Raw genomic sequence first — 230,197 nt, 5'->3', positions numbered from 1 at the left:
AAGCGGCATGAGCGCGGGTCGGAGCGAACCTGTCGCTGTAGCCCTGTCGCGCGATGTTCCGTTCGGCACCTCGATTGGCGTGCGGGTGGAGGGCATCGAATATGTCGTCTGGCGCGATGAGAGTGGCAAAGCCCATATTTGGGAAGATCGCTGCCCCCATCGCGGCATGAAACTGTCGCTAGGCTTTGTGCGCGGCGACCGCATCGCTTGCCTCTATCACGGCTGGGAATATGGCACCGACGGTGTTTGCCAGAAGATCCCCGCCCATCCCGATCTTCCGGTCCCTGACAGCATCGCCGTGGGCACCTTTGGCGCGGTCGAAAGCGGCGGATTGATTTGGCTCGCCACCGAAGAACCAGCCGTCGAAGTCGAACCGCTGCACCCTGTGCGCAGCATGATGGTGGAGGCGGCTGTGACCGACGTGGAAGCGCCCGAAGGTACCCATGTTTTCCTCCAGCCCGTGAGCGCCAGTGAGACCATGCTGCACATCTGTGTGGAGGATCGCGCCGACGCGGAAACGGCCTATTTGTGGGCACTCGGTTTGCGAACCGGGCTTGAGGCGGAAAGCTAATGGGCACTCCGGTTCTGTATGATTTTGCCCTTGATGCACGCTGCTACGCGGTGCGGCTCGGTGCAAGCTTGATGCAGCGCGATATCACCATCCGCGATGTGGACGTGATGCCCGGCAACGAGCACCTCTCGCCCGACATGCTGGCGCTCAATCCCAAGGGCAACGTGCCTTTCCTGGTGGATGGCGAAGTTACGCTCACCGAACCGGCGGCGATCATGACCTATTTGGCCAAAGGAACGTCGTGGGAGCCGATATCGTTGAAGGGTATCGAGTGGCTCTTCTTTGCCAACGAATCGCTTTCCACTTTCAACACAGCGCGCCACGCCGCCCTCTTCAGCCAACCAGGCACCGCGGATTTTGACGGCATCGCGCATGGTACACGCCAGGCCAAAACAAAGCTGCGGCAAATGGAAGACCAATTGAGCCTTGGGGCGCTGCGCAGCGACACCTATCTCACGGGTCGTTTGCCGGGCATCGCCGACATGCTGGCGTTTCCGATCTTTGCCCAATCTCGCGACTTGCGCATTGAGCCCGAAGCCTATCCAGCCTTGCGCCTTTGGGCGCGCCGCGTGCGCAAGCTTCCCGGCTTTATCGGCATGCCTGGCGTGCCGGATTATCACTGATGCCGTTCATCGCCCCCACCCAGCTGAAGACATCCTACGACGTCATCATTGTTGGCGCTGGTTCCGGCGGCTGCGTGGTGGCACGGCGGCTGATCGATCAAACCAATGCGCGCGTGCTCTTGGTGGAGGCGGGCAGGGCGGACCACAACGCCGCGCTCTTGCTCGACCCGACGGCCTGGATACCGCTGGCGGGCGGCGACTATGATTGGGGGCTCTCTTACGCGCCCAATCCGCGGCTGAACAACCGCCGCATTCCTAGCCCGCGCGGCAAGGTCCTTGGCGGGTCCAGCGCCATCAACGCCATGATGTGGTATCGCGGCCACCCCGCGGATTACGATCGCTGGGATGTGCCCGGCTGGGCATGGGAGGATTGCCTGCCAGCCTTCAAGCGCTGCGAAACCTGGGAAGAGGGGCCAAGCGACCTGCGTGGTGGCGATGGACCACTGCGCATCAACCGATCCCCCGACCCACATCCCGTCGCGCTGGCGATGATCGAGGGCATGGCCGAGCTTGGCTATGCCAGGTTGGACGATCCCAACGGACATTCCAACGACGGCGTCGGGCTCGCCAATTACAACATCGATGCTGGCAAGCGCTGGTCGAGTGCGACTGGCTATCTGGAACCGGTGCTCGCCCATCCGAACCTCTCCATCGTGACGGAAACGCGCGCCAAGCGCATCATCATTGAGCACGACAAAGCGGTTGCGGCCGAGCTAATCATCGACGACCAGCCCTTTGTGGTTGAAGCGTCCTCGCAAATCGTGCTGGCCGCTGGCGCGTTTGAAACACCACGGCTGCTGACGCTTTCCGGTCTTGCCGATGAGAGCGCGCTGCGGCGCCTGGGGATCGACACACAGGTTCATCTGCCTGGCGTTGGTCAAAACCTGCAGGATCATCCGCTGCTGCGCGCTGTGAATTTTCGCGCCAAAATTCCCTCTGGCCCGACCCGCGACAATGGCGGAGGCGCCATCGCAAACGTGTGCTCGCACTCGGGTCGTACACAGCCCGATGTGCATATGCTGCCCATCCAACAAGCCTCTGGCGGACCGGACTTGCGCCAAGCCTATGACACCTCCGGCAATGTGTTTGCGCTTGCACCAGGCGTCATGGACACCAAAAGCGTTGGGTCGGTCACCGTGACGGGTGACAGCCCGGACGACCCGCTGATCATCGCCCCCAACTTCTTTGATCATAGCGATGATTGGCAGGCCATGCGTTTTGGCGTGCGGCTAGCGCGTGACGTGGCTAGGACCAAGGCATTTGAACACCTCTATGACGGGCTCGCCGCACCAGCATCGCTGGAGACCGACGAAGAGATCGACGACTTCATCCGCTTGGCCTGCGCGACGTTTTTCCATTGTTGCGGCACGGCGAAAATGGGGGCGGCCGGTGATCGGATGGCGGTCGTCGATGCGGGCCTAAATGTGCTTGGCGTCGACGGCTTGATGGTCGCCGATGCCTCCATCATCCCGATCATACCGACCTGCAATACACACGCGCCTGTCACGATGATCGGCGAACGGGCGGCCGATTTCCTCATCGATGATCTCGCCCGGCACGGCTTTTGCAGCGCTGTTGCAAACAGTCAGGCGGTCCCTGCATGAGCGGCACCCATATCCTCGCCAGTGATACAATCCTTACCATGGATGCCGAAACATCGGTCATCTTGGATGGGGCAATTGCCATTGCTGGGCAGACGATTGTCGCGATCGGTTCGCGTGAGACTGTGCTGCAAGCCTACCCAGGCGTGCCGATCAAAGAGATGGACAATGCCCTGCTCATGCCAGGTCTCATCAACGCCCATGCGCACTCGGGCATGTTGCGCGGCACGGCTGAGCACCTGCCGGTTTGGGAATGGCTGACGACCCACATCAACCCCATGCACAAGGTTCTGAACGCCGAGGAAGCGCGCGCGGCAAGCCGCCTCTGTTATGCCGAGAGCCTGCTGGGTGGCACGACCACCGTGGTTGATATGTGGCGCTTTATGGAGTGCAGTTGCAAGGTCGCCCGCGATATGGGCAACCGTTTGGTCGCCGTGCCTTATGTAGGCGCCCACCCGGACTATGACTATTTTGAAAGCCTCGACGACAATGAAGCGCTGCTCGACGCTTGGCAGGGCGGCGCGGATGGACGGGTGCGCGTCTGGGTTGGCTTGGAGCATCCCTTTTACACCAACGAGGCAGGCTGGAAGCGCGCCGTGGATATGGCGAACCGCTACAAGACAGGCATCAACACCCATTGCTCCGAAGCGCAGATCGAGGTGGCGGAGTTTCACAAGCGCTATGGCAAAGCACCGGTCCGGGCGTTGGCGGATTTTGGGTTTTTTGACACGCCGCTTGCGCTTCTCGCCCACGCCGTTTGGCTATCGGAAGACGAGATCGCATTCCTCGCCGACAAGCCTGCCAGCGTTTCGCACAATCCGATATCCAACATGAAACTCGCCAGCGGCATCGCCTCGGTCGAGGCTATGCGCGCTGCTGGCATTCCGGTTGGCCTGGGCACCGATGGCGAGAAAGAAAACAACAATTTCGACATGTTCGAGGAGCTGAAAGCAGCCTCGCTGATGGCCAAGCTGCGCGACCACGATGCTGCCGCGCTCGACAGTTGGCAGGTGTTGAAAATGGGCACCTGCGAGGGCGCACGCGCCATCGGCCTTGGTGATCAGATCGGCTCGTTGGAGGTCGGCAAGCAGGCCGACATCATCGCGGTCTCCACGGACACGCCGCGCATGACGCCGTTCTTTGCCGATGGGCCCTACTTCAACCTGCAGCACAATCTGGTGCACGCGGTGAAGGGATCGGACGTGCGCATGACCATGGTTGCCGGCCAGATCGTGGCTGAAGACGGCGCGCTCACACATGACGATATGACAGACATTCTGGCCGAGGTTCGCGCGCTTGCGCCAGGCTTGTTTGCCCGCCGCGCCGCCTTTCTCGAAGAGCACCGCATCGGCACCGTCCAATGGGTCGCGGGGTAGGGAGCCGATGGCCAAAACGAACGATCCTGTTGCGCTGAACCAATGGTACGCCGTGGCCTCGCGCGACGAGGTTACGAGCAAGCCCTATCGTACCCGTCTGCTTGGCCAGGACATTGTTCTGCGCGACACAGAGGAATGTGTCGAAGCGTTTGAGGTGCAGGCCGATGGGTATGGCACCAAGCTACCGGTACAGGAAAAATTCGGCTGTCTCTGGACCACGCTTGGACAGCCCAGCGCGCCGATCTTCGATATTGTCGAGAGCGAAGAGCCCAATCGCCGCTATGTCCCCTGCGGCTGGTTCAACCTGCGCGCATCCGGTTTGCGGATCGTGGAGAATTTCCTCGATATGGCGCATTTCCCGTTCGTGCATACCGACATTTTGGGGTCGGAACCGCACACCGACGTACCCAAATACGAGTTCGAAATCCGCCGCGATGTCGATGAGGTCTGGGCCACCAACTGCACTTTCTTTCAGCCTCAGGTGACCGCGGGAAGCGAGGGCGCATTTGCGCAACTGACCTATCGCGTGCCGACGCCGTTCACGGTTATGCTCTACCGCGTTAGCCCCTCGGACCCGTCGCGTTTGGACGCCATTGCCGCCTTCATACAGCCGATGGAAGAAGATTTTTGCCGGGCGATCCCGGTCATGTATCTCGTCGATCCCGATAGCAGCCACACCGCACTGTTGAAGTTCGAACAGGTGATCTTTGCGCAAGACAAGATCATCGTGGAGAACCAGCGCCCGATCCTTTTGCCACTGCATGCGCAGGATGAGATACCCACCCGCGCCGATGGGTCGTCCGTCGCATATCGTCGCTGGCTGAAGGAAAAGGGTCTGACCTACGGCACCACCAGCGAGCCGAAGGTAGCTGCTTGATGCAAATCGTTCGGCCCTTGTCCTTAAGCGATGCCGTCGAAGCTCTGGCCGAGCCCGGTGCCAGAGCCATCGCCGGCGGGACAGCGCTGCAACTGACCTGGGAAGCGGGGGCAAAGAAGCCGAAAACGCTGGTTGACGTATCTAGACTTTCCGAGCTGACCGGCGTGAGCGAACAAGCCGACGCGATCCACATCGGTGCGCTAACGCCCCTTGCAGCGCTGATACAGAACGCTCTCATCGCCGAGCATCTGCCGCTGCTGGCCCGCGCGACGCGTGATGTGGCCGGGGCATCAGTGCGCACCATGGGCACGCTTGGGGGACAGATCGGTTGGGGCGTCGGTTGCCTGTTGCCCGCTCTGCTGGCACTCGATGCGCAGGTGGTTCTGGTAGGCGAGGGGGGTGAACGTACCCAACCCTTGGCAGACTTTTTGGCCAATCGCGGCGATCCACTCATCGCGGCCGTACACGTTCCCAAGCAAACATCGCCGCATTGGCTGTGGCACAAGGCCGGGCTGCGTGCCGCCTTCACTCCGGGCGTTATCGCCGTTGCCGGTGTCTGGATGCAGCAGGATAGTGTTTTCGCCGATCTGCGCCTGGCCGCAGGATCCGGCACGACACCTCCCCAACAGCTAGTCGCCATCGAACAGCTGCTAACTGGCAGGACGAGTGCCGACGTCGATCCGTCCAAGATCGCGCAAGCTATCCAGGCACCTGATGATGCGCTGCGCACTGGTGCCTACCGCAAACGCGTTGGCGCAGCAGCCCTTGTTGCAGGGCTCCGTGGTCTGCCGATGCCGACCACACAAACAGTAGCTCGATTGCCGACACCAGTCTCGGCCCCGCAGGGCGAGCGTGTGCTTTCGCGTGAGGCTGCTAACGGCGATTGGCATATCCGCGCAGACTTGGATGATAAGCTCAACGGCGCGCCGGTCTTCCTCACCGACGCGCGCAGCACTGAGATGTTGGTTGGCGCGATCCTGCGCGCGCCACACCCACATGCCAAACTGATCTCCATCGACACAAGCAAGGCTGAGGCCCTGCCTGGCGTCCACGCCGTGGTGACCCACAAGGACATTCCGGGGTTGAATGCTTTTGGCATCGTCATTCAGGATCAGCCCGCGCTTTGCAGCGACGTGGTCCGCTATGAGGGCGATCCGATCGTCGCCGTCGCCGCGGATACAAAGGACATCGCCAAGACGGCACTTGATTTGATCGAGGTCGACTACGAGCCGCTGCCAATAGTCAGCGACCCGATCCTGGCTTTGACGCCGGATGCGCCGGTGCTGCATGAGGGCGGCAATCTCCGAAAGACCGTCGAACACAAGGTCGGCGATGTCGATGCGGCGTTCGCCAGCGCGACCCACATTGTTGAAGACCTCTACATCACGCCGCGGCAAATGCATGGCTTTATGGAAACCGAGGGCGGCGTTGTCGAGCCGACTGATGAGGGTGGGATCCTGGTGCGTGTGGGCGGCCAGCACGGTGGGCGCGATCGCACACAGCTATCGCGTATCCTGCACCTGCCTGAAGACAAGATCGAGGTTGTCACGTCCCCCATCGGCGGCGGATTCGGCGGAAAGGACGAGTTGACGGTCCAGCCTGCACTGGCGCTGCTCGCCATAAAGGCCAACCGCCCGGTGCGGCTGCAGCTCTCGCGCGCAGAGTCGGTGAAAGCTGGCACCAAGCGCAACGCCTTTCAGATACGTATGAAGACCGCCTGCGATGAAAGCGGCATACTCCTCGCTCAGCAGGTGGATGCCATCGCGGATGGCGGAGCCTATGCGAGCCTCAGCCTAGGCGTGATCGAAACCGCCATGGAGCACGCCTGCGGTCCCTACATCGTGCCCAACATCGACGCGCGCGGACGGCTGGTTGCGACCAACAATGGCACCTGCGGCGCGTTTCGTGGCTTCGGCTGTAATGAGATGACGTTTGCGGTGGAAAGCCAGATCGAGCGGCTGGCCCAGATGGTGGGCATCGACGCCGTGACCATGCGCCGGCGCAACATCCGCCAGCCGGGCATGCCTGGGTATTTGGGTCAAAAGGTAGCACCGACGGAGCGACTATCCGCCATGCTCGACAGCGCGTCGGCAAGCCCGCTTTGGACCCTGCCGCAGGGCCTGTCAGCGGATGGGCAACGCTGGGTCGGGACCGGCATGGCGCTTTGCTACCAGGGCAATGGGCTTGGCACGTTGCCCGAGGACGAGGGCGAGATCGAACTGGCGCTCGCTGCCGATGGTAAGATCGAGGCGCGCTACGGCCTGGATGAGATGGGCCAAGGCCTGGTTCCGGCAGTTGCCTCGGCGGTGTCCAACGTGCTTGGCGTGGCGCGCGACGATGTCCGGGTGGTCTATGGTGATACGCGCTCAACACCTGACAGTGGCTCCACCACCGCCTCGCGCGGCACGTACATCGTGTGGAAAGGCGCCCAACTGACGGCGCCTGGCTTCAGGCAAGCCTTGTTGCAAGGCGCTGCGGCAGATCTGCAACGCACGCCCGACCAGCTAATGCTGGTGCCTGGTGGCGTTGGCGAGACTGGCTCCAACTCTGGTGAGCCGCTGATTACCTTTGGCGAACTGGCAGACCAAATGACGCCCGACGAGAGGCCGGTTGAACGCCAGTTCTGCGCCTACCCCAAATCCGACTACGCCGAAGGCAATGCACGCTTTCTGTTCATCTCAGGCGTCACGTTGGCGCGCGTTGCGGTGGATCGCATCACCGGCATGGTGAGCGTGCTCGATATGGCCCAGCATTCGGCCTCCGGCCCCGTGCTCGACGTTGCGTCTTACCTTGGGCAGATGGAGGGCGCCGCTAGCCAGGGCATGGGCATGACACTGACCGAGCATGTTTTGATCGAGGGCGGCCGCGCCGTCACCGGTAACTTCGACACTTACATCATGCCTTCCATGGCGGACCGGCCGAAATGCATGCCAACCTACGCGCTGGATGAGTTGGACGAGAGCGATCCTTACGGCCCGCGCGGCGTCGGCGAGCTTGGCATAACAGGGTCCGCACCTGCCATCGGCAACGCAGTTGCCCGCGCGTTGAGCCTGCGGGCTGATGCCGTGTGGCCGAACCATCTGCCGCTGTCGCCCGAGACACTTCTTAACCTGATGGAGACGTGATGCTCGACCGACCGACCCTCGATACGCTCACACTGTCCTTCACGCTGAATGGCGCGACCGTCACAGAGAGCATGGGCGCCGAAATGCGCCTCGCCGATCTGCTGCGGGAAAAACTGTTTTTGACCGGCACCAAGATCGGCTGCTCCATCGGTCGATGCGGAGCCTGTAGCGTGCTCGTCGATGGCGTTGCGCAAAACGCCTGCCTGCTCTTCGCCTGGCAGGTGGACGGCAAAACCGTGACCACCATCGAAGGTATCGATCGTGTGACGGTGGCCGCCCATGTGAAAGCGGGCCTGCGCGAAGAGTCGGCGTTCCAGTGCGGTTACTGTGCGCCGGGGTTCGTGGTGGCGCTGGTGTCGTTCTTGTCGGTCAATCCTACTGCCGATGATGACGCCGTGATTGCGGCGCTTGAGGGAAACATCTGTCGCTGCACCGGCTACCATTCCATCGTGCGAGGCGCTCTGAATGCGACGGCGCGGGTACGTGCTGCTCACGGTGAGACTGGCCAAACCGCATGACCATACATTTCACCCGCACCACGGCCGATACCGAAGAGGCCAAGGCCTTTCTTGCAAAGGGTGCCAAGCAGTTGCTCATTGATGGCGCGTGGACCGATGCGACCGGTGGCGATACCTTTGCGACCTGCGATCCGGCGACACTAAACCCGCTGGCCAATCTCGCAAAAGCATCCGCCGTGGACGCCGACAAGGCGGTGGCAAGCGCCCGAAACGCTTTTGAAGATGGGCGCTGGCGGAGCCTAACGCCGTCGGCGCGTGGCAAGATGCTGTGGAAGATCGGCGAACTCATCGACCAGCATGCCGATGCCCTTGCAGAACTGGAGACCTTGGATCAGGGCAAGACTTGGGGCACGAGCCGGTTTGCCGAGATACCTGCGAGCGCTGAGCAGTTCCGATATTTCGCGGGGTTTGCCACGAAGATTTCCGGTCAGACAATCACACCATCGATCACCTATCAGCCACCGGGCAAGCAGGTGGTAGCGCACACGCTACGCGAACCTGTCGGTGTCGTGGCGGCCATAACGCCGTGGAACTCGCCTTTGTTGATGGCCGCCATGAAGCTTGCCCCTGCCTTGGCGGCGGGGTGTTCAGTGATCTTGAAACCGGCGGAGGATACCTCTCTGACCGCGCTTTACCTGGGCAACCTCTTGCTGGAAGCTGGCGTGCCACCTGGCGTCGTGAACATCGTGACCGGCTATGGCCATGAGGTCGGAGCGCGCCTGGCCAACCATCCTGATGTCGATAAACTCGCTTTCACCGGTTCAACCGCGACGGGCCGCAAATTGATCGAAGCAGCGGCGGGCAATTTGAAAAAACTGACGCTTGAGCTCGGCGGCAAGTCGCCCTTCATCGTTCTTGAGGATGCTGATCTGGACGCGGCGTTGGACGGCGCCATGCGCGGGGTTTTTGCCAATGGCGGGCAGGTCTGTGTTTCCGGATCGCGGATCTATGTCGCGCGTACGATCTTTGATCGGTTCGTCAACGGATTGGCGGAGAAGGCCACGAGCATGCAGCTAGGGCATGGGCTTGATCAGGGCACCCAAATGGGCCCGCTCATTCACCCCGCCCACGCCGCCAAGGTCGCGGATTATGTAAGCGGTGCCGCCAAGGACGGCGCAGCAATTGTCACTGGCGGTGAGCTGGATGGCCCGCACCACAGCTTTGTGCGCCCCGCCGTCATCGCCAATCCGAGAGCTGAGAGCGCCTTGATGCGCGAGGAAGTGTTCGGCCCCGTTGCGGCGGTGAGCGCTTTTGATGACCTCGATGACGTCGTGTGCCAAGCCAATGACACGCGCTACGGCTTGGCGGCCAGCGTCTGGACGCAGAACCTGTCTGACGCCCATCGACTGTCCGCTGCCATCAAGGCGGGAACGGTTTGGATCAACGGGCATTCCTACTTCTCGCCGGAGCTACCGAAAGGTGGCTGGAAAGAGTCCGGCTGGGGCGTTGAGAACAATGCCGAAGGCTTGGACAATTATCTGCAGACCAAGACGGTGTGCAGCATCGTATAACAACCTGGCTTACTTGCTCCCCACCCAGAAGCCTTCATGGACCACGGCGCTTTCCTCCGAAAGCAGCGGGCCGACCACATCGACCTTGCGCTGGCCAGAGTCGAGAACAGTCTTGCATGGCAGATCCATCGTCAGGTTTTCAGGATCGGGACCGATAAGGTCCTTCAGCGCGCGTTCGCTCATGCCGTGCACCACGCGGCCAACGCCTGCCCAATAGACCGAGCCCGCACACATCGCGCAGGGTTCAGCGCTCGTGTACATACTGCATGTGCGCAGGAAATCGGTATCATAGGTCATCGAGGCTTCGGTCATCAGATTGCGCTCGGCGTGACCGGTATCGTCGCCCTTGGTACCGCAGGTGTTCATCGCCTCCAGCAAGATCTTGCCATCAGCATCAGCCAGCAGTGCCGCAAACGGGTGGTCGCCGCGTGCGCGCGATTGCCTGGCTAGTTCGATAGTGTGCCGGATCAGTTCTTCATCGCGTTCAGGTGAAATTGGCATGGATTAACTCAGCTCATGGGTGTTGCAATCGCAATTGCTTAGCATGTGGGCATTCACGTAGCATGCCTATTTAGCAGGCAAAGTGTCTGCAAGTTCGACAGCTTTTGAATGCTATTGAGGCGCTCACGCGCCCGATACACCTGCGCGCGCGGCGGCGCCCGTGGTTTCATCATCATTGAGTAGAAGCGGTCAGGTGGATCAGCTCGCGGGCAAAAATGCGCCAGAGACGAGCTGTAAATCGGGACATTGCTCGGCCTTCCAACCCAACGCTTGGTCGCAGGCCAAGCGGCAATGGAGCCGAGTCCGCTTGCTGTTTCTTCTCTCCTCCCACCCGGCTAATCGATGCGCCTTTATCCGTGCGCATGCTGCGAAAAGCCCCGTCATCCGGTCGATCCGCCGGTGCCACACATTGCGTGGCGCCGGATCACACTGCGTGTGCGACTGGGAAAGGAAATGATATGAACCTTAAATCACTCTCCGCCGCGCTTTTGGGCGGCATGACCATATTGGCAACCGCGACATCAGCGCAGGCGTTGGATGCGGTGACATTCCAGTTGGATTGGCTGCCTGGCGGCGACAAATCTCCCATTTATGTCTGCATTGAACAGGGCTTCTGTGAGGAAGCCGGTATCGAAGTGACCATCGAAGGGGGGCGCGGTTCCTCCGAAGCTGTCACCAAATTGGCCACCGGCATTTCCGACATTGGCACGGCAGGCCTTGGCGCGCTGATGGCGGCGGCAGTGACTGAAGATGTGCCGGTGACGGCTGTCATGTCTTACTTCAATCAGGGCCCACACGCCTTCTACACGCTTGAAGGCAACGGGATTGAGACGGTTGAAGATGTGCGCGGCATGACCATCGCGACCTCGCCTTTCACCTCATCCAACGTTTATCTGCCACTCATCCTGGCCGACATGGGCATGACGGAAGAGGACATTGTTCTCAACAAGATGGACCCTGGTGCGCTTGGACCGACCCTTATGACCGGTCAGGCCGATGCAATCATCGCTTGGGTTGTTGATGTTACCCGCTACACCACCCAGGCAGAAGAGGCTGGCAAGGACATCGTGGTGATCCCTTGGTCGACCGCTGGCCTCGACCTCTACTCCGCCTCGGTGATGGCCAACGATACATTCTTGGCCGAACGCCCCGATGTCGCTCGCCGCTTCCTGGAAGCGTATCAGCGCTCGGTTGTCTTCGCCTCGGAAAACCCGGCTGAAGCGGCCGCAGCCGTTGTGTCTGTGGTCCCTGAGCTTGACCTCGCCTCCATCGAAGGCGGCGTCAATGATGCCATGTTGCTGGTCTTCAATGAGGTGACCGAAGCCGATGGACTGGGCGTCTTCGAGCCGGGTCGTCTCGCCTCCACCTGGGCACGTGTTGCCGCCGCGCAGGGTTTTGACCCTGAGGCGCTCGACCCGGAGACGATCGTCGACCGCTCGTTCATGCCCACCAACTGATAGTTGAACGAAGGCACGACCAGATGCCAAATACCGCCGCGATCGCGTTTGAAAATGTCGGCCAAGTGTTCGCCACGGACACCGGTCCACTTGAAGCGCTTCGCGGCGTTTCCACCAGCATCGCACGGCATGAATTTGTTGCGGTGCTTGGACCGTCGGGCTGCGGGAAATCCACGCTCCTGCGCCTGACGTCCGGCCTCCTGAAACCGACATCAGGCAGCGTGAAGGTCTTTGATCTAGCGGTCACTGATCCGCGCGATGATATCGGTATCGTGTTCCAAAAACCGACTTTGCTGCCCTGGGCGAACACCATCGACAATGTGCTCTTCCCGCTGAAACATCGCGGTGGGTTCGTCGCTAAGGCGGACCGCGAACGTGCCGTCGATCTTGTGAAGATGGTCGGGCTGGAAGGGTTTGAGAGCCGGCTGCCGAACGAACTGTCCGGTGGCATGCAGCAGCGCGTAGGCATCGCCCGTGCCTTGCTCATGGATCCCGATATTCTGCTGATGGATGAGCCGTTTTCCGCGCTTGATGCGCTGACCCGCGAAGACATGGGGTTTGAGCTTCTGCGTATCTGGCAGGAGCGACCGAAGACGGTGCTCTTCATCACGCACTCCATCGCCGAGGCAGTGTTGCTTGCCGACCGCGTGATCGTGATGACCGATCGCCCCGGCGCCATTCTTGAAGATTTGAAGGTGCCGCTCGATCGCCCCCGCACCATTGAAACCACCACATCAAAGGTGATGCATGAGTTTGCAGGATATCTCCGCAGCCTCCTCCTCAAGCGCGCCGCTTGAGGACTCCAAAGCGGCGGTCGCCCCTGCGGATACGCCCGCGGCTGCGACCGCTGTGAAGGTGCCGTTAATCCGCCAGATGATGGCGGTGCCCGGCCTATTGCCTGGCCTGACCATCATTGCGCTGCTGGTCATCTGGGAGTTGGCAACGCGCATCTTCCCGATCCCGAGTTTCATTCTCCCGGCGCCCACTCGCATCGGCGGAGCAATCGATGCCGTGCCTGCCGACCGTTGGTTCGATCACGTCTGGGCGACATTGAGGGTCGCCATGATCGGCTATGTGATTTCCATCTGCATCGCGCTGCCTGTAGCGATTGCGCTCACCCGGTCGAAAGTGGTGTCGGCGTGCCTTTATCCGCTACTCGTCGTCATCCAATCCACGCCTGTGGTGGCCGTCGCGCCCATCATCATCGTGATCCTTGGCTCGGGCGATGCACCGCGGGTGACCATTACGTTCCTCATCACGTTCTTCCCGCTGGTGGTTTCGATGACCACGGGCATGATGGCGACGCCGCGCGAGCTGATCGAACTTTCCCAGAGCCTCAAGGCGCCGGCCTGGCGCGAGTTCACACAGATCCGCATTCCCTACGCGATTCCCTACATCTTCTCGGGACTGAAGATCTCCATCACACTGGCTGTCATTGGCGCCGTGGTGGCGGAGTTTGTGGCGTCCTCGCAGGGGCTCGGATTTTTCATCCAGTTTTCAACGTCCAACTTCAAACTGCCCCAGGCCTGGCTAGGGCTTGGGTTTCTGGTGCTGATGTCGCTGACGCTCTTCAACCTGGTGGTGTTGGTTCAACGAATCTTCTTCCCCTGGTCGATCCCCAAGGATGAGCGGTGACCAACTTTCTCATCCAAGGCGCCGAAGGCATTCTCACCGGCCAGCTGGGCGAAGCGGCGAGGGCCAGCGGTTCCATCCGTGTGCACGACGGTAAGATCACCGCCATTGGCGATCTGGCGCCAGAGCCTGACGAGGAAATCGTCGATGCCTCAGGCTGCGTGGTGACGCCGGGCTTGGTGAACAGCCACCACCATCTTTTCCAAAGCGTTCTGAAAAGCGTGCCCGAAGGCATGAACGAACCGCTGACGCCTTGGCTGCGTCTGGTGCCCTATTCCTATTGGGATACGCTCGATGCCGATGTGATGCAGGCCGGTGTGACGCTCGGCATGGCTGAGCTTGCCTTGTCCGGCGCAACAACCATCGCCGACCATCACTATTTCTATTCAGACCGTTTCGATTTCGACCCATCGACGATCCTTTGCGAAACAGCGCAGCGCTTTGGCGTGCGGTTCATGCTGGGGCGAGGGGGCGCAACGAAAGCACGTGCGTTCGACTCCCCCGACATCGTGCCGCTCCCGACCGAAAGCTTCGATGCCATGCTTAAAGCGGTGGAAGCCGATGTGAGCCGTTGGCATGACGCGGCGCCGGACGCGATGATCAAAGTCGCCTTTGCGCCGACGACGCCGACCTATTCCCTGCTCGAAGGTGAGCTGAAGGAGATCGCCCAGGCCACCCGCGCTATGGGCGTGCGGCTCCATTCCCACCTGTCGGAAAACACCGGCTATGTGGATTACACGCTAGAACACTACGGCAAACGTCCGGTCCATTGGCTTGCCGAGCATGACTGGTTGGGGCCTGACGTGTGGTATGCCCATCTCGTCGATTGCGATGAGAGCGAAGTGCAACTGCTCGCCGAAACCGGAACGGGCATGGCGCATTGTGTGCAGGCCAATGCGCGCCTTGGATCTGGCGTTGCGCCGGCAGACCTGCTGCACAAGCTCGGCGGAACCGTCTCTTTGGGCGTGGATGGTGCGGCTGCCAATGAAGCCGCCGACATGATTTCCGCGCTCTACACCACGTTCTGCACCCACCGGATCACCAAAGGGGTTGAGGCCGTCAATGCGGAAACCTGCCTGCATTGGGCGACCGCGGGCGGTGCCAAGGTCCTGGGTTTTGAAAGCATCGAAACATTGGAGGTCGGCAAAGACGCCGACATCGCACTCTTTGATCTGTCGGCGCCACGGCACCTCGGCCAGCATGATCGGTTGATTGGCCCCATCGTCGCCGGTGGCCAAGTGCAGGTCCGGCATTCGTTCGTAAAGGGCAAACCGTTGGTCGTGGACGGCGTACTGCCCTTCCTCGATATGGACCAGCTTTCGCATGACTGTTTCAAAGCGGTCGAAACCATCAAAACGCGCCGTGCGCACAAACTGAAGGAGGCTTGCTGACCCGTTCACGATCAGGAGTAGAAGCAGGCAGCGCTGTGTTTTTGGAAGAGCGCAGGTCATTGCTCCGTTTGACGTTTTCCCGCCCGTGTGGCGGACAAATCATTCAACCCTGATGGAGACAAACATGGCCAATGCAGCCGATTACGCACTGAAAGAACTCAACAAAGAGACCACCATCGGTGGCGTGGGTCTTGAAGTGGAACGCTCTGTTCCGCGCATTGATCTGACCGATTTCGATGCTCGCAAAGCCGAGATCACCGAGCAATTGTGGGAAGCCGCGACCGACACGGGCTTCTTCCAATTGGTCAATCACGGCGTCCCGATCCACCTGATCGATGAAGTGTTTCTGATGTCAAAGGCCTTCTTTGACCTGCCGCAGGAGGTCAAGGCGCACTACCCCATGGCGCGCGGCACCAACTCCGGCTGGGAGTACAAAGCGCAGGTGCGGCCCTCAACCGGCACCGCTGACCAAAAGGAAAGCTATCAGGTCACCATTTCGCGCATGGATGAGCTTGGCCTCTGGCCAACCCCGGAAGAACTCGCGGGCTTTAAGGCTTCGATGCTCACATTCGAGCGCGCCAATTGGGGTGTTGCGATGAAGGTCCTGGGCTGCTTCGCCGACAAGCTTGGCATGTCGACGGACTTCTTCACCACAGCCCATGACCCGATGAAACCGACCTACCAGTCCACGGTGCGGCTCATTCATTATCTGGCGATGAAAGATGCCACGCAGGAGGATTACAAATACTGGCGCGCTGGCGCGCACAGCGACTACAACTGCTTGACGCTTCTCCACCAACGCACGGGGCAGGGCGGTCTACAAGTCGCACCGGGTAAGGATCAGGTGGACGGGCTGGCCTGGACGGAGGTTGAGCCGCTCGACGGCATCATCACCTGCAACATCGGCGACATGCTGATGCGCTGGTCGGATGATTTGCTGCAGTCGACATTGCACCGCGTGCGCATGCCCAAGCCCGGCGAATATGACGGCCCACGCTACTCCATTGCGTTCTTCGCGCAGGCTAACAAAGACGCCATGATCGTCGGCCCGCAGGAAAAGTATGAGCCGATGTCGGCCGGCGACTATATGCAAATGCGCCTGTCGGCGAACTTCGACAAGAAGTAACAAACAGTAACCCATGCCTTTGCTTGTCGGAGGCATGGGTCGAGACGATACCGGCGCTTGCTAGCTCATGGAACCTGCAAGCGCCGATCTGCCCCTGTTAGGCCGGTGGAAAAAGCGTCGCCGCATCGCCCTCTTGCCAGGCTGGATATCTGTCCATGATGGCCGCGAAGCGCGGGGAGGCCAAAAAGCGTTCCAGCCAGTTCGGAAGGTACGGCCAAGGCTGCGCGTCAAACCACTCTTTGTCGATGAACGCGAACTGCCGCACGAAGGGTAGAATGGCGTTGTCGGCAAGGCTCTTACGACCAAACATCCAATCATCAATCTGCGCGTTGAGGTCGGACAAGAACACCGAAGCCTTGTCGCGTTCCGCGTTAGGTTCGGTGCCTGGATAGCGTGTCTCGTATCTGGTGCGATCAAGTGTCCATTTGAATTGGGCACTCGAGCATTCAACCGGCTGAACAATGCCCGCAATCGACCTGCCGTTGATCTTTAGCCCGGTGGCCCCAACGTGCATGCGAGCAGTTGGAGTGCCAGTCGGTCATTTCCGTCAAATCACAAGAATCGATCATTGAAAGTTGGCTCGCCAGGCGCCTTTTCTCGTCTCAATTTGCATAAATGGTCGGACGGATTCGAAAGCACATGCAATCAGCAATAACCTGCCCTACCCGTGGCGTTATCGGGCGTTGAGGGGATTTGCGGGATTATGTGGGAATAGCTGGGATTTGGCGGGAATAAGCGGGGGGCTTCGACGCCGCGTGGGCGCGCTTGATGCATTGCTGCTTCGATTGCATCATGACCTACTTGTCTCATCTCAATCATGCGGCGATCGATTTGAGCATCAGCGCCTGCAAAGCGTGTTGATGTAATGATCAGCAGTTGATGTTCGGCGTGGACTAAGGTTGGGCATCAACAGGTGCCATCGTCTGCCTCGGTTTGATCAATCGCGACGCATTTGGATCAGTGTCGGCCTTCGCAAGCGAGCGATGGTGTGCAGATCAGCATATGATTGCAAGGCGATAGTCTTCGCCCTAATGGATTGCTACGCGGCAAAGAGGACAAGAGCGTATTGATTGCAACTACAGATCGAGAAAGGAGCCGCGGTCGAGGTGCTGTGGTAAAGAACCAGATTGTGAAGAGGCTATGGCGGATGCGGGGGTGAAGGCTTTATCGATCGCGGCATAGCCGCTGCGATGGTCGTGTCGATGAGAAATCCTTCAGCGGCAATCCGTGAAGCCATATTGACCACAAAGAGAGCTTTGCGTTGATGATGGGCGTTGCCACTCGCGTGTAGGCAGCGGCCACTTCAAAAAAGGATCTATACGCCCTATTCAGTTCATACTGATTGCCGCCAGCACGCAGGTTTAATCATCTGTCTCGGGGTCAGGTTGGCTTTGCGCGTTACCACGAAGGCGAACGCCAGGTGAGTGGATCGGGTCACCAATAAACTCGATGCCAGCGGCTTCGAGAGCTTCCCTCACCCGATCAAGCGTACCGCCACGTGAAGGTGGAATGCCGTCGCTGCTTTCTAGCCGTTGCACCGTCCTATGGGGCACATTCGCCATTTGGGCGAGCTCTTGGGCGGATATGCCTAGGAGCCCTCGCGCAGCACGGATTTGAACTGAACCAATCAAACAACCTTGCCTTATGTCGTATTTTACGCCACAAAGGGCTATGGCATTAGGCACTCAATCCAATGGATGCACAAGTATCTTGGACACCGTCTTCGCGAGGTGCATTGGCGCGTATTCAGATTTCACGCTGCGCGGCTATCGGTGCGACTTGGATACATTTTCTGCATGGTGCACTGAAAGAGGCTCGGAGGTCGTCCCGGCTTCTCCTGAAATTGTTGCGGCGTTCATTGACGAGCATATCGCGCGCTATTCCTACGCAACCATTCGGAGGCGGCTGTCTGCGATCAAGTTTCTGCATCGCATGTGCGATCTGCCGTCACCCATCGACACGTCAGTGGTGTATTTGTCTATCAGGCGCGCCGCACGAACAAAAGGCCGACGCCCGAAACAAGTGCTTGGTCTGACGGCAGACCTTTTGGCGTCGATCCTTGACGGTTGTCCTAAAACTCTTTCAGGGCTGCGCGACGCAGCTTTGATCAGCGTTGGCTACGACACGCTCTGCCGCAGTTCAGAGCTCAGTTGGATGAAAGTTGATCATATCGATCTGGCAAGCCAGACCGTGTATATCCCACGCTCCAAAAACGACCCTTTCGGCGATGGCCGACTGGCTCGTCTCACCTCCGAGACGGTAGAAAAGATCGATCGGTGGCTTCGGACATCGGGTATCGACGATGGCCCGCTGTTTCGAGGTCTGGTGGCCGGGAAACTTCGTCAGGGACATATGGAAACATCCTCCGTCAGGCGGCTAGTCAAAGCATCTGCGCGGCGGGCTGGCCTGGACCAGGACATAGTTGCTGGCTTGAGTGGCCACTCGATGCGTGTTGGCGCGGCGCAGGACCTGATGATATCAGGCTACGATACCGTCGCTATAATGACGGCCGGTGGTTGGAAGAATGTTGAGGTCGTTGCGCGGTACTGCGAGAAGGCGGCGCTCAAACGATGACCGCATGGTCGCAACCCAAAAATGAACAACGGGTTGCCATCCTCAAACTGCTTGCCTAATGCTGAAAGTAAAGGGTCCCTCGATTAACAAATGACCGATCGAGACTTTTCGAATTGGATTGGTGTCTGTTTTCTTGTGTTGATCAATGCCGCTTTCCTAACCCTTCTGGCGACACCGATAGCGACGGTTCTCTCTCGGAACTCAGCTTTCGTTCTCTTGGCGATTTCGACGCTATTGCTGGCAGCCAGCTATCTGGCACAGCCCGGCTCTGCTGGTTCAATGCGATTTCCTTCGTCGCACTGGCTGCAAAAATCGCTGAACCGACCGATCACCGTGGTCACGATCGCAAGCGTTATCTATGCGATGTCATCGCTTGTTTGGTCACCGCTTCCCGAGCGTGGATTGGGAGCGTTGGCTCAGACGACAGCCGCAACGCTGATGGTTGTCTTGGGGTGTTACATCGTTGCTCGACCAAATGTCGCGCCTGTTTGGCTCCCTCGCGCGCTCCTCTTGTCGCTGGCGATAGGTTTGGCCTTTGTTGTGTTTGAGTTGTCATTCGGTAGCCCCATCCGCGGGCTGCTGGGCGCCTCGACGGAGCCATATCGGTTAAACCGGGCAGCTCTATGCATGGCACTCTTTGTGCCACTGCTGTTTCTAAGGGCGACGGAACATCTTTTAGTTTCGTTGCGGATCGTGTTGATTGTCTGCATAGGCGGCGCTGTTTTGATTTCTCAATCGGAATCGGCCAAGCTAGCATTTTTGGTTGTCTTGCTGACCTACGCGTTCACTTTCTGGACCAGCTCGCGCATTGCCATTGTGCTTTTGGGTTCAACAATCATTGTCTTGCATGTTTTTGCTCCGCTTTTGGCCATTGCAATAAACATGGCTCTACCAAGAGAGATGGGCGAAACGCTTTCTCAAGGCCTCTTTGGTGATCCCTACTACTTTGTGCGAATCGAGATTTGGTGGGCGCACGTACAACAAATTCTGTCGGCGCCCATACTTGGCCATGGACTGCAAGCATCCCAGGCAGCACCGCAAATCTATGCTGGCTCAGATCCCGCGGTCATTCGAGGACTGTCCTATGGGCACCCGCATAGTCTTTCGATCCAAGTGTGGTATGAGCTAGGCTCGGTAGGAGTTTTGCTTTCATCGGCTTTAATCTGGTTTGTTATGCAAAAATTGGCAAGTTTGCGTCGCCACGATCAGAAAGTGGCAGTGGCCGTCATTGCGGGGGTTTGGAGCGTAGCTTATGTTGGTCATGGAGCGTGGCAGCATTGGTGGTGGGCGCTGGTGGGGACACTGACCGTTCTTTTCGTATCGTTGAAGCAACGTAATCCCTCAGACGGCAACACTTAATTCGCTCTTGCCGATCGTGTAATTTTTTCCATGGATTGAATGCGTTCTGAAATTACTGATTTCATTTAGCTAATTCAATTAAATTGAAAATATAGTAATTGGAACTTTAATAGACTTTCTATAATTTTTATTTTTAGCAATATAAAAGTATTTTGTCCGGAAATGAACCAGAAAAAAATAGATATTTCATTGATATTGCGTGGTGTAATGGCAAGTTATGTCGTATTTTGGCATACATTAGGTTATCAGGGCGATATTCCTGCTATTATTAATATTCCTGGTAGGGTGTCTGTTTGGTTTTTCTTTGGTATATCAGGTTATGTCATCTCTCATGGTTTTTTCCATGGCAAATATAGATTCAACTGGAGGGGTTTGCGTGAATATTTCTTCAGAAGGATATTGCGTATTTTTCCATTATTTTATCTTCTTTCTGCGTTATCAATATTCATTATTATATTTTTTAGTTTGGCCATGCCATTTAATTGGATCGATATTCCAGCCGAGTTTTTTGCGATACAATGGAGCCATTCCTACGCACTTAATGGTGTATTTTGGACCTTAGGAATAGAAATACAATATTACTTAGTGGCACCATTGATTTGCTTTATTATTTTTAAGTGTGGTCGATTCCATTTAATATTTTCTATAATTTTCCTCTCCCTTTTATGGTTCTGGCCGCACCTTGCAAATCAATGGTTTGGCGCTTCCTATGACAACAGGACAACTATTGGTTCGCTTCAGTTCTTCTTTGTCGGTTGCATAATGGCGATGCTTACAACGAATACAAGTTTTGTTGAAGTTATTTCTCATCGGTATATTTTGTTAATTCTGTCTATTTTCGGATTTTCAATTTTAGGCGCGACGGCATGGTTATACCAAAACGCGTTAGGCGATTTTTGGCGTTTAACTGGCGCTCTGATGACGTTGCTGAGTATCGCAAGCTTGCTTGCTGTGCATATTGGTGTTGAAAATCTTAATATCGCTCCAGGTTTTTTATCAAGAAGTCTTATGAGAATTGGAGTATTAGCCTATGGAATTTACGCGTGGCATGGTATTCTATTGAAATACTTCGCCATGTTTCAAGATGAATTCGTTTTGACCTATTTGGTTTCCTTGATCTTAGCTGCCGTGAGTTTTTTCTTGATCGAAAAGCCTGCTATTGCCTTTGGAAGACGGTCGAGAAATGCAGCCTCACACTAAAATTGTTATTACTGGGGCGTCTGGCTTTCTAGGGCAGATGGTTGTGCCTCGGGTCGTTGAACGCCGGTGTGATGTTTCGGTGGTTGGTCGGACACCGTCGCGCCTGCAACAGCTTTTTCCTGGGATCGAGGCGTTCGACTATACCGATCTTGCGGAGAAGGCACGTGGTGCTCACCTTTTAGTGCATTTGGCTGTGGAGAATAACGACACCGGACTGTCCGAAACCGAGATGCGCGCGGTCAATGTCGACCTTGCGCTGAATGTTGCACTGGCAGCCAAGACGGCTGGCGTGCCTTCTTTTCTGAACGTTTCAAGCGTGCAGGCGCTTGATGGCGCAAATCGACATCCTTATGCCGTTAACAAGCGCGAAGCGATCGAGCGCTTGGGAGAGTTGCAAGGGATTGAGATTGCGTCAGTCTTCCTCCCGCTTGTCTATGGAGAAAACTGGAGCGGATCGCTCGTATGGCTTAACCGATTTCCACGATGGCTCGCAGACCGCCTGTTTCAGCCTTTAGCCGCCATGAAGCCAACGGTTCACGTCGATCGTATCGTTGACTTAATCATCAGCCAGATACCACCTAAGGACGCAGGAGAGCTCATCCTCTCAGATAACCAGTCCGATAACCCTTTTTACACGGGTGCGAGGCGCCTTGCGGATCTGGCGTTCGCCTTGGTGGTGGTGCTTTTTTTCTGGTGGTTTCTTGCTCTGATATGGGCTTTGGTGCGTGTGTCCTCCGACGGTCCCGGCCTGTTCCCGCAGAAGCGCATCGGGCGTCAAGCCCGCTCTTTCATTTGCTACAAGTTCCGAACGATGGCTGTTGGCACCAAAGAGGCCGGGACGCATGAGATCAGCTCACTGTCAGTGACGCGTATCGGACACCTGCTGCGTAAGACCAAGCTCGACGAACTGCCGCAGGTGTGGAACATCTTACGCAACGAGATGAGCCTGATTGGACCACGCCCGTGTTTGCCTTCCCAAACAGAATTGATTGCTGAGCGGCAGAAGCGGGGCGTGCTTGACGTGAAGCCAGGCATAACGGGCCTGGCACAGATCAACGGGATCGATATGGTCGAGCCGCGGCGTTTGGCGATATGGGATGCCAAATACCTTGCGCTGCGCGGGCTTGTTCTTGATGCAAAAATCGCCATCGCCACGGCTTTGGGCAACGGACGCGGCGATAGGACGAGCTAGGAGAGTGCCGGGTTTGCCTAAACCAGGCAAAGCGAAACTTTTGAGCGTTTGCGATTGTGGTTGGCCTATCGAAAAACGACAGCACAGGGTGTTGATTACATCGGGCATTCAATCGCTTGTGCCCTGTTCGCCATCGCGCTAAGGCCCGTGCATCTTCAGCAAAGGACCTTTGATGTCATACAACAAGCAATTGACGCGACGGCGTGCCTTGAAAAAGAAACTCAAGGCGCGCGAGCAAGTTTACGGCGGCTGGGTTTCTTATGCTGATACAGCGATCACCGAAACCTTTGCCAAGGCCGGTTTCGATTTCATTGCCATCGATATGGAACACACGACCATTTCGCTGGAAGAGGCCAAGCGTATCATTACGTCGGCGCAAGCCGAAGGGGCTTGTTGTTTTCCGCGCCCTGTCAGCCACACAAACGAAGTCATCAAACCGCTGCTCGAAGCGGGAGCGGACGGGATGTTCATCCAGATGGTTGAAACGCCCGAGCAAGTCCGTGCACTGATTGATCACACTAAATTCCCGCCGGTCGGCAAGCGGTCGTACGGTGTGAATCGCGCTCATGGGTATGGTTTCGATTTTGACCGGTACATCAACGAGTGGAACGACAGTTCTTCGCTGATCTTGCAGATTGAGAGCATCACAGCCGTCGAGAATATCGATGCGCTTCTGGACTTCCCAGAGGTCGACGGCGTTATGGTCGGTCCCTATGACATTTCCGGAAGCCTCGGTGTGCCGGGGCAGACGAACCATCCCAAAGTGCGCGAGGCGGGTCGTACGATTATCGAGGCTGCGGCGCGGGTTGGTAAGAGCTGCTGCACACAAATCGCAGACGTGAGTCCGGAACGGGTCCGGGACGCGTTTGATCAAGGTTTCACTTTTGTGATCTTGGGGTCTGATCTCTTTGTTTTGTGGAAGTGGGCCGAAAACATGCGGGCTGTGATGGCTGAGGTGAAATCGTGAGTTATCTTGACCAGCTCTTCGGGCTCGATGGTCGGGTTGCGGCACTAACCGGTGCTGGTGGCCATCTCTGCGGCGAGATGTCTCGCGCGCTTGGCAAAGCCGGTTGTAAGGTCGCTGTTCTCGATGTGCGACCTGAGAAGGCTGAAGCTGTTGCTGAGCAGATCATCGAAACCGGCGGGACTGCGGTCGGGCTTGGGTGCGATGCCACGGAAAAGGGGGAACTTGAGCGTAGCCTTGCACAAATAGTGGAAGCCTTCGGCCCTGTTTCCATTGCCGTTAACGGAGCAGGGACGAACGCATCAACGCCCTATCTTGAGATAACGCTGGAAGATTGGAAGAATGTCTTCGATACGCAGATCAATTCCACCTTTCTTGGCTGCCAAGTTTTTGGCGCGCATATGTTGGAGAACGGTGGCGGGTCGATCGTCAATATCTCGTCCGCTTCGGCCGGCCCGCCTTTGTCCAAAGCCTTTGCCTATTCGGCCGCGAAGGCTGGCATCAAAAATCTGACGCAGAACCTGGGTCGTGAATGGGCGACGCAAGGTGTACGCGTCAACGCGATCCGACCAGGGTTTTTCCCAACGGACTGGAACCGCAAGAACTTTATCACGTCTGAGCGAGAAGCCGCCATTCTTGGGCATACCCCAATGGGCAGATATGGCGAGGTCGAGGAATTGGTCGGGGCCCTGATCTGGCTGGCGTCCGATGCTGCCAGTTTCGTCACCGGAGCGGAAATCGCGGTCGATGGCGGCTATTCGGCGATGACGATCTGAGGCCCTGTTTCAGGACGGGTGATCTCCAAAACACACGCAGCACAGCTTGACACGCATGCCTGACAGCCAAAACAGGCTCTCTGGCGCACTGGCAAAGGAAACAATCCATGAGCAAAACGGTCTGCATCACCGGAGGAAGTCGCGGTATCGGGCGCGATATTGCCATCGCCTTCGCCGATGCCGGCTATGCCGTCTTTGCCGGGGCTCGAGCCGAAAGCGGGATTGAGGGTGCCGGCCAGAACATCACATTCGTGCCGATGGATGTGAGCCGGGACAACGATCATGCACGTTTCATCAAGGTGGCAATGGAGGCCACAGGGCAGCTCGACTGCTACATCAACAATGCTGGTGTCTCGGCCTGGCGACCGATTGGCGAGATCGATGAGAACTTTCTGGAACACATGCTTTCGGTCAACTTGAAGGGCGCCTTTTGGGGCTGCAAGCACGCTTCAGCCACCTTGAACCCAACGGGCAGCATCATCAATATCTCGTCTCTGGCGGCCAAGCGCGGGACAGCGAACAACGCGGCCTACTGCGCGGCCAAGTTCGGCATGACAGGGTTGACTCAATCATTGGCCAAGGAACTGGGGCCGAGCGGCATTCGTGTGAATGCACTCTGTCCTGTTCTTGTGCGCACCCCTGGCCTGATGGAAGCGCTGGAAGCCGAAGGCTCGCCCGCCAAAGGAGACCCGGAGGCGTTTTTGAAAACTTTCAGCACCTCGCAAAGCGCGCTTGGTCGTCTGCCGACGGGCCGGGAAGTGGCCGCCATGGCGCTTTATCTGGCCTCTGATGCAGCCAGCGCCGTGACAGGTCAAAGCATCAATGTGGATTGCGGGGTTCTACCCCAGTGACCGTGCAAACCCCCATGATCGTCGGCGTTATCCCCGCCCATCTGGCTTCGCTGCGGTTTCCCCGAAAAATCCTGCACCCGTTTGCCGGACTGCCGATGATCGAGCATGTGCGCCGCCGTGCATTGATGGCCGACAGCCTGCATGGAGTTTACGTGGCCACGTGCGATGACGAGATTGCAGATGCCGTCGCCGACGGTGGCGGGCAGGTGGTCCGAACCGGCAATCACCACAAGAACGGCACATCCCGTGTTGCCGAGGCAATCGCCGAGATCGACGCCAGCCATATCCTGCTTCTACAGGGTGACGAGCCACTTTTGTTGCCCCGCCATGTGGAGGCCCTGGCAAAAGCGATGATCGCGAATCCGGATGCCGATGCCTGGAACGCGACCGGTGATATTCGAGAGGAAAGTGAACTCGACCGCCATTCTTTTGTAAAATGCGCCGTAGGTGCCCACGACCGGATCCTTTACTGCTTTCGCCGAAGCCCATCGGCCGCGCCTTTCGACGTGCAGGTCAGCTATATCCGGAAGATTCTGGGCCTTTTTGGCTTCAGCCGAGAGTCACTCCTGGCGATAGCCAACGCTCCCCCTACGGTCGTTGAGACGCACGAATTTATCGAGCAGATGCGCATCATTGAGACCGGCAGGCGGCTCATATCCGTACCGGTGGATATAGCGCTCCCATCGGTCAACGAGCCGCATGAGGCCAGGATCGTGGAAGAGGCAATCAAGGACAATGTCGAACAGCAGGCTTTGTTGAACAAGGTGCTGCAGGGATGACCCAGGAGGCCAAATGGTCCTCCTTAGCGCTCGGCGAGCTTGCAACAGCGTGCGATGCTCTTTTGCGCGAAGAGCCGATCGATGTGGGTCGCATGGCGATCCCGGCTCTCCATTTCAGATCGGCGCATCCCAACGCGCTTGCGGTTTACCAACCGTTGTTGGCGTCAGAACCCATCGTAACGCAATCCTTGCGCGAGCGCGTAGCCGGCTGGCGCGACCGTCTGAGCCGGGTCGGACTTCGAACAGAAGCAGATGATCACCCACGGCGCGCCGACATTCTGTTTGTGTCTCACTTGCTTTCCCCGCAGCAGGCCGCCCGTCCCGAGCACGATCTTTATTTCGGCGATCTGCCGCAGGTCATGGCGGCCAATGGCTATGCATGTGCCACCGCTCTGATCGACCATACCGACGGCTGCCATCGTCTGGCTGATTGGCAAACCTTGGCCGAAGCGCCGCGAGTCGTGCTCAGGCAGCGTCTTTCCAGGAATGAGGAAAGCGATATTGCAAGGCAATTGGAGCAAACAGCCAGTCGTCTTGAGAAAGGAACCAGCCATCGCCGTTTGCGCCGGTTGGCGTCGTGGCAAGCGCGCACGGGCGCGACACGTCATAGCGTGCGGATCGGCCGGCAGATCGGAGATCTGGTCGGCAGACTTCAACCGCGCGCGCTGGTTCTAACCTATGAAGGTCATGCTTGGGAGCGGCTGGCGATGCGCGCCGCGCGCAAGGCCGGCAATGGTTTGACCTGTTGCGCGGTGCACCATGCGGTGCTTGCGCCCATGCAGTATGCGATGCAACGCCGCTACGGTGCCGATTTTGATCCCGATCATATATTCACGGCAGGCCACATCGCCCATCGCTGGCTTCGAGGATGCGCAGACCTGTCCGACTTGCCGATCGACGTGCTGGGCAGTCCACGTGCGATAGCACGCCAAGACGGTGGTGCGAAGAGAGGGCAGGGCGCGACTTGTCTCTTCCTGCCTGAGGGGTTGCGCGGGGAAAGCCTGCGACTGACCCGTTCAGCACACATGCTTGCCGTGGCACGGCCCGATTTATCATGTGTCATCCGTCTTCATCCCTTGATGACCAGAGAGCGACTGGAGGCGATGGCGCCGGAACTTGCGCGCGCGCCGGACAATTTCCACTGGTCCCCTGTGGGCCGACCCCTGAACAAAGACACGGCATGTGCTCGCTGGGCCGTATACCGAGGCTCCAGCGCGATACTTGCCGCCATCGCCGACGGCGTTGAGCCGGTGTATCTAGGAGACGAGCCTGCCGAGCTCAGCATCGATCCGTTGCGAACTCGTTCAGGTTTCGGCCGAATAGCGCCCTCGGACCAAGACCTGACCACCATGTTGCATTCTGGCGCGTACAACAAGAGTGCACAGTTGGCCGGGCAGGAGTATGCAAGGCGATACTACACCCCGCTCGACCCGGACGTGCTGATTGGCAGTCTGGCATCGGCATTCTAATCACCAAACAGTCATCGACCGACATGCCGTTCCCAACGACCTCTTCACCTGACCCCTTGCCGTCACATAGTCCCGATTTCGCGGAGATAAAACTTCTGTGCTGCGACGTAGATGGTGTTTTGACTGATGGCGGGCTCTACTATGGACCTGACGGCCCGATGATGGCCCGCTTTCATGTCTTGGACGGTCAAGGATTGAAACGCGCACAGGCCGCCGGTCTGACAACGTGCTTCGTGACGATGTCGGACAATGAAATGATCCGCCGCAGGGCGAACGATCTGGGCATTGACCATTGCCTTATGGGCATCACGGACAAGGTCGCGGCGGTTTCGGAGCTTCTGACAGATCTCGACATCACATGGCCACAGGTCGCCCACATTGCCGATGATATCAACGATCTGGGCCTGCTGGAGCAAGTCGGTCTGGCTGTCGCCGTTCCCAACGCCGTACCCCAGGTCCTTAAGCAGTGCCGGTACGTGACAGGCCTTGCAGGCGGTTCGGGCGCCGTCCGTGAGCTTTGCGATGCGCTGGTCGCCTCCCGTTAAACAAACTGCGGCGGGCTTGCAGCCTTTAGCGCTTTGTCGTTTACGTGGGCGGACAAATCGAAGTCAGGAATCCATTGCATGCAAACCGATCGGCTGGGCTATGTGGTGCCGACCAAGGATCGGCCGGACGACTTGCGCAAGCTTCTCGACAGCTTGATGAAGCAGACCGTTCCGCCAGCCCAGATCATCATCGTCGACGGCGGCGATTCGCCCGTCGATGGGCTGGTCGAGAGCTTTTCCGAGCTGCCTGTCACCTATGTTCGGGAGCATCCGCCCTCGCTCGCCCGTCAGCGCAACGCGGGCATCGCCGCGCTAGATCCCGGCATCACAGTGGCCGGGTATCTAGATGACGATCTCGAACTCGCCGCTGACGGCACCGAGCGCATGTTGGCCTTTTGGTCGCGATCGGGCCCGGAGGTCGGGGGTGCTGCCTTTACCATCGTCAATCAGCCCGAGCGCGGGCGCATCACTAGGCTCGTGTCCGACTTCTTCATGCTAAACGGCACCTCGCAGGGCCGGGTGTTGTCATCGGGCTTTGCGACCTCGATCCTGCCCCGGGACGAAACGCTGCGCACCGACTGGCTTTATGGTGGCGCAACGCTCTGGCGGCGCGCTGTTTTCGAACACTACAGCTACGACGAATGGTACATCGGTCACGGTTATCTGGAGGATCTGGACTACAGTCATCGCGTCGCCCAGGACTATGAGCTTTATGTGGTCGCCGACGCGCGGTGCTGGCACTGGCCTCGCCCGATCGTCATGGAGAAAAATCAGGTTCTTGGTCGGCAGCAGATCCTCAACCGGATCTATTTTGTAAGGAAGCTGGGCGGCTTCAACTGCGTCGCTTTTGCGTGGGCCATGGTCGGTCAGAGTATCAAGAATGTGATGGAAACGGTTCTGACCGGATCTCCGGCAGGATGGTTGCGGTTTCGCGGAAATGTAGCGGGACTCTATGAATTCGCGACAAAAGGTGTTGCGCAGGTCGGCGGGGTTTGGAAATGACCGCGCAGCGCCTGAGCGGGGTCGGCGCGTGCTGATTGTGCATGCCACGAATGTTCATCAAGGCGGTGGCCGGAGTTTGTTGCTACCCTTGCTTGAGGCTCTTGAGCCGCCGGCGGCTGTCAGCGTGGATGAACGGCTCAAGCCCTTGCCGAAACTGTCCAACGGGATAGTCGTGCGCACATGCCCGCCCACTCTGATGGGGCGTCTGGCTGCCGAATGGAAGCTGCATAAAACAGCACGATCCGGCGATGTTATCTTGTGTTTCGGCAATTTGCCGCCTCTCTTTCCGACGCCCGCGCGGACGATTGTCTTTGTGCAAAACCGCTATTTGCTGGGAAGCGAGAGCCTGACGTTTCTGCCGTGGAAGGTGAGATTGCGGCTGTCTGTTGAGCGGCTCTGGCTGCGGCTTTGTCTGCGAGATGCCGAACTGGTTGTACAGACACCGACGATGGCGCGGGCTGTGGAAAAGGCAACCGGACGGTGTGCCGAAATTTGCGCCTTTGCCGCGCCGCTGACGTCTCGAGAGACAGTGCCGGATGATGCTTCAAGGCAGAAGATCGATTTTCTCTATGTTGCCTCCCCGGAGCCTCACAAAAATCATCGCAATTTACTCCTGGCCTGGAGCATGTTGGCCGCAGAAGGTGAGGCGCCTTCGCTGGGCCTTACGTTGCCCCCAGATGCGCCAGCTGAGTTGCGGCAACAGGTGGCAGTTCTGCAAGGGCAGGGTGCACGCATAGAAATCATTGAACCATGTGCACCCGCCGATATGAGCGCGCTATATGCACGTGCACATGCTTTGATTTATCCGTCCTTGTTTGAGTCTTTCGGATTGCCGCTGCTGGAGGCCAAGTCCTCAGAGCTGCCGATTGTTGCCGCTGAACGCGATTACGTTAGGGACGTCGTCGCGCCGCAGGAGGCGTTCGATCCATTGTCCCCGGTTTCGATTGCCCGAGCAGTGCGACGCTTCCAGGGACGAACGGAGCGGCCGCTCGATGTTACCGATCCGGCCGGTTTTCTGGCCCGCCTGCAGGTGAAAGTTTGACATGCGCGTCCTTGTGGTGAGCCAGTACTACTGGCCTGAAACCTTCATCATTACGGCAGAAATCGCCCGCCTGCGCCAAGAAGGAATTGAGGTAACGGTGCTAACCGGTAAACCGAATTACCCGAGTGGAAACGTGTTTCCGGGTTATCGCGCCTGGGGTATCCAGCACGAGAAGCACGAAGGCACCGAGATCGTGCGGCTGCCGATCTTTCCGCGCGGCCAGAATTCAGCCATTCGACTTATGCTCAACTATTTGTCCTTTGTATTGAGTGCCGCGTTTTTCGGGCCGTTTGTGCTGCGTGGGCGGTCATTTGAAACTGTATTCGTCTATGCTCTTTCACCGATATTGCAGGCGCTGCCAGCCATCCCAATCGCCAGGTGTAAGCGGGCAAGGCTCGTGTTGTGGGTTCAAGATCTCTGGCCTGAAAGCCTCTCCGCTACGGGCTTTGTAAAGAACCTCCACGTTCTGGCGGCCGTCAGACAGGTTGTGCGTTTTATCTACCGTCGCAGTGACCGAATTTTGGTCCAATCGCGCGCTTTCCGGGCGCCTGTTGCCGCCTTGACCGACGATCCTGGCAAGATCCACTATGTGCCCAATCCGGTCCCCGACTTGAGACCACCGCAGACGCCGTCGCCTGAAATCCGTGCTTTGGCCGATCAGATCGGTACCGGATTTTCCATTGTTTTTGCGGGCAACCTTGGTCGCGCACAGGCGCTCGATACCGTGATGGATGCCGCAGGCCGCCTGAGTGACTTGCCACAGGTGAAACTGTTCCTCATTGGCAGCGGCAGCATGGAACCTTGGCTGCACGATGAGGTTTCGCGTCGGGGGCTCAGCAACGTTGCGCTTCCTGGCCGCTTTCCATCCGACGCAATGCCCGTGCTCCTGCCCAAGGCAAGTGCCCTTCTCGTGTCTTTGCGGGCAGAGGAAATATTCGCCCACACCGTGCCGAGCAAACTGCAGACCTATTTCGCGATCGGAAGGCCGGTGATTGCGATGTTGGATGGTGAGGGTGCGGCCATTTTGACCGAGGCGGGTGCTGGTTTGACGTGCCCACCGGGAGACGCCGAGGCGTTGGCCTTGGCAATAAGGACGATGTATGAGACCAGCCAACAGGATCGCCAGGCTATGGGGGCTGCGGCGCGGACCTATTTCGAAGCCGAGTTCGCTCCTGACAAGATCACGGCTGCGTTGAAAAGGCATCTGATTGCGGCGCGCGACGATTGATACAGTCGTGCGGACCATGCTCGTAAGGAAAACTAGTGTTCACAGACAAGACATTGATGATCACCGGAGGAACCGGGTCCTTTGGCAACGCCGTGCTCAACCGTTTTCTGAACACCGATCTGAAAGAGATCCGTATTTTCAGCCGGGACGAGAAGAAGCAGGAGGACATGCGGATCGCCCTGAATGATCCCAAGCTGAAATTTTATATCGGAGACGTCCGAAACATCGACAGCGTGCGTGGCGCCATCCACGGCGTTGACTACGTTTTTCACGCTGCAGCGCTGAAGCAGGTCCCATCCTGCGAATTCTACCCTATGGAGGCTGTTCGCACGAACGTGCTCGGTGCCGAGAACGTCATGAATGCTGCGCTTGAGGCCGGTGTGAGCCGTGTTATCGTGCTCAGTACCGACAAGGCCGTTTACCCGGTCAACGCGATGGGCATGTCCAAAGCGATGATGGAAAAGCTCATGGTGGCCAAAGCCCGCGCACGCAGCCCAGGCGAAACGGTGTTCTGCGCCACCCGTTACGGCAATGTCATGGCATCTCGCGGCTCGGTCATCCCGCTCTTTGTCGATCAGCTCAAGGCCGGCAAGCCCTTGACGATCACGGACCCGAACATGACCCGTTTTTTGATGTCGCTCGAAGATTCCGTCGATCTGGTATTGCATGCGTTTCAGCACGGTGGGCAGGGCGACACATATGTGCAGAAAGCTCCCGCATCGACAGTCGGCGACCTGGCCGAAGCCGTGCGTTCGCTTTTCAACTCGACCGTTCCCATTCAGGTGATCGGAACGCGGCATGGCGAGAAGCTGTACGAATCCTTGCTGTCGCGCGAGGAAATGGCGCGGGCCGAGGACACCGGCCAATATTATCGGGTGCCTGCCGATGTTCGTGATTTGAACTACGCCAAATATTTCAGCGAGGGCGAGGTCAGCGTGTCGGGCCTGGAAGACTACACCTCCCACAACACCGAGCGATTGAATGTCGTGCAGGTCAAGGACCTGCTCATGACGCTCGATTTCATGCGGAATCAACTTCATGCTTAAGGTGATGACGGTTGTCGGCACACGCCCGGAGCTGATCAAGATGAGCCGGGTGATCGCGGAGATGGATCGTCACACCGACCACGTTCTGGTCCATACCGGTCAGAACTACGATTATGAACTCAATGAGGTTTTCTTCGAGGATCTGGGCATCCGCAGACCAGATCATTTCCTCAATGCGCGGGCCGAAACCACCATGCAGACGATCGGCCAAACCCTGATCGCGGCAGATCGCGTTTTTGAAATAGAAATGCCGGAGGCGCTTTTGCTCTACGGCGACACCAATTCCTGTTTGGCTGTCATTGCGGCCAAGCGTCGCAAGATTCCGGTGTTCCACATGGAAGCGGGCAACCGCTGCTTCGATCAGCGCGTGCCCGAGGAGCTCAACCGCAAGGTTGTCGATCACCTCAGCGATATCAACATGGTGCTGTCAGAACACGCGCGGCGCTATCTGATTTCCGAGGGCCTGCGTCCGGAGACGATCTTCAAGACCGGCTCGCACATGGGCGAAGTGCTGCAGCACGCTCAAGAGAAAATTGCCGCATCTGACGCGCTTTCCCGGCTCGGTCTGACCGAGGACGCATATTTTCTGGTGAGCGCCCATCGTGAGGAAAACGTCGACACGCCCAGCGTACTGCGTCAGCTGCTCGACAGTCTGAACGCCCTGGCCGAAACCTACGGCCTGCCGGTGATCGTTTCGACGCATCCGCGCACACGCAAACGGCTTGATGCGCTGGACGGACCGCCGCTTGATCCGCTGATCCGGTTTTTAAAACCCTTCGGGTTTGTCGACTACATACGGCTGCAGATGGACGCAGCCTGCGTATTATCAGACAGCGGCACCATCACCGAAGAAGCCGCGTTGTTGAATTTACCGGCGATCACCATCCGCACCGCGCATGAACGACCTGAAGGCATGGATACGGGCACTCTGATCATGAGCGGCCTGACCCGGCAAAGGGTGCTTGAAGCGGTCCAAATCGTACGCTCCCAGCACAACCGAAGCACGCGGCAGATTCCAGTGGTGCCGGACTATATATCCGCGGTCGATCCCAACCCAGTATCAAAGCAGGTGTTGCGCATCGTTCAAAGTTATACCGACTATGTGAACCGGACGGTTTGGCGGGAAGGTAGTTAGATCAAATGGTCGGCTGACTGCTCACTTGCGCGCATCATACGCTGGAACAATGGGTTGCTTTGCAGCAGATCGTCGGCGGTCCCTTGGCCGGAAATTCGACCGTTTTCCAACACGACAAGCTGATCGCAACTGCGCACGGTGCTCAATCTGTGCGCGACGATCAAAAGCGTTTTGCGCGAAGCCAGCGCCTTGATCGAAGCACTAACGGCGGCTTCTGTTTCGGAGTCCAGTGCTGATGTTGCCTCATCCATCACGAGGATACCGGGGTCGTGATATAGCGATCGCGCTATGCCGACACGCTGCCGCTGTCCTCCCGAAAGCGTCGCGCCCATGTCACCGAGCATCGTATCGAGCCCTTCAGGCAAGCTGTCGGCAAAACTGTCCAGTTGCGCCAGCTTCAGCGCGCGCCTTACCGCTTCCTCGTCAATGTCAGCTTCCGGCACACCGAAGGCAACGTTCTTTCGCAAGCTGTCGTCGATGAGATAGATGTGTTGCGGCACGAAACCAATGCGCTTGTGCCAGGCGCCAAGATCGTCAGCGATGGCCTGCCCATCGCATAGGACGGTCCCCTTGTCGGGCAGCAAAAGGCCAAGGATCACGTCGACCAGCGTGCTCTTGCCGCCGCCGGACGGCCCGACAATGCCAAGACTTCGCCCCCAGGGCACATGCAGCGACACGTTATCGAGCGCTGGGAGATCCAAGCGATAAGAGAATGAAACGTCGACCAGGGCAACGCCGTCTTGCGGCGCGTCGTGCGGTGCGGAAGGTGGGGGTGTGTTTGCAGACTCATGCATCAGATCATCATACACAATCCGCAGCGGCTCGGTTCCAATGCGCACCTGCTGCAAGGCCCCGAGCATCCGGTTTGTCGACGTCATGAGCCTGAGAGCGGCGACCCCGAACAGCGCCATCACAGGAACGAGCTCGTCGGCACTGCGTGTGGTAAGAGCCACGCCGACGCTGATGACCACCGCGATGATCAACACGCATTCCAGATAGAACCGCGGAACCTGCGTGTAAAAGGCACGCCGGGCCTGGGCGTGTGCATACAAATCGCGTGCTGCGCTCAAGTCGGCGATAAATTGGCCGTCGCGTTCCAAAACGCGAATTTCGCGGCCTGCGCCAATACCCTGCTTCAGATGGGTCAACAGGTTGAGGTTGGCGCGCTGGAAATCCGCCCCCAGCATGCCCAGTTTTCGTCTGACGGCGGCATAATACAAGGCTCCAGCGACCGTCAGCAGAGCAAAAGCGCTTAGCGCCACGCGGATGTCTACAGCGATCAGCATGGCCAGAATGGCAAGGATAAGGAAGCCTTCCACGATAAGTGTCATCATCGGGATGGTAAACGACAGAAAGGCGTGGCTGGTGGAAACCGACGCATTGCGGATCATCTGCGAGGAATTCCGCTGGCTGATGGCGCGCCACGGTCGACGAAGATAACTCTGGAAAAGTCGAACGCCGACATTGGCTTCGGCTTGCGACAGCATTTTGTATTGCCACCGCACCATCGCAGCGGAACCAACGTTCTTCAGAAGAAAGAGAAGAACGGCCGCCGTCCCAATGGAAAATGCGGGGTGAAGACCTTCAGGCACTGGGAGATCGGTGAGCCAATCGGGAATCCCAGCCGGACGCTCGCCGTCGGGAGAGATCAGGGCTATCATCAAAGGGAAAATCAGCGCGATACTCAGCGCATCGAGGAGCGACAGGACCGCAAAGCTGGCCAACAGCCAGGGGACCATACGGCGGGTGTGTTCGTCGAGAAGGGCAAAGGCGCAACGAATATCCTGGACCATGAGGCTTCCCATAATGACTGTTCGAAGCGATGTCACTGGAGAATATTATTGCCAGTATTGTTTTCTTTCCAATATTCTGTATCGACTTGTGTCGAAGTAATATCTGATCGACCCGGCGTTGATTCGCCTGACCTGCCCAGGGCGTATCATTACAAGCCCATTTTGGGTCCATCGAGGGATCTATAATTTTGCCATCGACTCTCAAAGTTTTGACCGATGATGTCGACTTTCCAAAGCAAACAGCAATATTTCTTCTAATGTATTGTCTTGTTTTTCTATCGTTCTTTTTTATTCTTGGAGAGTCGATCTTAATTAACGGTGCAAGCGTTGTGTATGTTGTTTCTCTTGCCGCCGTTTTGGGCGCTGCCCTTTGGTTTACAACACCTGAAATGGCGGCCCATGTGTTGGTCTTGTCCTGGTTTCAACTGATATTTTTCTTCCCTCGATTGTTTTTCTACCTTGCATTTCCTCCGGAGGGGATCGCATTCGTTCAGCTCGCACCACTAACTGCGAATGAAGTGCAAAACGGGCTGAACTTTTTGCTTTGGGGCACGGTCGCATTGATCTTTGGCTTCTGGGCGGGATCGCAGGTCTTGCGCGGCGGCCCGAACAAAGCCGCGGCAAACATTCCACGGTACATTTTGCCGCTTGGTCCAATCGTCATCTATTGGGTGCTTTCCCTGCTGGCCGCCTACTACGTGTTGGTCGTTCTAGGCGTGTCCATCTTTTCCACCCCCGACAAATGGGGCAGCCGCATGGGCTGGCTCATGCGTGTTTTCGATACCGACGTAGCGCTGCTGCTGCTGGTTGTTTGGGGCCTTCTGCAGCCTAGTCGCAGTCTCGCAATTCGCCTAACAGTCCTTGTCATAATTGTCGGCTGGCTGTTGATAACGATCGCGATGGGGGCAAGAGGAGGCCCCATGCGCATGCTCATCGTCTTGGGCTTGGTTACAATGGCGATTTCGGAAGTCCCGCGATTGAGCTGGCGAAGATTGTTGGCTGTGATTTCGGTGTTCATTGGTCTGGCTATTGTCGTGTTCCCGATTTCGACCGTGGTGAGAGCAACATTGGGGGGCGTGGAGAACGCAGCCAACCAGGTCATGAGTGACTGGACTCGAAACCATTTTCGTCCAGAAGTGGAAGCGACCGCGACAGAGCGCGCTTCGTCCCCGAGCATTCGATCCCAGCTATTCGACAACGAGTTCCTGGTTCAGGGGGCTCGAAGTCTGCTTCCGATAACTTCACGATTGGGGATCGTCGATTATCCGCTCATGATTGTTAATCGGCCTGGGGACTCCGACATCTTTGGGCACTATCTTTCAATCGAATACGCCCTGAAGAATTATGCAAACAACATGGTCCCCGGGGAGTTGTTTCCTGACTACGATGTGATGACGTCCAGGGTGTTCACCATGGCGTATCGCGGGGCGACAGAAACCCATATTCGCACCCATTTCTTGTCTGAACCTTGGACGGCTTGGGGGTATGCTTGGATCAAGGGCGGGTTTTGGGGAGGACTTGCGATCCTCTCCATTCTGGCATTTCTTTCTCAGGCGGGATATCGCCTGGCCACCAGAATCTCAGGCCCGACGCTAGCTCCCTATGTTGCCAGCTGTTGGTTGTTCACGGTCACGCTGAACGGTCCGTTGCAGCTCTTTGGCATCGATCATTGGTTGACCGTTGCGTCCCATTTCTTCATTGCGCTCGCGATGGCGGTTGGTCTTGCCGTCGCCACCAGCGCGGTCTTGTCCAAGGCTGGTGTGACGAACCGTTTCTGGGTGATTCGTGAAGCCGAGTCATGGCGATGACCGGGCCGCGACTTCGCCGGCCAACTCTTGCAGCATGTCGTCCCAACTGGGCGTGACGTAGCCGGTCTGAGCGCAAAAGCGGTCGCCGACCAGACTGCGATCGACCTTAAGGGAATCGTCGGGCCTGAATTTGGCATCTCGCTTCAAATGCGAGGCAAACAGGACAAGCAGGTCGTGTTTTGAAATTGGCTTCGAAGCCAGGTGGTAGAGGCCGTGCAGCTCCGGATGATCCAGCAAAAGCAGCGCGATCACGCGGCACAATTCAGCGGTCGAAACGCCCGAAAATATCGCTTTCCTGTATCCCGAAATCGTGCCGTCTTGACGCAGGAACCACTCGATCAAGCTGCGATTGCGCTTGAGTTCGAGCCCGATGATTGACGTCCTCAGCGTTAGGCAGTTTGGTCCTGTGACTTCTCCAAGATATTTCGTCCGGCCATAGATATCGGTCGCGTCAGCTGTGTCGGTCTCACGGTACCCGCCCTTTGTGCCATCGAAAATGCAATCCGTACTGATATGGATGAGGCGCGCGTTGATATCCCGACACAGCTGCGCTAGCCGATGCGGCAGAACTGAGTTGACTTCTAGGCTCTGCAGGATGTCATCTGACGCAAGGCGTTGTTTGACGATTCCGATTGCATTGATCACGGCATTGGGTTGGGTTTCAGCGACAATGCCCTCAAGCGTGTCCCGCTCACGTATATCGCATCCGAAAAACGTGCGATCCGGACTGAACAAATCGTATTTGGAGACACTGTCAGCCTGACCGCGCACCGTTGCCATAACATCAAACCGATCGGACAGTTTGCGTATGAGCTGATGCCCCAGCATGCCGTCGCCGCCCAAAATCAGAACACGGTGTTTCAAAGACGCTCTCTGCCCACGGAATCTGCTGCTTACTGCAGTACGCCCCAGTCGTCGGAGGTATCAATGACCAACTGGTGTCAGCGCCATTCTATGTGCCAACTGTCACAAGTCACAAGGCGGTCGATAACATAATTTGGAATGCGGAGTGTGGATCATCTACGCCGCGTTTTCGAGCAATCAAGAGGTGCAGAAATGCGCGGGCTGCTCGGCTCAATTCCGGATGATCTAACAACACCCATCGCCACGGTTCCCAGTCCATGAAGCTCACCAACTATCTTGACCCCCGACGATATTGGGTCGCCCTACGGCAGCAGATCGCACGGCTGCGCTACGACTTGCCGACCCACCAGGCCGAAGAAAAGGCAAAATTCTCGGCCCTTGGCTTTGACATCGATGCAGGGCGAGCCCAGCTGAACACCGCGCTCGCGGCGATCGAAAGCGAGCCGTATGACGATGTGACGGGAACAGATTCGGTACACTGGCTGTTGTTCGCTGCCCTCAGTCTGACGCCGCGCGGCCAAACCGTGCGCAACATTCTCGAGATTGGCACATTTCGTGGCAAGACCACGTTGTTGTTGAAGGCCCTGTTTCCAGCGGCCCAGATCGTCACCTGTGACCTACCGGACGACGATCCAATCCTGACCAGTTCCTACCGGCGCGATACAGCCGAAGCGCTGGCTGAATACAAGAGCGTGCGGGACCAGCGAGTCGGACGGCCAGGCATCACATTTGTTGAAGCCAACTCGTTCTTCCTGCCTGAAAAGACGACTGGCCCCTATGATCTGATTTGGATGGATGGTGGACACCTCTATCCCGAAGTTGCCTGGGATTTCTGTAACAGTTGGCACATGTGCCGCCCAGGTGGGATCATCATGTGCGATGACGTCATTCCAAACCCGCGTGGCGCGGTTTCCTATGCCGCCGATGAAAGCCACCGCGTCATCAGCTACGCAGCGTCCAGAACGGGCGTCGCTCCGCTCTACTTCCTGAAACGGCTGAATCCTCAATGGTCGGCAGACCCCGTGACGCGCAAGTTTGTCGCTTGGCTTGAAAAACCGACGGCCGGTACGGACCTCTAAAACTGCACGAAGCGATGATGAGTCGGACCGTCATAGGTCCGGATGAACGGCCAGCGGAAGGCATAGAATCTCTGATGCCAGGGGCACGGCTCATCGAGCAGGATGCGTGCGTCTCCCCAGGGGTAATGCTCAAAGGCAAGCACTTCGCCGCCGGGGAGAACTTTGCGCAGGCGGTTGCAATTGTAGTGGTGTGACTTGTTGCTACGCATGACGTCGAAATACTCCTCCACGACGTCCGGCGACATCTCCTGGAACGACGCAATGTTGACGAACAGTGGCACGGCTTCGGCTCGAAGCAGGTCTACGCGATGGGCCGCCAGCAAGATCACACGGACCTGAGGATCCGAACGGGCCTCCGCCAGGCCATTCTTGTCACGCACCACGGCAAAACTGCTGGCCGTCATACCGGGGAGCATCGCCAAAAGCATCAGATCGCTCATTAGGACATCGACGAGATTGATGCTTATCACTTTCGGTGCGGACGGGTCGCTTAGTGCTGCGGACACAAAATTTGCCTGCCCGTCTCCTATGATGCAGACACAGTCGGGCAGCGCACCGGTTGGCAAGAGGCGTTTCAACAGAGTCATCGTGAACACATGGCGTAAGACATCCATGTCCAGTGCCCTGTTCTGGGCGGTGCAGTACCGATCGGCGGCGTGATAAGGTCCTGATGAAAACACCGGGTTGGAAAGACCCACGAGATATCGCTGAAAGGCATCATGCACGGTCTGGCGAAGCCTTGACCGCTTGGCTGCGTTACCAAAACCTGAGATGCCGATGATTTCGGTTTCCGAGACTCGGCGATCCTGCGTGTATTTCTGCCAATGGGACGATTTGCGCGCGTCGCTGCCCGAAAGGTCGTCGCGCAGAACGCGCAGTATCTCGTTATAGTTGGAATCAAGCATCTTTGGCGTCGGACGAGTACTCAAGCGCCTTGAGCTGGCGTGGGGGCATGCCCGTGCAGATTGTGTTGGCCTCGATGTGCCCCGTGACGACGACGCCGGCACCTATCACAGCATTGTCCCCGATCTCACAGGGCCCGACGATGATGGCGCCTGACGCGATCCAAACGCCTTGACCGATCGTGATGTCGCGCCCTTCCTTAGGAACGGACGCATGGCGGGCTGCGCCTCGTTCGGCAATATCATGTTTGCCCGTCAGCAACATGACACCGTGGCCAAGAAAGCTGTTGTCGCCAATCGTCACATGTCCTGACCGAAGGTTGATGATCGCGTCGACAAGGTGGACGTTTTTGCCTTTGGAGAGCCGGGAGGCGTCACCCCAAATCAACGGTGCATGGGCCAGATGGACGCGCAGGCGAGGCGCCAGGCGACTGAACAAGGCGTCGACATAGTGGCTCGGTGACAGATAGCGCCAGTTGCTAAGGTTCATCGTTCCCGCTCGACCCAGAAAGACGTCAGCCTGTGGTCGGGGCGCAGGAAACCGAAGCGATCTGCAAGCAGGTCGCCGTGGTTCATCCTGAACCACCGGGCAGCCCAAAGCACCCGGAAGCTGCTGTTGAACAGCAAGAACGCATGGAGCAGATAGCTCTCGTTCCAAAACTGCGTGCCGCTCTGCGTCCAATCACCCCAATAATTCGTCGGAATCACGATATCGTGCCAATGGATCAGGCCACCCGGTTTCACGCGGGGCACGATCTCGAACATCTCGTGATTGACGTCGCTGCCCAGCTTGCTCACGTGACTGGAATCGATGAACACGACGTCCGCTCCGTCAAACACCGACAAAGGCACGTCCTGAACCTGCTCGGCGATGAGCTCATAGTCGGGCCAATCTGCCTCGCGAAGAAAACCCCGAGGATAGGGTTCAACACAAAGGAAGTGGCAGGGATGACCTTCGCTGCGGTTCGCAGCCAACGCTGCCATGGACACGAAGGTGCTGTGTCCGCCGCCGATCTCGACCATGCGCTGGGGTTTGCGATGACGCAGCAGCGCGTACAGCGCATAGGCATCCACAAGCGACAGGCCATCATTTGGATCGGGTGTGTACTCGTCGAGATAGAGAGGAAAGACCTCGTCCAGAACGGCCATCTGGCCGGCTTCGTTCATGTCGATGCCAACGAGCGAAAACGGGCGATCATAAATCCCGTCCGGCAAGTCCTTCACCGAGGGAATTGGCGAATAATAGTCGTTCGGCGTCACATGCAGATCCAGGCCACGCTCCAGCAAGGGGAACATGCGCCGGGCGACGCCACGGGTTAGGCGGGACAGAACGGACGACGACACTATGGCAAGCCCTTTTTTGGTGGCGCAGTGCCTTTGCAGGCAGGGGCTTCAGCAGGAATGCAGGACTTCAGATGGGATGTAGCGCTGCTGCTCTTTGGTCAGCTGCTGGTACGTCTGATCCGACAGAGCATAAAGGGCTGGGCGTTGCCGGAAAGCGATCGGCGGCAGGAAGGTTGCAAAACCGAGATCGCGATACCCTTCCTCAGGAATGCCTGCCTTATGCAAGCCGCGCGTATCCTCAAGTATGATGGTCCCGGCTGGAACCTCGCTTACAACTTCACGCTCTGATCCAGCGGGATAAAGCGCGCGAACCTCATCGTCCGTGAAGTAGCGTTCGCCGTCCAGCCTGCGGTCCTCGATCGATCCGGCAATGTAATGGTGCGGTCCTGTCTTGAGCGTACAGTCGTTCAGAAAAAAGAACGCCTTGAGCAGGTGTCTGGGGTGATTGCTGTCGCGATGCCAGGCATGATTCATCACCGTGAAGTCAGACGGAAAATTGCGGCGTATATAGGCTTCTTCCAGCCGTGGAATGAAGCCCATATAGCCTTCGATGACCGGCAGAATGGCCGGATAGAGCCACAGGCCGAACCAGTCGACGGTGTCAGGCAAAGGTGTCGTAAGTGTCGAGGGACGAAAATCCGCCACGGCTTGTCCGTAGCTGGTCACCTCCGAACGATCAAAGGTGAGCCCGCGCGCGGACAGGGTTTGCGGGGTTCCAAAGAAGTTGGACGCAATGAGGTCTGCATCACGCTCGGCGTCAATGCGGCTTTGCGCCAGTGTCGGCATTTCGAAATCGAGGTTCACTTCGAGCCGCTGGCGATAGTCGGCCTGCAGTTGCTCCAGCCGCTCGGTGCCAACAAGATGATCGAACGCGACATAGCCCTTCGTCCGCAAGTGAGAAATCTTCTCACTTGCCGCAGCGGCAGTCGTGCGCGCTGCGTCTGCGCTGCGTCCAATACGGCCCAGCCGTTCCAGGGTTTCGTTCAACATAGATATATCCTTCGATAGACGTCTCGACGTGTCAGAATTCAAGCGCGGCTTTCCGGCTGCCGCAGGGCGTTGACCAGCGGATGCAGATGGAGCAGGCCGATCAGATGACCCCTGCCGTCGACGACCGGCAGATCCCAGATACGAGAATGGCCCATCAGATCCAAGGCCTCATCGAGACTGGCATCGCCTTGCACCGTCGTCGGGTCGAGCTCCGCATGATCGATAACATCGTCGGCGAAGAAGGCGGAAAACGGGCGCTGAACGCTCAACAGATGCCGCCGGATATCGCCGTCGGTGAACACACCCTGCAAGACCCCGTTTTCGTCGACAATGCAGACGATACCGAGGCGCTTTGCCGTCATCTGTTCAAGCGCCGTCTTGAGCAGGTCTGTTGGAGCAAGGACCGGAAAATCATCCAATCCCAACGCCACATCGGACACCTTGGACGACTCAATGGGAGGGATGGACATTGTCGTCTCCAAACTCTTCAAGCATGGCCAGGCGCATTTCATGGACCCGTTTCGCCTGTGCGAGGACGGTTTCTAGGTATTGGATATCAAGCACTGTGTTCGGGTCCGACAAGGCGTTTGGTGGATCGTCATGGGTCTCCATGAACAGGGCCTGGACGCCGCAAGCCATCGCCGCTCGGACCAAAGCGGGAATGAATTCCCTTTGCCCGCCTGACACATTGCCCATCGATGTCGGCATCTGGATCGAGTGCGTCGCGTCAAAGCAAACTGGGCAGCCGGTCCTCGACATGATGGGAAAGCAGGTCATGTCGTTGACCAGCATATTGTAGCCCATGAATGTGCCTCGATCTGTGAGAACGACAGCCTGGCAGCCGAAGGAATCGAGCTTGCGCACCGAGTTCTTCATGTTCCACGGGGACATGAACTGCCCCTTCTTCAGATGAACGGGACGGCCGGTCTCGGCCGCCGCACGCAGGATCGATGTCTGACGGCAAAGATAGGCCGGCACCTGAACCATATCGCAGACTTTGCCGGTCGCTGCCGCCCAGGATGCATCTGAAAAATCCGAGACGACCGGAACGCCAAAGGTCTCGCGGACTTCGGCCAGGATTTTCAGACCCTCATCCAGGCCGACACCGTGGAAACTGTCCGTGGACGACCGGCAATCCTTGTCGTAGCAGGCCTTGAAGATCCACGGGATGTCCAGGCGGCGGCAAATCTCGCCAATAGCCTCAGCCATCTTCAGGGTGTGATCTCTGGTCTCAATCGCGCACGGGCCACCGATGTAGGCCAGCGGAAGCCCTTTACCGATTTGCACGCGTGCGACGTCACCATAACCAACGTCAACAATGCGATCTTGTGTCATATAGGTCCTTTGAATTGGCACCCGGATGGCGGGTGACCGAGTCAGGTTTGGAATGCCGCGCCAGCCTATGAAAGACAAAAGCGGCTACCGCAAGACCGGCTTGCGGGATGCGGCGCGTTATCGAGCGCCCTGAGCTCAATGCCCGTGCGCTCAGGGATGATCAAGGACGTCGTCAGATGACGGCCAACCTTTGCCTATGCCTGCGCGGCAGGCGATTGCCAACGGCAACGCCGAGGATTGTGCGCCTGAATTCCGCGCTTGGATTTGAGCCATTCCGCCGACGCGTGCGTGACCTCGGAGCCCGCACCCTGCCCTTGCCATTAACGAGCACCGATGTCGATGCCCAGCACAGTGCATCCATTTCAAAAAACGATCAGCCATGTCGCCAAACGCGAAACCACGCTTTCAGCGCCAGATTTCCGTTCCTACCCAAGGTGGGCCGAGCATGGAGCCGCTGTCACTATGCGAAGCGCCGTCTTGAAGGCACCCTCGGCAACGAAAACGCCAGATTGCGGGTGTTCGCCAGACGTCTTGGTCAATCGCAATCCAATCAACAATCTCAACCGCTTCTGTGGTGCGCCGAAAGCCAGTTTTCCAGGCCCTCCGTGCTCAGGATGATCTCGACTCCGTGCGCGCCGGCGTCATCATCCATCAGAGACCCTGTCGGATCAAAATAGCACGTTGGGATTCCCAAAGCCTTCGCGATCAAAGCTGTGGAGGTGTAGGGCGCGCTGACCACACAGCTACAGTTCGGGATGATGCGATGGGCGCTGATGTCTGACTTTATCAGATGTACCGATTTGTCGGCGCTGATCTCACGGTCAATATTGGATTTGTAGGCGGGGTGGACCGATTTTCCAATATCGCGTTTTGACTTGAACAACATAGGCACGCCAACGTTTTGGCATGCCTTTTGGATTTCTCCCAAAAATCGAATGGAAAATGCTGGTCGATAGAACTGATCCTCCAAACCCAATCCAGAAAAAATACTCGCGCGGACCGGCTGGATATCGAAAACCCCGATGATCGGCCGCGGCAATCTCGAGAGCGGCTCGTCTATGTCGGAAAAAGGAATCGGGCCGACAACTTTTATCGAGGGGTTTTTGGGCCCAATTCTCTCCAGAAACCTTTTTTGGTGGTCATCCCATACATAGTATTGTGGCCAGGTCATCATATGCCATCCTAGCGGAGGGACTGGATAGGACCCATTCCGTTTCTTGTATCCTTCCATGTTGGTTGAATAAAAGTACATGATGACATTGATGTTCCTGTAGTCACAATCGTAGGTCCACATTGGTCGATAACGCGTTCCCGAGTTGTGAAACCAGTACTCATCCGCAAGATTTTCGTCTTCCTGGAGCTGTGTTTGTTTGTACTTTGCCGCTTCGGCAAGCATGAGGGCATGCCACCAGCGTCCACGCATCATGTCCACAGCCGATCGTAGGCTCGCCATGGCTCCCCACATCAGAAACTGAACGTATTTCGCGACATTCCCGAGTGGCGAAAACAGCTGATAATCCGCCACGATTTGCGTATCGCCCAAGCTCGAAATGTGGTTCCGTCCCAGAGCATGGCTGACTGCCTGAGGTTTTTGACCACCGTCTATGCCGTCGGCGACCCAACTCACGATGTCGCACGTGGAACCTTCCGAATTGACCGTTTTGGGGAGATTCTGTTCGGTCAATCCGACAAGATGAATGTGCTTGCGTGGAATTGGCGCCCTCGCCTGGCTCCTTGGTAAGGACGCAACACACAGCGCCAAGATTTGCGCCACGCCTCGTGTCCAAGAGACCAGTATGAATCCTATCCACCGGATCCTGGATGGAAATTCTGCGACGGTCAGACCGTGCATCGCCAAAACGGATCGCCATTCCTTGGGAAGGCAATAGACGGTCCGACGACCGTTTGCTGCCAACGACGATACGATCTGCGCAAACAGCGGGTGCATCGCCAAACGACTGACGGCATATTGCCGAACGACGATTTCCCGGTCATGCCGAATAGCGCCAAAAATGTAGTCCGAAAGCGAGTCCTTCGGGATGGACAAATGTTGCTTTTGGATATCGACGCGGATTGAGCGTATGAACTCGGGATCTTGATTCGACTGCAGAACCCGATAGCCCCTCAATAGCCTTGTGACACGGCCGAATTGGGCCCGACGACGAAGCCTGTCGATGATCCTGCAGATGAAGGCCTTCATTGGGCGGCCTTGGTGGCAAACCGTGTTGTCAAACGAGCAAATCGTTTTGCTTCAGCAGTCGCACGCAACTCGTTGTCTTCGCCAGATCGACGCCGAAAATCCTCGACATTTCGAATATGCTGGTCTTTCCGTCTGCGTAGGCAACAACATCTGAGCAAAGCTTATAGATGCCCTCGAAGTAAGCCTCCTTCTTACCTATGGTCGATCTGAGACCACGACGCCCAAACTGCGGTTCGCCAATTGTCGTGGTCTTCGGATAAAGGCCCGCCTCAAAGGCTTCTATTATCTCTCGCATGACGTCGAACGCGCCTTGAAGTCCGCCGGGACTGATGAAATCGAGATCGTCCGCATCGGTATGGTATTCGGGAAACTCGCCAAACTTCGTGCGGCAAAAGCAGGCGACGGGAAGATCGACACCCGGCGCACAATACTGGCGCTCGTCACTCCCTCGATGCAAAAAACTATATTGCTTATGGCGTTCTCGGCTCCTCAGCGACGCAAACAGCGCTTGGTCGGCGAGGGTTTCGCCGCTGCGCGATGCAACCGAACTGTAGTCGCCGTCGTCGCCGACGCAGGACAGAACGAAGCCGGCGACCGTTGCGGCTTGCATATCCTCAAGCCGCAACGACAGATATGCCAACGCACCAATCGTCTCTGGCACCAAGACGAACCTGTAGGTGTAATGATGATCGCCGCCTAAGGATTTGATGTACTTGGCCAGGCCGATGGCAAGGGACGGGCCCGACAGTTCATTGTTCGCCATGGACGGGTGGCAGACATAGGAGGAGATGAGGATCTCCTGCTTGCTTCGCCCTTCGATGATCAGTTCGGCCATATCCAGTTGGCCGTCCACATGCTCTGAATCGATGTACAGATGATAACTGCCGCTGGGCAGGCTTTCATATTCCTTTCGGCTCAGACAGAAACCGGAGCGACGATCATAATAGCTGGTCACATAAGGGATGCGGTCGGGCTGGTCGTCTTGCACCCAGATGTAATCTGCAAGCTCTGCCTTCCCGACCGATTTATCGAGCGGAGCCGAGTAATTCAGCACATGCAGGTTCGTCTTCTTGAATTCCGCAAACCTCTGCCCGCTGTCATGCTCGATGAATGCGTCACGGACGATCCACTCCTGAGGAATCGCCCAATCGAAAACCTCCGTTCCTGTCGGAAGACTAAGTAGCGATAGCTCTGGAACAATTCCCTTGTAGTACTCAAGTGTCTGCCGCACGCCTTTCCCAGTTATTGACCGACAGATGGGGAAAAGATCCACGCACCATCGATAGATTTCGGTGCCTTCAATTGCGCTGACGGTTTTCGGGTCCTCGGCCATTTATTCTTCCCAGGGACGTATGGTCGGCTTGGTCGCAAGCCAGATGTAAGGGTCCCGGCGCATTGCCGATAGTGTGGTATCGATGAAGGTCTTAATTGGAACACTGGAGATCACACTACGACCGACGTTTTCCGATCTGATCGCATTTTTGATACCCGGTAGATCGGTGATCTTTTGATTGCCGTCACGCTTCATGTCCATTTTCCGATACCAAACGTGGAGAAAAAACTCTTTCTCTTTTCGCTCGCCTTCTAACAGGCACGCCACATTGAAGGCCTTGACATATCGATAGGGCACCCCGGCGATCAGTTCGCAATGATGCACCGCACTTATCGTCTTTCGCACAGGCTCTCCAATGGAGACATGCAGACAGTCGGCATCACGCAGCTGCGCCATTGGTGAGCCATGACCGAAGCAGTGCGGAAAGATTCCCTGTGGCACGAGTTCCTTCGCATCGGGCCCATGGACTGAAGTGGACAGAAATGGATGGAATTGACGCTCGTGCGGAATTGCCTTGCGCAAGGCTTCGCTCAGCGTGAACTTTGTAGGCGTCGAATAAGGGTCGAATTCCAGCCCAGAGCCGACAAGTTCAGTGGAGTGGGTTGGAAATGCAATATTGCCGTGCTCTCCGATCAACTCCAATAAAATCGATATGTGCGCGTCGATTGTGGCGGCCTTGTCAGCCGCACCATTGACGTGCAGCAGCCCGACCCGCCCCAGATTGCCAGTTACGTAGATTGTTCTGCCTTTTTGGACGCCACAATTAATGTAAGCCTGGCGCAAGTCTTTATAATCAAGTGAGATAGCTATGTGCTAATTCCCTCTTGCAGTTAAAGTGACCACAATAAATCACTATCGCAAATATATGATGGTTGATGCTTGGATCATTTCTGCAATGACTCCTTGCGTCGAAGGCTTGGTGTTGAACCGCATGAATGACGTTGTCAACTCGACCAACCAAGTTTATGCGATGGACATGACATTTTGTTAGGGCGAGGCGGTGGCCTTGATGAGCACGAAATTATCTGGGGTCGCTGCCAGTTTCAAGGGTGGGCGGCGCTATGTACACGCGACGGATCTCATTGTTTGGCTGGATGCCTTCGCCGCGGATCTCGGTGACGCTTCGGTTGTAAAGAAGGTTGAATTCCACCAACAGCTTTCGACAATCGGCAAGCTGGAGGTCGCGCAGCCCCTGTCGGCCGAGGAGAAAAAGGCGGCATCCGTAACAGGGATTTTGGCCAATCAATCCGGTATACGGCGGTTCGCAATTTTTCCCACCGACAATGTCATCGCAGACCATGATCGAGACTACGCGGAGGAAAAAGCCTGGGACAACTGCAAGATTGATCCGAAGGGCGAATGGATCAGCTTGCGCCCCGTCGATAGCCTCACGACGGCGGAGAATTTGTCGAGCGCGATGAAGCGGCTTTGCACGCAAGCCATGCCCGCCCGCAAAAGGTGGTGGTTTGTTCGCTTGGCGAAGGACGGTCCGCTGCCGTCCACAGCCGGCACTATCACCCTCAAAGACCCACGGATCACTGCTGGCCGTTTCGTCTCATCGAAGATACTGATCGACGATGAGGAAATTGGACGCATAGATTTCTTAGGACACGAGTAGTTGGATACGAACCCGATCTACATTTCCACGATCAGGTCGGTTGCGGGAAGCCGCCGCGTTGACAACGTTCAGCAATCCTCCCTGGCCGGGAAGGACGAATCCTTTGTCGAAAAGCGACTTGGTGCTTTCGAGCTCGCTGAGGCCACCATCGATGAAACAGCAACCGTTCTGGCCAAGAGCGCCGCGAGCAATGCCTTGTCTTCTGCGGATGTGACGCCTGAGCATGTCGGGTTGCTGATCTTCGTCACGCAGAACCCTGACTATGGCGGCATCCCGCACAATTCAGCGATCTTGCAGGCGGAATTGGGACTTCCCACAAGCGCGATGTGCTTTGATGTTGGTTTAGGGTGCTCGGGGTACATCTATGGTTTGAAGATCGCCGCGGCCATTATGGCGACCAGCGATATCGAAACCGCACTCATCGTTACATCCGATCAATACCGCAGCAGGCTGGACCACGAGGATTCGTCGACACGGTTGATCTTCGGTGATGGCGCTGCGGCGACGGTGGTGAGTAAAAAAACTGGCCCCCTGGCCCTGCGAGGCTATCGATTTGGGACGGATGGGAGCTCTTACGACGCCATCATAAAGACCAATGAAACGATCCACATGAACGGCCGCGGCGTTTTCAATTTTGCCCGTTCGGTGATGCCGAGCGAAATCCGCGCTTTCATGTCCGACAACAACCTTGGAGAAGACACAATCGACGCGCTTCTGCTCCACCAGGGTAGCAGGATTATCGTGGAGGAAATCGGAAAGAAATTGGCACTTCCGAATGCAACCGTTCCTGTTGAGTTGGAAGGGATTGGCAACGCGGTCTCCTCGTCGATACCGCTCCTGCTCGAAAAGCGACTGGCAGACCCCGCGATGAAAACGGCTATTCTTGCCGGCTTCGGTGTGGGTTTGTCGTGGGGAATAACCTGGGTTGAGAGGGTCAAATGATGCCGGATTCTGATCTGAAGAAAATCGTTGGATTGATTGAAAACGCTGTCGGCACGTCGCTGGGTGACGTTGAGCAAGCGACGGCCCTTGATCAGCTGCCGATGGATAGTCTTGATTTGTTCACTGTGATTGGTGAGCTGGAGGAAGCGACGAGCAGGAAAATGTCCGATGAGGACATGGAGGGCATCAAAACCCTTGGCGATATTAAGAAATTCTTCTTCGGTGATTGATATCCGACGCGACAGGATTATCGTGTAGTTTCTTCAGCCGCGTCTTGAATGCGGTGCACTTGGTGCCATCCCAGCTTCCGCCCACGACGCGGATTGCCGGTCAGTCGATTGGCGGACGTCGCATTGCGCCATGAACGGGCCGAATGCGCCTTTGATGTTCGAGCCTCACTGCCCTCAAGCCATGAGAATTGACATGCACTCCTCCATCGGCCCAATCGATCGCCTAGTCCTTCTCGGTGGCGGAGACCTTCTGGCCAGGCTCGTCTCATGGGCGCTGAGCGAGGGATTGCCGGTTGCCGTGGTCACCTCACCGCGCCATGCAGACGAAACGGTCGGTGGTGGCGACAAGAGCCTACGATCGTTCCTTGAAGACAACGGCGTCCGACACATCGTGGCCGACAGCATCAACGACCAAGGCGTCGCAGGGTTTTTGGGTGATGCAACGCAGGCGTTCTGTTTGTCGCTCGGCGCGGCCTGGATATTCAAGAAAGACACCATCCAGGACCTCTTCGACGATCAGCTTTTCAATCTACACGGCGCGAGACTGCCGCAGAATCGCGGCGCCGGCGGTTTCAGTTGGCAGATCATGATGGGATCGCGTTTCGGGTACTGCCTTCTTCACCTCGTCGATGGTGGCATCGATACGGGAAGCATTGTCCGTTTCGAGGAGTTCTTGTATCCGGCAGCCTGTCGTGTCCCAGCTGATTTTCAAGAGGAATACAATGCGAGGAACCATCAGTTCCTGACGAGATTCCTTTCAGAGATCCGTCGGGAAACTGTCGACTTAGATCGTCTATCGCAGCCGGAGTACCTTTCGACATACTGGCCGCGCCTCAACACGGAGATCAATGGCTGGATAGATTGGAGAGATACGCTCACGGATTTGGAACGTTTTGTATGCGCGTTCGATGATCCTTATGAGGGAGCAAAGACTTTTCTGGCGGACAAGCAGGTCTTCCTCAAGGGCGCCTTTCAAGATGGCGCCGAGGGCGGTTTTCACAGTTTCCAGAATGGAATGGTCTTTCGTGTCAATCCGAATTGGATCTGTGTTTGTGCCGGCGGTGGCACTCTGGTTGTGGAGAGGGTCGAGGACGCCGATGGAAACAGCATCCTGGATCGCATCAAACCCGGCGATCGCTTCCATACGCCGGTGGACAAGCTTGAGCAGCGCACAAGCCGCGCGGTCTTCACCCCACGCGGCCCCAAATAAAAGCCCCTTCAAGCCCTGTCGGATCGTTCGGATTGACCATTCCTTCCAGAAGACCGGTTAGCTGGTCACCCGACCAGATCCCAGCTCAACGGCGTCCCTTTTTTTGCATCACGCGTGATCGTCTTGCCCAGCATGTGATCGATCAGCTTCGGCGGCAGACCTGCGCCCGGCCGCACAACGCGAAGGTTTCGAGCATTGAATGTGTCGCCTGCGCGCATGTCTTGGGCGACATACAAAGACCGTCGGAATTGCATCGAATTACGCTCGGCTTCCGTCGGGCCATACCGAACCGAGCCAATGGCATGCCAGACGCGGCCTGTCTCCGTGACCAGAGCGGCCAGTTCATCGGGCTCAAGCGAGAAGGCGCTGTCGACCCCGCCGTCAGCGCGTGCAAGCGTGAAGTGCTTCTCGATCACCGTTGCTCCGAGCGCAACGGCGCCTACCGAGACACCGACGCCCATCGTGTGGTCGGACAGGCCGATCTGACAGCCAAATAGTTCACGCATATGCGGGATGGTCGCGATGTTGGTGTTGTCCGGCGTCGCTGGGTAGGTGCTCGTGCATTTCAACAGCACAAGGTCTTTGCATCCAGCCGTCCGAGCAGCAGTGACCGCTTCGTCCAACTCCGCCACGCTCGCCATACCAGTCGAGATGATCAGCGGCTTGCCGGTCGCTGCGGCCTTGCGGATCAGCGGCAGGTGCGTGTTCTCGAAGGATGCGATTTTGTAAGCTGGGACGTCCAGGGTTTCCAGGAAGTCCACGGCGGTCTCGTCAAATGGTGAACTGAAGCAGGCCATGCCATGCCCGCACGCCCGCTCCATGATCGGCGCATGCCAATCCCACGGCGTTGCAGCCTCAGAATAGAGGTCGTGCAAGTTGCGGTTCTTCCACAGGCTGTCGCCATCTTTGATGTCAAAGCTGCCGCCGCGCACATCGAGCGTGATCGAATCGGCGGTGTAGGTCTGCAGTTTCAGTGCATGCGCTCCAGCTTTCGCAGCAGCGTCGACCAAGGCAAAGGCGCGATCCAAGGATTGATTGTGATTGCCTGACATCTCCGCAATAACGAACGGAGCATGGTGCGGCCCGATTGCGTGCGAGCCTATCTTAAGACTAGTCATCATGTTGCTCATTGACCGGGCGACCGCTGTTTCTCGATTGCTGAGACATGCCAATCGGACGATCATCTTCCCTTATTTCGTCTACTGGGCGCACGTAATTCAAGAGCTGGCCGTCGAGTCCATCCTCCTTGAAACCGCACCGTTCAAACAGCCGGCGGCTAGCCGCATTTTCCCTGCGAACCCGAGCTCGAAAAGAGACGGCGGAAACCGGGCGATAGGCACGCATCGCGGCATTCAGCAAGGGTCGAGACATACCACGCCCGCGTATCTCCGGGGCAAGATTGATTGAAACCTCAGCCTCATTGCGCGTCTTAGCTTCATCGAACCGGACCGTGCCGATCGCGACCCCGTTCTGCTCTCCGATAAAGATCGCTCTTGTCGTAGCCGCAAGCGCTGCTTGGTACCAGGCCGCATGGTCCTGCCAAGCGACAGGACTGCCGGTGCCCGACATGGCAACGGTTGTTGGGTCGTTTCGCCACGCGAACAAACGCGCGCTGTCATCGGCACGGGCTGCCCGCACGATCATTGGCCGTCCTCGTTAAAAGGCAATCGAAACGTCGTTTGCACCACGGATGCGCCCACACTCGTCAGGACGTCGGCGAAATCGGTGTTGGATGGAGTGATATTCACAATGAAATGCTTGGACCGGACCGATGGGATCGGTGGCAAAGGTGGTATCGTTTCGACAACTCGAGACAGCAGGAACCGACAGAGGTCGGCATCGAATTTTTCCAGGTGCAGGCCAACGGCATTGTCTTTGCCCAGATAGAGCGAGCCAGCCCAGTTTTCGCCCGCACGAACGAGAAACCAGGCGCGATAAGGGTGCCCCCTAACGAACTGCTCATGCTCCTCGAACGTCGGCACGTGGTGAGAACTGATGCGGGCTTCTGAACTGCGAACCTGGAGGAGATCGTAGAGTATTCTGGTCGCTCCCGGCACATCTTCGACAAGGCCGAGTTGCCAACCGCGTTCGGGACCTGAAAGCGCAGACGCATAGTCTCGCATGTGGCTCGCCATCAATTCAGCCGCTTGAAGCCAGCGTGCGCAATCGGACCGTCAAGGAGGTCCATGACGTTCACCGCCCCATCTTCGCATTGTCTGATCAGGTCGAAGACTGGGCGGAGTTCGTCAAAATAGCCGTCAATCAGTTCCGGCGTATGGGCCAACGAGACGTAGATGGAGTTGCCGGCGAGATAGCCTTTCTTCAGCATCTCTTGTGTGATCAGCGTCTTGTAGGCCTGGGAATTTGCGCTTTTGATGGTGAATCCGCAAAGCGCTGGAAGCCCCCAATGGTCAAGCGACAAGCCAAGCTCCCCGGCGAGCGCAGTCCACCGTGCGCGAATGGCGTGACCGGTTTGGGTGATCGTGTCCCATGACCGTTCGCGTTCCATCACCTCCAATGTTTTCAGTGCTGCAGCAGGACCAATCCGCTCCGTCCAAAAGGTCGACGAGATGAAGGTGCCCTGCGCCGCCTCCATGACGGAGCGCGAACCGATGATTGCCGTGATCGCGTAGCCATTGCCCAACGTCTTGCCGAACACGGCCATGTCGGGTTCAACCCCATATTTCAGGTGCAATCCGCCAAGAGTCTCGCGGAACCCGCTGGTGCACTCATCGAAGATCAGGACGATCCCTTTGCGCGTCGCGGTGTCGCGCACATGTTCCAGAAAACCGGCGGCCGGCCCTTCATTGCGCGAGACTTCCATGAAGATGACGCCGACCTGCGGATCCGACACGGCGCGGTCGAACGCTTCCAAGTCGTTGTAGGCGAACGGGCGCACCGATCCGGTGAGCTCGCGCGGAACGCCGTTGGGCTCAAGACCTGGCAGAAGATGGCCGGCCAGTGTCTCACCCTGGGCGAGATTGGCGGCGAGATACCAATCGTGCCAGCCGTGGTAACCGCAGAACGCCACCTTGTCGCGTCCTGACGCGGCCCTTGCGATGCGAACGGCCACCGCGTTGGCCTCGCCTCCCGAGCGGCAGAACCGCGCCATGTCGGCAAACGCATGCATGTCGGTCAACCGCTCCGCGAGCCAGACTTCTTCAGGCGCGTTGAACGTCGAAAGATTGCCATTCTGCACGACCTTGGTCACGGCCGCGTCGACCTCAGGGTGCGAGTATCCCAGGGTGTTGGTGCCGACTCCCATGAGGAACATATCGGTGTAGGCGTTGCCGTCCAGGTCCCACACCCGGGTCCCCTGCGTCCGGCTGAAGTAAGTTGGCCAGTGTTCCGGCAGAAGCATCTCGGCACGCTTGGAAAGAAGCATGTTGCCGCCTGGAATGAGCTGCTTGGCGCGCCGCCAGAGGTCTTGTCCGCTGCTGCTCATGCGTTCTTCCCCCAGATATACATGGTCTGATAGCCGGCTTCGGTGAAGGACGCTGTCAAGGCGATCAAATCCGGATGTGCATCGAGAAACCTGACGATGTCCGATACCGGGATGCGCGGTGCCTGACCGGCAAACGCCTGATAGACGGCGCGGGCGAGGATGAGGTCTTCCGGGTTATCCACCGTCAGCCGCAAATCTTGCCGGACAAGCTCCGCAGGTGCGGTGTCGCGCAGAATATTGAAGGTGTCATGGTTCTCGCGCATGTAGAGCGTGCACAATTCCGACCGGTGCCGCTCCTCACCCTCACGATGGGAGCGGCGCAAGGCGTCCAGCGAGAGAAGCTCGAATCCGCAACCATCGACAATGTCGTCCAGAAACAAACCATCCGCGCCCGCGTCGACATATCGCGTCCAGGCCTCATCGACGGGTTCGAAAAAGGGAAAGGGACTTTCGCTTGTGGTGCGGAAGATGTCGGTCGCACCGGCGGCCTCCCCGCAGGCTATCAGGCGACCAAGAACATCGGTCTCGTCGCCTCGAATCCAGCGCAGACCGCGGGCCTCGGCAATCCGCTCATAGCCCGTATTCTCCGCACCCTCGGCAATGCCCAACACGACCTCGTCAATGCAGGCGATGCTATGCAGGCAGTCGATGATGTTGTCGAGAATGCAAACGCCGCGGTCCACATCCAGATTCTGTACGGGCTTGCCGTAAAGCCGGCTTCCCTGGTTGCGGCACGCCAAAGCTGCCACCAGTCTGCGCGCCATCGCCTAGCCCTCCAGATCGTTTGCGCGCAAGGGTGAGTTGGCGGCAACGTCACGCACCAATCGATGGCCGATGGACTGGTCCAGATCCGTGAGCGGATTGCCGATCGCCGCGCGCTTCAAGACCAGATCGGAGGCTTCAACAAGCTGGCCCGCCTGCAAGGCATGGGCACTGACCACATGGCGCCGGATCATTTTGCGGTAGCTCTTTTCAGCCTCAGACATGCCAAAGTCCGCGCTGTCGGCCGTGACACCCAAGGCTGAATCGACGCCGCGCAAGGTGGTCGCGAACTCGGCGAACTGGTCAGGGTTCAGCGCTGATTCAAAATCCTCCAACTCCATGTTCCGCCCTAGCGTCAGGTGCTTCTCGATGACCCGTGCGCCTTTGCCCAGCGCCGCGGCAGCCAGCGCCATGCGCAGGGCATTCTCGGGATCGGCATGATCGGCAAACCCGACCGTGACGTTCGATGCGTCTGCAAAGCGCTCGCACAAAACCCCTACCCGGTCGATCTGGTTGGTGTCCGTCGGTGTCGGATAGGCCTGAAAACCCAAAAGCACAACGACCTTCTTGTCGGCCAGAACGGCCAATGCGGTGTCGATTTCGTCCAGATGCGCTCCGCCGGCGCCCAGCATGACCTGCGGCACGGAACTGGCGGCAACATCGCGCAAAAGGCCGGGATTCGCGATATCGGTGCCGTGCAGCTTTACCGTCTCGACGCCGATCCGTGCAGCCAGGTCCAAGCTTCTGCGGCCGAAGATATCGACCTGCAGGGCAATGCCCTCGGCACGGCATTGGTCGGCCAGGCTTTGCCAGGTTTCATCGCTCATCTCGAGCCCGCGAAACAGATCGTAATACTGGTAGTCAGGCGTCGCCAGTTCATCGGCGAACACGAGCTGAAACTTGACAGCATCGGCTCCCGACTTGGCCGCTGCGCGGATCAAGAGCGCCGCCTGGGCGGGATTGCCCTCGAATCCTTGCGCCACTTCGGCAACGATCTGAAGTCCAGGCAGTAGGTTGTGCGTCATAAGCTGTTCCATCTAATCGGCGTGAGCAGGTCTGTGTCCTGTCCATGAAAAACCGGCCTTTGCAAATCCGTTCTCTGCGAGACCTCGTCCACGGCCTGGGCGATAGCCCGCAGTTGCGCTTCGGTGTCAACGCCAACGACGATGCGCTCGATCCCGGGAGCGGCCAAAACGCAAAAAGCGGCAGCCTGGAGCGGCGTCAGCCCATGCTTGGCCCGCCACTGATCCCACGCCCGCCACACCTGTGCCCACCGGTTGAATTTCGCCGGCCGGTCATTGGGCGCCATCAGTAGAAGGCCCTGTAGAAAGGCCGAACGGCTGTGGATCCGTATCTGGCGTTCGGTCAGGCGGGCGGTCCATCCGCTGTCTTCCAGCCGCGTGTCGAGCGCATTCACAGGCGCCTGAATCAGACCGACATGCAAGTCTTCAGGATAGTTCTCGAGCTCCGTCGGACTGTAGACCGAAATACCCATTGCGCCAATCGTATCGGCGGCCTGAAGATCTGCGAGCGCGCGTCCAAGAGCATCGCCCGTTGATCCGCGCGCGTCGGATGACCGATGAAAAAGAACGGCCTCCAACCGTTCGACGTTCAAGCGCCTCAAGCTGCCCACGACCAAACGCTCGACAAAACCCGCCGGATCGGCGTGTGCATTCTTGGCGACCGAACCCTCCAGCGGTGGAAGTTTTGTCACGACGCGAAAACCCGACACACCGATCTCACCTAGAACGCTCTCACTGGTGCCATAGGCGACCGCGGTGTCGAGCGTGTCGATCCTCAACGCCCGCGCACGACGAACGATGCGCTCGGCTTCGGCCATCGTGACCTGTCCTGCAGAATTGGCGACGCCATAATCGAGTCCAAACTGGACGGTGCCGAGCGCAAGCTTCAACCGACGATCTCTTGCAGAGCAGTGATCACGTCGCTTTGCTGGGCGTCCGTGAGGTCGAAAAAAAGCGGGATGCTCAGCGCATCCTGGTAGTACTTCCACGCGTGCCCGTAGGATTTAGGATCAAAACCGCGTTGGCGATAATAGGGGTGAGCTGGCACCGGAACATAGTGCACCTGTGATCCGATATCCCTGGACCTCAAAGCGCGCATCAGATCTCCACGGCTTATGCCGGCAGCGGCGTAATCGATCCGGACCACATAGATGTGCAGGCCGGAGCGTTCGCGCGCCATTGGCTGGGCCGGGCTCAGGTTGGTGAATGAGCTAAATGCCGCATCATACACCGCAGCAAGCTGCTGGCGCCGTGCCAGAAACCGATCCAGTTTCTTGAGCTGAGACAATGCCAAAGCACACTGAATATCGGTGATGCGGTAATGGTGGCCCAGTTCCTGCATTTCGTAATACCAGGGATTGAGCTTGCCGTTCTCAAAAGCCAAATCCGATCCGACCATACTGTCGTTGAGTTTGTTGATCCCGTGACTGCGGAGGCGCAACAGACGGCGATACAGGTTCTCGTCATTTGTCGTGATCATACCGCCTTCACCGGCAGCGATCGCTTTGACAGGATGAAAGGAGAAGGCTGTCATGTCGCCGTAGGTGCCTGAGCCGACGCGGCTACCATCGGAATAGCGCGCACCAAGGGCATGCGCCGCATCCTCGACCACCAGAGCACCGGCTTTACGCGCCAAGTGGCCAATGCGCTCCATATCGCACGGCAAACCGCCAAAATGCACGGGGGAGACGACGCCTACATCATCAGCTTCCGCCAAAACCGCCTCAAGGGCGTTGGGATCCATATTGACCGTCGACGGATCGATATCGCAGAAAGCGATTGTACCACCACAATACAGCGCAGCATTGGCGCTGGCGACAAACGTTATTGGAGATGTCACCAGCTTTCGGCCCGGTCTGATATCAGCAGACAGGGCTGCAAGGTGAAGCGCTGCCGTGCAACTGGAGACCGCGACCGCATAGCGCGAGCCGACATAGTCCGCCACCGCAGTCTCAAAGGCCTCAATCATGGGGCCTTGTGTTAGAAGCCCGGCTTTGAGGATCTCGGTAACCGCTACTATATCGTCCTCTTCCAGATGGTGGCGGCCATAAGGTATCATAGCGCTCGGATCTCCTCGATGGGCGGCTGCTCAGCCTCGGCCTTTAGTTGTTCTATCTGGTCGGTGAGAGTGCCCATGCCGTGGCCCAGAAGACGGCGCAAGCGTGCGTTTGACAAAGCCATGACAACAGGGCGGCGCACGAGGTTTTTCTGGGCGGACAGCCTGCTGGACTTTATCGACAGGTCTGAATAACCGAACTGCCGAGCGACAGCCTGTCCAAATGCAAGTTTGGTCAGAACATCGTCCCCGGTTGCGTGCACGATACCGCTTGCTTTCTTCTCCACGAGGCGCAATGCCGCCTTGATCAAGGGGGCTATCAGGACCGGCGTATAGTGTACATCGCCAAACAGCGGGATCGACTCGCCCGCTGCCAGACTTTTTAGGATCCAGTCGCTGAACGAAGGCCTATAGGACGGTCCCCAGCCGTAGAAATTCGTTCGAAGAACGAGGGCTTCCGGGCAGGCTTTCAGCACAAGTTCTTCCGCCGCCGCTTTTGTGCGGGCATAGACATTTATCGGTTCGACGGGGTCGGTTTCGCTGTAAAGCTCGGCGTCACCGGAAAATAAATGATCCGTCGAAATATGAATCAACCGAGCGCCGCGCCGCGCCGCCGCTTGCGCGACTTGTTCGGCCAAAAAGGTGTTCTCATACTTCGCCCGTTCTGGTTCAGCCTCACACGTCTCGACGCTGGTAAGCCCAGCCGTGTGAACCACAAGATCAGCATTGCTCGCGCGGAGGGCTTCATCGAAAGCTGCTGGATTCGCCAGATCAACCGGGCGCGCAGTGATGGCCGAGGGCACATGCACCCGTCGGTGGGTAGCGACTGTGACCTGCCACCTGGTTTTACAAGCCTGAGCCCAATGCAGGCCCAGAAGGCCCGTGCCGCCTGTAATGAAGATACCACTATCGGTTCGCATCGCTACTCTCTAAAGAACTCTATCGGCGGCGAAAAGTGCGGTTAGCGAGCAAATCGAGGACATAGGCATGCTGACCAACTACGCGTGAAATGCCCAGGCATGCAAGGTCGCAGTGCGGTACGCCTCAAGCTGCTTTGAGATGTTGCGCGAATCGTTGCCAATCATGGTTGGATGATGCAAAGGGGAAGCATCTTCATCAGAACCTGCCAGTTGCTGCCAACAGTGATCCAACGGCGCTGTTGTTCAAAGACTTAATCGTTGGTTTTGGCATATAGAGCCAGTCGTGACCGCTTAGCGATAAAATGTCTCTCTGAAAGAACATGACCTTGGTATCTGCCCAGCTTTTCCATGTTGTCGAGTCCCCATCATGATTTTCGACCCCAGCAAGCTTTCACGAGCAAAAAAATCGGCCCTTATTTTCGGCACTGATTTATTGCTGTTGCCCATCGCTTTCTGGGCCGCCTTTGGCTTCAGGCTCGGCATCTTTGATGCTGATGGCTGGTTGGGACTTTTCAATCCATTTGAACGCGTGGAAATTCTCGACAGCCTCTTCGTGCTGGGCGCGTGTGGGCTGCTTCTGTTCTTTTTTAAACTCCATCGCATCAAAATGCACGCCATCGATCTGGATGCGATATTTCGGATAGCTGGTTTCTCGCTCAGTATCATGCTGCTCGCATCGGTCGGCGCATTTTTCCTTCAAGCAGGTTTCCCGCGCTCGGTTCCGATTTATTTTGGTGCGATCTTTTTCATTTTGGCGATCATTACGCGCCTTATCGCGCTTCGCTTGCTGCAAGCCTTATCAGTCCTCGGAGAAAACCGTGTTCCAGTGGCGATCTACGGCGCGGGGTCCGCAGGCATTCAGTTGGCTGCATCGTTAAAACAGTCGCGTGAAGTCGTCCCTGTCATGTTTGTCGATGACAATCCAGCTTTGCACAATCTGATTGTTTCCGGCACGCGTGTGAAGCCGCCATCTGTGTTGGAAAAAGCGGCTCAAACGGGCCGGATCCGGCAGGTCTTGATCGCCATTCCATCCCTTTCGATCAGCCGCAAGGCTGAAATGATTGAAAGGCTCAAAGCCATCGGCTGCGATGTGAAGGTTGTTCCGTCATATGTTGACCTTGTGTCGGGAAAGAATACGGTCAGTGACCTGCGCACGGTGACAACCGACGAGCTCCTGGGACGCGACAGGGTCGACCTCAACACGCCCGAGATTACAGAAGCCTATACTGGTCGCTGCGTCATGGTCACTGGCGCAGGCGGTTCAATCGGCGCGGAACTTTGCCTGCAACTCTTGAACTGTCAGCCGTCAAAAATCGTTCTGTTCGAAAGAAGCGAGCCAGCTCTTTACGAGATTAACCGCCTGATCAAGCCGGGGTCTGGTGAACGGGGTGTAGCGGTCGAATCTTGCCTGGGCTCCATTACTGACCTAACAGCCATTCAGGCCGTTTTGAAGCAGCATAGCGTTGATGTCGTCTTGCACGCAGCCGCATACAAACACGTACCCATTATTGAGGAAAATGAGGTAGAAGGTGCCCGCAACAATGTCCTGGGAACCAAGATCGTCTGCGATGCCGCCGTTGCTGCCAACGTTGAACGGTTCATTCTCATTTCCACCGATAAAGCCGTTCGACCGACCAATATCATGGGCGCCACAAAGCGACTGGCGGAACTGGTCGTCAGCGACGCTCAAAGACGGTGTCAAACAACCCGGTTCTCAATGGTGCGATTTGGCAACGTGCTGGGGTCATCGGGCTCGGTGGTCCCTCTTTTCACCAAACAGATTGCGGACGGCGGGCCAGTAACCGTCACTCATCCGCAGGTCACTAGGTTCTTTATGACCATACCGGAAGCAGCGCGATTGGTCTTGCTGGCTGGAGCCTACGCCGAGGGAAACGACCTATTTGTGCTCGACATGGGAGAGCCCATCAAGATCATGGATCTTGCGCGTCGTATGATCGAGCTGTCCGGTCGAACGTTGCGTGATGCTGTGCATCCCGATGGCGACATCGAGATCGAATTGATCGGCATGCGGCCTGGCGAGAAGCTGTATGAAGAGTTGCTGATCGACAACAAAACCCTGATCAAGACCCCTCACGAAAAGATTTTACGAGCGCAGGAAAGCGGTCAACCTGAAAGTGAAACCAAATCGATGCTCGAACAGGTGAGCTTGGCTGTGGAGCGGCGAGACCGCGCATTGGTCCGGGCCGTAGCTAGGAACTACGTGACGGGGTTTCATAGCAATCAAACCGGCGAGCACACGCTGATCCAGTTTCCGGGGCAGAAGCAGCCAGCTTAGCCAGCGCCCGATAACGTCGATTCTCAGGGCACCTCACCCGGTTATGGTGTAGCTCCCTGCAAAACACCACGGTCCAAATTTGAAATGGATGCTTGCGCCTCGGCGTTTTTCCTCGCTTGCACCCGAGCTAATCGCCCAACACAATTACGGCCAATCCGGAGAACTTTATTCCACGCGTCTAAGGTATCCACGTGGGGCGACACTAATTTGCAATTTTGCGTCTATGTCGTGGTCGATTTCAAACAAGGATGTTTCATCCAGATAGGAATCAACCGCTGTCATGGGATTGTCCCCGACCTCCCAGGGTCTGTCTTTAAAGGGTTCTGAAGGGAGTTTTTCTACCACGGTGTCAAACACGACGCAGTAGCTTTGCGCACTTGTCATGGGGCCATACGCCCGTAGCTCTTGTAGCACATGATCATGCGTGTGATTGCTGTCCAGAAAGACCATCACGCGTTCCGCCCGCGCGGCACGCGTTGCCACTTTGTCGATGATGTCCGCAGCCACAGAGGACCCCTGAAGCATCTCGATCCGGCCAGACATCGGATGCTGCTCAATAGCTCTTCGATTGTGCGCACGGATGTCGATGTCCACGCCCAGAACCCGTCGCTTGGGATTCTTGGGATTCAAAACTTCGTTGTTCTCGATCGCATCGCAGTAATCCAACAGCGCCAGCATGGATGCCGAGAGGATCAATGAGCCTCCATGCGCAATTCCGGTCTCAATGATGAGATCAGGTTTCACACGCCAAATGAGTTCCTGAACCGCCACCATGTCTTGCGGGTATTGGATAATGGGGCGACCCATCCAAAAAAAGTTATAGGAATAGTGCGACGCGATTGACGCTTGCAAAAATCGGTCTCGTGCCGTGCAAAGTTGGTCATTGGTTTTGGCAGCCGCGAGCCTTTCCGCAACTTCTGCATTAAAATCGGACATATCAAAGGGCCTTGTACTGGAGGTGCTTTGGCGAACTTTGGCGTATCTCTTCCAGATAGTTGGGGTTCATGACCTGTACCACGCTGCCTTCAGACAGATCGGCCAAGCCCTCTTCTGGCGACATCACGCGCAATCCCGTTCCCGGAAGAAAATGCCCCTGCTTGGCGGGGTTGATGTCGATCACCCGACCGATCTTGCAACCGGCGCGTTCCATGAAAAGGCAAAAAATGACGCCTTTGGATGCCCCACCCCATACGGCAATTGGGGGAGACGAGGTTGCGGCCTTTGTGAGGCTGTCTACAAAATCTTCTGGAAAGTGCACTGCATCCAAGGGGACGTAGGTGGGTCGCCGAAGCGTTGAGAGATCACCAACAACTCTAAGATATTGGCCGCCAAATGTGCGGTCAGCATGAACGAGACGACCAAAAATGCGTTTGAAATCGTTCAAACGAAAGTAGTTGACATGCTCGTAGAACACGTCAAACCACGCACGGTTCTCCAATATCCAGTCCAGACAGGGGACCTCAATGTAAATCAGGCCCTCATTGCCGTTTGCCGCGGCGAGCTCAAAGAGAAAGCTCACAGGGTCCTCAACATGTTCCAGGACGTGGCGCAAAATGAGCCCGCGCCCTTTGATATTCAGATCGCTTGAGAAATAGACCTTTTGCACAAGTGGGCTGTCCCCTTCATAAGTCGGGTCAAAACCTTTTGCTTGCGCCCCACGGCCCCAGAGATAGTCTAAAAAAAGCCCTTTGCCGCAGCCAATTTCAATCAATCCATCGCGACCAATTTTTTCAAGGATCAAATCGGCGACGTCGCTCAGATGTTCAGCAAAACGCCGACTGTTTCCCTGTTCATTTTGGTAAGCAGCGTCATAGTCCATCAGCGAGGCGTCAAACGCCGCATTGCGCACCAATCCGGTGGCAAGGTCCTCGACAAGTCGCATCTGGCCTTTAGGACAATCGCGCCCAGCCTGGGCACTTTCATACATCCGGTTTTGAAAAATGGGCAGATCGCTCTGGCGGTAGAGTTCACGTGTGGTTTCGGTCATCTACGATCTTTTCGTCAGGAACATAGGGGACCCCAGTGATGACTGGTGGGTCGCCAATCCGGTCCGGTAGGGCACCGAAGCGAAGCAGGTCTTCTCGCCCCAAGGGTGCAGCGATGCTGCGCGCAAGGTCTGCCAAGCTTTGGTTCTGCCCGGAGCAGACGTTTACTGCGCCTTGGGTATCGTCCAAGCAGAGGTCCGCGATCAAACGGCCGGCTTTTTCCACATGCAAATAGTCGCGAACCTGTCGGCCACTGGACATTTTTGCCGGCTTGCCCGCTTCGAGTTGCGCTTTGATGTGGGCAACAAACCGGCGAGCGTCCTCGCCTTCACCATACAAGTAAAACAAACGTGCCCAGGCAAAGGATAAACCGGCCTGCTCAAACGCACGCGACAAAGCCAGATAAGCCGCAGCCTTTGCCGCGCCGTATGGCGTTGATGGTGCAAGCTTTGTTTCCGACGACAGCGGCATTTCCGCGGTCAGATCATACTCAAAACAGGTTCCCAGTCCGACAAACCGTGGAACGCCAGCCTCGAGCGCAGCTTGCCCTAATCGCACCGTACCCATGAGCGCCGCCAGGTTTTTTGGCGAGGTAACGTAGGTCCCATGCTCAACATACCAGGCAGCGTGAACAATGGCATCAACGCTGTCCATGGCACGGGCAAAAAAAGCAGGGGTTTCGGCAAACAGGTCCGCAGTCTGAACGCGCTCAACCGCTGCGGAAGGGAGCGGCTTTTCACCGCGCACGATTGCCCGGATATCAATGCCTCGGGCGATCATGGCATCAACAATGGAGCGCCCGACGAAACCCGTGGCTCCTGTAAGTAGCACTTTCATGCCGGCGTCACATGCAGTTCAGGCACCGCGGTCACAAAGCGCGTGCCCTTCGCGGATAGCTCGGCTAGCTGTTCTTGTATTTCAGATGAGATATTCCAGGGCAGAACAAGCACATAGTCTGGCGGATTCTGATGTAGCGCTGCTGGCGGATGGATCGGGATGTGACTGCCCGGCAAAAACATGCCTTGCTTGGCCTCGGCAGCATCGCAAACAAAGGGCAAAAGGTCCGGCTTAACGCCGGCAAAGTTCAAGATTGTATTGCCCTTAGCCGCCGCGCCGTAACCCGCCACGGTTGAACCTTGCTCTTGCGCTTCCAACAGGAACTGGAGCAGCCGGTTCTTGATGCCCTCGGCGCGCTTCTGGAAACCCTCGTAGAAGGAAGCCGTTTCCATGCCGCGCTTACGTTCCTCGTCCAGGATAGCCGTGACAGATGAACTGATCGGGTGGTTTGAGTCCTTCAGACATCCGTATATCCGCAGCGACCCTCCATGAGTAGGCAATTCCTCCGCATCAAACACGCGAAGACCGGCGCGCTCGAAAATCCGTTGTGTTGTTACCAGCGAAAGGTAAGAGAAATGTTCGTGATAGACCGTATCAAACTGGCCAAACTCAACCAGCTTCATTAGGTGCGGGAACTCAAGCGTGACCACTCCATCTGGCTTTAGTAGCAGTGCAAGACCCTCTGTGAAGTCGTTCACGTCTGGTACGTGCGCAAAGACATTGTTTCCGATAACCAGATCGGCGGCGCGATCGCTTTCAACAAGCTCACCTGCCAGCGCTGCTCCGAAAAAACGTCGTAGCGTTGGCACACCGCTTTCCTCTGCGGCATCGGCGGTGCTGTCAGTCGGCTCGATGCCAAGGCAGGGAATGCCATTTGCGGTGAAGTTTTTGAGGAGGTAGCCATCATTGGAGGCAACTTCGACAACGAAGCTTTCTTTTCCTAAGGCCAATCTCGACGACATCGCGTTGCAATATCCCTTCGCGTGGGCCAACCAACCTTTCGATGTGGACGAGAAATAGGCATAATCTGACGTGAACACCTCGTCCGCAGCCGTGTAATCCTCTGTTTGTACAAGCCAACACGTCTGGCAGACGTACAGCCGCAAGGGATACGTCGTTTCGGGCCGCGATAGTGCCTCCAACGGCAGGTATGCGTTGGACGGTGGCTGGTAGCCGAGGTCGAGGAAATCAAGCGAAAGCGGCGCGCCACAAAACCGGCAGCTCATTGGGATATGCCCTGAAAATCTCTCATGAGAGGCAACGCCTTATCGCGCGCAGATCGCTCCACAATGGGCATCGGCCAATCGATGCCTAGCATCGCATCAAGTGCGTTCACACCGCCCTCCGCCGCAGCGCTATGCGCGGAGCTGTGCAGGTAGAGCATCTCTACGTTATCCGTCAATGTCAGGAAGCCGTGAGCATATCCCTCCGGAATGATGAGCGCGTTGTGAGCATCGCCAGACAGTTCTGCGCCGAACCATGCGCCATAGGTAGTTGCTCCAAGCCGTAGATCGACGGCCACATCGAATACCTTTCCAGACAGGCAGGTCACGTATTTGCATTCTGCATGGGGCGGATATTGAAAATGCAGCCCACGCAAGGTGCCACGACTGAGTGTGCGCGTGCGGTTAATCTGCTCGACAGCGCGACCACCCCAGGCATCGATCTCATCGATGCAGAAAAGGCGCTCCAAAAACCCACGAGTATCACCAATTGGATTGCGCTTGAGGTGAACCACACCATCAAGGGGAGTTTGCTCGGCAGTGAAACGACTGCTCATGCCGCCTCATAGTCCGTAACTTGCGATAGCGTAACGTCCAGCATGTTTGACCCGGCTTTCCATGCAACGTGCCAGTCAAGCAAACGCGCCAATGCCGTATCTATCTGCCAACGAGGAGACCAGCCCAATCTTGCCCGCGCCTTGGTGCTATCAAGCGCCAGGCTTTGCGCCTCTTTAGGATGCGAATCTTCTGAAAGGGTCCACGACGCTTTGGGGAGCTTGTCACACAGTGTATCGGCGATTTGCCGGACCGTGATGATATCATGCGGACCTGGACCAAAATTCCAGGCTTCGGCGAAACATGAGCCTTTCTCCACCAATGCCTGGGCTAGCGTCATATACCCAGACAGCGGCTCAAGAACATGCTGCCATGGTCTGGTCGCTTCGGGATTTCGCACAACAAGCGGTTTCCCCTGGTCAGTTGCGCGCAGAAAATCGGGCAGGAGCCTGTCATCGGCATAATCGCCGCCGCCAATTACATTGCCAGCACGTGCCGTTGCCACGGCCACACCTGTATCGGCAAAGAAGGCATTGCGGTAGGATTCGGTAATGATTTCAGCGCACGCTTTACTGGCCGAATATGGGTCGTGACCGCCCAGAGCCTCATTCTCCCTGTACGGCCAAGCCCACTCTTGATTTTGGTAGCATTTGTCGGATGTCACGTTCACAAGCGCTCGAACGTCAGAGGTGGCGCGTATCGCTTCGAAAAGCGACACTAGGCCCATGACGTTGGTTGACATAGTTTCTGATGGATCGCGATAGGATGCGCGAACAAGGGGCTGCGCGGCGAGATGGAACACAATCTCCGGTTTCGCTTGCCGCAGGGCCATCGCCAGCGCTTGTCCGTCGCGGATATCCGCTAGGGTTTCGCCGGCCAACCGCAATGCCACATCAGATGTGGCGTACACTCCGCTTGCATGCTCAGGCGGCAAGGCATAGCCAAAGACGTCGGCGCCCATGTGCGCCAACCAGAGCGCAAGCCAGCCACCCTTGAAGCCTGTGTGACCTGTCAGAAATACTCTGCGGCCAAACCAAAATTCACTGCTCAATCCCAAACCTTCCAGGGTGCTTTGCCCGAGGCCCACAACTCTTCTAACGCAGTCCGTTCACGCAAGGTGTCCATTGGCTGCCAAAATCCCGAATGCGCGAAGGCCATGACATGCCCACCTTCCGCCAACTGCCTAAGGGGCTGGCCTTCCCAAGGTGTTGAGTCATCCTCAATGAATTCTATCACCCTAGGCGAGAGCACAAAGAAACCTCCGTTGATTAAGGCCCCATCTCCCCGTGGTTTTTCGACAAAACCTGACACTTGTCCTCGCGAGATGGCGAGTGCTCCGTAGCGCCCAGGCGGCTGGACAGCGCATACAGTCGCAAGCTTCCCATGAGATCGGTGGAACTCAATCTCCGCTGTAAGGTCAATGTCTGCTAGACCGTCACCGTATGTAAAACAGAAAGCCTCTTCGCCCAGCAAATACGGCGCAACCCGCTTCAGCCTTCCTCCAGTCATCGTCGCTTCGCCAGTGTCGACCAGGGTAACTCGCCACGGCTCAGCCTTTTGCTGATGAACCTCCATCTTGTTTTGCGCCATATCGATCGTGACGTCAGACATATGCAGAAAGTAATTGGCGAAATATTCCTTGATTACGTAGCCCTTATAGCCACAACACACGATAAAGTCGTTCATCCCGTGTGCTGAATAGCTCTTCATTATATGCCAGAGGATAGGTCGCCCGCCGATCTCTATCATAGGCTTGGGGCGCAGATGAGTTTCCTCCGAGATTCGGGTGCCTAAGCCACCCGCAAGGATAACAACTTTCATCTGGATCGACCTCGTGCTCAATTTGCAGTTGAACGGCGCGATTGCCATTCAGAGCCGGATGGGTTTCAGGCAATTGGTTTGGGTTGTATGCTTGACGCCGAGGAATGGCATGTCTCATCATCTCCAAGGCATGTCTACTCTGCCATAGGTTTACCCAACCGGTGCGCCAGGCAGCGGCCGATGCATCAACGGTTGTTTTTTGAGGATCTTTGCGCCGCTCCAAGTCTGGGACCGAGTCGGGGCGTGGGAGATACGGTAACCTTTACACACAATGCGGTAGTGGATTGCGCACCCCTTAACGCCCCCTAAGGCTCAGTTTGAGAAGATCTGAGCGCGAGTGAATGCGCTTGTCCAGCCATAGCGGCGCCAGCACCAGTGCCGTCCACCTCTCTATAGGTCCCAGATCGGCCTCTTCGATCTGCTGAAGCAAAACGCGCTGCGCCTTTTGCCTACGCCTGCGCATCGCGCTGGTAGGGTCAAGCGAGGGGCCGCGTGTAGCACCGATGCGTTGGGTAAACCTTGCCTGAGAATCCGCCCGCACGGACTGACTGAAGAGTACTGGAAGAAGGGTAAGATGATCCCAGCCCCACAGTTCTCCATAATCTGCGCCAACGCTGTCAAACGCATCTTTAAGCGTTTGGCGATGCCAGAGCCCATATATCCAACTTGCATGTGCTCTCATCATGAGGTCCTTGACCATGCCAAAACCTCGCCCGCCGCTCAATTTGCGGGGTGGGTGAGCTAGCCGGCGTCGAACGCTACCATCAGGCTTGACCCGCAGAGTTTCGACTTGCGCCACCGCTAGGCGGCAAGTGGGGTCTGTGAACTGCGCCTGCAATCGCTCGACATAATCTGCAGAGGATAGATCATCGTGGGCGCGCCACATGAAAAGTTCGTCCGAGGCTTGCCTGAGCAACCAGTCAAAGTTTGCAAAAGCATCACTGGTCTGAGCATGACGGTGATGCTCAAAATTGTCATAACGGCTAGCATAGTCTTGGCAGATATCAGACGTGCCGTCGGTTGACGCATTGTCGGAGATTATCACGCGGAATTCTGCCGCGCTCTGGCCCGCCAAGCATTCCAGGCATTCACCTATCAGTTGGACCCCATTGTACACCGGCACTCCAATTGTTGTTCGCAATTCTTAGTCCTTTTGGGCACACACTTTCGTCGTCGTTCAGCACGGTCAGATTGCAGCCGACGCAAAGCGTGGGGCTGGTTCTGATCGGTAACGAAAACGAGGTGTTAGGCGGGTTTCTAACAATCCGCGCTCGAGATGGCTGAGCATAACTCCGGCTGCCTTTCAATCATTTGGGGCGTTTGCAAGCTGCTTTCTGTCCCCTTGCGGTCATGATTTCCATTCTGGATATCGTTGTAAACCCAAGCGACATGAGTGGGCGTCCTTCGCCGATCTACTCCATAGCCACAATCGGCGGAAAGTAGGTCGCCTCATCCCCGTCCTTCCAGGTTGGGTACTTGTCCATGATGGCCGTGAAGCGTTGAGAATCCAAAAATCGTTCCAGCCAGGCCTGAAGATTTGGCCAGGGTTGGGCGTCAAACCAGTCTTTATCGATGAACGCAAATTGCCGCACAAACGGGAGAATGGCGTTGTCGGCTAAGCTCTCGCGACCAAACATCCAACTGTCGATCTGGGCATTGAGATCAGACAAAAAAACCGAGGCCTTGTCGCGTTCCGCATTAGGGTCGGTGCCTGGATAGCGGGTTTCATACTTGGTGCGATCAAGCGCTTGTTTGAACGGTCCGTCAGCCCGCTCGATCCAAGCGTGGCCCTCATCGGGCATGGCAAGCCAGCCGTCCGGATCGTTTTGCTTCAAAGCCCACAGCATCACGTCCAGGCTTTCATCGATCACCTCGGTCGGTGTGACGAGGCATGGCACCGTCGCGCTGGGTGACACATCCAAAAAGGCTTGCGGCTTGTCGCGCAGCACGACCTCGCGCAGTTCGACTTCAACACCTGAAACCAGCAAGGCAAGGCGCGCCCGCATGGCGTAGGGGCAGCGGCGAAAGGAGTAGAGGACAGGCGTCATGACGGCGTTGGTTTACACTGCAGCGACCGATCAAAGAAGAGCTGTCAACGCGAAACGCTCTAGCGCAGCAACCAAGAAGCGGTGTCTTCGTCCGTCACAAGATGTGTGGCATACCCGCCGTGCAGCGCAGCTTCGATAGCCTCGCGTTTGCTTTTGCCACAGGCGACTAACATACGCATGGCGATGGCGCGTAATTGGTCTAGCGACGCGCCGACCAGCCGACCTGTTAACGGGCCGTCCAGCCAGTTGCCATCCTTGTCGATGAAGTGCCCCCAGAACACGCCTTTGGCGCCCATTGCCACATAGGTGTCGAGCTCATCCTGCGTGGCCATGCCCGAGCCCACCAGGGTGAGCGGGTGGCTCAGACTACCAACCGAGAACAATGCTTTGGTGAGGTCTGCGAGCTCGTTCAACTGCCGGGCAATGATCGGTTCCTCGCGCAGTTGCGATGCCAGATCAACCGAAGACACAACCGCAGGCGCGTGCAGCGTGCGGCACGGCGCCAGTGTGCGCCGGGCAATCTCAATCGTGCAGGCTTCAGGCGCAAACAGCGCGTTGAAATCCATCGACCCGATCAGTTGGTAGCAAGTGAGACCCGGCACCGGCCCGTTGGGAAACGTGTTCGCCACATGCTGGATGGTCTCACCCCAAGCGATGCCAAGCTTGTCGCGCGGCTCCAGTAGATCACGCATGGCCGAGGCTGCCAGTTGCCCAACCCGTTCCAGCACACCTTCGTCGCGCTGCGGCTCCACATCATTATGCGCAATGTAGCAGTCTGTCAGGCCATACCGCTCTGTCAGTTTGCGCGAAAGCGGCGAGGCGGTGAAGCTTTCGCCGCGAATGCGGATATCGACAATGCCAAGGTCACGGGCGAGCCGCAGATAGTTCACGATGGTTGCACGCGACAGACCAATGCGCTGGGCGATCTCGCTCTGCGTCAGCCCTTCGCGGTAGTAGAGCATGGCCACATGGGCGAGCTGCGCCTCGGAGTGGCTGGCATCCTTGGCTGTCTTCCCGTCCGGCATTCAGACTCCTACCTCAAAGCGGCTTCGATGTTGCCGCCATCGACCGTTACCACATGGCCGGTGGTGCGTTCCATGTGCGCCAAGGCAGTGAAAGCATCGGCCACATGATGGGCCTCCACTTCGCGCTTCAACAGATTGCCAGCCATGTAAGAGGCTTCATCGGTGCCGCGCGCTTTGGCCCGCTCAGCGATGAAGTCATCCGTCAGAAGACCGGAGCGGATACGATCAGCGTTGACGCCATTGACCCGAATGCCCTGATCTCCAAGCTCCAGAGCAAGCTGCCGCATCAGGAAGAAGGTCGTTGCTTTGGGCATGCCGTAGGCGCCGAAATTCTTACCCGGATTCACCGCCTGTTTGGAGATGTTGAAGAGCATCTGCCCGCCACGTCCCTGACGCGCAAACAAAGCTGCTGCTTCCTTGGCAAAACGCTGATGGGAGAAGAAGTTAAGCTCAAAGGCCGCCCGCAACTGCTCATCGGTGAGATCAGCAAGCGCGCCGCTCAGCGCCGCGCCTGCATTGGACAACAAGATATCCAGCCCACCGAACCGCTGCGTCACCTGATCCATCGCCTGCTCGGCGGCATCAGGATCGGTCACATCTAGGGCCAGGCCATCATGGCTAGCGCCCAAGCTTTTCAACGCTGCGGCCAGCTGGTCCTTGTCGCGATCCACCAGAAAGACACTTGCGCCAAGGGCCGCAAACGCTTTGGCAATCGCGTGTCCAATGGCACCGCCTCCACCGGTGACCATCACCACACGGCTGGCAAAGGCGGCAGGCTTGCCCTTGCCGAGCTTGGCCTGCTCCAGTGACCAATACTCCATGTCGAAAAGATCGTTCTCTTGGATGGGTTTGAAGCCGCCAACATCCTCGCCAAAAGCACGAACCCGCAAATTCTGCTCACCAAGATCGGCAGCAATATGGGCCGCCTTGTCTGATGATCCGATGCCGATCAGCCCAAAGCCTTCTGCCCAAACCAAATTGGGGCTAGGGGAGAGCATCTTGCGGTCGTTTCCAACGCGCGCATTCTGCCGGGTGAAATAGGCCTCATACTCCGCTTTGAACGCATTGATCTTGGCCGTGATCGCCTCCTGTGAGGCAAGGTCATCCTTCGAAAGCACCAGCGGTTTGGCTTTGGTGCGGATTACATGGTCGGGAGAAGCAACGCCGCGTGTCGCCAAATCGGTGGCATCGTTACGCTCAAAGAACGTCATGACTTCCGATCCGTTGCGCAGCGCAAGGATCGGCATAGCGGCATCCGCATGGTCCGCGGCCAACGCACCGCGCAATCGTGCCAACCCGTCGGGAGCCTGGGCTGGCAAACGTACCTGAAGCGACGTTGCTTCCTGCATTTTCAGGAAATCAGCCACCTCATTGGTGTGCGAAACAATTAGATCGTAGCTGGATTTGGCATCTGGCCCGAACGCGAAATGGCCATGCTTCAACAGCAGCAAGCCCTCAACATCGGGGTTGGAATCGTAGACTTCCGCCGCCGCCTTGGCCAAAGCGAAACCGGGCATGATGTAAGGAACGATGCCCAGCCGGCCGCCGAATATCTGCCGCGCCACGTCTTCGGCGTTGGGCAAATTGGCCAGGACCAGAAACGGTGTGGCGTGGGTGTGATCGACAAAGGTGTGCGGCAGGAAGGCGTGCAGCAGCGTCTCAACGGACGGGTTCGGCGCGGTGGAATCAAGCAGGTTCTGCCGTTGGACATTGACCATCTCTTCGTCCGACAGAGCGTCAAGCGCGCGCAGCGCAAGCAGTGGGTCAAGACGAACCCCGGGCAGACCAGGCGCCTGGATGGTATCAAGATCCCAGCCTGAACCCTTCACATGCAGAACGCGCTGCGGCTCACCAAACAAATCAGGCCGCGTCACCTTCACAGACGTGTTGCCCCCGCCATGCATCACAAGGTCGGGGTTCTGGCCAATAATCTGGCTTGTGTAGACGCGATGGGCCAACACTTTATCGGCCTCGCTGGCATCGGGCCCAAGCGCATCCACCCACGCTTGCGCGTCTGCATCACTCCATCGATTGTCGATCATATCGGTTCGGCCGCCGCGCGTTCAGGAAACAGCGTGGCCAAGCCCTCTGGCGACGCCTCGCAAACGCCGCGCTCGGTGATGAGGCCGGTGACGAGACGAGCAGGGGTCACGTCAAAGGCTGAGTTGCCAAGCGGTGATCCATCAGGCGACACCTGCGCCTCGCCAATCAACCCATCTGCCAAAACGCCTTGAATGTGCGAAACTTCGCGGCCCGGGCGCTCTTCGATGGGAATTTCCTTCACCCCATCCTGCACCGTCCAATCGATGGTGGGTGAGGGCAGGGCCACATAAAACGGCACGCCATTGTCATGGGCGGCGAGCGCTTTGAGATAGGTGCCGATCTTGTTACAGACATCGCCGCGCGCCGTGGTGCGGTCGGTGCCGGTGATCACCATATCCACTTGCCCGTGCTGCATCAGATGGCCGCCTGCATTGTCGGTAATGTAGGCGTGGTTGATGCCGTGGCTGCCCACCTCCCAGGCGGTCAGCGCGCCTTGGTTGCGCGGGCGGGTTTCATCCACCCAAACATGGATCGGCAGGCCAGCATTGGCCGCGTGATACATCGGACTGGTGGCGGTGCCCCAGTCGACGGTCGCAAGCCAACCGGCATTGCAATGAGTCAGCAACCGCACCGGCTCGCCAGCGGGTTTCTTCGCCGCGATCTGTTTGATGATTTCTAGCCCGTGGACGCCGATCATCCGATTGATCTCAACATCCTCGTCAGCGATCTCGTGCGCTAGCCTCATCGCAGCGTCAGCCCGGTCGGCGGGCGCCAGCGGCTGCAAATATGTCCTACACCTGTCCAGCGCCCATTTCAGATTGATCGCGGTGGGGCGCGTGTCGTGGAGCACATCCCAGGCGCTGTTCAGCGCAGCGTCGGAGGGATCACGACGCATCTCTTCGGCCATGCCATAGGCCGCTGTCGCTCCGATCAGCGGGGCGCCGCGCACCCACATGTCGCGGATGGCTGTGGCAAAGCTTTCCAGGCTTTTCAGCGAGACGATCTTAAACGCATGCGGCAGCCAGCGCTGGTCGATGATGCGCACCTCATCGGTGTCCGCATCGTACCAGATGGAGCGGTAGTGCGTGCCATCGACTTTCATAGCAGGTCCTTTGCGTTCGTTTCCCGCGCCAACGCGATTAGCTCGTCAACGTTGGATGGGCGCTTGAGCAAGATGGCGCGACCAAGATCGAGGCTTCGCGCCTCCAGTTTGGCGCGCGCAGCGGTGTCCTCAATGGTCTCGAAATCAGCGTTGTGCGCCAGCGTTAGGATGCGCCGGTGCAGCTCCACGCCGCAAAAGCCCATCGCGTCGTTCCAGATGTGGTTGAGCAGCGCATCGCGCGCGCCGTCTGAAGACTGACCCTGATCTTCCAAAAGCGCCGGGGGATAGAGAATGCCCGTGCGTTCGTTGGCCCAGAGGTGAGCAAACTCGGCGTGGAAGGTTATGCTGGTCTCGCGCGTGACGTCGAGAAGCCAGTTCTGATAGCCGTCCAGCTCATCGGCAGAGCGATGGGCAGGCTGGCTGAAATAGGCCATCAGATAGTTCGCAATCAGCATCCCAAGGTCGAAACCAAGCGGGCCGTAAAACGCGAATTCGGGATCGATCACCTTCGTATCGGTGTCAGTGCACATCACCGAGCCGGTGTGCAGGTCGCCGTGCATCAGCGTTTCGCCGCCCGACGTGAACCGCATCAGCATGAACTGTGCGGCAGCCTTCAGCGCGGGATCGGCCCGTAGCTCATCGACGACCGGCTGAAGCTCAGGCGTGTGATGGTTGCGCTCAGCGTCATGGTAGCTGTCGGTGAACACCAACTGCTCGGTGATGTCACACAGCTCCACATTGCCAGTGAATAGAGCCGTATCAGCCTTCTTCTCGCCGGCGTTCATCGCAAGGTCAGAGCCGCGAAAGGCGGTGCGGGCGCAGAACAGCCCGAGCGCCTTGCCCAAACCATCGACACTTTCGCCCTTGATCAGCTTGCCACGCAAAATGATGTGCGGTGACAGATACTCCATCACGATCAGCGCTTGAGCTTCATCGAAATGGTAGATGTCGGGCACCATGCCAGGGTCACGTGCGGCTTGGCGTGTCAGAGCGTGAAATTCAAAGAAGGCGCGCTTCAATGGAAGCGGCCAGCTGTCGCCGACCAATCGCACATAGGGCAAGGCCTGCTTCACCACCACGCGGCCAGATGGCCCAGTGACGATGAACACCAGGTTCAAATTGCCATCGCCAACTTCTTCAACTGACCAACTGGCCGGATCGGCCCCAACGCGTGTTGAAAGGTCAGCTACGCCGACAAGCCGGCCAGGCAGCGTTTCAACGCTGAGCGCTTTATAGTCATGTGGAGTTTGAGTGGTCGCCACGGGTTCGTTCCTCCTATGCTGCACACCTCATTTGGTGGGTGCGCCTGCTCGAACCTTATTCATTAACCGCAAGTCTGGTCGTCCAATTCGCCATTTGTCAAGTGCTCTTGACTTTTGCCATTTGGGCGCTCACGATCATCCTCAGGGAGCAACCATGGACAAACCATGGGCGAACAACAAACGGGCCACCAGCCTATGCAACACGCCGCGTGCCGCGTCGTCGGAATCGAAAAAGCCTTTGGGCCAAACCGCGTTTTGCGGGGCATCGATCTTACGATCCCAGCCGGTCAGATCACCGTGCTGATGGGCGCGAACGGCGCTGGCAAATCCACATTGGTGAAAATTCTTTGCGGTGTGCATGCATGCGATGGCGGCAGCATCGAACTGTTTGGCGAATCGTTTTCCCCCGCATCCCCCAGCCAGGCGATTGAAGCTGGCGTGGTCACCGTCCACCAGTCCATCAATGATGGCGTAATCCCTGACCTTGACGTTGCTTCCAACCTGATGCTCGACCGCCTGAACGAGCCGGGTGCAGGTTTCTTCATCAACCAGGGCAAGCTGCGTAAGGATGCACGCAAAATTGCGTCGGCCATGGGCTTGGACATTGATGTGCGCACGCAGGTTTCTGATTTGGGTGTCGCCGAGCGCCAGCTGATTGCTATCGCCCGCGCCATGGCCAAGGATCCGAAAGTTCTCATCCTTGATGAGCCGACTTCATCGCTCTCGGCCACGGAAGCTGAGCGTCTCTTCAAGCTGCTCGATCACTTGCGTGAAACTGGCGTCGCGATCCTCTACATCTCGCACCGTATGTCGGACATTCGCCGCATCGCCGACCGCATCATTTCGATGCGCGATGGTCAGATTTCTGGCACGTTCGAAACCGAGCCGCTCGACTATGAAGGCGCTGTTACGGCCATGCTTGGCCATGCCATGACAGCAGTCGACATCAACGTCGCCACCGAAGGCGAGCCCGTGATCGAACTGGACGGCTTGAAGCTCTCTGAAGGCGGCGCACCGATCACTTTGACGATCCACCGCAACGAGGTGGTGGCGATCACCGGGCTGTTGGGCAGCGGCAAGACCAAGCTTGCCTCGATCCTGTTCGGCATGGAGAAGCCGCTCGCTGGCCAGATGCGTTTGGCCGGTAAGGCCTACACACCCGCCTCACCAGAAGCTGCCATCGCCGCTGGTGTGTTTATGTCGCCCAAAGACCGCGCGTCGAATGGCGTTATCCCAACCTTCGATATCACGCAAAATCTCACCTTGCCGTTCACCGCCCGCCATGCCCCTCTCTCCTTTTTGAGCAGGGCCAGCGAAAAGCGGACCACACAATCGATGATCGACCAGCTGGGCGTGGTCTGCCAATCACCCGCCGACGATATCGGCACGCTGTCGGGCGGCAACCAGCAAAAGGTGATGGTTGGCCGTTGGATGGCTGAAGCCAGTGAGCTTCTGGTGCTCGATGAGCCTTTCCAGGGCGTGGATATCCGCGCCCGCCGCGACATTGGCCGCTCCATCCGCGATACCGCCAGCGAGCGTGCGACCATCGTTTTTGCTGCCGAACTGGATGAGGCGCTCGAAATCGCTGACCGCATTCTTGTCCTTTACGAGCACAGCCTGGTGGGCGAGCACCGCAATGAGGATGTCGACTTGGGCGCTATGCTGGCGCAGGTGTCCGGTCAGGCAAACCAGTCTTCCAACATAGAAACACACGCTTCATGACAACCGACACGCAGACCTCCCAACCTGATACCGCAAAGCCTCTTCCCCCGAGTGTCGACCGGTCGCAGACGCTGGTGAACCTGGCCATCCGGTATGGTTTTTTGTGCCTGCTACTGGGTCTGATCGTCTTCTTCTCGCTCGCCACCAATGGTTTTGCGGGTCCGCGTTCTGCTGCCTTCATCTTCCAGTCCGTGGCGATCACGGGCATCTTGGCGCTTGGCGTTACCTGCACGCTGGTCGTGGGCGGCTTTGATCTTTCCATCGGGTCGGTTGCAACATCAGCGCTGATGCTCTCGGCCTACATGATGGTGGTGCTCGAACAGTCGGCGTTTGTGGCCGTGCTGGCCTGTCTGATGATGGGGGCCTTTGTTGGCCTCATCAACGGTCTGTTGATTGTGAAAATGCGCGTTCCAGACCTTTTGGCGACGCTTGGCATGATGTTCCTGCTAATCGGCTTACAGCGCATCCCGACCGAGGGGCGCTCCATTTCCACCGGCATGACCTTGCCGGGTGGCGACGTGGCTGAAGGCGTCTTTTCGCCCGCTTTCCTTTGGCTGGGCCGGCACCGGTTTGACTTCGTGCTGGAAGATTTGATCCCGGTACCGGTGATCGTATTTCTGATCGTCGGACTCCTGGTCTGGGTGTTTTTGGAACTTACCCGTCATGGCCGCCTGATGTACGCCATCGGCTCCAATGAGCGCGCCACCGCGCTCGCTGGCACCAATGTTAATCGCTACAAGATCACTGCTTACATGATCTCCGGCGTCATGGCCTCCATCGGAGGTATCTTGCTGGCCGCTCGTCTCGGGCGTGGCGACATCGCCTCTGGCAACAATCTGCTGCTCGACAGTGTGGCGGCCGCCTTGATCGGTTTTGCTGTGCTCGGCGCTGCCAAACCCAACGCCTTCGGCACGGCCATTGGTGCGCTGTTCGTCGGCGTTTTGTTGCAAGGCCTCACCATGATGAACGCGCCTTACTACACCCAGGATTTCGTCAAAGGCGGCGTCCTTGTCGTCGCGCTCATGTTCACCTTTGCCCTTTCCACGCGCAAGCGTGGCGGGGGGCATTAAGCGCCATCTGAAAAGTGGGAACCGGTTTTCGGAACAATGGCGCGTCAGACAAAGAAACAGAGCAAGCGCGCATGCGCGCTTGCTCGAACCGGGTCATACACCCGCAAAAAGACCGAACTTGAAAAGGGAGAAACTCCAATGATCGGCACAAAACGAACTTTCATGAAAATGGTGGCCGGCGCGCTTGTCGCCTCCACCGGCATGACCGGCGCTGCGCTCGCCCAGGACATGCCTGCCCCGTTTGACAATGCTGGCGACGTGCAAATCGCACTGGTGCGGTATCTCTCCACCGGTGATTTCTTCCAGGCCTATCTGGCAGGCGTTGAGGCCCAATCCGAAGCGCTCGGCGTCGATCTACGTGTCTTTGACAGCCGTCAGGATGCGGCGTTGCAGGCCGACATGGTCGACCAAGCCATCGCGCTTGGTGTGGACGGCATCATCATCCAGCATGGTTTGACAGAGTCGATGCGTGAGGCTGCCCAACGTGCCGTCGATGCAGGCATTCGTGTTGTCGCCTTCGATGTTAACGTGGAAAATGAATCCATCCCGCAGATCGAGCAGTCCGATTATCTGCTTGGCCGCATGGCGCTGGATCAGGCGATTGAAGACAATGGCACCGAGTGGACTGCAGGCTACGTCTACGTGCCCGGCATCGCGCCGCTCGATCGTCGTGATGTTGCTTGGCAGGAAGTGCGTGAGGAAAACCCAGGCATCAATGAGGTTGCCCGCTTCGGCACCTTGGACAATCCGATCGCCAACTCCAACGCCAACCAGGCGCGCTCGGTGCTGCAGGCCAACCCCAACATCAATGTGGTGTTTGCACCCTATGACGAGTTCGCCAAAGGCGTGGTGATTGCGGTGAACGAGGCTGGCATGTCCTCAGATGTTTCGATCTACTCTGCCGACGTTTCCACCGCCGATATCGCCGTCATGCGGGAACCTGGCAGCCCGTGGAAGGCAACCGTTGCCACCAACCCCGCTGTTGTTGGCGAAGTGTCGGTGCGCGCGCTGGCCATCATGCTGGCCGGTGGCGATCCGGGTGCTCAGGTGGTCGTCCCACCGACCCTCATCACCCAGGATTTCCTCAATGAGGCTGACATTTCCAACATGGCGGATCTCTCCTCGGCCATGCCGCAGTTCCAGCACGCTGATGTGGCGATGACCGACTGGATGCCGCTGCCGCCACGTTAAGGCTGACCAGCCAAAGCGATTGCATGGGGGCCAACTTGGCCCCCTTGTTATGTCAAAAGATGCCCCAAACGGCATTTTGACAATTGTCAGTTCATTTGACTTATGCAAATGTTGCTCAACGAGTTCCCTAAGGAAAGGTGACGATGGCCATGATCCGTCGGAACGCAAAAACCACCGAAGAGATTGCGCTTGGCATTCGCCGTCGCGTGTTCGAGCACGCGATGCGCAACAATGGTGGGTATCTGAGCCAAGCCTGCTCCGCCGCTGAGCAATTGTCGTGGCTCTACAATGAGCAGTTGGAGCTTGGTGCGCCAACGCTGCCAATGATCCCCAAACCCTTTGGCGGTGTGCCGTCGGCTGACAATCCCACCTATCACACCGGCGCTGGTTACAATGGCCCAGAGCGCAGCGATCTGGATCGGCTTTTCATCGCCCCTGCCCACTATGCGCTGGTCGCTTACGCCACCCTGATTGAGGTCGGCCGCATGGCGCCGGAAGGCCTTGAGATGTTCAACAAGGATGGATCCTCGGTTGAAATGATCGGCGCAGAACACTCGCCCGGCATGGAGGTGCACAATGGCACGCTGGGCATCGGTTTCTCTACCGCAGCGGGCCTTGCCTGGGCGCGCAAGCGCAAGAAAGAGACCGGCAAAACCTGGGTCTTTATGTCCGACGGTGAGGTGCAGGAAGGCCAGACCTGGGAGGCCATTCAATGCGCCGCCCATCATGGCATCGACAATCTCTACGCCATCATGGATGTGAATCGTCAACAGTGCGACGGCGCCATGAGTTCGGTGATGGAAGTCGGCGACATCAAAACCAAGATGGAAAATTTCGGCGCTGTCGTCGTCTCCATCGACGGTCACAAGCTCGATGAGATGCGCGATGCCGTGCAGGAAAAGCACAAAGGCAAGCCGCTGATCATCCTCGCCAACACCTCGCCGTTCCGTGGCATGCCAACGCTGCAACGCCGCTTTCCTCGCCTCCACTATGTGCGCTTCAAATCCGAAGAAGAGCGCGCGGAGATGAACCACGACATTGCCCGCGCCCTTGGCGTTGATCCTGTCGATTACCAGGGAGCGCACTGATATGCCGGAGATGGTCAGTCGCCCCTATGAGCGGGCCTTTGAAGCCTATGCGATGGCGCACCCCGAAGTGCTGTGCCTGTCCGCAGATCTCACCTCGTCGTGCGAGATTGATAAATTCCGCGACAAGCATCCCGATAAGTTTCTCTCGCTGGGTATGGCTGAGCAGAACATGCTCTCCTTTGCCGGTGGTTTGGGCATGGCTGGCTTCCGCCCGTTCCTGCACACGTTCGGCGTGTTCCTCTATCGCCGCCCCTATGATCAGTTGATGGCGTCTATCGCTTATCCACGCCGCAAGGTTCGCTTGATGGGTTTTCTGCCCGGCGTCACGACGCCTGGTGGCATGACCCACCAAGCGATTGAAGACATCTCGGTGATGCGTTCGATCCCCAACATGACGATTCTGGAAACCGGCGATGCCACCGAGGTGGAATCGATCTGCGAGGCTGCCGATAGCATTGACGGCCCGGTCTATTGTCGCGTGCTGCGTGGCTCCGTGCCGCGCCTGTTCGATACGCCGATTGAAGTCGGCAAGATGCGCGAGCTGGCGCTGGGGGACGATGTTCTGATCGTCACGTCAGGCATCAGCACCGAGGAAGCACTGCGTGCACGCGGTGCTTTGGAAGAAAAGGGCGTCTCGGTGCGCCATCTGCATCTGAACACAATCAAACCGTTCGATGCCAAAGCCATGTTGGACCATATTCAGTCGGTCAAAGGTGGTGTGGTCACACTGGAAAACCACGTGACCGAAGGTGGCATCGGGTCGCTGCTTGCCGAGATTATGGCCGACAATGGCGTTGGCAAACGCCTGGTGCGGCTGGGCCTGAAAGACACCTATGCCCATGGCGGTTCTCGCGGCTATCTGATGAAGTATTATGGCCTGGATGCCACCGCCTTGGTGGCCGGTGTGGAAGATCTTTTAGGCGCTGAGCTCGGCATCACCGAGGATGATCTGACCACCGCGCGTGTCGATGCTGTTCACTCCACCGTCAAAGCCGAAGGTCTCTAATGCCGGGCGTTCTTGAGGGCCGGTTCAAGGTCACCTATCGCGTCTTTGCCAGCAGCCAAGCGCAGGCAGAGAAACGTGCGGTTGGTATCGCTCTAGAGCAGACCGTCGAGATACCACGCGATGTGGTGCCTGCCGGGTTCGTCGAAGACACTGTTATGGGACAGGTGGAAACGGTCACGCCATCGGGCGAGGGCGCGTTTGACGCTATCATCAGCTATAGCCCGCAAAGCACCGGCACCGAGTTGCCGCAACTTCTCAACGTGGTCATGGGCAACACGTCGATCCAGACCGGTGTCAAAACCATCGGCGTTGATCTGGGTCCACTGGCGGACGCCCATCCGGGCGCACGCTTTGGCATTGCAGGCCTGCGCAAACTGGCTGGCGCGCCACGCGGCCCATTGCTTTCGCCGGTGTTGAAGCCGCAGGGCTCCAGCGCGCAAACGCTGGCCGACATCGCCTATCGTTGCGCCGTCGGTGGCGCACATCTGGTGAAAGAAGATCATGGCCTGACCGATCAGCCCTGCGCCCCGTTCCGCGAACGCGTGCAGCGCATCGGTGAGGCGGTTGCCAAAGCCAACCAGGAAACAGGACGCACCACACTCTACTTCGCAGGCCTGGCCGGGCACAGCGAAGATCTGATGGACAATGCGCGCTTCGCCAAAGACCATGGCGTGCATGGGCTGCTGATTATGCCGGGCCTGTTTGGGTTTGATCTGGTGCGCCGCATCGCCCGCGATGAAACGCTCGCCATGCCGGTGATGACCCACCCGAGTTTTCTTGGACCTTATGTTCTGTCCAAAGACACTGGCCTTACCCACGCGATGATGTTCGGCACGCTGCAACGCATCGCTGGGTCGGACATTTCGGTGTTTCCAAATGTTGGTGGGCGCTTTGGGTTTACCGCCGAGGAATGCCTCTCCATTGCCGATGCTTGCCGCGATGATAGCGCACCGGGCCCGGGGATCTTTCCATCACCCGGCGGAGGCATGAGTGTAGAGCGCGCCACTGACATGAATGACATGTATGGGGAAGACGCCGTGTTCCTGCTCGGCGGCAATCTGCTACGCTATGGTGACAACATTGGCGAAGGCCTAGCCGAACTACACCGTGCTATCGACAAGAGCCTCTAACCGGCGGCTTCCTCTGACGCTAAGAAGGATTGAGCCTCTTCAGGCGTGTTAAGGTTCAGGAATGGCGCGCCCGAGGGCCATGCGACCGGCCACGCGCCCACCGCCTCAGCCAAGCTGTGCAGTGATCCTGATGCATCTACGCCTTCACGCGCTTTGACCAGCTCGGACACATGCCAATGCGCGAAGGTTGGATGAATACGCTTGGCATCCGCAGCCATGGCGCTGCCGGGCATCTCTGTCAGCTTCTCGTAGAGATCGTTTGGACAATGCGGTGTGTCCACTGGCGCCGTGAGAAAAGCATCCGCCTCGGCGTGATGCTCCTGCATCCAGGCCAGCATCCCAAAAATGCCAGCCAACGGACCTTGAAAGTTTGGATCGTCAGCCACGGTGGCAAGGCCGGTACCATAATCGATAGGCCCGACCAAACAGACCCGATCGACTTGTGGCGCGAGCCGCGCAATAACGCGATCCACCAGCCGCTCACCGCCCAGATCAAGCAGAGCTTTGTCTTCGCCCATACGGCGGCTTTTCCCGCCGGTTAGGATGGCTGCAATACGCATGGCATTGGCATAACCGCTTTTGCCTGACGCGCGAAGTGCTATAGCAAACTCCCAGCCGCCAGAGCAGCAGATCGCCCCGTGACGCTCGATCAGATCAAGACCTTTCTCTTCATCGTGCGCTACGGATCGGTGCGCGCCGCTGCTCAGCAGTTGCACATCACCCAGCCAGCTTTGTCGGCCCGCCTAGCAGCGCTGGAAGAAAGCTTGGGCGCACCGCTGTTTGAGCGCCGCGCCAAGGGGCTGGTGCTGACCAAATCTGGAGCCGACTTTGCGCCCTACGCTCGGCAGATGATGGACCTTGTGGGCCGTGTGCGCGCCGAGATCACCCCGCGCGATAAACTCACCGGTCAGCTGCGTATCGGCGCGGCAGAAACCATCGCCCAGGCCTGGTTGCCCGCTTTGGTCTCAGCAGTGCAGGCGCGCTACGATGCGCTGACGATTGAGGTGTCGGTGGATATCTCCGTCAATCTGCGTGACCAACTGCTCGACCGCTCCATCGACCTTGCGCTGCTGATGGGGCCAATCTCGGAATACAGCATTGAAAATATCGAGCTGCCCTCGTTTGAGCTGGGGTGGTTTTCAGCACCCGATCTTTGCCGCGATGGCACGCCCGACCTCAGCACCGTGGCAGTCATCACCTATGCCCGCAACACGCGGCCTTATCGCGAAGTACATGCCGCCCTGGTGGATCGCTTTGGCCCGTCGGTGCGCTTGTTTCCCTCCAGTTCGTTGTCCGCCTGTTTTGAGATGGTGACCGCCGGGCTTGGTGTTGGGGTTCTGCCCATCCGTCTGGCCCAAGCGCGCATCGCCCGCGGTGATCTCCAGCCGTTTGATCCGGGCTGGTCGGTCAATCCGCTTCGCTTCACCGCCTCTTACCTTGCCGAACCGGTTGATCGCGTGGCGGCCCAGGCGGCTTTGATCGCGCGCGACGTCGCCTCTAAGTGATAATAATAATTTATCGATACCTACAAATAATCACGATTTGACGTTATCGCACCCAAGCGGACACTCTTCATGCACACGAAGAGGAAGCCCCTTTGCTGCAAGCGCCTACCCCATCATCAATCAGCCATGCCGCCTTGAAAGGTGAGCCGTTGCAGACGGTGCGTGAGGTGATCCGCCAAGGTGCCTACACGCGCCATACAGCGGGTTTGGGCGCTGGGCATTTGCAATGCAACTTGGTCATTTTACCCCAATCTGACGCCGAAGCTTTTGAAGGCTACTGCGCGGCCAACTCGCAGGCCTGCCCCTTGGTCGGCATGACCAAGCCTGGTGACCAGACGATCCCTTCGCTGGGTGCTGATATCGATCTACGCACCGATGTGCCGCTATACAATGTCTACCGCAACGGCGTGCTCGACGCGTCGGTTACGGACCTGAACACGCTCTGGCAAGATGACTGGGTGGCTTTCGCCATCGGCTGCTCTTTCACCTTTGAACGGGCTTTGATGGAAGCGGGTATCGCGATGCGTCATGTGGAGCAGGACCGCACTGTGCCGATGTTCATAACCAATCGCCAGACAGTGCCAAGCGGCGTGTTCCATGGCGCGATGGTCGCCTCTATGCGCCCGATCGCTGAGCCTGACGTGGACCGCGCCATAACCATTTCCGCGCGCTATCCCCTTGCCCATGGCGCGCCCATTCACATTGGCGATCCCAAAGAGCTTGGTATCGCCGACCTTAACCTCCCCAACTGGGGCGACCAGCTGGACGTTCTTCCGGAAGAGGTGCCCGTGTTTTGGGCCTGCGGGGTGACGCCGCAAGTTGCCATCACCAACGCCAAGCCCGCCATCTGCGTGACCCACGCGCCGGGCTCCATGCTGATCACCGATCTCGATGAGTTCCACGGTGCCATTGGTGGAACCTTCGATGGGGCCTGACACCGATCACAAAACTACAAAAAACAATGCAAACAGGAGAGACTTTCGATGAAACGCACTCTGATCCTCACCCTTTCCACCACGCTCGGCGCAACGCTATTGGCCGCCCCGGCAATCTCCGAAGAGTTGGCCGTTGTCGGCTCGTGGAGTGGACTGCCGCTTCACCGTCAGTTCGAAGCGCCGTTTTGGAACGACGTTTTGAGTGAAGTCAGCCAAGGCAGCCTGTCCTCCGCGCTCACCACCCATGACCAGATGGGTATCGGTGGCGGTGATGTGTTCCGCATGCTCGGGGATGGCGTCTTTGATGTTGGTATGACTGTGGCCGATTACGCCGTGTCCGATGCCCCGGAACTGGAAGGTCTGGATGTGCCTCTCATTGCTACCGATGCGGCCTCAGCCCGCACCATGGTGGATGCGGCTCGCCCAATGGTTGCTGACATTTACGCTGACACCTTCAACGCCCATGTGCTCGCCATCGCGCCTTACCCACCGCAGGTCGTGTTCTGCAACGCGGATGTTGCAAGCCTGGCCGATCTTGAAGGCAAGAAAATCCGCGCTTCTGGCCGCATGACCGCGCTTTTCCTGGAAGCGCTCGGCGCTGAAGGCATCACACTCGGCTTCGGCGAGGTGCCTGGCGCGCTGCAACGCGGCGTCGTCGATTGCGCGATCACGGGCGCAGGTTCGGGCTACAATGCTGGTTGGTGGGAAGTCTCCACCCACCTGTTGGCGATCCCCCTTGGCGGCTGGGATCCAGTGGTCACAGCCATCAACATGGACACGTGGAACGGCCTGTCCGCAGAGGATCAGGCAACGCTGGAATCCGCCATCAAAGAGCAGTTTGAAGATCCAGCCTGGGAGGTGGCCCAGGATGGTCTTGCCATGGACATTGCCTGCCTTACCGGCACATCGGAATGCACCCTTGGCGATGCCCGCGACTTGGCGCTGGTTGAGGCCAGCGAGGAAGATGTGGCCCGCGCCCGCGATATTCTGGTCACCGAGGTTCTTCCCGATTGGGCTGAACGTGCCGGCGATGATTGGGCACAACGCTGGAACGCCAGCGTTGGCGAAGCAACCGGTGTGTCCATTCCACTGAACTAGAGTTCCGACCCTAACCAACAAACAGCCCGGACCCAACCAATGACCGCTGAGTCCCCTCTCATGGATCACCTGATTGACCGGGCTGTTTTGAGCCTCCGCCACATCAACGATGTTTTCGCTCTTGCGGCGGGGCTCGCTCTTCTTTTGACCGCTGGGTACATTTTGGCCGATATCATCTTGCGCCGCTTCGACGCTTCGTTCGGCGGCACAGATGAAATCTCCGGCTATGTCATGGCTGGTGTCACCAGTTGGGCCATGGCCTACGCACTCACCAAGCTTGCTCATGTGCGTATCGACCTTGTGCGCGTGAAACTTCGCCCGCTCGGCCGCGCACTGATGGACTGCTTGGCGCTTTGGACGCTGGCAGCCACTGCGCTTTATGTCGCCTATCAGGGCTGGCCGGTGCTTGCCCGTTCTCTCCGCCTTGGCTCCACCGCCAACACACCACTGGAAACGCCGCTCTGGATTCCGCAGGCCATCTGGTGGTCCGGCTGGGCCTGGTTCGCTTTCTCGGCCTCTGTTCTGGCGCTCGCACTCCTGTGGAACACCGCACGTGGCAGGCTGAAGCAAGCTGAAGCCGCCGGTGGCGTGGGGGCAGAGCTATGATCGCCTACATCGCCTTTGGTTTGCTTGGCTTGCTGGCAGCGTCCATCCCCGTCGGCATTGTTTTGTTCGTGCTGGCGTTCGGCATTGATGCGTTCTTCAGCCCTTTCCCCCTCATGCGCGGCCTTGGCCAGGTCGTCTGGTCCTCGTCCAACAGTGCCACGCTGATCGCAATTCCCTTCTTTGTGCTGCTTGGCGAAATTCTGGTGCGCAGCGGAGTGGCCGAGCGCACCTACACCGCGCTTGATCGCTGGGTGTCGTGGCTACCTGGCGGCTTAATACACGCCAACATTGGCACCGCCACGCTGTTCTCCGCGACATCAGGGTCGTCTGTGGCGACAGCCGCAACCGTGGCCACCGTTGCCATGCCTCAGGCCGAACAACTCAATTACAATCCACGGCTCTTCTCTGGTGCCATCGCCGCCGGTGGCACGCTGGGCATCATGATCCCGCCCTCGATCAACCTCATCGTTTATGGGTTTTTGACCGAAAGCTCGATCCCGCAACTGTTTCTTGCAGGCTTAGTCCCTGGCCTTCTGCTGGCGCTGATGTTCATGGCGATCACCGCCATACTCTGCACCATCAAACCTTCACTGGGCGGACCATCGCGATCCTCCAGTTGGGGTGAACGCATGGCGGGCTTATCTGACCTGCTGCCGATCCTGTTCCTGTTTGGCGCGATTGTCGGGTCCATCTACACCGGTTGGGCAACGCCCACCGAAGCGGCTGCCATTGGCGTTGCCATCGCGCTGCTGATTGCCGCCGTCAACAAGGGCCTATCGGTGCGCATGCTGGTGGACAGTTTGCGCGGCGCAGTTCGCATCACCGCGATGATCATGCTGGTGGTGATCGGCGCCTATGTGTTGAATTTTGCGCTGTCATCGGCTGGGCTTGGGCGCGCCCTTCAGGACTTGATGACGGGTCTCGGTTTGACCCCATTGATGACCCTCTTCGTCATCATCCTCATGTACATCATTTTGGGGTTCTTCATCGAAACCCTGTCGCTGATGGTCGCCACCATTCCCATCATCGTGCCCATCGTGGTTGGGCTCGGATACGACAAAATCTGGTTCGGCATCTTGATGATCATCCTGGTAGAGATGGCGCTCATCACGCCACCAGTGGGGTTGAACCTCTTTGTTGTGCAAGGCGCGCGGCGCAGCGGCTCTTTTACCGATGTAATGATCGGCGCCATCCCCTATGCGCTGGTGATGCTGTTGATGGTGGGCTTGCTGATCCTGTTCCCGCAGATCGCCCTCTTCCTGCCCTCCGGACTCTAGGAAAACCCATGCCTCTGAATTTTTCAACCGACGCCGGCCCGCTCACGGTCGCGCCGACAGCCTTGGCAACGGCGGGTTTCACCGGAAGAGATGAGGCAGCAGTCCGCCACCATATTGATGAGCTTGCCGAACTGGGCGTTGCTCCTCCGTCTCAGGTGCCCTTGTTCTACCAGCTTTCACCAAGCCTGCTCTGCCAAACCGAAGAGGTGACGGTGATCGGCACAGAAAGCTCCGGTGAGGTGGAACCGTTCCTACTGCGTGCCGACGGAGAGCTTTGGCTGGGTCTTGGGTCCGACCACACCGACCGGGCATTTGAGACCACGTCGATTGCTCATTCCAAACAGCTATGCGGAAAGCCTGTGGCCAGCGCGCTATGGCGCTATGCAGATGTGAAAGACCGACTGGACACGCTGGAGCTTTCCTCCACAATTGAGGAGAACGGTCGGCAGGTAACCTATCAGGAGGGAACACTGGCTGGCATTCGCCCGCTGGAGGAACTGCTCGAACGCCATCCGCTCGGCGAGGGCGAGGCCATGCTGTGTGGCACGCTGGGTGCCATCGGCGGCGTGCGCCCTTCAGCCAAATTTTCAATGGAGCTTCGCGACCCGCAGGCCGGGCGCTCAATCAGTGCAGACTATGCGGTAAGCACACTGCCTGTTGTGGCGTGACGCCGGTTCCAAATCCGGCGCCACAAGTCTTGTCCGTCTAGACGGTGCCGCCCAGCGAGCCTTCCAGCGTCGCCAGTTCCTGGCCGCCCGCCATCAGGTCTTGCAGCTCTTCTGGCGTGATCTGACCGCGCTGTGCCGTGCCCAGCGTTTGGCCGCGATTGAGCACCGTGAACCGATCCCCCACCGCCATCGCGTGGCGCACATTGTGGGTGATGAACACCACGGCCACATCCTGCTTGCGCACCTTGTCGATAGTCGCCAGCACGTTGGAGGTTTGGCGCACACCAAGCGCGGAGGTTGGCTCATCGAGGATGAGCACTTTCGCCCCGAAATGCACCGCGCGCGAAATGGCCACCGTCTGGCGCTCGCCGCCCGACAATGTTCCAACCGCTTGATCAGGACCACGCAGATTGATGCCCATTTTGCGCATCTCTTCCATGGTGATTGCGTCGGCTTTTTCCCGGTCAAAGAAGTTGAAGCCGAGGATTTTCTTGACCGGCTCATTGCCCATGAAGAAATTGCGGCTGACCGACATTAGCGGGATCATGGCAAGGTGTTGGTGCACCGTTGCAATCCCCGCATCCATGGCGTCACGTGGATCGTCGAAGTGCATCGGTTTGCCTTCGAATTCGATCTCGCCTTTGGTCGGTTTATGCACGCCGGACATCGTTTTGATGAAGGTCGATTTGCCGGCGCCATTGTCGCCCAAGAGGCAGTGGCACTCGCCGGGATAGACATCCACCGAGACTCCGGCCAACGCGATCACCGAGCCGAAATGCTTCTCAATGTTCTTCATCTGAACGATGGGTGCATGGGTTGTACGGGTGTTCATATCAACGTTCTCCCGTGATCATGCGTCGGATGTAGGTGTTCAAAACCACCGCGCCGAGCAGAATGATGCCCAAGAAAACCCGGAACAGCGAGCTTTCAACCCCGGCAAAGAACAGCCCTTGCTGGACGACACCGAAAATGAGCGCGCCGAGCGCAGCGCCGATCACCGAGCCGTACCCGCCGGTGAGCAGTGCGCCGCCGATCACCACCGCAATGATGGCCTCGAACTCTTTGAGCAGACCGCGGTCCGCACCGGCTGAGCCGAATTCAAAGATCTGGCACATGGCAAAAACCGTGGCGCAGAAGGCAGTGAACATGAACATCAAAATTTTCACGCGATTGACCGGGACACCAGAATTGCGCGCCGATTCCGCATCGCCACCAGCGGCAAAAATCCAATTGCCGAAGCGTGTCTTTGTCAAAAGCACATGGCCGAAGATCACCAGGCCAATGGCCCAAACGACCAGCATCGGAATGCCGTCGACCACAGGCTGACCTTCGCGCGTGCCGCGTTCAAAGGTATCGATCAGCCCATTGTTGCCCATCCACACAAAGAACCACTCGCCAACTTTGCCGCCAAAAATGGGGGCCAGCCAATCGCCTTCTGCAGCCTCGCGGATCCCGCCAATGATGGTTTTGTTTTCCACCGTTTGCGGCAGGAAGATCGTGAAGCCGCGCAGAATGAACAAGAAGGCGAGCGTCACAATGAAGCTCGGCAAGCCGGTGCGAATGACGATGAAGCCGTTGAGCGCACCGATAGTTAGGCACATGGCAAATGTAATGAGGATCGCCGCCCACACGGGCCAGCCCATGGTGACCGAAAAGATCGCCGTCATCATGCCGGCAAAGCCGATCATCGAACCGACGGACAGATCGAATTCGCCAGCGATCATCAGAAGACAAGCGCCCACGGCGATGATCATGAACTGAGCCGAGACGACCGACCAGTTGATGACGCCCTGCGCGGCGAACATGCCGCTGTCAAAGGCGAACAGCAGAAAAAAGGTGAAGACGGCGATGGTGCCGACGATGCCGCCCAGTTCCGGACGGATCAGAGCCTGCCGAAAGCGGGATATCTCTTTGACGCGCTCGTCGCTGTCAGCGGGAGTGGTTGAAGCTGTCTCAGACATTGTGTGTGACCTGTCTGTCTTGGATGTCTCAAGGTCGGTCAGCAAGAAAGGGGACTGCCGCCCACGATGTACTGGCCATCAATGGCCCAGGAAGAAAAAAGGCGCCCCGCATTGGGGCGCCTTTTCCGGGAGGCCGCTTAGCGATATTCGCCAGCGAATTCTTCCACCAATTCAAGGCCATCGGCTGTCACAAAGCCTGGGCCGGAGTTGATGTTGTTGCCTGGCAGCACGCCGTAGCGATCATAGTTGGCCAGAACCACGACAGGCAGATAGGCCTGCAGGAAGGGTTGTTGATCGATGCCCCATTCGATGATCCCGTCTTTGATCGCCTGAACGATTTCATCGCCCAGATCGAACGTGCCGAAGTGGATGTCGCCAGCCATGCCATTTTCTTGCAGAGCCTGGATGGTTGGGTTGGCCGACACTGGGCCGAGGGTCAGAATGCCATCGGTTTCTGGGTTGGCGGAGAGATAGGCCAGAACCTTGTTCTTGATTTCAGCCGGATCGGTACCGGAATCCATCATGGAGTTGCCAAGATCAACGCCCAGGCCATCGGCATAACCACGGCAACGTTCACCGACGGTTGGCTGCTGGATCGCATGGTTGACACAGAGGAAGCTTGTCACGCCTTCGCCAGCAGCGCGCTGACCGGCGGCAAAACCTGCATCATACTCTGGCTGACCCACATACATCAGGGCGCCCACTTCGCGGGCCTGATCCGGCGTGCCGGTGTTCATGATGATGACGTTGATGCCTTGATCGACGGCGTCGGTAATCGGTCCACGCAGCACGTCATAATCTGCAAGCGTGGTGATGATGCCATTGGGACCCGAGGCAGCCGCCTGTTCAATGATGCGTGCCATGTCGGCGATATCGCCGGTTGGCGGATTGCGGTACTCGACTTCAACGCCCATCTGCTCGCCGGCAAGCGCGATGCCGTTTTTGATGGTGTTCCACCAGCTATCTGAATCAGGAGCGTGGCTGACAAGCACATAGCGTTCGCCCTCGGCGGACGCGGTGGTTGCGGTCATCATCGGCGCGGCGATGACGGCCGTTGCAATGGCGAGTTTCGCGAGAAGCGACTTCATGATTGTCCTCCCAGACAACTTTGGTTTTGGTTCCTTTGAGGGGGTTTGATCCCCTTCAGCGTGAAGCAAAGCACAGTGCAGCGCTATTTGCAACCGGTTGCAAAATTGAAGCTATAAAGCCATTCTTTCTGGTGGTAGTTCAATCCTTTGGGTCATGGGAGCTGGAAGGAACGCGCAAGGCAAAATACGGCCGGGCGCTCAATTGGTATGAATGTCACGCTTAAAGATGTTGCGCTGAAAGCCGGCGTATCGCGCTCTGCGGTCTCGCGCACCTTTACCGATGGCGCATCGGTCTCGGCAAAGATGCGCCAGAAGGTGGAGCGGGCGGCGCGCGAACTCGGCTATCACCCAAACGCCTTGGCCTCCAGCCTTACGACAGGTCGCACCAAACTGATCGGCCTGATCTCCAACAACTTCCACAACCCGATCTTTTTGGAGGTCTTCGATCTCTTCACCCGCGGTCTGCAGGATCGTGGCCTACGACCGTTGCTGGTCAATCTGACCGATGAAACCGAGCCTGAAAAATCGGTGCGCATGGTGCGTCAGTACTCCGTTGATGGCGTCATCGTGGCGTCCTCAACGCTTAGTCCGGATTTTGCGAACGCTTTCAAAAAGGCTGGCATTCCTGTGGTGCATTCCTTCGGACGACACACGACAAGCCCAAAAGTTCATGTGGTCGGCATCGACAATGTGGAATGCGGTCGCATGGCGGCGCGCGAGCTTCTTGCCTGCGGCTACACAGATGTGGGTTTTTTGGGTGGGCCAGAGTCAGCCACCTCGACTCAGGATCGCTACACCGGCTTCACGACCGAGCTTGCCAAGCATGCCGGCATCAAACTGCGCTATAGCTTTGCCAAGGCCTATTCCTTCGATGCCGGGCGTGACGAGATGGAGCGCCTTTTGAAAGGCGACAGCAAGGGTGCGATGGCGCAGGCCTACTTCTGCGGCGACGATGTGCTGACGATCGGTGCGCTATCAGCGCTTCAACATGCAGGCAAAAAAGTGCCCGAGGATATCGGCCTGATCGGTCTCAACGATATGGAAATGGCGCGATGGGAGAACATCGACCTCACCACCATCCATCAGCCGATTGCGCAGATCGTGTCCTCATCGATTGAGCTTGTAGTCTCCATGCTCGAAGAGCCCGACCGCTATCCTGAGGCACGGCTTTTCCCGTGCCGTGTGGTGCGAAGGGGGACTCTACCGAAGGTGTAAGCGGCAAAGATGTTGAGTCCTGGGTCGAGTTAGAGCACAGTGGCGACCGGCCTTGCTCGGGCCTCCGCCCTCCACCTGGGAAGCATTGTTCATGCGGAGCATTTTGTTTTGAACCTGTCTCGTTCGAGCGCTGGCATAAGGAGGGATTGCAGAAGCGGCTCGAAAGAGGAGGACGCCATGCAGCTATCTACTCCCATTTACATGCTGAAACGCAACGCCAAGCTCTTGGCAAGGCAGTCCGATATTGCCCTGCATCAGGCCTTGGATCGCATTGCCATTGACGAAGGGTTCCAGACTTGGAGCCACCTCTCATCATCGGCGTCTGGTCAAAGCCCTGTCGAAAAAATCGTGTCGCAACTCGATCCAGGCGACCTGGTGCTACTGGGTGCAAGGCCTGGCCACGGAAAAACACGTCTTGGACTTGAGCTGGCATCGAACGCCCATAAACTGGGTCGAAAAGGCTACTTCTTCACGCTCGATTATCATGAGCGCGATGTTGCGGACCAGCTTTCAGCGATCGGCACCAATCCCACGCCCGCAAACGCGTTGCCCACGGTTGATACCTCGGATGATGTGTCCGCAGAACACGTCATTGGTCGCCTGTCCTCCAACAAAGAGCCTGCACTGGCCGTTATTGACTACCTTCAACTGCTTGATCAGAAGCGCACCAACCCAAGCCTTGAAGATCAAATGATGATGCTCCAAAGCTATGCCGCTGCAGAAAAGGTCATCTGTGTTGTGATTTCTCAAATCGACCGTTCGTTCGATTTAGCAGGCAAAGCTATGCCGGAAACATCTGATATCCGGCTACCGAACCCGCTTGATCTTTCGGTCTTTGATAAGTTCTTTTTCCTGCACAACGGAAAAATCCAATTGGATCAGGCGGCGTAGGAGTCGCTACCGAAATATAGGCGGGCGGGCATCCACCCAGGCGCCGTTCTGCTTGGCCGACTCCACACTGGCGTAGACCGCCGCCATGGAGCGCAAACCGTCCTCAGCTTTCGGGAAATGGTTGGCCACTGGATCAAGGGCTTCACCCGATTTCTGGGCCTGAATGGCTGCTGCCAGATCAACATAAATGTTGGCCACGGCCAGTGGGAAACCTTCAGGGTGGGCAATGGGCACACGGGATAGGCGCGCGGCCATATCGGAAATGCCCGCTTCGCCTTTCTCGATGATCTCGGTGCGGCCACCCAGCGGGCTCCAATAAACCTGGTTCGGCTGCTCCGAAGCCCAGCGTAAACCGCCTTTTTCACCAAAGATCTGAATATCGAGGCCATGCTGGCGACCCAGCGCAATCGTGGATGTCCACAACCGCCCGACCGTGCCTTTGGCGGTACGAAAGCTCACCATCGCATCATCTTCCAGCACGCGGCCTGAGACAGTCGAGGCGAAATCAGCGGACAGTTTTTCAACTTCATCCCCGGTGATGAAGCTCGCCAGATGCAGCGCGTGGATGCCGCAATCGGCCATCTGCCCGGAGACGCCAGCCTGCGCCGGATCATAGCGCCAGCGCACACGTGGATTGTCCGCATCATCGCCTGCTGCATGATGTCCATGGCTGAAATTGGCAACCACCGTGCGGATGGCGCCGAGGTCCCCAGCGTCCACCATGTGGCGCATGTGGCGGATCATCGGGTAGGCGCTGTAGGCGTAGTTGACGGCGCACATTTTGCCCGACGCGCGCGCGGTGCGCACAATGTCTTCGCCTTCTTCCACCGTCATGGTCATCGGCTTTTCGCAAAGCACGTGAAAGCCAGCGTCCAAGAACGCTTTGGTGATCTCATAGTGGGTGGAATTGGGCGTCGCGACCGTCACCAAATCAATGCGGTCATCACGGTTGCGCTCGCCCGCCAGCATCTCGCGCCAGTCGCCATAGGCACGATCTGCCGCAATACCGAGCGTTTGCGCATAGGCGCGTCCAGCCTCTGGATTGTGGTCCAGCGCCCCAGCGGCCAGCGAAAAATGTCCGTCCGCCATCGCGCCCATTCGGTGCGCCGGGCCAATCTGGCTGCCTTCGCCGCCGCCAACCATCCCCCAAAGTAGCTTCTGCATGCGTTTCGTCCTTAAAAGCCGATAGAGGCGAGATAGTCGCGGTTGGCCTTCGCATCGGCCAGCGGGTCGGTGTTGCCGAGCGTTGGATCAATATCCTGTTCAACGGTGCACCAGCCCTCAAAGCCTGCCTCCAGCAAAACCTGGCGCACGGCCGGAAAGTCGACATCGCCCTCTCCAAGCTTGCAGAAAATGCCTTGCCCACAGGCATCGTAAAAGCCAGTGCGTTTGGCGATCACATCGGCCTTCACCACCGGGTCGATATCCTTGAAGTGCATGTAGGAGATACGGTCCATATGCCGCTTCATGAACGCCACCGGATCAAAACCCGCATAAGTATGATGGCCGGTGTCGAAGCAGATTTTGAGGATGCTCTCGTTCACCTCATCCAGCAAGCGTTCCAGCTCCGGCTCAAAGTCCATGAAGCCGCCTGCATGGGCGTGGATGCCCACAGTTAGGCCGTACTCTTCGGTCCCCATCTTGGCCACATGAGCGATGCGGTCGCGATAGGTCGCCCACTCGGCTTGATCCATCTGTTCAGCGGCATCAGCACGACCGGCAGTCGGTGCGCGGCGCGGTGAAATCGAGTCGATGATCACCAGATGCTTGGCGCGATGGGCCGTGAGCGCCTTGCAGGTGCGCACCGATCCGTCAAGCACATCGTCCCATTGGGCGGGGTCATTAAAGGCGCGAAAGATAACGCCACCGATCAGTTCCAGATCGTGCTCGGCCAGCGCATCAGCCACCTGCGGCGGGTCCTCAGGCATGAACCCAACAGGACCAAGCTCAATGCCTTTGTAGCCCGCCTCCGCATTGTCTTTCAGCACCGACCGCCAGTCGGGGTTGCGTGGATCGCCTGCAAATTCCACACCCCAGGAGCAGGGCGCATTGCCGATTTTTATGGTCATATGGATAGTCCTATGCCGAGCCCACCTGGGCCCAAGTCTTGTTCGCTTTGGAGGCGCGGATCGCCTCGATCACTTCGCTCACCGCCAGTCCATCCTTGAAAGTGGGCCAGACCGGTTCACCGGTTTCAATGGCGGTCAAAAAATCCCGCGCTTCAATGATAATCTGGTCCTGATAGCCCGTGCCGTGCCCTGGACCTTGGCAGAATGCCAGATAGTTGGGATGGGCCGGACCGGATAGGATTTTGGTGAAGCCGCGCTGCGCCTCCGGCCCTTCGGCCTTGTAAAGCCAGAGCGCGTTTTGATCTTCCTGATCGAAGCGTATCGCACCCTTGGTGCCATGGATCTCATAGGCATAGCCCATCTTCCGGCCCGTCGCGATGCGGCTGAAATATAGGTGGCCCATGGTACCGCGCGCAAAGCGGCACATCATTTGGGCGTGATCATCATTCTTCACTGCAACCCCGTCGCGCGATGCATGCACGGTTTCAAAGTCACCCATCACGCTCTCGATGGGGCCCAGTAGCGCCAGCGCGCAGTTGATCATGTGTGGGGCCAGATCGCCCAGCGTGCCGGACGCATCATCCTCGGTGCGCCAATTGGCGGGCAGCTCAGGATCGGCCAAGAAGTCTTCGGTGTGCTCGCCGCGGAACCAGGTCACGTCACCGATCACACCCTCTTCGATCAGCTGACGGGCGTAAGACGAGGCGGGTGTGCGGATATAGTTGAAACCCACCATGTTGGGTTGGCCAGAGGTTTCAGCAGCCGCGACCATGGCGCGTGCGTCTTCTATTGAGGCGCCAAGCGGCTTTTCGCAAAACACTGGCTTGCCCAGCGCAAAAGCAGTCTCGGCGATGTCACGGTGGAACGCTTGGGGGCTGGCAATCACCACGGCCTCGACGGCAGGATCGTTAACCAGCTCGCGCCAGTCTTTGGCCGAGCGCGCAAAACCAAAAGCATCGGCATAGCGCTGCGCGGACGCCTGGCTGGAGGCGGCGATCATTTCCAAGCGAGGGCGCAGTTTGGTCTCAAACACCGCCCCCACGGCGCTCATCGCAGCGGCATGGGCTTTGCCCATGTAGCCACCACCGACAATGCCGATACCTATGTCTCGGCCAATCTCCTGGCTGATTTGCATGGCGCGTTCCCTCGGAAATCCGTTGCTTCGGACCTGTTTTTGTTGGTTGCCCGTGAAAAGATATTGCAACCGGTTGCAAAAGCGGTATCCTCACATCGCGTTTTGGTCAATGGGCAAGTTTCGCCTGGTGTCCGGTCCGCCAAAAACAAATATGTTGATCACAGGGGATGGACCCGATGTCCCAAGGTTTCAGCGTGGGTGATACCGTTAAGCTGACGGTGGCGCAGGCTATCGTGCGCTATTTGACGGCGCAGTTCATGGAGATCGATGGAAATCGCACGCGTATCTGCGGCGGCGGCTTTGGCATTTTCGGCCACGGTAATGTGCCATGCCTGGGCGAGGCGCTCTACGATGTGCAGGATATTTTGCCGCTCTATCGCGGGCAGAACGAACAGTCGATGGGCTTTGCTGCGGCAGCTTACGCCAAATATCATCTGCGCCAGCGCTTTATGTTTTGCACTGCGTCGGCTGGTCCCGGCACGGCGAACCTTTTGACAGCCGCTGCGCTTGCCCATGCCAACCGCCTGCCGATGCTGATGCTCTGCGGCGACACGTTCCTGACCCGCTTGCCGGACCCGGTGCTCCAGCAGTTGGAGCATTATGGCAACCCAGCGCTTGGCCTCAACGATGCCTTCAAGGCTGTCAGCCGCTATTGGGACCGCATCACCCATCCCGCCCAGATACTCCAAAGCCTACCGGCGGCCCTCGCCACCATGCTCGACCCCGCTGATTGCGGTCCGGCGTTTCTCGGCCTGCCGCAGGATGTGCAAGGCTGGACGTACGACTATCCGGTGGAGTTCTTCGAAGATAAGACCCATCGCATCCGCCGCCAGGCGGCCGATGCCGCCGAGATTGCCGATGCCGCTGCCGCTCTGAAATCAGCACAGCGCCCGGTGATCCTCGCGGGTGGTGGTGTGCAATACTCTCGCGCTGTCACTGAGCTGACCGCCTTCGCCGAAACCCACAACATTCCGGTAATCGAAAGCATTGCTGGGCGTGCCAACCTTCTGGCGACCCACCCGCTGAACATCGGCCCGGTCGGCGTGACAGGCTCCAACAGTGCTAACACAATTGCCGAACAAGCCGATGTGATCCTTTCGGTCGGCTGCCGCTTGCAGGATTTCACCACCGGTTCGTGGACGGCTTTCGCGCTCGACGCGCAGATCATCGGCCTCAACGCCGCGCGCCATGATGCCGGCAAGCACCGCTCGCTGCCCGTGTTCGGTGACGCCAAGCTTGGCATCAAAGCTCTCGACGAGGCGATCAGTGGCTACACGGCGCCGACATCATGGACAGACAGCGCCAAAGCCGAGCGTGCCAGATGGGATGCGTATGTCGCTGACAATGTCAGCGCCACGGCGTCCGATGGCTCCAACCGCCCCAATTCCTATGCCCAAGCCATCGGCGTCGTAAACGCGCTCTGTGACCCGCGCGACCGCGTGGTAACAGCAGCCGGTGGTTTGCCTGCAGAAGTGGCCGCCAATTGGCGCACGCTCGACATCGGCACGGTGGACGTGGAGTTCGGCTTCTCCTGCATGGGCTATGAAATCGCCGGTGGCTGGGGCGCACGCATCGCTCAAAGCGAAAACGAGCCGGACGCAGAAACCATCGTTTTTGTCGGTGATGGCTCTTACTTGCTGATGAATTCCGACATCTACTCTTCGGTGCTCACCGGCAAAAAACTCATCCTTCTGGTGCTCGACAATGGCGGCTTTGCCGTCATCAACAAGCTGCAAAACAATATGGGCCAGGAGAGTTTCAACAACCTCATCGCCGACTGCCCAACTGTGCCTGAACCCTTCAATGTCGACTTCGCCGCCCACGCCGCCTCGATGGGCGCATTGGTCGAGCGCGTGGAAAACCCCACCGAGCTTGGCGAAGCCTTCAAGCGCGCCAAAGCCGCCAACTCCACCAGCGTTATCGTCATGAATGTCGATGCCTATGAGGGCTGGACCAAAGAGGGCCACACCTGGTGGGAGGTTGGTACGCCGTTCGTCTCCAACAAGCCAAAAGTGCGCGCGGCCAATGCCGAAGTGGAAAGCGCGCGCAGCCGCCAACGGAAAGGTGTCTGATGAAGCACTATACGCCCGATACCGTTGATACAGATGAGATCGTTCAAGAGCTGTTGAACGGCGAGGGCGTGGTGCTGCTTTCTGGGCTTTTTACCCCTGAGCAGATCGCCGAAGCGCGCGCCATCATCATGCAGCACTCTGAGCAGGCTTCCGAAAAGGTCACTCATTTTCAAGGGGCGGCGGAAGCTGAAGGCACGATTAGCCTGCAACGGCGTGTGTGGAACCTGCTGGCCAAGGGCGAGGTGTTTTCGCAAATGGCCACGCACCCGGTGCTGATGCAGATTCTGCGTAAGTTCCTGGGCAGCGAGTTCATCATGGGCTCCATCGCCGCCAACCGCTTGCTTCCTGGTGGGCCGGGTCAGGAGCCGCACGTGGATTATCCCTACTGGGATTTCCATGCGCCAGAAACGCACCCCGTTGGCCTCAACGGCTCGTTCCCGATGAATGCGCAGGTCTCGGTGATCCTAGACCCATTCACCAAGCAAAGCGGTGCCACGGCCTATGTGCCTGGTTCACAGCGCGAGCTTCGCTACCCGCAAGAAAGCGATAAGTTTTTCGAGCGGTGCGCTCAAATGGAGGGCGAGCCAGGTGATGTGGCGCTGTTTTATGGCGTCACCTGGCACTGCGCGATGCCCAACAAGGCTGACCATGATCGCAACGCGGTGCTGATCCAGTATCTGCCGAAATTTGTGAAGCCGATGGAAGATATGCCAGCCGCTCTGCCGCAAAGTTTCGTCGACGAGGCGAGCCCGGATATGCGCCAGCTTCTTGGCTTCAACTACCCCTATCCTGAAGTGCTGGATGCGGCCAAAGCGGGCAACACGGAAGGTCGCGCTTAAGTGAGCTTGGAAACCGTTCTCGCAGGCATTGCCAAAAACCGCTTCATCATTGTTGGGCGGGTTGGCATGGACGTTGTGGCCGATCCGCCAGGCACCCGCACCGAAGACATGCAGACAGCCATCGTTGCCATGGGCGGCTCTTCGGCCAACATCGCAGCGGGTATCGTCAAGCTTGGCGGCCAAGCTGATCTGGTGACTCGCGTGTCCGATGATTCTATTGGCCGCTACTGCACCAATCAACTCAAACACTATGGCGTTGGCACCCAGTATGTGCAGCCCGTTGGCGGTGAGCATCGCTCATCCTTGGCTGTCTATGAAAGCACCATTGAGGACCACCAAACGGTCATCTATCGCAATGGCGCCGCAGACTTTGCGCTTTCCAACGTTGATGTTGAAGCAGTCGATTACAGTGCTTATGGCGCGCTGATCACAGCGGGCACCGTGTTTGCCGCTGAGCCTTCCAGATCCGCCACCTTCCGCGCCTTTGAACTGGCCAAGCAGGCTGGTTTGCCCATCATCTTCGATGTTGACTACCGGCCCTATTCTTGGCCCTCACGCGAGGTGGCCTCAGAGGTGCTGTCACGTGCCGGTGCGTCGTCGGATGTGATCGTAGGCAATGATGTCGAGTTCGGCTTTATGGCTGGCGACTATGACAAGGGGCTCGATAAAGCGCGCGAGCTTGCCGAGAAGAGCGCGGCCATCACCGTCTACAAGATGGGCGAAAAAGGCGCGATCACCTTTGCCGGTGGCGAAGGCAGCATCAGTGAGGTGCGCACGGGCATTTATCCCGTGGACGCACTGAAGCCCGAAGGGGCTGGCGACAGCTTTATGGCTGGCTTCATGGCGTCGCTCGCCGGTGGTCACGGCATGAAAGAGGCGATCTTACGCGGCTCAGCCTGCGCCTCCGTCACGGTGTCGAAGCCTGCTTGCTCGCCAGCAATGCCAACCACCGCCGATCTCGATACCTTTCTGCACCAGCATCCCGGCCCAACAGAAACATAAAACAAGGCCGAATGGCCGAAAGGACATGCCATGCATATCCCGCCCTATGACAACAAGAACAAACCCATTGTCGATGTGGAAGACGCGGTCGTTCCGCTGAACTATTTCAACATCGTCAAGCTAAAAAAGGGTGAGAGCTTTGGCTACGCTGTGCCAGGTTTTGAAACCTGCATCGTGCCTGCCACAGGTTTGATCGATGTGTCGGTCGGTGGGTTTGAGGCCAAAAACCTTGGCGGTCGTGGCGTTGACGTCTGGGATGGTGAGCCAGAAGGCGTCTATGTGCCCACCGCGGCAGAAGCCCGTTTCACCTGCCTTTCTGATGAAGCCGAAGTGTTCATCGCGGGTGCCAAGTTCGATGAAACCCTTGAACCGTTTGCCGTGCGCAAAGACGAACTGGATCTTGTTCAGTACGGCTCGGACGACACCAAAACCCATCGCAAGATCAAACACATTCTTGGGCAAAAGCAGAAAGACCACGTGGGCCGCCTGCTGGTGAGTGAGCTCTACACGGTGGGGCAGGGTGGATGGTCGGGCTTCCCCAGCCACAAGCACGACACGGATAGATTGCCGGATGAAACCCGGCACGATGAAACCTACAATTTCCGTTTCCGCCCGAACTACGGGTCGGGCGTTCAGATGTTGCAGCGTGTCGATAACGAACCTGGCGATGCCTACCACATCGTCGATGGATCCACGATTTGCCTGGACAAGGGCTACCACCCCTGCGCGGTGCTGCCGGGCTACGAGATGTACTATTTCACCATTCTTGGTGGCCTCTCGCAGCGCTCGCTGATCCAATATTTCCAGCCCACCCACGCGGCGCAGCTGCACACCATTCCAGGCATTCTCGATATGGTGGCGAAATTTAAATGAGCCTTTTGACATGACGGTTGCGACCCTCGCTGAGGTTCTTCAGCCTGCCTTGAAGAATGGCTATGCCGTTGGCGGTCTTGTTTGCCTCGGCTGGGAAGATATGCGCGCCTATGTGGCCGCTGCTGAAGCTGAAAACGCGCCTGTGATCCTTCAAGCCGGGCCAAGTTGCCGCGAACACACCCCACTGCCGGTGCTCGGTAAGATGATGCGCCATCTTGCGGAAAACGCATCTGTGCCCGTCGTGCTGCATCTGGACCATGGCTACACGTTTGAGGAATGCCAGGAAGCGCTCGATAGCGGCTTCACCAGCTTGATGTTTGACGGCTCGCGCAAACCGCTGGCCGACAACATTGCAGAGACGGCGCGGATTACTGAGCTCGCCCACGGCGCTGGTATTTCGTGCGAGGGCGAGATCGGTTTTGTCGGCTATGATGGCGGCGAGGCGTCTGCCGGGACCGACCCGCAGGAAGCCGCGCAGTTCGCACGTGAAGCCGGTGTTGATGCCATGGCGATCTCGGTTGGCAACGTGCATCTTCAGCAGGAAAGCAGCGATGGACTGGACGAAGATCGCATCCGTGCAATCGAGGCTTTGGGCGATACGCCGCTGGTGATCCATGGTGGGTCTGGCGTGCCGGTCGCGCAGCGTATGCACCTGGCGACAACCTCAAAGATTTGCAAGTTCAACATCGGGACCGAGCTGCGCATGGCCTTCGGACAGGCCCTGCGAACGGCAGTCAATGCCGATCCGGATCGCTTTGATCGCGTGCAGATCTTGAAAGAAACCCATGACCCGGTGGAGCAGGCCGCACGCGCTGTGATCAGGGCGGTTTCCGCACCACCTCAGAGAGATTGATTCATGCTGCGTATCGGACTTTTGGGCTGCGGGCGTATCGGCCAGGTACACGCCCTTACGCTTGCACGTGTTGAAGGCGCAAAGCTTGCCGCCGTCAGTGATGCGATGCCCGCTGCTGCCAGTGCGTTGGGCACCAAATATGATGTGCCGGTGATGACATCGGAGGAATTGATCGTATCAAGCGACGTGGATGCGGTGGCGATCTGCACACCAACCACCACCCATTTTGATCTGGTCCATCAGGCGGCGGGGGCTGGCAAAGCGATCTTTTGCGAGAAGCCAATTGATCTTTCCACGCAGCGCACACGTCAGTGCATAGAAGCCGTGGAAGCTGCCGGTGTGCCGTTTATGACTGCCTTCAACCGCCGGTTCGATCCAAGCTTTGCTCATCTTGAAAGCCAGCTTCGTCAAGGAATTGTGGGCGATATCGAGCTAGTGACGATCCTCTCGCGCGATCCCTCGCCTCCACCCGTCAGCTACATCCAACAATCCGGCGGTCTGTTTCGCGACATGATGATCCACGACTTTGACATGGCGCGGTTTCTTTTGGCCGAAGAGCCGGTGCGGGTGCATGCGGTTGGATCAAGCCTTGTCGATCCGGCAATCGGACAGGCCGGCGATGTCGATACCGCCGCCGTTGCTCTGCAAACAGCATCAGGTCGCATCTGCCAGATTTCCAACTCCCGTCGCGCCACCTATGGTTATGATCAGCGCGTGGAAGTGCATGGATCCAAAGGCCTGCTCAAAGGCGAGAACCAGCACGAGCACTCCGTTGTGCTTGCCAATGGCGACGGGTTCCAAGGCGCGCCAACCCAGCATTTCTTCCTGGAACGCTACGCCCGCGCCTATGCCCGCGAGATGGAGCATTTCGTGGCAAGCGTCAGTAACGGCGCGATGCCATCGCCATCAATCCATGATGGATTGCGCGCCCAGATACTGGCGGATGCCGCCCAGAGGTCGCTGGAAACCGGCCAAGCTGTGGACGTCAGTTAACGGAAACTGATGACCGGCGGAACTAATCTTGACCTAACAGTCAGTTCAGGACGTTGGACGGAATAACTTAGCAAACTAAACAAAATACTATAGGTTTACGCAAGGTAAGTTGACGTGAATTCTCGTTAATCTATCTTTCAAGGAAACAATCAATTCCTTTTTGACGTGCATTAAAGCGTATGTTCGCGTTTTAATAGTATTGTCTTAAGAGATTTCGCCGATTGGTAACTCATCACGTAAGGGAGAGTACCGATGGCTCGCATGATGCTCAATGTGACTATCTATGTCCGAATTCTGATTTTGTGTTTGATCCCACTGCTAGCCCTTATGGGTCTTGGGGCTGCCAAACTGATCAATGAACGCAACTACATTTCGGTATCGTCTACCGTGCAGGGCGTGGCGGAACTTGCGCCAAACGTCTCCAATCTTGTGCATGAGTTGCAGAAAGAGCGCGGCATGTCGGCCGGGTTCATCGGATCTGGCGGACAGGCGTTCGCCGACACGATCGATGATCAGCGCGCGTTAACCGACCAGCAAATGGCTGGATTTGAAGCGGCGTTCGCGCAGTTGGAGTCGGCCACAAAGTTGGAAGCCATCTCCGAGCCACTTCAAAGCGCACAATCGGCGCTCGCCAGTTTGCGTGAGCGTCGGGCGAGCATTGACGCGCTGGACCTGACCGTCGCTGAGATGGCCGGTTACTATTCGCCGCTCATCGCCGATCTTCTCTACGTCATTGAGAGCATGGCGACTGTGATTGAAGACGGTGAGATGCTTCGTCCAATCCTTGGCTATGTGGCCTTGCTCGAAGGCAAGGAACGCGCCGGGATCGAGCGAGCAATGGGCGCTGCTGGTTTTGGCGCTGGCGAGTTTTCTCAGCCCATCTACCGCAATTTCACCCGCCTTGGTGCCATGCAAGATGTCTATTTCGACACCTTCCGCCTCTACGGTCATGCCGACGACGTTGCCTTCTTTGAAGAGCAAATGGCTGGCCCGAGCGCTGAAGAGGTCGATGCGTTGCGCGCTTTGGCGGCATCCGCGCCGTTTGGCGGCAACATCTCCATTGTGTCGGGACCGGACTGGTTTGCTGCCAGCACGCGGCGCATCGATGCGTTGAAGGCAGTTGAAGACCAGGTCGTTGCCGGCATCAACCAGATGGCCACGGCCAATGTCGCCTATGCGCAGCGCGGTTTTTGGATGTTGGCAGCGATGCTCGCTGGTTTGATCGCCTTGACTGGGCTGGTGTCCTTCTTTGTGGCCAAGTCCATCGCGCCGCCAATCCGTAAGCTGGCATCCACGATGAGGGTCCTTGCGACCAACAATTTCAACATCGTGGTGGAAGATGCATGGCGCTCCGATGAGATCGGTGAGATGGCCAAAGCTGTGGAGGTCTTTCGCGAGAACGCGGTTGATCGCCTGCATCTGGAGCAGAAAGCTCAGGCCGAGCGAGACCAAGAGCGCTATCGGCAGAGTCATATCGAAACGATCGTTATGGGTTTCCGCGATAAGATCGCTGAATCGACTGAGCAAGTCTCCGGTCAGACAAGCGAAATGCGCGCTCTGGCTGCCCGATTGCTCAGCGTTGCGGAAAGCGCGGCGGACGAGGCGCAAGGTGCCCACTCTGCCACCAATGGGGCTTCGTCCAATGTGCAAACCGTGGCCGCGGCGACCGAAGAGCTCAGCGCGTCCATTCGAGAGATTGCTGGTCAAACCGATCGGGTGAGCACGCTTATGGAAGGGGCGGCGCAACGTGCTGCTGCAACAAACGAAGACGTTGGTCAGCTATCGCAGTCTGCCGACCGTATCGGCACCGTCATTGGCCTCATCAGCGATATCGCCGAACAAACCAATCTTCTGGCGCTCAACGCGACCATTGAGGCTGCGCGAGCCGGCGAGGCGGGCAAGGGTTTTGCCGTTGTCGCCTCCGAAGTGAAGGAACTGGCAACACAGACCGCCAAGGCGACCGAGGAAATTGGCCAGCAAATTGCGGGCATCCAAACCTCGACCACTGGAACTGTGGAATCCATTCAGGCGATCACTGACTCGGTCGATGAGATCCGTGAACTCACCACAGCCATTGCCAGTGCAGTGGAAGAGCAGGAGGCAGCGACTCAGGAAATCGCCAACTCCATTGGTGCAGCGTCTAGCGGCACAGGAACGGCCGCCGACAAGGTGGCTTCGGTCAGCAAGTCGATCGAAGAAACCGCCAATGAAGCCAACGTTGTCAACTCGACGGCGGACGTCCTCACTGAGCAGTCAGAAGGCTTGATGACACAGGTTGAAAGCTTCCTGACGGAGGTTTCCAAGGACGTGGAAGAGCGTCGCGGCGCGCTTCGCGTGAAGATGTCAGAGGTCGTGATCATCTGTACGGCTGGTCGCCGCCGCCGTACACGTCTGCTCGACGCCAGCAAGACCGGGGCTAAGGTTGGCCTGGTCGATGGCGTGAATGTCGGTGATCAAGTGAGCGTGGAAATGGCCGATGGCCGGACCATGGTCGGCATGGTTCGCCGCAACGAGGACGATGGCATTGGCTTGGAGTTTGACGAGCCAATCAACGACCCAACCTTCCTCATCGGTCAGGGCTTTGACACGGAGACTGAGGCCGATAAACAGGCGGCATAGTTGCAGCTCATGAAAGATACGAGTCGGCGGGACCCGCCGGCTCGTCAATCGCTACGCGATCGGGCAGGTCGCCCAACCAGCATCAAGTGGAACCGCGCTGCTATCGCTGAACAAGCCGCTTATTGGAAGGATCCGACGATGGTGCGGCCCGCGACGTAACGGGCATACCCATCTGCAAAAGCGTCGGTGAGATTTGCATCTGGTTCGATTGACCGCGCCATCGCCGGCTGGGCAGCGATCTCTGCGCCTGCACCTGTGGCGGCCATAAGGCCTAGCCGCGCGGCCCCAAACGCACCGCCGAGATCGCCATCGGCAGGGACATCGATGCGCACACCAAGCGCGGTTGCGATGGCGGCAAGCCAATAATCCGACGCGCTGCCGCCCCCCACCGCAATTACGCTATCAAGTTTGGTGCCTGTGGAAGCCAGTGCCTCCTGGCAGTCCTTCAATGCAAACGTCACGCCCTCAAGAACGGCGCGGGTTGCGGCGTGTCGGTCGGTAGCATGTTCCAGTCCAAGAAACGCACCGCGAATCGCTGCATCGTTGAGCGGCGTACGCTCACCACCGAGATAAGGCAGGAAGAGTGCTTTGCCCGGCGCCTGAAGGTTGCCGAGTGCACTGGTGAGGCTGGCCGGATCATCGCCCACCAACCCTGCGTACCAGGCCAGTGCATCGGTGGCCGCAAGGATCACACCCATCTGGTGCCAGGTGTCTGGAACGGCGTGGCAGAACGTGTGCACGGCGGTGTCGGGATCGGGTCGGTAGCTGTCATTGGAAGCAAAAAGCACGCCCGATGTGCCAAGCGAGACGAACGCTTCACCGGCCTTCACCACGCCCACACCAATCGCAGAAGCGGCGTTGTCGCCACCGCCGCCAGCCACCACGACACCTTTGGAAAAACCAAAGCGCTGGACCAACTCATCGCGCAGTTCGCCGGATGTCGCTGAGCCTTCGACCAGCATTGGCATCTGGTCGCGAGAAAGATGGCACTTGGAGAGCAGTGTATCCGACCAGTCCCGCTTGGCTGTATCGAGCCAGCTGGTGCCCGCGGCGTCGGACATGTCGGACGCGTAAGAGCCCGTGAGCCAAAGGCGCAGATAGTCTTTGGGCAGCAATACTTTCGCTATTTTCCCGAAGATATCTGGGTAGTGCTTGCGCAGCCACTCCACTTTGGGTGCGGTGAACCCTGGAAAAACGATATTGCCGGAGAGTGACCGGAAATCGGGGTCGGCATCCATCGCGGCAGCTTCATCAGCTGAGCGCGTGTCATTCCAAAGAATGCTTGGCCAGAGAACCTTATCAGCGGCATCCAGTGCTGTAGCGCCATGCATCTGGCCGGAAAGCCCGATGCCGCGCACCGCTTTCATTTCAACAGCACCGCGTAGCTCACCCAGCACGGCTTCACAGGCCGTAATCCAACTCGCCGGATCCTGTTCCGACCATCCAGAATAGGGGCGCGAAACCTGAAGGTCCGCCTTGGCGGAGGCGACCAGCCGCTGGTCATCGTCAATGACAACGGCTTTCAGGCCCGAGGTTCCAAGATCAAGACCGATATACATGTGTGTCAGGCTGCCTCTTTGGATGCTCCAATCTGTTCTAGCAGACGTGCCACCGCTTCGGCACCTGGATCATTGTGCCCGGCGAGTTTTTCCTCAGAGATGTAAGTGGCGCGACCGGCTTTTGCCTTTGTCATCTGCGCGGTGCCATCGGCTCCCGTGCGCGCGGCCGATGCTGCGGCCTGCAAGCCATCTGGAAGCGCATCAAGCGCCGGCTGCAGTGCATCGATCATGGTGCGATCGCCAGGTCCTGCGCCGCCAACCTGCTGGATGCGGTCGAGACCGGCTTTCAAGGCATCGATGGTGTTTGCCCCATTGGCCGAGGCATCGCCGGCGGCGGCAAAAAAGATGGCGAGCAGCACCCCCGATGAACCGCCCATCGTTTGGCTCAGTTCCTGCCCGATGGCGCGATAGAGCTGGGTCGTATCGGCCAGTGGCAGGCGTGGCATGGCATCGATCAGCGCGCGAGAGGCGGTGGCCAATGTTGACCCCGTGTCGCCATCACCTGATTTGGCATCCAGCGAATTCAGATCGCTTTCCGCCGCAATCAATATGGTGCAGCAGCGGTTCAAAAAGTCCTCGGTGCGGGCATGGGCCGATGGCGTTGGCTGGATGGGTGCTAATCCATCGGGCAGCGGCAGCACAGCTTCCGCCGCGACGGGTAGGCAACCCGGCCAGGCGCGAGGCGCCACCGGTGCCAGCAAGGCCGTTTGTTCGGTGCTGCTGATCGGCAGAAGCGAGACCGAAAATCCTTGCATGTCCAGCGAGGTCATCAGCGGTGCCGGGCCGACCATCCAGGTAATTTGATCCCCGATCGACGAGCGAGCCAGCTCCTCGGCGAGCACCGCCATTTCCAAAGGCGTTGCGCCGCCAAGATTGTTGAGCAATGCGACATGCGGTCCGTCACCAATATTGGGCGCAAGCTTATCGACCACCATCGCCATGGCGTCGCGTGCGCCGGAATAATCCACCTGCTCAATGCCGGCCTCACCATGAATGCCTAGGCCAAGCTCGGCTTTGCCAATCTCGATCCGCGCCTCCTTGGGAGAGCCAGGAATGGTGCAAGTGTCCAGCGACATGCCGATGGAAACGACGTGCGAGATCACGCCTGCCGCAGCCTTGGTCACTGTTTCTAGGTCAGCGCCTTGATCGGCCAGTGCACCCGCGATTTTGTGCACGAACAGCGTGCCAGCCACGCCGCGCGCCTGTGGCAGGTCGGGCAAGGCGACATCGTCATCGACCACAACCATGGAGACCTTGTGCCCCAAGGCGCGAGCGCGCTCGGCAGCCAGACCGAAGTTCAGGCGGTCGCCGGTATAGTTTTTCACAATCAGCAGGCAACCCGCGGGGCCAGTGACCGCCAGGATCCCCGCCAGCACGGCGTCCACGGAGGGCGAAGCGAAGATATCGCCGCACACCGCCGCGGTCAGCATGCCCTGTCCAACAAAACCTGCATGGCTCGGTTCATGACCGGAGCCGCCGCCGGAGACCAAGGCAACCTTGGACCTGTCCCAGTCGGTGCGCACCACGACCTTGATGTGCGGATAGCCATCCAGCCGCGCCAGCTTGCCATTGGCCGTGCGCAGCAGGCCATCAATGGCCTCGGTGACCAGCGTCTCTTTGGTGTTGATGAACTGTTTCATGGGGTCGTCTCCTTAGGCCTAGGCCAAGCGGGTGCCATCGGCAGCGAAGTAGAGGGCTTTGCGTGGTTGCACGGCGAGCGTATCGCCAGTTTCCAGCGAGGTGTGCACGTCAGTGAGTGTGATGATGTCGTGGCCCTCCATGGTGAGGTGCAGCCGTGTCTGGTCGCCCAGATGCTCTACGCGCACCACTTTGGCGGGCTTGCCAAAAGCGCCCTCAGCACCTTGCTGAATATGTTCAGGGCGCATGCCGATAGTGGCAGCACCTTCGGGGGCGCCTGCGAAAAGATCAGCCGGCAACAAATTGATACGCGGCAGGCCAAGGCGACCGGCGACATATTGGCTGACCGAGTTCTCATAAATCTCGCGTGGGCTACCAAACTGCACGAGCCTGCCTTCATCCAACACGCCCACATGCGTGGCCATGGTCATGGCTTCGATCTGATCGTGGGTCACATAAAGCAGCGTCGCGCCAAGGCTTGCTTGAATGCGCTTCAGTTCTACGCGCAGATCGGTACGCAGCTTGGCATCGAGCGAAGAAAGCGGCTCGTCCATCAGATAAATGGATGGATCACGCACCAGTGCCCGACCAATGGACACGCGCTGCATCTCACCGCCGGAAAGCGCGGTGGCTTTGTTGTCCAGCTTGTGCGGGATTTGCAGCACCTCGGCCACGTCGGCCACTTTCTTGGCGATCTGATCTTCCGGCGTTTTGAGGATTGGCGAGCGCAGTGGAAAGGCCAGATTGTCCCGCACCGTCATGTGTGGGTAGAGCGAATACTGCTGAAACACCATCGCGACGTCACGCTGCGCGGGTGTGAGACCGGTCACCGAATGACCACCAATATGGATGTCGCCAGCGTCTGGCTTTTCCAGCCCGGAAATAAGCCGAAGTGTGGTGGTTTTACCCGCACCCGTCGGTCCAAGCAGCACCACAAAGGCCCCATCGGGGATGTCCATGGTGATGTTATCGACAGCCTTCGTTGATCCATAGGTTTTGCTGATGCCAGTGAGCGATACCTCAGCCATGAGCGCCTCCCATACCAAGGACGCCAATGTTGAGATTGGAGCGCAGGGCGTTGCCGGTTTGGCTGTTGAACAGCGTCAAGGTGGAGGCGTTGAAGGCCAGGCCAACAGAGTGCCCAACCGTCGCGCGGCGCTCCGATCCAATACGCGCCTTCAGCTCACCGGCATCGGTTGCCAGGGTCACGATCTGCGTCGTGCCAAGATATTCGGTCGCAAGAATTTCCCCGCGATAGGAACCTTCATCTGAAATCCGTACATGCTCTGGCCGCACGCCCACGGTGATGTCGCCATCGAAAGGCTCGCGCATCTCGGGGATGAGGATGGAATGATGGTGCAGGTTTACCGCTGTTGCGCCGACATCCAGCGTGCCATGACCTTTCAAAAAGTTCATCGGCGGCGAGCCGATAAAGTTGGCCACAAACATGGTGGCCGGCTTGTCGTAGATATCCTGCGGTGTGCCGAACTGCTCGATCACGCCATGGTTCATGACAACGATCTTGTCGCCCATCTGCATGGCTTCCAGTTGATCATGGGTCACATAAACCGTGGTCGCGCCCATGCGGTCGTGCAGAGCGCGCAGTTCTTCGGCCATATGTTCGCGGAATTCAGCATCCAGCGCACCCAGAGGCTCATCCATCATGAAGGCTTTGGGATCGCGCACGATGGCGCGGCCGAGGGCAACGCGCTGACGGTCACCCCCTGAGAGGCCACCAACGGGACGGTTCAAAATGTCTTCAATGCCGAGGATTTTGGCGACTTCGGCCACTTTCTCCTTCACCTGGGTGCGTGGCATGCCTTGCGATACAAGCGGGTAGGAGATGTTCTTGCGCACATTCATGTGGGGGTAGAGCGCAAACATCTGGAACACCATGGCAATGTCGCGCTGGCTGGCAGGTTTTTGGCTGACCTCTTCGCCATCGATGTAAATCTCGCCAGAGGTCGGCAATTCCAGCCCTGCGATCATGCGTAGCGTGGTGGTCTTTCCGCAGCCCGATGGCCCAAGCAGCATGAAGAACTCACCATCCTCGATCTTGAAGGTGGACGACTGCACGGCGGTGAAATCACCGAACTCTTTGCGCAGATTCTTGATGATGATCTCAGCCATGCTGCGCTCGCTTGCTGCTGTGATAGGTGAGCGCCGCGCCGATGCAGAGGGAGAGCTCTTCGGTTGGCAATGGGCCTTCAGGGTCGATCAAAACGGCTCGGTTTCCTTCATAGGCAAGGCGGTTGCCAAAGCGGCTGCGCCAATCATCGACAAGGGTTGTTTGGCAATGCACGAACAGTTTGGCGCCGCCGGTTGTTTCATCAGCGCCAAGGCGGATAGTCGTGCCGGCTCGACCGGGTAGATAGGAGGGTTGGCCCCATTTGAGTGTCTCTTCCAAAGGTGCAATGCCACGCGCCGCGGCTTCGGCAAGCACCAAGTCACGCAGTTGCAGAACGCGGGTTCGCGAAGGTTCGGGCATCGCGTTGATCGCGTCGGCGACTTCGGTTGGCATGGTTCGCGGTATCTTGGCCATGCCCGCTATTCCCGGAAATGGCTGACGATGATGAACATCACCGTGCCCACAAGCGTGACGATGAACGAGTAGGTGTAGAGCTCAATGACAAACGGCTGCATGAGCATCAGCACACCGGTGGCGATGAGAATCGTGGCGACCATCTCCCAAGCGCCACGACGAAGACCAAAAAGGCCGGAGAAGAACTTGGTCATTTGCGTACGGCCCCAAACGTGATGCCCCTTAGCAAGTGCTTGCGCAGCATCACGGTGAAGATCATCACCGGCAGAAGGAACAGTGTTGCGCCTGCGGCCACCGCCGGCCAATCGAGCCCGCCTACACCGATGATGGTGGGGATGAAGGGTGGCGCGGTTTGCGCGGTGCCGGAGGTGAGCAGCACAGCGAACGCGTACTCGTTCCACGCAAAGATCAGGCAGAAGATGGCCGTGGAGGCGATGCCGGTGGTAGCCTGCGGCAGCACGATCTTGTAGAAGGCTTGAAAGCGAGTGTAGCCGTCGATCAGCGCGGCCTCTTCGTACTCACGCGGTATCTCGTCGATAAAGCCTTTCAGCAGCCAAACGGCCAGCGAAATGTTCACCGCCGTATAGAGCAGGATCATGCCGAGATGCGTGTCCGAGAGGCCAAGTTCGCGGTACATCAGGAAGATCGGGATCGCGACCGCAATCGGCGGCATCATGCGCGTTGAAAGAATGAAGAAGAGCAGATCATCGGCCAACGGTATGCGAAAACGGCTGAAGGCGTAGGCCGCCAATGTTCCTAGGAAAACCGATAGGAAAGTTGAGCCAAATCCGATGATGACGGAGTTCAAAAACCGCTCGCCAAACTTCGATGGCCCGACGATGACCATGTCGTATTGGCGCACGATCTCATCGTACCATTCCTCTGGTGGATTGGCGTCTAGGAACTCTTGCGTCTGCCGCGTGCGCTGGGTGAAGAGGTTCACATAGCCTTCCAGCGTTGGCTCAAAGATCACCTGCGGCGGATAGGAAATCGCATCGGCCGGTGACTTGAACCCGGTGATGAAGATCCAAGCCAGCGGGATCATCGTGATCACCGCGTAGAGAATGACCAACGTGCCGGCGAACCATTTTTGGCGCTTGGACGGTTCGGTGATGGAAAAGCTCATCGTTCTTTCACCTTGTTGAGCGCCTTCACATAGATCGAGGCGAGGCCAAACACGGTGACGAAGAGAATGATCGCGTATGCCGACGCGTAGCCGGTGCGCCATTTCTCAAACGCTTCGCGCTTCAGATTGATCGAGGTGAGTTCGGTCACCGAGCCTGGTCCGCCACCGGTGAGCTGCACCACCAGATCAAACATCTTGAAATTCTCGATGCCGCGGAAGAGCACCGCCAGCATCAGGAAAGGCAGCACCATCGGCACGGTGATCGTCCAGAATTGCCGCCACTTGGACGCTCGATCAATTTCGGCCGCCTCATAGATGTAGTCGGGGATGCTTCGAAGCCCGGCGAGGCAAATCAGCATCACGAACGGCGTCCACATCCAGGTGTCGACGATGACAATAGACCAGGGGGCAAGATTGACGTCCCCGATCATCTGGAAAGAGGACGGATCAACGCCGGTGAAGAACGAGATGACGTAGTTGAACAGCCCGATCTGCGGTTGGTAAAGAAAGGTCCAGAAGTTACCAACCACGGCAGGCGAAAGCATCATCGGCAGCACGATGATGGTGGTCCAAAGATCGTTGCCCTTGAACTTCTTGTTGATCAGGTAAGCGAGCGTGAAGCCGATCACCACTTGCAGCGCGATGGTCCAGAACAGGAAATGCGCCGTGGCCTGCATCGTCAGCCAGATGTCGCTATCGGTCAGGATGCGCTCATAGTTGCGCAAGCCGATATACTCGACCTCGCGATTGGGTCGGTTGGCGCGAAAATTCGTGAACGAAAGATTGATCGTCCAGATCAGGGGAAAGATGTTGATCGCCAGCAGCAGGAAGATCGACGGCCCGACGAAAATCCAGGCGATCGCACGATCGCTGAGCCCCCGGATTTTGCGCGCAACGGAGGGCGGCGTCGCTCTAGCAGCGCGCTCTATCGTGTTCTCTGACACCGGTCGATTTCCTTAGACGTTCGGCTTTTGATGGCATGATGGTGGAGGCTAGACCTCAGCCAGCTCGCCCGACAAGCCTTTCAAAGAGGTCGCCCAGAAATTGTCCGGGCGACCCAAGGTTTTCGCGAGGATTTGCCTCGCAGGGAGGATGCCTAGAGCAAGCCCTCGTCTTCGAAGACTTCGGTCCAGTCTTCGACCAGCAGGTCAAGCGCCTCTTGCGCCGTGCCCTGATCGGCCACGATGTAATCATGCAGGCGCTTCTGCATGGCGAGCAGCAGCTCGGCATAAGCGGGCTCTTGCCAGAAGTCCTGAACACCGGCCATCGCTTCCAGGAAGTCCCCAGCAAATGGCGCGCTGTCGACAAAGCCTGGGTCATTCAGCACCGAATTGTGCGCCGAGTAGCCACCAAGCTCCCACCACTGCGCTTGGACGCTGGGTTGCGCGAACCAGGCAATGTATTCCAGCGCCGCATCCTGCTTGTCGGAATAGGAGACAACAGAGATGCCCTGGCCGCCAAGGGTGGAGGCTTCAACTTCTTGTGGCGGGTTGACGAAGAAGTCGATCGTGTCGCCGCCAACTTCCGGGTCTGCATAAAGGCCGGGGAAGAAGGCAAACCAGTTCATCGCCATGGCGACCTGCCCGGATTTAAAGGCATCCAGCGACTCACCCATATAGCTGTCGGTGTAGCCAGGAGGCGTCGCGGTTTCATAAAGCTCTTTATAGAACTCCAGCGCTTCCACGGCAGCTGCCGAATTCACCACGCCTTGCATATCGTAGGAGCCCGGCTCGCGCTCATACTGAAAGCCCCAGGCGTAGAGAGCGCCAGTGGCACCCATCGTGATGCCTTCCGATCCGCGCTCGGTGAAGATGGCCGCGCCATAACGCGTCTGACCGTCAATCTGGCGCTCTTGGAAGAATTGAGCGATCTGAAGAAGTTCGCGCTGGGTCTGTGGTTCACGCAGTTCCTGGCCGGTTTCAGCCATGTAGGCAGCGCGAATATCTTCCCGCTCAAACCAGTCGCGTCGGTAGAACCAGCCATTGGCGTCACCCATGGCGGGCAAGGCGTAGTAGTTCTCGGAGCCTTTCGGCCAGGTGGAATAGGCATAGACGGTCGCTGGCGCGAAATCGTCCATCGAGATGCCTTCATTGTCGAAAAAGTCGTTCAGGCGCACATAGTGACCGTTCTCCGCGCCGCCGCCGATCCATTGGCTGTCGCCGATCAGCAAATCGCAGAGCTGACCCCCGGAATTGAGTTCGTTGAGCATGCGGTCGGCAAAGTTGGGCCACGGCACGAACTCAAAGTTCATGGTGTGGCCGGATTCTTCTTCAAACTGTTTGGAGAGTTCAACCAGAGCGTTGGCCGGATCCCAGGCGGCCCAACACAGGGTTAGCTCTTCAGCTTGCGCCGCTGTGGCGGGCAGGCCGACAGCGCCGGTAAGACCGATCACGCCCGTCAGCGCGGTGGCGGCCATCAGTTTCAGTGATTTCATAGGAAAGTTCCTCCCGTTTGATCCTCTGCCGCCTTTTGCGGCGTTTCTTGAGAATTGATCAGAACCTAAATGAGGTACGCACCTCAAAGCAAGCAAAAAATGAGGTGCGTACCTCAAAAAGGAATCGGAGGGAGACCTTTGACCGGATAACTGGCGGTTTTCCTTAGATCGACAATGGCTTGAGAAGAAGCACGACGTCCTCATCATAGTAGGGTTGGCAAGGATGTTCGCGCACGCGCGCCCGCGCGTGCTCACGGTAGCCAAGCTTCTCATAAAGTCTCAGGGCGCCGGCGTTCTGCGAATAAACCTGAACGCTCATCGACCGGTAGCCCGCTGCTTGGGCGAGCTCCTCCGCGGCCTGCATGAGCGAGGATCCGACGCCAGCTCCGCGAGCCCCGGCAAAAACAGCCAGCGCGTTGATATACCAGGTGCCAACCGATTGGGCTTCTAGCTCCACAAAGGGCGCGATGGGTGCAGGCAGGTCATCGGGATCGTCGTCAGGTGCCGCGTCGATAGCATAGCTGAGCACCATGCCGATCGGGCGACCGTCACGCTCTGCGACAACCGCGTTGCGATAGGAAAATCCACCTTCGGTGCGGCGCGCGCGCTCGGCGCCAACGTCCAGCGGGTCTTGCCCATCGGCGCAGGATTGGCTCCAGAGCCAGCGAGGGATGCCCTCGCCAGCGATGTCGATCAGCTTGGCAAGGCTCGGTGCGTCGGATGGTTTGGCGGGGCGAATAATGGGTGATGGGGACAATGTATTTGCTCGAAGTCTTAAAGGGGGAGGCGGGGCCTGGGCAGAAACACTGCCCAGGCATTGCGCGATCAAAGGCTATGCCGCAGATCGAACGTCATGGTGATGGGCCATGCAGCCGACATGGCGATGATCGGTGCCACAACAGCCACCCACAACGCGAATGTTCGGTAGCAGTGTAAGAAGCTCCATGCTCAGATCGCCGAGTTCAACAGGGTTCCCATCATCCAGCTCTTCAGCCTCGTCCAGCTCAGCATGGCTCATTCGTGAGGCGTTGCAGCGGATGCCGCCAATACGAAATGTCCAAGCCGCGCTGTCATCGAGCACATCGCGGAAATGGTCTGGATGAGCACAGTTGATCATGTAGTAGAGCGGCGCTGACCCGGTGGCGGTGTCCACCTGGGCAATTGCGTCCTTGAGGGCTTGGCCGGATGGCAGGCGACCGTCGGTTTCCAGCGTGAAGGCAAGGACAACCGGCAGATCAATTTCTTTGGCGGCGCGGGCGATGCCGACGGCCTCTTCGGCGTGGGTGAGCGTCATCGCGCTGATCATATCCACACCAGCCTTACCAAGCGCATGGATCTGCGGCGCGTGGATTTCGAAAGCTTCACGCTCGCTGAGCAGCGTACCAGGCGCATAAGCATCACCGGCTGGACCCACCAAACCGTTGAGCACGATAGGCAGTGTGTCACTTTCATGCTGGTCTCGGATGGCGGAGACAAAAGCGACCGCACCTTTGTTGATCGCCAAAGTGTCTTCAACCGACAAGCCAAGCGGTTCAGCCCAGGCAACGCCGGCGCGCCATGTTGGGGCATCGATAACAAAGCCACGGCCTGATGCGCGTGCCAGGCCGATATAGGTTTCGTAATAAGCCGCCAGATCGCGGCGTCCGGTATCGCTATCGAGCAAGGCGGCAGCGGAAAAGCAGGGTAGGTCATGACCTTTGTCGAAGATCATGAATGTCTCCAAGCCACCATCGGCAAGATAGAAGCGTTGGGTGTTTGTGAGGTGTTCGGTTCGCATGGCAATACTCCTTCAATGATTGCCGCAAGGAGTAGATTGCAGTACCCATCGGACGATAGTGGCCGCGTGGTTCGGTTGGTGCGATGGTTTTTTTGCAATGCATTCAACGGCCTAGATGGGTCGCTGCTAGACGGATCACTCCGCTGGCCGGAATGACTGCACTCACGGTACAGTTGGGAAAAAGCCGATGACCGAGAAAACCAACACCCGCTCGAAAATTCTCGACATTGCCGAAGCCTCTGTGCTGGAAAAGGGCTTTGAGGCGACCTCGATCGAAGAGATCGTGGCGGGCGCTGAGATCTCCCGCAGCGGCTTCTTCTACCATTTTAAGGATAAGAACGCGCTCGCCCGTGCCATGCTGGAGCGCTACATCGACGCTGAGAACGCGCTCTATGACGACATCTTTGCGCGCGCGGCGGAGCTGAACGATGATCCGCTGCATTCCATGCTGATTGGTCTGAAAATGCTGGCGGAGATGCTTGCCGATATGCCTGAAGGGCATCCTGGCTGCGTTATTGCAGCGACGGCCTATCAGGACCGCTTGTTTGATAAAGGCGTGCAGGATTTGAACCGCGAGGCCATCCTGGGCTGGCGCCGCCGCTTTCGCGCCATGTTCGAGGAGATCGCTGCCGTTTATGAGCCGCGCGACTCGGTCAACATGGACGCGCTTGGCGACATGGTCTCCAGCGTTGTTGAGGGAGGTCTGGTGCTGCAGCGCGCTTTGCGAGAACACAACAGCGCCTCTGAGCAGATCATGTTGCTACGCTCTTACTTGAAGCTGCTGTTCTCGCCCAAAGCGTGATCTTTGCGGGTGATTAGCTCTCGCAGGTCACCGCATGCACGTCGCGATCTTCGATGATGAGAATTCCGACATGGGCAGCTTGCCTGTCGCGATAGGCCTGCATCGTGCGCAGCGTTACCAGGATCTCTTGAACATTCGGATCAGCGAAATCGACTGAAAGCCCGTCAGGCGTACCGAAGGCTTGACCAACAATGATTTCGGTATGCTCTGCTTCAGGCAGCATCGCATAGGTGCCCGACGGCGTTTCGATGGTGCCGTTGACAACAGCCAAGACGGGAACGCTGCCCAGTGTCAGCGTGACGTGCACCTGCGTATCGTCGACGCCAATACAGGCTAGTGTGGCCGTTGCTGATGCTGGTGGTGCTCCCGCGACCAGCATGGCGAGCAGGGTGAGTGCCGTTGGTCGGTAGAAACTGGTCATCTACCCATTCCTTCCTTCTGTGCCCGCCACGCACAGCCTATCACATGTTCAAGCCAACCCATGCACCGTTGCGCGACGACGAACGCACGCAAGCATCCACAAAGGCGACTCCGATCAGCCCATCTTGAACGGTTGGATAGAGCACGTCAGACGGCGCGGACTTGCCAACTTGCGCGGCGCGAATGGCTTCGGCTGCTTCCGAATAGATGGTCGCAAAGCCTTCCAGATAGCCTTCCGGATGGCCTGGCGGAACACGGGTGGCGCGAGCCGCCGCCTCGCCAGAGCCTGCCCCACCACGCGTGATCTTTTGCGGTGGTTGGCCGAAGGGGGAGAACCACAGCGTGTTCGGCTCTTCCTGATGCCATTCCAACCCGCCCTTCTCGCCATAGACGCGCAACTTCAGCGCGTTTTCATTGCCCGGTGCCACCTGGCTCGACCAAAGCATGCCGCGGGCACCGCCCTTAAAGCGCAGCATCACATTGGCGTTGTCATCCACCCGGCGGCCATCGACGAAGCTGGTAAGGTCGGCGCAGAGCTCGTCCAACTCTAAGCCGGAGACGAACGAGGCAAGGTTGAACGCGTGGGTGCCAATATCGCCGATACAACCGCCAGCGCCTGACTGGGCAGGGTCGGTGCGCCAGGCTGCCTGTTTCATGCCGGTCTGTTCCAACGGTTCGGTCAGCCAATCCTGAGGATATTCGGCCTGCACAACACGAAGCGTGCCGAGTTCTCCAGCGGCGACCATTTCGCGGGCCTGCCGCACCATGGGGTAGCCCGTGTAATTGTGCGTCAGCACGAACACCGCATCGGATTTTTCCGCTGCCGCGACCATCTTTTTGGCCTCACTCAGCGTGGCCGTCAGTGGCTTGTCGCAGATCACATGGATGCCGCGTTTCAAGAACTCGCGCGCCACCGGATAGTGCATGTGATTAGGGGTGACGATGGCTACCGCGTCGATGCCATCCTTCAGCCGTGCCTCGCGCTTGGCCATCGCGGTGAAATCATCATAGACACGTGCTGGGTCCAGACCGAGGTCGGCGCCCGAGGCTTTGGATTTCTCCGGTGTCGATGAAAAGGCACCTGCCACCAACTCGAAGCGATCATCGATGCGGCTGGCGATGCGGTGTACGCCGCCAATGAACGCATCGCGACCACCGCCGACCATACCGAGGCGAATGCGCCCGGCATTCTGTTCTGACTTACCTTCAATCGCCATCGATTAGTCTCCCAATCCGAGCATCGCGCGGTTCGCGGCATCGTCCGTTCCACCGTCGGCAAAATCGTCGAAGGCTCGCTCCGTCACGCTGATGATGTGGTCTTTGACGAACTGCGCACCCTCGCGCGCGCCGTCTTCCGGGTGCTTCATCGCGCACTCCCATTCCACCACGGCCCAGCCGTCAAAATCGTACTGGGTGAGTTTGGAAAAAACCTGTTTGAAATCCACCTGGCCATCGCCCAGCGAGCGGAAGCGCCCAGCGCGATCCACCCAGCTTTGATATCCGCCATAAACGCCCTGGCGCCCGGTTGGGTTCAGCTCGGCATCCTTCACGTGGAACATTTTGATCCGCTCGTGGTAGATGTCGATATTGTCCAGATAATCCAGGTGCTGCAGCACGTAGTGCGAGGGATCGTAGAGCATGTTGGCGCGGGCGTGGTTGCCGACTCGCTCCAGGAACATCTCGTAAGAAATGCCGTCGTGCAGATCCTCGCCTGGATGAATCTCGTAGCAAACATCCACCCCGCAATCCTCCGCGTGATCAAGGATAGGGCGCCAACGCTTGGCGAGTTCATCAAATGCAGCTTCCACCAGTCCGGCGGGGCGCTGCGGCCACGGATAAATGTAGGGCCAGGCAAGTGCGCCAGAGAAGGTCGCATGCGCGCCGATGCCCATATTCTTTGAGGCTGTGATGGCCTTCATCACCTGGTCCACCGCCCATTCTTGCCGGGCTTGCGGATTTCCGCGCACGCTTGGATCGGCAAAGCCATCAAAAGCAGCATCATAGGCCGGATGCACCGCCACCAATTGACCCTGAAGATGGGTGGAAAGCTCTGTGATCGTCACGCCATTTTCAGCGGCCTTGCCGAGCACCTCTTGACAATAACCTTCGCTTTCCGCCGCTTTGTCCAAGTCGAACAGGCGCCCGTCCCAGCTCGGCATTTGGACGCCGAGGTAACCGCAACCGGCGGTCCATTTCGTGATGGCGTCGAGCGAGTTGAACGGTGCGTCGTCACCGGCAAACTGCGCCAAGAACAGTGCCGGGCCTTTGATGGTTTTCATGCGATTGGTCTCCCGAGTGATGGATTGGGTTGGCGCTTCTGTCGCGTCTCAACGGTGGTCTGTGGTGCCTAGGGCAGGTTTTCCCGCAGCACGATCTCGATACGAATGCGTTCCTGGCTCGCGATAATCTCCCGGCCATCGCATTTGGCCCGCAAAACCCGCGTGGCGCTGCGCACAAGGTGGCCGACGTTCTGGGTGATCACCACGTCCAACAGGCCGTCGCGCAGCGCCTGTTCTGAATGGCTCGTTAACTCGTGGCCAATCACCACCAGCGTCTCCGCAAGGCCGTGCTTGGCGATCACGCGCGTTACGCCGCGTGTCCCTGCACCCGCGCAATAAAGCCCAATCACATCCTCATGGCCCGCTAAGGCCCGTTCGATCGCTGATGACGTGCGCTCCGGCTCATCATGGCCCTCCAAGGATGGCAGGGCATCGAGCTTGGGAAACTGCTCGCGCATGACCGCGTCGAACCCGAGCCGGCGTTGGACCATATCGCGGGCATGGGTTGTGTTGACGACGACGATGATCTTGCCCGACCGGCCACCCAAGAACCGGCCCATCAAAACGCCAGCGGTTCGTCCGGCGGCGACATTGTCGATGCCGACAAAATGATCACGCTCAGCGTTCGGCTGATCGGACACCAAGGTCACAACCGCGATGCCGCTTTCCTTCATATGCGCAATCATGTCGCGCACAACCGGCGTTTCATTGGCCATGATCGCCAGGCCGTCAATCTGCTGGGCTTGCAAGTCTTCCAGCGCACGGATCATGGCAACCGAGTCGTTGAGCGGCACTTCATAGGTCTGCAACTCGGCGCGATCCAAACGCAGGCCTGCGCCGGCCTCGACGATGGCGTCGCGCAGCGCTCTGAGAAACTGGCTTTGGCCCTCTGGTAGAACAAACGCGAAGCGGTAATGACGGCCGCGTGCGAGATTGGCCGCGTGTACATCGCGCACATACCCAAGCTTGTCGATGGCCTTGTGAACGCGCTGCGCCGTTAGCGAGCGAACGCCTGGCCGCTCATTGAGCACGCGATCGACCGTCGCCAGGCTTACCCCCGCTTCCTCGGCGATGTCATGAACTGTGGGTTTTCCCATCCCCTGCCTTGCGTGCCTTTGTCAGTGCATCTCTTCAGCAGCGAAAAGGTAGGCTGGCTTTCTGAGGTACGTCAATCAGAATTCGAAGGAAAAGCCGCGCGCTCGCTTTGTGTGTTCTACGGAACTTCGCCGATGCTTGCGAACCTGGTTACCTGTCTGTAGCTCTAAAGAAAACAATTCGGGGGAGTGAACCATGAAAACACGCGCAGCTGTCGCCTTTGACGCCGGCAAACCGCTGGAAGTGGTCGAGGTCGATCTGGAAGGTCCGAAAGCCGGCGAAGTGCTAGTGGAGATTAAGGCCACCGGTATATGCCACACTGATGAGTTCACGCTGTCCGGTGCCGATCCGGAAGGCGCTTTCCCTGCCATCCTGGGTCATGAGGGCGCCGGTGTTGTCGTCGAAACTGGCCCGGGCGTTACCTCTGTTGAGGTCGGCGATCATGTGATCCCACTCTACACGCCTGAGTGCCGGGAGTGCGACTATTGCTTGAATGGCAAGACAAACCTCTGCCAGAAAATTCGTGCGACCCAGGGCCAAGGCGTGATGCCTGATGGCACCAGCCGCTTCAGCTACAAGGGCGAAAAGCTGCTCCACTACATGGGCTGCTCCACCTTCTCTAACTATTCGGTGCTCCCGGAAATTTCGCTCGCCAAGGTTCGCAAAGACGCGCCGTTCGACAAGATTTGCTACATTGGCTGCGGCGTGACCACCGGTGTCGGCGCGGTGATGTTCACCGCCAAGGTGGAACCCAATTCGACGGCTGTGGTTTTTGGCCTGGGCGGTATCGGTCTCAATGTGATCCAGGGGCTGAAGCTAATCGGTGCGCGCCAAATAGTCGGTGTGGACACCAACCCCGCCAAGCGTGCCATCGCCGCACAGTTCGGCATGACCCACTATGTGAACCCCAAGGAAGTTTCCGGTGATTTGACTGGTCATCTGGTCGAGTTAACGGGCGGCGGCGCGGATTATTCGTTTGAGTGCATCGGTAACACCGAGGTCATGCGCGTCGCATTGGAGTGCTGCCATAAGGGCTGGGGCGAAAGCATCATCATTGGTGTGGCGCCAGCGGGTGCAGAAATTTCCACCCGGCCCTTCCAGCTGGTCACGGGTCGTGTGTGGCGCGGATCAGCTTTTGGCGGGGCGAGAGGGCGCACCGACGTGCCAAAGATCGTCGACATGTACATGGAAGGGCGCATCGATATCGACAGCCTGATCACCCACACCATGCCGCTGGATGACATCAACAAGGGCTTTGATCTGATGCATGCCGGTGAGTCGATCAGGTCGGTGGTGCTGTATTGATGGCCCTTCAGCCAGTCCAATCCTTCGCGTCCTTTGGTGGCAATGTCGAGGTTTTCGATCATGAGTCTGAGGCTTGCGACTGCACCATGCGCTTTGCTGTCTATTCGCCGCCGCAAGCAGCCAATGGACCGGTCCCGGTGCTCTGGTATCTCTCTGGGCTGACCTGCACCTGGGCCAACGCCAACGAAAAGTCCGGTATCCAGCGTTACGCTGCGGAGCATGGGATCATGGTCATCTTCCCCGACACCTCGCCGCGCGGTGAGGGCGTTGCCGATGATGAGGGCTACGATCTGGGACAAGGGGCTGGCTTCTACATAGATGCGACTCAGGACCCTTGGGCGCAGCACTTCCAGATGGGGACTTACGTCACCAAGGAACTGCCAGCTCTGATCACCGAGCGGTTTCAGAATGCCGATATGAGCCGCCAGGGCGTCACTGGCCATTCCATGGGTGGACACGGCGCGTTGACATTGCATCTCAAATATCCTGACTCTTACGTCAGCGTCAGTGCCTTCTCGCCCATCGTCGCGCCGACGCAGGTGCCGTGGGGGCAGAAGGCCTTCACCGCCTACCTTGGAAGCGACATCGCGCAATGGGCCAAGCACGACGCCTGTGAACTGGTGAAACAGTCGCCCACCAAGGCGCATATACTGATCGATCAGGGTGCAGCCGATGATTTCCTTGAGGAGCAATTGCGTCCGCAGCTATTTGGCGATGCGTGCACTGAAGCTGGCCAGGAGGTCACCATCCGCATGCGCGAGGGCTACGACCATTCCTACTATTTCGTCGCCAGCTTCATCGGTGAACACCTGGCCCACCACGCGATGGCGCTTAAGGCTTAGGGTCTCAACCCTAGTTGGTCACCCAGTTGAGGTCAGCCAGTTCCTCCTGGCTGAACAGGTAAAGCTGCTCTTTCGGCGTCGCCATCGCATGGATCCAAGCGCGCGGATCAACGCCCATGTCGACTAGCAATTGCTGCGCTTCTGATGAGATATGCTGCGCGCCGGCCATGCCGTCTTGCAACGTGCCGATTTCTGCGTCGGACGTGAACACTTGGTGCACGCCAAACCAAACCGGGTCGGGCAAGTCACGCTCTACGCCGCCTGAAAAGGCCAGCGGGCAGGACGACGCGCAGTAGCCGTGACGGGCCACGGCTGTGTCGATCTCGCGCTCGCGTAAAAGTTCAGCCATAGCAATTGCATCACGCACGCTGCCGCCGGGTGAATGGAAGGTGAGGGCGTCAATTTCTGGGCTCGCGTCGATGAATTCTTCAAACGCCACATAGCTGCCTGGATCGATGCGCCCAACTGCGCTAGCCGCACCATTCTCGCCCATATGAAAGGTGATGGACGCGGAAATCGCATCGTCCGGATCGCCGTCAAAGCCCGGCAAGGCAACCTGCTGATCGGAGCGGCGCGCCGGTGCGGAACGCGGATCGTAGCGGCGCACTTGATCATCATTACCGGGCGTCCGTCGCGGGCCATAATCCACCCGTCCTGGATTGCCAAACGGGTTGCCCGTTTCAAGGGCACGCTGCTCGCCAAGCAGAGAGCGGAAATCATAAGCGAGTGCTGCCGCCGACCCAAGCACGAGGGCCGCGAAGAGAATCCCAAGGACAAGGTCGCTGGTGGCGAACTTGCTATCGTTCAGCGTCTCATCGGCCACACTCAGCGGTCCCGTTTGATCGTCGGCATGGCGGTGGGCAAAGGCGTCACGCCAGGTTGATCGATGTCCCGCTCCTTATCGCGCTCCTGCTCGGCGTCCGGCTCTGGGTCGGATGCGGGAGGCGAGGCCTGAACGGGCTGCGGCGGTTGCATCGCGTTGTAGAGTTTCAACGCCTGGTTCATCTCGTGCACCGTCACGTGATGGGCGTCCATCTCCGCGCCTTCCTCGCGGCGGATGGCTGAATGCACGCCGGCGAGGATCAGGATCAACACCGCTGGCAGCAGATCGATGGAAATGGCGCCGGCCCAGGACGGCAAAAAGTCTTCGGCATAGAGCAGCACGGCTTCCGGCGTGGAGAGCGGCACAAAGCGAACGGGAACCACCTCATCGCGCGCCAAAATCGCATCGGCGGCGCTGGCCAGCGCGTTCGATTGCACCTCAATGGCCGACTCCACTCGCGAAACGATGGTCGTTTGCCGTGAGGCAAGATCGGCGGTTCCGCCATCGACTTCCGGCGCAACAAAGGCAGCCGATAGGTCTTCCGCCGCGCGTTTCACAGCCGGGGCGATGGAGGTTTCGGAAAGCGCTGCAATCACACCTGCCAGTGAGACAGCCTCTTCTGCATAAGCGATGGCCCGAGGCTCGATCGGGCCGGCGGCCGAGACGATCCGGCGCATGTCTCCAAGATAGCTGCCGCCCTGCTCAAAGAGGGCATCGCTTTCCACGCGCGCAGCTCGCACTTCAGCCGCGAGACCCTCCAACTGCCCTGACATCTGATTGAGGAGTTGCACAACCGTTCCAGAGCCGGAAGTACCCGTCAGTGATCCTGTCGCGCGTTCTTCCTGCGCAAGACGCCGGAACCGTTCACTGGCAAGCTCAATGTCCGGCAACAACCCCTGGGCGGCGAGCGCATTGTTGTGGGCCTCGGAGAGCCTGGATTGATACTCTTCAGTGGTGTTCGCCAGATGCTGTTCGATAGCAGCGCCGCCAGCCAGCGCCGCAGCGTTGAGCCAAGATGACATGGCCACAATCATCAGCGAGCCAAGCACCATGGCAATCAGCATGGTGCGTTTTTCGGTGCCGTGCTTCACGTGCGGCACGAATTGGATGAGGTAAGACCAGAAGGCGTAGATGCCGATGGAAACAGCAGTCGAGTAGATCAGCGCGCCGAAAAACACCACAGGTCCGATGCCTTGCAGCAACCCGCGTACACCCAGATAGGTGTAGACGCCGCTGGCCAAGGCGAGGATCGCCAAAGTCAGTTTCGTCGTTGTTTCTAGGCGACTTACGCCGCGTCTGAGTGCCTCGGCCATGCCGAACTCCGCCAATTGGTCTGCGTCGAGCGTGTGCCTGACGCTGCACTATGGCGAAAGTCGGACCTGGCAGGAAGTGGGCCGGTGTTTAGAAAACGCTAGACTTTGTAAGCCAGGCGCAGGGCCCCCCAGTGTCGGCCTTGAACATAGACCGGTACGGACAGGTCCTTCATGATGGCGAACTTTCCTCCACCCATGTCGCGGCGATAGGACTGCATCAAGAACGGTTCGGTGCTTTGTCCGGCGCGTAGGCCAACCTTGTCGTCGAACATGCGGCGATTGCGGCTGTTGGCGGCGTTCCAAAGCGGATCATCGCCCTGTGGCTGGCTGAACTTCTCGTTGTGCGTTGGCAGGTAGCCGTTCACATCAACACAGGCGCAAAAAACGATGCGTTCACTGCTTTGGGCAACCGGTTCCTGAATAGCTGGCAAAACGCGATCTGTGATCGCCGTGAAACGAGTCATGACCTGTTCGGGATCGGTGCCAGCGATTGGCTTGTAATCCTGATCGAAGAAATCGTTGATCGTTGCCCGACCCTCCTCGATCTCGGCTGCAAACGCATTCTGTACGGCGTCGACAGCCTCGCGCGCCATGTCGAGGAAACGGCCTTCGTCAGTGTCGATATCGCTATCAGCGGTCACGCCAACCAACCGGTCGGTTTCGTCAACGCTGTTCCCGATTCGCTCAGCAGCAGAATCCAACAACGCACTGTTGCTGGTTACCGTTTCCTGCATCGTCGTAACGTTGGACGCAAAATCCTTTGTCGCCGACTCGATATCGACAATGCCCGTTTCGACAACGCTTGAGGACGAGCCAATCTCGGTAATGGCGTCGGACAACTCATCGATCACTTCATCAAGAGCGCTTGTGCTTTCTTGCACCGCCGAAACGCCGGTCAACGCGCCTTCGCCAAGCCCGATGAGTGCATCGGCTTCCTGGTTGAGTTGCGTGAGCGTTTCCTGAATTTGCTGCGTTGCTGTCGAGGTTTCCGATGCCAGTTGTTTAACCTCGCCGGCCACGACGGCAAATCCGCGCCCTGCTTCACCGGCGCGTGCCGCTTCGATAGTGGCGTTAAGAGCCAGCAGATTCGTCTGCCGGGCAATTTGATCGATCGACTGCGAGACCTCGCCAACGCTCACCAGCGCGCCTTGTAGGCCCTGCAACTGGCTGTTGATCTCGGTAACCGAAGAAATCAGTGTTGCAATATCGTTGGCGGCTTTGCCCAAGGCATCGCGCGAGCGTTGCATGGTATCGCCGGAGGCATTGGCCACCATCGCGGTTGTCGTGACGGCCTCGCGGATGACGCCTGTCTGAACCTGTGTTTCTTCTGCGGCCTGGCAGAGCAGGTTGAAGGCTTCCTGTAATCCTGTGGTGGCGGCGTTGGCTGTTTCGATGGCCCCAGCCACGTCCACCATCTCCACGCCAAAATTGGACAATGCTTCAGCGACAGAAACCAGCGTCTTGGCGGTCTCGTCTGCGTTGCGCTGGGAGGTCTTGTCCGATTGGGTCTCCGCCTCGTCGGCAGGTGACGTAGAGTGCGCTAGCTCTTCAGAAACCGTATCAGCCGGCTCCGCTTTGATTTTGGCCTGTCGTGAAAACATAGACTGAGTACCCACCAGGTTTGAAACGGCTTCCAAGGCCGTATTGATGGTGCATCGGAGTTAACATTGTTGAAACACGTCATTCTTTTACGCAAAAGAAACGTGGCTTTAGTGAACTCTTTGCGGTTACGTTAGCAACGTCTGGTTGTAGTTTGGCCGAAAAACTGTTGCGAAGGAACATTTGAACCATGGTCAGATTTCCTCGAACGCTTTGGTTCTTGCTGGGCTTATGGCTTGCTGCCTTCATGGGATCATTTATTGCTTTCGCGCTGATCGAACCCACCGGGTCCAGCTTCACCCGAGGAATGAACCGTGTCGGTGCGTTTTTCGGGTGGCAAGCAGCGGCTATCGGCCTGGCGGTCGTCTTGTGGTGGCGTGCCCGTCAACTGACACTGAGTAAGGGTCTGTGGTGGATGGTGCGCGTGCCGATTGCGCTGGCCGCACTCCTGATCGGTGCGATCCTTATGCTTTTTGGCTGGGCGTTTCTCTTTGCTGGATAGCGACCGACCCAATCACTGGCCTTTCGACGTCACCGCTTTGAGCGCCGGGTTGATGGCGAAGGTGACGACGGGGATCAATAACAAGCCCCAGGCCAGACCGATCACGCCATCGAGTGCCGCCACGATGACCCACTCAACTAAGCCTTGTGCGGTGGTCACCGAATGCGCGCCGATCTCCGCCCAATGGTGGATCGTGTCATAGGTTTGTGGAAATCCGAGATCTTTGACGCCATGCACCATGATGCTGCCGCCGACCCAAAGCATGGCGGCTGTGCCGACAGTTGAGATGATCAACAGGATCATTGGCATGGCTTTGACCAACCCGCGACCAAGGGCACGCGTTGCCTCCAGGCGACCGACTTGCGTCAGTTTAAGGCCGACGTCATCCATCTTCACGATCAGCGCAACAGCGCCATAGACCAACGCCGTGATCGCGACTGCGACCAGAGCGAGCGTCACGCCGCGGGTCACGATGCTGTCTGAATCGATGGCCGAAAGCGTGATGGTCATGATCTCGGCCGATAAGATGAAGTCGGTCTTGATCGCGCCTTTGACGCGCTGCTCTTCGAGATGGGCAGCATCGAGTCCATGCTCGGTGTCCACCGCGTGATGCTTCTTATGCGAGAAGAGATGCGCGATCTTCTCCGCGCCCTCATAACAAAGATAAGACCCGCCTAGCATCAGCAATGGCGTCAGCATCCAGGGTGCAAAGGCGCTCAAGAGCAGCGCCACGGGCAGCAGAATGATCAGCTTGTTAAAAAAGGATGCGCGCGCGATCTTCCAGATAATCGGCAGCTCGCGCGTCGCCGGCAATCCAGTGACATATTTCGGCGTGACTGCCGCATCATCAATGACGATGCCTGCCGCTTTGGTTCCGGCCTTTGAGGCCTGTGCTGCGACATCATCAAGTTGCGTGGCAGCAAGTTTGGCGATGGCTGCGACGTCGTCCAGCAGTGCAAGGAGACCGCTCATGCGAATAGACCACTCGTTCAAGTAGGAGGCCGGTGAGCGCTCCAATCCTCATTTGGCTCAGTTAAACCCAACGCCTGACGATCACAATGGTTCGCTCGCCATGGATAAAGCCGCCACCTACTTGCCCGTTAGGCGGTGGCCATGCGAAGGCTTCGCCTCAAAGCGGCAATTACCCTCTGCCGTTTCCAGGAAAGCATCATGACTGTTCAGTTTGCCGTTGCCGGCCTTGGCTATGTAGGCCTTTCCAATGCTGTGTTGCTGGCGCAGAAATACACGGTGATTGCCTGCGATATTTCGCCGGAGCGCGTTTCCATGCTCGGCGATCGAACCTCGCCGATCAGCGATCCAGAGCTTGAGGATTATCTTGCCACCAAAGACCTAAAGCTCACCGCAACCAATGATACGCAAACCGCTTATCGCGACGCAACGCATGTGATCGTCGCTACGCCGACCAATTACGACCCGCAGACCAACGCCTTCGACACATCCTCCGTCGAGAGTGTGATCTCCGAGGTTTTGGCGGTGAACGATCAGGCGCTGATCATCATCAAATCCACGATCCCGGTGGGTCTGGTCTCTGCCTTGCGCAAGCAGTTTGGGATTGACCGTATCATCCATTCGCCGGAGTTTCTGCGCGAAGGGCGGGCGCTTTACGACAACCTCTTTCCCTCGCGAATTGTTGTTGGCGAACGTTCCAAGCGCGCCGAAGACTTTGCAACCATGCTCGCTGATTGCGCGATCAAGGACGACATTCCAACACTTCTGACCGATCCCGATGAAGCCGAGGCGATCAAGCTCTTTGCCAACACCTACCTTGCGATGCGTGTGGCCTACTTTAACGAGCTCGACACCTACGCTCAGATCGCCGGGATGGACACACGTCAGATCATCAAAGGCGTCAGTCTCGATCCGCGCATTGGCGATCATTACAACAATCCGTCTTTCGGCTATGGCGGTTACTGTCTGCCCAAGGACACCAGGCAGCTATTGGCCAATTACGATGCGGTTCCGCAGAACCTCATCCGCGCCATTGTCGATGCGAACACGACGCGCAAGGACTTCATCGCCGACAGCATCATCGCCAAAAGCCCTGGCTGCGTTGGCGTCTACAGGCTGACGATGAAGGAAGGCTCGGACAATTTTCGCGACAGTTCCGTGCAAGGCATCATGAAACGCATCAAAGCCAAGGGCATACCGGTGATTGTCTACGAGCCAGGTCTGCCAGCAGTCCATTTCTTTGGTTCTGCCGTTGTCCGCGACCTTGAGGCATTCAAGGCTGAAAGCGACATCATCATCGCCAACCGGCCAGCGCCGGAGCTTCAAGACGTGAAAGACAAAGTCTTCACGCGCGATCTGTTTGGAGTCGACTGAAAACAATGACCACTGCAACCCAAAAAACCGCGCTCGTCACAGGCTCGGCCGGCTTCATCGGTTTTCACACAAGCCAGGCCCTCTTGCGAGCAGGGTATCGGGTGGTCGGCTTCGATGCGCTCACCGACTATTACGATGTTCGGCTGAAACAGCGACGCCACCAGACGCTCTTCCATAATCAGCATTTCAAGGCTGTGGAAGAGCGATTGGAGACGCCGCGCGCTGTCGTTGATCTGGTTGCGCGGGAACAACCGGATCTCATCATTCACCTCGCGGCCCAGGCCGGGGTCCGCTTTTCGATCGACAATCCGCGCTCGTACGTCGATAGCAATCTCGTCGGCACACTTGAAGTGCTGGAAGCGGCCCGTGCGACGCCACCCAAGCACTTGATGATGGCGTCCTCCAGCTCTGTCTACGGTGCGAACGTTGAGATGCCCTATGCCGAGCATCACAAGGCCGATCTGCAGATGTCGTTTTATGGGGCGACAAAAAAGGCCGCCGAGTCGATGACGCATTCCTACGCGCACCTCTACGGTGTTCCGATGACGCTTTTTCGGTTTTTCACGGTTTACGGCCCCTGGGGTCGCCCGGATATGGCGCTCTTCAAGTTCACCAAAGCGATCCTGAACGACGAACCGATCGATGTTTATAATCACGGCGACATGCAGCGCGATTTCACGTTCATCGATGATCTGGCCCAGGCCATCGCAGCTCTGGCCGATGTCACGCCGACGCTGCCAGACGCGGATGACGAGGAAGACCGTGAAGCTCTGGGTCTTTCACCCGTGGCGCCTTGGCGGGTGATCAACATCGGCAACAACCAGCCTGTGCAACTCACCGACTTTATTGATGCGCTGGAACAGGCGCTGGGCAAAAAAGCGGAACGCAATTTACTCCCTATGCAAGCAGGTGACGTGCCTATGACCTGGGCCGATGCCACGCTTCTCTCGCGCCTTATCGACAAACCGCCCGCCACGCCAGTCGAGGAGGGCATCGCCCGTTTTGTCGCTTGGTATCGCGACTACTACCAGACTTAACGCCACCGACGCCGGAAATTCGCCGCTGCCCCATTGCCCGTATACCCGCGCTGACTATACTGCATACGCATGCAAGGTCGAATGGCGTGTCGACGCTTAATGGCCAAACAGGATGAACCAAGGACGGCGCGCCATGATCACCCATTTGAAACGCGGCAAACCGGAAACCGAGCGCTCCGACGATGACGCAAAAGTCCGCGCGATCGTTGAAGAAACACTGAAAGACATTGAAGCGCGCGGCGACGCGGCTGTACGCGACTTATCGGCTAAATTTGACGGCTACACGCCGGATCGTTTTCGTCTCACGGATGACGATGTATCGGCGCTGATGAACAAGGTGTCCACGCGCGATATGGACGATATCCGGTTCGCGCAGGAGCAGGTGCGAAGCTTTGCCCAGCATCAGCGCAATTCGATGGTCGATATCGAGGTGGAGACGATGCCGGGGATTGTGCTTGGTCACAAAAACATCCCGGTCCAGTCGGTTGGATGTTATGTGCCCGGCGGCAAGTTTCCGATGGTGGCGTCTGCTCATATGTCGGTGGCCACCGCCGACGTAGCGGGCGTGCCGCGCATCATCGCGTGTACGCCGCCATTCAAGGGTGAGCCGAACGCGGCTGTTATCGCCGCTATGAAACTTGGCGGCGCCCACGAGATCTACGTTCTTGGCGGCATTCAGGCGGTGGGTGCCATGGCCATCGGTACCGAAACAATCGATCCGGTCCATATGCTGGTTGGGCCTGGCAATGCGTTTGTGGCCGAAGCCAAACGCCAGCTCTTCGGCCGCGTGGGAATCGATCTTTTCGCTGGCCCAACGGAGACGATGGTGATCGCCGACGAGCATGGCGCCGACGCTGAACTCTGCGCGACCGACCTATTGGGGCAAGCCGAGCACGGCTACAACTCGCCCGCGGTTCTGGTCACCATTTCTGAAAAGCTTGCCCGCGACACACTCGACCAGATCGACCGGCTGCTCGCCATATTGCCCACCGCCGAGACCGCCCGCAAAAGCTGGGAGGATTATGGCGAGGTGATCGTCTGCGAGACCTATGATGAGATGCTTGCGGTTGCCGACGACATTGCCTCAGAACATGTTCAGGTCATGACTGATCGGGACGATTGGTTCTTGGAGAACATGACCTGTTATGGCGCGCTCTTTTTGGGCGCACGCACTAACGTCGCCAATGGCGACAAGGTCATCGGAACCAATCACACGCTGCCAACCAAGAAGGCCGGGCGTTACACCGGCGGTCTCTGGGTCGGAAAATTCCTGAAAACCCATTCCTACCAAAGGGTTTTAACCGACGAGGCAGCGGCATTGATGGGCGAATATTGCTCGCGCCTTTGTATGTTAGAAGGCTTTGTCGGCCATGCTGAACAAGCCAATGTGCGCGTGCGTCGCTATGGTGGCCGCAACGTTCCCTATGGCCAGGCAGCCGAGCCGAAGATGGCTGCCGAATGATAAGCGGTCGTTCCACTGGAACGGAGCAGCGAATTTGAACGGTCGTTCCGCAGTAACGGAGCAGACAACTGTTTCAGCAGAGGGTCCAAATCCGATGACACTGCCTAAAACACCGTCTCAACGCCTGGATGGCAAGCGTGCCTTTGTTGCCGGTGCATCACGAGGCATCGGGCTGGGTTGTGCGGTGGCTTTGGCCGAGCAAGGCGCTCATGTCGTGGGCGCCGCGCGGGGCATGGAAGATCTCTCGGCAAGTGTCGACGCCATGAAGGCTGCTGGGTATTCGGTTGAAGCGATCCGCCTGGATGTTGCCGACACCGACGCCATCAAAGCCACCTTCGCGGACTATGAACCCTTTGACGTGCTCGTGAACTCAGCCGGCATTGCCCGACATGCATCAGCACTTGAAACCGACATCGACGATTATCAGGCGGTGATGGACGTTAACGTCCGTGGTGCTTTCGTGCTTTCTGCTGAGGCGGCTCGCGGCATGATCGCGGCCGGCAAGGCAGGCTCGATCATCCACATTTCCTCGCAGATGGGCCATGTCGGAGGCATTGAGCGCGCTGTCTACTGCGCGTCCAAGCACGCTTTGGAGGGCATGGTGAAGGCGATGGCAATCGAGTGGGGACCGCACAAAGTTCGCATCAACACCATCTGTCCGACATTCATCCGCACGCCGCTTGCTGCCGTGACGCTTGACGACCCGGAACGTCGCGCTTGGGTTGAGTCGAAGATCAAGCTCGGTCGGGTGGGCGAGGTTGAGGACATCATGGGCGCTGTTGCCTATTTGGCAAGCGATGCTTCAGCGTTGGTCACCGGCACTTCATTGCTCATCGACGGCGGTTGGACCGCGGATTGATCGCGAGGCTACCCGAACGTTTCTGATACTCCGACGGCTGGACGACCTCTCGCTCGCCGCTTACACCTAATGATATGAGGCTGGAGACATCACTGCGCCAAAACCCTGAGCGGGAGGGTCTGCTCGATGGCGCGCCGTAAAGTTACATCCATTGATGTCGCGCGCGAGGCGGGGGTCTCCCAATCGGCAGTCTCCAGAGCGTTCACGCCAGGTGCCAGCGTTGCAGCAGAAACCAAGGACCGTGTGCACAAGGCCGCGATCCGCCTCGGTTACCGTCCCAATGCCATAGCCCGCTCGTTGATCACCCGCCGGTCGCACATGATCGGCATGGCTGTTTCCTACCTCGACAACCACTTCTATCCCGAGTTGGTTCAGGGCATTTCTGATGAATGCCAGAAGCGCGGCTACCATGTGTTGCTCTTCACTGCCGGTGAAGGAGACGCGGCCAACCAAGAGCTACAGCGCGCGCTCGACTACCAGATCGACGGTCTCGTCCTTGCCTCGGTTTCCCTGTCCTCAGAGATCGCCGACAGATGTCACGCGGCAGGCATCCCGGTGGTGATGGTGAACCGGGTTTCCGATGCACCCACCGCATCGAAGATCACCGGGTCCAACGAGTTGGGCGGACGCACCATCGCGCGTTTCCTCATCGAAGGCGGCCATAAACGGATCGCCTATTTGGCGGGCATCGAAGAGACCTCCACCAACCGTGATCGCGAGCGCGGGTTTTTGGCCGGGTTAGGCGAGAAGAGTGTGGCTCTGCATGCCCGCGCTGTCGGCAACTATGATGCCGACGAAGCCGCCAAAGCAGCGATTGCGATGATGCAGTCCTCAGCGCCACCCGATGCGATCTTCTGCGCCAATGACCATATGGCGATCTCTGTTATGGATGCTTTGCGGCACGGTTTGGGGCTTTCGGTGCCAGATGACGTTTCTATTGTCGGCTTCGACAATGTTGGCCCCGCGCAATGGCCGACCTATTCCATCACTAGCTTTTCGCAGCCAGTGGATGCGATGATCAAAGCATCAAGCGACACGTTGTTCGAGGCCATTGAGGCAGCTGTCGAGGGGGAGGCCTTTGAGGCCGAGTCCATCGAACTTCCCGGTCAATTGATCGTACGCCAGTCGGCCAAGAAACCGCCCAACATCGGCGAAACCTGGGCAATCCCAAAATCGAGCTAGCTGGCCTGACAGGCCGCGCATTGACCATGCACCTCAAGGTTTGCTCCCTGAGCGGCAAACCCGATTTGCTCTGACAAGCCGGCGAGGTCTTTCGCTAGCGCCGACCCGTTCAACTCTTCGACGCCACCGCACCCGTCGCATAGAAAAAACACCGTTTGCGAGGTGGCACATCGCTCGCCACCGCAACAGGACGCATGGGCGCAGGCCACATAGGCGTTCGCACTTTCCAGCTTGTGCACCAAACCATGCTCACCGAGCCACTTCAGGGCCCGATAAATCTGTGGTGGCGCGCGCAATCCGTCTTCGCGCAGTGCGTCCAGAAGCTCATAGGCCGACAGTGGTCCAGCCGACTGCGTTAGTCGATCAAGGACCAGTTGATTGTTGCGCGAAAGTGGAGCGGTTGTGGGCATGAAGGCGTAATGATTTCTCGTGGTTGACCAGTTATAGTATAACGTACTAAAGCCCATCTCCCAAGTTCGCAACAACCTTTTTGGATGGTTCGTGGCTCACACGCACAGCTCCCCCACCTGCCTACGCTTTGATGATCTCACCCTTGGATATGGCCCGCATCCGGCGGTCCATGGCCTCACAGGCAGCGTTGCCCATGGCGACTTGCTGGCCATCATCGGGCCCAACGGATCCGGCAAGTCGACTTTGCTGAAGGGTATCGTTGGCAGTCTGTCGCCGATGGCTGGCAGTTGCGAGCATACCGATGGCTGCCGCGTCGCCTATCTGCCGCAGCAAGCAGATATCGATAAAACATTTCCCGCGACGGTCTACGATTTGGTGAAACTCGGCCTATGGCCAAAGCGCGGCTTGCTTGGTCGTATGACACAGGCAGATCGCGCCGCCATCGCGCGGTCGCTTGAAGCTGTCGGTTTGGAAGGCTTTGAAAAACGCACCATCGACACACTCTCTGGCGGACAATTACAGCGGGCGCTGTTTGCCCGTGTTCTGCTGCAAGATGCTGATCTCATTCTGCTGGATGAACCGTTCAATGCCATCGACACCAAAACGGTCGACGATTTGGTGCGGGTGATTGAACAATGGCACGCCGAGGATCGCAGCGTGATCGCAGTGATGCACGATTTGGAATTGGTGCGCGATCATTTTCCAAAAACCATGCTGCTTTCCCGTGAGCCAATTGCCTGGGGTGCAACGGAAGACGTCCTTCAGGACGACAACCTGCTCAAAGCCCGCCGCTTCCATGCTGCCTGGGATGAGGATGCCGCTTGGTGCGCTGATCACAATCATTCCCATAATCACGGACAAGCCGCCTGATGGATGTCTACGCGTTTCTTGTCGCGCCTTTTGCTGAGTATGCGTTCATGCAGCGCGCGCTTCTTGGCGGGTTGCTGATCGCAATCTCAGCTGGACCCATTGGTGTGTTTTTGATGCTGCGCCGCATGAGCTTGACCGGCGACGCGATGGCCCATGCCATTTTGCCGGGCGCAGCACTCGGATTTCTCATCTTCGGGTTGGACCTCATCCCAATGACACTGGGCGGCTTGATCGCCGGATCATTGGTTGCCGCCGCCGCAGGGTTCGTGGCGCGTTTGACGGTGCAAAAAGAAGACGCGGCGATGGCCGCCTTCTATCTTATTTCCCTCGCGCTTGGCGTCATGATTGTCTCACTGCGTGGCTCCTCAGTCGACCTGATGCACGTGCTGTTTGGCTCAGTCTTGGCGCTGACCCAAGAGAGCCTGCTGATGATCGCTGGCATTGCGGCAGTAAGCCTGGCAACGCTGACCATCATCTGGCGTGCTCTAGTCGCCGAGTGTCTCGACCCCGGTTTTCTGCGGTCCGTTTCCGGATGGGGACCAGTGGTGCACTTTGCATATCTGGCTCTGGTTGTTCTCAATCTTGTGGCCGGTTTCCAAGCCCTCGGTACACTGCTGTCGGTCGGTCTGATGATCCTGCCCGCTGCCGCTGCCCGCTTCTGGGTACGCCGTGTGCTGTCCTTGTGTGTGTTGGCAATTGCCATTGGTGCTGGGTCAGTCGTGGTGGGCCTTTTGATTTCTTTCCATGCGGCCATCGCCTCTGGACCAGCGGTCATTTTGGCCGCAGGCGTTGTGTACTTGGTTTCCCTGCTGGCCGCACCGCGCGGTTTGGTCCGGCCTGCCCTTCCAACTCAACGACATAAGGTAGCTTAATGCGTTCCTCGATTGTTGCACTCTCTTTGTTCTCGACGACCTCTTTGGCCTCCGCTGATTCTTTGGATGTTGTCGCGTCCTTTTCGATACTTGCGGATATGACCCGCGTCGTAGGTGGTGATCATGTGTCCGTCACCAGCTTGGTTGGCCCCGGCGAGGATGCCCATGTCTATCAACCAGTCCCCACAGACGTGGTCGCCGTCGCTAGCGCTGATCTCGTGATCACCAACGGTCTTGGCTTTGAAGGCTTTCTTGATCGCTTGATTGTAGCCAGCGACACGCAGGCCACCATCGTTACGGCCAGCACCGGCATCGATGTCATCGAAGTTGGTGATGAGGACGATCACCATGATCATGATGATGACCATGAACACGACCATGACGACCACGCTCATGATGACCATGGCCACGATCATGACCATGCGCTTGAAGATGAACACGACCACGATCACGAAGACCATGCCCATGATGACCACGGTCATGATGGCGATCACGATCATGATCACCACGACCACGAAGATGATGGTCACGATGAGCACGCACATCATGACCATGACCACGGCCCGAATGACCCACACGCTTGGCAATCGCTCGATGCGGCACAAATCTATGTTGCCAACATTGCCGATGGTCTCTGCGAAGCTTTGCCAGGGCACTGTGGTGAGTTCACTGCAAATGCCCAAGCCTATTCGGCTGAACTAGAGGCCTTGGAGGCCGAATGGGATGCTGCTTTGGCGGACGTTTCTATGGATGGACGCACGATCATCACGAGCCATGACGCCTTTGGGTATCTCGCGCGCGATTTCGATCTCACCATTCTCGCAGCGCAAGGTATGTCGACCGAAAGTGAGGCCTCAGCAGCAGATGTTGCAACGCTGATCGACCAGATACGTGAATCCGGTGCGCGCGCTTTGTTCGTTGAGAATGTCTCAGATCCGCGTTTGCTGCAGCAAATCGCGGATGAAACTGGTCTCGATGTGTCGGGCACCCTTTATTCCGATGCCTTGGCGGCAGACGGTGATGCCTCATCCTATCTGGGCATGATGGAAACCAATCTGCGCGCTATTTCAGAAGCGCTTCTGTCGACCAACTAAACAGCAGGTTCTAACTGGTCTGGCAGGGCAACACGGATCGGTCCATCGGTACGATGGACTGTGCCCCTGCGTGTGCCGACGTTGAAAGCCGACTGAACATTCTCGCCCGATAGAACCTCCTCAGGTGATCCGTCGGCGAGAATGGCCCCTTCTTTCATTAAGATGATCCGGTCAGCATACCGCGCGGCAAGGGCCAGATCGTGCATTACCACAACGACGCCTTTGCCGTCACGCGCTTGGCCCGCCAGAACACTCATGATTTCGAACTGATAGCGCGGGTCGAGCGAGGCGAGGGGTTCATCGGCCAGCAGAAACGAGGCTTCCACGGCCAGTGCCCGGGCCAGCGAAACGCGCATCTGTTCGCCTCCTGAGAGGGTGAGAACTGATTGATCGCGCAGATCTTTAAGGCCCATCGTGTCGAGCACACGCTCAACCACATCATCTCCTTGACCACCGTGAGGATGTCGACCAAGGGCGACCACTGCCTCTACGCTGAGCGGCCAGGCGTAGCTTTGCCCCTGTGGCAGATAGGCAATCTGCTTGGCGCGCTCTCGCGGGGAGAGCGAGGATAGGGCTTTGCCGTCCATCGATGTTGCGTCGCTGTGAGGGACGAGCCCAAGCAGAGCTTTGAGCAAGGTGCTCTTGCCTGCGCCATTCGGGCCAAGAATGACCGTCAATGATCCCGTTTCAAGCGAAAGATCAGTGGGTTGCAGCAAGCGTGCCTTGCCAATTGAAACACTGAGATTTCTGGCATGAAGCACGCTCATAGCGTGGCTCGGCCCGCAAGCGCACGCCGTTCGCGCAGCACCAGACCCAAAAAGAAGGGCGCACCGACAAGCGCTGTCACAACGCCAACTTTCAAGGGCTCGCCGCTGGTGGGAACAAGCCGCACCAGCAGGTCCGCCGCCAGCAGCAAGCATGCGCCAGCAAGCGTGGCGGGCAGCAGCACCCGAGCTGGATCATAGCCCACCAACGGGCGGACCAGATGCGGTGCGACCAGGCCGATAAAGCCGATTGTGCCAGCCACCGAGACACCTGCACCAACGGCCATGGCAACACCAACGATCAGCATCAAACGCAAGCGCTGGACGTTGACGCCGAGGCTGCTGGCGGTGTCTTCGCCGAGGCTCATAACCCTGAGAGACCGCGCTTTTGATGCAATCAACATTGAGCCTAGAATGATGAATGGTCCCGCCATCCAGATGTGCTGGAATGAGCGGTCTTCCAGCGATCCAAGCAGCCAGAAAGCCACTTCAAGCGCTGCGAATGGGTTGGGCGATAGATTGAGCGCAAGAGATGTGCCCGCCGCCGCAAAACTGGAAAGTACCAGGCCGGCGAGCAGCAACACGATGATCGGCGCATCGCGACCGGCCAGCAGCATCAGCGCACCGACCGATGTCAAAGCCCCCAACATGCCCGCCACAGGCAAGGCAAAGGAGAGCGCGCCAGCCAGCCCTGAACTGATCATAATCACCGCACCCAGCGCTGCGGCCGATGGTGCACCAAACAGCGATGGTGAGGCGAGCGGGTTGCGCACCAATCCTTGAAGGCCCGCGCCGCTTAAGCCCAATGACCCGCCGATAAGGATCGCAAGCAGTGTGCGAGGCAAACGGATTTCGTAGACGATTAGCGCCAGCCGTTCGTCGGCGCCTGTGACGGCGGCCAAAAGCTGATCGAGCGTGAAAGCGGTCGTTCCAACCGCCAAGGAGAGTGCGGCCAGCGCCAGAAGCAGGACTGCAAGGCTGCCACTGAGCGGCATCACATGGTGTTCCTAGAACGTGGCCCGAATGCCCGCATAAGCTGATAGGCTTGGGGTGTTGTAGCCTTTGATCTCTTCATACTCGACATCAAACAGATTTTCGACGCGACCATAGATCTCCAAATGCTCATGCGCTTGGTAGGATGCGATAACATCGACCCGCGTATAGGGATCTAAAGGATCGCGTTCGCGAGACCTGGAAAACCGTTCGCCACCAACCCAATTGACGACACCTGAGATGCGCAGCCTGTCGATACCGATGTAGCTGAGTGTTACCTGCGCTTCATGCTCAGGGCGACGCTGTAACCGATCACCGGTCGTCGCATCTTCGGCGTCCAGATAGGTGTAGTGGGCTGATGCATCCAAATGGCCAGGGATCACGCGTGCATCGGCGGTGACTTCAATGCCCATCAATCGCGCTTCGTCGATGTTATCCCAGGCTTCAACCGCGAAAGAGCCAAACCCGCCAGTGTAGACGTGTAAGTCCTCAATCTCTTGGTAGAACCCGGTGACATCCACGGTTAAGCGGCCATCAAAGAAGGTTTGTGCGACGCCGATGTCGGCGCCCCAGCTTTCCTCCGGACGCAGATTGGGGGTGGCAGCACGTTGACGCAGGCTTGGCGCTTTCGCACCCGTGCCAAGGCTTCCGTGAAAGCGTGTTTCGGTTTCGTAGATTTCGTAAACGGCGGTTCCACGACCGGTTACGAACGTGCCCGCTCCTGCGAAATCGTCGAACCTGATCGCCGTTGAAACATGGAATGCGGGGCCTAGTGAGAATTGCTGCATTGCGAATGCGCCCCAATACAACTCATCCCTATCGAACTGTACCACACCATTGGTGATGTACTCGGCAGACTGTTGTTCACCCGTTACTCCGTAAAGGGTGGTGCCAAGGGCATCCCAACGTATCTCGCCGGTGTGCTCCACCCCGATCCGGTTGCCGTAGTAATCCTCAACACTTGCGTTTTCGGTAAAGCGACGGTCGCTGGACGATGCAAAAGCGGTAACTGTCTGACGCCATCGACCATCAAAGCTTTCATGGCTAGCACGGGCGTGCCCGTTGATAGAAAGCCGATCTGCATCTCCTGCAGGATCGGTATCTCGCCGGTCGTAATCCGTCTCAAGGTCTGTTACTTGAAATGCTGCGTCCAAGGATAGGTTTTCTGAGAGATTGGCTTGGCCCCGTAGACCGCCGGTCCATTGTCGAGAGCCATCCTCCTCGTCATTGCCGGCGCGGCGCGAGTATCCCTGCGTGGAAAAATGCTCGGCATATCCTGTGATGGAGAACTGATCGCCACCGTAGCCAGCGCGTAAGGCTTCGCGATGCGTCCCAAAACTTCCGCCCTCTACGCTTGCCGAACCAGAAAAACCTTGCGTCGGCTGGCGTGTGGTGATGGCGATTACGCCACCGATCGCATCGGATCCGTAGAGCGCTGATTGCGGGCCTCGAAGCACCTCAATGCGTTCGATCGAACCGACCGGCAGCATGGTGAAGTCGAAAGCGTTACGTGTTGATGTGGTGTCTGTGACAGGCACACCGTCGATCAGCACCATAGTGTGTTGGCTATCAGCGCCGCGAATGCGGACATCGGTCGAGGAGCCAAAACCTCCTGAGGAGTTGAAGCTCACCCCAGGAGAGGATCGAAGGATTTCAGCAACCGAGGTCTGCCCCGCCTGTTCAATCTCTTCACGGGTGATCACACTCACTGCGCTGCCGGCACGCGCAATGGGCGTGGCGATGCCGCGAAACGGCGCAAAAACGGTGATTTCCGATTGGGCGAATGCGGGAGCGGTGGAAAGAAGGGGCGCGGCAACAGCCGCAATAAAAAAACCGGCCATAAAGCCGGGCGTCGATACGCGTACCATCATCAGACCTTTACTGTTTCGATCTGGTTGTTCACAACCACCCGTCACGGCGTGTGTCCCGGGCGTGTAAGGTTTTGTTAAGCCTTTCAAACCGGTTCGGCAATCAATCCAAAGGGGTAAAACTGTGCAACGCTTTTGCCTGATCGCGATGGCGCTCTTGCTGGCTGGACCCGCCGTCGCGCAGCAGCGGCCAGAGCGAATTGTTTCGTCGAACATGTGCACTGACCAACTGGTTCTGGCACTTGCCGATCCCGATCAGATCGTCGGTCTCAGCCGTTTTGCTGCTGATGAGCGCCTGTCTTATGCGGCTGAACAGGCCATGCCTTATCCACAGCTTCCTGCCGCAGCTGAGGCGGTGATCGCACTGGAACCGGATCTTGTTTTGGCCGGTCGCTTCACCAACCGGGCGGCCAAGGACATGCTCGCCCGTTTTGATTATCGCGTCGAAGAGGTGCCGTTCGTGCGCTCTTTGGACGACGCTCGCGAGGCGGTTAGCCTGGTTGCTGAATTGGTCGGCCATCCCGAGCGGGGTCAAGCCTTGATCGACGAAATCGATACCGCGCTTTCGGCGGCGCGATCAGATGAAGCGCTAAGCGCTCTCATCATTCAGCGGCGGGGCTATGCCACCGGTACGGCGTCGCTCACGGGGGATTTGCTTGCCGCGTTGGGTGTGCGCTTAGCCAGCGAGGATTTGGTTGGCGCGCGTGGCGGATTCGTCGATCTAGAAACCATTGTTCGTGCTGAGCCGGATTTGCTGATCACAGCAAGCTTTGAACGCGAAAGCGAGGATCAGGGTACGGCGCTGCTTGCCCATCCTGCGCTCGCGGAGCGCTATCCGCGGAGCCAGCGTATTGCGTTGCCAGAGCGGCTGACGCTTTGCGCCGGGCCTTCGCTGATCGAAGCGATCCAGCACATTGCCAATGAGCGCGATGATGCGCTGCAACGGCTTACCGGTGGCTGAGTGGTTCGCGTTCAACGCGCTGGCCTTGGCCATGGCAATCATGGCGGATGCTGTTTTTGGCGAACCCAGCTGGCTTTTGAAACGTATGCCGCATCCTGTGGTTTTGATGGGCAAGTTCATCGGATGGTTGGACCGGCGCATGAACCATCAACACCATACGCCGTTCAGGCAAAAAAGAGCGGGCATCACAGCGCTGATCCGCATGATTTTTGTTGTCGCTGCGCTAGCCATTGGCATCCTGGCACTGGCCTGGTGGATTAACCCGATACTGGCCTTTGTTGTGAGCGTTTTGGGCGGCGCCATCTTCCTTGCTCAGCGTTCGTTGCACGATCATGTTGAGGCGGTTCGGTCACCTCTGGCAGAAGGTGACCTGCCCGCCGCGCGACAGGCGCTTTCCATGATTGTTGGCCGGACCACCGAAAACCTTGATGAGTCCGGGGTCGCGCGAGCTGCGCTGGAAAGCTTGGCGGAAAACCTTTCCGATGGTGTTATCGCCCCCGCCTTCTGGATGCTGATCGGCGGTCTGCCAGGCATCGCGCTCTACAAGGCGATCAACACGGCGGACTCGATGATCGGTTACAAAACCGAACGTCATCTGCACTTTGGTTGGGCATCAGCAAAGTTGGATGATTTGGTGAATTTTCTGCCCGCGCGCCTCTCGGTTGGACTGATCATGCTCAGCGCCGCGATCACCAGCCTGGCCGGTCAAAAGGGTGCGTTTGCCTGGCCAGACTGGGCGGTCATCCGCCGCGACGCTCCGACCCATGCTTCACCCAATGCGGGGTGGCCGGAGGCGAGCTACGCGTCTGCGCTGGGTATCGCACTCGGTGGCCCGCGCACCTATCCAAGTGGTACCGTTGAGGCGCCCTACATCAACGATGCTGGCCGAAAGAACTTGGACGCAGGCGATATCCGCAAGGGACTGTCGCTCCTCCGCGCCACATGTGCGGCCACGCTTTTGGTGGTGGTTCTGATCGCTGCTGCTATCGGCTTTTTGCAATAGCCAGCAGGCCGTCCACATCCATGTGCTCTGCCAGATGGTCGGCCAAATCATCAAGGGCTGCCTCGACACGCGCTTGATAGGCAACGGACGCGCGCGTACCCAGGCGCTCCAAAAAGGCGGCGCGAAAGGCATCGCTGGCAAACAGCCCATGCAGATAGGTACCCATCACCCGACCATCCATCGACACTGCGCCATCAGTTTTATCGTTGAGGGTAAGCAGAGGGCGTTGACGGTCAGGTCCTTGCGTGTCGCCGAGGTGGATTTCGTACCCCTCGACCGCAGTTCCGGTTTCCTCGTGCACACCCTTGGTGAACGTCGTGGTCTTGTCGGCTGAGAGCGTGGTCTCAACGTCCAGCAAGCCCAGCCCAGCCTCATTTCCAGCGGCGCCTTCAATGCCACCCGGGTCGTCGACTCTGCGCCCCAGCATTTGATAGCCACCACATAGGCCCACCACATAGCCGCCGCGGCGGACATGCGCAGCCAGATCAATGTCCCATCCTTGAGCCTTAAACGCTTGGAGATCGGCAATCGTGGCTTTCGACCCTGGCAGGATGACACAGGCGGCATCGGTGGGCAGCGGTGTGCCTGGCTCGATGATCCGCAGGTCCACGCCAGGCTCCATGCGCAGTGGATCAAGGTCCTCAAAATTGGCGATCCGGCCGAAACGCGGCACCGCAATCACCAGACCGTCGCCCGCCCCATCGGCAAGCCCAAGCACATCCTCAGCCGGTAGGTCACGGGCCTGATCGAACCAGGGGATCACACCAAAGCTTGGCCATTCGGTGCGCGCCACGATCTCTGTCAGGCCATCGTCAAACAGAGAGGGATCGCCACGGAAACGGTTGATGAAAAAGCCCTTGACCAGCGCTAGATCATCAGGTGGTAGCAGCGCGTGCGTGCCAACCACACTGGCGATGACACCGCCGCGATCAATGTCCGCGCAAAGAACCACGGGCACCTGGGCGGCGCTCGCAAAGCCCATATTGGCGATATCGCCGGTTCGCAGATTAATCTCAGCCGGGCTGCCTGCACCCTCAACCAGGATGATATCGGCCTCGGCCTCCAGCGAATTGAAGCTTTCCAGAACCGGCGCCATCAGTTCGGTTTTGCGCGCGCCATACTCCGCCGCCTTCATTGTGCCCCAGACTTTGCCCTGAACCACAACTTGGCTGCCGACATCGGCCTGCGGTTTCAGAAGCACCGGGTTCATGTGTACGCTGGCCGGTATATTGGCAGCTTGTGCTTGAAGTGCCTGCGCCCGCCCGATCTCTCCATTTTGCCCCGCCGCATCAGTTGTGACGGCAGCATTGTTCGACATGTTCTGAGGTTTGAACGGCTGCACGCGCATGCCACGGCGAGAAAGCAACCGGCACAGCCCCGCAACGATGACCGACTTGCCGACGTTTGAGCCGGTGCCTTGGATCATTAGGGCCGGTGTTTGGGCCACCTAGAACTCAATGCCTTCTTGCGCTTTCACGCCGCTGCGGAAGGGATGTTTTATCTGCGTCATCTCGGTGACCAGATCAGCGATGTCGATCAGTTCTTCAGGCGCGTTCCGCCCGGTGACGATCACATGCACGTCGTCCGGCTTTTCATCGCGCAGGAACCGCACCACCTCGGCGGGATCGATGTAGGCGTAGCGCAGCACGATGTTGAGCTCATCAAGCAGCACCAACTTGTGCTCGCCGCCTGTGATCAAGCCTTTGGCTTTTTCCCAGGCTGCTTCGGCGGCGGCGATATCGCGCTGGCGATCCTGCGTTTCCCAAGTGAAACCCTCGCCCATCGTGTTGATGGTGACAAGGTCTGAAAAGCGCTCCAGGACGGCGCGTTCCCCAGTCTCCCATTTGCCCTTCACAAACTGGATCACGCCGACGCGTTGGCCGTGACCGAGCGCGCGAAACACCATGCCGAAGGCAGCCGTGCTTTTGCCCTTACCCTTACCAGTGTGAACAATGAGCAGCCCTTTTTCGATAGTCTTGGTCGCGATGATCTTGTCGCGCGCGGCCTTTTTCTTACGCATCTTTTCAGCATGGCGCGCGTCCAGTTCTTCTTCAGTCATAACCGGTTTAACGGCGGCTTTGTCAGTCATTCGGCAGCTTCCTGGTTGGGGTGCATCAGCTCATTGAGCATAGTTTGGGTCGTGTTTCGGCGTGGGGTCCAGAGCCCGCGATCCAGCGCCTCGGCAAACCGTGCCAGCATATCATTGAGCGCTGGCGCATTGGCGTCTTTGATAAAGTCGCGCACGTCATCATCGGCGATGTACGCCTCAAACAGGGCATCGAAGTGGTGATCGCTCACCGCCTGCGTGGTGGCGGCGAAGGCAAAGAGATAATCCAGCGTTGCCGCCATCTCAAAGGCGCCTTTGTAGCCATGGCGCATGACGCCCGCGATCCATTTCGGGTTGGACGCACGTCCGCGCACCACTCGCCCGATCTCTTCTTGCAAAGTGCGTGGGTGAGGGGCTTCGGGCCGAGCGTGATCAACGTGGTAGCTTGTCGGTGCTTCGCCGCGCAGCGTTTCGATCGTCGCTGCCAGTCCGCCCTCAAACTGATAGTAGTCGTCGCTGTCGAGCAGATCATGCTCGCGATTGTCCTGGTTCTGCACCACGGCTTGCGCGCCGCGCAGGCGATCCTTTAAAAGGCCTTTTTCAGCATCGCCTTGGCGGCCGGCACCATAAGCAAAGCCGCCCCAGGCAATGAAGGCTTCAGCGAAGTCTGAGCGTTGGGTCCAGCCGCCCTCGTCGATCAGCGCTTGCAAACCTGCGCCATAAGCACCGGGCATGGAACCAAACACGCGATAGCCCGCCATGCGATCAGCATCGTCTTGGGTTTTGCCGGAAGCAAGCAGCGCCACCTGGTCGGCCTGCACACGCGCGGCGAGCGGGTTCATATCGGCCGGCTCGTCCAGATCAGCGACAGCGCGCACGGCGCTGTCAAAAAGTTCGATCTGGTGCGGAAAGGCATCGCGAAAAAAGCCGGAGATGCGAAGGGTCACGTCAACACGTGGGCGGCGCAACTTCGACAAAGACGTGATCTCAAAGCCCGTCACGCGGCCTGAACCGCCATCCCACTCTGGCGCGACACCAATGAGCGCTAAGGCCTGCGCAATGTCATCGCCGCCGGTTCGCATGTTCGCCGTGCCCCAGCAAGTGAGCACTAGGCTCTGCAACCATTCGCCATAATCTTGAAAGTGGCGGGAAAGCAAAGCCTCGGCGCTTTTCTGGCCAATGCGCCAAGCGGTGGGTGAGGGCACAGCGCGCACGTCGACGGCAAAGAAATTTCGCCCTGTTGGCAAAACATCTGGGCGGGCGCGGCTGGGCGCGCCAGAAGGGCCTGGCGGCACGAAACGACCGGCAAGCCCGGCCAGTAAGTTGGCGGTCTCGTCGTCCGGTGATGATGTGATGCGCGGTCGTAGGACCGCATCAATCCATTGCATCACCGCCTGAGAGGCTGCGCTGGGAGCTTCTACATCGCCTTGCACCAGTTTCAGGGCAAACGCTTCAAGCCGTTCAATGCCATCACCTAAGGTGCGCCATACACCACCATCGTCCAGTGCTTCGGGTTTTGCCAGTGTCCAAGGCTGGCCGAAATCGCGGGTTAGCGGATCGAAATCCAAACCAAAATCAGAGGCCAGCGCGCGGGTGAGCGAAGCATCCTGCTCGCCTGATCCTCTGGGAAGCCGAGCGATAGCCACCAAAATATCTGCGACTTGGGGCTTCTCGGGCAACTTCCCAAAGATGTGCAGACCGTCACGGATTTGCATCTCTTTCAGGTCGCACAGCGCCGCATCCAGCGTGATGAGATCATCGCCAACTTCACCCTTCAGTCCAATGTCTTCGGCAAGGCCGGTCTCTTGCGCAAAACCGACAATATCGCGGGCCAATGCTTTGGCGCGGCGTGGGTCGCTGGCTTCGGCAAAAGCGTAATCATCGAGCAGCGCCTCAAGTTCCTGATAGGGGCCGTGACTCTCCGCGCGGGTGAGCGGAGGCGTCAGGTGATCAAGGATTACCGCAGCCGTGCGCCGTTTGGCTTGACATCCTTCACCCGGGTCGTTGACGATGAACGGGTAGAGCGTCGGAAGATCGCCAAGGATCGCCGCCGGAAAACAACTGTCTGACAGAGCCAGCGCCTTGCCGGGCAACCATTCCAAATTGCCGTGTTTACCAAACTGGACCAGCACATCGCTGTCCTGGCGGAGATAGGCGTAAAAAGCCAAATAGCCGTGTGGTGGTACCAGATCAGGATCGTGGTAGGTGCTGGCCGGATCGACATTGTAGCCACGCGCTGGCTGGATGCCGATCAGCGTGTTGCCGAACCGATGCAGAGGTAGTGTGAAGGCGTCGCCTGCCACCTGCGGATCATTATACGGCTCCCCCCATCGGTCCGTGACCTGCTGGCGAACCTCCTGGGGCAATGCATCGAAGAAGGCCTGATAGTCGGCGAGCGAATACCGTTCGCGCCCTGCCTTAGAGAGTAGCAGCGCCATGAGGTCTTCCGATGAGCGGGGGGCATCGCCGACTTGGTAACCGGCGCCGTCCATCGCCTCCAAAAAGAGACCAGCCGACGCAGGCGTGTCGAGCCCGACACCATTGCCAATACGGCTGGTCTTGGTGGGGTAGTTGGCAAGTATAATGCCCACCCGCTTCTCGCCCGCCGGTGTATCGCGCAGCTTCGCCCAGCGCGCGGCGAGCGAGGCGACAGCTTCCACATGCGATGGTTCGGGCGCATAGGCCACCGGTGCAAACTCGGTGAGCGGATCACGCTCGCCTTGGCGTTTAAAGCTGATCGCACGGCCATGGATGCGGCCATCAAGCTCCGGGATCGCCACATGCATCACCAGATCGGTGCCCGGTAGCCCCCGTGAGCTTTCTGCCCACGCCTCACGCGACAGGCCCGACAACACGGCCTGGACGACCGGTGCACCCGTCACACTTAGCGGACCGCCATCGGCACCATCGCTGGACCCGGTGGAGGCAAAGGCGGTGGTGTTGAGGATAACAGGTGGATCAATGTGGCCGAGCAGATCGTCAAGAAAACCGACCGCTTCAGCGTCTTTGAGGCTGGGCACAAACACCGGCTGCGCAGCCAACCCTTTCTCGGACAACGAACCACAAAGAGCGCGTACAGGTGCCGTGGTCCCGGCTTGCAAAAGGCTGGTGTAAATAACAATAGGGATGGAGCCTGGCGCCGCAGATGCATCGCTCGGCAGCAGGGTTTTAGGATCGCACAGCCCAAAGCGGGGCAGGGTGCTAACTTCAGGGGCGTTCGGTTGCTCGCCGCGCGCCAAAGCGTCTAAAAGCTGAAGCGCTTTCACGCGATTGGCCGGTCCGCCCTCCACGCAAAGCTGCCAAAACCGTCGCACCAAAGGCATCGCGACAGTGGAGCGCCCAGCGAGGTCAGCGTTCCACTGCCCTTCGTGCGGCATCACCATGAGCTTGATCCCTTGGTGTGCCAAAGCGGTCAAACGCTCCATTCCATAGGACCAGTAGGGTTCCCCACCGATCAACCTGACAACAATCAGCTTGGCGTGGGCGAGCGTGTTGTCTGCGTAGAGATCGACCGAATAAGGGTGCTTGAGCTGCAACAGGCTGGCCAGACGCAGCGAAGACGCCATCGAGGCTCCGCGCGCATCAAGGGCAAACGCTGATAGCTCTGTCTCTGCAGCAGACAGAAACACGATGTCGCCGGGCGACTGCGCCAGATCAACCGGCTCATCACCATCATCAACGCGACCCGCTTGCGCGGCAAGAACGTGCATTTAGGCTGCATTCGCCAGGCCGGGAACGTCGGAGAGGTCGGCCAATGGGCTCAGACCGATGACCACCAGACCAGGCTTTTGCTGCCTTCCGGAGGTGTCGAAATGGCTGGTGACGCGCGGCCCAACCGCCTGCACCACCACGGGGGCGGCCTTGCCTTCCACCTGCGCAACACCTTTCACACGCAGCACGCCAGGCTTGGCGCATAGGGCGCCGACAAACGCATCCAGCGCCTGCTTGGACTCGAAAGCCGGAGTCGTCACAACACGCGAGTCGAACTCGTCATGGCTATGATCATGATGATGATGATCGTGGTGGTCATCCTCGTGATGATGATGGCCAGCTTCGCGACCGTGCATGTCCTGCTCGGCGCCTGCACCTAGACCAATCAACAGATGAGCAGGCAAACCGTCGGCGGTCGACCGCACCACGCCAACGCCAGCGCGTTTGCCATCCAGCGCCTCATTCACTGTCTCCAAAGCTTCGCTGGCAATACGATCGGTTTTGGAGAGTACAACAAGATCAGCGCAGCGCATCTGGTCGGCGAAAAGCTCTTCCACCGGCGTCTCGTGATCCAAACTGTCATCGGCGGCGCGCTGCGCCTCCACCTTTGCAGGGTCTGGCGCATAAAGGCCATGGGCCAGCGCTTCGGCATCTGCCACCGTCACCACACCATCCACGGTCGTCCTTGCTGCCACGCTTGGCCATTGAAACGCTTGCACGAGCGGTTGGGGAAGAGCGAGACCCGAGGTCTCAATCACAATGTGTTCAGGAGCAGGCTCTCGGGCCAGCAGCATCTCCATCGTCGGCAGGAAATCGTCGGCCACAGTGCAGCAGATGCAGCCATTGGTCAGCTCAATCACGTCTTCGTCGGCGCAGCCTTCAATGCCGCAACCAGCGATCTGCTCGCCGTCAAAACCCAGATCACCAAACTCATTGACCACCAGCGCGATGCGTTTGCCACCAGCGCTGCGGATCAGGTTTTGGATAAGCGTGGTTTTACCCGCGCCGAGAAACCCTGTGATGATGGTGGCGGGAATGGGAGCTGTCATTGGGAAGGTTCCTTGAGGGCCAGCGGCAATCCCGCGGCAACAAAATAGACGTGAGTGGAAAGCGCCGCGAGGCGCTGATTGAGACGGCCCTGGAGATCGCCAAAACGCCGCGCAAGGGCGTTTTCTGGAACAATGCCCATTCCGGTTTCATTGGACACCAAAACCACCGGGCCGCGCCGCAAAGCCAGCGTGTCAATCAGGCGGTCGAACTCTTCATCCATCGGCGCCTCGGCCAGCAGACGGTTCGTCAGCCAAAGCGTCAGGCAATCGACAAGCACAATGGCCTCAGGCTCAAGCTCGCGCACCAACGCGCTGGAAAGATCGTGCTGCTCTTCTACCGTCTGCCAGCCATCTTCGGCGCGCTGCGATTGGTGGCCTGCAATGCGGGTGTGCATCTCATCATCATAGGCGGCAGCGGTGGCGATGTAGACGCGGTTCAACCCGGTGGCGCGGCAGAGGGCCTCGGCGTGCCGGGATTTACCCGACCGGATACCGCCAAAAACCAAGGTGCAGGGAAAAGGTGCTTCGTCCATCACAATCGTCATTAGCGCGGGGATGAGGCACACGAGCCTTGTCAGCTCGAACTTGCGCCCCGGAACACCCCGTCCGGTTGGTTTCAAATGGGTCAACGTGACCCCGGCTTTGGCAGGTCTCCTGGCTCACGGCGTTTGGCGATGTGTGCACCTTCCCACCTTGTGAAGGCAGTGGCTCTTGCTCACATCGTGCCGCTTACAGTTGCGGGGGCAGCTGCGGCCTTGCGGAAAATTTCTCCACGCACCGCATTCCCTTTTCATCGACCCGTTGAAAGGGGCGACACCAAAGCAAGCCGTATGTATCAGCAAAATCTGGTGGTTGGAAACTCAACCTTTTGCCTGCGCAATAGGATGAGGCTACAAGCGCGTTCGCCAACGACTTGCAAAGTGACCCCATGCGCCCGACACACCCGCTCTATACCGGCATGCCGACGACGATCTTCGAGGTGATGAGCCGCCTTGCCATCGAGCATGAGGCGGTCAATCTCGGCCAAGGGTTTCCCGATGTCGATGGGCCAAGGGAGGTTCGCCAGGCCGCCGCCGACGCGCTGATGGAAGGGCCCAATCAATATCCGCCGATGATGGGGCTGCCGGAGCTTCGCCAAGCCGTTGCCGACAGCGAGCGCCGCTTCTTCGGAATTGAGCGCGAGGCAGGCGATGTCCTCATCACGTCAGGCGCCACAGAAGCATTGTCCGATGCGCTGATGGCGGTCGTCGAACCAGGCGATGAGGTCGTTGTGTTTGACCCTTGTTACGACTGCTATGTTCCGCTGATCCGGCGCGCGGGCGGTGTGCCGAAGGTTATTCCTTTGTCACCCCCCGATTGGTCGTTTTCTGATGCTGATTTGGATGCAGCGTTTTCCGAGAAGACTAAGACGATCCTCATCAACAATCCGCATAACCCGGCCTCGAAAGTGTTTTCGCGTAATGAGCTGGAACGCGTTGCGGCCAAACTCGTCGCCTGCGACGCCTATGCGATCTGCGATGAGGTCTACGAGCATTTGGTCTTTGGTGATGCCGAACATATCCCTCTTTGTACGCTGACCGGCATGGCGGATCGCACCGTGCGTGTCGGCTCGGCAGGCAAAACCTTTTCGCTAACGGGTTGGAAGGTTGGTTACATCACCGGCCCGCAGGCGCTCCTGCAGCCGATCGCCAAGGCGCACCAATTCACGACTTTCACCACACCGCCGCATCTGCAAAAGGCGGTGGCGTTTGGGCTCGGTCTGTCCGACGGGTACTTCCACGAATTGGCAGATGACCTAGCCGCAAAACGCAATCGCTTGGCAGAGGGATTGGCTGCCATTGGCTTCCCGACTTTGCAGGCGGATGGCAGTTACTTCTTGATCGCGGACATTGGCCAGCTTGGTCTCGGCTCAGACGTTGAGGCCGCCCAGCGCATGACTGTTGAGGCCGGAGTCACCACGGTGCCGATGTCGGCATTCTATCAGGGTGAGGCCCCCAGCCATCTTCTGCGCTTTTGCTTCTGCAAGCGCGATGAGGTGCTGGATGAGGCCGTCACCCGGCTGAAGGCTTGGCGCGAACGAGGGTTCAAGGCGGCCGCTTCGTAAGTCATGTCGTCGTCCGGACGCCGACGGCGATCCGGGATCTGAGACCGAAGGAAACTGGCAGGCTGCGGCTCAAGGCCGGGATGACAAACGATGCTCAGACGACCGTTCGATTGCCTTCGACAACTAAAGGCGCAGGCACGTGGCGCTGTTTGGTGAGGTCGCCGGTCGCCCGGTCCCACCACCGCATGCCGACCACGGCTCCGTCGGGCGTTTCGTCAAAAATGTTGTCGCGGATCACGCTGGGACCAACACCGTCCACGACCGAGACCATCACGCCGATCGGCGTGCGGCGGACGAGGTTCTGCGACACGATCACATTGCGTAGATAAGGCCCCCAGCCGGCATTGATGCCGTTGGTCGCCACGTCCTCGATGATGTTGTTGGTGACGGTTGTGTCGGCCTCGACGCCTATTCCCGTCCCATAGGTCGAGGACTCAGTGGGGAAACGACTCGGACCCTGGATGTTCCGCACAATGTTGCCTTGTACGATCGCCATGCGACCATCGTCGGCGAAATTGGCAATCGAAATACCGTTGGCGGCACCGTCGATCACATTGTTGGCGACGATCGCCCCTTGGAATCCGAACTCGGCGAACATCGCGACTTCACCGGAGCGTGTGCAGGTGTTGCCAACCATCTGGACATTGGAGGATGCGTTGCAGCGCACGGCAGAAAAATCGCAATCGTCGATAACATTGCCGGAAATGATCACGTCGTTGGCACGAAAAACGTTGATGCCGTTGCCATAAGGCCCTGTGCCGCCGGAAATAGCCCGAATGCGTTCGATTCGATTGCCGCTAACAATCGTGCCGTCGCGGCCTTGGCTCCACCGAAAGATCAAAATGCCATTGTCCGAACAGTCGCTGACCACATTGTCGCGAACGGCCAGGCCCTGCGCATCATTGGACTGAATGGCTGCACCAAGAATGCCCGATAGTGTGCAGTTCTCGATGCGTCCGGCCACGCGATCGAAGGTCACGCCATCTTTTAGTGATCCCTGGATGATGCAATCCTCAATAGCGATATTCGAACCAGTCGAGATATGCAGCAGCGCTGGCGTGTAGTCGGCCAGTGGGCGGTTGTTGCCATCCAGCACCAACCCTTCCAATCGGACATCGCGGATCTCGTTACCGAACATCAGGTGCCCGTCGCCGGCGTAGCGAATACGGGTGCGGCCGGGCACGCCGACAATGGTAATGCCGGAAGGTAGATCGATATTGCTGACCAAATAGTCGCCTGCCGGCATGAACAGTGGCTGCCCATCTTGGGCTGCGCGATTGATGGCCTCTTGCATGGCGGTGCTTTGGTTATCGAGAGCTCCGGGGCGAACCCCAAAGCTGGAAACATCCAGCGAGCCACGAAGATCGGCCAGAAGTGTTTGCGCCTTGGCCGATACGGGCAGAGCAAGCCCAGCACCGATCATGGAGCCGGTTAAGAAGGTGCGTCGTGATAGAATGGGTTTCTTCGTCATGGCAGAGGCAGCGCAAACGCCGTGCCAGCTGATACTGTCCTAAAATGGGACGGTTAGAGGCCTGCTTGCTTAACCAGTTGTTCAACAGCGATAGAGGGGGCGAGTGTGCCTTCAGCGACCTGTGCTTCTGCGGCCTTTATGGCCGCGCGTAAGTCTGTGTTTCGGGTTAGGCGCTCCATGGCGCGTTCGCGCAACATATCGCGCATCCAGCCAAGGTTTTGGTCGGCCCGCCGCTTGCTGAACACCGCTGCGGCTTGATGCTTGGCACGATGATCCTTGATCGTCGCCCACAATGTCTCCAGCCCGTCGCCTTCAAGCCCGGATTGCGTAAGAACCGGCGTTTTCCAGACCTTTGAGGTCGGCGCTAGGATGTCGAGCGCGGCGCGATAGTGGGCAGCGGCCTTGCGCGCCGCAGCTGCATTCTCACCGTCGGCCTTATTGATGGTGATGACGTCAGCGATCTCCAAAACACCCTTCTTGATGCCCTGAAGCTCATCGCCTGCACCCGGCAACATCAGCACGACAAACACATCCACCATACCGGCCACCGCGGTTTCCGATTGGCCGATTCCGACGGTTTCAACCAGCACCACGTCGTAACCGGCCGCCTCGCAGAGCAAGATCGTCTCGCGAGATTTTGCTGTGACGCCGCCCAGAGTGCCAGCCGACGGGGAGGGGCGGATATAGGCGTTCTTCGATGCGGCGAGGCGCTCCATCCGCGTCTTGTCGCCGAGGATTGATCCGCCGGTGCGGGTGGATGAGGGATCGACCGCCAGCACGGCGAGCTTATGGCCTTGCTCGATTAACATCGAACCAAACGCGTCGATAGTCGTGGATTTGCCGACACCCGGCACGCCCGTCATGCCGATGCGGATGGCGTTTCCAGTTTTCGCCATCACCCGTTGAATCAGGGCGCGGGCCTGATCGCGATGGTCAGGCCGCTTGGATTCCACAAGCGTGATCCCGCGCGCTAGCGCCGCGCGCTCACCCGCCAGGATCGCCTTCGCCAGAGCATCGACATCAAGATTTTGGTTGCCGCTCACGGCTCCCAGATCATGCGGTTGAGCACAGCGTCATTCAACTCATTGCCACGCGGCATGCGGCCTTCGCGCCAAAGTGGCACCGAATAAACATAAGTGATGGCGCTGCCAGGGCGGCTGCAAACCGCCATCTGCTCCCAAGAGCCGGAACCTTCCTCGCAGTCCATCGCATTGCCGCCGGTCTGCCGATAAGTCATGCCGACCCGTGCGCCGCGCGGGCCGGGAACATCTTCAGAAACAATTTGAGCGCCGGTGATACGGCCACCAGATCCTTGAAACCGCGCCATCTGTAGGCCCGACGGACCAAAGGCGGCGAGTTGCGCAATGACACGACCTTCAAAGGTGGCATTGACGGTTTCAACACGTGCGCCGCCAAGCGCGTCAGAGATGGCGCTAGAAGAATAACGCGTCGATTGGTCAACCAAGCCAACGCCGGTTTCGCTGAGCGCGAGCCCAGGAACTGTGGTTGGTTGAACATCGACGGGTGCGGCGTATTCATCGCGGCCGGCACAGCCAGCCAACACGACGCTGCAAGCAATAAGGACGGTAAGGCGGGGAAACAGTGTGGACAAAGGGATCACTCGACTTGGGATTGTCCCAACCTTCTAACGGATTCTTCGATGAGAAAAAGTCCGCAGATGCCCGCGATTGGATGCAAGGGCCAGTGTTCTAGCGAACCGTAACGGCGGTGCCGGAGGCTGACACCATCAACATACCGCCGCCGCTCCCAACACTGACAGTCTCATAATCCAAATCAATACCGATGATGGCGTTCGCACCGATGGCCTCGGCGCGCTCTTGCATCTCCTGAATCGCGATGGAGCGCGCTTTGGCGAGCTCTTTTTCATAGGCCCCGGAACGCCCACCGACAATGTCGCGAATGCCTGCAAACAAATCTTTGAAGATGTTGGCGCCCAAGATCGCTTCGCCGGTCACGATACCGCGATAGTCAGTGATGGTCTTGTCCTGCAGGGCAGACGTCGTGGTCATAATCATAGCGGGTCTCCTGATTTTCGGGCGTTCCTTCGAGCGATGGAAGCCATCTAGGCAGCAGATTGGCAAAGAGCAAGCAGGGGAGCATCTTGGGGCTTGAAAGTTCTACATCAAACTATATAGTTCTGTATAGAACTAAAAGGAAGAGATTCATGACCCACTCAAATCCCGCCGAGCCAGCCAACCCTTCTCGCCGTAAGTTCATGCGCGTTTTAGGCGCTGGCGGAATCATTCTTGGTGCCACCGCCCTCGGCGCTGGCACGTGGCTGACAACTCGTGATCCAGCCGCTGCCCGCGAGCCATGGCAGCAAGCCGGGCAAGACCTTCCCGGCTTTGGCGACGATGTCCGCGTTCGTGCCCTTTCCTATGCAATTCTGGCGCCCAACGCGCACAACCGTCAGCCTTGGTTGGTGGACTTGTCCGAGCCCGGCGCCCTGACGCTTTATTGTGATCTTGATCGACGGCTCCCAGAAACCGATCCCTTCGACCGCCAAATCACCGTCAGCTTGGGGTGCTTTTTGGAGCTGTTCGCACTTGCCGCAGCCCAGGAGGGATTCGGTATCGAGGCGGATCTGTTCCCGAACGGCGAACCCTCTCCGCGGCTCGATGCTAGGCCGGTTGCGCGCCTGCAGCTCACTCCGGGCACCGGCACGCGTGATCCCTTGTTCGCGCAGATCGTCAATCGCCACACCAACAAAGAGCCCTTCGATACCGCCCGGTCGGTACCACCTGGCGATGCGGTTGCTATACTCGCCGCCAGCGGTGCCGCTGGATCGCTCCAAGCCGGATCAACGCTTGATGACGCTAAAATCCTGGAACTGCGCGACCTGACCTGGCGCGGCCACGAGATTGAAAGCTTCACCCCGCGCACCATGCAGGAAAGCATCGATCTGATGCGCATCGGCAAAGCTGAAGTGATGGCGAACCCCGATGGCATCGACCTTTCCGGCCCGCTTTTCGAAGCGCTGAACGTCGCTGGATTGCTCACTCGCGAGCAACTGGCGGATCAATCGTCCACCGCCTTCCAGCAGGGCTTAGACGCTTACCGCGAGATGATCTTTTCGGCCATGGGGTATGTCTGGCTAACCACCGATGGCGATAGCCGTTCTGACCAGATCGCAGCGGGACGGGCTTATGTGCGCATGCATTTGGAAGCGACAGCGCGCGGTATCGATATGCATCCGCTGAGCCAAGCGCTTCAGGAATATGAGGAGATTGCTGCGCTTTATGATGAGGCGAAAGTCGCGTTGGGTGCCGAGCCAACACAGACCGTGCAAATGCTGGCGCGTATCGGCTATGGTCCATCCATCAACGCCAGTCCGCGCTGGCCCGCCGAGACCCGTATCCGGCAAGCCTAACCTTGGAAAGCCCTGATGCCCGAAAAGCCTGATGATCCCGATCTGTTTCGGATGTTCACCGAGATCGGGATCATCAACCAGCTTGCTACAACGCTGTTCGAGCGGACCATGCCGCATGATCTGACCGTGGCGCAGTTTTCGCTGCTCAACCATTTGTCAAAACGCGAGCCGCAGCCGCCTCTAAAACTTGCCAATGCCTTTCAGGTGTCTAAGGGCACCATGACATCGACTATTGGCAGGCTGGAGGCGAAGGGTTTTGTGGATGTCACCCCGAACCCGAAAGACGGACGCGGCAAGTTCGTCGGCATCACTGAGGCCGGGCGAACAGCCCGAATGGACGCGCTCGCCGCCGCAGCGCCGCACTTCCAATGGCTCAGCGAGCATTTGGATGCGCAGGCTGTCTCTGCACTCACCGATCGGCTCGCCAGTCTGCGCGAGGTTCTGGATGCCGAACGCGACGGCCAGGCCTAACAGCAGCGAGCAGTTCTATTCCGCCGCCTGCTGGGCATAGCCGAGCTTGGCATTCAAGTCTTCCAACAACTCAACGGCCGCATCGGCAATGACTGTACCTGGCGGAAAGATCGCCGCGGCACCTGCTTCCTTCAGCGCATCAAAGTCCTGAGGTGGGATCACACCTCCGACAACGATCATAATGTCCTCGCGGCCTTCGGCTTTGAGGGCGCTTTTGAGCGCCGGCACAAGTGTCAGGTGACCGGCGGCCAGAGACGAGACACCAACAATATGCACATCATTCTCAACCGCCTGGCGTGCGGCTTCGTCTGGCGTGGCGAATAGTGGGCCGATGTCAACATCAAAGCCGATATCGGCAAAGGCTGAGGCGATGACCTTCTGGCCACGGTCATGGCCGTCCTGGCCCATCTTTGCGACCAATATGCGCGGGCGACGGCCATCGGCTTCTTCAAAGGCATCGGTCATCGCCAGGGCGCGTTGGATGGACTCCGACATTTCGCCTGCCTCCCGTTTGTAGACGCCTGATATGGCTTTGATCTCGGCGCGGTGGCGCCCGAACACTTTCTCCATCGCATCGGACATCTCACCAACCGTGGCACGGGCACGCGCTGCATCAACGCAGAGCGCCAGCAAGTTCCCGTCGGCGGCTGCGCCATTGGTCAGCGCATTCAAAGCAGCGTCGGTCGCTGATTGATCGCGTTCGCTTCGCAGCTTGGCAAGTTTCTCAAGCTGTTGCTCGCGCACCGAGGCGTTGTCGACTTTGAGGATATCAAGCGGCTGCTCGCGATCCGGCTTGTAGCTGTTCACCCCGATGATCGATTGCTGACCGCTATCGATGCGCGCCTGTGTCTTGGCCGCAGCTTCTTCGATCCGCATCTTCGGGATGCCCTTTTCGATGGCATTGGCCATGCCGCCCAGTTCTTCAATTTCGGTGATGTGCTCCATCGCCCGGTCCGCAAGGTCACGGGTCAGCCGCTCGACAAAGTAGGACCCACCCCAAGGGTCGATCACGCGCGTCGTGCCGCTTTCCTGCTGCAAGAAGAGTTGCGTGTTGCGGGCAATGCGGGCGGAAAAATCAGTCGGCAGTGCTAGCGCTTCATCCAGCGCGTTGGTGTGCAGGCTTTGCGTATGGCCCTGGGTCGCTGCCATCGCCTCCACGCAAGTGCGGATGACGTTGTTGTAGACGTCTTGCGCTGTCAGCGACCAGCCGGAGGTTTGGCTATGCGTGCGCAGCGCCGTGGATTTGGGGTTCGTCGGCGCGAACTCATCCTGCATCAGCTTCGACCAGAGCAGGCGTCCGGCCCTTAGCTTGGCGACCTCCATGAAAAAGTTCATGCCGATGGCCCAGAAGAAGGAGAGCCGGGGCGCGAATGTGTCGATATCCATGCCCGCGCCGACGCCGCGCCGGGCATATTCGATTCCGTCGGCCAGCGTGTAGGCAAGTTCCAAATCCGCCGTCGCCCCGGCCTCCTGCATGTGGTAGCCGCTGATCGAAATCGAATTGAACTTCGGCATCTTCTCTGCAGTGAAAGCGAAGATGTCGGAGATGATCCGCATCGAGGGCGCGGGCGGATAGATGTAGGTGTTGCGGACCATGAACTCTTTGAGAATGTCGTTCTGAATGGTCCCGGCCAGCTTGTCCGGCGAAACGCCCTGTTCTTCGGCCGCGATGATGTAGAGCGCCATGACCGGAAGCACGGCGCCGTTCATGGTCATGGAGACCGACATCGTATCGAGCGGAATACCGTCGAACAGCTGGCGCATATCAAGGATTGAGTCGATGGCCACACCGGCCATGCCGACATCACCTGATACGCGCGGGTGATCGGAATCATAGCCTCGGTGGGTTGCCAGATCGAACGCCACCGACAGGCCCTTTTGCCCGGCAGCAAGGTTGCGCCGGTAGAAGGCATTGGAGGCCTGCGCAGTTGAGAACCCAGCATATTGGCGCACGGTCCATGGACGCTGCACATACATGGTGGGGTAGGGGCCGCGCACATAGGGAGCAAGGCCGGGTAATGAACTGACGTGCTCAAGACCCTCCCTGCCGCTGGCGTCGTACGCCCGTTTGACGGCGATGCCTTCAGGCGTTTGCCAGTCATTACCAGAAGCCTTGGCAGGCGCGTCGTGGCTGGAGAAGTCAGGCGTCGGCAGTTTGGCGAAATCGGGCAGAGGGGGAGTCTGGGTGCTCATGATGCGGCTCCTTGTGCGCTCGCATTCCAAGGCCATGGCGCTATAGGCTCGGCATAGGTTTTCAGCCCATCTTTCAGGGCAAAGCGGACCGGCGCTACGTCTTCCACATCCACTGGGTACTCTGTTTCCAACTGGAAGACTGTGGTGCCCGTAAGATGTCGCTTACCGCTCTCAAGCTGCGCGATCTTCTCAGCTTGGGCTGCTTTGACCTTGGCCTGAATGTGGCCGGAAACCAGCGCTTCGATCACACCGCCCTCGCGCTCAATGGCTTGAAAAGCCTCCCACGCCTGTTTGCAGAGCGCCTGGGTGTAGCTCTCGTAAAGACCGGAGCCGGATGCCGGATCACCGACCTGATGCAGATGGCTTTCTTCCATCAAAACAAGTTGCGTGTTGCGCGCGGTGCGGCGCGCAAACGAGTCCGGATGGCCAACGGATTGGCTGAACGGCAGGGCGGTGATGCTGTCTGCCCCGCCAACAGCGGCAGCAAAAACTGCTGTCGTGGCGCGCAGCATGTTCACATGCGGGTCGAGGCGAGTGAGCATGCGCGAAGACGTTTCAGCCTGAATCTGCGGCGCAAAGGACGCGATGCCCGCTGCTTCCATCAGCTTGGCGTGTAGCAGGCGCAGGGCGCGCAGCTTGGCGATACCGGCAAACTGGTCGGCATCCACAGCCACGCCAAGAAGGGTTTTCTGCGCCGACAGTGTCGGGTCTTCGCCGCTCTTTATAGCGAACACCAGTGAGGCGAGAACAAACGCCAGCTCATCGGCGTCGGTGCCACCGGCATTATGGATTACGCGACCATCGGCGCGATAGACGGTGCCTTTGAAGCCGTGGCTCGCCAGTTCACCAAAATGGCGCGCTTGTGCCTCGCGGGTCGATGGACCATCGCCGCGCAAACCGCCCGAAGCAGCGAGCAGGCTCGCCGGGTCCAAGCCAAAATCGACACATATGTGCGCATTGGGCGTTGCGCGAGCGTCCAGATAGGTCGCCATCGCGCGGGCATCACGGGCGCGGGCGGGCGAGGGCTCTAGTGTCAGTCGTACCGCGTCAACGAGCACATCGTCCAAAATGGTAGGTAACATATTGAGGTCGATGCCGTAGCCAAGCGATCCTGCCGCGCCTTGGCTCACCAGGACAAGGCCCGACGCACCGCCTTCAAGTTCAGCCATCGTTTGCGCATAGGCAGCCTCAGCATCAGGATGATCAATCCGCTGCGCGACCACCCATGGCGTACCACCAGCACGCATGGCAATCGGCTGGTCATTGGCAGGCGCATAGATCGGCTCGAGCGTGATGCCCTCATCGGTTTGACTTGTCAGGCTTTCGAACGACGCGCCTTTCAGCGCCTTATCGACAAGTCCTTTCCAGCGTTCAAATCCGGTTTGATCAAAACCTGTCGCTTGCATTGGCTTGCCTATCGCGCTTGTTTCTTCGCTGGTGCAGCATTGATTTTACCCATCCCTCCCGCACAACAAAAGCCGCTCTGACCCGGATTGGCCTAAGCCTTTGGGATCAGAGCCGAAAGACAGCATGCTTATGACTCAGTCTCCTCATGCCATCCTTGTTCACGGCGCCTGGCAGGGCAGTTGGGTATGGTCTGATTTTGCACCATTTCTGGAAAATGCCGGTTTCAGGCCCCATGCCATCGATCTGCCAGGCAATGGCGCGGACGATACCCCACTCAGCGATGTCAGCCTTGATCTTTATCTGGATCATGTCGGCTCTTTGATTGAGCAACTCGACGGCGACATCGTCATCATCGCGCACTCGGGCGGTGGGGTGGTCGGCACGGCACTGGGAGAGCGTTACACGCAGCGCATTTCAGCCATCGCGTATATCGCTGGCATGATGCTGCCGTCGGGATGGAGTTTTGGAACGGTCTTGGCCAACGAGAAGGCCGAAGAGCGCGGATTGCTTGGCATCGGGCCTTACTTGGAATGGAACGACGAGCGCACGGTGAGTACGGTTCCACCGGAGGCGGGCGCCAAGATTTTCCTCAACGACATGGATTTCGACGATGCGCTCCAAGGCGCTCAAAATCTTACTCCGCAGGCCGAGCCTGGCAGGGCGCTCAAGACCGATTGGACTGCCGAGCGCTTTGGCAGAATTCCCCGCATCTATGTGGAATGCGAGCAAGATCTTTCCGTTGTGCAGCCCATCCAGCAGGCGATGCAGAAGGCGGTTCCCGGTGCGCGCAACATCACGCTGGATGCTGGCCACGCCCCGCATGTCTCGCAGCCACAAGTGCTGGCGGATGCATCGATCCCGGTGCTGCGAAAAATTATTGATGTCACTGTCTGAAACCAGCCGTGCGGTTTCTGACCGAGTTGTAACCCAAGGATCGGCTTAAGCTCGCTTATGGTTGGGGGACCCAAGTCACTAGGATGTATCCAATGCCCCCGATTGCCAAAATCTTTGCCGTTCTCCTTGCCTCTTGTTGTTTTGCAGCGCCAGCCTCGGCGGAAACCATTCTATCAGGCCAACAGCTCCAAACCACGCTCTCGGGTCGAACATTTGAAGGCCGCAACGGCATGATGCGAGCGACTATCTCCTATCGTGCAGATGGCACATTAGAAGTGCGTGCGATGATGCGCACTATGGTGGGGCGTTGGTGGATCGAGGAGGATACTCTTTGTGCTGATATGCCTGAAGGGCCGCGCGCTGGCCAGGGCTGCGGACAGATGATCGCCAATGGCGACGGCACCTATCGTTCACCCAATGGCATGGTGCTATCACCGCAATAGTATAATCTTTTGCCTATTGCGGCTGATAGAGCGGCACGGTCGAGATCGCCATTTTCGCCGACCCCTGCTCAACCTCACGAGCGTGTGTGATGTAGATCAGCGTCTGGTTGGCCTCATCGAAAATCCGGCGCACGCGAAGCGACTTCCAAATGATCGAGCGGCGCTCTGAGAAGATCGACTCGCCTTCCTCGGACCTATCGATATCGCCGATGACGATTTCGCCAGTTTGGCGGCAGGCGATCGAGGAGTTTGACGGGTCTTCGAACCAGTTGCCCTGCTGCAATCGGTCGATGATGCCGCGCTCAAAATAGGCGACATGGCAGGTCACACCTTCCACATCTGGGTCCTGGAAGGCTTCAATGACGATGTCATTGCCTAGCCAATCGACATCGACATTGCCGACCTCTTCTGCCTGGCTAAGTCCGACGCTCGCGGCCAGAGCCAGAGCGGCCATACTGGCTCGTTTCAAAGTCTTCGTTCGGAATTTCATGATTGTCTCGCAAGTCTAGGTTTCGACCAATGGGGCCAGCCAAAGATGCAAAGCTTGAAAGCCGCCATGGTTCCAACACGTGGTTGTTCAGCAGGGCAAGTGCAATGCAACGAGCGATTGTAGGATCGCTGTCGCACGCTATAGGGTGCTTGGCCTTACACGCTTCGCGACCGGGGGACGCACGTGACCGACCTGTTGCTTCTAACCTTCCTGTTTTTGATTGCAGGCGTCGTTGCCGTGCCCATCGCCTCGCGGTTAGGACTTGGTTCTGTGCTCGGCTATCTCATTGCCGGCATTGTTATTTCGCCAGTTCTGGCCTTTCTGCATGTGGATGTCATCGCCATCCAACACATCGCCGAGTTTGGCGTTGTGATGATGCTGTTTCTCGTCGGGTTGGAGCTTGAGCCGAAACTGCTTTGGTCCATGCGCGCGCGGTTAATAGGCCTTGGTGGTGGCCAGGTTGGACTGACCACACTGGCCGTGATGGCCGTGTGCATGGTGTTTGGCCAGCCGTGGACGGTTTCGCTGGCCGTCGGCTTGGTCTTTGCTCTGTCTTCCACAGCGATCGTTTTGCAGACGCTTAATGAAAAGGGCTTGATGAAAAGCGACGGCGGCCAGTCGAGCTTTCAGGTGCTCCTCTTCCAGGACATTGCCGTCATCCCAATGCTGGCGCTGATACCGCTGCTCGCAATGCCAGAACTGATGGATATCGCTACCGGCGCTGCCGGACATGGCGCAGGCGCCGCTCATGGATCTGAAGCCGCTGCTGGCGAGAGTGATCATGGCTCAGGCATGAGCCTCGTGGCCGGTTTGCCGGGCTGGCAAGCGGCCATCGTAACGCTGGCAGCTATAGGTTTTGTGATCCTTGGCGGCAGTGTTCTCACCCGTCCCATCTTCCGCTTCATCGCGGTGGCACAGCTCCGTGAACTGTTCACAGCAACAGCATTGATGATGGTGGTCGGCATCGCCCTATTGATGTCTCTCGTCGGGCTTTCCCCGGCACTCGGAACATTCTTGGCAGGCGTTGTGCTTGCTAACAGCGAGTACCGTCACGAGCTGGAATCCGACATTGAGCCCTTCAAGGGGCTCTTGCTCGGTCTGTTCTTCATGACGGTGGGCGCGGGCGTCAATTTTGCCCTGTTGTTCGACAATCTTGCCGTGACCATTGGACTGACCCTCGGCCTGATGGCATTGAAGGTCGCTGTCCTCCTTGTGCTCGCCATCATCTTCAAGATCAGAGGTGCTGACCGATGGCTGTTCGCGCTCGGTTTGGCGCAAGCCGGCGAGTTTGGCTTTGTGCTACTGTCCTTCACGGTTGCCAACGCAGTGATCCCGACAGGCCTTGCTGACCAACTCCTTTTGGTGGTGGCGCTTTCTATGCTCCTGACCCCGGCGCTCTTCATCGCCTACGACAAGCTGATTGCGCCGCGTTTCGATGACGCTCAAGCGCGCGAGCAGGATGAGATCGACGAGGTAAGCCAAGTGATCATCGCTGGTCGCGGGCGCGTTGGCGGAATTGTGGATCGCATGCTGTCCGCTGCCGGCTACAACCCAACGGTGATCGATTTCTCATCCAAGCAAATCGACAATATGAAAAAGTTTGGCGTGCGCACCTATTTTGGCGATGCCACTCGGCCGGATTTGCTCGCGGCTGCTGGCATTGCGGACGCCAAGCTTTTGGTGGTCGCCATCGACGACAAAGAGCAGATCACGGAACTCGTGCGCTATGCGATCCAGAACTACCCGAACTTGCATGTGATGGCGCGGGCCATCGACCGCGATCATGTCTACCATCTTTACGCGACGGGGTGCCGTGACATCATACGCGAAACCTATGACAGCTCATTGCGCATGGGGCGTTCGGCCTTCGAGGCCTTGGGCCATCCCGAACGGCATGCCGAGGCTATGACTGAGGCGTTTCAAGACATGGACCGCAAGGCCATGATCAGCGTTGCCGATGTCTATGATCTCACCATCCCGCCGACCGAGAACGAAGCCTATCTGGCCCGCATCCGTGAAGTTCTGGGCCCTTGGCAGGAGGAGCTTGGTGAGAAAATGCGCGCAATTGCCGAAGCGAAGCCGGAGGAAGTCTCTCCTGATGAATCCGAGCCTTTGGTTGGCGCCAAACCAAGCAACAGTTGACTCAGAAGAACGCTTGGAGTCCTGTCTGTGCCCGCCCAAGGATCAGCGCATGGATGTCGTGCGTGCCCTCATAGGTATTCACGGTTTCCAGGTTCTGTGCGTGCCGCATCACATGATACTCGGCCATGATGCCGTTGCCGCCGTGCATATCGCGAGCGTGGCGGGCGATATCGAGCGCCTTGCCGCAATTGTTCCGCTTCATCATGGAGATAATTTCCGGCGCTGCGATGCCCTCATCGAGCATTCGTCCGGCGCGCAACGCGCCTTGCAGACCAAGTGAAATCTCGGTTTGCATGTCGACCAGCTTCTTCTGGAACAATTGTGTCTGGGCGATGGGCTTACCGAACTGCACACGCTCCAGCCCATACGTTCGGGCGCGGTGCCAGCAGTCTTCTGCGGCACCCATAACACCCCAGGCGATGCCATACCGTGCCCGGTTGAGACAGCCGAACGGGCCTTTCAAGCCTTCTACGCCAGGCAACAGCGCGTCCTCGCTGACTTCGACTTCGTCCATAACAATTTCGCCGGTAACAGAGGCCCGCAGAGAGAGTTTGCCCTTGGTGGTCGGCGCAGACAGACCCTTCATCCCCTTCTCAAGAACAAACCCGCGGATCTTGCCGTCATGGGCATCTGATTTCGCCCAGACCACAAACACATCGGCGATGGGGCTGTTGGATATCCACATTTTTGCGCCCGACAGGCTGTAGCCGCCATCGATTTTCTTGGCCGTCGTCTTCATGCCTGATGGGTCGGAGCCGGCGTCTGGTTCGGTGAGGCCGAAGCAGCCGATCAGTTCGCCAGTGGCCAGTTTGGGCAGGTACTTTTCTTTCTGCGCGTCCGAGCCGTAGGCATTGATCGGGTACATCACCAGCGAGGATTGCACGCTCATCATGGAGCGGTAGCCAGAGTCGACGCGCTCAACTTCGCGGGCCACCAAACCATAGCTCACATAGCCCGCGCCAAGGCCGCCATATTGTTCGGGGATCGTGACTCCGAGCAGACCCATTGCGCCCATCTCAGCGAAGATTTCCGGCGCCACCTCCTCGCTGAGATAGGCGTGCTCCACGCGCGGCAGAAGTTTGTCTGTTGCGTAAGCGCGCGCGCTTTCGACGATCAGCCGCTCGTCTTCTTGCAGCTGTTCGGACAGATGGAAGGGATCGGCCCAATCAAACGGGGCGAGCGATGGGCCATGGCCAGCAGTGGTTCCGTCAAGCATGAAAATGCTCTCCTGTTGTGAGTTTGAAACGACCGGCGCGGTAGCCGAGCACAGCTGCGCTCAGAAGCCCGTTGCCGGAAAGATAGCCACTGTCGGCAGAGCCGGACACCCCGCCCGCGGCACCGCCCGTTGCAAAGAGGTTTGGAAAGGGCGAACCGTCGATGCGCAGAACGCGCGCGTCGCCATCCACCTTCAGCCCGCCTTGCGTGTGAAACAGAGCGCCGGTGACTTTCACGGCGCAGTAAGGTGGAGCAAGAGCGAGTGACGAGTCGAAGGTTCGGCCAAAGGCATCTGTACCTGCAGCGCTGTCAAAGCTGGTCTGAAGCGCATCGGCATCCAGGCCAAGTGTCTGCGCCAACGCCTCAACGCTCTCAACGCGCTTCACCGCGCCTTGCGCTTCGGCGTCCTGAAAATCTTTAAACTGGCGGGCGATATCAGCGATGCTTCCATCGAAAATGGCGTAGGCAATGCCGCCAGGTTGTCCCAGCACACGGCGCGCGGCTTCCGAATAGCCCTGGCTTTCATCCCAGAAGCGCTCACCATCGGCGTTTACCTGGAAGCCGCCCTGTGTGATCACGGCCCAAGTTACCAAAATGCCGTGCGGGTGGGCCACATTGCCATGGCCTTGATAGCTACCAAGATCCGCCATCCGCGCACCCAGCGCCTTGCCCCACGCAATGGCATCGCCCTGGTTGCCCTCGTGGCCGAAATAGAGCGCATCGGCGATGGCAGGCGTGAGATCGCGGACCATTTCGGTATTTCCGCCAAACCCATTGCAGGCCAAGATCAGCCGCCCGCAGGCGATATGCTCTTCGCTGCAATTAGGCAAAGTCGCCAAAACGCCGGTGATAACGTCGCCATCGGCATAGAGTGTCTGCACGGTGCGCTCGGTGGCAATCAATATATCGCTGGCTTCACAGGCCTCGCGCAGAGCGTTGATGAGCGCTTCACCGGATCGCGATGGAAGCCCGTGCATACGGCGGTGCGTGTGTCCGGGATAATCGAAATCATCGACCAGCGTGAACGGAAGGTCGTGGCTTTCCCTGAGCCAAGCGATCACTTCAGCAGAGCCTTCGGTGAGCGCTTTCACCAGATTTGGGTCCGGTTCACCACAGGCCTTTTTCATGATGTCGCTAGCAAACAGTTCCGGCGTGTCAGTGATCCCCGAGGCTTTTTGCTGTGGTGTTCCAGCGGCAGGGATCAATCCGGCGCTCAGCGCCGTTGACCCAGATGGCACGGCGTCACGTTCCAGCACCAGCACATCTTGGCCGGCTTCATGCGCGGCCAGCGCGGCAACCAGCCCAGCGCAGCCTGCGCCGATAACAAGCGTTTCGACCTCAAGATCAGCGTCACCAGAAGGGGTTGGCAGAACGCTCATCCCTCGCTCTCGTCATAGCGCTTGCCTGTGGTCAGCATCGCATCGGTGCCAAGGCGCTCATTGAGGGCGGAGAAATCAAACATCCGTTCTTTGAACGGCGTGTTGGAACCGTTGGATTTGAGGGAGGCATAATAGTCCTCGGCAGTGCGCGCGATCGCCCGCACGATCCCGCCAGGAAAGATGACCAGTGAGAACCCAATGGCTTCCAGGTCAGCGGCGGTGCGCATGGGGGTTGCCCCGCCCTCCACCATATTGGCCATCAGCGGAGCGCGGCCCTTAAAGCGCGTCACAATGCCGGTGAGTTGTTCCATGCTTTGCGGCGCTTCGATAAAGAGGGCATCAGCCCCAGCCTCCACATAGTGTTCAGCACGCTCAAGCGCCGCGTCAAAACCCTCAACAGCGATGGCGTCAGTGCGGGCAATGATCAGCGTCTCATCCGACGCGCGCGCGTCGGCCATGGCTTTGATCTTACCCGTCATCTCACCGGTTGAGATGAGTGATTTGTCCGCCAAGTGCCCGCAGCGCTTCGGGTAGGTCTGATCTTCAAGTTGCAAAGCGCTAGCGCCAGCGCGCTCGTAAAGCCGCATGGTGCGCTGCGCATTCAGCGCATTGCCGAAGCCGGTGTCGGCATCAATGATCACGGGAAGCTCAGTGCGGTCGCGGATCAGCGCCATCGTGTCCGTCATCTCATTGACCGATGTGAGGCCAATGTCAGGACGACCAAGGCGCGTGTAAGCGACCGCGGCACCAGAAAGATAAAGCGCTTCAAAACCCGCTGCCTCGGCCAGCGAAGCTGTGAGCGCGTCATAGACGCCAGGTGCGACGAGGATCGGGTCTGCGTTCAGCCGTTCGCGTAGGGTCACGATGTTGCCCCCTGAACCAGGTCAATGGCCTCTGCACACGACATGACCTGCGTGACCGTGCCAAGAGAGATGAGTGTCGCGTCATGCACATCTTGTCTAAAAGCCGCGCACCCGTCGGACAGCAAAATTGTATCCACGTTGCGCAGATGTGCATCGCGCACAGTCGAAGCCACACCACCATTGGTCACAATCCCACTAATGATCAGCGTTTCAATACCAACGGCGCGCATGATGTATTCCAGGCGCGTTTGGTAGAAGGCCGAGTAGGCCACCTTCTCCACCACATAATCGGCAGGAGCGAGCGCATCCACCAGCGTGTGCCCGAAGCTGCCTGGTGCGAAATCACCTTTGGTGAGGAACGGGCGCAGCTTTTTCAGGTGTGGCGCGATCAGGGGCTCGTCATTCGGTCCAGGCACCAGGGTGAATTGCGCCGATATGTAATGCCCGCCTGCCGCACGCACCGCATCGACCACCGGCTTTACACGGTCTGGCAGAGCCGCGATGGTGGGTGCCGATTGGCCAGCCCTGCCATAGGCGCCCTCTGGGTGTAGGAAGTCATTTTGCAGATCGATGGTAAGGACAGCCGTTTTAGCTGGGTTGAAACCCGAAAGATCACTCATGATGCCGCCTGCCGCTCAAGGATAAGATTGCCAAAGCTGTCCGCCCGACCTTTGAACCCAGGCTCCACCAAGATCGTCGTATCGGGCTGGGTCAAAATGGCCGGGCCGTCGATCACTGTGCCCACGGGCAGCGTCAGGCGGTCGTACAGCGCGGTGTCATGCCAGGCACCATTCATCCGCACGCTGCGTGACCCATAGGGCGTCGAGGTGGCGTTGGCTTCATCCGGTGCCAGTGAGGAAAGGTCGAACTTCGGTCGTCTGCCGATGGTGCTGGTACGCAAGTTCAAAATGCGTTGTACGCCGCCTTCCAAAAGGCGGCTGAAAGCTGCGCGATAGGCGTTCTCAAACGCACCCTTTATTGCATCGCTTGTGGGCGCAATCACCCGCAAGCCTGTCATTTCAACAGTGATCGGCACCGCCACCGTATGGGTCTGTCCGGCATAGGCCATGTCCAGTTCCACCTGCACATCACGTGCGCCGAACTGCACGCCAGAGGCATCAAGCAATGCCATGCCTTCATCGACATGGGCTTGGATCATCGCGCTAAGCTCAACCTCATCAAGCGCCGCCAGGGTTGTGTTGATCGTCTGCACAAAATCCTGACGCATGTCGGCGATCACGCAGCCGAGCGCAGATGTCACGCCGGGAAAACGAGGGACCAGCGCACGAGCAAGCTCGCACTCCTCCACCAGTGCGCAGGCGTGCAACGCCCCGCCACCACCAAAGGGCATGAAAGAAAAGGTCTGCGGGTCGTGACCACGCTCAATGCTCACCAGGCGGATGGCGCCTGCCATGCGTGCGTTGGCCACTTTCAAAATGGCTTCGGCGGCATCTTCGGTTTCCAAGCCAAGGGGCGCGCCGACATAGGTGTCGATGGCCGTTCGTGCAGCCTCCATGTCCAGCCTTTCAAGACCGCCTCCAATAGGTTTCTCCGCATCGATGCGGCCAAGCACGATGTTGGCGTCGGTTACCGTCGGTCGGTCGTTGCCGCGGCCATACGCGACGGGGCCGGGGTTGGAGCCTGCGCTTTCCGGTCCGATGTTGAGCAATCCACCCTTGTCCACCCAGGCGATGGAACCACCGCCAGCGCCGATGGTGGTGATTTCGATCATCGGTGTGCGCACAACCATGCCAAAATCAATGCTGGTCTGCGCGGCCAGGGCTGATTGACCATTGGCGATCAGCGAGACGTCGAAGCTCGTGCCACCGACATCGCCGGTGATGATGTTGTCGTAACCTGCGCTTGAGGCGATATAGGCCGCTGCGATAACGCCCGCTGCTGGGCCAGAAAGCGCGGTGCGCACGGGCAAGCGGCAGGCCGTTTCGACCGCCATAACCCCGCCGTTGGATTGGACCAGCAGGAACTCGCCACCAAAGCCTCCATCGCGCAGACCTGATTCCAATCGCCCCAAATATCCAGCCACTTCCGGTTGGAGATAGGCATTCAGAACCGTTGTGGACGTGCGTTCAAACTCGCGGATTTCAGGCAGAATTTCGCTTGAGACCGACACGTGAGGGTTCGGCCAAACCGCGCGCAAAGCCTGAGCGGCTGCCTGTTCGTTGTCGGGGTTGGCGTAGGCGTTGATGAAGATAAGCGCGACCGCCTGGCAGCCCATAGCAAGCAGCTCGCGCGCGGCGGATTCCACAGCCACGATGTCCACCGGCGTTTCAACGCTGCCATCAGCCAGCGTGCGCTCGGGCACTTCTAAGCGCCGGTCGCGCGGAACTACAGGTTCGAAATCGCCACGCAGGCCCCATGTCGCGCGGCGGTCACGACGGCGCATTTCCAGCGTGTCGCGGAAGCCTTGGGTGGTGATGAGGCCGATCTTCGCGCCCTTGCGCTCCAGCAATGCGTTGGTGCCAGCGGTGGTGCCGTGCACGACCGTCCGCATGGCAGAAAGATCAACGCCAGCGCTTTTCACGCCCGCAAGAAAACCGCCGGATTGATCAGGCCGCGTCGTTGGGACCTTGGCAACGCCGGCCTTACCGGTTGCCTCATCAAGAATGAAAATGTCGGTGAACGTTCCGCCGACATCAACGCCAACAATGCTCATGCGTCGGCCCCCCGCCACGCAGGGCCGTAGGCGGCATCGGCTGAGGCTTCACTAAGGAAGCCCAGCGCGACGTCGCGGGCGATGGCCGCAAGCTCGCGCTTCTCGGGCGACCCATACCCGCCGCCGCCTGGTGTCTCCAAGCGGACGCGCTGCCCGCGTTTCAGAGGGATGCCAACTATTTTTGATGCGAGTGCTGGCTCGGCCCAGCCCTCGTCGGTTTCGTAGGCAAACTGGTTCTTAGCGGCTTCCGCGCCACCCGCCACACCCTGCGGGGCAAAACGTCCGCGCTCGCCAAACAGAAAGGCTTCGGCGTCTTCTTCCAGAAGCTCGATCTCGTAGACCGCGCCAAGGCCGCCACGATGCGTGCCGTGCCCAGCACTGTCAGGCCGCAGTGCCCATTGCCGGAACATCACAGGATAGGCCGCTTCCAAAATCTCAGCAGGCGGAATGGTTGCCGTAGAAATTGGCGCGTTGCCATGGTTCAGGCCATCGCTTTCCAGCGATCCACCATGCCCGCCACCGTAAAAAGAGAACATCACCCAACGTTGGCCATTGGCCTTCTGTCCGGCGATGGAAAGCGCGTTGATGGTGCCATAGGCGTTGGCAACAATCCGCTCAGGCACGGCTTTGGCGGCAGCCGAAAAGATCACATCGATCATCCGCAAGATTGTCTCGGTGTAGCCGCCAGTCGGTGCCGGAAATTCAGCCGAAAGCAACGACCCCTCGGGTACACTGATGGTGATCGGTCGCATCACACCTGCATTGGCGGGCAGTGCGGGGAAGATGTGCTTGATCGCCACGTAGCAGCAGGCAATCGTCGTCGGTAGGGCAATGTTCACCGGCCCGGCGGTCACAGGCGCAGTGCCTTCAAAATCTATGGTCAGATGATCTCCGCGCACCTCCAAGGCAACTTTGATCGGCAGCGCGGTGTCCGTGATCCCATCATTGTCCAGATAGTCGGTTGCTTCCCACCGCCCATCAGGCAGGTCTGCAAGCTCAGCGCGCATCAACGCCTCGGCCCGGTCGCCGAGCTTGGTGAATGCTGCACCCACGGTATCAGCACCATAGCTATCAAGCAGCGCGTCAAGGCGTTTAACACCCAGGTCGAGCGCTGAAAGCTGACCGTTCAAATCACCGCGGGCGGATTGGGGGAGCCGAGTGTTGCGCAAAATGATGTCGATAATGTCGGTTTGCATCACGCCAGCGCGCACCAGTTTCACCGGTGGCAGAACCACCGCTTCCTGGAAAACCTCGCGCGCAGAAGGGTTGTAATTGCCCGGCACCGCACCGCCCAGATCGTGCCAGTGGCCGACCGATGCAAGGTAGCAGAAAAGCTTGTCATCACGGAAATAGGGCCGCACCAGCCGCATGTCGGAAAGATGCGTACCGCCAATGTGGGCATCGTTAAAAATGTAAACGTCGCCGTCAGCCAGATCGCCGTCGCGCGCGGCCTTTTCGATCACCGCTTTGACAGCAAACGCCATGACACCAACGAAAATCGGCAGGCCCGATTTGCCCTGAATCAGGGTATCGCCGGTTTCAGCATCATAAAGCCCGTGCGAGGCGTCGTGCGCTTCGGCAATGATCGGGTTGAACGCGCTGCGGAACAGCGTTGCGTCCATCTCATCGGCGATCTGTTCCATGCGGCCCGCCAGAACCGCAAGCGTAATCGGGTCGATGTCGGTTTCAGCCATTTATCATCTCGCCCATATCGTTCCAGACGTCTTGGCGGGTCAGTTTGCCGCCTGCTGTTTCAAAGCGGTCGATAAAGCGGATGCCCTCGAGGGCTGTGCCGTCCAGCCACTCGCCCGAAAGCGTGCCGTAGCAATAGACAGTAGGCCCCTCGTCACCTGGTGCGGTGTCAAAGCGCTCGTAGGTTTTGCTCACAAAGCTGTAGCGTGGCTTGGCCCAAGCGATCATTTCTTCCAGTGTGTTCATTCTCACGCCGCCGGGAAAGGTCATCGTGAAAGTGTCGGCGAGCATGGCCTTGGCTGACCCCAGGTCGCGCGCTTCCATGTGGCCAAGAAACTGGCGAACCAACTGGGCAGCGTCTGGCAAAGCTGGCGCAGGCTGCCGGTGCTTGCCACCGCGCATATAGTTGGCAGCTGGCACCTCGTGCAGGGTGATGATGATGGCATCTGGATCGGCTGGCACCACTTGGCGAACAGCACCCGTTAGCACCGTGCAAAGCCGTTCTTTGGCCTCGTCGTCATAGCCTTCGATCATCGTAACCGCGATTGATGGCATGCATTCGCCCCCTCAAAACTTGTATCTTATATAAAACAGGTTTTGAGAATATCATAGGACAAAAATCTTGCATTTCGCAAAACAGGCGTTAGGCTGAACCAATCAGTGCGGAGCTTTGTCAATGGTCGTTCAGCCATCGCCAGACGTGACAGACAGCATTCCCGAAGGTGGGAAAGCGCGCAGGGTTTATCTCCAGCTTAAGGACGATATTGCGCGCGGCGTGATTGAAGACGGCGCCAGTTTGCGCGGTGAGAACAAGCTGGCCGATACCTATGGCGTTTCGCGGGTCACCATTCGCCGTGCGTTGGAGGCTCTGGCAGGTGATGGGCTGATCGAAAAACGCGCCGGAAGCGGCTCCGTCGTGCGTTCGGGTCGCGCAACGCGCCAAACCATCAAGGCAGACATTGCTAATCTTGTTCCGCATCTGGCCGAAATGGGCGCCAAGACCGAAGCCCGGCTGTTGGAGTTTGGCTATCAGCCTGCAAGCGCCGCCATCGCCAGTGCGCTTGGTCTTGCTGAAGGTGCGCGGGTGCAGCGCGCAGTGCGTGTTCGCTTGTTGGACGGTCAACCGTTCTCGCATCTGGTAACGCATGTGCCTGAAGACGTAGCGCTCAGCTATTCTGAAGCCGACCTTGCCACGCGACCGCTCTATTCTTTGCTGGAACTCGGTGGCGTGCGGATCGCCAGTGCTCAGCAATCGGTGTCAGCGACACTGGCAGCGCCGGATATCGCCCGCGCGCTTGATGTGCCGACCGGCTCAGCCCTTCTTTCGTTGGAACGTATCGTACGCGATGAACAAGGGCGCGGTGTTGAGTATCTGGCCGCCTCCTATCGCCCCGACCGGTATCAGCTTTCCATGTCGCTGGATCGTGTTGGCCATGGCGAGAACCGACACTGGGAACCCATCGTCCAGCTTGGAAACGGCCTCGATACCAACGCACAGGCCACATCATGAGTGGTCAAACGCTCTTTGATCGGTTGTGGAGTTCCCACGAAGTTCTTCGCCGCGACGATGGGGCGTCACTGCTTTGGGTGGATCGTCATTTGGTGCACGAGGGATCGCATCACGCCTTTGGTAAACTTGCGGAGCGCGGGCTGAAAGTTGCCCATCCTGAACTCACCATTGCCGTCAGCGACCACTATGTACCAACGCGTGAGCGCGCGTCTGGTGGCGCCAATGATGATATCCGCCGCATGATCGCGACGCTAGAATCCAACGCCAAAACGCACAGCATTCGCCACTTCGGTCTCAGCGATCCGCGCCAGGGCATTGTTCATGTTGCAGGGCCGGAACAGGGCCTAACTCTGCCAGGTTTGATGGTGGTTTGCGGCGACAGTCACACCTCCACACACGGCGCGTTTGGAGTTTTCGCGTTTGGCATTGGCGCAACCGAAGTCGCGCATGTTCTGGCAACACAAACCTTGTGGCAAACGCGTCCCAAAACCATGCGGCTCACCTTCAACGGCACGCTGGCAGAGGGCGTCACCGCCAAGGATATGGCGCTGCACTGGATTGCCAAACTTGGTTCAGATGGTGCGCGCGGTCATGCCATCGAATATGCTGGCAGTGCGGTTCGCGCGCTGTCTATGGAAGCGCGGATGACGCTGTGCAACCTCTCGATCGAGGGCGGTGCCAAGTGCGGCATGATCGAGCCCGACGCTACGACTTTTGCATATCTCAAGGGACGCCCGTTCGCCCCGTCTGACAATCAGTGGGATGAGGCATTGGACGATTGGCAATCCTTAGCAAGCAATGCTGATGCCACCTTTGACCGTGAGATCGATATCGATGCCGGAGACGTCGCACCGACGGTCACTTGGGGCATCGTTCCTGAACAAGCTGTGCCAATCTCTGGCACCGTTCCAGCGAATGCGCCGCAAGAGGCGCTCGACTATATGGGGTTAAGAGCTGGGCAGGCGCTCAAAGGGTTGCCCATCGATCAGGTTTTCATCGGTTCGTGCACCAACGCGCGCATCGAGGATTTGCGCGCCGCCGCCGCCGCGATAGCCGGTCATCGGGCAAAAGTTCCTGGTATCGTTTCGCCCGGATCCATGATCGTGAAAAGGCTGGCGGAAGCCGAAGGGCTTGATCGTATTTTCATCGATGCGGGTCTGGATTGGGTGGCCTCCGGTTGCTCCATGTGTGTTGCCATGAATGGCGATGTCGTTGCGCCGGGCAAGCGCTGCGCCTCGACAACAAACCGCAATTTTCGCGGCCGCCAGGGGCCAGGCGCTCGCACCCACCTCATGTCACCGGCCATGGTGGCTGCTGCTGCTGTTGCTGGAGAACTTACCGACGCGCGTGCTTTGCTCAAAAACCGCCCCTTGGCCGGAGCAGCCTGAGCATGGCGGGTTGGCGCAACCATACTGGGCCGGCTGTGGCGTTGCCGATGGAGGGCATCGACACCGATCAGCTCATCCCGGCGCGGTTCATGTCCACGCCGCGCGCAGAACGGTATGGCCGATTTTTGCTACATGATCTGCGCTTTGGCGCCGATGGCACGGCCTACGCTGGTCATCCCCTGAACCAACACCCAGAAGCCACTATCCTGGTGGCTGGCCGCAATTTTGGCGGTGGGTCATCACGCGAAGCAGCGGTCTATGCCTTGGTTGATTTCGGCCTCAAGGCGGTGATCGCACCCAGCTTTGGCGACATTTTCGCCGGCAACGCTGTCAACAACGGCTTGCTGCCTGCAAGGGTCACAGAAGCCGACAACACAGCTCTGTTCAAGGCTCTTGGCAATGATGTTGGCTCGCTCAGCATCGACTTGGAAACCTGCCAGATCACGCTTGGCGAACTGACAATTCCCTTCGCGCTGGATCTGGTTTGGCGCACCAAACTTATTGAAGGCTGGGACGATATCGACATGACCGCAAAGCATGCCGATGCCATTGCGGACTTTTCCCAGAGAGACCGGGCAACGCGCCCGTGGGCTTATCTAAACGCAGAATTTTCACCACCAAACTAGGGGCTTGACCCTAGCACCCAACCGGCGCGTGAGCGCCATTTTTCGGACGGTCAAAAAGAATGCCGCCGAAACCCTAAAGGAGAGGACTTATGAGAAAAACTCTGATCACAGGCGCCCTGGCTGCATCCACAATGTTGGCAAGCGCCGCATGGGCTGAAGATACCATCACCGCGGTTCACGCGTTTCCCGAAACGCTGATTTACACGCAAAGCTTCCTGTCGTTCGTTGACATGGTCAATGAGCGTGGCGAAGGCGTGGTTCAGATCGAGGTGCTTGGTGGCCCGGAAGCCATCGGCATGTTCCAGCAGCCCGACGCCGTGCGCGATGGCGTGGTTGATATGGTCTACACGCCGGGCTCGTTCTATGGCGGCGCGTTGCCAGAGAAGGACGCCCTCGTTGCCTCCAACCTGACAGCCATCGAAACGCGTGAAAATGGCGGCATCGATCTGATCAACGAAATCCATCAGGAGAAGATGGGCCTCTACTATCTCGGTTGGTTTGACTCTGGCGTCACCTACAATCTCTGGTCGGTCAACGAGCCGAGTGTGGATGAAGGCGGCAATCTGGTGATCGATGACATCCGCCTGCGTGGCAACGCTGTCTACAACGCCTTCTTCACCGACTATCTGGAAGCCCAGGTGATCGATCTGCCCACCGGCGATGTCTATTCGGCACTTGAGCGGGGCACTGTGGATGCCACCGGTTGGACGCAGATTGGCTTAATCGACCTGCGCTGGAACGAGTTTTTGAACTGGCGTATCGAGCCAAACTTCTTCTCCACCGATCTTGGCGTGATCGTCAATCTGGAGGCTTGGAACAATCTGTCTGAAGAGTCTCGTGCCTTGGTGCAAGAGGTTGCTATCGAGCATGAACGTATGAGCGTTGAAGCCTTGCGTGCCAAGCGCGACGAAGACTTTGCTGCGCTTGAAGAAGGCGGCATGCAAGTGTTCTCGCTGGAAGGCGAAGCCCGCGCGGCCTATCTGGAAGCAGCCCGCTCCACCACCTGGAATCGGATGCGAACCTTGATGGAAGAAAGCCCACAGGGTGCAGGCAATTATGATCGACTGATCGAGCTGTTCTACGACCCATCGATGGACTAACGTCCTCAAAGACGGGCGCGGTGCTCATCCAAAGCGCCGCGCCTTTTCTGTTTCCAGTTTGAGTGCGCCCATGGCCCTTCTCACCCGCCTCTATGATCGCTTGGTCGATGCGATGGCGCTGATTGCGGCGGGCATGCTGCTGTGGCTGATGGTGTCGGTGATCACCTCGGTGATCATGCGCAATGCCGGGATTCAGCCGTTCGCCTGGCTTTTTACATCGGCCGAGTATGCCATTCTCTACATGACGATGCTCGGCGCACCCTGGCTGGTGCGCAAAAAGGGTCATGTGCACATCGAGCTCGTCACCGCTGTTCTGCCACCTCGGCTACGTCGCCTGTTGAGCCGTGCAGTAGCCGCTTCCTGTGTTGTCGTTTGCCTTATCCTCACCTGGAAGGGCATCGATCTGGTGGCGACCAATTTGGAGCGTAACGATTTTGATGTGCGCGCCTACTTCTACCCGCGTTGGCTGCTCACCATCGCGTTTCCAATCTCCTTCGGTTTGATGGCCATTGAGTTTTCGCGCTTCACGTTCGGGCGCGATCTGCTGCATTCCGGCGAGGCTGGTATCCATGAATAACCCCAGCGGTCAGAAGGGGTTTCGTCATGGAGTGGTATGAGGCGCTGGCCTTGCTGCTCGGCGCGATCATCGCGCTCATGGCAATGGGTATGCCGATTGCGCTGGCCTTTCTGGCGGCCAATATCATCGGCGCCTGGATTTTTATGGGCGGCGAGCGCGGCGTCGCGCTGCTGCTCAACAATGGCCTCGGCGCGCTAACGAAATTCGCGCTGATGCCGATCCCGCTGTTCCTGCTGATGGGCGAGGTGTTTTTTCACACCGGCCTTGGCAAGCGCATGTTCAACGCCATCGACCAATTGCTTGGGAAACTGCCTGGGCGGCTTTCCTATGTGACGGTCCTGGGTGGTACCGGTTTCTCCACCCTTTCCGGTTCCTCCATGGGGTCCACGGCTTTGCTTGGATCGCTGATGGTGCCGGAGATGGCGGCGCGTGGTTACAAGAAGAAAATGTCCATCGGTCCGATCCTTGGCACCGGTGGTTTGGCCATCATCATTCCGCCGTCGGCTTTGGCAGTGCTGCTCGCCACGCTCGCACAGATAGATGTTGGTGCGCTATTGATCGCAGGTGTTGTGCCCGGCTTGATCCTGGCTGGCCTCTACATCGTCGCCATCTTTGTGATGACCCGCCTAGACCCAGGTGCTGCCCCGGCCTACGAGGTGCCCAAACTATCCGTCGGTGCCAAACTCGCTTTGGTCATGACCGATGTGGTGCCAATGGTCGGCTTGATGGTGGTCATTGTCATCATGATGATCGTGGGCTTTGCCACGCCCTCCGAAGCGGCAGCCTTTGGTGCTCTGGGCGCGATCCTGTTGTCAGTGGTGTTCCGATGCTTCTCCTGGGAAGCAATGAAAAAATCGGTCCATGGCGCGCTGCGGGTCACCCTGATGGCCTATTTGATCGTGTTTGGCTCGGCGACGTTCTCACAGATCTTGGCCTTTTCGGGCGCCTCGCGCGGGTTGATTGGCTGGGCGACCGGGTTCGACCTTGATCCTCTGGTGATGCTGCTCGTTATGTTCGGTGTGCTGCTGGTCTTGGGCATGTTCATGGAGCAGATTTCCATCATGCTCCTGACCGTGCCGATCTTCTTCCCACTGGCCATCAGTCTCGGGTTTGAGCCGGTCTGGTTCGCGCTCATCATGCTGCTGGCGCTGGAGATCAGCTTCACCACACCGCCCTTCGGGCTTTTGCTTTTTGTGATGAAGGGCGTCGCGCCGCCCGATACGACCATGCGCGACATCTATACCGCAGCGATCCCGTTCATTGCGTGCTCGCTGCTTTTGGTTGGGTTGCTGATCGCGTTTCCTAGCCTAGCGCTCTGGCTGCCATCGCTAGCTAGAGCAAGCTAAAGCCCACCGATGCAGGTGTATTTAGTCTCCAGATAGTCATCGATCCCCTGCCAGGACCCTTCCTTGCCCAGGCCGGATTCTTTGAGGCCGCCAAACGGTATTTCCGGGGCGACAATCAGCACTTCGTTAATGCCGATTAGCCCGTATTCAAGCTTGTCTTGCAGGCGGAACGCGCGTGCTAGGTCTTGGGTGTAGGCGTAGGATGCCAAGCCGTAATCGGTGTCATTGGCGGCGCTGATAGCCTCTTCTTCGTCGTTAAAGCGGTAGACTGGCGCGATCGGCCCAAAAATCTCCTCAGTCGTCACGCGCATGCTTGGCGTTGCATTGCCGATGACCGTGGGCTGGTAGAACAAACCGCCGCGATCATGGCGACCACCACCGGTGACCAAGTCGCCACCTTTCGACAAGGCGTCGGCGACCAGCTCTTCGATTTTTGACAGGGCTGCACCATCGACCAGCGGCCCTTGCTCAGACCCGTCTTCAGCACCCGGCGCCACTTTCATCGCGGACACGCGCTGGGCAAAAGCTTCGACGAACCGATCATAGATGCCGGCTTGCACAAACAACCGGTTGGTGCAGATGCAGGTCTGACCGGCATTGCGGAATTTCGCGATGAGCGCGCCATCCACGGCTTTGTCCAGATCGGCATCATTGAACACGATGAAAGGCGCATTGCCGCCCAGTTCCATCGACATGCGCTTCACCGTACTTGATGCTTCAGCGAGCAACTGTTTGCCGATTTCTGTCGAGCCAGTGAAGGTGATCTTGCGCACTTTGGGGTTGGACGTGATCTCGCCACCAATCGCGCGTGCACTGCCTGTGAGAACGTTCACCACGCCTTTTGGAAAGCCGACTTGTTCTGCCAGATGCCCCCACACCAAACCGGAGAGTGGCGTGGCGCTCGCCGGTTTCACCACAACCGTGCAGCCAGCCGCCAAAGCCGGACCAAGCTTGCGGGCGAGCATAGAGGAAGGGAAGTTCCAGGGTGTGATCGCCGCCACCACGCCAACCGGATGCCGGGTGGTCATCAGTTTGCGACCGGCGATGGGCGAGGGGATGATCGCGCCATTGGTACGGCGCGCCTCTTCAGCAAACCACAGCACATAGGCGGCGGATGAACCCACTTCAGCGCGCGACTCGGACAATGGTTTTCCCTGCTCGGCGGTCAACATCTGCGCCATGCCTTCCAAATTGTCTTGGATCGCATCGTGCAGCTTACGCATCAGCGCCACACGCTCGCCAAGTGTCAGTCCTGCATAGGCTGGAAAGGCGTCGTGCGCGGCATCAATGGCGCGCTGCGTCTCAGTCTGGCCAGAGTTCGGAACGGTCGCAATTGTTTGGCCCATTGCTGGATCGGTCACATTGATGGTCTGACCGTTGTCGGCATCGACCCATGCGCCGTTGATGAGATTTTGCTCACGAACAAGGGATGAAAAGGAAGGATTGATCATTGGGGTAAAACCTCATCTGCGGCGGCGCGCAGGGTCTGAGCGATGGTCGTGATTTCATCAGCTGAAATACAAAGCGGCGGGGCGAAGCCAATAGTGTTGGCTTCCGGCATGGCGCGCGCGATTACGCCGCGTTGCGTCATGGCTTCGGCGATTTTTGGTCCAACGGTCATGGGGGGGAACCAATCTCGATCGGCTGGGTCGGCGGCAAACTCCACAGCTGCCATTAGGCCCACACCTCGCACTTCAGCAACGTTCGGTTGGCCATCCATGGCTTCGTTCAGAGCTTGTTGGAAAACCGGACCCATGGCGTGAGCGTTCTCCACCAAACCCATCTCGTCGATCAGATTAAGGGTCGCGATCCCGGCTGCGGCGCTGACTGGATGTGCCGAATAAGTCCAGCCATGAGCAAGCGGGCCGAAATCGTCTGATCCTTGCATCAAAACGTCAAACACCCGCTGCGAGATAATCGAGCCCGAAAGTGGGGCGTAGGCCGACGTCAGCCCCTTGGCGATGGTCATGAAGTCTGGCTTCAGATCGTAGGTTTCAGACCCAAACATCGCGCCGCTGCGACCGAACCCGGTCACCACTTCGTCAGCGATCAGCAGAATGTCGTGCCGCGCTAAAACCTCTTGGACGCGCGCCCAGTATTCCTCAGGCGGGGGCATGATGCCGCCAGTCCCCATAGCGGGTTCACCAATAAAAGCGCAGATCGTATCCGGGCCCTCACGTTCAATCATCGCTTCGAGATCACCGATCAGCCAATCGACGAAATCGGCCTCGCCCATGTCGGCGTCTGGACGGCGCAGATATTGCGGGCTGTGCGTGTGCAAGAACCCATCCAATGGAAGATGGAAACGTGCATGATAGGATTGCAGACCGGTCATCGACCCGGACACGATCCCTGAGCCATGATAGGCCCGCCAGCGGCTGATGATCTTCCGTTTTTCAGGTTTGCCGCGCAAGATATTGTAGTGCCAAGCGAGCTTCACATTGGTCTCGTTGGCATCCGATCCTGACAGGCCAAAATAGACCCGCGCCATGTGATCGGGCGCGCGATCCATGATCATCTTGGCCAGCCGGATCGCCGGTTCATTGCCCTGGCCCGCAAAGGAATGAAAAAAGGCAAGCTTGTGCGCCTGCTCAGAAATCGCGTCGGCTATCTCGGTGCGCCCATAGCCAGCGTTCACGCAATAGAGCGCGGCGAACGCGTCGAGGTAGCGTTTGCCATCCCGGTCTTCGATGAAAACACCTTCGCCGCCAGTGACGATGCGCCCAGGCACATCGCCGCGAGCGTGGTTCGCCGTGTGCGTGGTCGGGTGCAGAAGATGATCCCGATCCCATGCGGCCAACTCATCATTGATACGAGGATCAAGAGTCATATGACGATCTCCAGCCGGGTGTTGGCGATAAGTTCTGGAACGCTTGCTTGGTTGGGTAAGGCAAGCAGCATGGTAACCAAGCCCGCAACGGTTTCCGGAGTCATCCTATCGGCCTTCGGCGTTACGCCCGGTAGGCCCGCGAGCAGTTCGGTATCGATGGCGCCCGGACAAAGTGCTGTGGCGCGCACACCATCATCCCAGGCTGCGTGGCGCACCGCTTGCGTCATCGCCAACAGTGCGTGCTTGGTCATGGCGTAGCCGACCGATGTCCCGCCGCGGTACCGCTTGGCGTCGGTCGAGGCGACATTCACAACCCGGCCATGCCCCCCGGCACGAAGATGCGGTAAGGCAGCCTTGATCAGACGGAACGGAGCTTTGACGTTCACCGACCACATGGCATCGAGATCGTCCTCGTCGCCCTGCTCAAAATCGACCATGCGCAAGATACCGGCATTGTTCACCAGCGCATCGATCTGCCCATGTTTGGCGATGGTACCGTCAACCCAGCTTGTGGCCGTTGCAGGGTCGCGCGCATCGAAGGAATGCGCCGAGACGGAGCCGGAAAAGGCATCGGCTTGAGACAGGTCCCTCAGCCCGAGCGACACCGTCCAACCCTCGTCGAGCAGCTTCTGCGTGATCGCGGCTCCCAGGCCGCGTCCGCCGCCCGAAACCATGACGACCTTGGTCATTAGAAAAGGCCCTGATAGACGCCGCCATCATTGACGATGTTCTGGCCCGACATGAAGCCAGCCTGCGTTGAGCAGAGATAGGCGATCAGGTCGCCGCACTCGGACGGGTCGGCAAAGCGGCCGGCTGGGCAGTTGCCCTTGCGGTCCTGCACAATGGCCTCATAGGTCGTGTTGCCGCGCTTGGCATGACCGTGAAGGTTCGTGTGCAGAGCGTCGGTGTCGAACAGGCCCGGACAGACTGTGTTGATCGTGACATTGTGCCCTATCAGCTCGCGCGTCATGGCTGCCGATGCGCCCGACAGAGCAAGCCGCGCCGCATGACTGTGGGCGAAGCCTACCTGCGGGAATTTGATGAAACTCACCGACATGTTGACGATACGCCCGAAGCCTTGCGCCTTCATGCCTGGTGCAACCGCCTGCATCATCTGGACGGAGGACAAGAAATGAACGTCCAGCCAGTAGCGCCAATCATCGGCTGAGATTTCGTCGTAAGGCGTCGGTACCTGCCGGACGCCTGGATTGTTCACCAGAATATCGGTTGAACCGCCCGCCGCATCTAAGATCGCTGCCCGCCCGTCGTCGCTGTTGAAATCTGCGGCGACCGGCGTGGCGTCCACGCCAAACTCATCCTGGATCGCCTTGGCGGCTTCGCTAAGCGGGCCTTCGCTGCGGGCATTCATTACCACCGAAGCACCTTCGCGTGCCAAAGAACGCGCCGTCGCGAGGCCCAATCCGCGGCTCGCCGCAGTCACGATCGCTCGCCGACCTTTCAATCCAAGATCCATCGTCAGTTACTCCTACGTGTCGGTGTAAGCGGTCAGGCGACCTGCTTGTTCGTGCCAATCAGGCTGTCCATGCCCGCCTGTAGACCTTTAAGGGCAGTGCCAGAAAGCGGGCGCAAAGGTGGGCGTGGAACGCCGCCACCTGGAAAACCAAGAAAGTTCATTGCAGCTTTGGTCGCCGGATAAAGCGTGCGCCCCTCGCTGATGAAAAGGTCGGTCATTGCCTGACCCGTCGCTTGCAATGCCCAGGCTTCATCCATCTTACCTGCCTTAGTTTTGTACCAAAGCTGCAGGCAGTTTTCCCAAACATTGGGGAAGCAGTCGATGTGGCCGTCAGCGCCGGCCAGAGCAGCGGCCACGCCAATTGTCGAGGATGGTCCGCAGAACACGCGAATACGATCTTTCACCAAGTTCAGCGTCTGATGAAAATTCTGCCAAGCGCCGCTGCTCTCCTTGATCGCTACAACATTGTCCAGGTCAGCTAGCTTGTCGGCGATGGCTGGTGTGATCGCATTCCCGGCATTGCCAGGAATGTTGTAGAGCACGATGGGCAGCGTCGACTTCGCATCGATAGCTTCGAAATGCTCGATGGTTTCGCTGTCGGAGAGATGGGCAAAATAGGCAGGCATCACAAGCACGGCGTCCGCACCTGCGGTTTTGGCCGCGTCAATCTGCTCGATCACTTCGCCTTCGCGGATCGCGCCCGTGCCGACGATGGCAGGGCCACGACCCTTGCACGCTTCAACGGTCAGCTTGGCCAAGCGTTCGCGCTCGGCCAGCGACAGTGCCCAGAATTCGCCTGTGCATCCTGCAGCGACTATGCCGGTTGCGCCGGCATTCAGGAGGCGATGGATGTTGGCGACAAACCCTTCTTCATCCATCGAAAGATCGGCATGAAAAGGCGTGGTCACCGCCGGCATGGGACCGGCCCAGTCGATGCTGTGTCTGTTCATGGCAGGGCTTTCTGAAGGGCAGGGTTGGTCATTGTCTCAACGCTGGCTGCGCGATTGAGCCTTGGGCCTTTTGGACCCGGTCCAAAAATGTGGGCGTGGTCCGCGTCGAAGGATAGTGAAACTGTTTCCCCAGGGCTCCATGATTGCGGCGCCGGAACGCGACCGGTCAGACGATGGCCACCGGAGAGCTCCAGCAGCACGATGTTTTCGTGCCCGGTCTTTTCCACCACCTGAATGACGCCCTTTATCGGTCCCTCGCCGATCCGGACATGCTCTGGGCGCACGCCCAGGCATGCGGGGCCTGCGGCAGCGTTTTCGCCAAGCTGTCCGACGGTCAGTGACACGCCGTCGGCCTTGAACATCCAGCTATCGCCTTCGTTGGAAAGTTCGCCATCCATCAGTGTCATGCCAGGCGTGCCGATGAAACTTGCCACGAACCGGTTGGCCGGTGCGGCATACACCTCGGTTGGTGGGGCGAACTGCTGAAGCTCGCCGCCCTCCATGACGGCAATGCGATCCGACATGGTCATCGCTTCGAGCTGATCATGCGTGACATAGACCATGGTCCTGCCAAGGCGCCGGTGCAGCTCAACAAGCTCGACACGCATATAGCCGCGCAGTTTGGCATCAAGGTTCGACAGCGGCTCGTCGAGCAGAAACACTTTGGGATCGCGTACCAATGCCCGGCCAAGTGCAACCCGCTGCTGTTGGCCACCGGAAAGCTGGCGTGGTTTGCGGCCAAGCAATTCGGTCAGTTGCAGAAGCTCAGCCGTTGCGGCGACCTGCGTTTTTTGCTCTGCCGCTCCAACACCACGCTTTTTCAGCGGATAGGCGATGTTCTGCGCCACCGTCATGTGCGGATAGAGCGCGTAGGACTGGAAGACCATGGCGATGTCGCGCTGGCCAGGTGCGACGTCATTGACCACCCGATCACCAATATGGATGTTGCCGGAGGTCGGGAATTCCAGGCCGGCCAGCATGCGCAGTGTTGTCGTCTTACCGCAGCCCGACGGGCCCAGCAAAGATACGAACTCACCTTCGTCAATCGACAGATCAAGACCGTGCACGGCGGTGAAACTGCCAAACTCTTTTCTAACGTTTGAGAAGACCACAGCGGCCATAAATCAACCTTTCACGCCGCCGGCACCGAAGCCGCGGGTCAAATAGCTTTGTAGGAAGGCGAAGACGATAATGAGCGGTACGCTCATCATCACCGAGGCGGCCATCAGCAGCGACCACTCAATATTGAAGGATGAGACCAGCATATTCATCACGCCGGTCGTGAGCGGACGCGCGCTATCGGAGTTCACCAATACCAAAGCGTAGAGATATTCGTTCCAGCTCAGGATGAACGTGAACAGCGCTGTTGAAATGATGCCAGGCAGGAGCTGCGGCAGGATTACATCCCAGAAGGCACCCATCCGCGATGCGCCATCAACAAGCGCAGCACTTTCCAAGTCTTCTGGAATACCCGCCATGAACGAGCGTAGAAGCCAAAGCGCATAGGGTAAGGCAAACGTCGTGTAGGCAATCACCAGGCTGAAGATTGTGTTGGACAAGCCAAGGTTCACCAGCAGCAGATAAAGCGGAATGATCAGCACGACCGACGGCAGCAGATAGGTGAAGAGCACCAGAAACGCGAGGCTCTCACGGCCACGGAACTTGAAGCGCACGAGGCTGTAGGCGCCGAGTGTTCCGATCGCGACAACCACCAAGGTCGTGACTGTGGAAAGCACAACTGAATTACGGAAATAGGTGAGGAAATTGGTCCGCTCGATAAGGTGCCAATAGTGCTCGAACGTCCAGGTTTCAGGCAGCATTGTCGGCGGGCGGCGGAACAGCTCAAATCCCGGTTTCACCGAAGTGACCAGCATCCAAAACAGCGGGAATGCGACAGCCAGAACGATCGCCCAGGCGAAGATATTGAACGCGAACTTGCGGACAAACGACATCAAGCGTCCTCCTCGCTGCGCGTGCGTCGGATATAGACAATCATGAAGACAAGCATGATCAGCATCATCACCACGGCGAAGGCCGACGCCATGCCCATATCGTTCAGCGCGAAGGCCTCTTGATAGACGAGTAGCGGCAGCGTCTGGGTATCGCTTAAGGGACCGCCGCCTGTGAGCAGGAAGATGAGGTCGAACTCTTTGAAGTCCCAAATCGCGCGCAGCAGAATGATGACGACCAGCACGTCTCGAAGCTGCGGCAGCGTGACATCAAAGAATCGAGCGATTGGCCCCGCGCCATCAATCTTGGCGGCTTCATAGAGCGCGTCCGGGATCGTTTGCAGGCGGGCCAGCACGGCTATCACAACGAACGGAAAATACTTCCATGCGCCGACAAGGATCACAGAGATCATCGCGTTGGGCATGGTGCCCAGATAATCGATCGGAAAATCGATGATACCGAGCGTGATCAGGAAGTGGTTCATAATCCCGTAGAGATCGTTGAACAGCCACTTCCAGACCAGCACCGCGACCACGGTCGAGATGAAGTAGGGAAAGAGGATCAGCGAGCGGGCAAGGCTGCGGAACCAGATGTTCTGATGCAGTACCAAGGCCATGCCAACGCCAAACAAGATTTGCAGCGTAAGCGTGCCGACTGTCCAGATGAGCGTGTTACCCAACGCGTTCCAGAACGCACCGGTTTGCAGAAGCTCAAAATAGTTTGCAACGCCGACGAAATCGCCCTCAAGCGTGGGCGTAAAAATATTGAAAAAAGACAGATAAATCGCTGAAAGCAGCGGATAAACGATAACCGACCCGAACACGATGACCGTTGGCGCGATCAGCATCACGCCGAGCATAGCGTAACGCCGTTCAAGCAAAGTTTTTGGGGCCGCAGACATCGGTTTCTTTCAAGTGGCGCCAACCGCCCCTCAACATCCGTCGAGAGGCGGTCAGGGATCGCAAAGCTTTGGCTAGAGTGTTAGCCGTTGACGATGGCTTCGATGGCCATCGATGCATCGCTTAGCGCGGTATCCACATTGTCGCCGTTCAGCACAACCTTCTGCACCAGATCGGAGATAACGTTTGAGCCGATGATCTCGCCAGCCTTTTCGTTGGACTGGTGATCGGCACTTTCGTATCCGAGGTTGAAACCACCAGCAGCAGACTCAGCCATCAGCTCCACTTCAGGCGCGTACTTCTGGATGATGTCGTTGTTCTGGTACATCGGATTGTTGTTAATTGACTGCAACACTGGCAGCACATGACCAGGCGCAGCGTGCAACTGTTTGATGTACCCTTCCGGATCGAACAGGAAGGCCGCAAACTGCTTGGCCGCATCGATGTTCTGCGACTGTGCCGGAATGAATACCGACGGGAAGTCGTTGAACGTCCACGGCGCGACGTCGGTCGAAATGCGCGGGTAGCGCACGCAAGTCACATGGTCGGCGATGTCCGGGTTCTGGTTGTTGACATTGGCAAGCACGCGGCCGGTGTAGATGCCGGTCGCTGTTGCGCCGGACACGAAGGCCGTCAGGCTTTCGCCCCAGGAATAGTTTGTCGCGCCGGGAGGGCAGAATTCGCGCATCTCGCGATAGAATTCCAGCGCATTGCGGGTACCTTCATTGTCGATGGCGACCTCAAGATCCGGCGAGAATACCTGACCACCAGCCTGGTGAATGAAGCCAATGAATATCAGCGACGTCATTGAGTTGCGGCCATAGGGCAGGGGCGCACCAAACAGACCACCGGTCTGCATGGCGGAGACAGCAGCGCGCAGCTCGTCCCAAGTCTCAGGCGCGCTGTCGATGCCAGCTTCTTCCATCAGGTCACGGCGCAGCCAGAGCATGTTGGCCGCCGAGTTTCCGATGCCCGTACCGCAATAGTTCCCGTCGGCGGCGCGATACACATTGTTAGCGCCGGGGAAGTAGTCGTCGGAGCCAATGGCTTCGATCACATCGTTGAACGGAACCAGCAAATCGTTGGCATAGTAAGACTGTACCGCGAAGGACGGCAGGTGGGTGACAATGTCAGGCACTTCGCCCGAGGAGAATGCTGCAGCCAGTTGCGGCGCATAGCCTTCATCAGAGGTGGTTTCGAATTCAACGCGAATGCCGGTGGCGGCTTCGAAGTTGGCAATCTGCAATTCGTAGGCTTCAACTTGCGCCGGAGCAGCTTGCGGCGACCACCAGCGGAGCGTCACATCGCTTTGTGCCCGCGCAATGCTAAAGGGCGTTGCTGCCAGAGCTGTCGTCGCGGCCAGGCCTTTGAGCGCTGTTCGGCGCGAAATGCCCGGCGCAATGTCTTTTTTGTTGATCACGTTGAAGTCTCCCATTTCTTCAAAAAGTTCACATAGCGAACGCTTGTGCGATAATTCACCGATCCGACGATCTACGCAAGTGCTTTTCCGCAATTCGTTGGCTGCCGGATGCAAATGCGGTGTGCTAGGCAGACTCTTGTGCGGAATCAGCCTTTCTTTGTGGGCTGAGAAGGAAGGATGAAAAGGAAGGCGCCATGGCGAACAAGCCAAAAGAAAAGGCGGCCGGGAGAAGCATGCCTGCAGAAAAGGCCAAATCGAAGGCTTCCGATACGCCTGCTGGATTGATGACGGCAGCGCCGGATGACTTGGACGAGACCGGTAACGGTGCGCCCAATTCACGTGATTACGTCAGTTCGCTGGCGCGCGGGCTAGATGTTCTGCGCGCTTTCAATCGGACCCGACGAAAAATGACGCTCTCCGAGGTCGCCGCCGAGACAGGAAACACCCGCGCTGGCGCCCGCCGAATCCTCCTGACATTGGTGCGAGAGGGCTATGCGGTGGCCGATGGTAGACTGTTTGATCTAACGCCGCAGGTGCTCGAGCTCGGATTTTCCGTGCTGTCCTCCAAAGGCACATGGGACATTGCGCGGCCCTTTATCGAACATCTTTCGGAGGAGACCCGCGAGAGTGTTTCTGCGGCGATCTTGGACAATTTCGACGTCGTTTATGTCAGCGGCACGCAGTTTCATCGAGTGATCAGTGTCGGCATTACGGTTGGACGACGTTTTCCCGCACACGCAACGGCGACGGGGCGCGTTCTCTTGGCTGGGCTTCCAGAAGATCAGTGGTTGGGCATGCTGCAAAGCATACCGCTGACGCGTATGACCGATCGTACGGTGACCGACCGCGCCGAGTTTCGAAAGGTCTTGGAGGATGTGCGCGACAAAGGCTGGTCGCTTGTCGATCAAGAACTCGAGACCGGTCTCATGTCGATCGCCGTGCCACTCTATCTTTCATCCGGTGTGATGGCCGGGGCGATCAATGTCGGCGTGCCGACTTTGCGCATGACAACGACCGAGATGGTCGATTTCATCCTTCCCAAGCTGCAGGACACCGTCAGCAAGATCAGCCAGGCATTGCGACGCTAAGCGGCAAAGCGATGCGGAGAAAAACGCTCGACATCGGTGTCGGGTTTTTCGCCAAGCGCAAAAGCGGCCGCCGCCTGCCCAACCAGCGGTCCAAGCGTGTAGCCGGCATCGCCGGGTATCGCCATGATGATGCGGTCGGTCTGCGGCAGACGACCGATCACCGAGGCGCCATCGATCGTGGTGTTCATGCCGGCCCAGGTGCGGATGACCCGCAGACCGGCGATCCTGGGCACGAGCTTGGCGGCCAAAGCCACGTTGCCCATCAATGATGATGATGCCACCGCAGGCGGATGGTTGGCGCCGCGACCCGTTGCCGGCCAACCGCCACCAATCACGATTTGCCCCGAGCCGAACTGTTTGAGCGTGATTGACCGCTCTGCATGCTGCACCAGATGGTGGATTGCTGGCGCGCCGGATTCCGTGATGTTCATGTGCAGCGGCTCAGCCTTGGTCGGGATCGTGATCCCAAAGGGGGCAACCAGATCGCCCGATCCCCACGCCGCGGCGATGATGACTTGGTCTGCGCCAAAAATTCCGTCGGACGTGACCGCCGATATGTCGCCCGGCCCCTGGTCCAATCGCTCAACGCGCACGGTGCGGCGTTCAACGCCAAGCGTCGCCGACCACGCCTTTAATTTCGCGTTGGCTATCAACGGGTTGAGCTTGCCCTCGTCCTTGCACAGTTCCGCGCCGACAATCTGCGGACCAAGCCAGGGCGCCACCTTGTCGAGGGCGGTGCGGTCAAGAATCTCGACCTTGAGACCCTTGGACGCCTCCCGTTTCGCTTTGGTTTCCAAGAACGCCAATTGGTCGGCGCTTTCGGCCAACATCAACCCGCCTTGGCGCACCAACTCGAGGCCGCCAAGATCTTGGTCAAGTTGTGCCCAGACGTCGGCTGCTTCACGATAAAAGGGCAGGGAGGCTTCAACGTTGGCCACCTGATCGGGATAGAGGCGCATAAAACGGCTTTGCATTTGCACGTGCAGCGATCCGGCATTGCTGTCTGAACCGGCATTGGTTGCAGCATCGAGGATCGTGACGCGCGCGCCTTGTTCGGCCAAGGCAATCGCTGCGACGGTGCCGGTTACGCCGCCGCCAATGACGAGCGTGTCAGCCGCTGTCATCGGGCGCCTCGATGACGGCCTCGACCAAGCTTTCGCCTTGCACCTCGCCGATGGCCTCTTCAGCAGCCAAGATGGCTGAAATGGCGACGGGTTTGATTGGCACACGCGGCGCGAAAAAACTCAAATCTTCAATGGCCTTGCCAGTCGCGTCAGACACCATGCGCGCAGCGATTGGCCCGCAATAGCGTCCCTGGCAGCGTCCCATGCCAACCCGTGTTGCGCGCTTCAGCGAACCGACATGACCGGGCGTTGTCGCCAATCCAGTGCGAACATCGCCAAGGGTCAGTTCCTCGCAGCGGCAGATTGTGGTCTCGTCCGGTAGTGGCGCTGTATCGCGCTGCGTGATGTCGTAAAGCGTCCAAAGCTTGGTTTGGAATTTCCGATGCTTGGCCAGCGTGCGGCGCTTGCCGGACAAGTCGCCTGGCTCACCATGGCCGGTTGCGGCAGCGGCATTAGCCCCTGCGATCTCACCTTCGATGCGGGCGGCAGGCGCACCGCCAAGCCCGGTGCAGTCCCCGATCGCGTAGAGGCCGGATACGCTTGTCTCCATGCGTGTGTTTTTTTCGCAGCGCAGATGGCCCATGGCTGCGTCATACTGCATCGACGCGCCAAGGAGGCGAAGGATCTCGTTCTGTGGTTCAAAACCAGCATTCATGCAAAGCACATCGACATGCACCGTTTCTTCGCCTCCAGAAGCGGTGAACGTCGCGGCCAAGCCATCTCCGTCTTGAACAACTTTACGGAGTTCGCTGTTGTTCCGCACCTTGATGCCGTGCTGGCGCAGACCGGCCAGCATGTTGAGGCCCTGCAAGGTGAGCTTTGGGTCTGCCGCCGCCATAGCCAGAGCGGTCAACGGTTTGGTGATGGCAGCCGGAGCGCGCTCGGCGAGATAAACGATCTCAGCGCCGCCTTTCGCCAGCTCTAGTGCGACTTGAACATTGAGTGGTCCCGAGCCGCACACAGCGATACGTTTTCCAGGCAAGGTCTGATAACTACGCCACAAGGTTTGCGCCGCTCCGGTTGTCATCACACCGGGAAGCGTCCATCCAGGCACCGTCACCGGCCGTTCGTACGCGCCGGTTGCGATGATCGCGGTTTTTGGCTTCGCGATAAGTGGCGCACCCTCTCGATGGCCGAGAAAAAGCAGCCCGTCGAACGCGCCCCAAAGTTCAACGCCGGATATCAATCTCGCGCCCGATGCCTTGGCACGCGCGACAAGCTGCGCGCCATCATCCTGTTGTTGGTCCAGGATCGTGCCGTTGGCGGCCTGCTTGTAATATTGCCCGCCAGCCACCTTGCGCTCGTCGAGCAGCACCACCTCCGCGCCGGCTTCGGCGGCGGTGATGGCTGCCGAAAGACCCGCTGCGCCACCACCAACAACTAGGACATTCGGTGAAAGGTGCAGTGCCTCACCATCCGGCGTTTTCACCTCGTGGCCAAATTCTGGCAGCGCGACCTGCCGCGTGACGGACATGCCGTTTTCGACCGGCGTCATGCAGGCGCGACGGTTCGGCGTGCCGTCCACATCAACCAGGCAATCTTGGCAGACGCCCATCCCGCAGAAAATGCCGCGTTCAGCACCCTTGGCAGTCTCTCGAAACGCGCGGACCCCCGCCTGCGTTAGGGCCGCTGCGAGGCTTTCTCCCTCGCGCGCGGCGATCTCACGCCCTTGGTACTGAAAAACGATCTCGGTCATTGCACGGCTAGTCCTGCATCAGCCGATCGCGCACGGCAACAAGACGAGCGACAGCGCGCGAACGCCATGTCGCCCGCCCGGCAAGTTCGCCCAACGACAAAACCTCGCGCCTTTGCGCATCGACCTTGGAGATAAGAGCATCGTTCCAATCAACCGTTTCCCCGCGGGCTTCGCCAATGCGCTTGTAAGCTGGCCCCATTCGCGCGGCATGCGCCTTGATGCCGCCCGGCGTGTTGAGCTCCGCCGTTTCAAACGGACCCGATAGCGCCCATCGTGGGCCAAGGCCCATCCTCATGATGGTCTCGATTCCAGCGACATCCGTCACGCCCTCATCGACCAGCCGGTAAGCCTCGCGCAGGACAGCGCTTTGCAGGCGATTGAGCACAAACCCCTCAATCTCATGGCCGAGTTGGACGGTCTCAAACCCAGCTGACTGGAAAAGTGAGGCAGCCTTCGCTGTTGCCTGTTGGTCAGTGCCGGGCGCGGGCACCAACTCAATAACGCGGAGGATTGCGGGCGGATTAACCGGGTGCGCGACCAGACATCGCTTTTGCTGGGATGGATTCGGCAGGATCTCTGAAATTGTGATCGCCGACGAGGCTGTCGCCAAGACTGTTTCCGACCCACTCCTAGCTAGGAGATCGGCGAAAATCTCTTGCTTCGTTGCAAGGTTTTCTGGCCCGCACTCGATGACAAGATCAGCTTTTGGGAGCGCCGTTTCGAGGTTTCCGAGGGTGTCCACTGGACCGGCACCGCCGCGCAAGAGACCAGCCTCACGCATAGATTCTCTCTGGTCTGCCAACCCTTGAGAGGCTGCTACACGCCGTTCTGCATCGGGGTCGATCAAGCTTACATGCGCGCCGATATCGGAGAAAAAAGCGGCAAACGACACGCCAATCGACCCGGCGCCCAGGATGGTGATCTTCGGAGAATCTAACGATTTGTCTTGCATGAGTTCACATAACGCACAAGTGTGCGGGAGAGGCAATCACGAATTGGGTCATCACTTGATGCCCCTGTGTTGGAGGGTTTTGCCGTGGAAAACAATCATTCCGTTGAGGGGCGCCTGGCTGTGGTGACTGGTGCGGTCAGTGGCCTTGGGCGTGCGATCGCAGAACGGCTAGCGGCCGGTGGTGCCACCATCGTTGCCGTTGATTTGCCCGACAGACTGTCCGACTTGCCTGACGCGTGGCAGGCAGAAGGCGTCGATCTGGCCAACGACACAGCCGATGCCCAACTGAAGGCACTGGCCGCGCGGCTTGGCAAAGTGGACATCCTGGTCGCAAATGCTGGCCTGGTCCCGCCTTGGCGTGGCTTGGACGAACTTGATCTTGCCGAGTGGGATCGCGTCATGCGGGTCAATGTCTGGGGCGTCGCTGCGACTATCGGTGCGTTTGCCGACTCGCTGGAACAGTCCGGCCATGGGTCCATTGTCGCGATGGCCTCCATCAACGGCTACAAGGCCCACCCCAAACAGGTGCTCTACACAGCCTCCAAGCATGCCGTCATCGGAGTGGTGCGCGCGGCTGCTCTTGATCTTGGACCACGCAAGATCCGGGTCAATGGACTGGCGCCGGGGCCAATTGCCACCGAAGCGCTGATGGGACGCGTTGAGACGCGGCATAGGGCTGGCGGGCCGTCGCCCGCCGAAGCCTTAGCAGCATTGGAAAGCGAATCGGCGTTGGGTTGTCTTGCCACAGAACTGGATGTGGCCAACGCAGCCTACTTCCTGGCGTCGGACGCCTCAGCAGGAATGACAGGGGTGATCCTACCCGTGGAAGCGGGCCTCGCTTAGGCGCCTATCCCCTGGCCGCCCACCCGTTGGCGGTCAGGATATCGTGGCTTTCTTTGATTTCACCGTCGGGGTCGGCACCCTCGGCCAGAGCATCGGTGATGATTTCCAACACAGTAACACCGGTGTATCCGATGTCCTTGAGCGCCTGCGCTGCAGGGCCAGGTTCAACAATACCGGTGCCTAGTTTTTCGTGCTTGAAATCGTCATAGCCTGAATCGGAAATGTGAACGTTTTTCACAAGGCCGCCGAGCATACGAATGGCATCGGCAGGGTCTTCCTTGATGAAGGCGCTGTTGCAGACATCGAAGTTCACACCGACTTCCGGCCCGATCAGGGCGGCTGTGTCGGCCATGTCCTTGGCCGTCGGCAAGAACGTGAACGGCACGTTTTCCAACAGGATCTCGACGCCTGTTCCCTTGGAATAGGCCACCAGCTCTTTGACACCTTCAACAAACCAGTCGAGCATCCACTGGTAGGGCGGGTTGATCAGGCTGTTCACCGGTCCTGGGATGGCGACCACATAGGGACACTCCAACTCGGCCGCGAAATCGATCGCCTCTTTGTAGCGATCCAGCGTGTAGCCACGCATCAGACGATCGACGCCATTGGGATTGTTGTCGAGCAGCGGGTAGCAGAAGCTGCTCACATGACCGCCCTCGCCATTAAGCCAAGCCTTGTAGTCGCGCTTGTCGGCGACCGTCAGTTCGCGCGGCCAGCAATGCGGCGGAAAGATCATCAACTCATAAGTGTCATATCCGAGCGTTTTCAGATGCTTGAGCGCATCCAAACCGCCATGTGAATAAAGGAAGGGAAAGGTACTGGCGGCAACACGGAGCGGGGACATAAACGGACCTTTCTGCTTGTCTGCATTTCCGCGCCATGTTCAAATAGCGCACACAAGTTACTATAACGCACGATTGGCATCGATCAATCGCCTTTTCCAACAGGTTCAAAGTCAGCCATGGCCGCTCAGCTTTTCACGCCCCTCCAACTGGGTGGGCTCACAGTGCCCAATCGCGTTGTCGTCTCTCCCATGTGCCAATACGCGGCGATCAACGGTGTGCCGGGACAGTGGCATTTGGCCCATTTGGGCCAGTTCGCGATGTCCGGTCCGGGCACCATTTTCGTTGAAGCTACAGGCGTTGAGCCAGATGGCCGCATCACGCCGGGCTGTACAGGCCTGTACGATGATGCGTGTGAGGAAGCCTTCGCCAGTATTATCACGTTCATGAAGTCGGTCGGCGATATGCGTGTGGGCATTCAACTCAGCCACGCTGGGCGTAAGGGAAGCACGGTGGCGCCCTGGGAAGGGGGCGGCTTGATCGAAGGCGAGGGCGCCTGGGTGACCGACGCTCCTTCGGCGATTCCTTATCTTCCTGGCTGGCCCGAGCCGCGCGCGATGGATGATGGAGCGCTGGAGCGCGTGCGTAACGCCTTCGTTGATTCTGCCAAGCGCGCTGAGCGCGCCGGTTTTGATTTGATCGAGTTGCACGCAGCGCATGGCTATCTGCTGCACCAGTTTCTGTCGCCGATCACCAACCACCGCCAAGATCAGTATGGCGGTTCGCTGGAAAATCGCATGCGCTACCCGCTTGATGTCTTCAAAGCCGTGCGCGAAGCCTTCCCGAAAGAAAAGCCGGTGATCGTGCGGCTATCGGCGATCGATTGGATCGATGGCGGCTGGGATATGGCCGGAACGCTTGCGTTCAGCCAAGCCCTAAGAGAGGCTGGCTGTGACATGATCGACGTCACCTCCGGCGGTCTTGATCAGCGCCAGAAAATCACCACTGGGCCAGGCTACCAAGTCGGATTTGCCGAAACCATCCGTTGCGAGGCCGGAATGCCCGTCATGGCTGTTGGTCAGATCACCGATCCCGTGCAGGCCGAAACGATCATCGCCACCGGTCAGGCTGACCTGGTCGCCCTGGCGCGCGGCATGCTTTGGGACCCGCGTTGGACATGGAAAGCTGCGGTTGCGCTGGGCGCCGAAATAGCGTTGCCAGCGCCCTATGCGCGCTGCAATCCGGCGCTTGCGGCAACCCCCTTTGTCAAACGGAGCGAACGATGAGTGAGCTAGCAGGCAAGACCATTATCGTGACCGGTGCTTCAAAGGGCATCGGCGCTGCCACAGCCAAAGCAATGCTTGATGCCGGTGCGACCGTAATCGCCCATTATGGTGGCGATCGAGCAGGCGTGGAAGCAGCGGCAGAGGGCAGAGCCCACCTGGTTCAAGCCGATTTCAAGGATTTGAAAGCAGTCGATCGTTTCTGGGCCGAAGCGTGGGAGCTAGCTGGGGGACGTGTCGACGTCCTGATCAACAATGCCGGCATCATGCGTCAGAGCGGCGGTATTTCCGATCCCATTGAGGAATGGGATGCGGTCTGGACTGAAGCCATGACCGTCAATGTGCATGCCCCCGCCCGTCTAATGCGCCATGCTGTGCGCAACTGGCTTGAGACAGAAACCAAAGGCTCGGTGATCGGAATCGGCAGTTGGGTAACGACGCGCGGCACCTCAAATCCCGGCGCCATTGCTTATGCCGCGTCGAAGGCGGCGATCTCCGCCGCGACCAAAACGGTTGCGCGTAACTATGCGGCCCAAGGCATCCTTGCCTATGTCATCGCCCCAGGTGTCGTGCGCACACGCATGTCGGTCGAGACTGCCGCCAAAGTTGGTGGTGAAGAGGCGGTAACGGCGACCTTGCCCATGGGCGAGTGGGTGCCGCCGGAAGACATCGCAGAGACGGCAGTCTTTTTGGCCACTGGCCGCGCCCGCCATCTGACGGGCGCCACCATCGACGTGAACGGCGCGGCCTACATTCGTTAAGGCTGCTCTTCGATGCTATTCCGCAGCGACCTGGCGACCTTCGATCCCATCGACAATCCGGTCCAACTCTTCCATCAGCGGCACCATACGAGCCACACGATCGCGGCCTTCCTCACCGAGGCTTTCGAACGTCGTGATCGGCGCACGCACATCGCCGACTGGGTAGCCTGCGGCGGCAGCGAGAGCCTTGGAATAGCATTGGTGGCCATAGAGCGGATGCCCTTCGGTGATGATCATGTCGAACTTCGAAATCACCGTTTGGACGGCTTGCACATCGTCCCAGCGGCCTTGTTCTGCCCACTCAACGAACTTCACAGAGGCACGCGGAATGTAGTTGCCATAGGGATTCACATAGCCCTTGGCCCCCATCTTGTAGCTTTCCAAAACCCGTTGCCCGGCCCAGACATTCATCAGCCCGTCGCTTTCGAGGATGATGTCGTGGATGCGTTCGATGCGCTGGCTTGCCTCTTTGATGTAGCGGATCTGATTGAAGCTCTTGGTGAGCCTTCCCACCAGCTTAGCGCTCATATCAACGTTCGAGGTGAAGGGGTTGTTATAGAGCATGATTGGCAGATCGCAGCCGTCGCAGATCGCCTGGTAATAGTTGAAAATCTCGTCGTCAGTCGGCGTGTAATAGTAAGGCGGAATGATCATCAGCCCGTCGGCGCCAAGGTCTTCGGCCTGTTTGGAATAGCGTACGGCGTTCGGCGTGTAGGCGTTCATTGTGCCGACCCAAACGGTGATGCGGCCGTTGATGTATTTGACCGTGTGTTCGACGAACTGCTCGCGCTCCTCGTCGGTCATGGTGAGAAACTCGCCTGTCGTGCCCAGGATGATGACGCCGGGTACGCCGCACGCCATCTGCCAATCGAGAAACCGCTCCCAAGCAGGGAAGTCGATGGCACGCCCACCTTCCGTGAACGGTGTGACGGTGACGGTGTGACTGCCGGAAAAACTCTTGCTCATGCTGTCCTCATTGGATCGAAGCGGAAAGGAATGCTGCACTGATGGCAGATCGTTTTGATGTTCTGGTGATCGGCGGTGGCATCACGGGATTGATGACCGCCTGGAACTTGGCAGAGGCTGGTGCCTCGGTGGCGCTGGTGGAGGCCGGTGATCTTGGTGCTCAGGCATCTGGCGCCAATGCTGGGTCGCTGCACCTGCAGATTCAGTACCCCGAGTTCGCTCTGTACGGAGAGGATTGGGCTCGTGCGTACGGACCGTGCCTGCGTTTCTTGAAAGAGTCGCTTGGCCTTTGGCAGGCGTTGTCGGAGCGTGTGGGCGAGGATCTGGACGTCAAACTGGGCGGCGGCATTGTCGTCGCGCGAACCGAAGCTCAGATGCAACTGATTGAGCAAAAGGCCGTGATCGAGGCCGAGCATGGTGTCGAGACCACGCTTCTGGATCGTGATCAGTTGCGTGTCGTTGCGCCCTATCTGTCGGACAAAGCGATTGGCGGCGGTTTTTGCGCGTTGGAAGGCAAAGCCAATCCTTTGCGTGCAACGCCGGCTGTGGCGGAGGCGGCTGAAGTCGCGGGCGTATCGATCATGCGCAACACGATGGTCACCGGAATGGCGCAAGAGGCGAGCGGTATTCAGCTCGCCACGTCGCGCGGAACCTTGCAGGCCAGCCGTGTTGTGAACGCCGCGGGCGCGAGAGCCGGTGAAATCGCGGCCATGCTCGGCGTGGACATTGAGATCGACGGGTTTCCCTTGCAGGTCACGGTTACTGAACCGGTGGCGCCGATTATCCCACATTTGGTCTACTCGGCGGCAGGAAAACTGTCGTTGAAACAGGCGTCCAATGGCGGTTGCATCATCGGGGGTGGATGGCCGGCCGCTTTGCGTTCCGATGGCACGCTTGCCACCGACCCATCGAGCTTGACCGGCAATATGGGCATTGCCGCCGATGTGGTGCCGAAACTTGGTCACATGCGCGCCGTGCGCAGTTGGACAGCTTGGGTCAACGGTACGCCAGATTGGCGCCCGATTCTCGGCGAAGTACCCGGCACGCCAGGGTTCTTTTTGGCGCTTTTTCCCTGGGTCGGTTTTAGTGCTGCACCCATGACTGCGCAGGTTGTTGCCGAATTGGTGCTTGGTCAGAGACCCAGTGCTGACCTTAAGGGCATATCCGTTTTGGCCGACTGATGGAGCGGTTCGTGGCACGGCCTAAGCCGCGCCGCGATCAGCTTGTGCGCCACCCATGATCTTACGCTGGTACGCGCGCCAGGTCATCGCCCATTGGCTTGGGTCCTCAAAAACGTCGCCCTTCACTTGCGCAACGGGCTGATTGTGCGGCGCTGATTTCACCATGTCAGGGTCAGTCCGCGCTTCCTCGACGATCTTGGCGACGACATCGATCCAAAGATCGATATCCTCTTTCGACCAAAGCTCGCCGGCTTCGGGCGTGAAGGGTTCGGCGACGATCCAGGGTTCGTGGCTCATCCACCAGGGGTCGATGCCAAAGTCAGCCATACGGTTGGCGAAATCGACGGTGCCGATGCCGGTTTCTTCAGCCAGCGGGCCCAGCGACCAGCGCGTCATCTCCATTCGATGGGCTTTGACATCAGGGTTCGAAATCGCGAGCCCGTCGATTTCGGACAGGCGCTTGTCCATGTAATTGTTGGCAACAACAGAAATGTCCGACGCCAACTGAATGCCCTCGGCACCCATGCCGCGCGCCCAGGCATAGGCTTTCACAACTTGGGGAACATTGCCCCAATATTCGCGCACCTTGCCGGCCGACTTCGGGCGATCCTCATCCAGCCGATAGCGATCACCCTCTTTGACCACGACTGGCGTCGGTAGGTAGGGCGCGAGGTCATCCGAGCAGCCAAAGGCTCCAACGGCGGGGCCACCACCGGCCTTCGGCGCACCAAAGGTCTTGTGGAGCATAAACATGCAGGCGTCGAAGCCGAGTTCCCGCGCGGACAGTTTGCCCATAACGCCATTGAAGTTGGCATGATCGTAGAAGCAGAGTGCCCCAGCCTCTTTGGCAACATGCACCCATTCTTTGATCTCAGGGTTATAAATGCCCATGTCATCAGGGTTGTTGAGCATAATGAGCGCGGTTTTGTCGCTCACAGCGGCCTTCAACGCATCCAGCGATGGGTAACCGTTTTCTTCCAGCGGAAGGTTCACCACCTTGAAGCCAGCAGCGGCTGCGGTTGCTGGGTTGCAGGGATGCGACTGCGCCGATGTCACCATCTCCGTGCGTTGGCCAAGCAAGCCTTTGTCTTTCCAATAGGCGCGGGCGAGGGCCGTCATGGTGTAGGCCGCATCCGCACCGCCTCCAGCCTGAAAGATGAACTGATCCATGCCTGAGAGCGACCGCAAAATGCCGTCAAACTCGTGAATGATGCCCAAAACACCCTGAAGCGTGTCTTCGTGCTGGTAGGGGTGTACGTCTGCTAGTTCGGGCCGCAACGTCGCATATTCCGACGTCTTGGAATTGTACTTCATAGTGCAGGTGCCGAAGAGGCTGACGCCCATCATGCCAAGCGTCATCTGGCTCAAATGCAGATAATGCCGCTGCGCTTCGAACTCTGTGATCTCAGGCAGTTCCGGGCGGTCTTTGCGCGCCATCGCGCCAGGGATTAAATTCTCGCCTACGCTGCTGGCGACCTCAGATTCAGGGGCTGGGAAGACTTGTCCACGACCGCCTGGACGTCCCATTTCCATGACAACCGGCTCGTCCCATTTGGCGGCGTGAAAATTCGGCAAGCGGCTCATGACAGAACCTCCTTCATGGTATCGGCAAGGCGTTGAATGTCGGCGGCAGTGTGCATTTCGGTCACGCAGTAAAGCGCGGACTGACCAACACCTAGCCCTTCGCCTGAAATGTCTTTGCCGCCGAAGATCCCTTTGGCGCGAAGAGCATCGTTGATCTCAGCCACGGTCTTGCCCGTGTCATCGAAGTTGACGACGAACTCTTTGAATTGCGTGTCCGGCCAGATGATCTGAACACCCGGCACCTCACCCAGAAGCTTGGCAGCATAGCGGGCTTGCGAAACAATCAGGCGGCCTACTTCGGCGAAACCTTCCGGCCCAAGCAGGCTCATATAGACCGCCCCAGCAATCGCCCAGAGATAGGTGGAGTTGCCGGTCCAATCATTGCCGTCTTCTCGCATGCCATAGGAATTCTGGTGTGGGCAGGCGAGGCCGAATGCGTGTTGACCAGGTTCCAGTGTTTCGGCGATCGAAACCAAGAAGCCGTTGTAGCTACGCACGTAAGCTTCTTCATCGCGTGAGGCGATGAAGCCGCCCGCGCCGCCGCCGCATTGCATGTGGACGCCCAGCGGTTGCACCGGGCCGGTGACAATGTCAGCGCCATAGTCGCTAGGTGCGGTCATAACGCCAAGGCTGATCGGATCGACGCCAACAATGGTTTCTGCGCCTGCTGCGCGCGCTAGTTTGGCGATCTCGGCCGCTCCGGTTTCGATGGTGCCGAGATAGGCCGGGTTCTCGAAATAGACCGCTGCCACATCGGCCCCGAGCTTGGCTTTCAGATCATTGAGATCAAGGCGTCCCGATGTCGGGTCAGCCGCCACCATGACAACCTCGATGGCGCTTTCCATCTCCTGCGGCTGGCAATAGGTGCGGATGACAGACAGGCGCTCAGGATCGCTGAGTTGCGGAACGAGGACCTTTTTGCGCCCGGTGATCTTGGCCGCCATACGGATCGCGTGGCCGGTCGCGCAGCCCCAGGAATAGACGGGCAACTGCACCACATCTAGGTTCAGTAGCGCGCCGAGCTGAGAGGAGAACTCGAACCAAGTCTGGTTGCGACCATGGTCGGACTGATAGCTACCCCACACATTCGTCGCGAATTCGGTGCGCCCGACGATCTCATCGACGATGGCTGGCACATGATGCTGCCAGACGCCTGCGCCCAAAAAGCTCAGATTGTCTTCGCAACTTTCGTTCTGCTTCAACCGCGTAACCAGGTCGCGTTTAAGCTCCATCTCGCTGGTGAGTGCTGGCGGCAGATCAAGCGGTGTTTTTCGGTAATGATCTTGCGGAATTTGCTCAAAAAGAGCCTCGACCGAGGGCGCGCCGATTTCAGCCAGCATCTCGTCGATGACACCGGGGGCGGAAAGCGCCATCCAAGGGTGGGATCGGGACTGTGTGGGCCTGGGCTCGCTCGACATACAATGCTCCTTGGATCACGGGAAATGGTTGGCAGCCTTGATGGGCGTGCAAATAGTGCACAAAAGTTCACATAACGCACAGATGAAATCAAGCCAACGAAGGCGCGATTTCAACCGGCAGAAAGCCGCATCATCGTTTCTCGACCAGGCGCTGTCCGCACGCGCAGAAAGCCTTCCAGTTCGGCGTCGAGGTTCGGTTCGCCGCTGTCCACCCAGAGGCGGGGTTGGGCAAGCTCCATGAGTTTGTCCTCTGCCGCCAGCACGATCAGACCATCACGACCGGTCTTTGCGAGCAGTTTGGGGCTGATTTGTTGATTGCCCCGACCAATGAGAAAGCCCTGCTTTCCTGTCACGCCAAGCACAATCTTCACGGGACGATCACCGGCAAGACGTTCCAACTCCGCCGCGCTCAGATCTTGCCCGACAACTTCGCCGCCCCGCATGGCATCAATTCCCAGGACCGTCGGCGTGTGACCCATTGCCTTCATCACGGCACCGGCGCTTGTTCCAGGGCCAATGACATAGAGCGTGTCTGGGTCCATCTGATTCGCCAGTTCTGCCGCAGCGCCTGCCAGAGCCGCGCCCCAGTTTTTGCGGAGCCCTCCCTTCGACGCCTGCATGCGACTGCGCACCAGAGGCACGCGGGCATGACCATAAAGCTCCGGCGCAATGTGACCCTGACGCAAGGCCGCTTCGTCGATGTCCATGACCTCCGCCTCCTCGTTCCAGGCAATACGCTCTGGGGCGGTCAAGATGTCGGCCAACAAGGCTCCGGCAGCTTCTGGCGAAACGGCGAAGACGCCCGAGTGCATTTTCACACCGCAAGGGATGCCCAGGATCGCTTGGCCCGAACGGGCGGCGGATGCGACATCCCGGGCCGTGCCGTCCCCGCCGGCAAAAACGATCAGGTCTCGGTCCGACATGCCCTCAACAACAAGTCGCGTATCACGCGCCGTTCGCGTGCTGGTTTCGGTGTCCAGCACATCAAGTGTCAGGTCGAGACCCTCTGTCCAATCCGCGCCAAGTGGCCCGGGAGCAACTTGAAGCTTCGCGCCTGGAACACGGTCAGCAAGGCGAGCAAGCGCCCGCCAAGTGCGCGGCCCGGCCTGTGGCTCGGCGCCCAGTTTCAACGCTTCGGCCACCGTGCCGGGGCCATCGGTGCCCTTCAATCCGACGCGCCCGCCCAAGCCGGCAATCGGGTTTACGATCAATCCAATCTGCATGTTTGCCCGTGCCCATCAACGCATCGCAGTTGCGCCAAAACGTGGCGACAGCGTTCAATATACGCACAGTTGTTCGAAAGGGGAGGGGTCGCCATCGATTGGAATCCGACCGTTTATCCTTTGAACGTACAGAATGCGCGCATAGCGGTTTGCACGTACGGATGCGCCATTGACAGCAAGGTGCGACAATGCGCCATAATCCGCACGAAAGTTCGTAATGCGCACAGAACGCTATGTGGGCTTTCACTTTTGTTGGCTGGTGAGACATCGGGCCAACCCATCGTGGAGGAAGATCAATGCTCAAACGCACATTCGTTGCGGCCCTATCCGGCCTTGCCATTTTGAGCGCGCCGTTGGCAGTCGCCGAAGCGCGCACCCTGGATGAAATCTTGTCGGAAGGCGTGCTGCGCGTCGGCATCAATCCAAATTTCCCGAACATGAGCACGCGCAATGACGCGGGCGATTGGGAAGGCTTTGACATCGACGTTGCCAATGCTTTGGCCGAAGGGCTTGGCGTTGAAGTCGAGTGGGTTCCAACCGAGACACCGCAGCGCGTGCCGTTCCTGGTTTCCGATCGCATCGATGTGTCGCTTGGCGCCCTGACACGCAATGCCGAACGGGCGATGCTGATCGATTATACGGTGCCGTTGCACACCGAAGTGCTGGCTGTGCTCGCCACGTCCGAGATCGACGGCAACAGCTGGCAGGAATTCAACCAGGAAGGCGTGACGCTCGCCAATATGCGCGGCAACTGGACTGTGGGTTGGATTGAAGAGAACATGCCCAATGTCGAGCTGGAGCTTGTCGACACCTTGGCCGACACGGTTCGTTTGGTAGCGCAGGGACGCGCTGATGCCATTGTCGAAAACATCGACTTCTTCATGGCCTTTACTGAAAACTATCCCGATGTCGATTGGCGCGTGGTCGAAAACCCGATCTTCGTGGCTTACTGCGCAATCGGCGTTGCACAGGGCAACGATAATCTGACCGAAGTGCTGAACATCCTGCTCTACGGTCTGCATTCCTCGGGCTTCGTCAACGAACGGTGGGAAGCGCACTACGGCTCGCCGATGCTGCGTGATATCACGCCCAATCCCTACTTCTAATCCGTCTTCCCGACGCTGCCCCCGGTCTTGCCATTCGTCTTGCTGATTTCAGCGTCAGCGGCAGGGCCGGGTGCAGTGCCGGGTAGAATATAGGGTCGCCGGTTCGCCATGAACTACACGTTCCAATACGGCGTCGTTTGGGGCCAGTTTGATGCGCTCATGGCGGGCGCTTGGCTGACCTTCCAACTCGGCGTTGTGGCTTTCGGTGGCGGCGCCGTCATCGGGTTGGTCGGAGCGGCAATTAACACCTTTGGCGCCAAGCCTTTGCGGCTTCTGGTCGATGGCTATGTCGTTTTCATCACCAACACGCCGGCGCTGATCCAAATCTACTTTCTCTATTTTGGGCTGCCAGAAGTGGGCATCCGCTGGTCAAACGAAGCTTGCGTGCTGATCGGCTTGATCCTCAATGCCGGGGCCTACCTGACGATGATCCTGCGAGCCGGGTTTTTGTCCGTACGACGAACCGAATTGGAAGCGGGCCAGACGCTCGGCTTCTCGCTGGTCCAGCAAATCCGCTACATCATCGTCCCACACATCGCCAAGTCGGTGTATCCAGCGCTCGCCAACTTTTTCATCGTTGTCCTGGTGATGGGCACCTCCATCGGCGCGCTGATCGGCGTCGACGAGCTGACCGGTCAGGCGATCAACCTATCGACCGTCAACTATCGCTGGCTGGAATATTTCTCGATCGTCGCCGTCATGTACGTCGTGCTGACGTTCATCGCGTCCATCGGGCTTGCATTGCTGGGTCGTTGGGCATTCCGCGTCAAGGCGAGGATTTTTTGAGGATGGATCGCCGCTGATGGAACGGATCATCGAACAGATCCCGCGCTTTTTTACGCTCGACAATATGGTGCTTCTCGCCCAATCGGCCGGTTTGACGCTGGCCATGACGGCCATGGGGTGTCTGATCGGATTTGGGCTGGCTTTTGTCCTGGTCTATCTGCGCCAGACCCCGGGACTGTGGGCGCTGCCCTTGCGCGCGATTTGCATCGCCTATGTGGAGATTTTCCGCCGCATTCCCTTTATCGTGGTGATCTATCTGGTGCTCTTCTTCATCCAGACGATCACGACCGATGCCTCCTTGTTCACCATCGCTGTCATCGCAATCTGCATCTACGCGGTAGCCTACACTGCCGACATCATTCGCGGCGGCATTGAATCGGTGGCGCAAACACAGGTCGAAGCGGCAACGGCAATGAATTTTGGGAGGCTGCGCACGCTCTTAACCGTCGTGCTTCCGCAGGCATGGCCGGTCATCATCCCACCAGCAATCGCCTTTGCCGTCTCGTTCATCAAAGACACTGCGCTCGTCAGCCAGATCGGGGTTTTTGAGCTCACTTTTCGCGGCAAGGAGCTGAACAATCAGGGCTTCTCGGCCCTGTTGGTGTTTGGAACCATCGCCTTTTGCTATTTCCTTATGTCCTTCCCGCTCAGCATGCTGGGCCAGTATCTGGAGAAACGCCTTGCCACACGTCGCGGTCAACGATCTGCGCGCCCGCTACGGCGCGATTGAGGTTCTCAAGGGCGTTTCCTTCTCCATGGAAAAGGGGGAGGTGATCGGCCTTGTCGGTCCATCTGGGTCAGGCAAATCGACGGTGCTGCGCACGCTTGTTGGGCTGACACCGGTCACGTCCGGCAGCGTCACGATCCACGACAAGACCATCAACTACAAAAGTGCGGCCTCCGTGCGCGAAGCACGCGATCAGATGGCTATAGTCTTCCAGCAGTACAATCTGTTTCAGAACATGAGCGTCCTGCAAAACGTGACGGTCGCACCGGCCAAGATCAAAAAGCGACCGATTGCCGAGGTGCGGCTGGAAGCAGAAAAACTGCTCGCCATGGTGGGTCTCGCTGACAAGCTCGCGGCCTTTCCCGATCAACTATCGGGCGGTCAACAACAGCGCGTTGCGATTGCACGTGCGTTGGCGTTGAAGCCCCAAATTCTCCTGCTCGACGAAGTAACCTCGGCACTCGATCCCGAGCTGGTCAACGAAGTGCTCGACACCATTCGCCGTCTCGCCGCCGAAGGCATCACGATGATCCTGGTTAGCCACGAGATGGCCTTCATTCGTGAGGTCGCTGATAAGGTGATCTTCATGGACGAGGGTGAGGTGGTCGAAGAAGGGCCGCCAGCGATCCTGTTCGATGCACCGAAGGCTGAGCGTGCTCGCGATTTCTTTGGAAAAATCTTGCGGCACTAGGGCTGCTGAACTGTGGATTGGTGCTGAAGCCGCCGACTGGCGTTACAGCGCCATCTTCCGCGTGAAAAACTCATCGCGGACATCCTGGATAACCTCCGAACGTACTGCGGAGTCAGCGCTACACAGCCACGCCATCACTGAGGCAGGCACCACCGGGTCCACCAGATCTCTTTGGGCGATTTTGGAGATCGGGTTAAGTCCCGCCTGGCGGATGGCGCCCTGCATGTCAGTGTCGGTTGGTGGAATGCCAATGAAGGTGTGGCGTACGCCGGTGCCCTCTAACTCCATCGCAAACATTTGGGTCAGCATCCGCATCGCGGCTTTCGATGCGCAATAGGCGGTCCAGCCTTCCATCGGCGTGGTGGCAGCCCCGGTGCCGGCGTTGACCACGGCGCCCTGCGAGGCTTTGAGGAGCGGCAGAGCGGCAACCGTCATGCGGTGAACGCCAAGCACATTGACCTCAAAAGCGGTGCGCAGTGTATCGGTCGGGAGGTCGGCTGCGTGGCCAATCGGGTCGATAACGCCGGCATTGTTGACCAACACGTCGAGTTTGTCGCCCACCGTCGCAATCGCGGCATCGACCTGCGCCTGGATAGTGACATCGAGGCTGATGGTTTCTGCCCCATCGAGCAATTTGGTATCGGCTACTTTTCCATAGACGCCCGCAATGACATGCGCGCCTTTGTCCACCAAAAGCCTCGCCAGCGTGGCACCAATGCCCCGGTCGGCGCCGGTCAGAAGAATGGTCCGGCCGGAAAGATCGGGGACCGTGATCGGCTTGAGATCGCTGAGATTGACCATAAGGGCTTGACCTCGTTTTCGTCTGGTTATTTAATTGGTCTGTCCAATTTGATGGATACAGTGCCATCTGCCCGGTGTCAAAGCGTTCAACGCTCAGCACTAAGAGGCCAAGCAAAAAGCGCTGATCCCGGGGGAGGCCTTAACGTATGCGCATTCGCGCCATTGAACCCTTGCCAATCGCCTATCCCGACCCGAATGATTTCGGCACGATCCGGCGCACCGTGCTTGTTAAAGTCACCACGGAGGAGGGCGCGTCTGGCTGGGGCGAGTGCATCGCTATGTGGCCGGAGGCGTGCAAGTCAGTGGCCACCATCATTACCGACGGGCTGGAACCCATCCTGAAAGGCGACGATGGGACTGATACCGCGGCGGCGTGGGAGAAGATGCGGCGCCATGTCTGGTGGTATGGTGAGGGCGGCATCGCCTCCATGGCCATTTCGGGCGTCGACATGGCGCTCTGGGACATTGCTGGCAAAGCAGCAGGCAAACCGCTCTACGAACTGGTCGGCGGTCTTAAGCATGAGCGCTTGGTCGCCAACGCCTCCAGCCATGTGAACAAAAAGGGTGAGGCGGCTTGCGTCGCCGAGGTCGTCGGCTTCTTCGAGGCGGGTTTCCGCTCCACCAAGCTTGGGTTTGCCAAGAAAGGCGAAAGCAACATTGGCGGCGATCCTGATACCGATGTGCGCTTCATCCGCGCGCTTCGCGAAGCCCTTGGCGATGAGGCGGAGATTCTCGTGGACATCGGAAACGGCGTGCGATGGGACGTCGATACCGCCATCTCGGTCTGCAATCGCATGGGCGAGTATCGCATCGGCTGGTACGAGGAACCGCTCTACCCAACCGATGATGCGGGCTACAAAAAACTTGCCGCCAACACCTCCGTGCGCATCGCCTCGGGCGAGCGCGAGTTCACAGAAGCCGGCTATCGTCGCCAGATGGAAATGGGCGCGGTGGATGTTTATGGCGTCGATCCTGCGCGGGTCGAGGGCATCACGGGTTTTCAACGCGTCGATGCGCTGTGCACAGCTTTCGGCAAGACGATCAACGCCCATGCCTGGTCAACGGCCATCACAACGGCGGCGAGCCTGCATCTGTCGCTCGCCTCACCGAATGCCGAAATCTTTGAATACAAACCGTTCCCCGTCGTGGTTCAGGACGACCTGGTCGCAGAGAAACTCTGGCACAAGGATGGCTGGGCCTACCCCATCACTGGGCCTGGCCTCGGGATTGAGGTTCAGGAAGACGTCGTTCAGCGTTTGGCGGCGGCAGCATGAGTGATCGGCCGACTCGCTTTGGCATGACCCCACCGACTGTGGAGGACATTCTCGCGCCCGGCTTTTCCACGCCATGGGATGCACCAATGGTGCCGCCCTTTCCGTTTAAGTTCCGCGACTGCCGGATCATGACGCTCTACTGGCGCACTGACCCGGACGCCATTGATTTCCTTCTCCCTCCGCCTTTGAAGCGCACCGGTGATATCGCCTGCGCGCACATCTATCAGATGAACGATCCCGACTGGATCGGCCCCTATGGCGAGATGAACGTCATGGTTGGCGCCGAACTGCCGGGGAAAGCAAACGGCGGTTACTCGCCCTATCTGGCACTGTCATCAGATAGTGGGGTGGTTCATGGCCGCGAGATCCATGGTCAGCCCAAAAAGCATGGGCACCCGCAGATCGAGGCACGTGGTGACCTTCTGGTCGGGACCGTGGAGCGCAACGGCATCGACGTTCTGACCGGCACGATGGCCTACAAGCAAAGCGCGGTAGATGCGTCGGCGATCAAGCCGCATTTCGACTTCGGCACAAACATCAACCTGAAGGCCATTGACCATATCGATGGCCGGCCCGCGATCCGCCAACTGACCTCGCGCGCGCTGACCGATGTGGTGATCCACGAAGCTTGGGCCGGCCCGTGCACGGTGGAGCTGCGCCCCAACGCGCAGCTTCCTCTGTTCCGTTTGCCTGTTTTGGAGCCGCTGGAGGGGTTCTACTGGCGCGCCGATTTCACTCTCGTTCAGGGCACCATTCTGCATGACTATTTGGAGACGACGTCATGAGTGCGCGCGTAGTCGTCACCGATACGATTTTTCCCAATCTGGCGCAGGAGGAAGCGGCTGCCCGCGCTGCCGAAGCAGACTTTGAGGGCTTCCAATGCAAAACCGCGGACGATGTCGCCGCCGCCGTCAAAGACGCTGATGTTGCAGTTGTCCAGTTCGCGCCGTTTACCGAAGCTGCGGCCAAGGCCGTCAAACCCGGCGCCACGGTCATTCGCTACGGCGTTGGCTACGACAACATCGATGTCAAAGCCGCCGATGCGGCTGGACTGAAAGTCGGGTATGTGCCCGACTATTGCACCGATGAAGTGGCCGATCACACCGCCGCGCTGGCACTATCCCTTTTGCGCAAACTTCCGACGCTGGATGCCAGCGTTCGCGTTGGCGAATGGGCAGCGGTCAAGCATGCCAAACCGCTCAAGCCTTTTGGCGAGACCGTGTTCGGTTTCTTCGGCATTGGCCAGATCGGTTCGGCGGTCCTTCAGCGCATTCGGGGATTTGGTTTTCGTGTCATCGCTTCTGACCCAGGCTTAACCGCACAAGAAGCGCACGCCTTGGGCATCACGCTCGTGGATGCAGACACGCTTCTTGCTACAGCTGACATCATCACCTGCCATGCACCGGCAACCGAAGGCACGATTGGATTTTTCAATGCAGCCAACCTTGCCAAGATGCAAAAACATGCCCTGCTGGTGAACACCGCGCGCGGCCAGTTGATCAATGAGAATGATCTGGCTGAAGCTCTTCGCAACGGCACCATTGCCGGTGCCGCGCTTGACGTCTTTGAGGCCGAACCGCTGCCGGATTCGTCGCCGCTGCGTGATGCGCCCGGCCTCATTCTGACGCCGCACGCGGCCTGGTACTCGGAAGTCGCGATCGACCGACTGCAAGGGCTGGTCGCCGAGGACATTACACTTGCCTTGAAAGGGGAGGGGCCGCGCAAACCGGTTCCAGGATGACAAAGCTATGCCCGCGCGAGCCGGGAACCCGCAATCAATGCTGGAATGAAGCTCGCACACCCAAGAACGGTGCGCCACAAGGCGGCCAACAGACCCGAAACGGGAGGAAATGATGAAACACCTTACCACGAGCTGCGCCGCTGCGGCGCTTCTGGCAGCTGGAATGTCGGTCGCGGCAATCCCGGCGTCTGCACAAATGATGCTGGACGGCGGCGAGTCCGTCGACATGGTTCTGCTGCCAAAATTCCTCGGCATCCTGGTCTTCGACCAGGCCCATGAAGGCGCGCAGGAGGCCCATGCCGAACTGGGAAATCCCGGTGAGCTACTCTTCGTCGGTCCAACCCCTGAAAACTCAGTTGCCGGTCAAATCGAAATCATGACGACGTCGGCCACGCAGGGCCAAGGCGCGGTGATGCTTTCCAACAATGCCGGTGACCAGATCGTACCTTCCGCGCAGGCTGCGCAAGAAGCTGGGACGCGCGTTGTGACCTGGGATAGCCCGATCCCGTCCGGTGACGGCGAAGATGTGTTCGTTGCCCAGGTCGATTTTGGCTCCATTGGCGTTGTTATGGCCGATATGGCACACTCCATTCTCGGTGGCTCAGGCCAGATGGCGGTACTCTCGGCGACACCAGATGCAGCCAACCAAAATGCCTGGATCGCGGCGATGGAGGAAGCGCTTCAGGACGACAAGTATGCCGACATTGAATTGGTCGATGTTGTCTATGGTGATGACCAAGCTGAAGTTAGCTACAACCGCGCGCTGGCCCTGGTCGATCAGTACCCCGACCTTGGCCTCATCATGTCGCCAACGACGGTTGGCATTCAGGCTTCAGCCAAGGCCATGCAGGATGAGGGCCTTTGCGATCAAGTGCGCGTCTCCGGCCTCGGACTACCATCGGAGATGGTGTCCTACACGATGAATGGCTGTGCGCCGGAATTCGCCCTGTGGGATTTCCGCGACCTCGGCTACCTCACCTATTACACTGCCTATGGTCTCGCCACAGGCCAGCTGTCCGGCGACATCGGCGAAAGCTTCACCGCCGGGCGCATGGGTGACTACACGATCGAAGAAGATCCAGGTCGCCCCGGCTCCAAGCGCATCCTGATGGGACCATTCACCGTCTACACGGCTGACAATGTCGAGGCTGCTGCGCAGTAACAGTAGCCTTTGTCTGCCGAACCTCCGGCGCGGTCCCTCCCGCCGCGCCGGAACCTTTTGGAACGCCGCTAGGGTCCGATGACCGAACCTGTTCTTTCCCTTGATCATGTGTCCAAGCGCTTTGGCTCCACCCTGGCCTTGAGCGATATGTCGCTCGCGCTTTTTCCAGGCGAGGTTCATGCCATTGTTGGCGAAAATGGTGCCGGCAAATCGACCATGATCAAGACCATGACCGGCATCCATCAACCGAGCGATGGGTCGGTGTCCGTTGATGGCGCCACCCGCACGATTTCAAGCTCCCAGACCGCGCGAGAACTTGGCATTGCGGCAATTTACCAGGAGCCGATGGTCTTTCCCGACTTAGATGTCGCCGAGAACATTTTTATCAGCCAGGTCGGCGGTGGTTGGCTACAGAATAAGGCCAAGCAGCGTAAGGACGCCAGGGCTTTGATCGAGCGCATTGGCATGGATCTGGACGTTGATCGTGCTGCCAGTGGGCTAACCTTGGCCGAACAGCAAGCGGTGGAAATTGCCCGCGCCTTATCACAGGACGTGCGCATCCTCATCATGGATGAACCGACCGCCTCGCTGTCCGCCCATGAGGCTGAGCAATTGCGCCGTATCGCGCGCCAGCTCGCCGCCGATGGCGTGGCTGTCGTCTACATTTCCCATCGGCTGGAAGAGATATTTGAGGTGGCCGACCGCGTCACCGTCATCCGCGATGGCGAGCACATCTCCACCCGCCTGATCGGCGAAACAGATACCGATACGATGATCGCCGAAATGGTGGGCCGCGAAGTGGGCAACTATTTTGCCAAGGGCGAGAACCATGCACGCGAGGAGGTTATTCTCGCCGTCAACGACCTGTCACTGGACGGCGTTTTTGAAGGCATACACTTCGATCTGAAGCGTGGTGAAGTCCTGGCAATGGCCGGCTTGATTGGCGCGCGCCGCACCGACGTTGCGCTCGCGCTCTTCGGTATCCAGCCAGCCACATCCGGTACGGTTGCCTACAAGGGTGAGACGCTCCACATCACCTCGCCGAAACAGGCGATGGATGCCGGGATCGCCTACGTTTCGGAGGACCGTCGCAAGCTGGGTCTTGCCATGCCGATGGCCATTCGCGCTAATATCTCATTGGCGACCCTCGGCGATTTTTTGTCCAAGATTGGCCTGATCAACCGAACCAAAGAGGCCGAAACAGCGCATCATTTTCGCGAGCGGCTTAACATCCGAACGCCCGACATCGAAACCGAAGTTGGCATGCTGTCCGGTGGCAACCAGCAAAAGGTGATGCTCGCCAAATGGCTCAACATGGGGCCAGATCTTCTCATCTTTGATGAGCCGACACGCGGCATTGACGTTGGCGCCAAGGCTGAAGTGCACGAGCTCATCCGCAACTTCGTCAAGGAGGGCGGAGCGGCGATCGTCATCTCGTCCGACTTGCCGGAAGTCCTTGCGATGGGCGACCGCGTTTTGGTGATGCGCGAGGGCGAGCAGATGGCCATCCTCGACCATGCCGAAGCCAACCAGGAACGGATCATGGCGCTCGCAACGGGGCAAAGCGAAACGGAGAAGGCCGCATGATGCGCGCGCTCTCCAACCTCAATCCACAGACACTGCGCATCATCGCACTCCTCGTCGTGCTGGCCCTGGTAATCTTGTTCTTTTCGACGCAAATCTCGAACTATCTGAACGGTCGGCTGTTCAACCGGATTTCGTCCTCCGTGGCCATCATGGCGCTGATCGCGACCGCGCAAACATTAGTGATCCTAACGCGCAACATCGACCTCTCGGTTGGCTCGGTCGTCGGCTTCACAGCGTTCGCAACAGGCAGCCTTATCGCAGCGGTCCCAGAGCTTCACCCGCTGCTTTTGGTCAGCTACGCCATGGTGATCGGCGCATGCTTCGGTGCCTTCAACGGCTTCTTCGTCGCGTATGCGCGCGTGCCGGCGATCATCGTTACGCTTGCGACCTTGGCGCTGTTTCGATCCCTGCTGGTGGAGTTCGCCGACGGCCGCAGCATTACGTCGTCCCAACTGCCGCAATGGTTGACCAGCTTCCCCAACACGCGGCTCTTTGAGATTGGCGATTTCCAGTTTCGCGCTTCTTTCGTCGTCGCCGTCGTCATCGTGATGGCAGTGCACATCGCGCTCCAGCGCCTGCGGGTCGCGCGAAAACTCTATGCCATCGGCTCCAATCCGGAGGCTGCTGAGATGGCCGGCATCAATCAAAAAGCGACCGTCTTCGTCGCTTTTGTCTGCGCGGGCGCTCTCGCAGGGCTGGCCGGGTTCATGTTCCTTGCCCGGTTCGGCAATATCACCGTGGTCGCGGGCCTAGGGTTTGAACTGAAGTCGGTTGCCGCTGCCGTTGTTGGTGGCGTCAACATTTTCGGCGGATCGGGAACTGTCTTCGGTGCGTTGATCGGCGCGGTGCTCGTGGATTTGATCGAGACCAGTCTGGTGCGCTGGCAGTTGGTGTCCGAGTTCTGGCGTGAGGCTGTGCTCGGCGCTCTGATACTGACCGCGGTTGCGCTTGATGCGGTTGTTATGCGCCGACTCGTGGCGCTGCGCGCCGCTAAACACCACGAAAAACGCGAGAAAGAGGTGGCGCATGGCTGAGCGTTCTGTCCTCGCCGCCATGTGGGCGCGCGTTCAAACTTGGGAAGGGTTTCTGGTCTGCGCGCTGATCTTCATCGTGCTGATGAACACCGCCCTATCGCCGCAGTTCATGACGCTGGGCAACCAGATCAATCTGTTCCAGCTCTCGATCGAGAAGATCATCGTCGCACTGGTGATGACCTTCGTCATCATCAATGCCGAGATCGATCTGTCTGTCGGATCGATGATGGGGCTGGCCGCCTGCGCGTTCGGTTTTCTGTTTCAAGCCGGCATTGACCCTGTGATCGCGATCGGACTGGTCTTGATCCTCGGGGCAGCGGGCGGTGCGCTCAACGGCTTCTTTATTACATCCATCGGTTTGCCGTCGCTTGTGGTCACCTTGGCCACCTTGATCGGGTTTCGCGGCCTTGCACGCGTCCTGGTCGAAGATCGTGGCATCACCGACTTTCCTGAATGGTTTGATGCGCTGGGTCAGCAAGGGCTGGTTGGTCCGATACCTTTTGCCCTGATCGCGTTCTTTGTCCTTTTTGCAATGCTTTACGTGCTGCTGCAGCGAACAGGATTTGGCCGGAAGACCTATGTCATCGGCACCAACCGAGACGTCGCGGCGTTCGCTGGAATCGATACCAACCAGCACAAGATGATCCTGTTCATCATGTCGGGTCTGGTTTCTGCCTTTGCTGGTTTGCTCTACGCGGCTCGCGTCGGTGCTGTGCGCGGCGATGTGGCGCTTGGCTTTGAGCTCGATATCATCACCATGGTGCTCCTGGGCGGCGTGAGTATATTTGGCGGATCGGGAACACTCTTGGGCACGCTGCTGGCGATTCTGATCGTGCTCAATCTGCGCAACGGCATGGCGCTTTTGAACATCACCGGGCACATCCAAACCGGCGTCATCGGCATCTTGCTTATTGCTTCGGTCTTGCTACCGCGGCTGAAGCTGCCTGCACTCACCAGTCGCCAAACAAAAGGGGAGGCGGGCCCGTGAACACGCCTGCTCAAAAACTGGAGTTCGATACGCCGTTGGAACGCATGCCCGTCGGCGAAATGGTCGCGCGGCGCATTCTGGACATGGTGAAGGCTGGAACGCTGAAGCCGGGGGATCAACTGCCCACCGAGCGGGACTTGGCGCAAAGCCTCAATGTTTCCCGCCCATCGGTGCGTGAAGCCATTCGAGGATTGGCCATTCTCGGTGTTGTGCGCACGGTCCAAGGTGGCGGCGCCTACATTTCCGATCTCGACGCAGAAGCGCTGCTCGGCCCGATCCAGTTTTTCTTGTCACTGCAAGACCTCAACGTCACCGAGCTCTATGATGCGCGCTCGCTGATCGAAAGCGATGTGGCGCGGCGTGCGGCAGTCAATATCGATGGACCCAGTCTCGCGCGTCTTGAAGCGATCCTGACGGCGCAGGCCGACTGCCTCGACAACCCCGATGCCTTTCGCGCCTCGGATTATGCCTTTCATGAACTTATCTGGATCGGTTCGGGCAACGCCTTTTTGAAACGGATCGGAGAAAGCCTGAACGTCATCGGATTGGAGTTCCGCAAACGTGCATCCGAAAGCCATGCCGTTCTGCGTCAAAGCTATGCTGATCACAAAGTGCTTTTCGCCGCGCTGAAAGCCCGTGACGCCGAGGCGGCTGCAAAAGCCGCCGAGAGCCACATGCAGAACGTCTATCGCGTGACAATCGAGCAGCCGGACATGAAAAAGGGGGAAAAGACATGACCGCGCGTATCGGATTGGTCGGCGCGGGTTGGTGGGCGACCTTCAATCACATCCCGACCGTACAAAAGTCTCCTGTCGCTGATCTTATCGCCATTTGCGATCTCGACGCCGACCGTATCGACCAGGTCGGTGAAACCTTCGACATTGCCTCCCGGTACACTGATTTGGCAGCGATGCTTCGCCAAGAGAACTTGGACGGGCTGATCGTCTCGACGCCACATGTGGCGCATCGCGAGCCGGCGGTCATGGGGCTCGAAGCCGGCTGTCATGTGCTGGTTGAAAAGCCGATGGCCACGACGGCCGATGATGGCTGGGCTATTGCGCAAGCCGCGCGTAGGGCAGGTAAAGAAGTCCTTGTCCCAACCGGCATGAACTTTGAGTGGTTTTCGATAAAGGCGTCGCAGTGGGTGCGCGATGGCCGCATTGGCGAGGTCCGTCATGCGGCTTGCCAGATGGGGTCGGCCCTGTCCGATCTGTTCGCTGGTGAGCCCATGCTCGAAACGACAGACCACATGTACCGCCCACCGGCCTCCACATGGGCCGATCCGCAGCGCGCCGGCGGCTATGGCTGGGGCCAGCTATCCCACGCGCTTGCCTGGCTCTTCTACGTTTCTGATCTCAAAGCAGCGAACGCTTATTGCATGGTCGGACGCTCACCAACCGGCGTCGATTTCTATGATGCAGCCTGCGCCCGAGCCACCAATGGCGCCACCATTGCGCTTTCGGGATCGTCCACCGTGCCCAAGCATGTCGGCATGTACATGGACATCAAGATCTTTGGCAGCGAGGGCATGATTGACTTCAACAACGCCGAAGCCCGCCTTGCCCTTTATCGCGACGACGAAGCCGATGAGGTCGTGGCGATGAGCGCAGAGGACGGTGAATATGACGGTGCTCTTCCGGTAGAGATTTTCGCCAAGCTTTGTGCAGGTGAGACGGTCGAAAATGCCTCTAACGGCGAAAACGGCGCGCGTGTCACCGAGCTGCTGCATGCGCTTTACCGCTCGGCTGAAACCGACAGCCTGATCACGATTGGGAGCTAATCCGATGCCGGCTAGTGACATGAAACTCAGCACCACCTGTTGGACGATGCCGGCCTGCGCGTTGGAAGAATGCGCTGCCATCGCAAAAGCGCTGGCCATCCCTGCATTGGATGTCGGTTACTTCTATGCGTCTGCGCTCGACAAACAGGCGATCCTCGCTGATCCAATCGCAGAGGCCGAAAAGGCCAAAGCGGTCGGTATCACGATGCCCAATCTTTACCACCTCTTCGGCGACACACTGGATGGCCGCAACCTTGCGCTTGCCGGAACGCTGAATCAGAATCTGAAAGACCTGGAACAGGCGCTGACCTTTGCCGACGCCGCCGGCGTTGCCAGCGTGTTTGTGCTGCCCGGTGTGGTGAATCCAGGCCAGTCCCGCATGGATGCGCTGACGGTATCGGCTGAGAGCTTGAAAGAGATGAAGGCGCTCGCCGACGACCACGCGGCAAACTTATGCTTTGAGCCCCACGTCCACTCATTTGCTGAAAGCCCCGAGATGGCGCTCCGGCTGGTCGAGGCGTCTGGGGTCGGCGTGTGCCTGGACTACGCGCATTTTACCTGCCTTGGCTTTACGCAGGATCAGATCGATCCATTGGCGGCTCATGCTGTTCATGTGCATCTGCGCCAAGCCGTTCCAGGCAAACTGCAGGAGAAGTTCGCGCATGGCACGCTGAACTTTCCAGCGATGTTTGCGACGCTTCGGGAGGCCGGTTACGGCGGTTATGTTTCGATCGAGCCGGTCCATCAGGATTACATGAACACGTGGTTCGACGATAATCTCACCGAGATGGTCGCCTTGCGCGATTGCTTCAACGCCTGGAATGAGGGGTAAGGACAATGGCCGGTTATGCGTGGGTGCTTGAGGTTCGCCCTGGTTATGAGGAAGAATACAAAAAGCGCCACGATGAGATTTGGCCGGACATGCTGGAAGCGCTGCGCAAAGCCGGCATCACCAACTACAACATCTTCCGCCACGGACTGACCTTATTCGGCTACTTTGAGACCGCCGATCTCGAGGCGACCAAAGCTGCACTCGCCGATGATCCAGTGAACGCCCGATGGGCAGAATGGATGGGGCCGATCATGAAGATCGAAATCGACGAGCAGACCCAGTTCCCATTCCTGTTGCCCAAACAATTCTATATGGCTTGAAGCCATCCCACATCGTCTGAACACCAATCCAACAAAGAGAGATTTCCATGAAACTGATGCGTATCGGTCAGCCCGGCCACGAGCGTCCTGCCGCTTTGGATGCCGAGGGCAAGGTTCGGGACCTTTCGGGTCATGTCGAAGACATTGCCGGTGAGGCGATAACGCCACATGGGATCGCCAGGCTGCAGGCCATCGATCTTGCATCGCTTCCAGAGGTAGAGGCTGATCGCATTGGGCCGTGTGTTGGCGGCGTTGGCAAGTTCCTCTGTATCGGTCTCAACTATGCCGATCATGCAGCTGAAAGCGGCATGGACGTGCCGCCTGAACCGGTCATGTTCATGAAAGCGACCAGTGCGATTTGCGGCCCCAATGACGATGTTCTGGTGCCACGTGGCAGCGACAAATGCGACTGGGAAGTCGAGCTTGGCGTCGTTATCGGCAAGGGCGGCGTCTACATCGATGAGGCCGATGCCATGGACCACGTGGCCGGCTATTGCGTCATCAACGATATCTCAGAGCGTACCTTTCAGATCGAACGCGCTGGCCAATGGGTAAAAGGCAAATCAGCCGATACGTTTGGACCCATCGGGCCGTGGCTGGTCACGCGCGATGAAGTTGCTGACCCTCAAAACCTTTCCATGTGGCTGGAGGTTGATGGCACGCGCTATCAGAACGGCTCCACCAAGACCATGGTCTACGGGGTGCAGCATCTGGTGCACTATGTCAGCCAGTTCATGTCACTGCAGTCCGGTGACGTCATTTCGACGGGCACACCTCCGGGCGTCGGTATGGGCCTGAAGCCGCAGAAATGGCTAAATGGCGGCGAGACGATGCGCCTCGGCATTGACGGTCTCGGCGAGCAGCATCAGAACGTGCGCCGCGCCTAACGTGCATGACGGTGGACACTAGAAACGCGTTGCTCAAACTCAATCCAGCAAAGCCGCGTCGGCCAAGCGTTGCGAGTCAAGAATGAGCACGGTCTGAGCGTCTTCAAGCGCAATGATCTTCGCTTTGCGCAAGCGGGTGAAGGACCGGCACACCGTTTCGATCGTGAGCCCGAGAAAATCGGCAATATCGGAGCGCTTCATGGGCAGCACGATACGGGTCGTCGGCCCGTCTCGAAGCCCGGTGCGCTCCGCCATGACCTGAAGAAAAGAGGCGACCTTCTCGAGTGCGGATTTGCGGGCCAGCATCATAAAATGGTCCTGCATGGCGCTGATTTCATTGAGCGCCGCCCGCAACAATCGCGCATGCAGTGCTGGGTCACCGCTCCCATCTTCGAGCATCTGCCGGCGGTAAGCGACCACTTCGCCGGAAACCAGAACGTCGCAATCGGTATGGTGGAAAGTTCCATCTGGAAACCCGACCAAATCGCCTGGCAGGGCGAAGGCGATCACCTGCCGTGAACCGTTTTCCAACACACGTGTCAGACGCAAAAGCCCGCTGACGACTTCATAGATGTGATGGGCGTCGTCGCCTTCGTGAAACAAATGCTGACCGACGAAGACGTGGCGACGGGCGTGCGGTTGGACTTGTGGGCGGGATGCAACAGCGATATCGCAGATGACGTCTTGGTCATCGCTGGGGTTTGCAAGCGTGACGTACATACCAGGTGCCTCCAAGTTATATGCACGTTCACTAATGCATCTGCTTTGTCGCAGCCCTTTCCATGCGATTGTATCAAAGTGTATCCGCACGTCGGCCTCCAGCCGACGTCGCCAAAGTTCTTTTGACCACGTAAAGTCTGCCAATGGCCGAAAAGCACATTCTTGTTGTCGAAGATGACCCAAAGGTGCGTACGCTCCTGCGGAATTGTTTCGAGGCCGATGGTTTTATCGTCAGTGAATGCGACGATGGCAGCTGCGTTGACGCCGCTTTGCTAGGAAGCCGGCCTGATTTAATTACACTCGACATCAATCTGGCCGGCGACAATGGGCTGGATATCGCCCGCGACATTCGCAGCAAGTATGATGTGCCGATCATCATGATCACCGGAAAAGACGACCTCATTGATCGCGTCGTTGGCTTGGAACTCGGCGCTGACGACTACATCACCAAACCCTTCCATGTCCGCGAGTTGTTGGCGCGCGTTCGCTCGGTTCTGCGCCGCTACGAGGGCAAGAGCCGGCCCCCGGAAGCTGCAGTAGAGAAACCTAGGTCTGGGGACGATAGGGTCGATTTGGATGGTTTGACGATCGACCTCAACCAGATCCTCTTACACGACCGAGATGGACAGTTGTGCGATCTCACGACGGCGGATTTCAAGCTGCTGAAGGCGTTCCTGGAAAATCCCAACCGCCAGCTCTCACGTGACCGGCTGATGGATTTGATCGATGGACCCGCCTGGGTGCCGCTCGACCGAACTATCGACAATCAGGTTGCGCGCCTGCGCCGAAAGATCGAGCGCGATCCCTCGAGCCCGCGCCTGATCAAGACCATTCGTGGGATCGGCTATATGCTCACGTCTGCGGCGCAACCGCTGAGCTAGCTGCCGGCCAAGGCCGCAAAGATCGCTTCAGCCAAATCGGCTTGGCGATAAGGCTTACGCAGCACTGGATAGTCCGCGCCGATTGTCTTCTCGCGCAATACGTTTTCTGAAAACCCTGAGGTGATCAGAACCGGCAGGTCCGGATAATCCTTGGCCACCATTCGCGCCAACTCGTAGCCCGAGAGGGGACCTGGCATCACCATGTCGGTGAAGACCAGCGCGAAATCTGATTGTGATTGGATGAGCTTCCAGGCCGTGTTGGCGTCAGGCGCGCTGATGCAGCGAAAACCAAGCGCGCCGAGCCTGGCCTCGGTCAAGCGGCGTATCTGCGCATTGTCTTCGACAATCAGGATCGTCCGCTCCGATCCTTGCACCTCGTGCTCGGCGCGAGGCGCATTGGCGTCCAACCCTCCTTCCTCTTGTGCCTCAGCGGCCGGGAAGTAGAGGCTGACTGTCGTGCCCTGACCCGGCTCACTGTAGAGCGCGACGTGACCGCCAGCTTGTTTGGTGAAGCCGTACACCATGGACAGGCCAAGGCCCGTACCTTCTCCGACTGCCTTGGTTGTATAGAACGGCTCGAGCGCCAGCGCTCGCTGCTCGTCCGACATGCCTTCGCCGGTATCGCTCACCGACAAGCGTACGTAACGGCCGGCGGCGACACCAATCTCTTGTGCCAGATAACCATCGTCAATTTCGACATTGCTGGTTTCAAGAAAGATGCGCCCGCCCTCTGGCATCGCATCTTGCGAGTTGAGTGCCAGATTAAATATCGCCGTCTGAAGCTGAGTTGGATCGGCCTGCACCGGCCAGAGGTCGTCACCCATTGCCAGATCAAGCTGACATTGGGCGCCAATCGTATGCCGCAAGAGCGACACGGCGCTCGATAGTCCAGCGTTCAAATCAATCAACTCCAACCGCAACGGGCGTTTGCGTGCGAACATCACCAGTCGTGAGGTCAGATCCGCGCCGAGCTCGGCCGCGGCTAGCGCGTCGGCGATGATCTGATCGGCGTTCTTGGGCATATGCTCCAAGTCGAGCAATTCCAGATTGCCGATGACCACCGTCAGGAGGTTGTTGAAGTCGTGGGCAATACCGCCGGTCATCCGCCCAATTGCGTCCATCCTTTGAGATCGAGCCGCTGCTTCCTCGGCCGCCTTACGGCGCGTCAAATCGTGCATCATGGCGACAAACACGGTCTCTCCATCGACCTGCGCTTGGCCGAGTGCAATGTGGACGGGAAACAGAGAGCCGTCGTGCCGAAGAGCCTCAACCTCGCGGCCCTTGCCGATGACGTGAGCGGTTCCGCTTTCTAGATAGCGTTCGATGTAACCGTGATGCGGCTCGCGCATATCTTCAGGCATGAGCATGCTGATATGCATGCCAACCATCTGCTCGCTCGGGTGTCCAAACAAGGCGCCTGCAGCGGCGTTGACCCGCAGCATGGTGCCGTCGGCATCTGTGATGATGATGCCATCGACAGCCGCATTCAAAAGGGCGTTGAGCACCTGGTGATCGTCTGAAGGCGTCATACTATCCCTCCAACCAGACCGGCCGTCCGCTGGTCATTACCCGCCTGAACGATCGAGACCTAGCCATAAGAGCCTCGACGGGCGCAAGATTGATCAGCTGCAGTGTGCGCCAGGCCCTTAATGCCTTCTAGATTGTCCACCAAGCTCTCGCGCGGAGGTTGAGCCAGGTCAACCGGGGAATGTCGTAGCGATGTATTCCTGAGTGAGCATCAAATGAAAGCAAGCGCCCTTGTCTACGACCATTCAACGACCACCTTTCCTCGATCATCTTCCAGAAGATCTGCAAACTCATATCATGCGCCATGCCCGTCAGCAGCGCGTGAAGGCCGGCACGGAAATTTTCAGCCCTGGGAAGCCGGCACAGAACCTTTACCTGCTGATTTCGGGCACCTTGCGGGTGCAAAAACTCGCCGAAAGCGGCCGCGAGATGGTACTCTATCGCGTGCATGCGGGTGAGAGCTGCATTTTGACAACGGCCTGTCTGCTCGCCCATGAGGATTACGCCGCTACTGGTATTGCAGAGACCGATCTAGAGGTGATGGCCATTCCACAGGCCGTTTTCGATGAGCTGGTGGCGACCTCTGAAGCCTTTCGCGGGCTCATCTTCAAGGCCTATTCGCGCCGCATCACCGACCTCCTGACCGTGATCGAGGAGGTTGCCTTTCGCCGTGTCGATTTGAGGCTTGCTGCCAAACTGATTGATCTGGCCGGCGACGGCGATGATGTGCGCGCCACACACCAGGATCTGGCTATTGAACTTGGGACAGCACGCGAGGTTGTTTCCCGGCAGCTGCAAGACTTTCAACGCCGCGGCTGGTTGGCTCTTTCTCGCGGCATCCTCACGATCACCAACCGGGATGCCTTGGCCCGCTTTGCCCAGTCGGCCAACTCCATATCGGTGTGACACCATCGGTGTGACTTGGTCACAGACGGCTCGCCCTGAGCAACGCTAAAGCGGGTCCATCGAACTCAAGAGAAGGACCGCCGTTATGACCGTCAATATGGGAACCGCCGACCGAGCCATCCGCTTCATCGCAGGCCTTTTGCTCTTGGCCGCGCCCGTCATCGCCTCCTATCTTGGAGCGGCACTGGGCACGACCCTAACTATTGGCGCCGTTGTCATCGGCCTGGTGCTGGTTGGAACCGCCTTCATGCGCTTCTGTCCTGCTTACCGCATTCTTGGCGTCTCAACAGGACCGAAATAAAGTCATGGAAACTGAATTCACGCCCCTTGCTTCACTCGTCGGCGGACTGCTGATCGGCCTTGCCTCAGTGCTCCTGATGGCCCTTCGTGGGCGCATCTTTGGTGCCACGGGCATCCTAGCTGGTGTTCTCTATCCTGCTGACAGGTCCGATTGGACATGGCGTGCCTTGCTTCTGCTTGGCATGGTCACCGGCCCGTTGGTCTACATGCTCATGTTTGGCCAGATGCCTGCGATCGAGGTGCCCGTCGGACTAGGCGCATTACTGGTCGGTGGTTTCATAGTCGGCCTTGGCGTGACCTATGGCTCCGGGTGCACCTCTGGCCACGGCGTTTGCGGTATGGCCCGGCTCTCCCCGCGGTCGATCGTTGCGACGCTGACCTTCATGCTGACCACCGGACTGACCGTTTATGCCGTCCGTCATCTGTTCCCGGGGGTGATCTGATGCGTCACGTTCTTACCTATCTGATTGGCGTGCTTTTCGGACTCGGCATCTCGCTGTCGGGCATGGCGAACCCCGCCAAGGTCATCAACTTTTTTGATGTCGCTGGCACTTGGGATCCAAGCTTGGCCTTTGTCATGGGCGGTGCTGTCATCGTCGTCTTCATCGGCTACCGCATCGTTTTGGGCCGAGAGCGTCCGGTTTTTGAACCGGCCTTCGATGTTCCCACGCGGCGTGACTTGGACGCCCGTTTGATCGGCGGATCAGCCGTGTTCGGCATTGGCTGGGGCATTGCCGGCTTCTGCCCGGGCGGCGCGCTGCCCGCCCTCGGCACGCTCGATACGCGGGTCTTTCTGTTCGTCGCGGCGCTGCTTGCCGGCATCTTCGCCGCCCGTTTTCTCATGCGCCTGACAGCCGGTCGCGCAACCAGACAACCTGCCTAACGGCACACCCTCGTTTTTTCCTCCATTGAAGGAGATCAATATGACCAGTTCAACCATTCGTCCGGACGTCACGGCCTTTTTTGACGAGGCCACAAACACGATCAGCTACGTCGTCAAAGACCCGTCCTCTAACAGTGCAGCGATCGTCGATTCCGTCATGGATATCGACTATGCGGCCGGTCGGATAACGTTCGATCATGCTGACGCCATCATCGACCATGTGAAGAAACATGATCTAACCGTCGAGTGGCTCTTGGAAACCCACGTCCACGCTGACCACTTGTCCGCCGCTCCCTATCTGCAGGAGAAGCTCGGCGGCAAGATCGGCATCGGGAAGAATATCACTGTCGTCCAGGACACCTTCGGCAAAGTGTTTAACGAAGGCACCGAATTCGCCCGAGACGGCAGCCAGTTCGACAGGCTGTTTGAGGACGACGACACGTTCAAGATCGGCGCAATGAACGTAAAGGTTCTGCACACGCCTGGGCACACGCCTGCCTGTTTGACATACGTGGTTGGTGATGCCGCCTTCGTCGGTGACACGCTGTTCATGCCGGATGGTGGCTCAGCGCGCGCCGATTTTCCCGGCGGCGATGCTGGCATTCTCTACGATTCCATCCAGAAGGTCCTCGCCCTTCCCGAGGATACCCGTCTGTTCATGTGCCATGATTATGGGCCGAACGGTCGCGAAATCCGGTGGGAAACCACGGTCGCGCAGGAAAAAACCGAAAACATCCATGTTGGCCAGGGGCAGTCACGCGAAGAGTTCGTTGCGATGCGCAACGCACGCGACGCGACGCTCGCGATGCCCAAGCTCATCATCCCTTCCTTGCAGGTGAATATGCGCGCCGGTCAGCTTCCGCCAGCTGACAAGGATGGCAAGAAGTTTCTCAAAGTGCCGGTCAACACGCTCTAAGAGGCCCCTCAATGGAAATCCGTCGTTTGAATGAGAGCTTTGGCGTGAGCGATCAAATCACGCCAGCCGATCTGCCAAAGATTACCGAACTTGGCTTCAAGGCTGTGATCTGCAACCGCCCGGACGGAGAGGGCGCAGACCAACCTGCGTTCGAAACGATTGCCGAAAGCGCGCAACGCGTCGGTCTCGACGCCGCCTATGTTCCGGTCGCCCCGACCGGCGCGACGGTTACCGATCGCCTCGAGTTTGCACGACAGCTGCAGGCACTTCCCAAACCGGTGCTCGCCTACTGCCGCAGCGGCAATCGATCGACCAATCTTTGGCAGAGTCTCGATCCGGCTGAACGCCAGGCCGGATAACCCGATGTCTCCCCCCACATCTCACGGCCGCCTGCCGCATGTGTTTCCGATCCTGGCCTGGGGCCGGGCCTATAACCGTGAAGCCTTGATCGGCGACGGCATCGCCGCCGTGGTTGTGACAATCATGTTGATCCCGCAATCCCTGGCCTATGCCTTGCTGGCGGGGGTGCCAGCCGAGATCGGGCTCTATGCTTCGATGCTGCCGTTGGTCGCCTACGCGCTGTTCGGATCAAGCCGCACCCTGTCGGTTGGGCCGGTCGCCATAGTCTCTCTGATGACCGCAGCCGCGCTCGCCCAGTTGAACCTGCAGAGCACCACCGAAATCGTTGCGGCCGCGGCGGTTCTTGCGCTTCTTTCCGGCGTGATCCTCCTCGCTATGGGGGCGTTGCGTCTTGGTTTTGTCGCTAATTTTCTGAGCCACCCGGTGATTTCTGGGTTCATCACGGCTTCGGGCATCCTTATTGCGGCCAGCCAATTGAAACATCTTCTCGGCGTGCCGATTTCCGGACACACTTTGCCGGAAATCCTCACGGCGCTCGTAGCCGCCATTGATCAGATCAACCTGCCAACCATCCTTATCGGAGCGCTTGCGACGGCCTTTCTTGTTTGGGTACGCGGTGGGCTGGCGCGCGTGTTGTCAGGACTTGGAGTTCCGAAGGGCCTTGTTGGGCCGCTGGTGAAAGCCGGTCCCGTGTTCGCTGTGATTGCGACCACCTGGGCGGCCTGGCAGTTCGATCTCGCCAGTTTGGGCGTCAGCCTGGTCGGCGACGTGCCATCCGGACTGCCGCAATTGTCTGTTCCCACGTTCAACGCCGATCTGTGGTTGGCTCTTCTGGGGTCGGCGGCGTTGATTTCTCTCATTGGGTTCGTTGAATCGGTTTCGGTGGCGCAGACGCTGGCGGCCAAGCGCCGTCAGCGCATTGATCCCGACCAGGAGCTCATCGGTTTGGGCGCGTCGAACGTCGCCTCGGCGGTCTCCGGCGGCATTCCGGTGACGGGAGGATTCTCCCGGTCGGTCGTTAATTTCGATGCTGGCGCGCAAACCCCGGCAGCGGGCGCGCTTACTGCCATCGGGATTGGCCTAGCGGCCCTATTCCTGACTCCGTACCTGTTCTTCCTGCCCAAGGCGACGCTGGCTGCGACCATCATCGTTGCGGTCCTGACGCTAGTGGACCTCACCATTCTGCAACGAAGCTGGCGCTATTCGCGGGCCGATTTCGCCGCTGTGGCGATCACCATGGCACTCACGCTGGTTGTTGGTGTCGAAGCCGGTGTTGCCAGCGGCGTCATCCTTTCGCTTCTTCTGCACCTGCTGAAGACGTCGCGCCCGCACATTGCCGAGGTCGGACTGGTGCCGGGTGGCGAACATTTTCGCAACATTCTGCGCCACGAGGTCGAAACCGACCCGCAGGTTCTCAGCCTTCGCATCGATGAAAGCCTCTACTTCGCCAATGCGCGGATGATGGAAGACCACATCTACGCCCGCGTCGCCGATGATCCCGACGTGCGCCATCTGATCCTGATGTTTTCAGCGGTCAACGAGGTCGACCTTAGTGCGTTGGAAAGCCTTGAGACCATCAACGATCGTCTGCGCGACATGGAGATCACGCTGCACCTGTCGGAAGTGAAAGGTCCGGTCATGGACCGGCTTCGCCGTAGCGCGTTCCTTGATCATCTGACCGGGCGCATCTTCCTTTCGCAATACGAGGCTTTTCAAACGTTACGCCAAGTCCAGCCGCCTGCGGAACGTACGGCCGCGTAAGTCAGATCACAGGGCGTCAGCGCAGGCTAATGCGCCATCAGAACGGGCAGTTCCGTTTGCTCAATCATGCTGCGCGTTGTCCCTCCAAACACGAACTGGCGCATCCGCGAATGATCGTAAGCGCCCATGACAATAAGCTCGGCCTTCGTCTCGCGTGAATGGTTCATCAAACCGTCAGCGATTTCCTTGCCACCGCTTGGGATTTGCTGAACCGAGACCGTGCAGCCGTGATGGCTTAACCAGTGCGCCACGTCGGAGCCAGGATTCTCGCCGTCACGGAATGTGGTCATGACTGGGTCGAAGACCGCGACAATCACTTCCTCGGCCGCGCGCAGCATGGGCATGGAGGCGCGAATGGCGCGCGAAGCCGGTAGTCCTGAGTTCCAGCCAATGAGTACTCGTTTGGGCAGCAGCGGTTCGGGCATATGTAGCGTGTTGAGAACCACAGCAACGGGCGCACGAAACAGCGCCGCGCCCATGGCGTCATCGAACAGCTCGCGGTCGACCCGCAGATCGCCAAGGACAATCACCAGATCGCAAGTGAGGGCACGCCGTGCCAGCGCATCGGGGAAGGCTGCCGGTTCGGCTGAAAGCGCACTGACATCGCACGCTGCGCCACGCTCCGACAGAAAGCTTTTCAGCTCTTGCGCCGAAGCGTCGAGCTCAGCCTTCGCCTTCTCCAAGTCGCGTTGCCAATCGCCATAATTCGCCACCGTGGCGAAATCGCCCATCCCCGTGGCGTAGATCGGGAGCATGGGCAGGCGACCGAGCACGACGACGGAAAGGTGCAGGCCGCGCTGGGCGGCAACGCTGCAAAGGCGCTCAAAGCGATCGCGCTCCACTTTGCCGTTGGTCAGGATCAAAACGCTGGACTTGTTCATCGCGACATCTCCTTTGCAGCCGGAACGGATGATGGCCCAGCACCAGGATTTCCCATTGATCTTACGCAACAGGGCAGCGGCGAGGAAATCAACTGTGGCAGATTGCTGGTCAGCGCAGCTCCAACAGGCCACCATCAACTGGGATGATCTGCCCGGTCATCCAGCGGCCACCCGGGCTGGAAAGGAAGGCCACTAGCGCCGCGATCTCTTCCGGTTCACCCCAGCGCCCAATGGGATAGCGCTGGATCACCTGGTCCAGCAGTTCCGCCAGATGCGCATCATCGCGCGCCCTGGCGCGAAACTGCGACTCCGATAAGGGTGTTCGCACCGCGCCCGGTGCAACGGCGTTCACGCGCACGCCCTGATCGGCAAAATCGGCCGCCAATTGCCGTGTGAGGGCAGCAACGGCGCCCTTGGCGGCTGAGTAACCGGCAACGCCCTTCATGCCGGAGAGTGCGACCGTCGATGTGGTAAAAACCAGTGCGCCGTCGTCGCTGGCGACAAGATGGGGCAGCGTTGCGCGAGCGGTGAGAAACG

Annotated in this window: 219 protein-coding genes and 1 riboswitch (2 of these 220 running past the window's edge); of the genes, 112 read left to right on the top strand and 107 right to left on the bottom strand. The window is 58.4% G+C overall.

Annotated elements, in window-relative coordinates:
• The 9 genes in view from JJ917_09270 to JJ917_09230 are tightly spaced (at most 7 nt apart) and all read left to right on the top strand, a layout consistent with a single transcriptional unit that may run on beyond the window.
• Positions 1–11 carry the end of a hypothetical protein gene (locus JJ917_09270; protein MBO6699009.1) on the top strand. It extends 223 nt beyond the left edge of the window, so the window shows 11 of its 234 coding nt (coding positions 224–234); the start codon falls outside the window, past its left edge; its stop codon occupies positions 9–11.
• A complete protein-coding gene (locus JJ917_09265) occupies positions 8–571 on the top strand; it encodes a Rieske 2Fe-2S domain-containing protein (protein ID MBO6699008.1) in 564 nt (187 codons plus the stop codon). The genes JJ917_09270 and JJ917_09265 overlap by 4 nt, the downstream gene beginning before the upstream one ends.
• Positions 571–1,194 carry a glutathione S-transferase family protein gene (locus tag JJ917_09260; protein MBO6699007.1) on the top strand — a complete coding sequence of 208 codons (624 nt, stop codon included), beginning with the start codon at positions 571–573 and terminating at the stop codon, positions 1,192–1,194. Before JJ917_09265 ends, JJ917_09260 begins: the two co-directional genes overlap by 1 nt.
• Positions 1,194–2,798 carry a GMC family oxidoreductase N-terminal domain-containing protein gene (locus JJ917_09255; protein ID MBO6699006.1) on the top strand — a complete coding sequence of 535 codons (1,605 nt, stop codon included), beginning with the start codon at positions 1,194–1,196 and terminating at the stop codon, positions 2,796–2,798. The genes JJ917_09260 and JJ917_09255 overlap by 1 nt, the downstream gene beginning before the upstream one ends.
• A complete protein-coding gene (locus JJ917_09250) occupies positions 2,795–4,171 on the top strand; it encodes an amidohydrolase (GenBank protein ID MBO6699005.1) in 1,377 nt (458 codons plus the stop codon). The genes JJ917_09255 and JJ917_09250 overlap by 4 nt, the downstream gene beginning before the upstream one ends.
• Before the next feature lie 7 nt (positions 4,172–4,178).
• Complete coding sequence (locus tag JJ917_09245) at positions 4,179–5,048, top strand: aromatic ring-hydroxylating dioxygenase subunit alpha (protein MBO6699004.1); 870 nt, start codon at positions 4,179–4,181, stop codon at positions 5,046–5,048.
• Positions 5,048–8,173: a molybdopterin-dependent oxidoreductase gene (locus JJ917_09240; protein MBO6699003.1), complete on the top strand. Its 3,126-nt coding sequence runs from the start codon at positions 5,048–5,050 to the stop codon at positions 8,171–8,173. Before JJ917_09245 ends, JJ917_09240 begins: the two co-directional genes overlap by 1 nt.
• On the top strand, positions 8,173–8,691 hold the full coding sequence (locus tag JJ917_09235; protein ID MBO6699002.1) for a (2Fe-2S)-binding protein: 519 nt from the start codon (positions 8,173–8,175) through the stop codon (positions 8,689–8,691). The genes JJ917_09240 and JJ917_09235 overlap by 1 nt, the downstream gene beginning before the upstream one ends.
• The gene (locus JJ917_09230; GenBank protein ID MBO6699001.1) at positions 8,688–10,202 is read left to right on the top strand and encodes an aldehyde dehydrogenase family protein; all 1,515 of its coding nucleotides are present in this window, start codon (positions 8,688–8,690) and stop codon (positions 10,200–10,202) included. Before JJ917_09235 ends, JJ917_09230 begins: the two co-directional genes overlap by 4 nt.
• Positions 10,203–10,211: 9 nt before the next feature.
• Here the strand turns inward: JJ917_09230 and JJ917_09225 are convergent, their stop codons facing one another.
• Positions 10,212–10,703, bottom strand: a complete 492-nt coding sequence (locus JJ917_09225; GenBank protein MBO6699000.1) for a nucleoside deaminase — start codon at positions 10,701–10,703, stop codon at positions 10,212–10,214.
• A 458-nt stretch (positions 10,704–11,161) separates the two neighbouring features.
• Here JJ917_09225 and JJ917_09220 point away from each other — a divergent pair, with 458 nt between their 5' ends.
• The 5 genes from JJ917_09220 (at position 11,162) to JJ917_09200 (ending at position 16,309) form a co-directional block, all read left to right on the top strand.
• Positions 11,162–12,160, top strand: a complete 999-nt coding sequence (locus JJ917_09220; GenBank protein ID MBO6698999.1) for an ABC transporter substrate-binding protein — start codon at positions 11,162–11,164, stop codon at positions 12,158–12,160.
• Between the two features lie 23 nt (positions 12,161–12,183).
• A complete protein-coding gene (locus tag JJ917_09215) occupies positions 12,184–12,957 on the top strand; it encodes an ABC transporter ATP-binding protein (GenBank protein MBO6698998.1) in 774 nt (257 codons plus the stop codon).
• Positions 12,958–13,036: 79 nt separating this feature from the next.
• The gene (locus JJ917_09210; protein ID MBO6698997.1) at positions 13,037–13,795 is read left to right on the top strand and encodes an ABC transporter permease; all 759 of its coding nucleotides are present in this window, start codon (positions 13,037–13,039) and stop codon (positions 13,793–13,795) included.
• On the top strand, positions 13,792–15,183 hold the full coding sequence (locus JJ917_09205; GenBank protein MBO6698996.1) for an amidohydrolase family protein: 1,392 nt from the start codon (positions 13,792–13,794) through the stop codon (positions 15,181–15,183). Before JJ917_09210 ends, JJ917_09205 begins: the two co-directional genes overlap by 4 nt.
• Positions 15,184–15,307: 124 nt before the next feature.
• Positions 15,308–16,309, top strand: a complete 1,002-nt coding sequence (locus tag JJ917_09200; protein ID MBO6698995.1) for an isopenicillin N synthase family oxygenase — start codon at positions 15,308–15,310, stop codon at positions 16,307–16,309.
• Positions 16,310–16,406: 97 nt separating this feature from the next.
• Here JJ917_09200 and JJ917_09195 read toward each other — a convergent pair whose 3' ends face one another.
• Positions 16,407–16,652 (bottom strand): hypothetical protein, encoded by a 246-nt coding sequence (locus JJ917_09195; protein MBO6698994.1) that lies wholly within the window; start codon positions 16,650–16,652, stop codon positions 16,407–16,409.
• 1,018 nt (positions 16,653–17,670) lie between these two features.
• Positions 17,671–17,940: a helix-turn-helix transcriptional regulator gene (locus JJ917_09190; GenBank protein ID MBO6698993.1), complete on the bottom strand. Its 270-nt coding sequence runs from the start codon at positions 17,938–17,940 to the stop codon at positions 17,671–17,673.
• 79 nt (positions 17,941–18,019) lie between these two features.
• On the opposite strand from JJ917_09190, the gene JJ917_09185 reads away from it, so the two are divergent.
• From JJ917_09185 to wecB, 15 genes are all read left to right on the top strand, one after another.
• Positions 18,020–18,883 carry a tyrosine-type recombinase/integrase gene (locus JJ917_09185; GenBank protein ID MBO6698992.1) on the top strand — a complete coding sequence of 288 codons (864 nt, stop codon included), beginning with the start codon at positions 18,020–18,022 and terminating at the stop codon, positions 18,881–18,883.
• Positions 18,884–18,973: 90 nt separating this feature from the next.
• The gene (locus JJ917_09180) at positions 18,974–20,242 is read left to right on the top strand and encodes an O-antigen ligase family protein (protein ID MBO6698991.1); all 1,269 of its coding nucleotides are present in this window, start codon (positions 18,974–18,976) and stop codon (positions 20,240–20,242) included.
• Between the two features lie 162 nt (positions 20,243–20,404).
• Positions 20,405–21,442, top strand: coding sequence for an acyltransferase (locus JJ917_09175; GenBank protein MBO6698990.1), 1,038 nt, complete (start codon positions 20,405–20,407; stop codon positions 21,440–21,442).
• Complete coding sequence (locus tag JJ917_09170; protein ID MBO6698989.1) at positions 21,402–22,634, top strand: sugar transferase; 1,233 nt, start codon at positions 21,402–21,404, stop codon at positions 22,632–22,634. The genes JJ917_09175 and JJ917_09170 overlap by 41 nt, the downstream gene beginning before the upstream one ends.
• Positions 22,635–22,806: 172 nt before the next feature.
• Positions 22,807–23,601, top strand: a complete 795-nt coding sequence (locus tag JJ917_09165; protein MBO6698988.1) for a 4-hydroxy-2-oxovalerate aldolase — start codon at positions 22,807–22,809, stop codon at positions 23,599–23,601.
• Entirely contained in the window at positions 23,595–24,374 is a 780-nt protein-coding gene (locus tag JJ917_09160) for an SDR family oxidoreductase (protein ID MBO6698987.1), read from the top strand. The genes JJ917_09165 and JJ917_09160 overlap by 7 nt, the downstream gene beginning before the upstream one ends.
• 107 nt (positions 24,375–24,481) lie before the next feature.
• Complete coding sequence (locus JJ917_09155; protein ID MBO6698986.1) at positions 24,482–25,225, top strand: SDR family oxidoreductase; 744 nt, start codon at positions 24,482–24,484, stop codon at positions 25,223–25,225.
• Positions 25,226–25,239: 14 nt separating this feature from the next.
• On the top strand, positions 25,240–26,004 hold the full coding sequence (locus tag JJ917_09150) for an NTP transferase domain-containing protein (GenBank protein ID MBO6698985.1): 765 nt from the start codon (positions 25,240–25,242) through the stop codon (positions 26,002–26,004).
• Positions 26,001–27,473, top strand: a complete 1,473-nt coding sequence (locus JJ917_09145) for a hypothetical protein (protein MBO6698984.1) — start codon at positions 26,001–26,003, stop codon at positions 27,471–27,473. Before JJ917_09150 ends, JJ917_09145 begins: the two co-directional genes overlap by 4 nt.
• Before the next feature lie 119 nt (positions 27,474–27,592).
• Complete coding sequence (locus JJ917_09140) at positions 27,593–28,018, top strand: HAD hydrolase family protein (protein ID MBO6698983.1); 426 nt, start codon at positions 27,593–27,595, stop codon at positions 28,016–28,018.
• Positions 28,019–28,096: 78 nt separating this feature from the next.
• The gene (locus JJ917_09135) at positions 28,097–29,020 is read left to right on the top strand and encodes a glycosyltransferase family 2 protein (GenBank protein ID MBO6698982.1); all 924 of its coding nucleotides are present in this window, start codon (positions 28,097–28,099) and stop codon (positions 29,018–29,020) included.
• A 28-nt stretch (positions 29,021–29,048) separates the two neighbouring features.
• The gene (locus tag JJ917_09130; protein MBO6698981.1) at positions 29,049–30,062 is read left to right on the top strand and encodes a glycosyltransferase; all 1,014 of its coding nucleotides are present in this window, start codon (positions 29,049–29,051) and stop codon (positions 30,060–30,062) included.
• Position 30,063: 1 nt separating this feature from the next.
• Positions 30,064–31,290, top strand: a complete 1,227-nt coding sequence (locus JJ917_09125; GenBank protein MBO6698980.1) for a glycosyltransferase family 4 protein — start codon at positions 30,064–30,066, stop codon at positions 31,288–31,290.
• A gap of 35 nt (positions 31,291–31,325) precedes the next feature.
• Complete coding sequence (locus JJ917_09120) at positions 31,326–32,336, top strand: polysaccharide biosynthesis protein (GenBank protein ID MBO6698979.1); 1,011 nt, start codon at positions 31,326–31,328, stop codon at positions 32,334–32,336.
• Entirely contained in the window at positions 32,329–33,471 is a 1,143-nt protein-coding gene (wecB, locus tag JJ917_09115) for a UDP-N-acetylglucosamine 2-epimerase (non-hydrolyzing) (GenBank protein MBO6698978.1), read from the top strand. The genes JJ917_09120 and wecB overlap by 8 nt, the downstream gene beginning before the upstream one ends.
• On the opposite strand, the gene JJ917_09110 is transcribed toward wecB, so the two are convergent.
• Positions 33,468–35,264: an ABC transporter ATP-binding protein gene (locus tag JJ917_09110; GenBank protein ID MBO6698977.1), complete on the bottom strand. Its 1,797-nt coding sequence runs from the start codon at positions 35,262–35,264 to the stop codon at positions 33,468–33,470. The two genes, wecB and JJ917_09110, sit on opposite strands and share 4 nt — an antisense overlap.
• A 209-nt stretch (positions 35,265–35,473) precedes the next feature.
• On the opposite strand from JJ917_09110, the gene JJ917_09105 reads away from it, so the two are divergent.
• Complete coding sequence (locus tag JJ917_09105) at positions 35,474–37,072, top strand: hypothetical protein (protein MBO6698976.1); 1,599 nt, start codon at positions 35,474–35,476, stop codon at positions 37,070–37,072.
• Here the strand turns inward: JJ917_09105 and JJ917_09100 are convergent.
• Positions 37,061–37,900, bottom strand: coding sequence for an SDR family oxidoreductase (locus tag JJ917_09100; protein ID MBO6698975.1), 840 nt, complete (start codon positions 37,898–37,900; stop codon positions 37,061–37,063). The genes JJ917_09105 and JJ917_09100 overlap by 12 nt on opposite strands.
• Before the next feature lie 293 nt (positions 37,901–38,193).
• Here JJ917_09100 and JJ917_09095 point away from each other — a divergent pair, with 293 nt between their 5' ends.
• Positions 38,194–39,015 carry a class I SAM-dependent methyltransferase gene (locus JJ917_09095; GenBank protein ID MBO6698974.1) on the top strand — a complete coding sequence of 274 codons (822 nt, stop codon included), beginning with the start codon at positions 38,194–38,196 and terminating at the stop codon, positions 39,013–39,015.
• On the opposite strand, the gene JJ917_09090 is transcribed toward JJ917_09095, so the two are convergent.
• From JJ917_09090 to JJ917_09050, 9 genes are all read right to left on the bottom strand, one after another.
• Positions 39,012–39,920 (bottom strand): hypothetical protein, encoded by a 909-nt coding sequence (locus JJ917_09090; GenBank protein MBO6698973.1) that lies wholly within the window; start codon positions 39,918–39,920, stop codon positions 39,012–39,014. The two genes, JJ917_09095 and JJ917_09090, sit on opposite strands and share 4 nt — an antisense overlap.
• On the bottom strand, positions 39,913–40,407 hold the full coding sequence (locus JJ917_09085) for an acyltransferase (protein ID MBO6698972.1): 495 nt from the start codon (positions 40,405–40,407) through the stop codon (positions 39,913–39,915). The genes JJ917_09090 and JJ917_09085 overlap by 8 nt, the downstream gene beginning before the upstream one ends.
• Complete coding sequence (locus JJ917_09080) at positions 40,404–41,261, bottom strand: class I SAM-dependent methyltransferase (GenBank protein ID MBO6698971.1); 858 nt, start codon at positions 41,259–41,261, stop codon at positions 40,404–40,406. Before JJ917_09080 ends, JJ917_09085 begins: the two co-directional genes overlap by 4 nt.
• 48 nt (positions 41,262–41,309) lie before the next feature.
• Positions 41,310–42,251 carry a hypothetical protein gene (locus JJ917_09075; protein MBO6698970.1) on the bottom strand — a complete coding sequence of 314 codons (942 nt, stop codon included), beginning with the start codon at positions 42,249–42,251 and terminating at the stop codon, positions 41,310–41,312.
• 38 nt (positions 42,252–42,289) lie between these two features.
• Positions 42,290–42,763 carry a CBS domain-containing protein gene (locus JJ917_09070; GenBank protein ID MBO6698969.1) on the bottom strand — a complete coding sequence of 158 codons (474 nt, stop codon included), beginning with the start codon at positions 42,761–42,763 and terminating at the stop codon, positions 42,290–42,292.
• A complete protein-coding gene (gene kdsA / locus JJ917_09065) occupies positions 42,702–43,586 on the bottom strand; it encodes a 3-deoxy-8-phosphooctulonate synthase (protein ID MBO6698968.1) in 885 nt (294 codons plus the stop codon). The genes JJ917_09070 and kdsA overlap by 62 nt, the downstream gene beginning before the upstream one ends.
• Before the next feature lie 559 nt (positions 43,587–44,145).
• Entirely contained in the window at positions 44,146–45,786 is a 1,641-nt protein-coding gene (locus JJ917_09060; GenBank protein MBO6698967.1) for a polysaccharide biosynthesis PFTS motif protein, read from the bottom strand.
• 28 nt (positions 45,787–45,814) lie between these two features.
• Positions 45,815–47,119: a DUF4910 domain-containing protein gene (locus JJ917_09055; protein MBO6698966.1), complete on the bottom strand. Its 1,305-nt coding sequence runs from the start codon at positions 47,117–47,119 to the stop codon at positions 45,815–45,817.
• On the bottom strand, positions 47,120–47,902 hold the full coding sequence (locus JJ917_09050; protein ID MBO6698965.1) for an AAC(3) family N-acetyltransferase: 783 nt from the start codon (positions 47,900–47,902) through the stop codon (positions 47,120–47,122). It lies immediately after the preceding gene.
• Positions 47,903–48,119: 217 nt separating this feature from the next.
• Between JJ917_09050 and JJ917_09045 the strand changes: the two genes are divergently transcribed.
• The 4 genes from JJ917_09045 to JJ917_09030 all read left to right on the top strand — a co-directional run bounded on the left by JJ917_09045 (position 48,120) and on the right by JJ917_09030 (position 51,119).
• Positions 48,120–48,737 (top strand): hypothetical protein, encoded by a 618-nt coding sequence (locus tag JJ917_09045; GenBank protein ID MBO6698964.1) that lies wholly within the window; start codon positions 48,120–48,122, stop codon positions 48,735–48,737.
• Positions 48,738–49,679, top strand: coding sequence for a ketoacyl-ACP synthase III (locus tag JJ917_09040; protein MBO6698963.1), 942 nt, complete (start codon positions 48,738–48,740; stop codon positions 49,677–49,679).
• Entirely contained in the window at positions 49,676–49,909 is a 234-nt protein-coding gene (locus JJ917_09035; GenBank protein MBO6698962.1) for an acyl carrier protein, read from the top strand. The genes JJ917_09040 and JJ917_09035 overlap by 4 nt, the downstream gene beginning before the upstream one ends.
• Positions 49,910–50,207: 298 nt before the next feature.
• Positions 50,208–51,119, top strand: coding sequence for a hypothetical protein (locus JJ917_09030; protein MBO6698961.1), 912 nt, complete (start codon positions 50,208–50,210; stop codon positions 51,117–51,119).
• Between the two features lie 65 nt (positions 51,120–51,184).
• Here JJ917_09030 and pseI read toward each other — a convergent pair whose 3' ends face one another.
• Genes pseI through JJ917_08985 form a run of 9 tightly spaced genes read right to left on the bottom strand, consistent with a single transcriptional unit; the run spans position 51,185 to position 59,324 of the window.
• Positions 51,185–52,240: a pseudaminic acid synthase gene (gene pseI, locus JJ917_09025; GenBank protein MBO6698960.1), complete on the bottom strand. Its 1,056-nt coding sequence runs from the start codon at positions 52,238–52,240 to the stop codon at positions 51,185–51,187.
• Positions 52,230–52,763 (bottom strand): GNAT family N-acetyltransferase, encoded by a 534-nt coding sequence (locus tag JJ917_09020; protein ID MBO6698959.1) that lies wholly within the window; start codon positions 52,761–52,763, stop codon positions 52,230–52,232. The genes pseI and JJ917_09020 overlap by 11 nt, the downstream gene beginning before the upstream one ends.
• On the bottom strand, positions 52,760–53,242 hold the full coding sequence (locus JJ917_09015; GenBank protein ID MBO6698958.1) for a hypothetical protein: 483 nt from the start codon (positions 53,240–53,242) through the stop codon (positions 52,760–52,762). The genes JJ917_09020 and JJ917_09015 overlap by 4 nt, the downstream gene beginning before the upstream one ends.
• Before the next feature lie 11 nt (positions 53,243–53,253).
• The gene (locus tag JJ917_09010; protein ID MBO6698957.1) at positions 53,254–54,564 is read right to left on the bottom strand and encodes an aminotransferase class III-fold pyridoxal phosphate-dependent enzyme; all 1,311 of its coding nucleotides are present in this window, start codon (positions 54,562–54,564) and stop codon (positions 53,254–53,256) included.
• On the bottom strand, positions 54,561–55,328 hold the full coding sequence (locus tag JJ917_09005) for a hypothetical protein (protein ID MBO6698956.1): 768 nt from the start codon (positions 55,326–55,328) through the stop codon (positions 54,561–54,563). Before JJ917_09005 ends, JJ917_09010 begins: the two co-directional genes overlap by 4 nt.
• Before the next feature lie 3 nt (positions 55,329–55,331).
• Entirely contained in the window at positions 55,332–56,351 is a 1,020-nt protein-coding gene (locus JJ917_09000; protein MBO6698955.1) for an N-acetylneuraminate synthase family protein, read from the bottom strand.
• Positions 56,348–57,238 (bottom strand): aldo/keto reductase, encoded by an 891-nt coding sequence (locus tag JJ917_08995; protein MBO6698954.1) that lies wholly within the window; start codon positions 57,236–57,238, stop codon positions 56,348–56,350. Before JJ917_08995 ends, JJ917_09000 begins: the two co-directional genes overlap by 4 nt.
• Positions 57,235–58,407: a UDP-4-amino-4,6-dideoxy-N-acetyl-beta-L-altrosamine transaminase gene (pseC, locus tag JJ917_08990; GenBank protein ID MBO6698953.1), complete on the bottom strand. Its 1,173-nt coding sequence runs from the start codon at positions 58,405–58,407 to the stop codon at positions 57,235–57,237. The genes JJ917_08995 and pseC overlap by 4 nt, the downstream gene beginning before the upstream one ends.
• Complete coding sequence (locus JJ917_08985; GenBank protein MBO6698952.1) at positions 58,404–59,324, bottom strand: SDR family oxidoreductase; 921 nt, start codon at positions 59,322–59,324, stop codon at positions 58,404–58,406. The genes pseC and JJ917_08985 overlap by 4 nt, the downstream gene beginning before the upstream one ends.
• A 367-nt stretch (positions 59,325–59,691) precedes the next feature.
• Between JJ917_08985 and JJ917_08980 the strand changes: the two genes are divergently transcribed.
• The gene (locus JJ917_08980) at positions 59,692–61,620 is read left to right on the top strand and encodes a polysaccharide biosynthesis protein (GenBank protein ID MBO6698951.1); all 1,929 of its coding nucleotides are present in this window, start codon (positions 59,692–59,694) and stop codon (positions 61,618–61,620) included.
• A gap of 165 nt (positions 61,621–61,785) precedes the next feature.
• On the opposite strand, the gene JJ917_08975 is transcribed toward JJ917_08980, so the two are convergent.
• From JJ917_08975 to JJ917_08915, 13 genes are all read right to left on the bottom strand, one after another.
• A complete protein-coding gene (locus JJ917_08975; protein ID MBO6698950.1) occupies positions 61,786–62,556 on the bottom strand; it encodes a cephalosporin hydroxylase family protein in 771 nt (256 codons plus the stop codon).
• 1 nt (position 62,557) lies between these two features.
• Positions 62,558–63,547 (bottom strand): methyltransferase domain-containing protein, encoded by a 990-nt coding sequence (locus JJ917_08970; protein ID MBO6698949.1) that lies wholly within the window; start codon positions 63,545–63,547, stop codon positions 62,558–62,560.
• Between the two features lie 40 nt (positions 63,548–63,587).
• The gene (locus JJ917_08965) at positions 63,588–64,442 is read right to left on the bottom strand and encodes an NAD(P)-dependent oxidoreductase (GenBank protein MBO6698948.1); all 855 of its coding nucleotides are present in this window, start codon (positions 64,440–64,442) and stop codon (positions 63,588–63,590) included.
• Entirely contained in the window at positions 64,439–65,668 is a 1,230-nt protein-coding gene (locus JJ917_08960; protein ID MBO6698947.1) for a class I SAM-dependent methyltransferase, read from the bottom strand. The genes JJ917_08965 and JJ917_08960 overlap by 4 nt, the downstream gene beginning before the upstream one ends.
• Positions 65,665–66,222, bottom strand: a complete 558-nt coding sequence (locus tag JJ917_08955; protein ID MBO6698946.1) for a dTDP-4-dehydrorhamnose 3,5-epimerase family protein — start codon at positions 66,220–66,222, stop codon at positions 65,665–65,667. Before JJ917_08955 ends, JJ917_08960 begins: the two co-directional genes overlap by 4 nt.
• Positions 66,219–67,271, bottom strand: a complete 1,053-nt coding sequence (gene rfbG, locus JJ917_08950) for a CDP-glucose 4,6-dehydratase (GenBank protein ID MBO6698945.1) — start codon at positions 67,269–67,271, stop codon at positions 66,219–66,221. The genes JJ917_08955 and rfbG overlap by 4 nt, the downstream gene beginning before the upstream one ends.
• Positions 67,268–68,041, bottom strand: a complete 774-nt coding sequence (gene rfbF / locus JJ917_08945; protein ID MBO6698944.1) for a glucose-1-phosphate cytidylyltransferase — start codon at positions 68,039–68,041, stop codon at positions 67,268–67,270. The genes rfbG and rfbF overlap by 4 nt, the downstream gene beginning before the upstream one ends.
• A gap of 295 nt (positions 68,042–68,336) precedes the next feature.
• Positions 68,337–69,182 (bottom strand): glycosyltransferase family 2 protein, encoded by an 846-nt coding sequence (locus JJ917_08940; protein ID MBO6698943.1) that lies wholly within the window; start codon positions 69,180–69,182, stop codon positions 68,337–68,339.
• 271 nt (positions 69,183–69,453) lie between these two features.
• Positions 69,454–70,089, bottom strand: a complete 636-nt coding sequence (locus JJ917_08935; protein ID MBO6698942.1) for a glutathione S-transferase — start codon at positions 70,087–70,089, stop codon at positions 69,454–69,456.
• 59 nt (positions 70,090–70,148) lie between these two features.
• A complete protein-coding gene (locus tag JJ917_08930; protein ID MBO6698941.1) occupies positions 70,149–71,114 on the bottom strand; it encodes a sugar-binding transcriptional regulator in 966 nt (321 codons plus the stop codon).
• An 8-nt stretch (positions 71,115–71,122) separates the two neighbouring features.
• Positions 71,123–73,153, bottom strand: a complete 2,031-nt coding sequence (locus JJ917_08925) for a bifunctional aldolase/short-chain dehydrogenase (protein ID MBO6698940.1) — start codon at positions 73,151–73,153, stop codon at positions 71,123–71,125.
• Complete coding sequence (gene mtnA, locus JJ917_08920; GenBank protein ID MBO6698939.1) at positions 73,153–74,259, bottom strand: S-methyl-5-thioribose-1-phosphate isomerase; 1,107 nt, start codon at positions 74,257–74,259, stop codon at positions 73,153–73,155. Before mtnA ends, JJ917_08925 begins: the two co-directional genes overlap by 1 nt.
• Complete coding sequence (locus JJ917_08915; GenBank protein ID MBO6698938.1) at positions 74,256–75,521, bottom strand: S-methyl-5-thioribose kinase; 1,266 nt, start codon at positions 75,519–75,521, stop codon at positions 74,256–74,258. The genes mtnA and JJ917_08915 overlap by 4 nt, the downstream gene beginning before the upstream one ends.
• A 195-nt stretch (positions 75,522–75,716) precedes the next feature.
• Between JJ917_08915 and JJ917_08910 the strand changes: the two genes are divergently transcribed.
• The 6 genes from JJ917_08910 to JJ917_08885 all read left to right on the top strand — a co-directional run bounded on the left by JJ917_08910 (position 75,717) and on the right by JJ917_08885 (position 82,728).
• The gene (locus JJ917_08910; GenBank protein ID MBO6698937.1) at positions 75,717–77,243 is read left to right on the top strand and encodes a sugar ABC transporter ATP-binding protein; all 1,527 of its coding nucleotides are present in this window, start codon (positions 75,717–75,719) and stop codon (positions 77,241–77,243) included.
• Positions 77,240–78,313, top strand: a complete 1,074-nt coding sequence (locus JJ917_08905) for an ABC transporter permease (GenBank protein MBO6698936.1) — start codon at positions 77,240–77,242, stop codon at positions 78,311–78,313. The genes JJ917_08910 and JJ917_08905 overlap by 4 nt, the downstream gene beginning before the upstream one ends.
• A 138-nt stretch (positions 78,314–78,451) precedes the next feature.
• On the top strand, positions 78,452–79,504 hold the full coding sequence (locus JJ917_08900; GenBank protein MBO6698935.1) for a substrate-binding domain-containing protein: 1,053 nt from the start codon (positions 78,452–78,454) through the stop codon (positions 79,502–79,504).
• A gap of 149 nt (positions 79,505–79,653) precedes the next feature.
• Entirely contained in the window at positions 79,654–80,592 is a 939-nt protein-coding gene (locus tag JJ917_08895) for a transketolase (GenBank protein MBO6698934.1), read from the top strand.
• 1 nt (position 80,593) lies between these two features.
• Positions 80,594–81,598 (top strand): transketolase, encoded by a 1,005-nt coding sequence (locus JJ917_08890; protein ID MBO6698933.1) that lies wholly within the window; start codon positions 80,594–80,596, stop codon positions 81,596–81,598.
• A complete protein-coding gene (locus JJ917_08885) occupies positions 81,598–82,728 on the top strand; it encodes a ribulose 1,5-bisphosphate carboxylase (GenBank protein MBO6698932.1) in 1,131 nt (376 codons plus the stop codon). Before JJ917_08890 ends, JJ917_08885 begins: the two co-directional genes overlap by 1 nt.
• Here the strand turns inward: JJ917_08885 and JJ917_08880 are convergent.
• The gene (locus JJ917_08880; GenBank protein ID MBO6698931.1) at positions 82,725–83,288 is read right to left on the bottom strand and encodes a molybdenum cofactor guanylyltransferase; all 564 of its coding nucleotides are present in this window, start codon (positions 83,286–83,288) and stop codon (positions 82,725–82,727) included. The two genes, JJ917_08885 and JJ917_08880, sit on opposite strands and share 4 nt — an antisense overlap.
• A 78-nt stretch (positions 83,289–83,366) precedes the next feature.
• Here JJ917_08880 and JJ917_08875 point away from each other — a divergent pair, with 78 nt between their 5' ends.
• From JJ917_08875 to JJ917_08850, 6 genes are all read left to right on the top strand, one after another.
• Positions 83,367–84,233 (top strand): LysR family transcriptional regulator, encoded by an 867-nt coding sequence (locus tag JJ917_08875; protein ID MBO6698930.1) that lies wholly within the window; start codon positions 83,367–83,369, stop codon positions 84,231–84,233.
• A 119-nt stretch (positions 84,234–84,352) separates the two neighbouring features.
• A complete protein-coding gene (locus JJ917_08870) occupies positions 84,353–85,168 on the top strand; it encodes a putative hydro-lyase (protein MBO6698929.1) in 816 nt (271 codons plus the stop codon).
• A gap of 48 nt (positions 85,169–85,216) precedes the next feature.
• Positions 85,217–86,266 (top strand): TRAP transporter substrate-binding protein, encoded by a 1,050-nt coding sequence (locus JJ917_08865; GenBank protein ID MBO6698928.1) that lies wholly within the window; start codon positions 85,217–85,219, stop codon positions 86,264–86,266.
• Between the two features lie 60 nt (positions 86,267–86,326).
• Positions 86,327–86,872 carry a TRAP transporter small permease gene (locus tag JJ917_08860; protein MBO6698927.1) on the top strand — a complete coding sequence of 182 codons (546 nt, stop codon included), beginning with the start codon at positions 86,327–86,329 and terminating at the stop codon, positions 86,870–86,872.
• Positions 86,869–88,149, top strand: a complete 1,281-nt coding sequence (locus JJ917_08855) for a TRAP transporter large permease (protein MBO6698926.1) — start codon at positions 86,869–86,871, stop codon at positions 88,147–88,149. The genes JJ917_08860 and JJ917_08855 overlap by 4 nt, the downstream gene beginning before the upstream one ends.
• Before the next feature lie 8 nt (positions 88,150–88,157).
• Positions 88,158–88,817: a DUF2848 domain-containing protein gene (locus JJ917_08850; protein MBO6698925.1), complete on the top strand. Its 660-nt coding sequence runs from the start codon at positions 88,158–88,160 to the stop codon at positions 88,815–88,817.
• A 37-nt stretch (positions 88,818–88,854) separates the two neighbouring features.
• Here JJ917_08850 and JJ917_08845 read toward each other — a convergent pair whose 3' ends face one another.
• The 3 genes from JJ917_08845 to JJ917_08835 all read right to left on the bottom strand — a co-directional run bounded on the left by JJ917_08845 (position 88,855) and on the right by JJ917_08835 (position 91,866).
• A complete protein-coding gene (locus JJ917_08845; protein MBO6698924.1) occupies positions 88,855–89,649 on the bottom strand; it encodes a sugar ABC transporter ATP-binding protein in 795 nt (264 codons plus the stop codon).
• 1 nt (position 89,650) lies between these two features.
• Complete coding sequence (locus JJ917_08840) at positions 89,651–90,778, bottom strand: ABC transporter permease (GenBank protein ID MBO6698923.1); 1,128 nt, start codon at positions 90,776–90,778, stop codon at positions 89,651–89,653.
• Positions 90,779–90,915: 137 nt separating this feature from the next.
• Complete coding sequence (locus JJ917_08835) at positions 90,916–91,866, bottom strand: sugar ABC transporter substrate-binding protein (GenBank protein ID MBO6698922.1); 951 nt, start codon at positions 91,864–91,866, stop codon at positions 90,916–90,918.
• 207 nt (positions 91,867–92,073) lie between these two features.
• Between JJ917_08835 and JJ917_08830 the strand changes: the two genes are divergently transcribed.
• A complete protein-coding gene (locus tag JJ917_08830) occupies positions 92,074–93,081 on the top strand; it encodes a LacI family DNA-binding transcriptional regulator (GenBank protein ID MBO6698921.1) in 1,008 nt (335 codons plus the stop codon).
• A 177-nt stretch (positions 93,082–93,258) separates the two neighbouring features.
• A complete protein-coding gene (locus tag JJ917_08825) occupies positions 93,259–93,972 on the top strand; it encodes a DNA helicase (protein ID MBO6698920.1) in 714 nt (237 codons plus the stop codon).
• Positions 93,973–93,978: 6 nt separating this feature from the next.
• On the opposite strand, the gene JJ917_08820 is transcribed toward JJ917_08825, so the two are convergent.
• Genes JJ917_08820 through JJ917_08810 form a run of 3 tightly spaced genes read right to left on the bottom strand, consistent with a single transcriptional unit; the run spans position 93,979 to position 97,176 of the window.
• Positions 93,979–95,136 (bottom strand): Gfo/Idh/MocA family oxidoreductase, encoded by a 1,158-nt coding sequence (locus JJ917_08820; protein ID MBO6698919.1) that lies wholly within the window; start codon positions 95,134–95,136, stop codon positions 93,979–93,981.
• Positions 95,137–95,147: 11 nt separating this feature from the next.
• Complete coding sequence (locus JJ917_08815) at positions 95,148–96,041, bottom strand: TIM barrel protein (protein MBO6698918.1); 894 nt, start codon at positions 96,039–96,041, stop codon at positions 95,148–95,150.
• Positions 96,042–96,051: 10 nt separating this feature from the next.
• Positions 96,052–97,176 (bottom strand): Gfo/Idh/MocA family oxidoreductase, encoded by a 1,125-nt coding sequence (locus tag JJ917_08810; GenBank protein MBO6698917.1) that lies wholly within the window; start codon positions 97,174–97,176, stop codon positions 96,052–96,054.
• Positions 97,177–97,352: 176 nt separating this feature from the next.
• Between JJ917_08810 and iolD the strand changes: the two genes are divergently transcribed.
• The 7 genes from iolD to JJ917_08775 all read left to right on the top strand — a co-directional run bounded on the left by iolD (position 97,353) and on the right by JJ917_08775 (position 106,427).
• Positions 97,353–99,248: a 3D-(3,5/4)-trihydroxycyclohexane-1,2-dione acylhydrolase (decyclizing) gene (iolD, locus tag JJ917_08805; protein ID MBO6698916.1), complete on the top strand. Its 1,896-nt coding sequence runs from the start codon at positions 97,353–97,355 to the stop codon at positions 99,246–99,248.
• On the top strand, positions 99,248–100,087 hold the full coding sequence (locus JJ917_08800) for a phytanoyl-CoA dioxygenase family protein (protein MBO6698915.1): 840 nt from the start codon (positions 99,248–99,250) through the stop codon (positions 100,085–100,087). Before iolD ends, JJ917_08800 begins: the two co-directional genes overlap by 1 nt.
• 66 nt (positions 100,088–100,153) lie before the next feature.
• Positions 100,154–101,089, top strand: coding sequence for a permease (locus tag JJ917_08795; protein MBO6698914.1), 936 nt, complete (start codon positions 100,154–100,156; stop codon positions 101,087–101,089).
• A 30-nt stretch (positions 101,090–101,119) separates the two neighbouring features.
• Positions 101,120–101,962, top strand: a complete 843-nt coding sequence (locus JJ917_08790) for a 5-deoxy-glucuronate isomerase (protein ID MBO6698913.1) — start codon at positions 101,120–101,122, stop codon at positions 101,960–101,962.
• 10 nt (positions 101,963–101,972) lie between these two features.
• Positions 101,973–102,815 carry a class II fructose-bisphosphate aldolase gene (locus JJ917_08785; protein MBO6698912.1) on the top strand — a complete coding sequence of 281 codons (843 nt, stop codon included), beginning with the start codon at positions 101,973–101,975 and terminating at the stop codon, positions 102,813–102,815.
• Between the two features lie 3 nt (positions 102,816–102,818).
• A complete protein-coding gene (iolG, locus tag JJ917_08780) occupies positions 102,819–103,808 on the top strand; it encodes an inositol 2-dehydrogenase (GenBank protein MBO6698911.1) in 990 nt (329 codons plus the stop codon).
• A gap of 252 nt (positions 103,809–104,060) precedes the next feature.
• Positions 104,061–106,427, top strand: coding sequence for a nitrate- and nitrite sensing domain-containing protein (locus JJ917_08775; protein MBO6698910.1), 2,367 nt, complete (start codon positions 104,061–104,063; stop codon positions 106,425–106,427).
• Positions 106,428–106,546: 119 nt separating this feature from the next.
• Here the strand turns inward: JJ917_08775 and xylB are convergent, their stop codons facing one another.
• The 11 genes from xylB to JJ917_08720 form a co-directional block, all read right to left on the bottom strand.
• Positions 106,547–107,986 (bottom strand): xylulokinase, encoded by a 1,440-nt coding sequence (gene xylB, locus JJ917_08770; GenBank protein ID MBO6698909.1) that lies wholly within the window; start codon positions 107,984–107,986, stop codon positions 106,547–106,549.
• Between the two features lie 5 nt (positions 107,987–107,991).
• Positions 107,992–109,626, bottom strand: a complete 1,635-nt coding sequence (locus JJ917_08765) for a dihydroxyacetone kinase subunit DhaK (GenBank protein ID MBO6698908.1) — start codon at positions 109,624–109,626, stop codon at positions 107,992–107,994.
• An 18-nt stretch (positions 109,627–109,644) separates the two neighbouring features.
• Positions 109,645–110,652 carry an ABC transporter ATP-binding protein gene (locus tag JJ917_08760; protein MBO6698907.1) on the bottom strand — a complete coding sequence of 336 codons (1,008 nt, stop codon included), beginning with the start codon at positions 110,650–110,652 and terminating at the stop codon, positions 109,645–109,647.
• Complete coding sequence (locus tag JJ917_08755; GenBank protein ID MBO6698906.1) at positions 110,645–111,754, bottom strand: ABC transporter ATP-binding protein; 1,110 nt, start codon at positions 111,752–111,754, stop codon at positions 110,645–110,647. The genes JJ917_08760 and JJ917_08755 overlap by 8 nt, the downstream gene beginning before the upstream one ends.
• Complete coding sequence (locus JJ917_08750) at positions 111,747–112,166, bottom strand: DUF1801 domain-containing protein (protein MBO6698905.1); 420 nt, start codon at positions 112,164–112,166, stop codon at positions 111,747–111,749. The genes JJ917_08755 and JJ917_08750 overlap by 8 nt, the downstream gene beginning before the upstream one ends.
• Positions 112,167–112,171: 5 nt before the next feature.
• Positions 112,172–112,360: a hypothetical protein gene (locus JJ917_08745; protein MBO6698904.1), complete on the bottom strand. Its 189-nt coding sequence runs from the start codon at positions 112,358–112,360 to the stop codon at positions 112,172–112,174.
• Positions 112,357–113,292, bottom strand: a complete 936-nt coding sequence (locus JJ917_08740; protein ID MBO6698903.1) for a carbohydrate ABC transporter permease — start codon at positions 113,290–113,292, stop codon at positions 112,357–112,359. Before JJ917_08740 ends, JJ917_08745 begins: the two co-directional genes overlap by 4 nt.
• On the bottom strand, positions 113,289–114,236 hold the full coding sequence (locus JJ917_08735; protein MBO6698902.1) for a sugar ABC transporter permease: 948 nt from the start codon (positions 114,234–114,236) through the stop codon (positions 113,289–113,291). Before JJ917_08735 ends, JJ917_08740 begins: the two co-directional genes overlap by 4 nt.
• Positions 114,237–114,388: 152 nt before the next feature.
• The gene (locus JJ917_08730; GenBank protein ID MBO6698901.1) at positions 114,389–115,726 is read right to left on the bottom strand and encodes a carbohydrate ABC transporter substrate-binding protein; all 1,338 of its coding nucleotides are present in this window, start codon (positions 115,724–115,726) and stop codon (positions 114,389–114,391) included.
• Positions 115,727–115,889: 163 nt separating this feature from the next.
• Entirely contained in the window at positions 115,890–116,483 is a 594-nt protein-coding gene (locus JJ917_08725) for a GNAT family N-acetyltransferase (protein ID MBO6698900.1), read from the bottom strand.
• A 75-nt stretch (positions 116,484–116,558) separates the two neighbouring features.
• A complete protein-coding gene (locus JJ917_08720; GenBank protein MBO6698899.1) occupies positions 116,559–117,503 on the bottom strand; it encodes a homocysteine S-methyltransferase family protein in 945 nt (314 codons plus the stop codon).
• A 187-nt stretch (positions 117,504–117,690) separates the two neighbouring features.
• Here JJ917_08720 and JJ917_08715 point away from each other — a divergent pair, with 187 nt between their 5' ends.
• Positions 117,691–118,305: a TetR/AcrR family transcriptional regulator gene (locus tag JJ917_08715; protein MBO6698898.1), complete on the top strand. Its 615-nt coding sequence runs from the start codon at positions 117,691–117,693 to the stop codon at positions 118,303–118,305.
• A gap of 13 nt (positions 118,306–118,318) precedes the next feature.
• On the opposite strand, the gene JJ917_08710 is transcribed toward JJ917_08715, so the two are convergent.
• The 4 genes from JJ917_08710 to JJ917_08695 form a co-directional block, all read right to left on the bottom strand.
• Positions 118,319–118,726: a hypothetical protein gene (locus tag JJ917_08710; GenBank protein ID MBO6698897.1), complete on the bottom strand. Its 408-nt coding sequence runs from the start codon at positions 118,724–118,726 to the stop codon at positions 118,319–118,321.
• Between the two features lie 40 nt (positions 118,727–118,766).
• Positions 118,767–119,942, bottom strand: a complete 1,176-nt coding sequence (locus tag JJ917_08705) for a Gfo/Idh/MocA family oxidoreductase (GenBank protein ID MBO6698896.1) — start codon at positions 119,940–119,942, stop codon at positions 118,767–118,769.
• 3 nt (positions 119,943–119,945) lie between these two features.
• Positions 119,946–121,004 carry a sugar phosphate isomerase/epimerase gene (locus JJ917_08700; protein ID MBO6698895.1) on the bottom strand — a complete coding sequence of 353 codons (1,059 nt, stop codon included), beginning with the start codon at positions 121,002–121,004 and terminating at the stop codon, positions 119,946–119,948.
• A 68-nt stretch (positions 121,005–121,072) separates the two neighbouring features.
• The gene (locus JJ917_08695; protein ID MBO6698894.1) at positions 121,073–122,101 is read right to left on the bottom strand and encodes a LacI family DNA-binding transcriptional regulator; all 1,029 of its coding nucleotides are present in this window, start codon (positions 122,099–122,101) and stop codon (positions 121,073–121,075) included.
• Positions 122,102–122,294: 193 nt separating this feature from the next.
• On the opposite strand from JJ917_08695, the gene JJ917_08690 reads away from it, so the two are divergent.
• Positions 122,295–123,404 carry an S-(hydroxymethyl)glutathione dehydrogenase/class III alcohol dehydrogenase gene (locus JJ917_08690; GenBank protein MBO6698893.1) on the top strand — a complete coding sequence of 370 codons (1,110 nt, stop codon included), beginning with the start codon at positions 122,295–122,297 and terminating at the stop codon, positions 123,402–123,404.
• On the top strand, positions 123,404–124,246 hold the full coding sequence (gene fghA / locus JJ917_08685; protein MBO6698892.1) for an S-formylglutathione hydrolase: 843 nt from the start codon (positions 123,404–123,406) through the stop codon (positions 124,244–124,246). Before JJ917_08690 ends, fghA begins: the two co-directional genes overlap by 1 nt.
• Positions 124,247–124,256: 10 nt before the next feature.
• On the opposite strand, the gene JJ917_08680 is transcribed toward fghA, so the two are convergent.
• From JJ917_08680 to JJ917_08670, 3 genes are all read right to left on the bottom strand, one after another.
• Entirely contained in the window at positions 124,257–125,069 is an 813-nt protein-coding gene (locus JJ917_08680) for a hypothetical protein (protein ID MBO6698891.1), read from the bottom strand.
• A 2-nt stretch (positions 125,070–125,071) separates the two neighbouring features.
• Positions 125,072–126,382 (bottom strand): hypothetical protein, encoded by a 1,311-nt coding sequence (locus JJ917_08675; protein ID MBO6698890.1) that lies wholly within the window; start codon positions 126,380–126,382, stop codon positions 125,072–125,074.
• 98 nt (positions 126,383–126,480) lie between these two features.
• Entirely contained in the window at positions 126,481–127,983 is a 1,503-nt protein-coding gene (locus JJ917_08670) for a methyl-accepting chemotaxis protein (protein MBO6698889.1), read from the bottom strand.
• A gap of 245 nt (positions 127,984–128,228) precedes the next feature.
• Between JJ917_08670 and JJ917_08665 the strand changes: the two genes are divergently transcribed.
• Positions 128,229–128,483 carry a hypothetical protein gene (locus JJ917_08665; GenBank protein ID MBO6698888.1) on the top strand — a complete coding sequence of 85 codons (255 nt, stop codon included), beginning with the start codon at positions 128,229–128,231 and terminating at the stop codon, positions 128,481–128,483.
• A 12-nt stretch (positions 128,484–128,495) separates the two neighbouring features.
• On the opposite strand, the gene JJ917_08660 is transcribed toward JJ917_08665, so the two are convergent.
• The gene (locus JJ917_08660) at positions 128,496–129,455 is read right to left on the bottom strand and encodes a DUF808 domain-containing protein (protein ID MBO6698887.1); all 960 of its coding nucleotides are present in this window, start codon (positions 129,453–129,455) and stop codon (positions 128,496–128,498) included.
• Positions 129,456–129,653: 198 nt separating this feature from the next.
• Here JJ917_08660 and JJ917_08655 point away from each other — a divergent pair, with 198 nt between their 5' ends.
• The 5 genes from JJ917_08655 to JJ917_08635 all read left to right on the top strand — a co-directional run bounded on the left by JJ917_08655 (position 129,654) and on the right by JJ917_08635 (position 135,366).
• Positions 129,654–130,826: a nucleotide sugar dehydrogenase gene (locus tag JJ917_08655; protein MBO6698886.1), complete on the top strand. Its 1,173-nt coding sequence runs from the start codon at positions 129,654–129,656 to the stop codon at positions 130,824–130,826.
• A gap of 5 nt (positions 130,827–130,831) precedes the next feature.
• A complete protein-coding gene (locus tag JJ917_08650; GenBank protein ID MBO6698885.1) occupies positions 130,832–131,863 on the top strand; it encodes an SDR family NAD(P)-dependent oxidoreductase in 1,032 nt (343 codons plus the stop codon).
• Between the two features lie 133 nt (positions 131,864–131,996).
• Positions 131,997–133,325: a histidinol dehydrogenase gene (hisD, locus tag JJ917_08645; protein ID MBO6698884.1), complete on the top strand. Its 1,329-nt coding sequence runs from the start codon at positions 131,997–131,999 to the stop codon at positions 133,323–133,325.
• Positions 133,326–133,419: 94 nt separating this feature from the next.
• Entirely contained in the window at positions 133,420–134,184 is a 765-nt protein-coding gene (locus tag JJ917_08640) for an SDR family oxidoreductase (protein ID MBO6698883.1), read from the top strand.
• A gap of 126 nt (positions 134,185–134,310) precedes the next feature.
• Positions 134,311–135,366, top strand: coding sequence for a LacI family DNA-binding transcriptional regulator (locus JJ917_08635; GenBank protein MBO6698882.1), 1,056 nt, complete (start codon positions 134,311–134,313; stop codon positions 135,364–135,366).
• On the opposite strand, the gene JJ917_08630 is transcribed toward JJ917_08635, so the two are convergent.
• Positions 135,363–135,776 (bottom strand): transcriptional repressor, encoded by a 414-nt coding sequence (locus tag JJ917_08630; protein ID MBO6698881.1) that lies wholly within the window; start codon positions 135,774–135,776, stop codon positions 135,363–135,365. The two genes, JJ917_08635 and JJ917_08630, sit on opposite strands and share 4 nt — an antisense overlap.
• A 91-nt stretch (positions 135,777–135,867) precedes the next feature.
• Between JJ917_08630 and JJ917_08625 the strand changes: the two genes are divergently transcribed.
• The 3 genes from JJ917_08625 to JJ917_08615 are packed head-to-tail and all read left to right on the top strand — an operon-like array spanning position 135,868 to position 138,613.
• On the top strand, positions 135,868–136,647 hold the full coding sequence (locus tag JJ917_08625; protein MBO6698880.1) for a metal ABC transporter ATP-binding protein: 780 nt from the start codon (positions 135,868–135,870) through the stop codon (positions 136,645–136,647).
• A complete protein-coding gene (locus JJ917_08620) occupies positions 136,647–137,519 on the top strand; it encodes a metal ABC transporter permease (protein MBO6698879.1) in 873 nt (290 codons plus the stop codon). The genes JJ917_08625 and JJ917_08620 overlap by 1 nt, the downstream gene beginning before the upstream one ends.
• The gene (locus JJ917_08615; protein ID MBO6698878.1) at positions 137,519–138,613 is read left to right on the top strand and encodes a zinc ABC transporter substrate-binding protein; all 1,095 of its coding nucleotides are present in this window, start codon (positions 137,519–137,521) and stop codon (positions 138,611–138,613) included. Before JJ917_08620 ends, JJ917_08615 begins: the two co-directional genes overlap by 1 nt.
• On the opposite strand, the gene JJ917_08610 is transcribed toward JJ917_08615, so the two are convergent.
• The 3 genes from JJ917_08610 to JJ917_08600 are packed head-to-tail and all read right to left on the bottom strand — an operon-like array spanning position 138,610 to position 142,241.
• Positions 138,610–139,329: an ABC transporter ATP-binding protein gene (locus JJ917_08610; protein ID MBO6698877.1), complete on the bottom strand. Its 720-nt coding sequence runs from the start codon at positions 139,327–139,329 to the stop codon at positions 138,610–138,612. The genes JJ917_08615 and JJ917_08610 overlap by 4 nt on opposite strands.
• Before the next feature lie 47 nt (positions 139,330–139,376).
• Entirely contained in the window at positions 139,377–140,372 is a 996-nt protein-coding gene (locus tag JJ917_08605; GenBank protein MBO6698876.1) for an iron ABC transporter permease, read from the bottom strand.
• Between the two features lie 12 nt (positions 140,373–140,384).
• Positions 140,385–142,241: a TonB-dependent receptor gene (locus tag JJ917_08600; protein ID MBO6698875.1), complete on the bottom strand. Its 1,857-nt coding sequence runs from the start codon at positions 142,239–142,241 to the stop codon at positions 140,385–140,387.
• A gap of 121 nt (positions 142,242–142,362) precedes the next feature.
• Between JJ917_08600 and JJ917_08595 the strand changes: the two genes are divergently transcribed.
• A complete protein-coding gene (locus JJ917_08595; GenBank protein ID MBO6698874.1) occupies positions 142,363–143,199 on the top strand; it encodes an ABC transporter substrate-binding protein in 837 nt (278 codons plus the stop codon).
• Between the two features lie 31 nt (positions 143,200–143,230).
• On the top strand, positions 143,231–144,202 hold the full coding sequence (gene cobD, locus JJ917_08590; protein MBO6698873.1) for a cobalamin biosynthesis protein CobD: 972 nt from the start codon (positions 143,231–143,233) through the stop codon (positions 144,200–144,202).
• Here the strand turns inward: cobD and JJ917_08585 are convergent.
• From JJ917_08585 to cobU, 5 genes are read right to left on the bottom strand one after another with little or no spacing between them, the layout of a single operon-like run.
• Positions 144,183–145,628, bottom strand: a complete 1,446-nt coding sequence (locus JJ917_08585) for a cobyric acid synthase (protein ID MBO6698872.1) — start codon at positions 145,626–145,628, stop codon at positions 144,183–144,185. The genes cobD and JJ917_08585 overlap by 20 nt on opposite strands.
• A gap of 21 nt (positions 145,629–145,649) precedes the next feature.
• Positions 145,650–146,261: a cob(I)yrinic acid a,c-diamide adenosyltransferase gene (cobO, locus tag JJ917_08580; protein ID MBO6698871.1), complete on the bottom strand. Its 612-nt coding sequence runs from the start codon at positions 146,259–146,261 to the stop codon at positions 145,650–145,652.
• A gap of 26 nt (positions 146,262–146,287) precedes the next feature.
• On the bottom strand, positions 146,288–149,959 hold the full coding sequence (gene cobN / locus JJ917_08575; GenBank protein MBO6698870.1) for a cobaltochelatase subunit CobN: 3,672 nt from the start codon (positions 149,957–149,959) through the stop codon (positions 146,288–146,290).
• Complete coding sequence (gene cobW, locus JJ917_08570) at positions 149,960–151,009, bottom strand: cobalamin biosynthesis protein CobW (protein MBO6698869.1); 1,050 nt, start codon at positions 151,007–151,009, stop codon at positions 149,960–149,962.
• A complete protein-coding gene (cobU, locus tag JJ917_08565) occupies positions 151,006–151,542 on the bottom strand; it encodes a bifunctional adenosylcobinamide kinase/adenosylcobinamide-phosphate guanylyltransferase (protein ID MBO6698868.1) in 537 nt (178 codons plus the stop codon). Before cobU ends, cobW begins: the two co-directional genes overlap by 4 nt.
• A 93-nt stretch (positions 151,543–151,635) precedes the next feature.
• Positions 151,636–151,845: riboswitch (cobalamin riboswitch) on the bottom strand.
• A gap of 92 nt (positions 151,846–151,937) precedes the next feature.
• Between cobU and JJ917_08560 the strand changes: the two genes are divergently transcribed.
• Positions 151,938–153,113 (top strand): aminotransferase, encoded by a 1,176-nt coding sequence (locus tag JJ917_08560; protein ID MBO6698867.1) that lies wholly within the window; start codon positions 151,938–151,940, stop codon positions 153,111–153,113.
• Positions 153,114–153,207: 94 nt separating this feature from the next.
• Here JJ917_08560 and JJ917_08555 read toward each other — a convergent pair whose 3' ends face one another.
• The 4 genes from JJ917_08555 to JJ917_08540 all read right to left on the bottom strand — a co-directional run bounded on the left by JJ917_08555 (position 153,208) and on the right by JJ917_08540 (position 156,620).
• Entirely contained in the window at positions 153,208–154,569 is a 1,362-nt protein-coding gene (locus JJ917_08555) for a TIGR03808 family TAT-translocated repetitive protein (protein MBO6698866.1), read from the bottom strand.
• Positions 154,570–154,637: 68 nt separating this feature from the next.
• Complete coding sequence (meaB, locus tag JJ917_08550) at positions 154,638–155,627, bottom strand: methylmalonyl Co-A mutase-associated GTPase MeaB (GenBank protein MBO6698865.1); 990 nt, start codon at positions 155,625–155,627, stop codon at positions 154,638–154,640.
• Positions 155,624–156,145, bottom strand: coding sequence for a DUF1131 family protein (locus tag JJ917_08545; protein ID MBO6698864.1), 522 nt, complete (start codon positions 156,143–156,145; stop codon positions 155,624–155,626). Before JJ917_08545 ends, meaB begins: the two co-directional genes overlap by 4 nt.
• A gap of 148 nt (positions 156,146–156,293) precedes the next feature.
• The gene (locus tag JJ917_08540) at positions 156,294–156,620 is read right to left on the bottom strand and encodes a heavy metal-binding domain-containing protein (protein ID MBO6698863.1); all 327 of its coding nucleotides are present in this window, start codon (positions 156,618–156,620) and stop codon (positions 156,294–156,296) included.
• A 149-nt stretch (positions 156,621–156,769) separates the two neighbouring features.
• On the opposite strand from JJ917_08540, the gene JJ917_08535 reads away from it, so the two are divergent.
• Positions 156,770–157,975, top strand: a complete 1,206-nt coding sequence (locus JJ917_08535) for a twin-arginine translocation pathway signal protein (GenBank protein MBO6698862.1) — start codon at positions 156,770–156,772, stop codon at positions 157,973–157,975.
• A 15-nt stretch (positions 157,976–157,990) separates the two neighbouring features.
• Positions 157,991–158,446 (top strand): MarR family transcriptional regulator, encoded by a 456-nt coding sequence (locus tag JJ917_08530; protein MBO6698861.1) that lies wholly within the window; start codon positions 157,991–157,993, stop codon positions 158,444–158,446.
• 15 nt (positions 158,447–158,461) lie between these two features.
• On the opposite strand, the gene scpA is transcribed toward JJ917_08530, so the two are convergent.
• The gene (scpA, locus tag JJ917_08525; GenBank protein MBO6698860.1) at positions 158,462–160,639 is read right to left on the bottom strand and encodes a methylmalonyl-CoA mutase; all 2,178 of its coding nucleotides are present in this window, start codon (positions 160,637–160,639) and stop codon (positions 158,462–158,464) included.
• Entirely contained in the window at positions 160,636–162,045 is a 1,410-nt protein-coding gene (locus JJ917_08520; GenBank protein ID MBO6698859.1) for a methylmalonyl-CoA mutase, read from the bottom strand. The genes scpA and JJ917_08520 overlap by 4 nt, the downstream gene beginning before the upstream one ends.
• A 130-nt stretch (positions 162,046–162,175) precedes the next feature.
• Between JJ917_08520 and JJ917_08515 the strand changes: the two genes are divergently transcribed.
• Both JJ917_08515 and JJ917_08510 read left to right on the top strand, forming a co-directional pair.
• Positions 162,176–162,940: an alpha/beta fold hydrolase gene (locus JJ917_08515; protein ID MBO6698858.1), complete on the top strand. Its 765-nt coding sequence runs from the start codon at positions 162,176–162,178 to the stop codon at positions 162,938–162,940.
• Between the two features lie 92 nt (positions 162,941–163,032).
• Complete coding sequence (locus JJ917_08510; GenBank protein ID MBO6698857.1) at positions 163,033–163,383, top strand: hypothetical protein; 351 nt, start codon at positions 163,033–163,035, stop codon at positions 163,381–163,383.
• Between the two features lie 13 nt (positions 163,384–163,396).
• On the opposite strand, the gene JJ917_08505 is transcribed toward JJ917_08510, so the two are convergent.
• Positions 163,397–163,873, bottom strand: coding sequence for a CreA family protein (locus JJ917_08505; protein MBO6698856.1), 477 nt, complete (start codon positions 163,871–163,873; stop codon positions 163,397–163,399).
• Positions 163,874–164,056: 183 nt separating this feature from the next.
• On the opposite strand from JJ917_08505, the gene JJ917_08500 reads away from it, so the two are divergent.
• Positions 164,057–166,015, top strand: a complete 1,959-nt coding sequence (locus JJ917_08500) for a cation:proton antiporter (GenBank protein MBO6698855.1) — start codon at positions 164,057–164,059, stop codon at positions 166,013–166,015.
• A gap of 1 nt (position 166,016) precedes the next feature.
• Here JJ917_08500 and JJ917_08495 read toward each other — a convergent pair whose 3' ends face one another.
• Genes JJ917_08495 through JJ917_08465 form a run of 7 tightly spaced genes read right to left on the bottom strand, consistent with a single transcriptional unit; the run spans position 166,017 to position 174,393 of the window.
• Positions 166,017–167,231 carry an acyl-CoA dehydrogenase gene (locus JJ917_08495; GenBank protein ID MBO6698854.1) on the bottom strand — a complete coding sequence of 405 codons (1,215 nt, stop codon included), beginning with the start codon at positions 167,229–167,231 and terminating at the stop codon, positions 166,017–166,019.
• On the bottom strand, positions 167,224–168,609 hold the full coding sequence (locus JJ917_08490) for an FAD-dependent oxidoreductase (protein MBO6698853.1): 1,386 nt from the start codon (positions 168,607–168,609) through the stop codon (positions 167,224–167,226). The genes JJ917_08495 and JJ917_08490 overlap by 8 nt, the downstream gene beginning before the upstream one ends.
• The gene (locus JJ917_08485; protein ID MBO6698852.1) at positions 168,606–169,472 is read right to left on the bottom strand and encodes an isocitrate lyase/PEP mutase family protein; all 867 of its coding nucleotides are present in this window, start codon (positions 169,470–169,472) and stop codon (positions 168,606–168,608) included. The genes JJ917_08490 and JJ917_08485 overlap by 4 nt, the downstream gene beginning before the upstream one ends.
• Positions 169,469–170,092 carry a cysteine hydrolase gene (locus JJ917_08480; GenBank protein ID MBO6698851.1) on the bottom strand — a complete coding sequence of 208 codons (624 nt, stop codon included), beginning with the start codon at positions 170,090–170,092 and terminating at the stop codon, positions 169,469–169,471. The genes JJ917_08485 and JJ917_08480 overlap by 4 nt, the downstream gene beginning before the upstream one ends.
• Positions 170,089–172,146, bottom strand: coding sequence for a hydantoinase/oxoprolinase family protein (locus JJ917_08475; GenBank protein ID MBO6698850.1), 2,058 nt, complete (start codon positions 172,144–172,146; stop codon positions 170,089–170,091). The genes JJ917_08480 and JJ917_08475 overlap by 4 nt, the downstream gene beginning before the upstream one ends.
• Positions 172,143–173,840, bottom strand: a complete 1,698-nt coding sequence (locus JJ917_08470) for a hydantoinase B/oxoprolinase family protein (GenBank protein ID MBO6698849.1) — start codon at positions 173,838–173,840, stop codon at positions 172,143–172,145. The genes JJ917_08475 and JJ917_08470 overlap by 4 nt, the downstream gene beginning before the upstream one ends.
• Entirely contained in the window at positions 173,833–174,393 is a 561-nt protein-coding gene (locus tag JJ917_08465; GenBank protein MBO6698848.1) for a tautomerase family protein, read from the bottom strand. Before JJ917_08465 ends, JJ917_08470 begins: the two co-directional genes overlap by 8 nt.
• A gap of 121 nt (positions 174,394–174,514) precedes the next feature.
• Between JJ917_08465 and JJ917_08460 the strand changes: the two genes are divergently transcribed.
• The 6 genes from JJ917_08460 (at position 174,515) to JJ917_08435 (ending at position 180,385) form a co-directional block, all read left to right on the top strand.
• Positions 174,515–175,348, top strand: coding sequence for a GntR family transcriptional regulator (locus tag JJ917_08460; protein ID MBO6698847.1), 834 nt, complete (start codon positions 174,515–174,517; stop codon positions 175,346–175,348).
• Complete coding sequence (leuC, locus tag JJ917_08455; GenBank protein MBO6698846.1) at positions 175,345–176,736, top strand: 3-isopropylmalate dehydratase large subunit; 1,392 nt, start codon at positions 175,345–175,347, stop codon at positions 176,734–176,736. Before JJ917_08460 ends, leuC begins: the two co-directional genes overlap by 4 nt.
• A 2-nt stretch (positions 176,737–176,738) precedes the next feature.
• Positions 176,739–177,362, top strand: coding sequence for a 3-isopropylmalate dehydratase small subunit (gene leuD / locus JJ917_08450; protein ID MBO6698845.1), 624 nt, complete (start codon positions 176,739–176,741; stop codon positions 177,360–177,362).
• 89 nt (positions 177,363–177,451) lie between these two features.
• Entirely contained in the window at positions 177,452–178,462 is a 1,011-nt protein-coding gene (gene dctP, locus JJ917_08445) for a TRAP transporter substrate-binding protein DctP (protein ID MBO6698844.1), read from the top strand.
• A gap of 70 nt (positions 178,463–178,532) precedes the next feature.
• Entirely contained in the window at positions 178,533–179,039 is a 507-nt protein-coding gene (locus tag JJ917_08440) for a TRAP transporter small permease (protein ID MBO6698843.1), read from the top strand.
• A gap of 26 nt (positions 179,040–179,065) precedes the next feature.
• Entirely contained in the window at positions 179,066–180,385 is a 1,320-nt protein-coding gene (locus JJ917_08435) for a TRAP transporter large permease subunit (GenBank protein MBO6698842.1), read from the top strand.
• Here JJ917_08435 and JJ917_08430 read toward each other — a convergent pair.
• The 9 genes from JJ917_08430 to JJ917_08390 all read right to left on the bottom strand — a co-directional run bounded on the left by JJ917_08430 (position 180,382) and on the right by JJ917_08390 (position 189,908).
• Positions 180,382–181,836, bottom strand: coding sequence for an NAD-dependent succinate-semialdehyde dehydrogenase (locus JJ917_08430; GenBank protein MBO6698841.1), 1,455 nt, complete (start codon positions 181,834–181,836; stop codon positions 180,382–180,384). The two genes, JJ917_08435 and JJ917_08430, sit on opposite strands and share 4 nt — an antisense overlap.
• Complete coding sequence (locus tag JJ917_08425) at positions 181,833–183,215, bottom strand: aminotransferase class III-fold pyridoxal phosphate-dependent enzyme (GenBank protein MBO6698840.1); 1,383 nt, start codon at positions 183,213–183,215, stop codon at positions 181,833–181,835. Before JJ917_08425 ends, JJ917_08430 begins: the two co-directional genes overlap by 4 nt.
• A complete protein-coding gene (locus JJ917_08420; GenBank protein ID MBO6698839.1) occupies positions 183,212–183,904 on the bottom strand; it encodes an SDR family NAD(P)-dependent oxidoreductase in 693 nt (230 codons plus the stop codon). The genes JJ917_08425 and JJ917_08420 overlap by 4 nt, the downstream gene beginning before the upstream one ends.
• Positions 183,904–184,689 carry an SDR family oxidoreductase gene (locus JJ917_08415; GenBank protein MBO6698838.1) on the bottom strand — a complete coding sequence of 262 codons (786 nt, stop codon included), beginning with the start codon at positions 184,687–184,689 and terminating at the stop codon, positions 183,904–183,906. Before JJ917_08415 ends, JJ917_08420 begins: the two co-directional genes overlap by 1 nt.
• 32 nt (positions 184,690–184,721) lie before the next feature.
• Entirely contained in the window at positions 184,722–185,639 is a 918-nt protein-coding gene (locus JJ917_08410; GenBank protein MBO6698837.1) for a dihydrodipicolinate synthase family protein, read from the bottom strand.
• Positions 185,636–186,760 carry an ABC transporter ATP-binding protein gene (locus tag JJ917_08405; protein MBO6698836.1) on the bottom strand — a complete coding sequence of 375 codons (1,125 nt, stop codon included), beginning with the start codon at positions 186,758–186,760 and terminating at the stop codon, positions 185,636–185,638. Before JJ917_08405 ends, JJ917_08410 begins: the two co-directional genes overlap by 4 nt.
• A gap of 3 nt (positions 186,761–186,763) precedes the next feature.
• On the bottom strand, positions 186,764–187,591 hold the full coding sequence (locus JJ917_08400; protein MBO6698835.1) for a carbohydrate ABC transporter permease: 828 nt from the start codon (positions 187,589–187,591) through the stop codon (positions 186,764–186,766).
• A complete protein-coding gene (locus tag JJ917_08395; GenBank protein ID MBO6698834.1) occupies positions 187,591–188,490 on the bottom strand; it encodes a sugar ABC transporter permease in 900 nt (299 codons plus the stop codon). The genes JJ917_08400 and JJ917_08395 overlap by 1 nt, the downstream gene beginning before the upstream one ends.
• Before the next feature lie 80 nt (positions 188,491–188,570).
• Entirely contained in the window at positions 188,571–189,908 is a 1,338-nt protein-coding gene (locus JJ917_08390; protein MBO6698833.1) for an extracellular solute-binding protein, read from the bottom strand.
• A gap of 233 nt (positions 189,909–190,141) precedes the next feature.
• On the opposite strand from JJ917_08390, the gene JJ917_08385 reads away from it, so the two are divergent.
• The gene (locus JJ917_08385) at positions 190,142–190,996 is read left to right on the top strand and encodes a helix-turn-helix domain-containing protein (GenBank protein MBO6698832.1); all 855 of its coding nucleotides are present in this window, start codon (positions 190,142–190,144) and stop codon (positions 190,994–190,996) included.
• Here JJ917_08385 and JJ917_08380 read toward each other — a convergent pair.
• Genes JJ917_08380 through JJ917_08370 form a run of 3 tightly spaced genes read right to left on the bottom strand, consistent with a single transcriptional unit; the run spans position 190,993 to position 194,768 of the window.
• Positions 190,993–192,120 (bottom strand): FAD-binding oxidoreductase, encoded by a 1,128-nt coding sequence (locus JJ917_08380; protein ID MBO6698831.1) that lies wholly within the window; start codon positions 192,118–192,120, stop codon positions 190,993–190,995. The genes JJ917_08385 and JJ917_08380 overlap by 4 nt on opposite strands.
• Complete coding sequence (locus tag JJ917_08375) at positions 192,107–193,816, bottom strand: FAD-dependent oxidoreductase (GenBank protein MBO6698830.1); 1,710 nt, start codon at positions 193,814–193,816, stop codon at positions 192,107–192,109. The genes JJ917_08380 and JJ917_08375 overlap by 14 nt, the downstream gene beginning before the upstream one ends.
• 7 nt (positions 193,817–193,823) lie before the next feature.
• Positions 193,824–194,768, bottom strand: a complete 945-nt coding sequence (locus JJ917_08370) for an NAD-binding protein (GenBank protein MBO6698829.1) — start codon at positions 194,766–194,768, stop codon at positions 193,824–193,826.
• 84 nt (positions 194,769–194,852) lie between these two features.
• On the opposite strand from JJ917_08370, the gene JJ917_08365 reads away from it, so the two are divergent.
• Positions 194,853–195,611 (top strand): SDR family oxidoreductase, encoded by a 759-nt coding sequence (locus JJ917_08365; GenBank protein MBO6698828.1) that lies wholly within the window; start codon positions 194,853–194,855, stop codon positions 195,609–195,611.
• A 4-nt stretch (positions 195,612–195,615) separates the two neighbouring features.
• On the opposite strand, the gene JJ917_08360 is transcribed toward JJ917_08365, so the two are convergent.
• Complete coding sequence (locus JJ917_08360; GenBank protein MBO6698827.1) at positions 195,616–196,455, bottom strand: sugar phosphate isomerase/epimerase; 840 nt, start codon at positions 196,453–196,455, stop codon at positions 195,616–195,618.
• Positions 196,456–196,572: 117 nt separating this feature from the next.
• Between JJ917_08360 and JJ917_08355 the strand changes: the two genes are divergently transcribed.
• Both JJ917_08355 and JJ917_08350 read left to right on the top strand, forming a co-directional pair.
• Positions 196,573–197,679 (top strand): NADH:flavin oxidoreductase/NADH oxidase, encoded by a 1,107-nt coding sequence (locus JJ917_08355; GenBank protein ID MBO6698826.1) that lies wholly within the window; start codon positions 196,573–196,575, stop codon positions 197,677–197,679.
• A complete protein-coding gene (locus JJ917_08350) occupies positions 197,676–198,437 on the top strand; it encodes an SDR family oxidoreductase (GenBank protein ID MBO6698825.1) in 762 nt (253 codons plus the stop codon). The genes JJ917_08355 and JJ917_08350 overlap by 4 nt, the downstream gene beginning before the upstream one ends.
• Before the next feature lie 15 nt (positions 198,438–198,452).
• Here the strand turns inward: JJ917_08350 and JJ917_08345 are convergent, their stop codons facing one another.
• A complete protein-coding gene (locus tag JJ917_08345) occupies positions 198,453–199,403 on the bottom strand; it encodes a dihydrodipicolinate synthase family protein (GenBank protein ID MBO6698824.1) in 951 nt (316 codons plus the stop codon).
• Positions 199,404–199,444: 41 nt separating this feature from the next.
• Between JJ917_08345 and JJ917_08340 the strand changes: the two genes are divergently transcribed.
• Positions 199,445–200,584: an FAD-binding oxidoreductase gene (locus JJ917_08340; GenBank protein MBO6698823.1), complete on the top strand. Its 1,140-nt coding sequence runs from the start codon at positions 199,445–199,447 to the stop codon at positions 200,582–200,584.
• 21 nt (positions 200,585–200,605) lie between these two features.
• Here the strand turns inward: JJ917_08340 and gcvPB are convergent, their stop codons facing one another.
• The 3 genes from gcvPB to JJ917_08325 all read right to left on the bottom strand — a co-directional run bounded on the left by gcvPB (position 200,606) and on the right by JJ917_08325 (position 204,809).
• A complete protein-coding gene (gene gcvPB, locus JJ917_08335) occupies positions 200,606–202,168 on the bottom strand; it encodes an aminomethyl-transferring glycine dehydrogenase subunit GcvPB (protein MBO6698822.1) in 1,563 nt (520 codons plus the stop codon).
• Positions 202,165–203,586 carry an aminomethyl-transferring glycine dehydrogenase subunit GcvPA gene (gene gcvPA, locus JJ917_08330; protein ID MBO6698821.1) on the bottom strand — a complete coding sequence of 474 codons (1,422 nt, stop codon included), beginning with the start codon at positions 203,584–203,586 and terminating at the stop codon, positions 202,165–202,167. The genes gcvPB and gcvPA overlap by 4 nt, the downstream gene beginning before the upstream one ends.
• Positions 203,587–203,696: 110 nt before the next feature.
• Positions 203,697–204,809 (bottom strand): NAD(+)/NADH kinase, encoded by a 1,113-nt coding sequence (locus tag JJ917_08325; GenBank protein ID MBO6698820.1) that lies wholly within the window; start codon positions 204,807–204,809, stop codon positions 203,697–203,699.
• Between the two features lie 296 nt (positions 204,810–205,105).
• Between JJ917_08325 and JJ917_08320 the strand changes: the two genes are divergently transcribed.
• The 4 genes from JJ917_08320 (at position 205,106) to JJ917_08305 (ending at position 208,119) form a co-directional block, all read left to right on the top strand.
• Entirely contained in the window at positions 205,106–205,915 is an 810-nt protein-coding gene (locus JJ917_08320; GenBank protein ID MBO6698819.1) for a transporter substrate-binding domain-containing protein, read from the top strand.
• 108 nt (positions 205,916–206,023) lie between these two features.
• A complete protein-coding gene (locus JJ917_08315; protein MBO6698818.1) occupies positions 206,024–206,701 on the top strand; it encodes an amino acid ABC transporter permease in 678 nt (225 codons plus the stop codon).
• A gap of 16 nt (positions 206,702–206,717) precedes the next feature.
• Positions 206,718–207,431, top strand: a complete 714-nt coding sequence (locus JJ917_08310; protein MBO6698817.1) for an amino acid ABC transporter permease — start codon at positions 206,718–206,720, stop codon at positions 207,429–207,431.
• Complete coding sequence (locus tag JJ917_08305) at positions 207,382–208,119, top strand: amino acid ABC transporter ATP-binding protein (protein ID MBO6698816.1); 738 nt, start codon at positions 207,382–207,384, stop codon at positions 208,117–208,119. The genes JJ917_08310 and JJ917_08305 overlap by 50 nt, the downstream gene beginning before the upstream one ends.
• A gap of 42 nt (positions 208,120–208,161) precedes the next feature.
• Here JJ917_08305 and JJ917_08300 read toward each other — a convergent pair whose 3' ends face one another.
• A complete protein-coding gene (locus JJ917_08300) occupies positions 208,162–208,920 on the bottom strand; it encodes an SDR family oxidoreductase (GenBank protein MBO6698815.1) in 759 nt (252 codons plus the stop codon).
• Between the two features lie 146 nt (positions 208,921–209,066).
• On the opposite strand from JJ917_08300, the gene JJ917_08295 reads away from it, so the two are divergent.
• From JJ917_08295 to JJ917_08240, 12 genes are all read left to right on the top strand, one after another.
• Entirely contained in the window at positions 209,067–210,194 is a 1,128-nt protein-coding gene (locus JJ917_08295; protein MBO6698814.1) for a mandelate racemase/muconate lactonizing enzyme family protein, read from the top strand.
• Complete coding sequence (locus JJ917_08290) at positions 210,191–210,979, top strand: acetoacetate decarboxylase family protein (protein ID MBO6698813.1); 789 nt, start codon at positions 210,191–210,193, stop codon at positions 210,977–210,979. Before JJ917_08295 ends, JJ917_08290 begins: the two co-directional genes overlap by 4 nt.
• Positions 210,976–211,935: a C-terminal binding protein gene (locus JJ917_08285; GenBank protein MBO6698812.1), complete on the top strand. Its 960-nt coding sequence runs from the start codon at positions 210,976–210,978 to the stop codon at positions 211,933–211,935. The genes JJ917_08290 and JJ917_08285 overlap by 4 nt, the downstream gene beginning before the upstream one ends.
• A gap of 112 nt (positions 211,936–212,047) precedes the next feature.
• Positions 212,048–213,097: a rhamnose ABC transporter substrate-binding protein gene (locus JJ917_08280; GenBank protein ID MBO6698811.1), complete on the top strand. Its 1,050-nt coding sequence runs from the start codon at positions 212,048–212,050 to the stop codon at positions 213,095–213,097.
• Positions 213,098–213,175: 78 nt separating this feature from the next.
• Positions 213,176–214,684, top strand: coding sequence for a sugar ABC transporter ATP-binding protein (locus tag JJ917_08275; GenBank protein ID MBO6698810.1), 1,509 nt, complete (start codon positions 213,176–213,178; stop codon positions 214,682–214,684).
• A complete protein-coding gene (locus JJ917_08270) occupies positions 214,681–215,718 on the top strand; it encodes an ABC transporter permease (GenBank protein ID MBO6698809.1) in 1,038 nt (345 codons plus the stop codon). The genes JJ917_08275 and JJ917_08270 overlap by 4 nt, the downstream gene beginning before the upstream one ends.
• Positions 215,711–216,706, top strand: coding sequence for an ABC transporter permease (locus tag JJ917_08265; protein ID MBO6698808.1), 996 nt, complete (start codon positions 215,711–215,713; stop codon positions 216,704–216,706). Before JJ917_08270 ends, JJ917_08265 begins: the two co-directional genes overlap by 8 nt.
• A complete protein-coding gene (locus JJ917_08260) occupies positions 216,703–217,443 on the top strand; it encodes a FadR family transcriptional regulator (GenBank protein MBO6698807.1) in 741 nt (246 codons plus the stop codon). The genes JJ917_08265 and JJ917_08260 overlap by 4 nt, the downstream gene beginning before the upstream one ends.
• Positions 217,440–218,486: a Gfo/Idh/MocA family oxidoreductase gene (locus JJ917_08255; GenBank protein ID MBO6698806.1), complete on the top strand. Its 1,047-nt coding sequence runs from the start codon at positions 217,440–217,442 to the stop codon at positions 218,484–218,486. Before JJ917_08260 ends, JJ917_08255 begins: the two co-directional genes overlap by 4 nt.
• A gap of 19 nt (positions 218,487–218,505) precedes the next feature.
• Positions 218,506–219,318: a sugar phosphate isomerase/epimerase gene (locus tag JJ917_08250; protein ID MBO6698805.1), complete on the top strand. Its 813-nt coding sequence runs from the start codon at positions 218,506–218,508 to the stop codon at positions 219,316–219,318.
• 5 nt (positions 219,319–219,323) lie between these two features.
• Positions 219,324–219,638: an L-rhamnose mutarotase gene (locus JJ917_08245; GenBank protein MBO6698804.1), complete on the top strand. Its 315-nt coding sequence runs from the start codon at positions 219,324–219,326 to the stop codon at positions 219,636–219,638.
• Between the two features lie 47 nt (positions 219,639–219,685).
• Positions 219,686–220,525: a fumarylacetoacetate hydrolase family protein gene (locus JJ917_08240; protein MBO6698803.1), complete on the top strand. Its 840-nt coding sequence runs from the start codon at positions 219,686–219,688 to the stop codon at positions 220,523–220,525.
• 39 nt (positions 220,526–220,564) lie between these two features.
• Here JJ917_08240 and JJ917_08235 read toward each other — a convergent pair whose 3' ends face one another.
• A complete protein-coding gene (locus JJ917_08235) occupies positions 220,565–221,245 on the bottom strand; it encodes a helix-turn-helix domain-containing protein (protein MBO6698802.1) in 681 nt (226 codons plus the stop codon).
• A 143-nt stretch (positions 221,246–221,388) separates the two neighbouring features.
• Here JJ917_08235 and JJ917_08230 point away from each other — a divergent pair, with 143 nt between their 5' ends.
• Positions 221,389–222,126 carry a response regulator transcription factor gene (locus JJ917_08230; GenBank protein ID MBO6698801.1) on the top strand — a complete coding sequence of 246 codons (738 nt, stop codon included), beginning with the start codon at positions 221,389–221,391 and terminating at the stop codon, positions 222,124–222,126.
• Here JJ917_08230 and JJ917_08225 read toward each other — a convergent pair.
• Positions 222,123–223,655 (bottom strand): PAS domain S-box protein, encoded by a 1,533-nt coding sequence (locus tag JJ917_08225; GenBank protein ID MBO6698800.1) that lies wholly within the window; start codon positions 223,653–223,655, stop codon positions 222,123–222,125. The genes JJ917_08230 and JJ917_08225 overlap by 4 nt on opposite strands.
• Before the next feature lie 295 nt (positions 223,656–223,950).
• On the opposite strand from JJ917_08225, the gene JJ917_08220 reads away from it, so the two are divergent.
• The 7 genes from JJ917_08220 to sulP all read left to right on the top strand — a co-directional run bounded on the left by JJ917_08220 (position 223,951) and on the right by sulP (position 228,779).
• Complete coding sequence (locus JJ917_08220; protein MBO6698799.1) at positions 223,951–224,559, top strand: Crp/Fnr family transcriptional regulator; 609 nt, start codon at positions 223,951–223,953, stop codon at positions 224,557–224,559.
• Between the two features lie 85 nt (positions 224,560–224,644).
• Positions 224,645–224,860, top strand: coding sequence for a DUF2892 domain-containing protein (locus JJ917_08215; GenBank protein ID MBO6698798.1), 216 nt, complete (start codon positions 224,645–224,647; stop codon positions 224,858–224,860).
• Positions 224,861–224,864: 4 nt separating this feature from the next.
• The gene (locus JJ917_08210; GenBank protein ID MBO6698797.1) at positions 224,865–225,302 is read left to right on the top strand and encodes a YeeE/YedE family protein; all 438 of its coding nucleotides are present in this window, start codon (positions 224,865–224,867) and stop codon (positions 225,300–225,302) included.
• Positions 225,302–225,742 carry a YeeE/YedE family protein gene (locus JJ917_08205; protein ID MBO6698796.1) on the top strand — a complete coding sequence of 147 codons (441 nt, stop codon included), beginning with the start codon at positions 225,302–225,304 and terminating at the stop codon, positions 225,740–225,742. Before JJ917_08210 ends, JJ917_08205 begins: the two co-directional genes overlap by 1 nt.
• Positions 225,743–225,782: 40 nt before the next feature.
• A complete protein-coding gene (locus JJ917_08200) occupies positions 225,783–226,658 on the top strand; it encodes an MBL fold metallo-hydrolase (GenBank protein MBO6698795.1) in 876 nt (291 codons plus the stop codon).
• Positions 226,659–226,669: 11 nt separating this feature from the next.
• The gene (locus JJ917_08195; GenBank protein ID MBO6698794.1) at positions 226,670–227,017 is read left to right on the top strand and encodes a TIGR01244 family phosphatase; all 348 of its coding nucleotides are present in this window, start codon (positions 226,670–226,672) and stop codon (positions 227,015–227,017) included.
• Positions 227,018–227,021: 4 nt separating this feature from the next.
• The gene (gene sulP / locus JJ917_08190) at positions 227,022–228,779 is read left to right on the top strand and encodes a sulfate permease (GenBank protein ID MBO6698793.1); all 1,758 of its coding nucleotides are present in this window, start codon (positions 227,022–227,024) and stop codon (positions 228,777–228,779) included.
• 26 nt (positions 228,780–228,805) lie between these two features.
• On the opposite strand, the gene JJ917_08185 is transcribed toward sulP, so the two are convergent.
• Both JJ917_08185 and JJ917_08180 read right to left on the bottom strand, forming a co-directional pair.
• Positions 228,806–229,660 carry a universal stress protein gene (locus tag JJ917_08185; protein ID MBO6698792.1) on the bottom strand — a complete coding sequence of 285 codons (855 nt, stop codon included), beginning with the start codon at positions 229,658–229,660 and terminating at the stop codon, positions 228,806–228,808.
• 109 nt (positions 229,661–229,769) lie between these two features.
• Positions 229,770–230,197: the 3' portion of an SDR family oxidoreductase gene (locus tag JJ917_08180; GenBank protein ID MBO6698791.1), read on the bottom strand. 349 nt of this gene lie beyond the right edge of the window; only the last 428 of its 777 coding nucleotides appear in the window; its start codon lies off the right edge, out of view; the stop codon is at positions 229,770–229,772.

The organism is Hyphomicrobiales bacterium (assembly GCA_017642935.1).
Taxonomy (GTDB): Bacteria; Pseudomonadota; Alphaproteobacteria; order Rhizobiales; family MH13; genus MH13.
This window is presented reverse-complemented; position numbering and strand designations above follow the sequence as displayed.

What these genes read in the sequence shown, in the direction of transcription:
- JJ917_09265 (MBO6699008.1), top strand. Translation starts at nt 8, where the DNA reads ATGAGCGCGGGTCGGAGCGAACCTGTCGCTGTAGCCCTGTCGCGCGAT.
- JJ917_09260 (MBO6699007.1), top strand. Translation starts at nt 571, where the DNA reads ATGGGCACTCCGGTTCTGTATGATTTTGCCCTTGATGCACGCTGCTAC.
- JJ917_09255 (MBO6699006.1), top strand. Translation starts at nt 1,194, where the DNA reads ATGCCGTTCATCGCCCCCACCCAGCTGAAGACATCCTACGACGTCATC.
- JJ917_09250 (MBO6699005.1), top strand. Translation starts at nt 2,795, where the DNA reads ATGAGCGGCACCCATATCCTCGCCAGTGATACAATCCTTACCATGGAT.
- JJ917_09245 (MBO6699004.1), top strand. Translation starts at nt 4,179, where the DNA reads ATGGCCAAAACGAACGATCCTGTTGCGCTGAACCAATGGTACGCCGTG.
- JJ917_09240 (MBO6699003.1), top strand. Translation starts at nt 5,048, where the DNA reads ATGCAAATCGTTCGGCCCTTGTCCTTAAGCGATGCCGTCGAAGCTCTG.
- JJ917_09235 (MBO6699002.1), top strand. Translation starts at nt 8,173, where the DNA reads ATGCTCGACCGACCGACCCTCGATACGCTCACACTGTCCTTCACGCTG.
- JJ917_09230 (MBO6699001.1), top strand. Translation starts at nt 8,688, where the DNA reads ATGACCATACATTTCACCCGCACCACGGCCGATACCGAAGAGGCCAAG.
- JJ917_09225 (MBO6699000.1), bottom strand. Translation starts at nt 10,703, where the DNA reads ATGCCAATTTCACCTGAACGCGATGAAGAACTGATCCGGCACACTATC.
- JJ917_09220 (MBO6698999.1), top strand. Translation starts at nt 11,162, where the DNA reads ATGAACCTTAAATCACTCTCCGCCGCGCTTTTGGGCGGCATGACCATA.
- JJ917_09215 (MBO6698998.1), top strand. Translation starts at nt 12,184, where the DNA reads ATGCCAAATACCGCCGCGATCGCGTTTGAAAATGTCGGCCAAGTGTTC.
- JJ917_09210 (MBO6698997.1), top strand. Translation starts at nt 13,037, where the DNA reads ATGGCGGTGCCCGGCCTATTGCCTGGCCTGACCATCATTGCGCTGCTG.
- JJ917_09200 (MBO6698995.1), top strand. Translation starts at nt 15,308, where the DNA reads ATGGCCAATGCAGCCGATTACGCACTGAAAGAACTCAACAAAGAGACC.
- JJ917_09180 (MBO6698991.1), top strand. Translation starts at nt 18,974, where the DNA reads ATGACCGATCGAGACTTTTCGAATTGGATTGGTGTCTGTTTTCTTGTG.
- JJ917_09175 (MBO6698990.1), top strand. Translation starts at nt 20,405, where the DNA reads ATGAACCAGAAAAAAATAGATATTTCATTGATATTGCGTGGTGTAATG.
- JJ917_09165 (MBO6698988.1), top strand. Translation starts at nt 22,807, where the DNA reads ATGTCATACAACAAGCAATTGACGCGACGGCGTGCCTTGAAAAAGAAA.
- JJ917_09155 (MBO6698986.1), top strand. Translation starts at nt 24,482, where the DNA reads ATGAGCAAAACGGTCTGCATCACCGGAGGAAGTCGCGGTATCGGGCGC.
- JJ917_09150 (MBO6698985.1), top strand. Translation starts at nt 25,240, where the DNA reads ATGATCGTCGGCGTTATCCCCGCCCATCTGGCTTCGCTGCGGTTTCCC.
- JJ917_09145 (MBO6698984.1), top strand. Translation starts at nt 26,001, where the DNA reads ATGACCCAGGAGGCCAAATGGTCCTCCTTAGCGCTCGGCGAGCTTGCA.
- JJ917_09135 (MBO6698982.1), top strand. Translation starts at nt 28,097, where the DNA reads ATGCAAACCGATCGGCTGGGCTATGTGGTGCCGACCAAGGATCGGCCG.
- JJ917_09125 (MBO6698980.1), top strand. Translation starts at nt 30,064, where the DNA reads ATGCGCGTCCTTGTGGTGAGCCAGTACTACTGGCCTGAAACCTTCATC.
- wecB (MBO6698978.1), top strand. Translation starts at nt 32,329, where the DNA reads ATGCTTAAGGTGATGACGGTTGTCGGCACACGCCCGGAGCTGATCAAG.
- JJ917_09110 (MBO6698977.1), bottom strand. Translation starts at nt 35,264, where the DNA reads ATGGTCCAGGATATTCGTTGCGCCTTTGCCCTTCTCGACGAACACACC.
- JJ917_09100 (MBO6698975.1), bottom strand. Translation starts at nt 37,900, where the DNA reads ATGCTGGGGCATCAGCTCATACGCAAACTGTCCGATCGGTTTGATGTT.
- JJ917_09095 (MBO6698974.1), top strand. Translation starts at nt 38,194, where the DNA reads ATGAAGCTCACCAACTATCTTGACCCCCGACGATATTGGGTCGCCCTA.
- JJ917_09090 (MBO6698973.1), bottom strand. Translation starts at nt 39,920, where the DNA reads ATGCTTGATTCCAACTATAACGAGATACTGCGCGTTCTGCGCGACGAC.
- JJ917_09085 (MBO6698972.1), bottom strand. Translation starts at nt 40,407, where the DNA reads ATGAACCTTAGCAACTGGCGCTATCTGTCACCGAGCCACTATGTCGAC.
- JJ917_09075 (MBO6698970.1), bottom strand. Translation starts at nt 42,251, where the DNA reads ATGTTGAACGAAACCCTGGAACGGCTGGGCCGTATTGGACGCAGCGCA.
- JJ917_09070 (MBO6698969.1), bottom strand. Translation starts at nt 42,763, where the DNA reads ATGAAATGCGCCTGGCCATGCTTGAAGAGTTTGGAGACGACAATGTCC.
- kdsA (MBO6698968.1), bottom strand. Translation starts at nt 43,586, where the DNA reads ATGACACAAGATCGCATTGTTGACGTTGGTTATGGTGACGTCGCACGC.
- JJ917_09060 (MBO6698967.1), bottom strand. Translation starts at nt 45,786, where the DNA reads ATGAAGGCCTTCATCTGCAGGATCATCGACAGGCTTCGTCGTCGGGCC.
- JJ917_09055 (MBO6698966.1), bottom strand. Translation starts at nt 47,119, where the DNA reads ATGGCCGAGGACCCGAAAACCGTCAGCGCAATTGAAGGCACCGAAATC.
- JJ917_09035 (MBO6698962.1), top strand. Translation starts at nt 49,676, where the DNA reads ATGATGCCGGATTCTGATCTGAAGAAAATCGTTGGATTGATTGAAAAC.
- pseI (MBO6698960.1), bottom strand. Translation starts at nt 52,240, where the DNA reads ATGATGACTAGTCTTAAGATAGGCTCGCACGCAATCGGGCCGCACCAT.
- JJ917_09020 (MBO6698959.1), bottom strand. Translation starts at nt 52,763, where the DNA reads ATGATCGTGCGGGCAGCCCGTGCCGATGACAGCGCGCGTTTGTTCGCG.
- JJ917_09015 (MBO6698958.1), bottom strand. Translation starts at nt 53,242, where the DNA reads ATGCGAGACTATGCGTCTGCGCTTTCAGGTCCCGAACGCGGTTGGCAA.
- JJ917_09010 (MBO6698957.1), bottom strand. Translation starts at nt 54,564, where the DNA reads ATGAGCAGCAGCGGACAAGACCTCTGGCGGCGCGCCAAGCAGCTCATT.
- JJ917_09005 (MBO6698956.1), bottom strand. Translation starts at nt 55,328, where the DNA reads ATGGCGCGCAGACTGGTGGCAGCTTTGGCGTGCCGCAACCAGGGAAGC.
- JJ917_09000 (MBO6698955.1), bottom strand. Translation starts at nt 56,351, where the DNA reads ATGACGCACAACCTACTGCCTGGACTTCAGATCGTTGCCGAAGTGGCG.
- pseC (MBO6698953.1), bottom strand. Translation starts at nt 58,407, where the DNA reads ATGATACCTTATGGCCGCCACCATCTGGAAGAGGACGATATAGTAGCG.
- JJ917_08985 (MBO6698952.1), bottom strand. Translation starts at nt 59,324, where the DNA reads ATGCGAACCGATAGTGGTATCTTCATTACAGGCGGCACGGGCCTTCTG.
- JJ917_08980 (MBO6698951.1), top strand. Translation starts at nt 59,692, where the DNA reads ATGATTTTCGACCCCAGCAAGCTTTCACGAGCAAAAAAATCGGCCCTT.
- JJ917_08975 (MBO6698950.1), bottom strand. Translation starts at nt 62,556, where the DNA reads ATGTCCGATTTTAATGCAGAAGTTGCGGAAAGGCTCGCGGCTGCCAAA.
- JJ917_08970 (MBO6698949.1), bottom strand. Translation starts at nt 63,547, where the DNA reads ATGTATGAAAGTGCCCAGGCTGGGCGCGATTGTCCTAAAGGCCAGATG.
- JJ917_08965 (MBO6698948.1), bottom strand. Translation starts at nt 64,442, where the DNA reads ATGAAAGTGCTACTTACAGGAGCCACGGGTTTCGTCGGGCGCTCCATT.
- JJ917_08960 (MBO6698947.1), bottom strand. Translation starts at nt 65,668, where the DNA reads ATGAGCTGCCGGTTTTGTGGCGCGCCGCTTTCGCTTGATTTCCTCGAC.
- JJ917_08955 (MBO6698946.1), bottom strand. Translation starts at nt 66,222, where the DNA reads ATGAGCAGTCGTTTCACTGCCGAGCAAACTCCCCTTGATGGTGTGGTT.
- rfbF (MBO6698944.1), bottom strand. Translation starts at nt 68,041, where the DNA reads ATGAAAGTTGTTATCCTTGCGGGTGGCTTAGGCACCCGAATCTCGGAG.
- JJ917_08935 (MBO6698942.1), bottom strand. Translation starts at nt 70,089, where the DNA reads ATGACGCCTGTCCTCTACTCCTTTCGCCGCTGCCCCTACGCCATGCGG.
- JJ917_08930 (MBO6698941.1), bottom strand. Translation starts at nt 71,114, where the DNA reads ATGCCGGACGGGAAGACAGCCAAGGATGCCAGCCACTCCGAGGCGCAG.
- mtnA (MBO6698939.1), bottom strand. Translation starts at nt 74,259, where the DNA reads ATGAAAGTCGATGGCACGCACTACCGCTCCATCTGGTACGATGCGGAC.
- JJ917_08910 (MBO6698937.1), top strand. Translation starts at nt 75,717, where the DNA reads ATGCAACACGCCGCGTGCCGCGTCGTCGGAATCGAAAAAGCCTTTGGG.
- JJ917_08905 (MBO6698936.1), top strand. Translation starts at nt 77,240, where the DNA reads ATGACAACCGACACGCAGACCTCCCAACCTGATACCGCAAAGCCTCTT.
- JJ917_08900 (MBO6698935.1), top strand. Translation starts at nt 78,452, where the DNA reads ATGATCGGCACAAAACGAACTTTCATGAAAATGGTGGCCGGCGCGCTT.
- JJ917_08895 (MBO6698934.1), top strand. Translation starts at nt 79,654, where the DNA reads ATGATCCGTCGGAACGCAAAAACCACCGAAGAGATTGCGCTTGGCATT.
- JJ917_08890 (MBO6698933.1), top strand. Translation starts at nt 80,594, where the DNA reads ATGCCGGAGATGGTCAGTCGCCCCTATGAGCGGGCCTTTGAAGCCTAT.
- JJ917_08885 (MBO6698932.1), top strand. Translation starts at nt 81,598, where the DNA reads ATGCCGGGCGTTCTTGAGGGCCGGTTCAAGGTCACCTATCGCGTCTTT.
- JJ917_08880 (MBO6698931.1), bottom strand. Translation starts at nt 83,288, where the DNA reads ATGCGTATTGCAGCCATCCTAACCGGCGGGAAAAGCCGCCGTATGGGC.
- JJ917_08865 (MBO6698928.1), top strand. Translation starts at nt 85,217, where the DNA reads ATGAAACGCACTCTGATCCTCACCCTTTCCACCACGCTCGGCGCAACG.
- JJ917_08860 (MBO6698927.1), top strand. Translation starts at nt 86,327, where the DNA reads ATGGATCACCTGATTGACCGGGCTGTTTTGAGCCTCCGCCACATCAAC.
- JJ917_08855 (MBO6698926.1), top strand. Translation starts at nt 86,869, where the DNA reads ATGATCGCCTACATCGCCTTTGGTTTGCTTGGCTTGCTGGCAGCGTCC.
- JJ917_08850 (MBO6698925.1), top strand. Translation starts at nt 88,158, where the DNA reads ATGCCTCTGAATTTTTCAACCGACGCCGGCCCGCTCACGGTCGCGCCG.
- JJ917_08845 (MBO6698924.1), bottom strand. Translation starts at nt 89,649, where the DNA reads ATGAACACCCGTACAACCCATGCACCCATCGTTCAGATGAAGAACATT.
- JJ917_08840 (MBO6698923.1), bottom strand. Translation starts at nt 90,778, where the DNA reads ATGTCTGAGACAGCTTCAACCACTCCCGCTGACAGCGACGAGCGCGTC.
- JJ917_08835 (MBO6698922.1), bottom strand. Translation starts at nt 91,866, where the DNA reads ATGAAGTCGCTTCTCGCGAAACTCGCCATTGCAACGGCCGTCATCGCC.
- JJ917_08830 (MBO6698921.1), top strand. Translation starts at nt 92,074, where the DNA reads ATGAATGTCACGCTTAAAGATGTTGCGCTGAAAGCCGGCGTATCGCGC.
- JJ917_08825 (MBO6698920.1), top strand. Translation starts at nt 93,259, where the DNA reads ATGCAGCTATCTACTCCCATTTACATGCTGAAACGCAACGCCAAGCTC.
- JJ917_08820 (MBO6698919.1), bottom strand. Translation starts at nt 95,136, where the DNA reads ATGCAGAAGCTACTTTGGGGGATGGTTGGCGGCGGCGAAGGCAGCCAG.
- JJ917_08815 (MBO6698918.1), bottom strand. Translation starts at nt 96,041, where the DNA reads ATGACCATAAAAATCGGCAATGCGCCCTGCTCCTGGGGTGTGGAATTT.
- JJ917_08810 (MBO6698917.1), bottom strand. Translation starts at nt 97,176, where the DNA reads ATGCAAATCAGCCAGGAGATTGGCCGAGACATAGGTATCGGCATTGTC.
- iolD (MBO6698916.1), top strand. Translation starts at nt 97,353, where the DNA reads ATGTCCCAAGGTTTCAGCGTGGGTGATACCGTTAAGCTGACGGTGGCG.
- JJ917_08800 (MBO6698915.1), top strand. Translation starts at nt 99,248, where the DNA reads ATGAAGCACTATACGCCCGATACCGTTGATACAGATGAGATCGTTCAA.
- JJ917_08795 (MBO6698914.1), top strand. Translation starts at nt 100,154, where the DNA reads ATGGACGTTGTGGCCGATCCGCCAGGCACCCGCACCGAAGACATGCAG.
- JJ917_08790 (MBO6698913.1), top strand. Translation starts at nt 101,120, where the DNA reads ATGCATATCCCGCCCTATGACAACAAGAACAAACCCATTGTCGATGTG.
- JJ917_08785 (MBO6698912.1), top strand. Translation starts at nt 101,973, where the DNA reads ATGACGGTTGCGACCCTCGCTGAGGTTCTTCAGCCTGCCTTGAAGAAT.
- iolG (MBO6698911.1), top strand. Translation starts at nt 102,819, where the DNA reads ATGCTGCGTATCGGACTTTTGGGCTGCGGGCGTATCGGCCAGGTACAC.
- JJ917_08775 (MBO6698910.1), top strand. Translation starts at nt 104,061, where the DNA reads ATGGCTCGCATGATGCTCAATGTGACTATCTATGTCCGAATTCTGATT.
- xylB (MBO6698909.1), bottom strand. Translation starts at nt 107,986, where the DNA reads ATGTATATCGGTCTTGATCTTGGAACCTCGGGCCTGAAAGCCGTTGTC.
- JJ917_08765 (MBO6698908.1), bottom strand. Translation starts at nt 109,626, where the DNA reads ATGAAACAGTTCATCAACACCAAAGAGACGCTGGTCACCGAGGCCATT.
- JJ917_08760 (MBO6698907.1), bottom strand. Translation starts at nt 110,652, where the DNA reads ATGGCTGAGGTATCGCTCACTGGCATCAGCAAAACCTATGGATCAACG.
- JJ917_08755 (MBO6698906.1), bottom strand. Translation starts at nt 111,754, where the DNA reads ATGGCTGAGATCATCATCAAGAATCTGCGCAAAGAGTTCGGTGATTTC.
- JJ917_08750 (MBO6698905.1), bottom strand. Translation starts at nt 112,166, where the DNA reads ATGGCCAAGATACCGCGAACCATGCCAACCGAAGTCGCCGACGCGATC.
- JJ917_08745 (MBO6698904.1), bottom strand. Translation starts at nt 112,360, where the DNA reads ATGACCAAGTTCTTCTCCGGCCTTTTTGGTCTTCGTCGTGGCGCTTGG.
- JJ917_08740 (MBO6698903.1), bottom strand. Translation starts at nt 113,292, where the DNA reads ATGAGCTTTTCCATCACCGAACCGTCCAAGCGCCAAAAATGGTTCGCC.
- JJ917_08730 (MBO6698901.1), bottom strand. Translation starts at nt 115,726, where the DNA reads ATGAAATCACTGAAACTGATGGCCGCCACCGCGCTGACGGGCGTGATC.
- JJ917_08720 (MBO6698899.1), bottom strand. Translation starts at nt 117,503, where the DNA reads ATGCGAACCGAACACCTCACAAACACCCAACGCTTCTATCTTGCCGAT.
- JJ917_08715 (MBO6698898.1), top strand. Translation starts at nt 117,691, where the DNA reads ATGACCGAGAAAACCAACACCCGCTCGAAAATTCTCGACATTGCCGAA.
- JJ917_08710 (MBO6698897.1), bottom strand. Translation starts at nt 118,726, where the DNA reads ATGACCAGTTTCTACCGACCAACGGCACTCACCCTGCTCGCCATGCTG.
- JJ917_08705 (MBO6698896.1), bottom strand. Translation starts at nt 119,942, where the DNA reads ATGGCGATTGAAGGTAAGTCAGAACAGAATGCCGGGCGCATTCGCCTC.
- JJ917_08700 (MBO6698895.1), bottom strand. Translation starts at nt 121,004, where the DNA reads ATGAAAACCATCAAAGGCCCGGCACTGTTCTTGGCGCAGTTTGCCGGT.
- JJ917_08695 (MBO6698894.1), bottom strand. Translation starts at nt 122,101, where the DNA reads ATGGGAAAACCCACAGTTCATGACATCGCCGAGGAAGCGGGGGTAAGC.
- JJ917_08690 (MBO6698893.1), top strand. Translation starts at nt 122,295, where the DNA reads ATGAAAACACGCGCAGCTGTCGCCTTTGACGCCGGCAAACCGCTGGAA.
- fghA (MBO6698892.1), top strand. Translation starts at nt 123,404, where the DNA reads ATGGCCCTTCAGCCAGTCCAATCCTTCGCGTCCTTTGGTGGCAATGTC.
- JJ917_08675 (MBO6698890.1), bottom strand. Translation starts at nt 126,382, where the DNA reads ATGGCCGAGGCACTCAGACGCGGCGTAAGTCGCCTAGAAACAACGACG.
- JJ917_08670 (MBO6698889.1), bottom strand. Translation starts at nt 127,983, where the DNA reads ATGTTTTCACGACAGGCCAAAATCAAAGCGGAGCCGGCTGATACGGTT.
- JJ917_08665 (MBO6698888.1), top strand. Translation starts at nt 128,229, where the DNA reads ATGGGATCATTTATTGCTTTCGCGCTGATCGAACCCACCGGGTCCAGC.
- JJ917_08660 (MBO6698887.1), bottom strand. Translation starts at nt 129,455, where the DNA reads ATGAGCGGTCTCCTTGCACTGCTGGACGACGTCGCAGCCATCGCCAAA.
- JJ917_08655 (MBO6698886.1), top strand. Translation starts at nt 129,654, where the DNA reads ATGACTGTTCAGTTTGCCGTTGCCGGCCTTGGCTATGTAGGCCTTTCC.
- JJ917_08650 (MBO6698885.1), top strand. Translation starts at nt 130,832, where the DNA reads ATGACCACTGCAACCCAAAAAACCGCGCTCGTCACAGGCTCGGCCGGC.
- hisD (MBO6698884.1), top strand. Translation starts at nt 131,997, where the DNA reads ATGATCACCCATTTGAAACGCGGCAAACCGGAAACCGAGCGCTCCGAC.
- JJ917_08640 (MBO6698883.1), top strand. Translation starts at nt 133,420, where the DNA reads ATGACACTGCCTAAAACACCGTCTCAACGCCTGGATGGCAAGCGTGCC.
- JJ917_08635 (MBO6698882.1), top strand. Translation starts at nt 134,311, where the DNA reads ATGGCGCGCCGTAAAGTTACATCCATTGATGTCGCGCGCGAGGCGGGG.
- JJ917_08630 (MBO6698881.1), bottom strand. Translation starts at nt 135,776, where the DNA reads ATGCCCACAACCGCTCCACTTTCGCGCAACAATCAACTGGTCCTTGAT.
- JJ917_08620 (MBO6698879.1), top strand. Translation starts at nt 136,647, where the DNA reads ATGGATGTCTACGCGTTTCTTGTCGCGCCTTTTGCTGAGTATGCGTTC.
- JJ917_08615 (MBO6698878.1), top strand. Translation starts at nt 137,519, where the DNA reads ATGCGTTCCTCGATTGTTGCACTCTCTTTGTTCTCGACGACCTCTTTG.
- JJ917_08605 (MBO6698876.1), bottom strand. Translation starts at nt 140,372, where the DNA reads ATGCCGCTCAGTGGCAGCCTTGCAGTCCTGCTTCTGGCGCTGGCCGCA.
- JJ917_08600 (MBO6698875.1), bottom strand. Translation starts at nt 142,241, where the DNA reads ATGATGGTACGCGTATCGACGCCCGGCTTTATGGCCGGTTTTTTTATT.
- cobD (MBO6698873.1), top strand. Translation starts at nt 143,231, where the DNA reads ATGGCAATCATGGCGGATGCTGTTTTTGGCGAACCCAGCTGGCTTTTG.
- JJ917_08585 (MBO6698872.1), bottom strand. Translation starts at nt 145,628, where the DNA reads ATGATCCAAGGCACCGGCTCAAACGTCGGCAAGTCGGTCATCGTTGCG.
- cobO (MBO6698871.1), bottom strand. Translation starts at nt 146,261, where the DNA reads ATGACTGAAGAAGAACTGGACGCGCGCCATGCTGAAAAGATGCGTAAG.
- cobN (MBO6698870.1), bottom strand. Translation starts at nt 149,959, where the DNA reads ATGCACGTTCTTGCCGCGCAAGCGGGTCGCGTTGATGATGGTGATGAG.
- cobW (MBO6698869.1), bottom strand. Translation starts at nt 151,009, where the DNA reads ATGACAGCTCCCATTCCCGCCACCATCATCACAGGGTTTCTCGGCGCG.
- cobU (MBO6698868.1), bottom strand. Translation starts at nt 151,542, where the DNA reads ATGGACGAAGCACCTTTTCCCTGCACCTTGGTTTTTGGCGGTATCCGG.
- JJ917_08560 (MBO6698867.1), top strand. Translation starts at nt 151,938, where the DNA reads ATGCGCCCGACACACCCGCTCTATACCGGCATGCCGACGACGATCTTC.
- JJ917_08540 (MBO6698863.1), bottom strand. Translation starts at nt 156,620, where the DNA reads ATGATTATGACCACGACGTCTGCCCTGCAGGACAAGACCATCACTGAC.
- JJ917_08535 (MBO6698862.1), top strand. Translation starts at nt 156,770, where the DNA reads ATGACCCACTCAAATCCCGCCGAGCCAGCCAACCCTTCTCGCCGTAAG.
- JJ917_08530 (MBO6698861.1), top strand. Translation starts at nt 157,991, where the DNA reads ATGCCCGAAAAGCCTGATGATCCCGATCTGTTTCGGATGTTCACCGAG.
- scpA (MBO6698860.1), bottom strand. Translation starts at nt 160,639, where the DNA reads ATGAGCACCCAGACTCCCCCTCTGCCCGATTTCGCCAAACTGCCGACG.
- JJ917_08520 (MBO6698859.1), bottom strand. Translation starts at nt 162,045, where the DNA reads ATGCAAGCGACAGGTTTTGATCAAACCGGATTTGAACGCTGGAAAGGA.
- JJ917_08515 (MBO6698858.1), top strand. Translation starts at nt 162,176, where the DNA reads ATGACTCAGTCTCCTCATGCCATCCTTGTTCACGGCGCCTGGCAGGGC.
- JJ917_08510 (MBO6698857.1), top strand. Translation starts at nt 163,033, where the DNA reads ATGCCCCCGATTGCCAAAATCTTTGCCGTTCTCCTTGCCTCTTGTTGT.
- JJ917_08505 (MBO6698856.1), bottom strand. Translation starts at nt 163,873, where the DNA reads ATGAAATTCCGAACGAAGACTTTGAAACGAGCCAGTATGGCCGCTCTG.
- JJ917_08495 (MBO6698854.1), bottom strand. Translation starts at nt 167,231, where the DNA reads ATGCTTGACGGAACCACTGCTGGCCATGGCCCATCGCTCGCCCCGTTT.
- JJ917_08490 (MBO6698853.1), bottom strand. Translation starts at nt 168,609, where the DNA reads ATGAGCGTTCTGCCAACCCCTTCTGGTGACGCTGATCTTGAGGTCGAA.
- JJ917_08480 (MBO6698851.1), bottom strand. Translation starts at nt 170,092, where the DNA reads ATGAGTGATCTTTCGGGTTTCAACCCAGCTAAAACGGCTGTCCTTACC.
- JJ917_08475 (MBO6698850.1), bottom strand. Translation starts at nt 172,146, where the DNA reads ATGAGCATTGTTGGCGTTGATGTCGGCGGAACGTTCACCGACATTTTC.
- JJ917_08470 (MBO6698849.1), bottom strand. Translation starts at nt 173,840, where the DNA reads ATGGCTGAAACCGACATCGACCCGATTACGCTTGCGGTTCTGGCGGGC.
- JJ917_08465 (MBO6698848.1), bottom strand. Translation starts at nt 174,393, where the DNA reads ATGCCATCAATCGCGGTTACGATGATCGAAGGCTATGACGACGAGGCC.
- JJ917_08460 (MBO6698847.1), top strand. Translation starts at nt 174,515, where the DNA reads ATGGTCGTTCAGCCATCGCCAGACGTGACAGACAGCATTCCCGAAGGT.
- leuC (MBO6698846.1), top strand. Translation starts at nt 175,345, where the DNA reads ATGAGTGGTCAAACGCTCTTTGATCGGTTGTGGAGTTCCCACGAAGTT.
- leuD (MBO6698845.1), top strand. Translation starts at nt 176,739, where the DNA reads ATGGCGGGTTGGCGCAACCATACTGGGCCGGCTGTGGCGTTGCCGATG.
- dctP (MBO6698844.1), top strand. Translation starts at nt 177,452, where the DNA reads ATGAGAAAAACTCTGATCACAGGCGCCCTGGCTGCATCCACAATGTTG.
- JJ917_08440 (MBO6698843.1), top strand. Translation starts at nt 178,533, where the DNA reads ATGGCCCTTCTCACCCGCCTCTATGATCGCTTGGTCGATGCGATGGCG.
- JJ917_08435 (MBO6698842.1), top strand. Translation starts at nt 179,066, where the DNA reads ATGGAGTGGTATGAGGCGCTGGCCTTGCTGCTCGGCGCGATCATCGCG.
- JJ917_08430 (MBO6698841.1), bottom strand. Translation starts at nt 181,836, where the DNA reads ATGATCAATCCTTCCTTTTCATCCCTTGTTCGTGAGCAAAATCTCATC.
- JJ917_08425 (MBO6698840.1), bottom strand. Translation starts at nt 183,215, where the DNA reads ATGACTCTTGATCCTCGTATCAATGATGAGTTGGCCGCATGGGATCGG.
- JJ917_08420 (MBO6698839.1), bottom strand. Translation starts at nt 183,904, where the DNA reads ATGACCAAGGTCGTCATGGTTTCGGGCGGCGGACGCGGCCTGGGAGCC.
- JJ917_08415 (MBO6698838.1), bottom strand. Translation starts at nt 184,689, where the DNA reads ATGGATCTTGGATTGAAAGGTCGGCGAGCGATCGTGACTGCGGCGAGC.
- JJ917_08410 (MBO6698837.1), bottom strand. Translation starts at nt 185,639, where the DNA reads ATGAACAGACACAGCATCGACTGGGCCGGTCCCATGCCGGCGGTGACC.
- JJ917_08405 (MBO6698836.1), bottom strand. Translation starts at nt 186,760, where the DNA reads ATGGCCGCTGTGGTCTTCTCAAACGTTAGAAAAGAGTTTGGCAGTTTC.
- JJ917_08400 (MBO6698835.1), bottom strand. Translation starts at nt 187,591, where the DNA reads ATGTCGTTTGTCCGCAAGTTCGCGTTCAATATCTTCGCCTGGGCGATC.
- JJ917_08395 (MBO6698834.1), bottom strand. Translation starts at nt 188,490, where the DNA reads ATGTCTGCGGCCCCAAAAACTTTGCTTGAACGGCGTTACGCTATGCTC.
- JJ917_08385 (MBO6698832.1), top strand. Translation starts at nt 190,142, where the DNA reads ATGCCTGCAGAAAAGGCCAAATCGAAGGCTTCCGATACGCCTGCTGGA.
- JJ917_08380 (MBO6698831.1), bottom strand. Translation starts at nt 192,120, where the DNA reads ATGACAGCGGCTGACACGCTCGTCATTGGCGGCGGCGTAACCGGCACC.
- JJ917_08375 (MBO6698830.1), bottom strand. Translation starts at nt 193,816, where the DNA reads ATGACCGAGATCGTTTTTCAGTACCAAGGGCGTGAGATCGCCGCGCGC.
- JJ917_08370 (MBO6698829.1), bottom strand. Translation starts at nt 194,768, where the DNA reads ATGCAAGACAAATCGTTAGATTCTCCGAAGATCACCATCCTGGGCGCC.
- JJ917_08360 (MBO6698827.1), bottom strand. Translation starts at nt 196,455, where the DNA reads ATGTCCCCGCTCCGTGTTGCCGCCAGTACCTTTCCCTTCCTTTATTCA.
- JJ917_08355 (MBO6698826.1), top strand. Translation starts at nt 196,573, where the DNA reads ATGGCCGCTCAGCTTTTCACGCCCCTCCAACTGGGTGGGCTCACAGTG.
- JJ917_08350 (MBO6698825.1), top strand. Translation starts at nt 197,676, where the DNA reads ATGAGTGAGCTAGCAGGCAAGACCATTATCGTGACCGGTGCTTCAAAG.
- JJ917_08345 (MBO6698824.1), bottom strand. Translation starts at nt 199,403, where the DNA reads ATGAGCAAGAGTTTTTCCGGCAGTCACACCGTCACCGTCACACCGTTC.
- JJ917_08340 (MBO6698823.1), top strand. Translation starts at nt 199,445, where the DNA reads ATGGCAGATCGTTTTGATGTTCTGGTGATCGGCGGTGGCATCACGGGA.
- gcvPB (MBO6698822.1), bottom strand. Translation starts at nt 202,168, where the DNA reads ATGAGCCGCTTGCCGAATTTTCACGCCGCCAAATGGGACGAGCCGGTT.
- gcvPA (MBO6698821.1), bottom strand. Translation starts at nt 203,586, where the DNA reads ATGTCGAGCGAGCCCAGGCCCACACAGTCCCGATCCCACCCTTGGATG.
- JJ917_08325 (MBO6698820.1), bottom strand. Translation starts at nt 204,809, where the DNA reads ATGCAGATTGGATTGATCGTAAACCCGATTGCCGGCTTGGGCGGGCGC.
- JJ917_08320 (MBO6698819.1), top strand. Translation starts at nt 205,106, where the DNA reads ATGCTCAAACGCACATTCGTTGCGGCCCTATCCGGCCTTGCCATTTTG.
- JJ917_08315 (MBO6698818.1), top strand. Translation starts at nt 206,024, where the DNA reads ATGAACTACACGTTCCAATACGGCGTCGTTTGGGGCCAGTTTGATGCG.
- JJ917_08310 (MBO6698817.1), top strand. Translation starts at nt 206,718, where the DNA reads ATGGAACGGATCATCGAACAGATCCCGCGCTTTTTTACGCTCGACAAT.
- JJ917_08300 (MBO6698815.1), bottom strand. Translation starts at nt 208,920, where the DNA reads ATGGTCAATCTCAGCGATCTCAAGCCGATCACGGTCCCCGATCTTTCC.
- JJ917_08295 (MBO6698814.1), top strand. Translation starts at nt 209,067, where the DNA reads ATGCGCATTCGCGCCATTGAACCCTTGCCAATCGCCTATCCCGACCCG.
- JJ917_08290 (MBO6698813.1), top strand. Translation starts at nt 210,191, where the DNA reads ATGAGTGATCGGCCGACTCGCTTTGGCATGACCCCACCGACTGTGGAG.
- JJ917_08285 (MBO6698812.1), top strand. Translation starts at nt 210,976, where the DNA reads ATGAGTGCGCGCGTAGTCGTCACCGATACGATTTTTCCCAATCTGGCG.
- JJ917_08280 (MBO6698811.1), top strand. Translation starts at nt 212,048, where the DNA reads ATGAAACACCTTACCACGAGCTGCGCCGCTGCGGCGCTTCTGGCAGCT.
- JJ917_08275 (MBO6698810.1), top strand. Translation starts at nt 213,176, where the DNA reads ATGACCGAACCTGTTCTTTCCCTTGATCATGTGTCCAAGCGCTTTGGC.
- JJ917_08270 (MBO6698809.1), top strand. Translation starts at nt 214,681, where the DNA reads ATGATGCGCGCGCTCTCCAACCTCAATCCACAGACACTGCGCATCATC.
- JJ917_08265 (MBO6698808.1), top strand. Translation starts at nt 215,711, where the DNA reads ATGGCTGAGCGTTCTGTCCTCGCCGCCATGTGGGCGCGCGTTCAAACT.
- JJ917_08255 (MBO6698806.1), top strand. Translation starts at nt 217,440, where the DNA reads ATGACCGCGCGTATCGGATTGGTCGGCGCGGGTTGGTGGGCGACCTTC.
- JJ917_08250 (MBO6698805.1), top strand. Translation starts at nt 218,506, where the DNA reads ATGAAACTCAGCACCACCTGTTGGACGATGCCGGCCTGCGCGTTGGAA.
- JJ917_08245 (MBO6698804.1), top strand. Translation starts at nt 219,324, where the DNA reads ATGGCCGGTTATGCGTGGGTGCTTGAGGTTCGCCCTGGTTATGAGGAA.
- JJ917_08240 (MBO6698803.1), top strand. Translation starts at nt 219,686, where the DNA reads ATGAAACTGATGCGTATCGGTCAGCCCGGCCACGAGCGTCCTGCCGCT.
- JJ917_08235 (MBO6698802.1), bottom strand. Translation starts at nt 221,245, where the DNA reads ATGTACGTCACGCTTGCAAACCCCAGCGATGACCAAGACGTCATCTGC.
- JJ917_08230 (MBO6698801.1), top strand. Translation starts at nt 221,389, where the DNA reads ATGGCCGAAAAGCACATTCTTGTTGTCGAAGATGACCCAAAGGTGCGT.
- JJ917_08225 (MBO6698800.1), bottom strand. Translation starts at nt 223,655, where the DNA reads ATGACGCCTTCAGACGATCACCAGGTGCTCAACGCCCTTTTGAATGCG.
- JJ917_08220 (MBO6698799.1), top strand. Translation starts at nt 223,951, where the DNA reads ATGCGCCATGCCCGTCAGCAGCGCGTGAAGGCCGGCACGGAAATTTTC.
- JJ917_08215 (MBO6698798.1), top strand. Translation starts at nt 224,645, where the DNA reads ATGACCGTCAATATGGGAACCGCCGACCGAGCCATCCGCTTCATCGCA.
- JJ917_08210 (MBO6698797.1), top strand. Translation starts at nt 224,865, where the DNA reads ATGGAAACTGAATTCACGCCCCTTGCTTCACTCGTCGGCGGACTGCTG.
- JJ917_08205 (MBO6698796.1), top strand. Translation starts at nt 225,302, where the DNA reads ATGCGTCACGTTCTTACCTATCTGATTGGCGTGCTTTTCGGACTCGGC.
- JJ917_08200 (MBO6698795.1), top strand. Translation starts at nt 225,783, where the DNA reads ATGACCAGTTCAACCATTCGTCCGGACGTCACGGCCTTTTTTGACGAG.
- JJ917_08195 (MBO6698794.1), top strand. Translation starts at nt 226,670, where the DNA reads ATGGAAATCCGTCGTTTGAATGAGAGCTTTGGCGTGAGCGATCAAATC.
- sulP (MBO6698793.1), top strand. Translation starts at nt 227,022, where the DNA reads ATGTCTCCCCCCACATCTCACGGCCGCCTGCCGCATGTGTTTCCGATC.
- JJ917_08185 (MBO6698792.1), bottom strand. Translation starts at nt 229,660, where the DNA reads ATGAACAAGTCCAGCGTTTTGATCCTGACCAACGGCAAAGTGGAGCGC.